The 227862-nt window shown below is 59.8% G+C and carries 207 protein-coding genes, 4 tRNA genes, 2 rRNA genes, 3 pseudogenes and 1 riboswitch (1 of these 217 running past the window's edge); of the genes and pseudogenes, 100 read left to right on the top strand and 116 right to left on the bottom strand.

What is annotated here, in order from left to right; all coding sequences use genetic code 11:
• The 5 genes from hflK to BLW22_RS32915 all read left to right on the top strand — a co-directional run.
• Positions 1-1008 carry the 3' portion of an FtsH protease activity modulator HflK gene (hflK, locus tag BLW22_RS32895; RefSeq protein WP_065925625.1) on the top strand. 168 nt of this gene lie to the left of the window's left edge, so 1008 of the gene's 1176 nt are visible here — the last part of the coding sequence; its start codon lies off the left edge, out of view; the stop codon is at positions 1006-1008.
• A complete protein-coding gene (hflC, locus tag BLW22_RS32900) occupies positions 1008-1874 on the top strand; it encodes a protease modulator HflC (protein WP_010213607.1) in 867 nt (288 codons plus the stop codon). The genes hflK and hflC overlap by 1 nt, the downstream gene beginning before the upstream one ends.
• Before the next feature lie 293 nt (positions 1875-2167).
• Positions 2168-3355 carry an ATP phosphoribosyltransferase regulatory subunit gene (locus BLW22_RS32905; RefSeq protein ID WP_065940876.1) on the top strand — a complete coding sequence of 396 codons (1188 nt, stop codon included), beginning with the start codon at positions 2168-2170 and terminating at the stop codon, positions 3353-3355.
• Between the two features lie 54 nt (positions 3356-3409).
• Entirely contained in the window at positions 3410-4699 is a 1290-nt protein-coding gene (locus tag BLW22_RS32910) for an adenylosuccinate synthase (protein WP_027604896.1), read from the top strand.
• 139 nt (positions 4700-4838) lie between these two features.
• Positions 4839-6773, top strand: a complete 1935-nt coding sequence (locus BLW22_RS32915; protein ID WP_074848587.1) for a methyl-accepting chemotaxis protein — start codon at positions 4839-4841, stop codon at positions 6771-6773.
• A 46-nt stretch (positions 6774-6819) separates the two neighbouring features.
• Here the strand turns inward: BLW22_RS32915 and BLW22_RS32920 are convergent, their stop codons facing one another.
• The 4 genes from BLW22_RS32920 to BLW22_RS32935 form a co-directional block, all read right to left on the bottom strand.
• Positions 6820-8385 carry an ABC transporter permease gene (locus BLW22_RS32920; protein WP_074848589.1) on the bottom strand — a complete coding sequence of 522 codons (1566 nt, stop codon included), beginning with the start codon at positions 8383-8385 and terminating at the stop codon, positions 6820-6822.
• Positions 8385-9410 carry an iron ABC transporter substrate-binding protein gene (locus BLW22_RS32925; RefSeq protein ID WP_065925621.1) on the bottom strand — a complete coding sequence of 342 codons (1026 nt, stop codon included), beginning with the start codon at positions 9408-9410 and terminating at the stop codon, positions 8385-8387. Before BLW22_RS32925 ends, BLW22_RS32920 begins: the two co-directional genes overlap by 1 nt.
• Before the next feature lie 146 nt (positions 9411-9556).
• Positions 9557-9643, bottom strand: a tRNA-Leu gene (locus BLW22_RS32930).
• A 154-nt stretch (positions 9644-9797) separates the two neighbouring features.
• Positions 9798-9884, bottom strand: a tRNA-Leu gene (locus BLW22_RS32935).
• A 224-nt stretch (positions 9885-10108) separates the two neighbouring features.
• Between BLW22_RS32935 and rnr the strand changes: the two genes are divergently transcribed.
• From rnr to BLW22_RS32990, 11 genes are all read left to right on the top strand, one after another.
• Positions 10109-12742: a ribonuclease R gene (gene rnr, locus BLW22_RS32940; protein WP_065947127.1), complete on the top strand. Its 2634-nt coding sequence runs from the start codon at positions 10109-10111 to the stop codon at positions 12740-12742.
• Positions 12739-13494 (top strand): 23S rRNA (guanosine(2251)-2'-O)-methyltransferase RlmB, encoded by a 756-nt coding sequence (rlmB, locus tag BLW22_RS32945; RefSeq protein WP_010213600.1) that lies wholly within the window; start codon positions 12739-12741, stop codon positions 13492-13494. The genes rnr and rlmB overlap by 4 nt, the downstream gene beginning before the upstream one ends.
• Before the next feature lie 248 nt (positions 13495-13742).
• Entirely contained in the window at positions 13743-14165 is a 423-nt protein-coding gene (rpsF, locus tag BLW22_RS32950; RefSeq protein ID WP_003171371.1) for a 30S ribosomal protein S6, read from the top strand.
• Between the two features lie 29 nt (positions 14166-14194).
• On the top strand, positions 14195-14425 hold the full coding sequence (rpsR, locus tag BLW22_RS32955; protein WP_003171373.1) for a 30S ribosomal protein S18: 231 nt from the start codon (positions 14195-14197) through the stop codon (positions 14423-14425).
• 36 nt (positions 14426-14461) lie between these two features.
• Positions 14462-15352, top strand: a complete 891-nt coding sequence (locus BLW22_RS32960) for a YybS family protein (protein WP_074848591.1) — start codon at positions 14462-14464, stop codon at positions 15350-15352.
• Positions 15353-15370: 18 nt separating this feature from the next.
• Positions 15371-15817, top strand: a complete 447-nt coding sequence (rplI, locus tag BLW22_RS32965) for a 50S ribosomal protein L9 (RefSeq protein WP_003171376.1) — start codon at positions 15371-15373, stop codon at positions 15815-15817.
• Positions 15818-15927: 110 nt separating this feature from the next.
• Entirely contained in the window at positions 15928-17325 is a 1398-nt protein-coding gene (gene dnaB / locus BLW22_RS32970; RefSeq protein WP_017526410.1) for a replicative DNA helicase, read from the top strand.
• Positions 17326-17421: 96 nt separating this feature from the next.
• Positions 17422-19725: a YgiQ family radical SAM protein gene (locus BLW22_RS32975; RefSeq protein WP_065925618.1), complete on the top strand. Its 2304-nt coding sequence runs from the start codon at positions 17422-17424 to the stop codon at positions 19723-19725.
• A 157-nt stretch (positions 19726-19882) separates the two neighbouring features.
• Complete coding sequence (locus BLW22_RS32980) at positions 19883-20803, top strand: Ssp4 family T6SS effector (protein ID WP_027607691.1); 921 nt, start codon at positions 19883-19885, stop codon at positions 20801-20803.
• Positions 20800-21258 carry a hypothetical protein gene (locus BLW22_RS32985; RefSeq protein WP_065925616.1) on the top strand — a complete coding sequence of 153 codons (459 nt, stop codon included), beginning with the start codon at positions 20800-20802 and terminating at the stop codon, positions 21256-21258. The genes BLW22_RS32980 and BLW22_RS32985 overlap by 4 nt, the downstream gene beginning before the upstream one ends.
• Before the next feature lie 50 nt (positions 21259-21308).
• Positions 21309-21704 carry a hypothetical protein gene (locus tag BLW22_RS32990; protein ID WP_074848781.1) on the top strand — a complete coding sequence of 132 codons (396 nt, stop codon included), beginning with the start codon at positions 21309-21311 and terminating at the stop codon, positions 21702-21704.
• An 84-nt stretch (positions 21705-21788) separates the two neighbouring features.
• Here the strand turns inward: BLW22_RS32990 and BLW22_RS32995 are convergent, their stop codons facing one another.
• A complete protein-coding gene (locus BLW22_RS32995; RefSeq protein ID WP_053134453.1) occupies positions 21789-22277 on the bottom strand; it encodes an Hcp family type VI secretion system effector in 489 nt (162 codons plus the stop codon).
• A 187-nt stretch (positions 22278-22464) separates the two neighbouring features.
• Here BLW22_RS32995 and BLW22_RS33000 point away from each other — a divergent pair, with 187 nt between their 5' ends.
• From BLW22_RS33000 to BLW22_RS33020, 5 genes are all read left to right on the top strand, one after another.
• Positions 22465-23379, top strand: coding sequence for an Ssp4 family T6SS effector (locus BLW22_RS33000; RefSeq protein ID WP_074848593.1), 915 nt, complete (start codon positions 22465-22467; stop codon positions 23377-23379).
• Positions 23376-23882, top strand: a complete 507-nt coding sequence (locus BLW22_RS33005; protein WP_074848596.1) for a hypothetical protein — start codon at positions 23376-23378, stop codon at positions 23880-23882. Before BLW22_RS33000 ends, BLW22_RS33005 begins: the two co-directional genes overlap by 4 nt.
• A 202-nt stretch (positions 23883-24084) precedes the next feature.
• Positions 24085-27375, top strand: a complete 3291-nt coding sequence (locus tag BLW22_RS33010) for a transglutaminase family protein (protein ID WP_074848597.1) — start codon at positions 24085-24087, stop codon at positions 27373-27375.
• 96 nt (positions 27376-27471) lie between these two features.
• A complete protein-coding gene (locus BLW22_RS33015) occupies positions 27472-29958 on the top strand; it encodes a circularly permuted type 2 ATP-grasp protein (RefSeq protein ID WP_074848599.1) in 2487 nt (828 codons plus the stop codon).
• Positions 29958-30848: a transglutaminase family protein gene (locus BLW22_RS33020; protein WP_074848601.1), complete on the top strand. Its 891-nt coding sequence runs from the start codon at positions 29958-29960 to the stop codon at positions 30846-30848. The genes BLW22_RS33015 and BLW22_RS33020 overlap by 1 nt, the downstream gene beginning before the upstream one ends.
• 103 nt (positions 30849-30951) lie before the next feature.
• Here the strand turns inward: BLW22_RS33020 and BLW22_RS33025 are convergent, their stop codons facing one another.
• On the bottom strand, positions 30952-31134 hold the full coding sequence (locus BLW22_RS33025) for a hypothetical protein (protein WP_032890516.1): 183 nt from the start codon (positions 31132-31134) through the stop codon (positions 30952-30954).
• Between the two features lie 332 nt (positions 31135-31466).
• Between BLW22_RS33025 and azu the strand changes: the two genes are divergently transcribed.
• The gene (gene azu / locus BLW22_RS33030) at positions 31467-31913 is read left to right on the top strand and encodes an azurin (RefSeq protein ID WP_027607696.1); all 447 of its coding nucleotides are present in this window, start codon (positions 31467-31469) and stop codon (positions 31911-31913) included.
• Between the two features lie 74 nt (positions 31914-31987).
• Here azu and nadE read toward each other — a convergent pair whose 3' ends face one another.
• The 3 genes from nadE to BLW22_RS33045 form a co-directional block, all read right to left on the bottom strand.
• Positions 31988-32815 carry an ammonia-dependent NAD(+) synthetase gene (gene nadE, locus BLW22_RS33035; protein WP_027607697.1) on the bottom strand — a complete coding sequence of 276 codons (828 nt, stop codon included), beginning with the start codon at positions 32813-32815 and terminating at the stop codon, positions 31988-31990.
• 3 nt (positions 32816-32818) lie between these two features.
• Positions 32819-34033, bottom strand: coding sequence for a nicotinate phosphoribosyltransferase (pncB, locus tag BLW22_RS33040; protein WP_065947132.1), 1215 nt, complete (start codon positions 34031-34033; stop codon positions 32819-32821).
• Positions 34034-34179: 146 nt separating this feature from the next.
• On the bottom strand, positions 34180-35070 hold the full coding sequence (locus BLW22_RS33045) for a LysR family transcriptional regulator (RefSeq protein ID WP_074848603.1): 891 nt from the start codon (positions 35068-35070) through the stop codon (positions 34180-34182).
• Between the two features lie 153 nt (positions 35071-35223).
• Here BLW22_RS33045 and amaB point away from each other — a divergent pair, with 153 nt between their 5' ends.
• From amaB to BLW22_RS33085, 8 genes are all read left to right on the top strand, one after another.
• Entirely contained in the window at positions 35224-36714 is a 1491-nt protein-coding gene (gene amaB / locus BLW22_RS33050; RefSeq protein WP_074848605.1) for an L-piperidine-6-carboxylate dehydrogenase, read from the top strand.
• A gap of 155 nt (positions 36715-36869) precedes the next feature.
• The gene (gene amaA / locus BLW22_RS33055; RefSeq protein ID WP_065925609.1) at positions 36870-38153 is read left to right on the top strand and encodes an L-pipecolate oxidase; all 1284 of its coding nucleotides are present in this window, start codon (positions 36870-36872) and stop codon (positions 38151-38153) included.
• 374 nt (positions 38154-38527) lie between these two features.
• Positions 38528-39664, top strand: coding sequence for a branched-chain amino acid ABC transporter substrate-binding protein (locus BLW22_RS33060; protein ID WP_027607701.1), 1137 nt, complete (start codon positions 38528-38530; stop codon positions 39662-39664).
• 182 nt (positions 39665-39846) lie between these two features.
• On the top strand, positions 39847-40761 hold the full coding sequence (locus BLW22_RS33065) for an ABC transporter permease subunit (RefSeq protein WP_003236186.1): 915 nt from the start codon (positions 39847-39849) through the stop codon (positions 40759-40761).
• A 2-nt stretch (positions 40762-40763) separates the two neighbouring features.
• Positions 40764-42041 carry a high-affinity branched-chain amino acid ABC transporter permease LivM gene (gene livM, locus BLW22_RS33070; RefSeq protein ID WP_027607702.1) on the top strand — a complete coding sequence of 426 codons (1278 nt, stop codon included), beginning with the start codon at positions 40764-40766 and terminating at the stop codon, positions 42039-42041.
• On the top strand, positions 42038-42913 hold the full coding sequence (locus tag BLW22_RS33075) for an ABC transporter ATP-binding protein (RefSeq protein WP_027607703.1): 876 nt from the start codon (positions 42038-42040) through the stop codon (positions 42911-42913). The genes livM and BLW22_RS33075 overlap by 4 nt, the downstream gene beginning before the upstream one ends.
• Positions 42910-43626, top strand: coding sequence for an ABC transporter ATP-binding protein (locus tag BLW22_RS33080; protein WP_024073112.1), 717 nt, complete (start codon positions 42910-42912; stop codon positions 43624-43626). Before BLW22_RS33075 ends, BLW22_RS33080 begins: the two co-directional genes overlap by 4 nt.
• A gap of 786 nt (positions 43627-44412) precedes the next feature.
• Positions 44413-45177, top strand: a complete 765-nt coding sequence (locus BLW22_RS33085) for an SDR family oxidoreductase (RefSeq protein WP_053134501.1) — start codon at positions 44413-44415, stop codon at positions 45175-45177.
• A gap of 38 nt (positions 45178-45215) precedes the next feature.
• Here BLW22_RS33085 and BLW22_RS33090 read toward each other — a convergent pair whose 3' ends face one another.
• The 5 genes from BLW22_RS33090 to ureE form a co-directional block, all read right to left on the bottom strand.
• Complete coding sequence (locus tag BLW22_RS33090) at positions 45216-46337, bottom strand: AGE family epimerase/isomerase (RefSeq protein ID WP_065947135.1); 1122 nt, start codon at positions 46335-46337, stop codon at positions 45216-45218.
• Positions 46338-46455: 118 nt separating this feature from the next.
• Entirely contained in the window at positions 46456-47028 is a 573-nt protein-coding gene (locus BLW22_RS33095) for a HupE/UreJ family protein (protein WP_065947136.1), read from the bottom strand.
• A 22-nt stretch (positions 47029-47050) separates the two neighbouring features.
• Positions 47051-47665 (bottom strand): urease accessory protein UreG, encoded by a 615-nt coding sequence (gene ureG, locus BLW22_RS33100; protein ID WP_012721947.1) that lies wholly within the window; start codon positions 47663-47665, stop codon positions 47051-47053.
• A 21-nt stretch (positions 47666-47686) separates the two neighbouring features.
• Positions 47687-48361 (bottom strand): urease accessory protein UreF, encoded by a 675-nt coding sequence (locus tag BLW22_RS33105; protein ID WP_074848607.1) that lies wholly within the window; start codon positions 48359-48361, stop codon positions 47687-47689.
• Entirely contained in the window at positions 48358-48858 is a 501-nt protein-coding gene (gene ureE / locus BLW22_RS33110) for an urease accessory protein UreE (protein ID WP_065947138.1), read from the bottom strand. The genes BLW22_RS33105 and ureE overlap by 4 nt, the downstream gene beginning before the upstream one ends.
• Positions 48859-49198: 340 nt before the next feature.
• On the opposite strand from ureE, the gene BLW22_RS33115 reads away from it, so the two are divergent.
• Positions 49199-49720, top strand: coding sequence for a C40 family peptidase (locus BLW22_RS33115; RefSeq protein WP_065925603.1), 522 nt, complete (start codon positions 49199-49201; stop codon positions 49718-49720).
• 5 nt (positions 49721-49725) lie between these two features.
• Here BLW22_RS33115 and BLW22_RS33120 read toward each other — a convergent pair whose 3' ends face one another.
• A complete protein-coding gene (locus tag BLW22_RS33120) occupies positions 49726-50358 on the bottom strand; it encodes a TetR family transcriptional regulator (RefSeq protein ID WP_017526383.1) in 633 nt (210 codons plus the stop codon).
• Between the two features lie 163 nt (positions 50359-50521).
• The gene (locus BLW22_RS33125) at positions 50522-50893 is read right to left on the bottom strand and encodes a hypothetical protein (protein WP_065925601.1); all 372 of its coding nucleotides are present in this window, start codon (positions 50891-50893) and stop codon (positions 50522-50524) included.
• 358 nt (positions 50894-51251) lie between these two features.
• On the opposite strand from BLW22_RS33125, the gene BLW22_RS33130 reads away from it, so the two are divergent.
• The 3 genes from BLW22_RS33130 to BLW22_RS33140 all read left to right on the top strand — a co-directional run bounded on the left by BLW22_RS33130 (position 51252) and on the right by BLW22_RS33140 (position 55000).
• Positions 51252-53321: an AsmA family protein gene (locus BLW22_RS33130; protein ID WP_074848609.1), complete on the top strand. Its 2070-nt coding sequence runs from the start codon at positions 51252-51254 to the stop codon at positions 53319-53321.
• Positions 53322-53666: 345 nt separating this feature from the next.
• Positions 53667-54647: a hypothetical protein gene (locus BLW22_RS33135; RefSeq protein WP_074848611.1), complete on the top strand. Its 981-nt coding sequence runs from the start codon at positions 53667-53669 to the stop codon at positions 54645-54647.
• Positions 54647-55000: a hypothetical protein gene (locus BLW22_RS33140; RefSeq protein ID WP_235865640.1), complete on the top strand. Its 354-nt coding sequence runs from the start codon at positions 54647-54649 to the stop codon at positions 54998-55000. The genes BLW22_RS33135 and BLW22_RS33140 overlap by 1 nt, the downstream gene beginning before the upstream one ends.
• 63 nt (positions 55001-55063) lie before the next feature.
• Here the strand turns inward: BLW22_RS33140 and BLW22_RS33145 are convergent, their stop codons facing one another.
• A complete protein-coding gene (locus BLW22_RS33145; protein WP_074848612.1) occupies positions 55064-55594 on the bottom strand; it encodes a ferritin-like domain-containing protein in 531 nt (176 codons plus the stop codon).
• A 176-nt stretch (positions 55595-55770) separates the two neighbouring features.
• Here BLW22_RS33145 and BLW22_RS33150 point away from each other — a divergent pair, with 176 nt between their 5' ends.
• Complete coding sequence (locus tag BLW22_RS33150; RefSeq protein WP_065947142.1) at positions 55771-56661, top strand: esterase/lipase family protein; 891 nt, start codon at positions 55771-55773, stop codon at positions 56659-56661.
• Here BLW22_RS33150 and BLW22_RS33155 read toward each other — a convergent pair.
• Positions 56658-57536, bottom strand: coding sequence for a DMT family transporter (locus BLW22_RS33155; RefSeq protein ID WP_074848614.1), 879 nt, complete (start codon positions 57534-57536; stop codon positions 56658-56660). The two genes, BLW22_RS33150 and BLW22_RS33155, sit on opposite strands and share 4 nt — an antisense overlap.
• Positions 57537-57633: 97 nt before the next feature.
• Between BLW22_RS33155 and BLW22_RS33160 the strand changes: the two genes are divergently transcribed.
• The 3 genes from BLW22_RS33160 to BLW22_RS33170 all read left to right on the top strand — a co-directional run bounded on the left by BLW22_RS33160 (position 57634) and on the right by BLW22_RS33170 (position 59934).
• Positions 57634-58422, top strand: coding sequence for an AraC family transcriptional regulator (locus tag BLW22_RS33160; protein WP_065925595.1), 789 nt, complete (start codon positions 57634-57636; stop codon positions 58420-58422).
• A 71-nt stretch (positions 58423-58493) separates the two neighbouring features.
• Positions 58494-58793 (top strand): PsiF family protein, encoded by a 300-nt coding sequence (locus tag BLW22_RS33165; protein WP_027607719.1) that lies wholly within the window; start codon positions 58494-58496, stop codon positions 58791-58793.
• A gap of 127 nt (positions 58794-58920) precedes the next feature.
• Positions 58921-59934 carry an AI-2E family transporter gene (locus BLW22_RS33170; protein WP_065925593.1) on the top strand — a complete coding sequence of 338 codons (1014 nt, stop codon included), beginning with the start codon at positions 58921-58923 and terminating at the stop codon, positions 59932-59934.
• Between the two features lie 242 nt (positions 59935-60176).
• Here BLW22_RS33170 and BLW22_RS33175 read toward each other — a convergent pair whose 3' ends face one another.
• A complete protein-coding gene (locus BLW22_RS33175) occupies positions 60177-61445 on the bottom strand; it encodes an Hsp70 family protein (RefSeq protein ID WP_074848616.1) in 1269 nt (422 codons plus the stop codon).
• A gap of 238 nt (positions 61446-61683) precedes the next feature.
• Between BLW22_RS33175 and BLW22_RS33180 the strand changes: the two genes are divergently transcribed.
• A complete protein-coding gene (locus tag BLW22_RS33180; protein ID WP_065925591.1) occupies positions 61684-62622 on the top strand; it encodes a DnaJ C-terminal domain-containing protein in 939 nt (312 codons plus the stop codon).
• Positions 62623-62668: 46 nt separating this feature from the next.
• Here BLW22_RS33180 and ureC read toward each other — a convergent pair whose 3' ends face one another.
• The 11 genes from ureC to urtA all read right to left on the bottom strand — a co-directional run bounded on the left by ureC (position 62669) and on the right by urtA (position 72680).
• Positions 62669-64369 (bottom strand): urease subunit alpha, encoded by a 1701-nt coding sequence (gene ureC, locus BLW22_RS33185; protein ID WP_065925590.1) that lies wholly within the window; start codon positions 64367-64369, stop codon positions 62669-62671.
• A 111-nt stretch (positions 64370-64480) separates the two neighbouring features.
• The gene (locus BLW22_RS35550; protein WP_027607724.1) at positions 64481-64786 is read right to left on the bottom strand and encodes an urease subunit beta; all 306 of its coding nucleotides are present in this window, start codon (positions 64784-64786) and stop codon (positions 64481-64483) included.
• Complete coding sequence (locus tag BLW22_RS33195; RefSeq protein WP_027607725.1) at positions 64783-65316, bottom strand: GNAT family N-acetyltransferase; 534 nt, start codon at positions 65314-65316, stop codon at positions 64783-64785. The genes BLW22_RS35550 and BLW22_RS33195 overlap by 4 nt, the downstream gene beginning before the upstream one ends.
• A 5-nt stretch (positions 65317-65321) precedes the next feature.
• Positions 65322-65834: a GNAT family N-acetyltransferase gene (locus tag BLW22_RS33200; RefSeq protein WP_065925589.1), complete on the bottom strand. Its 513-nt coding sequence runs from the start codon at positions 65832-65834 to the stop codon at positions 65322-65324.
• A gap of 9 nt (positions 65835-65843) precedes the next feature.
• The gene (gene ureA / locus BLW22_RS33205) at positions 65844-66146 is read right to left on the bottom strand and encodes an urease subunit gamma (RefSeq protein ID WP_003171437.1); all 303 of its coding nucleotides are present in this window, start codon (positions 66144-66146) and stop codon (positions 65844-65846) included.
• A gap of 147 nt (positions 66147-66293) precedes the next feature.
• Complete coding sequence (locus BLW22_RS33210) at positions 66294-67133, bottom strand: urease accessory protein UreD (protein ID WP_074848618.1); 840 nt, start codon at positions 67131-67133, stop codon at positions 66294-66296.
• 33 nt (positions 67134-67166) lie between these two features.
• The gene (gene urtE, locus BLW22_RS33215; protein ID WP_016972546.1) at positions 67167-67865 is read right to left on the bottom strand and encodes an urea ABC transporter ATP-binding subunit UrtE; all 699 of its coding nucleotides are present in this window, start codon (positions 67863-67865) and stop codon (positions 67167-67169) included.
• A gap of 12 nt (positions 67866-67877) precedes the next feature.
• Complete coding sequence (gene urtD, locus BLW22_RS33220) at positions 67878-68711, bottom strand: urea ABC transporter ATP-binding protein UrtD (RefSeq protein ID WP_174562753.1); 834 nt, start codon at positions 68709-68711, stop codon at positions 67878-67880.
• The gene (gene urtC / locus BLW22_RS33225; protein ID WP_065947150.1) at positions 68708-69775 is read right to left on the bottom strand and encodes an urea ABC transporter permease subunit UrtC; all 1068 of its coding nucleotides are present in this window, start codon (positions 69773-69775) and stop codon (positions 68708-68710) included. Before urtC ends, urtD begins: the two co-directional genes overlap by 4 nt.
• The gene (gene urtB, locus BLW22_RS33230) at positions 69775-71277 is read right to left on the bottom strand and encodes an urea ABC transporter permease subunit UrtB (protein ID WP_074848620.1); all 1503 of its coding nucleotides are present in this window, start codon (positions 71275-71277) and stop codon (positions 69775-69777) included. Before urtB ends, urtC begins: the two co-directional genes overlap by 1 nt.
• A gap of 137 nt (positions 71278-71414) precedes the next feature.
• Entirely contained in the window at positions 71415-72680 is a 1266-nt protein-coding gene (gene urtA / locus BLW22_RS33235; protein ID WP_027607732.1) for an urea ABC transporter substrate-binding protein, read from the bottom strand.
• 312 nt (positions 72681-72992) lie between these two features.
• Here urtA and BLW22_RS33240 point away from each other — a divergent pair, with 312 nt between their 5' ends.
• On the top strand, positions 72993-79553 hold the full coding sequence (locus BLW22_RS33240) for a DUF4329 domain-containing protein (protein ID WP_159440261.1): 6561 nt from the start codon (positions 72993-72995) through the stop codon (positions 79551-79553).
• Positions 79554-79556: 3 nt separating this feature from the next.
• Here BLW22_RS33240 and BLW22_RS33245 read toward each other — a convergent pair whose 3' ends face one another.
• The 11 genes from BLW22_RS33245 to BLW22_RS33295 form a co-directional block, all read right to left on the bottom strand.
• Positions 79557-80567 (bottom strand): FecCD family ABC transporter permease, encoded by a 1011-nt coding sequence (locus tag BLW22_RS33245; protein ID WP_074848624.1) that lies wholly within the window; start codon positions 80565-80567, stop codon positions 79557-79559.
• A complete protein-coding gene (locus BLW22_RS33250) occupies positions 80564-81511 on the bottom strand; it encodes an ABC transporter substrate-binding protein (RefSeq protein ID WP_074848626.1) in 948 nt (315 codons plus the stop codon). Before BLW22_RS33250 ends, BLW22_RS33245 begins: the two co-directional genes overlap by 4 nt.
• Positions 81508-82290, bottom strand: coding sequence for an ABC transporter ATP-binding protein (locus BLW22_RS33255; protein ID WP_074848628.1), 783 nt, complete (start codon positions 82288-82290; stop codon positions 81508-81510). The genes BLW22_RS33250 and BLW22_RS33255 overlap by 4 nt, the downstream gene beginning before the upstream one ends.
• A gap of 44 nt (positions 82291-82334) precedes the next feature.
• The gene (locus tag BLW22_RS33260) at positions 82335-84443 is read right to left on the bottom strand and encodes a TonB-dependent receptor (protein WP_074848630.1); all 2109 of its coding nucleotides are present in this window, start codon (positions 84441-84443) and stop codon (positions 82335-82337) included.
• A gap of 152 nt (positions 84444-84595) precedes the next feature.
• Entirely contained in the window at positions 84596-85978 is a 1383-nt protein-coding gene (locus BLW22_RS33265) for a PepSY-associated TM helix domain-containing protein (RefSeq protein ID WP_065947157.1), read from the bottom strand.
• Between the two features lie 72 nt (positions 85979-86050).
• Positions 86051-88120 (bottom strand): TonB-dependent copper receptor, encoded by a 2070-nt coding sequence (locus tag BLW22_RS33270; protein ID WP_074848632.1) that lies wholly within the window; start codon positions 88118-88120, stop codon positions 86051-86053.
• Positions 88121-88213: 93 nt separating this feature from the next.
• Entirely contained in the window at positions 88214-88615 is a 402-nt protein-coding gene (locus BLW22_RS33275; protein WP_074848634.1) for a DUF2946 domain-containing protein, read from the bottom strand.
• Positions 88616-88626: 11 nt separating this feature from the next.
• A complete protein-coding gene (locus BLW22_RS33280; protein WP_074848636.1) occupies positions 88627-89109 on the bottom strand; it encodes a copper chaperone PCu(A)C in 483 nt (160 codons plus the stop codon).
• Positions 89110-89156: 47 nt separating this feature from the next.
• Positions 89157-89552 carry a DUF2946 domain-containing protein gene (locus tag BLW22_RS33285; RefSeq protein ID WP_074848638.1) on the bottom strand — a complete coding sequence of 132 codons (396 nt, stop codon included), beginning with the start codon at positions 89550-89552 and terminating at the stop codon, positions 89157-89159.
• A gap of 97 nt (positions 89553-89649) precedes the next feature.
• Complete coding sequence (locus BLW22_RS33290; RefSeq protein WP_074848640.1) at positions 89650-89937, bottom strand: addiction module antidote protein; 288 nt, start codon at positions 89935-89937, stop codon at positions 89650-89652.
• Between the two features lie 3 nt (positions 89938-89940).
• A complete protein-coding gene (locus BLW22_RS33295) occupies positions 89941-90243 on the bottom strand; it encodes a type II toxin-antitoxin system RelE/ParE family toxin (protein ID WP_074848642.1) in 303 nt (100 codons plus the stop codon).
• A 518-nt stretch (positions 90244-90761) separates the two neighbouring features.
• Between BLW22_RS33295 and BLW22_RS33300 the strand changes: the two genes are divergently transcribed.
• A complete protein-coding gene (locus BLW22_RS33300) occupies positions 90762-91013 on the top strand; it encodes a DUF6124 family protein (protein ID WP_027607743.1) in 252 nt (83 codons plus the stop codon).
• 58 nt (positions 91014-91071) lie between these two features.
• On the opposite strand, the gene BLW22_RS33305 is transcribed toward BLW22_RS33300, so the two are convergent.
• The 4 genes from BLW22_RS33305 to cbiE form a co-directional block, all read right to left on the bottom strand.
• The gene (locus BLW22_RS33305) at positions 91072-91560 is read right to left on the bottom strand and encodes a PIN domain-containing protein (RefSeq protein ID WP_027607744.1); all 489 of its coding nucleotides are present in this window, start codon (positions 91558-91560) and stop codon (positions 91072-91074) included.
• Positions 91557-91835, bottom strand: coding sequence for a hypothetical protein (locus BLW22_RS33310; protein WP_065925573.1), 279 nt, complete (start codon positions 91833-91835; stop codon positions 91557-91559). Before BLW22_RS33310 ends, BLW22_RS33305 begins: the two co-directional genes overlap by 4 nt.
• A 128-nt stretch (positions 91836-91963) precedes the next feature.
• The gene (locus BLW22_RS33315) at positions 91964-92689 is read right to left on the bottom strand and encodes a cobalt-precorrin-6A reductase (RefSeq protein ID WP_065925572.1); all 726 of its coding nucleotides are present in this window, start codon (positions 92687-92689) and stop codon (positions 91964-91966) included.
• Entirely contained in the window at positions 92686-93891 is a 1206-nt protein-coding gene (gene cbiE / locus BLW22_RS33320; protein ID WP_074848644.1) for a precorrin-6y C5,15-methyltransferase (decarboxylating) subunit CbiE, read from the bottom strand. Before cbiE ends, BLW22_RS33315 begins: the two co-directional genes overlap by 4 nt.
• 38 nt (positions 93892-93929) lie before the next feature.
• Between cbiE and cobG the strand changes: the two genes are divergently transcribed.
• The 5 genes from cobG (at position 93930) to BLW22_RS33345 (ending at position 99280) form a co-directional block, all read left to right on the top strand.
• On the top strand, positions 93930-95276 hold the full coding sequence (cobG, locus tag BLW22_RS33325) for a precorrin-3B synthase (protein ID WP_074848646.1): 1347 nt from the start codon (positions 93930-93932) through the stop codon (positions 95274-95276).
• Entirely contained in the window at positions 95269-95895 is a 627-nt protein-coding gene (locus BLW22_RS33330; protein WP_065925569.1) for a precorrin-8X methylmutase, read from the top strand. Before cobG ends, BLW22_RS33330 begins: the two co-directional genes overlap by 8 nt.
• Positions 95895-96626, top strand: coding sequence for a precorrin-2 C(20)-methyltransferase (locus BLW22_RS33335; RefSeq protein WP_065925568.1), 732 nt, complete (start codon positions 95895-95897; stop codon positions 96624-96626). Before BLW22_RS33330 ends, BLW22_RS33335 begins: the two co-directional genes overlap by 1 nt.
• Entirely contained in the window at positions 96626-98263 is a 1638-nt protein-coding gene (gene cobJ / locus BLW22_RS33340) for a precorrin-3B C(17)-methyltransferase (RefSeq protein WP_074848648.1), read from the top strand. Before BLW22_RS33335 ends, cobJ begins: the two co-directional genes overlap by 1 nt.
• 237 nt (positions 98264-98500) lie before the next feature.
• The gene (locus BLW22_RS33345) at positions 98501-99280 is read left to right on the top strand and encodes a hypothetical protein (RefSeq protein WP_065925566.1); all 780 of its coding nucleotides are present in this window, start codon (positions 98501-98503) and stop codon (positions 99278-99280) included.
• Here BLW22_RS33345 and BLW22_RS33350 read toward each other — a convergent pair.
• The 13 genes from BLW22_RS33350 to BLW22_RS33410 all read right to left on the bottom strand — a co-directional run bounded on the left by BLW22_RS33350 (position 99277) and on the right by BLW22_RS33410 (position 116160).
• On the bottom strand, positions 99277-99873 hold the full coding sequence (locus tag BLW22_RS33350) for a MarC family protein (RefSeq protein WP_003217330.1): 597 nt from the start codon (positions 99871-99873) through the stop codon (positions 99277-99279). The two genes, BLW22_RS33345 and BLW22_RS33350, sit on opposite strands and share 4 nt — an antisense overlap.
• Positions 99874-100020: 147 nt before the next feature.
• Positions 100021-102792 carry a hybrid sensor histidine kinase/response regulator gene (locus tag BLW22_RS33355; RefSeq protein WP_027607753.1) on the bottom strand — a complete coding sequence of 924 codons (2772 nt, stop codon included), beginning with the start codon at positions 102790-102792 and terminating at the stop codon, positions 100021-100023.
• Between the two features lie 102 nt (positions 102793-102894).
• Positions 102895-104187: a phosphoribosylamine--glycine ligase gene (gene purD, locus BLW22_RS33360; protein WP_065925564.1), complete on the bottom strand. Its 1293-nt coding sequence runs from the start codon at positions 104185-104187 to the stop codon at positions 102895-102897.
• Positions 104188-104360: 173 nt separating this feature from the next.
• On the bottom strand, positions 104361-105968 hold the full coding sequence (purH, locus tag BLW22_RS33365) for a bifunctional phosphoribosylaminoimidazolecarboxamide formyltransferase/IMP cyclohydrolase (protein WP_074848650.1): 1608 nt from the start codon (positions 105966-105968) through the stop codon (positions 104361-104363).
• Positions 105969-106049: 81 nt separating this feature from the next.
• Entirely contained in the window at positions 106050-106370 is a 321-nt protein-coding gene (fis, locus tag BLW22_RS33370) for a DNA-binding transcriptional regulator Fis (RefSeq protein ID WP_002555375.1), read from the bottom strand.
• The gene (gene dusB, locus BLW22_RS33375) at positions 106367-107380 is read right to left on the bottom strand and encodes a tRNA dihydrouridine synthase DusB (protein ID WP_065925562.1); all 1014 of its coding nucleotides are present in this window, start codon (positions 107378-107380) and stop codon (positions 106367-106369) included. Before dusB ends, fis begins: the two co-directional genes overlap by 4 nt.
• Before the next feature lie 185 nt (positions 107381-107565).
• A complete protein-coding gene (locus BLW22_RS33380; protein WP_065925561.1) occupies positions 107566-108804 on the bottom strand; it encodes a DUF3426 domain-containing protein in 1239 nt (412 codons plus the stop codon).
• A 30-nt stretch (positions 108805-108834) separates the two neighbouring features.
• On the bottom strand, positions 108835-109713 hold the full coding sequence (prmA, locus tag BLW22_RS33385; RefSeq protein ID WP_074848652.1) for a 50S ribosomal protein L11 methyltransferase: 879 nt from the start codon (positions 109711-109713) through the stop codon (positions 108835-108837).
• Positions 109714-109907: 194 nt separating this feature from the next.
• Positions 109908-111269, bottom strand: coding sequence for an acetyl-CoA carboxylase biotin carboxylase subunit (gene accC / locus BLW22_RS33390; protein ID WP_027607998.1), 1362 nt, complete (start codon positions 111267-111269; stop codon positions 109908-109910).
• 17 nt (positions 111270-111286) lie between these two features.
• Entirely contained in the window at positions 111287-111748 is a 462-nt protein-coding gene (accB, locus tag BLW22_RS33395; protein WP_027607997.1) for an acetyl-CoA carboxylase biotin carboxyl carrier protein, read from the bottom strand.
• A gap of 24 nt (positions 111749-111772) precedes the next feature.
• Positions 111773-112228 carry a type II 3-dehydroquinate dehydratase gene (gene aroQ, locus BLW22_RS33400; protein WP_065947165.1) on the bottom strand — a complete coding sequence of 152 codons (456 nt, stop codon included), beginning with the start codon at positions 112226-112228 and terminating at the stop codon, positions 111773-111775.
• Positions 112229-112474: 246 nt separating this feature from the next.
• The gene (locus BLW22_RS33405) at positions 112475-114436 is read right to left on the bottom strand and encodes a methyl-accepting chemotaxis protein (RefSeq protein ID WP_074848654.1); all 1962 of its coding nucleotides are present in this window, start codon (positions 114434-114436) and stop codon (positions 112475-112477) included.
• Positions 114437-114489: 53 nt separating this feature from the next.
• Entirely contained in the window at positions 114490-116160 is a 1671-nt protein-coding gene (locus BLW22_RS33410; RefSeq protein WP_074848656.1) for a response regulator, read from the bottom strand.
• A gap of 389 nt (positions 116161-116549) precedes the next feature.
• On the opposite strand from BLW22_RS33410, the gene BLW22_RS33415 reads away from it, so the two are divergent.
• The 5 genes and pseudogenes from BLW22_RS33415 to BLW22_RS33435 all read left to right on the top strand — a co-directional run.
• Entirely contained in the window at positions 116550-117527 is a 978-nt protein-coding gene (locus tag BLW22_RS33415; RefSeq protein ID WP_370671257.1) for a DUF2333 family protein, read from the top strand.
• Between the two features lie 2 nt (positions 117528-117529).
• A complete protein-coding gene (locus BLW22_RS33420) occupies positions 117530-118066 on the top strand; it encodes an NUDIX hydrolase (RefSeq protein ID WP_065925557.1) in 537 nt (178 codons plus the stop codon).
• A gap of 316 nt (positions 118067-118382) precedes the next feature.
• Entirely contained in the window at positions 118383-118754 is a 372-nt protein-coding gene (locus tag BLW22_RS33425; protein WP_027607992.1) for a translation initiation factor Sui1, read from the top strand.
• Between the two features lie 143 nt (positions 118755-118897).
• Positions 118898-120811: an arginine decarboxylase gene (gene speA, locus BLW22_RS33430; protein ID WP_065925556.1), complete on the top strand. Its 1914-nt coding sequence runs from the start codon at positions 118898-118900 to the stop codon at positions 120809-120811.
• Between the two features lie 155 nt (positions 120812-120966).
• Positions 120967-121555: pseudogene (locus BLW22_RS33435) on the top strand (alpha/beta hydrolase); the annotation flags it as partial.
• A 424-nt stretch (positions 121556-121979) separates the two neighbouring features.
• On the opposite strand, the gene BLW22_RS33445 reads toward BLW22_RS33435, so the two are convergent.
• On the bottom strand, positions 121980-123317 hold the full coding sequence (locus BLW22_RS33445; RefSeq protein WP_065925554.1) for an MATE family efflux transporter: 1338 nt from the start codon (positions 123315-123317) through the stop codon (positions 121980-121982).
• 213 nt (positions 123318-123530) lie between these two features.
• On the opposite strand from BLW22_RS33445, the gene BLW22_RS33450 reads away from it, so the two are divergent.
• Entirely contained in the window at positions 123531-128426 is a 4896-nt protein-coding gene (locus tag BLW22_RS33450; RefSeq protein ID WP_074848661.1) for an alpha-2-macroglobulin, read from the top strand.
• Positions 128427-128564: 138 nt separating this feature from the next.
• Here BLW22_RS33450 and BLW22_RS33455 read toward each other — a convergent pair whose 3' ends face one another.
• Entirely contained in the window at positions 128565-128858 is a 294-nt protein-coding gene (locus BLW22_RS33455; protein WP_027607987.1) for a hypothetical protein, read from the bottom strand.
• A 90-nt stretch (positions 128859-128948) separates the two neighbouring features.
• Here BLW22_RS33455 and pbpC point away from each other — a divergent pair, with 90 nt between their 5' ends.
• From pbpC to BLW22_RS33485, 6 genes are all read left to right on the top strand, one after another.
• On the top strand, positions 128949-131279 hold the full coding sequence (gene pbpC / locus BLW22_RS33460; RefSeq protein WP_074848664.1) for a peptidoglycan glycosyltransferase PbpC: 2331 nt from the start codon (positions 128949-128951) through the stop codon (positions 131277-131279).
• A 96-nt stretch (positions 131280-131375) separates the two neighbouring features.
• Entirely contained in the window at positions 131376-131684 is a 309-nt protein-coding gene (locus BLW22_RS33465; protein WP_058423592.1) for a MazG-like family protein, read from the top strand.
• Entirely contained in the window at positions 131677-132426 is a 750-nt protein-coding gene (locus tag BLW22_RS33470) for a methyltransferase (protein ID WP_027607984.1), read from the top strand. Before BLW22_RS33465 ends, BLW22_RS33470 begins: the two co-directional genes overlap by 8 nt.
• A gap of 24 nt (positions 132427-132450) precedes the next feature.
• A complete protein-coding gene (locus tag BLW22_RS33475; RefSeq protein ID WP_027607983.1) occupies positions 132451-133053 on the top strand; it encodes a DUF4136 domain-containing protein in 603 nt (200 codons plus the stop codon).
• A 44-nt stretch (positions 133054-133097) separates the two neighbouring features.
• On the top strand, positions 133098-133655 hold the full coding sequence (locus tag BLW22_RS33480) for a DUF4136 domain-containing protein (RefSeq protein WP_065925550.1): 558 nt from the start codon (positions 133098-133100) through the stop codon (positions 133653-133655).
• Between the two features lie 85 nt (positions 133656-133740).
• Positions 133741-135690: a pilus assembly protein TadG-related protein gene (locus BLW22_RS33485; protein ID WP_074848665.1), complete on the top strand. Its 1950-nt coding sequence runs from the start codon at positions 133741-133743 to the stop codon at positions 135688-135690.
• Here the strand turns inward: BLW22_RS33485 and BLW22_RS33490 are convergent.
• The gene (locus BLW22_RS33490) at positions 135675-138413 is read right to left on the bottom strand and encodes a PAS domain-containing sensor histidine kinase (protein ID WP_074848667.1); all 2739 of its coding nucleotides are present in this window, start codon (positions 138411-138413) and stop codon (positions 135675-135677) included. The genes BLW22_RS33485 and BLW22_RS33490 overlap by 16 nt on opposite strands.
• Complete coding sequence (locus BLW22_RS33495; RefSeq protein ID WP_065925547.1) at positions 138410-138853, bottom strand: TadE/TadG family type IV pilus assembly protein; 444 nt, start codon at positions 138851-138853, stop codon at positions 138410-138412. Before BLW22_RS33495 ends, BLW22_RS33490 begins: the two co-directional genes overlap by 4 nt.
• A 72-nt stretch (positions 138854-138925) precedes the next feature.
• Here BLW22_RS33495 and BLW22_RS33500 point away from each other — a divergent pair, with 72 nt between their 5' ends.
• Positions 138926-139375 (top strand): prepilin peptidase, encoded by a 450-nt coding sequence (locus tag BLW22_RS33500; protein WP_074848669.1) that lies wholly within the window; start codon positions 138926-138928, stop codon positions 139373-139375.
• Between the two features lie 127 nt (positions 139376-139502).
• Positions 139503-140282, top strand: coding sequence for a response regulator transcription factor (locus tag BLW22_RS33505; RefSeq protein ID WP_065947172.1), 780 nt, complete (start codon positions 139503-139505; stop codon positions 140280-140282).
• A gap of 10 nt (positions 140283-140292) precedes the next feature.
• Here BLW22_RS33505 and BLW22_RS33510 read toward each other — a convergent pair whose 3' ends face one another.
• From BLW22_RS33510 to cpaB, 8 genes are read right to left on the bottom strand one after another with little or no spacing between them, the layout of a single operon-like run.
• On the bottom strand, positions 140293-140553 hold the full coding sequence (locus tag BLW22_RS33510; protein ID WP_027607976.1) for a DUF3613 domain-containing protein: 261 nt from the start codon (positions 140551-140553) through the stop codon (positions 140293-140295).
• 10 nt (positions 140554-140563) lie between these two features.
• Positions 140564-141274 carry a tetratricopeptide repeat protein gene (locus BLW22_RS33515; protein ID WP_074848671.1) on the bottom strand — a complete coding sequence of 237 codons (711 nt, stop codon included), beginning with the start codon at positions 141272-141274 and terminating at the stop codon, positions 140564-140566.
• A gap of 11 nt (positions 141275-141285) precedes the next feature.
• Complete coding sequence (locus BLW22_RS33520) at positions 141286-142173, bottom strand: type II secretion system F family protein (protein ID WP_027607974.1); 888 nt, start codon at positions 142171-142173, stop codon at positions 141286-141288.
• A gap of 1 nt (position 142174) precedes the next feature.
• Positions 142175-143056 carry a type II secretion system F family protein gene (locus BLW22_RS33525; protein ID WP_074848673.1) on the bottom strand — a complete coding sequence of 294 codons (882 nt, stop codon included), beginning with the start codon at positions 143054-143056 and terminating at the stop codon, positions 142175-142177.
• Between the two features lie 10 nt (positions 143057-143066).
• Positions 143067-144335, bottom strand: a complete 1269-nt coding sequence (locus tag BLW22_RS33530) for a TadA family conjugal transfer-associated ATPase (RefSeq protein ID WP_065925542.1) — start codon at positions 144333-144335, stop codon at positions 143067-143069.
• Complete coding sequence (locus BLW22_RS33535; protein WP_065947176.1) at positions 144332-145525, bottom strand: CpaE/TadZ family protein; 1194 nt, start codon at positions 145523-145525, stop codon at positions 144332-144334. The genes BLW22_RS33530 and BLW22_RS33535 overlap by 4 nt, the downstream gene beginning before the upstream one ends.
• Positions 145522-146739 (bottom strand): type II and III secretion system protein family protein, encoded by a 1218-nt coding sequence (locus BLW22_RS33540; protein ID WP_065947177.1) that lies wholly within the window; start codon positions 146737-146739, stop codon positions 145522-145524. Before BLW22_RS33540 ends, BLW22_RS33535 begins: the two co-directional genes overlap by 4 nt.
• Positions 146740-146758: 19 nt before the next feature.
• Positions 146759-147691: a Flp pilus assembly protein CpaB gene (gene cpaB, locus BLW22_RS33545; protein ID WP_065925539.1), complete on the bottom strand. Its 933-nt coding sequence runs from the start codon at positions 147689-147691 to the stop codon at positions 146759-146761.
• 319 nt (positions 147692-148010) lie between these two features.
• On the opposite strand from cpaB, the gene BLW22_RS33550 reads away from it, so the two are divergent.
• Both BLW22_RS33550 and BLW22_RS33555 read left to right on the top strand, forming a co-directional pair.
• Positions 148011-148208, top strand: coding sequence for a Flp family type IVb pilin (locus tag BLW22_RS33550; RefSeq protein ID WP_027607968.1), 198 nt, complete (start codon positions 148011-148013; stop codon positions 148206-148208).
• A gap of 53 nt (positions 148209-148261) precedes the next feature.
• Positions 148262-148666 (top strand): response regulator, encoded by a 405-nt coding sequence (locus tag BLW22_RS33555; RefSeq protein WP_027607967.1) that lies wholly within the window; start codon positions 148262-148264, stop codon positions 148664-148666.
• Positions 148667-148674: 8 nt separating this feature from the next.
• Here the strand turns inward: BLW22_RS33555 and BLW22_RS33560 are convergent, their stop codons facing one another.
• Positions 148675-150357 carry a ShlB/FhaC/HecB family hemolysin secretion/activation protein gene (locus tag BLW22_RS33560; RefSeq protein ID WP_074848675.1) on the bottom strand — a complete coding sequence of 561 codons (1683 nt, stop codon included), beginning with the start codon at positions 150355-150357 and terminating at the stop codon, positions 148675-148677.
• A 185-nt stretch (positions 150358-150542) separates the two neighbouring features.
• A complete protein-coding gene (locus BLW22_RS33565) occupies positions 150543-152012 on the bottom strand; it encodes a collagen-like triple helix repeat-containing protein (RefSeq protein WP_065925537.1) in 1470 nt (489 codons plus the stop codon).
• Here BLW22_RS33565 and BLW22_RS34900 point away from each other — a divergent pair.
• On the top strand, positions 152011-152184 hold the full coding sequence (locus BLW22_RS34900) for a hypothetical protein (RefSeq protein ID WP_155954386.1): 174 nt from the start codon (positions 152011-152013) through the stop codon (positions 152182-152184). The two genes, BLW22_RS33565 and BLW22_RS34900, sit on opposite strands and share 2 nt — an antisense overlap.
• Before the next feature lie 128 nt (positions 152185-152312).
• Here BLW22_RS34900 and BLW22_RS33570 read toward each other — a convergent pair whose 3' ends face one another.
• Together BLW22_RS33570 and BLW22_RS33575 are read right to left on the bottom strand one after the other, a co-directional pair.
• Entirely contained in the window at positions 152313-153161 is an 849-nt protein-coding gene (locus BLW22_RS33570) for a MaoC family dehydratase (protein ID WP_065925536.1), read from the bottom strand.
• A gap of 2 nt (positions 153162-153163) precedes the next feature.
• Complete coding sequence (locus BLW22_RS33575) at positions 153164-154507, bottom strand: 3-oxoacyl-ACP reductase (RefSeq protein ID WP_074848677.1); 1344 nt, start codon at positions 154505-154507, stop codon at positions 153164-153166.
• A gap of 103 nt (positions 154508-154610) precedes the next feature.
• Here BLW22_RS33575 and BLW22_RS33580 point away from each other — a divergent pair, with 103 nt between their 5' ends.
• Together BLW22_RS33580 and BLW22_RS33585 are read left to right on the top strand one after the other, a co-directional pair.
• Positions 154611-155888 (top strand): acetyl-CoA C-acetyltransferase, encoded by a 1278-nt coding sequence (locus tag BLW22_RS33580; RefSeq protein ID WP_074848679.1) that lies wholly within the window; start codon positions 154611-154613, stop codon positions 155886-155888.
• A 133-nt stretch (positions 155889-156021) separates the two neighbouring features.
• Positions 156022-156921 (top strand): PA4780 family RIO1-like protein kinase, encoded by a 900-nt coding sequence (locus BLW22_RS33585; RefSeq protein WP_027607961.1) that lies wholly within the window; start codon positions 156022-156024, stop codon positions 156919-156921.
• A 97-nt stretch (positions 156922-157018) separates the two neighbouring features.
• Here the strand turns inward: BLW22_RS33585 and cueR are convergent, their stop codons facing one another.
• From cueR to BLW22_RS33600, 3 genes are all read right to left on the bottom strand, one after another.
• Entirely contained in the window at positions 157019-157420 is a 402-nt protein-coding gene (gene cueR / locus BLW22_RS33590; RefSeq protein WP_065925533.1) for a Cu(I)-responsive transcriptional regulator, read from the bottom strand.
• Complete coding sequence (locus tag BLW22_RS33595; RefSeq protein WP_074848680.1) at positions 157417-159633, bottom strand: heavy metal translocating P-type ATPase; 2217 nt, start codon at positions 159631-159633, stop codon at positions 157417-157419. The genes cueR and BLW22_RS33595 overlap by 4 nt, the downstream gene beginning before the upstream one ends.
• 65 nt (positions 159634-159698) lie before the next feature.
• Positions 159699-160079 carry a hypothetical protein gene (locus BLW22_RS33600; RefSeq protein ID WP_027607958.1) on the bottom strand — a complete coding sequence of 127 codons (381 nt, stop codon included), beginning with the start codon at positions 160077-160079 and terminating at the stop codon, positions 159699-159701.
• 147 nt (positions 160080-160226) lie between these two features.
• Here BLW22_RS33600 and BLW22_RS33605 point away from each other — a divergent pair, with 147 nt between their 5' ends.
• On the top strand, positions 160227-160424 hold the full coding sequence (locus tag BLW22_RS33605; RefSeq protein WP_027607957.1) for a heavy-metal-associated domain-containing protein: 198 nt from the start codon (positions 160227-160229) through the stop codon (positions 160422-160424).
• Positions 160425-160509: 85 nt separating this feature from the next.
• Positions 160510-161703, top strand: a complete 1194-nt coding sequence (locus tag BLW22_RS33610) for a multidrug effflux MFS transporter (protein WP_027607956.1) — start codon at positions 160510-160512, stop codon at positions 161701-161703.
• An 8-nt stretch (positions 161704-161711) separates the two neighbouring features.
• Here the strand turns inward: BLW22_RS33610 and BLW22_RS33615 are convergent, their stop codons facing one another.
• The 3 genes from BLW22_RS33615 to BLW22_RS33625 all read right to left on the bottom strand — a co-directional run bounded on the left by BLW22_RS33615 (position 161712) and on the right by BLW22_RS33625 (position 163373).
• On the bottom strand, positions 161712-161894 hold the full coding sequence (locus BLW22_RS33615) for a hypothetical protein (RefSeq protein ID WP_027607955.1): 183 nt from the start codon (positions 161892-161894) through the stop codon (positions 161712-161714).
• Between the two features lie 147 nt (positions 161895-162041).
• Positions 162042-163055 (bottom strand): zinc-binding alcohol dehydrogenase family protein, encoded by a 1014-nt coding sequence (locus BLW22_RS33620; protein WP_065947186.1) that lies wholly within the window; start codon positions 163053-163055, stop codon positions 162042-162044.
• A gap of 24 nt (positions 163056-163079) precedes the next feature.
• Positions 163080-163373, bottom strand: a complete 294-nt coding sequence (locus BLW22_RS33625; RefSeq protein ID WP_065925529.1) for a putative quinol monooxygenase — start codon at positions 163371-163373, stop codon at positions 163080-163082.
• A 115-nt stretch (positions 163374-163488) separates the two neighbouring features.
• Here BLW22_RS33625 and BLW22_RS33630 point away from each other — a divergent pair, with 115 nt between their 5' ends.
• Both BLW22_RS33630 and BLW22_RS33635 read left to right on the top strand, forming a co-directional pair.
• Positions 163489-164415, top strand: coding sequence for a LysR family transcriptional regulator (locus BLW22_RS33630; protein ID WP_027607952.1), 927 nt, complete (start codon positions 163489-163491; stop codon positions 164413-164415).
• A gap of 137 nt (positions 164416-164552) precedes the next feature.
• The gene (locus BLW22_RS33635) at positions 164553-165248 is read left to right on the top strand and encodes an ArsR/SmtB family transcription factor (protein WP_074848682.1); all 696 of its coding nucleotides are present in this window, start codon (positions 164553-164555) and stop codon (positions 165246-165248) included.
• A gap of 72 nt (positions 165249-165320) precedes the next feature.
• On the opposite strand, the gene BLW22_RS33640 is transcribed toward BLW22_RS33635, so the two are convergent.
• A complete protein-coding gene (locus tag BLW22_RS33640; protein ID WP_043051475.1) occupies positions 165321-166274 on the bottom strand; it encodes an adenosine deaminase in 954 nt (317 codons plus the stop codon).
• A 194-nt stretch (positions 166275-166468) separates the two neighbouring features.
• Here BLW22_RS33640 and BLW22_RS33645 point away from each other — a divergent pair.
• Positions 166469-166792, top strand: a pseudogene (locus BLW22_RS33645) (calcium:proton antiporter); the annotation flags it as partial.
• Positions 166793-166825: 33 nt separating this feature from the next.
• Here the strand turns inward: BLW22_RS33645 and BLW22_RS34905 are convergent.
• From BLW22_RS34905 to BLW22_RS33655, 3 genes are all read right to left on the bottom strand, one after another.
• Positions 166826-167008 (bottom strand): hypothetical protein, encoded by a 183-nt coding sequence (locus BLW22_RS34905; protein WP_159440262.1) that lies wholly within the window; start codon positions 167006-167008, stop codon positions 166826-166828.
• A gap of 144 nt (positions 167009-167152) precedes the next feature.
• Positions 167153-168829 carry a UvrD-helicase domain-containing protein gene (locus BLW22_RS33650; RefSeq protein ID WP_074848685.1) on the bottom strand — a complete coding sequence of 559 codons (1677 nt, stop codon included), beginning with the start codon at positions 168827-168829 and terminating at the stop codon, positions 167153-167155.
• Complete coding sequence (locus BLW22_RS33655) at positions 168826-170745, bottom strand: ATP-dependent nuclease (RefSeq protein WP_074848687.1); 1920 nt, start codon at positions 170743-170745, stop codon at positions 168826-168828. Before BLW22_RS33655 ends, BLW22_RS33650 begins: the two co-directional genes overlap by 4 nt.
• Before the next feature lie 352 nt (positions 170746-171097).
• On the opposite strand from BLW22_RS33655, the gene BLW22_RS33660 reads away from it, so the two are divergent.
• Positions 171098-172015 carry a DUF808 domain-containing protein gene (locus BLW22_RS33660; protein WP_053177953.1) on the top strand — a complete coding sequence of 306 codons (918 nt, stop codon included), beginning with the start codon at positions 171098-171100 and terminating at the stop codon, positions 172013-172015.
• Positions 172016-172189: 174 nt separating this feature from the next.
• Here BLW22_RS33660 and BLW22_RS33665 read toward each other — a convergent pair whose 3' ends face one another.
• The 3 genes from BLW22_RS33665 to BLW22_RS33675 all read right to left on the bottom strand — a co-directional run bounded on the left by BLW22_RS33665 (position 172190) and on the right by BLW22_RS33675 (position 174726).
• Positions 172190-173008 (bottom strand): hypothetical protein, encoded by an 819-nt coding sequence (locus BLW22_RS33665; protein WP_074848689.1) that lies wholly within the window; start codon positions 173006-173008, stop codon positions 172190-172192.
• Between the two features lie 275 nt (positions 173009-173283).
• The gene (locus BLW22_RS33670; RefSeq protein ID WP_053177954.1) at positions 173284-174399 is read right to left on the bottom strand and encodes a reverse transcriptase family protein; all 1116 of its coding nucleotides are present in this window, start codon (positions 174397-174399) and stop codon (positions 173284-173286) included.
• Positions 174400-174471: 72 nt separating this feature from the next.
• Positions 174472-174726, bottom strand: coding sequence for a hypothetical protein (locus BLW22_RS33675; RefSeq protein WP_017337081.1), 255 nt, complete (start codon positions 174724-174726; stop codon positions 174472-174474).
• Positions 174727-174952: 226 nt separating this feature from the next.
• Between BLW22_RS33675 and BLW22_RS34935 the strand changes: the two genes are divergently transcribed.
• From BLW22_RS34935 to BLW22_RS33685, 3 genes are all read left to right on the top strand, one after another.
• Entirely contained in the window at positions 174953-175165 is a 213-nt protein-coding gene (locus tag BLW22_RS34935) for a hypothetical protein (protein ID WP_162494275.1), read from the top strand.
• Positions 175166-175418: 253 nt separating this feature from the next.
• Positions 175419-176240, top strand: coding sequence for a hypothetical protein (locus BLW22_RS33680; RefSeq protein ID WP_074848691.1), 822 nt, complete (start codon positions 175419-175421; stop codon positions 176238-176240).
• 182 nt (positions 176241-176422) lie between these two features.
• The gene (locus BLW22_RS33685) at positions 176423-178192 is read left to right on the top strand and encodes an ATP-dependent nuclease (RefSeq protein WP_074848693.1); all 1770 of its coding nucleotides are present in this window, start codon (positions 176423-176425) and stop codon (positions 178190-178192) included.
• Between the two features lie 318 nt (positions 178193-178510).
• On the opposite strand, the gene BLW22_RS33690 is transcribed toward BLW22_RS33685, so the two are convergent.
• The 4 genes from BLW22_RS33690 to arsN2 all read right to left on the bottom strand — a co-directional run bounded on the left by BLW22_RS33690 (position 178511) and on the right by arsN2 (position 181179).
• A complete protein-coding gene (locus BLW22_RS33690) occupies positions 178511-179047 on the bottom strand; it encodes a hypothetical protein (RefSeq protein WP_074848695.1) in 537 nt (178 codons plus the stop codon).
• Entirely contained in the window at positions 179040-180212 is a 1173-nt protein-coding gene (locus BLW22_RS33695) for a DUF3800 domain-containing protein (RefSeq protein WP_074848697.1), read from the bottom strand. The genes BLW22_RS33690 and BLW22_RS33695 overlap by 8 nt, the downstream gene beginning before the upstream one ends.
• A 61-nt stretch (positions 180213-180273) precedes the next feature.
• Positions 180274-180642: a hypothetical protein gene (locus BLW22_RS33700; protein ID WP_074848699.1), complete on the bottom strand. Its 369-nt coding sequence runs from the start codon at positions 180640-180642 to the stop codon at positions 180274-180276.
• Positions 180643-180714: 72 nt separating this feature from the next.
• On the bottom strand, positions 180715-181179 hold the full coding sequence (arsN2, locus tag BLW22_RS33705; protein WP_074848702.1) for an arsenic resistance N-acetyltransferase ArsN2: 465 nt from the start codon (positions 181177-181179) through the stop codon (positions 180715-180717).
• A 129-nt stretch (positions 181180-181308) separates the two neighbouring features.
• Between arsN2 and BLW22_RS33710 the strand changes: the two genes are divergently transcribed.
• The 7 genes from BLW22_RS33710 to BLW22_RS33740 are packed head-to-tail and all read left to right on the top strand — an operon-like array spanning position 181309 to position 186194.
• Complete coding sequence (locus tag BLW22_RS33710; protein WP_074848704.1) at positions 181309-181731, top strand: arsenate reductase ArsC; 423 nt, start codon at positions 181309-181311, stop codon at positions 181729-181731.
• An 8-nt stretch (positions 181732-181739) separates the two neighbouring features.
• Positions 181740-182084, top strand: a complete 345-nt coding sequence (locus tag BLW22_RS33715; protein WP_162844282.1) for a metalloregulator ArsR/SmtB family transcription factor — start codon at positions 181740-181742, stop codon at positions 182082-182084.
• Between the two features lie 24 nt (positions 182085-182108).
• A complete protein-coding gene (locus BLW22_RS33720) occupies positions 182109-183392 on the top strand; it encodes an arsenic transporter (RefSeq protein ID WP_007247284.1) in 1284 nt (427 codons plus the stop codon).
• A gap of 16 nt (positions 183393-183408) precedes the next feature.
• Positions 183409-183879, top strand: coding sequence for an arsenate reductase ArsC (locus BLW22_RS33725; RefSeq protein ID WP_074848708.1), 471 nt, complete (start codon positions 183409-183411; stop codon positions 183877-183879).
• Between the two features lie 47 nt (positions 183880-183926).
• Positions 183927-184640, top strand: a complete 714-nt coding sequence (gene arsH, locus BLW22_RS33730) for an arsenical resistance protein ArsH (protein WP_074848710.1) — start codon at positions 183927-183929, stop codon at positions 184638-184640.
• A gap of 20 nt (positions 184641-184660) precedes the next feature.
• The gene (arsC, locus tag BLW22_RS33735) at positions 184661-185083 is read left to right on the top strand and encodes an arsenate reductase (glutaredoxin) (RefSeq protein WP_074848712.1); all 423 of its coding nucleotides are present in this window, start codon (positions 184661-184663) and stop codon (positions 185081-185083) included.
• Positions 185084-185120: 37 nt separating this feature from the next.
• Positions 185121-186194: an ArsO family NAD(P)H-dependent flavin-containing monooxygenase gene (locus tag BLW22_RS33740; protein WP_074848714.1), complete on the top strand. Its 1074-nt coding sequence runs from the start codon at positions 185121-185123 to the stop codon at positions 186192-186194.
• A gap of 331 nt (positions 186195-186525) precedes the next feature.
• Here BLW22_RS33740 and ppa read toward each other — a convergent pair whose 3' ends face one another.
• The 5 genes from ppa to BLW22_RS33775 all read right to left on the bottom strand — a co-directional run bounded on the left by ppa (position 186526) and on the right by BLW22_RS33775 (position 189446).
• The gene (ppa, locus tag BLW22_RS33750) at positions 186526-187056 is read right to left on the bottom strand and encodes an inorganic diphosphatase (protein WP_074848716.1); all 531 of its coding nucleotides are present in this window, start codon (positions 187054-187056) and stop codon (positions 186526-186528) included.
• A 2-nt stretch (positions 187057-187058) separates the two neighbouring features.
• Entirely contained in the window at positions 187059-187412 is a 354-nt protein-coding gene (locus tag BLW22_RS33755) for a DUF190 domain-containing protein (RefSeq protein WP_074848717.1), read from the bottom strand.
• Between the two features lie 10 nt (positions 187413-187422).
• Positions 187423-187806: a fluoride efflux transporter CrcB gene (gene crcB / locus BLW22_RS33760; protein WP_074848719.1), complete on the bottom strand. Its 384-nt coding sequence runs from the start codon at positions 187804-187806 to the stop codon at positions 187423-187425.
• A 138-nt stretch (positions 187807-187944) separates the two neighbouring features.
• A riboswitch (Fluoride riboswitch) is annotated at positions 187945-188006 on the bottom strand.
• Positions 188007-188153: 147 nt separating this feature from the next.
• Entirely contained in the window at positions 188154-188489 is a 336-nt protein-coding gene (locus BLW22_RS33765) for a hypothetical protein (RefSeq protein ID WP_074848722.1), read from the bottom strand.
• 474 nt (positions 188490-188963) lie between these two features.
• On the bottom strand, positions 188964-189446 hold the full coding sequence (locus BLW22_RS33775; protein WP_074848726.1) for a helix-turn-helix domain-containing protein: 483 nt from the start codon (positions 189444-189446) through the stop codon (positions 188964-188966).
• A 230-nt stretch (positions 189447-189676) separates the two neighbouring features.
• Between BLW22_RS33775 and BLW22_RS33780 the strand changes: the two genes are divergently transcribed.
• From BLW22_RS33780 to BLW22_RS33790, 3 genes are all read left to right on the top strand, one after another.
• Positions 189677-190069, top strand: coding sequence for a DUF6957 family protein (locus tag BLW22_RS33780; RefSeq protein ID WP_074848728.1), 393 nt, complete (start codon positions 189677-189679; stop codon positions 190067-190069).
• Between the two features lie 42 nt (positions 190070-190111).
• The gene (locus tag BLW22_RS33785; protein WP_074848730.1) at positions 190112-190558 is read left to right on the top strand and encodes a hypothetical protein; all 447 of its coding nucleotides are present in this window, start codon (positions 190112-190114) and stop codon (positions 190556-190558) included.
• Positions 190559-190648: 90 nt separating this feature from the next.
• Positions 190649-191032, top strand: a complete 384-nt coding sequence (locus BLW22_RS33790) for a hypothetical protein (protein ID WP_074848732.1) — start codon at positions 190649-190651, stop codon at positions 191030-191032.
• A 42-nt stretch (positions 191033-191074) separates the two neighbouring features.
• Here the strand turns inward: BLW22_RS33790 and BLW22_RS33795 are convergent, their stop codons facing one another.
• Complete coding sequence (locus tag BLW22_RS33795) at positions 191075-191893, bottom strand: AbiJ-NTD4 domain-containing protein (protein WP_074848733.1); 819 nt, start codon at positions 191891-191893, stop codon at positions 191075-191077.
• Between the two features lie 106 nt (positions 191894-191999).
• Between BLW22_RS33795 and BLW22_RS33800 the strand changes: the two genes are divergently transcribed.
• The 6 genes from BLW22_RS33800 to kefC all read left to right on the top strand — a co-directional run bounded on the left by BLW22_RS33800 (position 192000) and on the right by kefC (position 196479).
• Positions 192000-192284, top strand: a complete 285-nt coding sequence (locus BLW22_RS33800) for a hypothetical protein (RefSeq protein ID WP_074848735.1) — start codon at positions 192000-192002, stop codon at positions 192282-192284.
• Between the two features lie 7 nt (positions 192285-192291).
• On the top strand, positions 192292-192624 hold the full coding sequence (locus BLW22_RS33805; RefSeq protein WP_074848737.1) for a carboxymuconolactone decarboxylase family protein: 333 nt from the start codon (positions 192292-192294) through the stop codon (positions 192622-192624).
• Positions 192625-192666: 42 nt separating this feature from the next.
• Entirely contained in the window at positions 192667-193773 is a 1107-nt protein-coding gene (locus BLW22_RS33810; protein ID WP_074848739.1) for an alkene reductase, read from the top strand.
• Positions 193774-193803: 30 nt separating this feature from the next.
• Positions 193804-194022: a tautomerase family protein gene (locus BLW22_RS33815; RefSeq protein ID WP_074848741.1), complete on the top strand. Its 219-nt coding sequence runs from the start codon at positions 193804-193806 to the stop codon at positions 194020-194022.
• Between the two features lie 108 nt (positions 194023-194130).
• Positions 194131-194652, top strand: coding sequence for a glutathione-regulated potassium-efflux system oxidoreductase KefF (gene kefF / locus BLW22_RS33820; protein ID WP_074848782.1), 522 nt, complete (start codon positions 194131-194133; stop codon positions 194650-194652).
• The gene (gene kefC, locus BLW22_RS33825) at positions 194653-196479 is read left to right on the top strand and encodes a glutathione-regulated potassium-efflux system protein KefC (RefSeq protein WP_074848743.1); all 1827 of its coding nucleotides are present in this window, start codon (positions 194653-194655) and stop codon (positions 196477-196479) included.
• 29 nt (positions 196480-196508) lie between these two features.
• Here the strand turns inward: kefC and BLW22_RS33830 are convergent, their stop codons facing one another.
• The 7 genes from BLW22_RS33830 to BLW22_RS33865 form a co-directional block, all read right to left on the bottom strand.
• Positions 196509-196838 carry a thioredoxin family protein gene (locus BLW22_RS33830; protein WP_029290787.1) on the bottom strand — a complete coding sequence of 110 codons (330 nt, stop codon included), beginning with the start codon at positions 196836-196838 and terminating at the stop codon, positions 196509-196511.
• A 64-nt stretch (positions 196839-196902) separates the two neighbouring features.
• A complete protein-coding gene (locus BLW22_RS33835) occupies positions 196903-197601 on the bottom strand; it encodes a DsbA family oxidoreductase (RefSeq protein WP_074848745.1) in 699 nt (232 codons plus the stop codon).
• Between the two features lie 3 nt (positions 197602-197604).
• On the bottom strand, positions 197605-198195 hold the full coding sequence (locus BLW22_RS33840; protein ID WP_074848747.1) for a TetR/AcrR family transcriptional regulator: 591 nt from the start codon (positions 198193-198195) through the stop codon (positions 197605-197607).
• Positions 198196-198288: 93 nt separating this feature from the next.
• The gene (locus tag BLW22_RS33845) at positions 198289-199062 is read right to left on the bottom strand and encodes an SDR family NAD(P)-dependent oxidoreductase (protein WP_074848749.1); all 774 of its coding nucleotides are present in this window, start codon (positions 199060-199062) and stop codon (positions 198289-198291) included.
• A 72-nt stretch (positions 199063-199134) separates the two neighbouring features.
• The gene (locus tag BLW22_RS33850) at positions 199135-199689 is read right to left on the bottom strand and encodes an OsmC family protein (RefSeq protein WP_074848751.1); all 555 of its coding nucleotides are present in this window, start codon (positions 199687-199689) and stop codon (positions 199135-199137) included.
• A 705-nt stretch (positions 199690-200394) separates the two neighbouring features.
• Positions 200395-200955, bottom strand: coding sequence for a TetR/AcrR family transcriptional regulator (locus BLW22_RS33860; protein WP_074848756.1), 561 nt, complete (start codon positions 200953-200955; stop codon positions 200395-200397).
• 113 nt (positions 200956-201068) lie between these two features.
• A complete protein-coding gene (locus BLW22_RS33865; protein WP_074848758.1) occupies positions 201069-201659 on the bottom strand; it encodes an acyl carrier protein phosphodiesterase in 591 nt (196 codons plus the stop codon).
• Between the two features lie 191 nt (positions 201660-201850).
• Here BLW22_RS33865 and BLW22_RS33870 point away from each other — a divergent pair, with 191 nt between their 5' ends.
• Positions 201851-202099 carry a CsbD family protein gene (locus tag BLW22_RS33870; protein WP_074848760.1) on the top strand — a complete coding sequence of 83 codons (249 nt, stop codon included), beginning with the start codon at positions 201851-201853 and terminating at the stop codon, positions 202097-202099.
• A gap of 210 nt (positions 202100-202309) precedes the next feature.
• Here the strand turns inward: BLW22_RS33870 and BLW22_RS33875 are convergent, their stop codons facing one another.
• Together BLW22_RS33875 and BLW22_RS35560 are read right to left on the bottom strand one after the other, a co-directional pair.
• Complete coding sequence (locus tag BLW22_RS33875) at positions 202310-202990, bottom strand: competence protein CoiA (RefSeq protein ID WP_070994350.1); 681 nt, start codon at positions 202988-202990, stop codon at positions 202310-202312.
• Between the two features lie 167 nt (positions 202991-203157).
• Complete coding sequence (locus BLW22_RS35560) at positions 203158-203667, bottom strand: DUF7693 family protein (protein ID WP_235865641.1); 510 nt, start codon at positions 203665-203667, stop codon at positions 203158-203160.
• A 273-nt stretch (positions 203668-203940) separates the two neighbouring features.
• On the opposite strand from BLW22_RS35560, the gene BLW22_RS33885 reads away from it, so the two are divergent.
• Positions 203941-204342 carry a hypothetical protein gene (locus tag BLW22_RS33885; RefSeq protein WP_074848762.1) on the top strand — a complete coding sequence of 134 codons (402 nt, stop codon included), beginning with the start codon at positions 203941-203943 and terminating at the stop codon, positions 204340-204342.
• Positions 204343-204428: 86 nt separating this feature from the next.
• Positions 204429-204893, top strand: a complete 465-nt coding sequence (locus tag BLW22_RS33890; RefSeq protein WP_074848764.1) for a 3'-5' exonuclease family protein — start codon at positions 204429-204431, stop codon at positions 204891-204893.
• 896 nt (positions 204894-205789) lie between these two features.
• On the opposite strand, the gene BLW22_RS33900 is transcribed toward BLW22_RS33890, so the two are convergent.
• Genes BLW22_RS33900 through BLW22_RS33915 form a run of 4 tightly spaced genes read right to left on the bottom strand, consistent with a single transcriptional unit; the run spans position 205790 to position 212057 of the window.
• The gene (locus BLW22_RS33900; protein ID WP_058419417.1) at positions 205790-207253 is read right to left on the bottom strand and encodes a tyrosine-type recombinase/integrase; all 1464 of its coding nucleotides are present in this window, start codon (positions 207251-207253) and stop codon (positions 205790-205792) included.
• Positions 207246-207794: a hypothetical protein gene (locus BLW22_RS33905; RefSeq protein WP_143007484.1), complete on the bottom strand. Its 549-nt coding sequence runs from the start codon at positions 207792-207794 to the stop codon at positions 207246-207248. The genes BLW22_RS33900 and BLW22_RS33905 overlap by 8 nt, the downstream gene beginning before the upstream one ends.
• Positions 207775-209949 (bottom strand): hypothetical protein, encoded by a 2175-nt coding sequence (locus BLW22_RS33910; protein ID WP_058419415.1) that lies wholly within the window; start codon positions 209947-209949, stop codon positions 207775-207777. Before BLW22_RS33910 ends, BLW22_RS33905 begins: the two co-directional genes overlap by 20 nt.
• Entirely contained in the window at positions 209949-212057 is a 2109-nt protein-coding gene (locus BLW22_RS33915) for a hypothetical protein (RefSeq protein ID WP_074848765.1), read from the bottom strand. Before BLW22_RS33915 ends, BLW22_RS33910 begins: the two co-directional genes overlap by 1 nt.
• 1002 nt (positions 212058-213059) lie before the next feature.
• Between BLW22_RS33915 and BLW22_RS33920 the strand changes: the two are divergent.
• Positions 213060-213833, top strand: a pseudogene (locus BLW22_RS33920) (calcium:cation antiporter); the annotation flags it as partial.
• A gap of 104 nt (positions 213834-213937) precedes the next feature.
• On the opposite strand, the gene BLW22_RS33925 reads toward BLW22_RS33920, so the two are convergent.
• The 6 genes from BLW22_RS33925 to BLW22_RS33950 all read right to left on the bottom strand — a co-directional run bounded on the left by BLW22_RS33925 (position 213938) and on the right by BLW22_RS33950 (position 219930).
• Complete coding sequence (locus BLW22_RS33925; RefSeq protein WP_065925524.1) at positions 213938-215296, bottom strand: 8-oxoguanine deaminase; 1359 nt, start codon at positions 215294-215296, stop codon at positions 213938-213940.
• Positions 215297-215442: 146 nt separating this feature from the next.
• Positions 215443-216129, bottom strand: a complete 687-nt coding sequence (locus BLW22_RS33930; RefSeq protein WP_074848767.1) for an SDR family oxidoreductase — start codon at positions 216127-216129, stop codon at positions 215443-215445.
• Between the two features lie 56 nt (positions 216130-216185).
• Positions 216186-216767, bottom strand: a complete 582-nt coding sequence (locus tag BLW22_RS33935) for an IMPACT family protein (RefSeq protein ID WP_027607946.1) — start codon at positions 216765-216767, stop codon at positions 216186-216188.
• A gap of 12 nt (positions 216768-216779) precedes the next feature.
• Complete coding sequence (locus tag BLW22_RS33940) at positions 216780-217439, bottom strand: TetR/AcrR family transcriptional regulator (protein WP_027607945.1); 660 nt, start codon at positions 217437-217439, stop codon at positions 216780-216782.
• An 87-nt stretch (positions 217440-217526) separates the two neighbouring features.
• Positions 217527-218921: a uracil-xanthine permease family protein gene (locus BLW22_RS33945; protein ID WP_065925521.1), complete on the bottom strand. Its 1395-nt coding sequence runs from the start codon at positions 218919-218921 to the stop codon at positions 217527-217529.
• An 88-nt stretch (positions 218922-219009) separates the two neighbouring features.
• The gene (locus tag BLW22_RS33950) at positions 219010-219930 is read right to left on the bottom strand and encodes a LysR family transcriptional regulator (protein ID WP_027607943.1); all 921 of its coding nucleotides are present in this window, start codon (positions 219928-219930) and stop codon (positions 219010-219012) included.
• A gap of 126 nt (positions 219931-220056) precedes the next feature.
• Between BLW22_RS33950 and aptA the strand changes: the two genes are divergently transcribed.
• The 6 genes from aptA to BLW22_RS33985 all read left to right on the top strand — a co-directional run.
• Positions 220057-221406, top strand: coding sequence for an omega-aminotransferase AptA (gene aptA / locus BLW22_RS33955; protein ID WP_065925520.1), 1350 nt, complete (start codon positions 220057-220059; stop codon positions 221404-221406).
• Positions 221407-221445: 39 nt separating this feature from the next.
• Positions 221446-222939 carry a CoA-acylating methylmalonate-semialdehyde dehydrogenase gene (locus tag BLW22_RS33960; protein WP_065925519.1) on the top strand — a complete coding sequence of 498 codons (1494 nt, stop codon included), beginning with the start codon at positions 221446-221448 and terminating at the stop codon, positions 222937-222939.
• A gap of 627 nt (positions 222940-223566) precedes the next feature.
• Positions 223567-225103: ribosomal RNA gene (locus BLW22_RS33970) — 16S ribosomal RNA — on the top strand.
• 83 nt (positions 225104-225186) lie between these two features.
• Positions 225187-225263, top strand: a tRNA-Ile gene (locus BLW22_RS33975).
• Between the two features lie 30 nt (positions 225264-225293).
• Positions 225294-225369 (top strand) — tRNA-Ala (locus BLW22_RS33980).
• Between the two features lie 249 nt (positions 225370-225618).
• Positions 225619-227862: ribosomal RNA gene (locus BLW22_RS33985) — 23S ribosomal RNA — on the top strand; the annotation flags it as partial.

The following is a 227862-nucleotide window of genomic DNA, read 5'->3' on the forward strand; positions in this document are numbered from 1 at the left end:
GAAGGTGGTCGCACCAGCAAGGGCGGCGGCTACGGCCTGCTGGGCCTGGGTCTTGTCGTGCTGGCGGCCGTATGGCTGTACAGCGCCGTATACGTCGTGGACGAGCAGGAGCAAGCCGTGGTGCTGCGCTTCGGCAAGTACTACGAGACTGTCGGTCCTGGCCTGAATATCTATTTCCCGCCGATCGACAAGAAGTACATGGAGAACGTCACGCGTGAGCGTGCCTACACCAAGCAGGGCCAGATGCTGACCGAAGACGAGAATATCGTCGAAGTTCCGCTGACCGTGCAGTACAAGATCAGCAACCTGCAGGACTTCGTGCTGAATGTCGATCAGCCGGAAATCAGCCTGCAACACGCAACCGAAAGCGCCCTGCGCCACGTGGTGGGTTCCACCGCCATGGACCAGGTGCTGACCGAAGGCCGTGAACTGATGGCCAGCGAAATCAAGGAGCGCCTGCAACGGTTCCTCGATACCTATCGCACCGGTATCACCGTCACCCAGGTGAACGTACAGAGCGCAGCGGCACCGCGTGAAGTGCAGGAAGCGTTCGACGACGTGATCCGCGCCCGTGAAGACGAACAGCGTTCGCGCAACCAGGCTGAAACCTACGCCAACGGCGTCGTGCCGGAAGCCCGTGGCCAGGCCCAGCGTATCCTTGAGGATGCCAATGGTTACCGTGACGAAGTGGTCTCCCGTGCCAAGGGTGAAGCGGATCGCTTTACCAAGCTGGTCGCCGAGTATCGCAAGGCGCCTGAAGTGACGCGTGAGCGTCTGTACCTGGACACCATGCAGGAAGTCTTCAGCAATACCAGCAAGGTCCTCGTGACCGGCAGCAAGGGTGGGCAGAACAACCTGCTGTACCTGCCGCTGGACAAGATGATCGAAGGTGGTCGCAGCAGCTCCAGTGCACCGTCCACCGGTTCCAATGCCGCTGCCAATGAAGCGAGCGCCCGTGCGGCCGCTGACTTGCTGCAACAGCAAACACGTACCAGGGAGAGTCGTTGATGAGCAATAAATCGCTGACCGCCCTGATTGTGGGCGTCGTCGTGGTCATCGCTGCCTGGAACTGCTTCTACATCGTGGCTCAGACCGAGCGAGCGGTGCTGCTGCAATTCGGTCGCGTGGTCCAGGCGGATGTCCAGCCGGGCCTGCATGTGAAAGTCCCTTACGTCAACCAGGTGCGCAAGTTCGACGCCCGCCTGATGACCCTGGATGCACCGACACAGCGCTTCCTGACCCTGGAAAAGAAAGCCGTGATGGTTGACGCCTACGCCAAGTGGCGCGTCAAGGATGCCGAGCGCTTCTACACTGCGACCTCCGGCCTCAAGCAGATTGCCGACGAGCGTTTGTCGCGCCGTCTGGAGTCGGGCCTGCGTGACCAGTTTGGTAAGCGCACCCTGCACGAGGTGGTGTCCGGTGAACGTGATGCGCTGATGGCGGATATCACCCGTTCGTTGAATACGATGGCGGAAAAAGAACTGGGCATCGAAGTTGTCGATGTTCGGGTCAAGGCCATCGATTTGCCGAAGGAAGTGAACCGCAGCGTGTTCGAGCGCATGAGCACCGAGCGTGAGCGTGAGGCTCGTGAGCACCGTGCCAAGGGTAACGAGCTGGCTGAAGGTATCCGTGCGGATGCCGACCGTCAGCGCCGTGTACTGCTGGCAGAAGCCTATCGCGAGTCTGAAGAGGCCCGTGGTGATGGTGATGCTCAAGCCGCGGCGATCTACGCCAAGGCTTACGGCCAGGACCAGGAGTTCTACGCGTTCTACCGTAGCCTGCGTGCCTACCGTGAAAGCTTCGCGAACAAAACCGACGTCATGGTGCTGGACCCAAGCAGCGACTTCTTCCGCTACCTGGAAAAGTCCAAGTAACCAGCCCGTGATTTTGTAGGGCGCACTCCGTCGGGCGGCTAAAACGCCTGGCGGGGTGATCCTTTCAGAAAACGGGTGTATGATGCGGCAGCCGGGAAATTCCCGGCTTTTTTGCGTCTGCATGTTTGATTCGGCAGGCGTGACAGGTTTTTCGAGGAAAGTGCCCGACGAGGCCGTTAACAGGTCGTTCGTCACGTCGCTCTTGCGCGTGGTTTATGCAGGGGGCGGGTATTTTCTGCTTCACTCAAGGCTCGGCCGAGGGCTGGCCGCCCGGATCATAGGGGAATGGCGTAATGGCAACGGTAGACCGCTGGCTGCTGCCAGATGGCATCGAAGAAGTACTGCCACCAGAAGCTGCGCGCATTGAAGTAGCGCGTCGCCAGGTGTTGGATCTGTTCCAGAGCTGGGGTTACGAGTTTGTCGTGACCCCCCATATCGAGTACCTGGAATCCCTGCTGACCGGCGCGGGCCAGGACCTGGATCTGCGCACCTTCAAGGTCATCGACCCGCAATCGGGCCGGCAAATGGGGTTCCGTGCCGACATCACGCCGCAAGTGGCGCGCATCGATGCGCACACCCTGCGCCGCGAAGGCCCGAGCCGCCTGTGCTACGCCGGCAGCGTGCTGCATGCTCAACCGCGTGCCTTGTCGTCTTCCCGCAGCCCGATCCAGTTGGGCGCGGAGTTGTACGGTGATGCCAGCCCGAGCAGCGACGTTGAAGTGATCAGCCTGATGCTGGCCATGCTGCAACTGGCTGATGTACCAGATGTCCACATGGACCTCGGTCACGTGGGTATCTACCGTGGCCTGGCCCGTGCGGCCGGTTTGTCCGGTGAGGCCGAGCAACAGCTGTTCGATGCCCTGCAGCGCAAGGCGATCGATGAAGTCATCGCCTTGACCGCTGGCGTGCCTGCGGATCTGGCCGAGATGCTGCGTGCACTGGTCAACCTGTGTGGTGGCCGTGAAGTACTGGTGGCTGCACGTGAGCGCCTGGCCAAGGCGCCGGCGCCGGTATTGGCTGCACTGGATGACGTGCTGGCGATTGCTGAGCGGTTGTCGGCGCGGTTCCCGCAGTTGCCGCTGTATTTTGATCTGGGCGAGTTGCGCGGTTACCACTACCACACCGGTGTGGTGTTCGCGGTGTTTGTACCGGGTGTTGGCCAGGCCATCGCCCAAGGTGGACGTTACGACGACATCGGCGCCGACTTCGGTCGTGCGCGTCCGGCCACCGGCTTTTCCACCGATTTGAAAACCCTGGTGACCCTGGGGCGTGCTGAGGTCGAGCTGCCGTCTGGTGGCATCTGGATGCCCGACAGTACGGACGCAGCACTCTGGCAGCAGGTTTGCCAGTTGCGCAGTGAGGGTCAGCGTGTTGTCCAGGCATTGCCTGGGCAGCCATTGGCCGCCGCCCGTGAAGCGGACTGCGACCGGCAATTGATTCTGCAGAACGGGCTTTGGCAAGTATCGCCACTGGCTTCTTGAGTTTTCCTGCCGGCCATCGCCGGCACCAAGTTTGCGCGAATGAGGACAAGTGTTATGGGTAAGAATGTCGTAGTCCTGGGCACCCAATGGGGTGATGAGGGCAAAGGCAAGATCGTTGATCTGCTGACCGAACATGCTGCCGCCGTAGTGCGCTACCAAGGCGGTCACAACGCTGGCCACACCCTGGTCATCGACGGCGAAAAAACCGTCTTGCACCTGATCCCGTCGGGTGTCCTGCGCGAAGGCGTGCAGTGCCTGATCGGTAACGGCGTCGTGGTTGCACCGGATGCCCTGCTGCGCGAGATCACCAAGCTGGAAGAGAAAGGCGTACCGGTGCGCGAGCGCCTGCGTATCAGCCCGTCCTGCCCGCTGATCCTGTCCTTCCACGTTGCGCTGGACCAGGCCCGTGAAAAGGCCCGTGGCGAGCTGAAGATCGGCACCACCGGTCGCGGCATCGGCCCGGCCTACGAAGACAAGGTCGCGCGTCGTGGCCTGCGTGTGGGCGACCTGCTCAACATGCCGCGCTTTGAAGACAAGCTGCGTGAACTGGTGGATTACCACAACTTCATGCTGGTGGGTTACTACAAAGAGCCCGCCATCGAATTCGACAAGACCCTGGCCGAGTGCAAGGAATACGCTGAGCTGCTCAAGCCGCTGATGCTGGATGTGACCGCCGAGCTGCACGACCTGCGTCGCGCCGGCAAGGACATCATGTTCGAAGGCGCCCAGGGTTCGTTGCTGGACATCGACCACGGTACCTACCCGTACGTGACCAGCTCCAACACCACTGCTGGCGGCGTCGCTACCGGTTCGGGCGTTGGTCCTATGTTCCTGGACTACATCCTCGGCATCACCAAGGCCTACACCACCCGTGTAGGTTCGGGCCCGTTCCCGACTGAACTGTTCGACGAAGTCGGTGCGCACCTGGCCAAGCAAGGTCACGAATTCGGCGCGACCACCGGCCGTGCTCGTCGCTGTGGCTGGTTCGACGCCGTTATCCTGCGTCGCGCGATCGATGTGAACAGCATCTCGGGCATCTGCTTCACCAAGCTGGATGTACTCGACGGTCTGGAAACCATCAACATCTGCGTCGGCTACAAAGATGCCGAAGGCAAGGACGTTGCCCCGGTTGACGCCGACAGCTACGTGGGCCTGCAGCCTGTGTACGAAGAAGTGCCGGGCTGGAGCGAATCGACCGTGGGTGCCAAGACCCTGGAAGAGTTGCCAGCCAATGCCCGTGCCTACATCAAGCGCGTTGAAGAGCTGATCGGTGCGCCGATTGACATTATTTCGACGGGCCCGGATCGCAACGAGACCATCGTTCTGCGTCACCCGTTCGCTTAATAAGCTATTGATGTAAAAAGCAAAGGGCTCCTTCGGGAGCCCTTTGTCGTATCTGCATGCCAAGCGGCACGACCCTTGCTGTGTTTCTCTCTTTCGCGGTGCTATCAAATTAGTGGCACCCGTGGTGGAGGGATTCCCGATGTCTGCCGTTCTCTCATTGTTACAAAGCCGTCTGTTGCGGCCGGTGTTCGTTACCCTAGGTATCGCTCTTTTGGTGCAAGTGCTGGTGGCGGTCGCTCTCACCCGGAGCACGGTCACGGCGCTGGAGGCCGATTTGGGCAGTCGCCTGGGCGTCGACAGCCAGAAGCTGTCCGGTGAACTGGCCCAGGCCGGCAAGGAAGTCACGTCGAGCCTGGACAGCTTGTCCACCAGTACCCGTCAGCGCCTGACCGCCGGGCTTTCCGAGCGCCTGCAGGCAGAGCAGAAACAGTTGCGTGCGACCCTGGAAAAAGACCTGCAAGACTCCGCCAACGATATGGCGCAACTGCTGGCCTCGGTGGCGCCCCGCGCCATGTGGGACAGCGATGTGCCAACGCTGTCCGAGTTTGCCCGACGCGCCCAGCGCAATCCCAACGTGCTGTTCGTGGTTTATGACGACGCGGCGGGTGAGCACCTGACTCGTTATCTGAATCGCGAAAATCCGATCAACAAAGCGTTGCTGGAAAAAGGCCAGGGCGATCGCGCCCTGGACAAAGTCCTGAACGCCGCGAAGAACGATCCTTCGGTGTTCTACGTCGAGGCGTCCATCAGCCCTAACGGCGTGGAGATTGGCAAGGTGCTCATGGGGGTGTCGACCGCGTCGGTCGAGGCCGATCTGCAAGCGCTGGACAAGCGTTTTGCCGCACTGATAGCCAGCGGTGATCAGTTGGTCGGCGACAGCCTCAAAGGTGCCGCGGCGGATAGCGCGGCGGCCATGGGCGCTCGCCTGCAGTCGGCACAAGCCACTGCGACCCAGATGACCGTCAACACCACCGACGCCGTGCAGGAGGCTGCCGGCACCTTGCGTTGGCGCATCGGCATGGGGCTGGCGGTGGTCGGTTTCGGCGTATTGCTGCTGATCGCCGTGGTTCTCGGCCGCCGTGTGGTCAATCGCCTGAAACTGCTTATCGCGGCCATGGATGACCTGGCAGCAGGCGAGGGCGACCTCACCAAGCGCGTGCAGATCAACAGCAAGGACGAAATCGGCGACATGGCCTCGGCGGTCAATCGCTTTGTGGATAAGTTGCAACCCATCGTGCGCGAGGCGGGCGATGTGGCCCAGCGTACCGGCGTGGAAATCGGCGCCATGACCTTGCGCAATGCCGGCGCCGATGCGGCCGCTGGCTTGCAGCGTGATGAGGTGGCGGAGAGTTTGCGCGCACTGTCGCAAATGGCCGACGAGGCCCAGGCCGAAAGCCACGCCATGCAGGCGGCGTTGCAGCAGGTGGTGGATATTCGTCAGGCGACGGACGAGAACTCGCGCACGTCGGCCGAAGTTGGCAGTTTGATCGAGGCGTTGGCGGGGCAGGTCCAGGCCGGGTCCCAGGTTATCGAGCGCCTGGCCCAGCAAAGCGAGCAGATCGAAGTGGTGCTGACGGTCATCCATGGTATCGCCGAGCAGACCAACCTGTTGGCGCTCAACGCGGCCATTGAAGCCGCGCGTGCGGGCGAGACCGGGCGGGGCTTTGCGGTGGTGGCGGACGAAGTGCGTGCGTTGGCCAGCAAGACCCAAAGCTCTACCGGCGATATCCAGGCCCATATCGTCGCGTTGCAGCAGGGCGCGCGGGAGGCGGTGGAAACCATCGGCAAGGCCGGGCGCCAGGCCAACGAAGGTTTGCTGGTGCTGCGCGACAGCGTGCGCTTGCAGCAGACGGTGCAGGCCTCGGTGGAGCAGGTGCATGCAGCGATTGGCCTGGCTACCCGCGCCGCCGAGCACCAGGCCCAGGGCGCCCATGCGGTACGAGGCCGTGTCGAGGTGATCCATGCCCAGGCCGAGCGTGCGGCGCAGGCGGTGGTGCAGACTACCGCCAGTGGCAAGGTGCTGGATGGGTTGGCGGCGCAGTTGAAGGCGAGTCTGGGGCAGTTCCGGGCTTAGCGTCGTCCGTTCTGGCCTCATCGGGGGCTTGCCCCCGATAGCGATCTCAGCGGCTCAAGTACATCCGAGTTGTCAGCAGATAGACCGGCAACCCCGACACCACTATCAACAACGCTGCATAAGGCGCCGCCGCCGCAAACTCCACATTCGAGGTGTGCGCCCACACGGCAGTCGCCAAGGTATTCAGCCCGGTGGGGCTGAGCAGCAACGTCGCCGTCAATTCCTTCATGGCGTCCAGGAACACCAGCGCAAATGCCGCACCCAATGCCGGAAAAATAATCGGCAGCGTCACTCGGCAAAACGCACTGAACGACGATGCCCCCAGCGTGCGTGCAGCCTCTTCCAGCTGCGGTGCGGCTTTGTTCAAGGCCGTGCGGATCGGCGCCTGGGCCAATGGAAGAAACAACAAGGCATAGGCGATCAGCAGCAACGCAGAGGTCTGGTACAGCGCCGGCACGTAATGCAGGGCGAAATACACCAGTGTCAACGCAATCACCAGGCCGGGCAGGGCGTGCAACAGGTACGGCAGGCGCTCGGCCCAGATTGCCAGTCGGCCCTTGTAGCGCACCACCAGCAGCCCCAGCGGTACCGCCAGCGCCAGGCACAGCGCCGCGCCACCCAGCGATAGCATCAGGGAGGACAGCAATGCCTCACCAATCTCGGCCATTGGAAATGCCGCCGATGAACCTACCGCCAGCCAATAGCCGAGCATGCCCAAGGGGATGCCGCTGCCGATGATCGCCAGCGTCAGGCAATACACCTGGCCCAGTGGCGCCCACTTGCCCAGTCGCACCTGCTCCCCATGCCGCGCCGCGCCCTGGCCGATGCGCACGTGCCGGCCCTTGCCGCGCACGCGCAGTTCCAGCCACAGCAGGGTCAGGCACATCACCAGCAATACCGCCGAAAGCATCGCGGCATTGGCATTGCTGAACTCCAGTTCGAATTGCTGGTAGATCGCGGTGGTGAAGGTTTGCAGGCCGATGATCGACAGCGCGCCGAACTCGACCAGCATATGCAGGGCAATCAGCAGTGCCCCAGCCAGCAGCGACGGCCACAGCAAGGGCAGGGTGATGCGCAGGAATACGCCCCAGCGATTCTGCCCCAGGGTGCGGGCCGATTCTTCAAGGGAAGGGTCCAGGTTGCGCAAGGTTGCGGCCACTGGCAAAAACACCAGCGGGTATTTGGACAGGGTCATCACCAGAATCGCGCCGCCGAGCCCTTCGAAGTGGGCGCTCAGGGATACCCAGGTGAAGCTGCTGACAAACGCCGGCACCGCGAACGGCAGGCACAGGACTACGCCCCAGAGGCGGCGTCCCGGCAGATTGCTGCGTTCCAGCAGCCAGGCCAGGGACAGGCCGATCACGCCGCACGCCAGCGTCACGCCGACCATCAGCGCCAGGGTGTTGCGCAGCAGCCCGAACACATAGGGCCGCCAGAGCAGATGTACCGCCTGCGCCCAGCCCGCCTGCCAGGCCTTCAGACCGACGTACACCAGTGGCAGCAGGCTCAGGCCAACCAGTAGCAGGACGGGGAGCAGTAGCCAGATCGAAGGGCGCTTGCGGCGTGGGCTGAACCCCCCGCGCAGGGCGGGGGTGGGTAGCGATGGGTTCATCAGTTCAAGCCAACCTCACGTTCCAGGTCCAGGGCTTCTTCTGCGTTGCCGAGGTCGGCAGGCGTGACTTTCGGCGGCTGCAGTTCGCTGAAAGGCTTGAGGCCGCGGTTGGATTCCATGCCTTTGCGCAGCGGGTACTCGGCCGAGGTAGTGGTAATCACGCGCTGGCCTTCTTCGCTGGCCATGAACGCCAGCAGTTGCTGGGCTTCTTTGGGATGCTTGCTGGACTTCAGCGCGGCCGCCGAAGACACGGTGATCAGGCCGCCGGCATCACCATCGGTGAAGTAGTGCAGTTGGGAGTCGAGGTTGGTTTTTTCTTTCTTCAGGGCAAACCAGTAGTAGTTGTTCACCAGAACGGTGGCTACTTCGCCGTTTTCCACGGCCTTCAGGGCGACCATGTTGTTGCTGTACACCTTGCCGAAGGCACGCAGGCCGGTCAGCCATTCTTCGGCGGCTTCACGGCCGTGCAGCTTGATGATCGCCACGGCCTGTTCCTGGAAGGCGCCGCTGGTAGGTACGAAACCGACCTTGCCTTGCCACTCGGGGCCGGCGAAATCCAATACCGACTTGGGCAGGTCTTTCTCGGCAATCAGTTTGGGGTTGAAGGCTACGACGCGGGTGCGTGCGGTCACGCCCATCCAGTCGCCGTTACGGCCCACGTAATCCTTGGGCAGGACGTCGAGCGTGCCTGCATCGATCTTGGCCAGCAGGCCTTGCTCGCCAAGTTTGTTCAGTGGCGGCGATTCCTCGGTGTAGATCACGTCGGCAGGGGAGCGGTCGCCTTCCTCCACGACTTGGCTGGCCAGTTGGTTGCTGCTGCCCTTGCGTACGTTGACGTGAATACCGGTCCTGGCTTCGAAGGCCTTGGCGAGTTCATCGCCGACTTCTTTGTGTTGGCCGTTGTACAGGGTCAGGGAGACCTTGTCGGCGGAATAGGCGGCGGGGGAGAGTAGGGTCAGGCCGAGCAGAGTGATGGTCAGGCCACGCAGAAGGGATGTCTTGAGACGGGTATCGCGGATCATCATCCGGGGTTTTCCTCACTTGAGTGCAACAAATCGTTGCAAGGATAAACGATAAAACTTCTCAAGTGCGCCGAAGGGGGGAAATTGCTGGTTGAGGTTTTCAAACCCCGGAAACGAAAAAACCCGCTTTCGCGGGTTTGATCTGAATTTGGTGCCCAGGAGAAGACTCGAACTTCCACGACCTTGCGATCACCAGCACCTGAAGCTGGCGTGTCTACCAATTTCACCACCTGGGCATTATCAAGCAACGTTGCCGCTGTTGATGGGGCGAACTATACGGCGGGCTTTTTAATCTGTAAACCCCTGATTCGAAAAATATAAATCGATTTTCTCGTTAAAAATCAGAAGCCTGAAACGAAAAAACCCGCTTTCGCGGGTTTGATCTGAATTTGGTGCCCAGGAGAAGACTCGAACTTCCACGACCTTGCGATCACCAGCACCTGAAGCTGGCGTGTCTACCAATTTCACCACCTGGGCAACATCAACAACGTTGCCGTCGTCGATGGCGCGCACTATACGGAGCGGTTTTTTAGCTGTAAACCCCTGCTATGAAAAAAACCTGGGAAATTTCGCCAATGGTCGTGCAAGGTGCGCGGCGAGGGCTGTAAAAGGCTTTTAAACGCTTGTTGATGCCTGAAATTTCCCGTTTCAATACGCGTATGCCAAACTAACCCGCATATAGACAAGGTGAAAAATCTCTAATGGCCGATTGGCAGTCCCTCGATCCCGAGGCCGCTCGTGAAGCGGAAAAATATGAAAACCCTATTCCTAGCCGCGAACTGATCCTGGCGCACCTCGCCGATCGGGGTTCGCCTGCTAGCCGTGAGCAGTTGGTCGAAGAGTTCGGTCTGACCACCGAAGACCAGCTCGAAGCCCTGCGCCGCCGCCTGCGTGCCATGGAGCGCGATGCTCAACTGATCTACACCCGCCGTGGCACCTACGCGCCCGTGGATAAGCTCGACCTGATCCTCGGCCGCATTGCCGGCCACCGTGACGGTTTCGGCTTCCTGATCCCGGATGACGGCAGTGATGACCTGTTCATGAGCCCGGCGCAAATGCGCCTGGTGTTCGATGGCGACCGTGCCCTGGCGCGGGTTTCCGGACTGGACCGTCGTGGTCGCCGTGAAGGCGTGATCGTCGAAGTGGTGTCCCGTGCCCACGAGTCCATCGTCGGCCGCTACTTCGAAGAAGGCGGTATCGGCTTTGTTGTGCCGGATAACCCGAAGGTCCAGCAGGAAGTGCTGATCACCCCGGGCCGCAATGGCGCTGCCAAGGTCGGCCAGTTCGTCGAGGTGAAAATCACCCACTGGCCGACTGCGCGCTTCCAGCCCCAGGGCGATATTGTAGAAGTGGTCGGCAACTACATGGCGCCGGGCATGGAAATCGACGTCGCGCTGCGTACCTACGATATTCCTCACGTCTGGCCTGAGGCTGTGCTCAAGGAAGCCGCCAAGCTCAAGCCGGAAGTCGAAGAAAAGGACAAGGAAAAACGCATCGACCTGCGCCATCTGCCGTTCGTCACCATTGACGGTGAAGATGCCCGCGACTTCGACGATGCGGTCTACTGCGAAGCCAAGCCCGGCAAGCTGCGTCTGTTCTCCGGCGGCTGGAAGTTGTTCGTCGCGATTGCCGACGTTTCCAGCTATGTGAAGATCGGTTCGGCCCTGGATAACGAGGCCCAGGTACGCGGCAACTCCGTGTATTTCCCTGAGCGCGTGATCCCGATGCTGCCTGAGCAGCTGTCCAACGGCCTATGCTCCCTGAACCCGAAAGTCGACCGTTTGGCCATGGTTTGCGAGATGACTATCTCGAAAACCGGCGAAATGACCGATTACCAGTTCTATGAAGCGGTGATCCACTCCCAGGCGCGCCTGACCTACAACAAGGTCAGCACCATCCTGGAACAGCCGAAAACCAGCGAAGCCAAGGCGTTGCGTGGCGAGTACGGGCATGTGGTGCCGCACCTCAAGCAGCTGTACGCGTTGTACAAAGTGTTGCTGGGTGCCCGTCATGTGCGTGGCGCGATCGATTTTGAAACCCAGGAAACCCGGATTGTCTTCGGTTCCGAGCGCAAGATCGCCGCGATCACCCCGACCACCCGTAACGATGCGCACAAGCTGATCGAGGAATGCATGCTGGCGGCCAACGTGGCCACCGCTGAATTCCTGAAAAAGCACGAAATCCCTGCGCTCTACCGTGTGCACGATGGCCCGCCACCGGAGCGCCTGGAAAAACTGCGCGCGTTCCTCGGCGAGCTGGGCCTGTCCCTGCACAAAGGCAAGGACGGCCCGACGCCGAAGGACTACCAGGCACTGCTGGCCAGCATCAAGGACCGTCCGGATTACCACGTGATCCAGACCGTGATGCTGCGCTCCCTGAGCCAGGCGGTGTACAGCGCCGATAACCAGGGCCACTTCGGCCTGAATTACGAGGCGTATACCCACTTCACCTCGCCGATTCGCCGTTATCCGGACCTGCTCACGCACCGCGCAATCCGCAGCGTGATCCATTCCAAGCAGAACACCCCGCACGTCAAGCGCGCCGGTGCCATGACCATTCCGAAGGCGCGGATCTATCCGTACGACGAAGCGGCCCTGGAACAGTTGGGCGAGCAGTGCTCCATGAGCGAGCGCCGCGCCGACGAAGCCACCCGCGATGTGGTGAACTGGCTCAAGTGCGAGTTCATGAAGGACCGCGTGGGCGAGTCGTTCCCAGGTGTGATCACCGCCGTGACCGGCTTTGGCCTGTTCGTCGAGCTGACCGACATCTACGTCGAAGGCCTGGTGCACGTCACCGCCTTGCCGGGTGACTACTACCACTTCGACCCTGTGCACCACCGCCTGGCGGGTGAGCGTACCGGTCGCAGTTTCCGTTTGGGCGATACCGTGGAAGTGCAGGTCATGCGCGTCGATCTCGACGAGCGCAAGATCGACTTTGGCATGCCTGACAAGCCCGCCGAAGCGCCGGGCCGTAAAAAGCGTGGCAGCGAGACGACCGCGCCTGCAAGCAAAGGCAAAGGCGCTCCCGCCAAAGCGGCAGTTGCAGAGCCCGCTCCAGCCAAGGCCGGGCGCCGTCCAGCAGCCAAGGACAAAGCACCCGAGGCCTACCGCCCAAGCGACGCGGCGGCGAAAAACGCCGAACTGCGCAAGAGCCGTGAGTTGAAGCAGCAGTTGCTCAACGAAGCCAAAAGCGGTGGTAAAGCGGCGTCTGGGGGAAAGTCCCAGGGGGCGGAAAAGCCGTCGAGCAAGCCAAGTAAACACCGTAAAGGCCCGCCAAAAGCGGGTTCGGCCCCCGCGAAAAGCGGCGGGTCGCGCAAACCTAAGGCCAAGTCATGAGTCTGGAAAAAATCTACGGCGTCCACGCCGTAGAAGCACTGCTGCGTCACCACCCTAAGCGCGTCAAGCAAGTCTGGCTGGCCGAAGGTCGCAGCGAGCCGCGCGTACAGGCGTTGGTCGAGTTGGCCACCCAAAACAAAGTCGCCATCGGCCAGGCCGAACGGCGTGAAATGGACGTGTGGGTCGAAGGCGTCCACCAGGGTGTGGTGGCGGACGTCAGTCCGAGCCAGGTCTGGGGCGAAGCGATGCTCGATGAGCTGCTCGACCGTACCGAAGGTGCACCGCTGCTGCTGGTGCTGGACGGCGTGACCGACCCGCACAACCTCGGCGCGTGCCTGCGCTCGGCCGATGCTGCGGGTGCGCTGGCGGTGATTGTGCCTAAGGACAAGTCGGCTACCTTGACGCCGGTGGTGCGTAAAGTCGCCTGTGGCGCGGCGGAAGTGATTCCGCTGGTGGCCGTGACCAACCTGGCGCGCACCCTGGAGAAACTCCAGCAGCGCGGCCTGTGGGTCGTGGGCACGGCGGGAGAGGCCGAGGTCAGCATTTATGACCAGGACCTCACCGGCCCGACCATCCTGATCATGGGAGCCGAAGGCAAGGGCATGCGTCGCCTGACCCGTGAACATTGCGATTACCTGGTGCACCTGCCGATGGCCGGTAGCGTCAGCAGCCTGAACGTGTCGGTTGCGACCGGCGTGTGCCTGTTTGAGGCCCAGCGTCAGCGTGGTGCCAAGGCCAAGGCGAAGAAGTAATTCCAAGCCTGGCGTAGAACCAACATGTGGGAGGGGGCTTGCCCCTCCCACATGTGCTTTTGTGGTGTCTGGGAGATTGTTCAAATAATCACCAATCACCTTGCGCCCGTTCTTCCCCTTCTCTACAATTGCGCCCCTTGCCTTCCTGGCAGGCACCGATGTGCCTCCCTGCGGCAAGATCCATAAGTGTCATTCACTCCTTGTCTGACCGTTTTTGAGCGGCAGGCTACAACCCGTAAGGAGCATTCATGCGTCATTACGAAATCATCTTTTTGGTCCACCCGGATCAAAGCGAGCAAGTCGGCGGCATGGTTGAGCGTTACACCAAGCTGATCGAAGAAGACGGCGGCAAAATCCACCGTCTGGAAGATTGGGGTCGTCGTCAACTGGCCTACGCAATCAACAATGTTCACAAGGCTCACTACGTGATGCTGAACGTTGAGTGCACCGGCAAGGCCCTGGCCGAGCTGGAAGACAACTTCCGCTACAACGATGCAGTGATCCGTAACCTGGTCATCCGTCGCGAAGAAGCCGTTACCGGCCAATCCGAGATGCTCAAGGCTGAAGAAAACCGCAGTGAGCGCCGTGAGCGTCGCGACCGTCCTGAGCACGAAGGCGCTGATAGCGCTGATAGTGATGACAGCGACAGCAGCGATAACGCTGACGAGTAATCCACGGACCTTATTAAGGAGCCTATCAAATGGCACGTTTCTTCCGTCGTCGTAAGTTTTGCCGCTTCACCGCTGAAGAAGTGAAGGAGATCGACTACAAAGATCTCAACACTCTGAAAGCCTACGTATCCGAGACCGGCAAAATCGTTCCAAGCCGTATCACCGGTACCAAAGCACGTTATCAGCGTCAGCTGGCTACCGCTATCAAGCGCGCCCGCTTCCTGGCCCTGCTGGCCTACACCGACAGCCACGGCCGCTGAGACCGGGCAGTCGACAAGTAGTAAGGGATTGAATGCATGCGCGCCTTAGCTGAGTTCATCATGCGCGGTCGTGTGCAGGCCACTCTGGTAGTGGCTGGATGTGCAGTGTTGCCGTTGTTGTTCTGGTTGGGTGCCGCCGCGGGTTGCCTTGTGCTCCTGCGGCGCGGTTCGGACGCCTTGAGCGTCCTGGGTCTGGGGTTGTTGTCAGTGTTGGTGAGCTGGCATTTCCTGCAAGACCCGACAGCGCTTCTGGTGCTGTTGGGGAGTTGCAGCCTGGCGTTGGTTTTGCGCGCCGGGCATTCCTGGAATCGCGTGCTGCTGGTCAGCACGGCCGTGGGGTTGTTGTGTGCGGTGAGCCTGGGGACCGTCTTCGGTTCCTTCATCGAGTCGTTGGCGCAGACGTTTCAACACGTCTTGCCGCTGGTGATGGGTGAGTCTTACGAGAAGTTCTCGGCAGACCAGAAAGCAGCACTCGCTTCACTGGCAGTTCCGATGTTGATCATTTCGACAGCGGTTTCGGTGCAGGTCTTTAGTGTGTTGTGCCTGATTCTTGGGCGCTATTGGCAGGCGTTGTTGTATAACCCCGGCGGTTTCGGAAGCGAGTTTCGCGCAATCCGGATCCCCAAGCGCGTTGCGCTGTCACTGCTGGCCGTCATGTGCGTTGCCCCGTTTATCGGGTGGCACACCTTGATCCTGTTGCCGTTGTTCGGTGTGCCGCTGTTCTTCGCTGGCTTGTCCCTGATTCACGGGCTTGTCGCGCAGAAAAGACTGGCCAGTTTCTGGCTGGTGGGGATCTACGTCACCGTCCTGCCGCTCATGCACTTGATCGGTCCGTTACTCGTGGTCTTGGCCATTGTCGACAGCCTGATTGATTTTCGCGGACGTTCTGCGCCGAAAGACGCCGATAACGCGAACGGTGAAGGTTAAAAGTTAGAGGATTTTCACATGCAACTGATCCTTCTGGAAAAAGTCGCCAACCTGGGCAACCTGGGCGACAAAGTGAACGTTAAGGCCGGCTACGGTCGTAACTACCTGCTGCCATACGGCAAAGCCACCGCTGCAACCGCTGCCAACCTGGCTGCGTTTGAAGAGCGTCGCGCTGAGCTGGAAAAAGCAGCGGCAGACAAGAAAGCTTCGGCTGAAACTCGCGCTGCCCAACTGGCTGAGCTGGAAGTGACTATCACTGCCACCGCCGGTGACGAAGGCAAGCTGTTCGGTTCGATCGGCACCCACGACATCGCTGATGCACTGACCGCCTCCGGCGTTGAAGTGCAGAAGAGCGAAGTTCGTCTGCCGAACGGCACCATCCGCAACGTAGGCGAATTCGACGTAGCCGTGCACCTGCACGCCGAAGTTGAAGCCACCGTACGCGTTGTCGTGGTAGCAGCTTAAGTCGCACCTAACTGACTGGCACCTCGTGTGTCGGGCAGTTAACATCGGGCACGATCCTGTTTACAGGTCGTGCCTTTTGTTTTTCTACAATCCCCTAATTCCAAGTGGCCATGAACGATATTTCAGCTCCTGAGCAATACGATCTGCAAACCGCTGCCCTGAAGGTGCCGCCGCATTCCATCGAGGCCGAACAGGCCGTGCTCGGTGGCCTGATGCTGGACAACAACGCCTGGGAACGCGTGCTGGATCAAGTCTCGGACGGTGATTTCTATCGTCATGACCACCGCCTGATCTTCCGTGCCATCGCCAAGCTGGCCGACCAGAACTCCCCAATCGACGTGGTGACCCTGGCCGAGCAGTTGGACAAGGAAGGCCAGACCTCCCAGGTCGGTGGCCTGGGCTACCTGGGTGAACTGGCAAAAAACACGCCGTCCGTCGCCAACATCAAGGCCTATGCCCAGATCGTTCGCGAGCGCGCCACCCTGCGCCAGTTGATCGGCATCAGCACCGAAATCGCCGACAGCGCCTTCAACCCCGAAGGTCGCACCGCCGCCGAAATCCTTGACGAAGCCGAGCGCCAGATCTTCCAGATCGCCGAAGCGCGCCCGAAAACCGGCGGCCCGGTCAGCGTCAATGACCTGTTGACCAAGGCCATCGACCGCATCGACACCTTGTTCAACACCGACAACGCCATCACCGGTATTTCCACCGGCTACACCGACCTCGACGAGAAGACCAGCGGCCTGCAGCCGTCCGACCTGATCATCGTCGCCGGCCGTCCATCCATGGGTAAGACCACCTTTGCGATGAACCTGGTGGAAAACGCCGTGTTGCGCAGCGACAAGACCGTACTGGTGTACTCCCTCGAGATGCCAGGCGAATCGCTGATCATGCGTATGCTGTCGTCCCTCGGCCGTATCGACCAGACCAAGGTGCGTGCCGGTCGCCTGGAAGACGACGACTGGCCGCGCCTGACCTCGGCGGTCAACCTGCTCAACGACCGCAAGCTGTTTATCGATGACACCGCCGGTATCAGCCCGTCCGAGATGCGTGCACGTACCCGCCGCCTGGTACGTGAGCACGGCGACATCGCCCTGATCATGATCGACTACCTGCAGTTGATGCAGATCCCGGGTTCCAGCGGCGATAACCGGACTAACGAAATTTCCGAAATCTCCCGGTCACTCAAGGCCCTGGCCAAGGAATTCAACTGCCCGGTGGTGGCACTGTCCCAGCTCAACCGTTCCCTGGAACAACGCCCCAACAAGCGCCCGGTGAACTCCGACTTGCGGGAATCCGGAGCGATCGAGCAGGATGCCGACGTGATCATGTTCGTGTACCGCGACGAGGTGTATCACCCCGAGACCGAGCACAAAGGCATTGCCGAGATCATTATCGGCAAGCAGCGTAACGGCCCGATCGGCTTTATCCGCCTGGCGTTCATCGGTAAATACACGCGCTTCGAGAACCTGGCGCCGGGCAGCTACAACTTCGACGACGACGAATAACCCGTCTGCTCAATTCCGACCATTACCGTCGGAATTGGTCAAAATTTGTGCTATATTCCGCGCCCGCGATTTTTCATCTCAACACCGGTCACCGTCATGCAAACAGCCAAGCCGTTATTTGACTATCCCAAGTACTGGGCCGAATGTTTCGGCCCTGCGCCATTCCTGCCGATGAGCAGGGAGGAGATGGATCAGCTTGGCTGGGATTCGTGCGACATCATCATCGTCACCGGTGATGCCTACGTGGACCACCCGTCATTCGGCATGGCCATCATCGGCCGGCTGCTGGAGTCCCAGGGCTTCCGCGTCGGGATCATTGCGCAGCCGAACTGGCAGTCCAAAGACGACTTCATGAAACTGGGCGAGCCGAACCTGTTCTTCGGCGTCGCGGCCGGCAACATGGACTCGATGATCAACCGCTACACCGCCGACAAGAAAATCCGTTCCGACGACGCCTACACCCCAGGCGGCATGGCCGGCAAACGCCCGGACCGCGCCAGCCTGGTGTACAGCCAGCGTTGCAAGGAAGCCTACAAGAACGTGCCGATCGTACTCGGCGGCATCGAAGCATCCCTGCGCCGCATCGCCCACTACGACTACTGGCAGGACCGCGTGCGCAACTCGATCCTGATCGACGCCACCGCCGATATCCTGCTGTACGGCAACGCCGAGCGGGCTATCGTCGAAGTCGCCCAGCGCCTGTCGTGGGGCCACAAGATCGAAGACATTACCGATGTGCGCGGCACCGCGTTCATCCGTCGCGATACCCCAGCCGGCTGGTACGAAGTGGATTCCACGCGTATCGATCGCCCGGGCAAGGTCGACAAGATCATCAACCCGTACGTCAACACCCAGGACACCCAGGCCTGCGCCATCGAGCAGGAAAAGGGGCCGGTCGATGATCCGGAAGAAGCCAAGGTCGTGCAGATCCTGGCCAGCCCGCGCATGACCCGCGACAAGACCGTGATCCGCCTGCCCTCGGTGGAAAAAGTCCGTGGCGACGCCGTGCTCTATGCCCACGCCAACCGCGTGCTGCACCTGGAAACCAACCCAGGCAACGCCCGCGCCCTGGTGCAGAAGCACGGCGAAGTGGACGTGTGGTTCAACCCGCCGCCCATTCCGATGACCACCGAAGAAATGGACTACGTGTTCGGCATGCCTTACGCCCGTGTTCCGCACCCGGCGTACGGCAAGGAGAAGATCCCGGCCTACGACATGATCCGTTTCTCGGTGAACATCATGCGTGGCTGCTTCGGCGGCTGCACCTTCTGCTCGATCACCGAGCACGAAGGGCGGATCATCCAGAACCGTTCCGAAGAGTCGATCATTCGCGAAATCGAAGAGATCCGCGACAAGGTGCCGGGCTTCACCGGTGTGATCTCCGACCTCGGCGGCCCGACTGCGAACATGTACCGCATTGCCTGCAAGAGCCCGGAAATCGAATCCGCGTGCCGCAAGCCGTCGTGCGTGTTCCCCGGTATCTGCCCGAACCTGAACACCGACCACTCGTCGTTGATCCAGCTGTATCGAAGCGCCCGTGCATTGCCGGGTGTGAAGAAGATCCTGATCGCTTCCGGCCTGCGCTACGACCTCGCGGTCGAGTCGCCGGAATACGTCAAGGAGCTGGTCACCCACCACGTCGGTGGCTACCTCAAGATCGCCCCGGAACACACCGAGGAAGGTCCGCTCAACCAGATGATGAAGCCGGGCATTGGCAGCTATGACAAGTTCAAGCGCATGTTCGAGAAGTACACCAAGGAAGCGGGCAAGGAGCAGTACCTGATCCCTTACTTCATCGCGGCTCACCCGGGCACCACCGATGAAGACATGATGAACCTGGCCCTGTGGCTCAAGGGCAACGGCTTCCGCGCCGACCAGGTGCAGGCGTTCTACCCGTCGCCGATGGCCACCGCCACCGCGATGTACCACTCGGGCAAGAACCCGCTGCGCAAGGTCACCTACAAGAGCGACGCGGTGACCATCGTCAAGAGCGAGGAGCAGCGCCGCCTGCACAAGGCGTTCCTGCGCTATCACGACCCGAAGGGCTGGCCGATGCTGCGTGAAGCGTTGACCCGCATGGGCCGTGCCGACCTGATCGGGCCGGGCAAGGACCAACTGATCCCGCTGCACCAGCCGAGCACCGACAGCTACCAGAGCGCCCGTCGCAAGAACTCGACGCCGGCCGGTAGCCACAAGGTCGCCAAGGAAACTACCACCAAGATCCTTACCCAGCACACCGGCCTGCCGCCCCGTGGCAGCGACGGCAGCAACCCGTGGGACAAGCGTGAGCAAGCCAAGGCGGCGGCCCAGGCGCGTAACAAGCAGGCGGCCAAGGAACGCAGCGATGCGGCCAAGGGCAAGGGCGGCAAGCCGGCCCGCAAGCCGGTCGTGCCGCGTTGATCGTCGCTTGAAAATGCAAACGCCAGCCTTGTGCTGGCGTTTTGCTTTCTAGGCGGTGGGGAGTCTGTTTGTTAAGGTGGCGCCCATTAAATTGCCATCGGGGGCTTGCCCCCGATAGCGTCAGTCCAGTCTCCACCCCTTCAAGGAAGAACACCCCATGGGCAACCCCCTGGCCGGCATCGGCATGGACTCCAACCGCTCCCAGTTCATGGCGCGCCAGCGCATCGAAAGCCAGATCAACCTGCCACGGCTGTTCGCGGCCATCGACGCCGACCCCAGCATCGTCGGCGCGGGGGTGGTGTATATCGACGCTGACTTCAATGTCATTACCCTGCGCGAATTCAAGCCCATCTGCAGCATCAAGCCCAAGCGCATCATTTTGCGTGAAGCGCAGAAGTACATTGCGCCAACACAGTTTGCTCAACATGTCGTGAGCAATCCTCGAGAATCGCGACTGATTGGCGAAGCCGTGAATACCGGAATCTCCTGCTTGGGGGCGGTCATCAGTTGGGCTGCGATCGCCAGTGGAACAATTCTGGTGCCTTTCAGCGCTGGCGCCAGTTCCGTCATCGTTGTAGTGGGGTATGCGGCTGCCGGCGCAAGTACGCTTCAGTGTTTCAACGGCATTGCCCGAACAGCGCTGGAAGTCGCCAAACCTGAGGTCAAGGATTCGCTCGACAGTGAAGGCTGGTACCAGAATGCGTCCATCGTGCTGGACGCTGTATCACTGGCAGGCGTGGGCGCTTCGGCCCTGACGACGGTCAAGCTGGTCAGGGCCGCCAAAGCATCGACGGGCAAGAGCCTGCGTGATGTGCTTCGCGGTTTGAATCGCCAGGAAAGAGCCAAGCTGACGAAAGAGCTGCTGAGCATCAACCATCCCAGCTTGACCGCGAAGATGATCAAATTGAGGCAGGCGTCGGGCGAACTCACCAAGCGTTTCACCCCTACGCAGCTCAAGCACAGCACCACTACCCAGATCAAAGACGTCCTGGGCGCAAGCGTTGGGTTTGGCGGGAGTGCCTACTCCGGAAACGTCAACACCATCGCGATTGGACTGTACGAGGAGGTAAGCGAATGAGCGAATTGATGACGCTACGCGACTTTTTCAGACAATACTTTCTGACGTTTATGGGCGGCGTATTTGCTGCGTGTTTTTCTTTAGCGTTGGCTGTGGCGCTGGCGTTCATCACCTATTTTCGTGATGCGCCGATGGCTCAAGTGGGGCTCAAGATCATGTCTGCCGGGGCGCTGCTCATTCTGTTGACGGTCCATAGCAACTTTATGATTTTGCGGGGCCGACCCTCCTGGGTGTGGGTAATGGTCGGTATCTATGTCGCCTGTCTACTGTTTGTACTTCCGATGGTTCAATTCCAGCCTCACAAAGTCCTTTATGGGTTGGCGCTGTTATTCCCATTGCTCGGATTATTGACACTTAACAGTAAGGTTCAACGAGAGATGCGCACGAAACTCGTGGGAATCCGTCGCATTCGGCAGGCGGTCAAATCAACCGTCAGATCGAGTAGTCGCATGTGAAGGAGCCGCCTTCGATAAACGGTTTTCTCGCGCGCTATTTCCCGGTCTTCATGGGGACGATTTTCATGGCGATCTTCTCCGGCTCGGCGGCGGTATCCATGGCCGGTGTGACGTACCTGCGCGGGGTTGATCCAGCGCTCAAGTCCAGCTATTCGGGGGCTGCGATCCTGGTGCTGGTGGCGGTGCTGGTGTTTGGCAGCGTGATGATCGCTCGCGGGTATCGCTGGGCCACCCGGCTCGTGGCGGGCTATCTGGTGTGCTGCCTGTTGTTCGTGTTGCCGATGATTCAATACGGTATCAACACCCTGGTCTATGGCTCGGCGGTGCTGTTTCCGTTGCTGGGCTTGCTGTTGCTCAACAGCAGGCGCCACCGCGAAATGCGCCAACGGCTGCAGGAAGTCCGCCGCCTGCGCCAAGCCGTCATCGCACAGCGAAAAGCCCGTTGACTGAGTAGATTCGTCACCTGTGTCTTCGCACCTTGGGACAAACGTGAGTACGCCGGGGCTGGAGTGTGGTCCCGGCGCGTATTTTCAGGTTTTGATGTTCTGGCGAATGTTCCAGCCGTACTTGACGGCGCCGCCGTCCTTGCCACCATCGGCTTTCTGCGGCTGGTAACTGACTTCGACCGTGGCGAAGTTCAGGCCGATGACTTCAGTCAATGTGTCGTCTGTCGTTACCGCATCGGTCTGGTACGAGATGACCATGACCTCCTTCATCGTGATCACCAGATACTCCACGGCACTGCTGCCGCCAGCCTTGCGCACCACCAGCCTGGCCTCGGGGTAATGCTTGCCAGTAGAGCAGGCCATCATGAGGTTGGGTGAAGATTTGTCCATGACCTTGGAGATGGACAGGTTTTCAATATTGACCTTGCCGGCACCGCCGCCGCTGCCGGTATGCATGGAGCCTGTCTGGGACATGCCCCAGCCCCATTTGCTGATCTCGATTTCATCGCGATGCACCTGATCCTTGGACTCACCCTTGATGTCCCCCAGCTTCAAAAACATATCGGTTGCCATGGTCGCTCCCTGTTTGGTTGCTCGCCGGTAGTGGCGCGCGGCGTACTTTTTCCTATTCGGGATATGGCCTACAAGACGCTACATCGTGATCAGGAAGTGCCTGTCTTGATAAAGCGAAGCTTCTGACATTTTTTGCGGATAGTCAGTCTTTAACCTCTGCGCTCTTGTGAAAAATCGGAGTAAAGGGATGACTTCCAACGTGTTGAAAGACGGGTTTCCCAGTGCGCATCTCACGACGCGGCAGTGGATAGAAAGCAGTATTGATCTGCAAAAGTTGTTTGCGGCGATTGATGCTGATCCCGCCATCGTCGGTGCGGGGGTGGTGTATCTCGATGCTCAGTTGCGTGCGGTTGTGTTGCGTGAGTTCCAGCCGATTTGCAGCGTGGCGCCGAAGACGGTGATTTTGCGTGAGGCGCCAAGCTATGTCGGACGGGTGGAGTTTGCTCGGCGGCTGGCGAATGAGCCGCGCGAGTCGCAGGTGGCGTTTGAGGCGGTGAATGCGGCGTTGGCGTGTACGTCGGCGGTGATTAGTTGGGTGGTGATAGCGGGTGGGTTCGGGTTGAGTCCATTTACTTTTGGGGGCTCTGGCGTAGCGGCTGCGATTAGCGTCGTAGGCGCCTCAGCCAGCAGTGTTCAGTGCATTATGGGTTTTCAGCGAACGCGATATGAATATGTAGACCCTGCGCGCAACGACGAGTTGGACAGCAATGAATGGTACCAAGCCGTAACTATTGGGCTGGATGCGGCTTCATTGTTAAGTATCGGCAACACGGCAATGTCTACGATCCGGTTCGTCAATATGCTTAAAAAGGCAACAGGAAAAAATACGCATCAGGTACTCAAAGGCTTGAATCGGCAGGAACGGGTAAAGCTCACCAAGGAATTACTGAGTATCAACCATCCTGATATGACCCGGAAAATGGTCAAACTCAAACAAATGGCTGGAGAGATGCCCAGGCGCCACACCTCGGCAGAAGTGAGGCGTGGGACCATCATGCAGATGCTCGATGCCGTTGGCGCGGTGTCGGGCGTTGCTGGCAGCGTGCGGTCCGGGAACATACGGATCATCGCGGTTGGGCTGTATGAGGAAATTTCAGAATGAGATTACTCAAAACGAGATATCTCATACCGAGACGCCCTTTTCTTTTGCGTTACTTTCCCGTTTTTATCAGTGCGATCTTTATGGGACTTTTGGGTGGGACTGCGGTTGTGGCACTGCTGGAACACTACTATCCGCGAGCAGCCCCCTGGGCATTATCGACGTCTGCTGCTGTAAATGCCTGTGGGATATTGGCCCTCTTTATCACCCTCTGCAATGTCATGATTGTCTGCGGGCGGCCGAAATGGGTCTGGGGCATGTATGGTCTTTTCATGGCCTGCTTGTTATTCGCTTTACCAGCTTTTCAGTTTTCACCGCACCCATTCATTTACGCAGAAAGCATCGTGTGGCCGCTGCTCGGCCTCGTATTGCTTAGTAGTAAACGCCACCGCGAAATGCGTGACATCTACGTAGAACTTCGCGACATGCGGGGCAAGATAATGGTGGCCATTGAAAAGCGCCGCAAACACGAGCGCGCAATCATCAGAATAAAGAAACCGAGGTGATTCCCCACCCCCGGCGCCCACCCATTCGATACCGCCCCACCCACATCCGCCACAAATATGTGCAACCCTTGCACCATTACCGCAGCCACAGCGCCGTTTTGGTGCTGTACTGCACCGGGTCTTACGATAAAGCGCAATGACCGCCGCTCTGGCATAAGTCTTGCGCGCTTTGTGTCCATGCCCTGGCTCGCAGGAGGCCGCCGTGTCGATTCATGTCGCGTTGCACCATGTTACGCATTACCGCTACGACCGCGCGGTCGAACTTGGCCCACAGATCGTGCGTCTGCGCCCGGCGGCCCATAGCCGTACGCGGATTTTGTCCTATGCACTCAAAGTGCTGCCCGAGCAGCACTTCATCAATTGGCAGCAGGACCCCCAGGGCAATTACCTGGCGCGTCTGGTGTTCCCGGAAAAGACCGATGAACTGCGCATCGAGGTTGACCTGGTCGCCGAGATGGCGGTGTTCAACCCGTTCGATTTTTTCCTTGAGCCCTACGCCGAAAAAATCCCCTTCAGCTACGCCGCCGATGAACAGCGCGAGCTGGCGCCGTACTTGGAAACCCTGCCGCTGACGCCGAGGTTTGCCGCCTACCTGGCGGGTATCGACCGCACGCCGTTGCCGGCCGTGGACTTCCTGGTGGGCCTCAACCAGCGCCTGGCCGCCGACATCGGCTACCTGATCCGCATGGAACCGGGGGTGCAAACCCCGGAATTCACCCTGGAAAACGCTTCCGGCTCCTGCCGTGATTCGGCCTGGCTGCTGGTGCAATTGCTGCGCAACCTCGGGTTGGCGGCGCGGTTTGTGTCCGGTTATCTGATCCAGCTGACCGCCGACGTCAAAGCCCTCGACGGCCCCTCCGGCACCGAAGTCGACTTCACCGACCTGCACGCCTGGTGCGAAGTGTATTTGCCCGGTGCCGGCTGGATCGGCCTGGATGCCACCTCCGGGTTGTTCGCCGGTGAAGGGCACATCCCGTTGGCCTGTAGTCCCGATCCATCGTCCGCCGCGCCGATCAGTGGGCTGGTGGAACCCTGCGAGTGCGAATTTACCCACGAGATGTCGGTGGAGCGCATCTGGGAAGCGCCACGGGTCACCAAGCCCTACACCGAAGAGCAATGGCTGGCGATCCAGGCCCTGGGCCGGCAGATCGATGGCGACCTGCTCAAGGATGATGTACGCCTGACCATGGGCGGCGAGCCGACCTTCGTCTCCATCGACGACCCCGACGGCGCCGAGTGGAACACCGCAGCCCTCGGGCCGGATAAGCGGCGCTTGTCCGCCGAACTGTTCCAGCGCATGCGCAAGCATTACGCGCCCAAGGGCCTGGTGCACTTCGGCCAGGGCAAGTGGTACCCCGGCGAGCAATTGCCGCGCTGGTCGCTTAACTGCTACTGGCGCCGTGACGGCGTGCCCATCTGGCACAACAGCGCGCTGATCGCCGATGAACAACAGGACTACGGCGCCGATGGCGTAATGGCCGGGCGCTTCCTGGCCAGCGTCGCCGAGCGCCTGAAGTTGCCGGCGCGCTTTGTATTCCCGGCCTTCGAAGACAACTTCTACTACCTGTGGCGCGAAGGTGCGTTGCCGCAAAACGTCACGGCCCAGGACCCGCGCTTGAGCGACGAACTGGAGCGCGAACGCTTGCGCAAGGTGTTCAGCCAGGGTCTGGATAAAGTCATCGGCCAGGTACTGCCGCTGGCGCGTACGGCGGCCAATGACCGCTGGCAGAGCGGGCGCTGGTACCTGCGCGATAACCATTGCCGTCTGGTGCCGGGGGATTCGCCGCTGGGCTATCGCCTGCCGTTGGCCTCGCAGCCGTGGGTGACGGCGGCGGAGTATCCGTTCGTGCACCCGACCGACCCTAACCAGGATCAACCGGAACTGCCGACCAGTGCGCAACTGCAAAGCCATGGCGAACCCGCGCCGAGCGACGAGCGAGTGCCCGAGGTCGACGAGTCCGCCGACTGGCTGACCCGCACCGCCCTGTGCGCCGAAGCGCGGGAAGGGCGCCTGTACTTGTTTATGCCGCCCCTGGAACGCGTCGAGGATTACCTGGAACTGGTGGCCGCCATCGAAGCCACCGCCGAGGAATTGCACTGCCCGGTGCTGCTGGAAGGCTACGAACCACCGTTCGATATGCGCCTGAGCAACTTCCGCGTCACGCCGGATCCGGGTGTGATCGAGGTCAACGTGCAGCCGTCCGCGACCTGGGACGAGTTGGTGGAACGCACCGAATTCCTCTACGAGGAGGCGCGGCAGACCCGGCTGACCACCGAGAAGTTCATGATCGACGGCCGCCATACCGGCACCGGCGGCGGTAACCACTTTGTGCTGGGGGGCGCGACGCCCAAGGACTCGCCGTTCCTGCGCCGGCCCGACCTGCTGCGCAGCCTGATCAGCTATTGGCATAACCACCCCTCGCTGTCGTACCTGTTTTCCGGCCTGTTTATCGGCCCGACCTCCCAGGCACCGCGGGTCGACGAAGCCCGCAACGACGCGCTGTATGAGCTGGAAATCGCCTTTGCGCAAATGCCGCAGCCGGGTGAAGAATGCCCGCCCTGGTTGGTGGATCGCCTGCTGCGCAACCTGTTGATCGACGTAACGGGCAATACCCACCGCGCCGAATTCTGTATCGACAAACTCTACTCGCCCGACGGTGCCACTGGCCGCCTGGGCCTTCTCGAGTTGCGGGCCTTTGAAATGCCGCCCCACGCACGCATGAGCCTGACCCAGCAATTGCTGCTGCGGGCCTTGGTGGCGCGCTTCTGGCGTGAACCCTATGCGCCGCCGAAACTGGCGCGTTGGGGCACCGAATTGCATGACCGCTTCCTGTTGCCGCACTTTATCGAGCAGGATTTTGCCGACGTGATCGTCGAGTTGAACGCCGCCGGTTACCCGTTACGCGCCGAATGGTTCGCCGCGCACCTGGAGTTCCGCTTCCCCAAGGTGGGCGATTACGCCGTCAGCGGGATCGAACTGGAACTGCGCCAGGCCCTGGAGCCTTGGCATGTACTGGGCGAAGAGGGCGCGGTGGGCGGCACGGTGCGCTATGTGGATTCGTCCCTGGAGCGCTTGCAGGTGAAGGTGAGTGGGCTGCCGCCGCAACGCTACCTGCTGACCTGCAATGGCATCCCGGTGCCGCTGCAACCGACCGGGCGCATTGGCGAGTTCGTCGCCGGCGTGCGTTACCGCGCCTGGCAACCGGCCAATTGCCTGCAACCGACCATCCCGGTGCATGCGCCGCTGGTGTTCGACCTGCTGGACACCTGGATGCAGCGCTCCCTGGGCGGCTGCCAGTACCATGTTGCGCATCCGGGCGGGCGTAACTACGACAGCCTGCCGGTAAACGCCAATGAGGCGGAGAGCCGGCGCATGGCGCGGTTTTTCCGTCTCGGCCATACACCAGGAAAGCTCACCGTGCCGAGTGTTGTGATCAATGACGAATTGCCGATGACCCTGGATCTGCGGCGTCACCCCAATAAAAATGACTAAAAGCGATCACAATGTGGGAGGGAGCAAGCGCCCTCCCACATTAGATTGCAGTGAATTTGAATTAAACTGAGCCCCTTTGCCTCTGCCGAGCGTTCCATGCCCGACTTGCTCGACCAATACCCGCTGACCGCGGGTACTTATCACGAACTGCTGGACGACAGTGGCGCAGTACGCGCCCATTGGCAGCGCTTGCTCGATCACCTTCAACGCAGCACACCCGCGCAACTGGCCCAGCGCCAGGCGCTGCTGACAAGGCAGATCCAGGAAAACGGCGTCACCTATAACGTCTACGCCGACCCCAAGGGCGCCGATCGCCCTTGGGAACTGGACCTGCTGCCCCATGTGCTGGCGGCCGATGAATGGCAGCAGCTGTCAGCCGGTATCGCCCAGCGTGCGCGTCTGCTCAACGCCGTACTGGCGGACCTCTACGGGTCGCAACGCTTGATCAAGGAAGGCCTGCTGCCGGCCGAACTGGTGTTCGGGCATAACAATTTCCTCTGGCCGTGCCAGGGCATCCAACCGCCTGACGGTGCGTTTCTGCACCTGTATGCCGTGGACCTGGCGCGTACCCCGGATGGCCGCTGGTGGGTCACCGCCGACCGTACGCAAGCGCCTTCGGGCGCCGGTTATGCGTTGGAAAACCGCACCATCGTGTCCCGCGCCTTTCCGGACCTGTACCGTGATCTGCAGGTGCAGCACCTCACCGGTTTCTTCCGCACGCTCCAGGAAACCCTGGCCCGCCAGGCGCCGAGCGATGACCAGCCACCGCTGATCGTGTTGCTCACCCCTGGGCGTTTCAACGAAAGCTATTTTGAACATCTGTACCTCGCGCGTCAGCTCGGCTACCCGCTGGTGGAAGGCGGCGACCTCACGGTGCGCGACAGCACGGTGTTCCTGAAAACCCTCAGTGGCCTGCGCCGGGTGCACGCGATCATGCGTCGCCTCGACGATGACTTCTGCGACCCGCTGGAGCTGCGCACCGACTCCGCCCTCGGCGTACCCGGCCTGCTCGACGCCGCGCGCCAGGGCAATGTACTGGTGGCCAATGCCCTGGGCAGCGGCGTGCTGGAGTCCCCCGGTTTGCTCGGCTTTCTGCCCAGGATCAACCAGTTCCTGTTCGGCGAAGAATTGCTCTTGCCCTCCATCGCCACTTGGTGGTGCGGTGAGGCGCCGGTGCTCGCCGAGGCCTTGGAGAAACTGCCGGAACTGCTGATCAAACCGGCGTTTCCGTCGCAAAGTTTTGCCCCGGTATTCGGTCGCGACTTGAATGACGAGCAACGCCAGGCCTTGGCCGAACGCATGCGCGCGCGGCCTTACGCCTACGTCGCCCAGGAGCTGGCACAACTGTCCCAGGCACCGGTGTGGCACACCGTGGAGGATCACCTGCAACACCGCGCCATCGGCATGCGCGTGTATGCCGTGGCCAGCGCGGAGGGCTACCGCGTACTGCCCGGCGGCCTGACCCGTGTGGCGGCGGACGCCGATGCCGAAGTGGTGTCGATGCAACGCGGCGGCGCCAGCAAGGACACCTGGGTGCTGGGCGAACGCGCCAGCAGTGGCGAGCATTGGCGCGCCCAGCGCGCGATTGGTGCACACGACCTGGTGCGCCGCGACCCTTATCTGCCGTCCCGCGTGGTGGAAAACCTGTTCTGGTTCGGCCGTTACTGCGAGCGCTGCGACGACAGCGCACGCTGGCTGCGCATCGTGCTGGCGCGCTATGTCGACGGCGACGACCCCTTGGCCTTGCAGGCGGCGGTCGAGTTGGGTGAAAACCTGCGCCTGCTGCCGGAGGAGGGCGAGCTGCCCGAGCGTTTGCAGGCGGCCTTGCTCGGCGATGATTGGCCGTCGAGCCTGCGCGCCAACCTGCAACGCTTGCAGTGGGCGGCGTCCCAGGTGCGCGGCAAGTTGTCCCGTGAGAACTGGCAGGCCCTGGTGGAGTTGCAGCGCGAAGCCCTGGAGCTGGAGAGCGAAAGCCCGGATTTTGGTGAGTTGCTGGACTTTCTCAACCGCCTGGTAATGTCCCTGGCGGCGCTGTCCGGGTTTGCCCTCGACGACATGACCCGCGACGAAGGCTGGCGCTTCCTGATGATGGGCCGGCGCATCGAGCGCCTGCAATTTCTCAGCAGCAGCCTGGCGGCATTCCTGCGCGGTGTGGCGGTGTTCGATCAAGCGGGCCTGGAGTGGTTGCTGGAACTCGGCAACAGCAGCATCACCTACCGCTCGCGCTACCTGGCGGTGCCGCAGCTGATTCCGGTCCTGGATTTGTTGTTGCTGGATGAACAGAACCCCCACGCGGTGCTGTTCCAGCTGAAACTGGTGAGCCGTACCCTGCGCCGTCTTAATGATGATTTCGGTGTGCCACGGGAGACCGGGTTGGCGCCGTTGGTGGAGCGCCTGGCGCGTTTCGACCTGGCGTGCCTGGAGAACCCGTTGTTTGGCGAATCCAGCGTGCGTGCCGCACTGGAAGGCCTGGCCGACCTGCTGCAGGCGGTCGCCGATGAGAGTGGGCAAGTGTCGGATCGTCTGGCTTTGCGCCACTTTGCCCATGTGGATGATGTCAGTCAGCAAACGGTGTCGGTGTGATGAGTGCGCGCTACCAGATTTTCCACGATACCCATTACCACTACGACAGCCCGGTGTCCCTGGCCCAGCAGCTCGCGCATTTATGGCCGAGGCCGTGCGCCTGGCAGCGTTGCAGCGACCAGCAACTGGATATCAGCCCGCAGCCGTCGTCACGCCGGGATGAGCTGGACGTGTTCGGCAACCCGATCACCCGCCTGGCGTTCGAGCGGCCCCATGATGAATTACTGGTGAACGCTGGGCTGACTGTGGAAGTGCTGGCGCGGCCGGTGCTGGATTTCCAGCACTCGCCCGCCTGGGACCAGACCCGCGACAGCCTGACCTACAGCAGCCAGCCACTGTCGCCCGAGTTGATCGAAGCCTGCCGTTATCGCTTCGAATCGCCCTACGTACACCTGAAGAAGACCTTCGTCGAGTTCTCCGAGAGCTGCTTCCCTCCTGGTGCGCCCTTGCTATTGGGGGTGCAGGCCTTGATGGAAAAGATCTTCAGCGAATTCACCTTCGATGCCGAAGCTACCCAGGTCGCCACGCCGCTGGTGGAGGTGCTGGAGCGCCGACGCGGCGTGTGCCAGGACTTCGCCCACCTGATGCTCGCCTGCCTGCGCTCGCGCGGCCTGGCGGCGCGTTACATCAGCGGCTACCTGCTCACCCAGCCACCGCCCGGCCAGCCACGGCTGATCGGCGCCGATGCCTCCCACGCGTGGGTCTCGGTGTATTGCCCGGTATCGGGCTGGGTGGATTTCGATCCGACGAACAATGTGCAGCCGGCGCTGGAGCACATCACCCTGGCCTGGGGCCGGGATTTCTCCGATGTGTCGCCGTTGCGTGGGGTGATTCTGGGGGGAGGGAGCCATGACCCGGAGGTGCGGGTGACGGTGATGCCGCTGATGTAGGAGCGAGCTTGCTCGCGAAGAACCTGAGGGCGCCGCGTTGATCTTGGCTTCCCGCGTTATCGTTGACGTTCTTCGCGAGCAAGCTCGCTCCTACAGTAAATAATTATTCAGCCGGGTCTTTCGGGGTTTCAGTCTCGTCTGCTGCCACTTCACCTTCCGCGTCCGGGTTCAGTGCGCCCGCTTCTTCATCGACAGCGGCTTTCTTGCGTTGCAGTTTTTCCTCTTTCTTCTGTTCCTTGGCCAAGTCTCTCTGACGTTTGGCGAAGGAGTAATTAGGTTTGGCCATGGGCGATCCTCTAGGGTCGAAGGTGAGGGTGGCGGCGCGCAGCTGCCTTGGGACGACATGGTAGCAGCTTCAAGGGGCGCTTGGCCTTCACTTACCGCAGGCGTACGCGGCCAGGAGGCCATTGAACAGTTGGTTGAGGTGCATGGCTCGGGCTCCAGTGGGTGATGCGCCGATCATAGACAGCCTGCGGCACTTTGGCTGGTTGATTGTGTCGATAAGTCTGATAGCCTAAAGTTGTATACAATCTGTTGATTCAGGTCATAAGAATTTTTGCCTGCCTCAGGCACCCTTGTCGCATTACGCGTTGTTTAAACCCTGCCTTGGAGATTCACATGTTTGCCAAACTCGTTGCTGTTTCCCTGCTGACTCTGGCCAGCGGCCAGTTGCTTGCTGCAGAGTGCAAGGTCACCGTCGACTCCACTGACCAGATGTCCTTCAACACCAAGGAAATCACGATCGATAAGAGCTGCAAGACGTTCACTGTCGAGCTGACTCACTCCGGCAGCCTGCCGAAAAACGTCATGGGTCATAACTGGGTGCTGACCAGCGCCGCCAACATGCAGCCGGTTGCCACTGATGGCATGGCTGCTGGCATCGACAAGAACTACCTGAAAGAGGGTGACGATCGCATCATCGCCCACACCAAGATCATTGGTGCCGGCGAGAAGGATTCGGTGACCTTCGATGTCTCGAAACTGGCGGCCGGTACGGATTACGCGTTCTTCTGCTCGTTCCCGGGCCACATCTCGATGATGAAAGGCACTGTGGTCCTGAAGTAAGACCGCGTTATCGTTCATCGGGGGCTTGCCCCCGATGACTGCCTGCCAATCAACACACCACTATCTGGCTCACCTCAAGGCGCAAACGGCATCACCCGCTTGTGCTCGGTCTTGCGGTACGTCTCGCAAATAATCCGGAACGCTTCCTCACGCACCGGCTCACCGTGCAGGAACGCATCGATCTCGGCATAGGTCACGCCATGTGACGCTTCATCCGGCTTACCTGGCGACAGGTCTTCAAGGTCGGCCGTCGGCACCTTCTCCACCAACGACTCCGGCGCACCAAAGAACCGTGCAATCGCGCGTACCTGGTTTTTCACCAGGCCGCTCAACGGCGCCAGGTCGCAGGCGCCATCGCCGAACTTGGTGAAAAAGCCCATCACCGCTTCCGCCGCATGGTCGGTACCGATCACCAGGCCGCTGGCCGCGCCGGCGATGGTGTACTGCGCCACCATGCGCATGCGCGCCTTGGTGTTGCCGAGCACGAAGTCGCGGGACACCGCCGCCTTGCCTTCAAACGCCGCCACTTCATTGGCCAGGGCTTTCACCGCCGGGCCGATGTTCACGGTGTGGCGCTCGTCCGGGTCGATAAAGTCCACCGAGGCCTGGGCATCGATTTCATCGAACTGGGTTTCGTAGGGCAGGCGCACGGCGATAAAGCGGTAGGCCTCGTCACCGGTGCGGGAGCGCAGTTCCTGCATCGCGCGTTGGGCCAAGAGGCCGGCAGTCAGGGAGTCGACGCCGCCGCTGATGCCCAGCACCAGTGTCTTGAGCCCGGAATTGCGCAGGCAGTCCTGGATAAACGCTACGCGCCGGGCAACTTCGGCCTCGAGGGCGGCCTGGTCCTTGAACGGCGCTTGGACCTTGAGCTGTTCAGCAATCTCACGCTGTACGGCTTGCATGATTCACTCCTTGCTAGAGATGGCAGGTACTTTGAAAACATGACGCAAATAGGCGACAAAATTCGGGTCGGTGCAGTGGGTCTTGCCCGCTTCATCGGAGATCTTCGCGACGGGCTGGCCATTGCAGGCGGTCATTTTAAGCACGATGCTCATCGGTTCCACCCCTGGAATATCGCAGGTCAGGTTGGTGCCGATGCCGAAGCTCACATTAATGCGACCACGCAACGCGCGGAATATCTCCAGGGCCTTGGGCAACGACAGGCTGTCGGAGAACACCAGGGTCTTGCTCATCGGCTCGATGCCCAGCTTGTGGTAGTGGGCGATGGCTTTTTCGGCCCACTGCACCGGGTCGCCGGAGTCATGGCGCAGGCCATCGAACAGCTTGGCGAAGTACAAGTCGAAGTCGCCAAGGAAGGCGTCGGTGGTGATGCAATCGGTCAGGGCGATACCCAGCAGGCCCCGGTATTCGCGGACCCAACAGTCGAGGGCGGCGATCTGGCTGTCGATCAGGCGCGGGCCGAGTTGCTGGTGGGCCATGATCCATTCATGGGCCATGGTGCCCAACGGCTTCATATCGAACTCGCGGGCCAGGTGTACGTTGCTGGTGCCGACAAAACGCCCGGGGAAGTCATGCTTGAGCACGCTGACCACTTCTTCCTGCACGCGGTACGAGAAGCGTCGGCGCGTGCCGAAGTCGGCCACTTGCAGCTCGGCCAGCTCGTCGCTGCTGGCGTTGGCCGTCAGCCAGTCGAACTTGCGGTACAGCTGCTCGCGGGCCTGTTCGAGGATCACCGTCTGGTAGCGGTAGCGGTTACGCACTTCGCTGACGATCGCCAGCATCGGCACTTCAAACAGAATCACATGCAGCCACGGCCCGCGCAGGCGGATAAACAACTCGCCGTTCTCGATGCCGGTCTGCACATAGCGCAGGTTGAAGCGAAACAGCCCGAGAAAACGCAAAAAATCCGGCTTCATAAAGCTGATGCGTTCCAGGAACCCCAATTGGTCGGGGCTCAAGCTCAGCTCGGCGAGGCGCTCGATCTGGTAGCGGATCTCCGCCAGGTACGGGCGCAGGTCTTCGCTGTTGCGGCAACGAAACTCCCATTCAACTTCCACGTTGGGGTAGTTGTGCAGCACCGCCTGCATCATGGTCAGCTTGTAGAAGTCGGTGTCGAGCAAGTTCTGCACGATGCGATCGGCAAACACACTCTCGCTCATAACGGGAATCTCCAGACAGGTCGGGCGATGGGCGCCGACCTTTACGCACAATTAAGGAAGGGGGCTAGTGGCGCATAGACGCGGGTAGGTTTGCCAGTGATTTTTTTTGCCAAGGCCACTTGCCGCCGATGGCGATATTCCAGGCATTAAACAACCTGCTCCATCATCCACTTCACAAACTCCCGCACCTTGGGCACCTCCGCCGCGTGTTCCGGGAAGGCCAGGTAATAAGCGTCCTGGCTGGGCATTGCATGCTGCCAGGGGATCACCAGCTTGCCGTCGGCCAGTTCTTCTTCCACCAGAAAGCGCGGCAACAACGCCACGCCGCAACCGACCTGCGCCGCACGAATGCACATATAAAAGGTGTCGAAACGCGGCCCGTGGTAGCTGTGCTCGGTGTGATACCCCTGATCGGCAAACCAGTCATGCCAGCCCTGGGAGCGCGAGGCGTTTTGCAGCAGCACCAGGTCGCTCAGTTGCGTGGGATCGGTGAAGGGCTGCGCCGGCAGGCTTTCCGGGGCGCACACCGGTACCAGCTCTTCGCTGAACAGTTTCAGGCTCTCGGTGCCGGGGCGCGAGCCCTGGCCGAAGTAGAAGGCCATGTCGGCCTTGCCTTGCAGCAGTTCGTCCGGCTCCTGTTCGTTGCACAGGTCCAGGTGGATCTGCGGGTGGCGCAGGCGCCAGCCCTTGAGGCGCGGCACCAGCCAGCGCGCGCCGAAGGTGTAGGGGGTGGACACGCGCAACACTTCGGTCTCGCCGCCATAGGAGCGCAGGTAATGGGTGGACATCTCCACCTGCGTGAGGATCTTGCGCACTTCCACCAGGTACAGGTCGCCTGCCGGAGTCATCTGCAAGCGGCGACGCACGCGGCGAAACAGCAGGTGCTGGAGCAATTCTTCCAACTGCGCGACCTGTTTGCTCACTGCGCTTTGCGTGAGGTTCAGCTCCTCGGCGGCGCGGGTGAAGCTCAGGTGGCGGGTGGCGGCCTCGAAACACTGCAGGGCGGTGATCGAGGGCAAATGTCTTTTGTTCAGCACGGCATGCCTCTTTTTATTCTTTGCATGAATAAACGGAATGATATCTCGCCTAATCGTCGTTTGTTGGCAAGTCTTGGGCCAGCTACAAATAAGGCCTGGATCGCCGTGCGTGCCGCGGTGCGATTTTTTGTTCGAAGATTAAAGGAGTGACCCATGGTTGCCGCATTGCTTGATCGTCTCGGGGTAAACCCGGCGCTGTACCAGGCGGGTAAACAACCCGTGCATTCGCCCATTGATGGCAGCCGTATCGGCAGTGTGCACTGGGAAGGTGCCGCCGAGGTGGAGCAACAGGTCAGTCGCGCCGAGCATGCATTCGAGGCCTGGCGCAACGTGCCGGCCCCCCGTCGCGGCGAGTTGGTGCGCCAGTTCGGCGATGTACTGCGCGAATACAAGGCCGATCTGGGCGAGCTGGTGTCCTGGGAGGCCGGCAAGATCACCCAGGAAGGCCTGGGTGAAGTGCAGGAAATGATCGACATCTGCGACTTCGCCGTGGGCCTGTCCCGCCAGTTGTACGGCTTGACCATCGCCTCCGAGCGCCCAGGCCACCATATGCGTGAAACCTGGCACCCGCTGGGCGTGGTCGGGGTGATCAGCGCCTTCAACTTCCCGGTAGCCGTGTGGGCGTGGAACACCACACTGGCGCTGGTGTGCGGTAACGCAGTGATCTGGAAACCGTCGGAAAAGACCCCGCTCACCGCCCTGGCGTGCCAGGCGCTGTTCGAGCGTGTGCTGAAGAATTTCAAGGACGCGCCGCAATACCTGAGCCAGGTCATCATCGGCGGCCGCGATGCCGGCGCTGCGCTGGTGGATGACCCACGCGTGGCCCTGATCAGCGCCACCGGCAGCACCCGCATGGGCCGCGAAGTGGCGCCGAAAGTTGCCGCGCGGTTTGCCCGCAGCATCCTCGAGCTGGGCGGCAACAACGCCATGATCCTCGGCCCGAGCGCCGACCTGGACATGGCCGTGCGCGCCATCCTGTTCAGCGCCGTCGGCACCGCCGGCCAGCGCTGCACCACCCTGCGCCGCCTGATCACCCACGAGTCGGTCAAGGAAGAAATCGTCACCCGCCTCAAGGCCGCCTATTCCAAAGTGCGCATCGGCCACCCGCTGGAGGGCAACCTGATTGGCCCGCTGATCGACAAGCATGGCTTCGACGCTATGCAGGACGCCCTGGAGCAGGCCTTGAGTGAAGGCGGCAAGGTGTTCGGCGGCAAGCGCCAGTTGGAAGACAAGTTCCCCAACGCCTACTACGTGTCGCCGGCCATTGTCGAAATGCCTGAGCAGAGCGATGTGGTGTGCACCGAAACCTTCGCGCCGATTTTGTATGTCGTCGGCTACAAGGACTTCGCCGAAGCCCTGCGCCTCAACAACGCCGTGCCCCAAGGCCTGTCGTCGTGCATCTTCACCACTGACGTGCGCGAGGCCGAGCAATTCATGTCGGCAGTGGGCAGCGACTGCGGGATCGCCAACGTCAACATCGGCCCGAGCGGCGCGGAGATTGGCGGCGCGTTTGGCGGTGAGAAAGAGACCGGTGGCGGTCGCGAGTCAGGTTCGGATGCATGGCGCGGGTACATGCGCCGCCAGACCAACACCGTGAACTATTCGCTGGAGTTGCCGCTGGCCCAGGGCATCACCTTCGACTGATTCTGTAGGAGCGAGCTTGCTCGCGAAGATCGTCAACGATCACGCGGGCATCCTGAATGCCCGCGCCGCTCTCGCGTTTTTCGCGAGCAAGCTCGCTCCTACAGTGATGGTGCTGAACAAGAAAAACGCTTGTTGGGTCTCACCGGAGTCTGGCAATGGCACTACGCGAAGCATGTTTGTGGGAACACCTCACCCCTGGCCGGCCGGATCGTGCCGCGCTCAAGGGCGAGGTCAAGGTGGATGTGTGCGTGATCGGCGCCGGCATCACCGGTTTGTCGGCCGCCATTCACTTGCTGGAGCAGGGTAAAAGCGTCGCCGTGCTGGAGGCTCATCGCACCGGCCACGGTGGTTCGGGGCGCAACGTCGGGTTGGTGAATGCCGGCCTGTGGATCCCTCCGGACGAGATCGAAGCCGGTTTCGGCGAAGCGGTGGGCAGCCAGCTCAACCGCATGCTCGGCGCGGCACCATCGCTGGTGTTCAGCCTGATCGACAAATACAACATCGATTGCCAATTGCGCCGCGAGGGCACCTTGCACATGGCGCATAACGCCCGTGGCGAGGCGGATTTGCGCAGCCGTGAAGAACAATGGAAGCGCCGTGGCGCGCCGGTGGAATTGCTCACCGGCCAGGCCTGCGAGCACGCCACCGGCACCAAGAAAATCGCCGCCGCCTTGCTGGATCGGCGTGCCGGTACCTTGAACCCGATGGCCTACACCAGTGGCCTGGCGAATGCCGCCGTGGGCCTTGGCGGGCAGTTGTTCGACCATTCCCCGGTCGCCCGGTTGGAGCGCCAAGGTGCGAGTTGGTCCGTTCAGACCGCCAGCGGTTCGGTGCAGGCTGCACAAGTGGTCATCGCCTCCAACGCCTACACCGAAGGTGAGTGGACCGAGCTGCGACGCAATTTTTTCCCCGGCTACTACTACCAGGTCGCCTCCGCGCCGCTGACCGACGCCGCCGCCGAGCAGATTCTGCCCGGCGGCCAAGGCTCATGGGACACGCGCCAGGTACTGAGCAGCATCCGCCGCGATGCCGATGGCCGCCTGTTGCTCGGCAGCCTGGGCAACGGTAACCAGAAACCGGCCTGGTTCCTCAAGGCGTGGGCTGATCGGGTGCAGCAACATTACTTCCCGTACCTCAAATCGGTGCAATGGGAATTCACCTGGACCGGCTGCATCGCCTTCACCCCCGATCACCTGATGCGCCTGTTCGAGCCAGCTCCCGGCCTGGTGGCGGTAACCGGCTATAACGGGCGCGGCGTGACCACCGGCAGCGTGGTCGGCAAGGCGTTCGCCGACTATCTATGTCACCAGAATCCCCAAGCCTTGCCGATTCCGTTTGCACCCATGCAACCGCTGGCCGGGGTTGGGCTGCGCAGTTGCCTGTATGAAGCCGGATTCTCGCTGTATCACGCCGGGCAATGCCTGAGGATCGTGATCTGATCAGCGAAATACCGCTCAGAAGCCTGCATTTTCTTAGCCGGCTACTAATCTGTATTGGTGCAGGTCGTAGCAGTTGCGCACTGTAAATGTGCAGTTCCGTTACGCAGGCTGTTACAGCTGTAGGAACTGTCGTTTATTGCTTTGGTTGCAGGTGCGACCCGTCAGGGTTGTACTTTTTCGGCCCATGGGTTGCACCTATCGATGCTAGAGGGTTGCACGTCCTGGCGAGCGGAGCCGAAACGCCTGCAATAACAATGACACCGTGTCTTTTTGAAGAATAAAAACGTAATGGCACGAGGCTTGCTCTGGGCTTTCAGTGAAAAGTTTGAACGCAAGTTGTCGTGCCAAAAATCAAAAATATCGGAGCACCACTCATGTCCCAGACGTTTTACAAGAAAGGTTTTCTGGCCCTCGCCGTTGCAGCGGCGCTGGGTGTTTCTACGTTTGTTCAAGCTGATGTGAAGATTGGCGTTGCGGGGCCGATGACCGGCGCCAACGCCTCGTTCGGTGAGCAGTACATGAAGGGTGCCCAGGCGGCAGCCGAGGTGATCAACAAGGCCGGTGGCATCAATGGCGAGAAAGTCGTGCTGGTGGCAGGCGACGATGCCTGTGAGCCGAAACAGGCCGTTGCCGTGGCCAACCGCCTGGCTGACCAGGACAAAGTGATTGGCGTAGTCGGGCACTTCTGCTCGTCGAACACCATTCCGGCCTCCGAGGTCTACGACGAAGCGGGCATCATCGCGATCACCCCAGGCTCTACCAACCCACAAGTGACCGAGCGCGGCCTGGGCGCCATGTTCCGTATGTGCGGGCGTGACGACCAGCAAGGCATCGTCGCCGGCGACTACATCGTCGACGTGCTCAAGGGCAAGAAAGTCGCCGTCATCAACGACAAGGACACCTACGGCAAAGGCCTGGCCGACGCCACCGCTGCCCAGTTGACCAAGCGCGGCGTCAAGCCGGTGCTGGAAGAAGGCCTGACCCGTGGCGAGAAGGACTTCAGTGCGCTGGTCACCAAAATCCGCTCCCTGGGCGCCGACGTCGTGTACTTCGGTGGCCTGCACCCGGAAGCCGGTCCATTGGTTCGCCAGATTCGTGAAGCGGGCCTGAAGGACGTCAAGTTCATGTCCGATGACGGCGTAGTGACCGATGAACTGGTGGCCACCGCTGGCGGCGCGCAATACGTCGATGGCGTGTACATGACCTTTGGCGCCGACCCGCGCCTGCTGCCGGACAGCAAGGCCGTGGTGGAAGAGTTCCGCAAGGCCGGCTACGAGCCTGAGGGCTACACCCTGTACGCCTACGCCTCGCTGCAGGCCCTGGCCGCCGGCTTCAACGGCGCCAAGTCCAACAAGGGCGAAGACGCGGCCAAATGGCTGAAAGCGCACCCGGTCAAAACCGTGATGGGCGAGAAGACCTGGGACGCGAAGGGCGACCTGAAAGTCTCCGACTACGTGGTTTACCAGTGGGATAAAGACGGCAAATACCACCAGCTGGAAAAGCAGAAGTAATCCATGTGGGAGGGGGCTTGTCCCCGAAGCGGTGGGTCAGTCAACAGTTGTTCAGCTGACCCACCGCATCGGGGGCAAGCCCCCTCCCACATTGGGACAGCGTTGTTATTGAGATCTGTCTTTTCCTCCAGAAGCGCCGCACACCGACTGGTGTGCAGGTGCTCACCGCGTGAGATTGCGTTATGGATGGTATTTTCCTGCAGCAACTGGTCAACGGCCTGACCCTCGGGTCGGTCTATGGCCTGATCGCCATCGGCTACACAATGGTCTATGGCATCATTGGCATGATCAACTTCGCCCACGGCGAGGTTTATATGATTTCCGCTTACCTCGCGGCGATCAGTCTGGCACTGCTGGCTTACTTCGGCATCGAATCCTTCCCGCTGCTCATTCTCGGCACCCTGATCTTCACCGTGGTCGTCACCGGCGTGTACGGTTGGGTCATCGAACGGGTCGCCTACAAACCGCTGCGCAACTCCACCCGCCTGGCTCCGCTGATCAGCGCCATCGGCATCTCCCTGATCCTGCAGAACTACGCGCAGATCGCCCAGGGCGCGAAACAACAAGGCATTCCAACCCTGCTGGCCGGCGCCTGGCGCGTCGACATCGGCAGTGGGTTCGTCCAACTCACGTACACCAAGGTCTTCATCCTCGTGGCGGCGTTTGCCGGCATGGCGTTGCTCACCTACATCATCAAGTACACCAAGCTCGGCCGCATGTGCCGCGCCACCCAGCAAGACCGCAAGATGGCCTCGATCCTGGGGATCAACACCGACCGCGTGATCTCCTACGTGTTTGTCATCGGTGCCGCCATGGCGGCCCTGGCCGGCGTGCTGATCACCCTCAACTACGGCACGTTCGACTTCTACGCCGGCTTCATCATCGGCATCAAGGCGTTTACCGCAGCGGTACTCGGCGGCATCGGTTCCCTGCCTGGGGCGATGCTGGGCGGGATCATCCTGGGTATTTCCGAGTCGTTGTTCTCGGGGTTGATCAACTCCGACTACAAAGACGTGTTCAGTTTCTCCCTGCTGGTGGTGATTCTGATTTTCCGTCCCCAGGGCCTGCTTGGTCGCCCACTCGTGGCTAAGGTGTAAACATGTCTGCTGCCAAACCCATCGATATCAAGAAAAGTGTGGTCGATACGGTCCTTGCCGGGCTGATTTCGTTGATCGTGTTCGGTCCGATCGTCGGCGTGGTCCTCGACGGCTACAGCTTCAACCTGGAACCGGCCCGTGTGGCTACCCTGGTCGCCATCGTGATGGCCGGGCGCTTTGCCCTCAGCCTGTTCCTGCAAACCCCCAAGGGCCTGAAGATTCTGCAGGGCTTCGAAAGCAGCGGCTCCGGCGTGCATGTACTGCCACCGGACTACAAGTCGCGGCTGCGCTGGATCATCCCGGCGCTGATCGTGATCGCCATCGTGTTCCCGATCTTCGCCAACAAGTACCTGCTGACCGTGGTGATCCTCGGACTGATCTACGTGTTGCTGGGCCTGGGCCTGAACATCGTGGTCGGCCTGGCCGGGCTGCTCGACCTGGGTTACGTGGCGTTCTACGCCATCGGCGCCTACGGCCTGGCGCTGGGTTATCAATACCTCGGCCTGGGCTTCTGGAGCGTGTTGCCGCTGGCAGCCATCGCAGCGGCTTTAGCGGGGTGCATACTCGGCTTTCCGGTGCTGCGAATGCACGGTGACTACCTGGCCATCGTGACCCTGGGCTTCGGTGAAATCATTCGCCTGGTGCTCAACAACTGGCTCTCGTTCACCGGCGGCCCCAACGGTATGCCGGTGCCTTCGCCGACCTTCCTGGGCCTGGAGTTCGGGCGCAAGGCCAAGGAGGGCGGGGTTCCGTTCCACGAGTTCTTCGGCATCGACTACAACCCCAATATCAAGTTCATGTTCATCTACATCGTGCTGTTCCTGGTGGTGCTGGCCGTGCTGTACATCAAGCACCGCCTGACCCGCATGCCGGTCGGCCGCGCCTGGGAAGCCTTGCGCGAAGATGAGATCGCCTGCCGCTCCATGGGCCTGAACCACGTGCTGGTCAAGCTCTCGGCCTTCACCATTGGCGCGTCCACTGCCGGTTTGGCCGGGGTGTTCTTCGCCAGCTACCAAGGCTTCGTCAACCCGTCGTCGTTCACCTTCTTCGAGTCGGCGCTGATCCTGGCCATCGTGGTACTGGGCGGCATGGGCTCGACGGTCGGCGTGGTGATTGCCGCGTTCGTGTTGACCGTCGCGCCTGAACTGCTGCGCAGCTTCAGCGAATACCGCGTGCTGCTGTTTGGCGTGCTGATGGTGGTGATGATGATCTGGCGACCGCGCGGCCTGATCCGGATCAGCCGCACCGGTGTGACACCGCGCAAGGGGGTAGCGCCATGAGCAAGGAAGTCGTCCTCTCCGTGGAACACCTGATGATGCACTTCGGTGGCATCAAGGCCTTGAGCGATGTGAGCCTCAAGGTCGAACGCAACTCGATCTTCGCCCTGATCGGCCCCAATGGAGCCGGCAAGACCACCGTGTTCAACTGCCTCACCGGCTTCTACAAAGCCAGCGGCGGCAAGATCGAACTGAACATCCGCGGCAAGCAGACCAATGTGATCCAGCTGCTCGGCGAGCGCTTCAAGGCGGTCGACTTCGTATCGCCAAAAAGCTTCTTGAGCCGGGTGTACTACAAGATGTTCGGTGGCACCCACCTGGTCAACCGCGCCGGCCTGGCCCGGACCTTCCAGAACATTCGCCTGTTCAAGGAAATGTCGGTGCTGGAAAACCTGCTGGTGGCCCAGCACATGTGGGTCAACCGCAACATGCTGGCGGGCATCCTCAACACCAAGGGCTACCGCAAGGCCGAAAGCGATGCCCTCGACCATGCGTTCTACTGGCTCGAAGTGGTGGACCTGGTGGACTGCGCCAACCGCCTGGCCGGTGAGCTTTCCTACGGCCAGCAGCGCCGCCTGGAAATCGCCCGCGCCATGTGCACCCGGCCGCAGATCATCTGCCTGGACGAACCGGCAGCGGGCCTCAACCCCCAGGAAACCGAAGCCCTCAGCGCGATGATTCGCCTGTTGCGCGACGAACACGACCTGACGGTGGTGCTGATCGAACACGACATGGGCATGGTGATGAGTATTTCCGACCACATTGTGGTGCTGGACCACGGCAACGTGATTGCCGAAGGCGGGCCGGAAGCGATCCGCAACGACCCGAAAGTGATTGCCGCCTACCTGGGCGCCGACGAAGAGGAGCTGGTATGAGTGCACCTATCCTCGAAATGAAGGACCTGGACGTGTTCTACGGCCCGATCCAGGCCCTGAAAAAAGTCTCGCTGCACATCAACGAAGGCGAAACCGTCAGCTTGATCGGCTCCAACGGCGCGGGTAAATCCACGCTGCTGATGTCGATCTTCGGCCAGCCACGGGCCGAGTCGGGGCAGATCCTCTACAACGGCGTCGACATTACCCACAAGTCGTCCCACTACATTGCCTCCAACGGCATTGCACAGTCGCCGGAAGGGCGGCGGGTGTTCCCCGACATGACCGTCGAGGAAAACCTGCTGATGGGCACCATCCCCATTGGCGACAAGTTCGCCCAGGAAGATATGCAACGCATGTTCGAGCTGTTCCCACGGCTCAAGGAGCGACGTAACCAGCGCGCCATGACCATGTCCGGTGGCGAGCAGCAAATGCTCGCCATCGCCCGCGCGCTGATGAGCCGACCCAAGCTGTTGCTGCTGGACGAACCGAGCCTGGGCCTGGCGCCGATTGTGGTGAAGCAGATCTTTTCCACCCTGCGCGAGCTGGCCTCCACCGGGATGACCATCTTCCTGGTGGAGCAGAACGCCAACCATGCACTGCGTTTGTCGGATCGGGCGTACGTGATGGTCAACGGTGAGATTCGCCTCACAGGCACCGGCAAGGAGCTGCTGGTGAACGAGGAAGTGCGCAACGCTTACCTCGGTGGCCACTGATCTAAATAACGACGCAGTACCCCTGTGGGAGGGGGCTTGCCCCGATGGCGTTGTATCAGTCAGCACACCTGAAACTGACACACCGCCATCGGGGGCAAGCCCCCTCTCACATTTGTTTTGTGTCGCCTGCAAGACCGATCCCAAATTGTGGAAAACAAATCCAGCCCCCCTCCAAAGCGCGACATATAGCCGCCGCAAATCCCTGTTTTGTCACACTTTTGACTTGTCCCCATTCACTGTGGAACCGGCTGTGGGTAACGTGGGAGTAGCTGGCTGAACCCCTTTAAAACCGTGGCTTTCAGCTGTGTGGTTGTTTTTTGATCAGTGGCTTTTTCGCGGCCGATCGAGGGGTTTGTCAACCTGTTTAAAGACACAGGTATATGACTGAAATATGTCCCGCCCGCCTGTGGATAAGTCTGTGACTAAACTCTGGAAAGACGGCCGCAGAGGCCGGAATGACTGGCCTGGAGCCATCGCTCGATTTGTCCCGCTGCCCCTGGGCCTACATACGCCTTCGTCCAGGTCAAGCAAAAAACTTTCTAAAATCGCCTGGAAGCCTTGTACACAGCGGCCTGAAGCGTTTTGCACTTGCCCCCAGAGACTGTGGGCGCAGCTGTGGATAACCTGCGCGCATATGGCTGCAAGCCACGGTTCATAAGGCTTTGGTCTGAATGATTAAAAAATGACCAGTCGTGCATGAAGTTCTGTGCATGGCGGTTGCCGCAACTGCGGCGTAAGGGCATTCTGCTGGCTGATTTTTTTCCCGATGCCCGCAAGGAGAACACCATGTCCAACACGCTGTTTATTACTGGCGCCACCTCAGGTTTTGGCGAAGCCTGCGCCCGTCGGTTTGCCGAGGCCGGCTGGAAACTGGTGCTTACCGGTCGTCGTGCCGAGCGTTTGAATGCGCTGGTCGAGGAGCTTTCCAAGCAGACCGAAGTGCACGGCCTGGTGGTGGATGTACGGGATCGCAAAGGCATGGAAGACGCGATCGCCAACCTGCCGCCATCGTTCGCCACCCTGCGCGGGCTGATCAACAACGCCGGCCTGGCCGTGGGCACTGACCCGGCGCCCAAGTGCGACCTCGACGACTGGGAAACCATGGTCGATACCAACATCAAAGGCCTGCTGACCACCACCAGCCTGCTGCTGCCGCGCCTGATCGCCCATGGTCGTGGCGCCGGGATCATCAACCTGGGCTCCATCGCCGGCAGCTACCCGTACCCGGGCAGCCATGTGTATGGCGGTTCCAAGGCGTTCGTGAAGCAGTTCTCCTTGAACCTGCGCTGTGACCTGCAGGGCACCGGCGTGCGTGTGACCAACATCGAGCCGGGCCTGTGCGAAAGCGAGTTCTCCCTGGTGCGCTTCGGCGGTGACCAGGCGCGCTACGACGCCACCTACGCCGGTGCCGAGCCGATCCAGCCGCAGGACATTGCCGACACCATCTTCTGGGTGCTGAACACGCCGGCGCACGTCAACATCAACCGCCTGGAACTGATGCCGGTGAGCCAGACCTGGGCTGGGTTTGCGATTGAGCGGGGGGCCAAGTAAGGCTCTAGACCACGTTGCTCCCGATGAGGCCCAGCAGGTCACCCGAGATGCTGGATCAGCCCCTGGTAGCAGGTTGCCAAATGATACGGTGTGGTCGATGGCATATCCCGTCGGCTCACCGCGCCGTTGGCATCCAGGCATTCATGCCAGCCTTTCTCATGCAGGAAATGCTGTTGCAGCGCCAGCAGTTGGCGCTGCAGCACCGCCTCACTGCCAGGGCGCAAGGTCAGTGCCCGCAGGTACTCGGCCTGGGCCCAGATACGCTGGGTGCCGTCGCGCACGCTGCCGTCGAGCGCCAACATGCCGCTAACCGCTCCGGTCGCGCCGTCCACACCCTTGTGCTCAGCGTAGGCAAACGCCCGCGTCAGTGACGCATGCAGCGGGGTGCCGCGCAGCACGGGCGACGATTCGAGCAAAAAGAACCACTCGAACTGGTGCCCCGGCTCAAACCAGTTATCCACAGCGCCCAGCGGCTTTTCCATCATCACGCCGTGCCGGCGGTCGATGAAACGCTGCTGCATGGCCGTCGCCAAGGCCAGCAGGGCCGCTTGCACAGGGGCATCCTCGCGCACCGCAAGTGTGGCGAGGAAACCTTCGGCCAGGTGCATCAACGGGTTTTGCAGCGGGCCGGACTGGAGGGACGACCAGTTGCGTTCCAGCACCGCCTCGTACAGGCCGTCTTCGGTGGCGAAGCGCTGGGCCACGACTTCGAGGGCGGCGTTCAGCACCGATTCCACCAGCGCTTCACGCACCTTGGCCCAGTAATGGGCGCAGGCAAAGATGATGAAGGCGTGGGTGTAGAGGTCTTTTCGCTTGTCCAGCGGCTGGCCGGCGGGGTCGACGCTGTAGAACCAGCCGCCGTGTTCGGCATCGTGGAAATGCCGTTGCAGGGAGCGGAACAGCACCGCCGCGCGCTCTTCAGCGAAGGCCGCCCCTGGCTCGCCGATCAGGCTGGCGAACAGGTACAACTGCCGCGCGCAGGCCATGGCGCGGTAGCGTTGCGGGGGCAGTGGGCGGTGATCGGCGTCCAGCGCCTCATAGGGCAGCGCCAATTCGGCATTCCAGCCCGGGCCCTGCCAGAGCGGCACGATCAGGGTGTGGAAGTGCGTGAGCACGGCATTCAAAGAAGGCTGGGGGGCGGAGCTTGGAGCGATGGGCATCGGCTGGCGTCGTCACGGCAGGGGTGTAGGCGCGCATGGTAGCAGAGGGGCAGCTTTAAGTTGTGAGCTGCAAGCTGCAAGTAAGAGCGGTTCGGCTTTTACTTGCAGCTTGCGACGTTTAGCTGGCGAGCAGCCACACCCCAGTCGCCGCCGAAGCCGCTCCGGCAATCCGCACCAACGGTGCCGCTGCGGCCGGCAACCAGCGCACCAGCGCATACCCGGCCGCGTGCAGTGCAGCGGTCGCGCCGACAAAGCCGGCGGCATACGCCCAAGGGCTCGACATGTCCGGCAGCTCCAAGCCATGGGCCACACCATGGAACAACGCAAACAACGCCGTCGCACCCATGGCCATGAACAACGGCGGACGCACCGCCAGTGCCACCGCCAGGCCCAGGGCCAGCACCGAGGCGGCGATCCCGCTTTCCAGTGCGGGCAATTGCAGCCCTTCGAAACCCAGCACGCCGCCCATCAGCATGGTGCCGACAAAGGTGCACGGCAGGGCCCAGCGCGCGGCACCCTTTTGTTGCGCGGCCCACAGGCCGACCGCGACCATGGCCAGCAGGTGGTCGAGGCCGCCCAGCGGGTGGCTGATACCGGCCACCAGGCCGTTGTCGCCGTGGCCAGGGTGAGCGAAGGCCAGGGCGGGCGCGAGCAGCAGGGCGGCGGCTGCGAGGAATTTATTGAGGTTCATAAACAGGTTCCTTATGGGTTGATCAGGCGGCGGTCAGCAGGCCTTGGCGTTCGATGAAGGCGACGATTTCTTCCAGGCCTACCCCGGTTTTCTGGTTGCTGAACACAAAGGGTTTGCCGTTGCGCATGCGCTGGGTGTCGCTGTTCATCAGCTCCAGCGACGCGCCCACCAGCGGCGCCAGGTCGATCTTGTTGATCACCAGCAGGTCGGATTTGCAAATACCAGGCCCGCCCTTGCGCGGCAGCTTGTCGCCGGCGGACACATCGATCACATAGATGGTCAGGTCCGACAGCTCCGGGCTGAAGGTGGCCGACAGATTATCGCCGCCGGACTCCACCAGGATCAGGTCCAGGCCGGGAAAGCGGCGGTTGAGTTGGTCCACCGCTTCCAGATTGATCGAGGCGTCCTCGCGAATCGCCGTGTGCGGGCAGCCGCCGGTTTCCACGCCGATGATGCGCTCCGGCGCCAGGGCCTGGTTGCGCACCAGGAAGTCGGCGTCTTCGCGGGTGTAGATGTCGTTGGTGACCACCGCCAGGTTGTAGCGATCGCGCAGCGCGAGGCACAGGGCCAGGGTCAGGGCGGTCTTGCCGGAGCCGACCGGGCCACCGATACCGACACGCAGGGGTTGTGTGTTCATGTCTGATTCTCCAAAAAAACCTTAGGAACGGAACAGGCGGCTGTACTGGCGCTCGTGGGCCATGCTCGCCAGGGACAGGCCGAAGGCGGCGCTGCCGAAATGGTGGGGGTCGATGCGGGCGGCGTCGTGCTGGGCCTGTTGCAGTAGGGGCAGCAGCTCGCTGGTCAGGCGCTGCGCGGCTTGCTGGCCCAGGGGCAGGGTTTTCATCAGCACGGCCAATTGGTTTTCCAGCCAGCTCCAGAGCCAGGCGGCGAGGGCGTCGTCGGCGCTGATCGCCCAGGCGCGCGCGGCCAGTGCCCAGCCCAGGGCCAAGTGCGGTTCGCGGCGTTGCTCCAGGAAGCTGCGGGCGTCGCTGTCCAGTTCCGGCAGGCCATTGAGCAACTGCTGCAGGGAATAACCCATCTGCCGACTTTCCTGATACAGCTCCCGGGTTTCGCGGCTGGCTTGATGCGCTTCGCACAGCTGCGCCAACGCTGGCCAGTCCTGCTCTGCAGCGGCGCGGCAATGGGCGAGCAACAGCGGGGCTTCGAAGCGCGCGAGGTTGAGCAGCAATTGGTCGCTGATCCAGCGCCGAGCGCTGGCGGCATCGTTGACGTGGCCGTTCTCCACGGCCATTTCCAGGCCTTGGGAATAGCTGTAGCCGCCAATCGGCAATTGCGGACTGGCCAGACGCAACAGCGCCCAGGCTGGGTTCATAGACGTACGCCGAACTGATGCAGCTTGGGCGGGTAGTTGAAATCTTCATCGCCATGCCGGGAGTGGTGGTGGCCGCCGCCATAGGCGCCGTGTTCCGGTTGGAACGGCGCCTCGATGGTTTCGGTGTGGGCGCCCAGTTGCTCAAGCATGGCCTTGAGCACGTAGTCGTCGAGCAGGCGCAACCAGCCATCCCCCACTTGCAAGGCCACATGGCGGTTGCCGAGGTGGTAGGCGGCGCGGGTCAGTTCAAAGGCGTTGCTGCAGGTGACGTGCAACAGGTGTTCAGGGCGGGCGCACACGCGTACGACACGTCCGTCTTCGGCTTGCAGGAATTCGCCATCGTGCAACGGCGGCTGGCCGCGCTCCAGAAACAGGCCGACGTCTTCACCGTCGGCACTGAAACAGCGCAGGCGGCTCTTGCTGCGTGCTTCGAAATTCAGCAGCAGCTCAGCGGCCCAGAGGGCTTGGGGGGCGATTCGGCGGTGGATCACCAGCATCAGGAAGCTTCCAGCTATGAGCGATGGAAGTGCTAGAGCAAGGGGCTTGCCAATCAGGTATTGATGTAGGAATTCTCTGTCGGTGCGCAAGGAGTTGCCACTGAATAGGGCGGGGCTGAGTACTGCGAGTGCTTAATGTTGGTGCTCTGTCGGATATTGAGCACTTAAATGGGGCGTTTTTTGTGGGCGAGTGGTGTTTATCACATCAAGTTCCTTCCGTTTTTTTCGTATATGGAATTTTCGGATTTGTCCTACTGGATGTAAGGATTCGGCGTTCATCTGCTTACGCGCCAGACCGTTAGGATTTGCGCCGTGCTAAACATCCACGGCGAGTTCCAGTATGTTCAAATCAATTGTGTGTTTATTCATTTTCAGTCTTTACCTGGTCACTCCCTCGTCCTCGGCCAATATCAAGCCGCGCGGGGTAGCCCCTCTCGAGATCGCGACGCCCCTGCAGTCGCTGCAAAAACGCCCAGCCATCGACAATGTGATCGACCGCGCCCATCAATTGCTGGGTACCTCGTATAAATGGGGCGGGAACACCGTGGAGCAGGGCTTCGACTGCAGCAGCTTGCTGGTCTACCTGTTCAGGACCGAAGCCAATATCCGTATACCCCGCACCACGGCGGCGATGCACCGTTCAAACGCCATGACGATCAAGCGTAACGCGCTCAAACCTGGGGATGCGGTGTTCTTCAAAGGTAATGGGCGCAGTCAGGTCAGCCATGTCGGCCTTTATATAGGCGAGGGCAAATTCATTCATTCGCCGCGCGCCGGCAAGACGGTGCGAATCGACTCGCTGAACAATCGCTACTGGAACAAGAACTACAGTACCGCCAAGCGCTTTCACTCGGCGGGCTAGCCGGCTTACTCCGTACTGCCCAGGCCTTGCCAATGCTTGAGGCCGATAAAGATAAAGCGCAGCTGCTGGGTGATTTTCGCCTGGGGCGTGAGGTGGGCAGGCAAGGCCTGGGCCGGTGGGTCAATGATGTCGGGAAGGGTGGCGAACACGCTCTTGACGATCAGGTCGGCCATTACATGCAGGCCATCGGCGTCCAGGTGCTGCAACTTGGGCATCAGGGTCAGGTCGGCCGCCAGGTCGCGGGTGATGTCTTCACGCAGGGCACCGATGGCTTGGCGCACCGCCAGGCAACCGCCGTATTGCTCGCGGGCCAGGAACAGGAATTGCGAGCGGTTGGCCGAGACCACATCGAGAAAAATCCGCACTGAGGCATCGATAATGCCGCCCATCACGAATTCGTTGTGGCGCACCAGGCGAATGGTGGCGCGAAAGGTCTGGCCCACCTCACTCACCAATACAAGTCCAAGCTGGTCCATATCGGCAAAGTGGCGATAGAAGCCGGTGGGGACAATGCCTGCGGTCTTGGCCACTTCACGCAGGCTCAGGCTGCCAAACCCACGGCCACACTCCATCAGATGGCGGGCAGCGTCCATCAGGGCGAGGCGGGTCTGTTGCTTCTGTTCGGCACGGGGCAGCATGGGCGGGCGGGCTTTGTCGGCAAGTACAGCGACGCACTCTAGCAAAACAGCTTCATTGACGTCGAACTTGGCGGGGAATAGGTGGGGAGTGTTGCGTGACAGGCGCTACAAAAAGTCAAAAGCCCGGTCGGCAGATCGGGCTTTTTTCTGGGCCACCACAGGGTCAGCTCTGAGCTTGATGCAGTTCTTGCAGGCGATCAGCACCACCTTCGGCAACACCTTCGGTGTAGGCACGTTCGTTGGCTTGTTCCGCACCACCTTCAACCAGGCCTTTCTGTTCCAGGCGATCACGGCCACCTTCGGCAACACCTTCAGTGTAGGCACGCTTGTTGGCGTGTTCCGAACCGTTTTCAGCGACAGCACCTTTGGCGTAGTCACGGTTCTCGTCTTCTTGCGAACCGCTGCGGGCCAGGGTCTGGTTGAAGTGAACGGCGTCAGCCTTGGCTTGTGGGGTAACCTGTTCGGCGGCTGGCAGGGCAAAGGCGCTGGAAGCCAGGATGGATAACAGGACGGTAGCGAGTACTTGGCGTTTCATGATGGGTTGCTCCTTGGGAGGGCGATAAAGTGGGTACAGGGCTAATGCTACTCTCGATAAGTCGATATAAAAGTTCATAAACACAATGGTAATAATCAACAGAATTGATTGTTCGTCAGGGAGGCTCTAGAACGGGCCTCTCAAGCACGCGGTTTTGCACCGAGGTGGGTATTTTCGACACGAACGCGGGTAACAATGGTGCGCCGTGGATGATCGAATCTGTCGAAACGGTCAGGAAAGCAGGTTTTCAAGGGTAAATCGGAGATTGGGTTAAACCCACGAGCGGTTTGCCAGTCGTAGTTTTATAAGCTGTCCTACAGGTGTTGGTTCAGCCGGTCGTATTCAGGAGTCCTGTGCAATGACGCGCACTCGTAAAATCGTCATGTGGAGCTGCGCCAGCTTCGTTGTGTTAATCGCTGTGGTGGTACTGGTCCTGGTGTTCTTTGACTGGAACCGCATCAAACCGCCCCTCAATGCCAAAGTCTCCGAAGAACTGCATCGCCCGTTTGCCATCAACGGCAACCTGGCGGTGGTGTGGGCACGTGAGCCGGACGAAGGCGGCTGGCGCGCCTGGGTGCCGTGGCCCCATGTGATTGCCGAGGACCTGACCCTGGGCAATCCCGACTGGTCAAAAAAACCGCAGATGGTCACGCTGAAAAAGGTCGAGCTGCGTATTTCGCCGCTGGCGTTGCTGGTGCAGCGCGTGGTGATCCCCCGTATCGACCTCACCGAACCGAGTGCCGAGTTGCAGCGCCTGGCCGATGGCCGCGCCAACTGGACGTTCACGTTCGACCCCAAGGACCCCGACGCCGAACCTTCCAACTGGGTGGTGGACATCGGCGCCATTGGGTTCGACAAGGGCCACGTGACCCTCGACGACCAGACCCTCAAGACTCAGTTGGACGTGATCATCGACCCCCTGGGCAAGCCGATCCCGTTCGGCGAAATCGTCGGCGACGCCGATGCCAGGAAGGCCCTGGAAAAAGGCTCCGCGCCCCAGGACTATGCGTTCGCCCTCAAGGTCAAGGGCCAGTACCACGGCCAGAAGCTCGACGGCAGCGGCAAGATCGGCGGCCTGCTGGCCTTGCAGGACGCGGCCAAGCCGTTTCCGCTGCAAGCCCAGGTCAAGATTGCCGATACCAGCATCGCATTGGCGGGCACCTTGACCGACCCGTTGAACCTCGGCGCCCTGGACCTTCGCCTGAAACTGTCCGGCAGCAGCCTGGGTAACCTCTACCCGCTGACCGGCGTCACCTTGCCGGATTCGCCGGCCTACTCCACTGACGGCCACTTGATCGCCAAGTTGCACGAGGCCAGCGGCGCGTCATTCAGCTACGAAAACTTCAACGGCAAGATCGGCAACAGCGATATTCACGGCAACCTCGCCTATGTCGCCAGCCAGCCACGTCCCAAGCTCAGCGGTGCGTTGGTGTCCAACCAATTGCTGATGAGCGACCTCGCCCCCCTGATCGGTGCCGACTCCAACGCCAAGCAAAAAGCGCGTGGCGGGATGAGCAAACAGCCGGCGACCAAAGTGTTGCCGGTGGAAGAGTTCCGCACCGAGCGCTGGCGCGACATGGATGCCGATGTGGAATTCACCGGCAAACGCATCGTGCACAGTGCCGAATTGCCCTTCAACGACCTGTACACCCACCTGGTGCTCAACGACGGCGAACTGAGCCTGGAACCGCTGCGATTCGGCGTCGCCGGCGGCAAGCTGGATGCGCAGATCCGCTTGAATGGCCGCACCACGCCGATGGAAGGCCGCGCCAAACTGACTGCGCGCAACTTCAAGCTCAAGCAGTTGTTCCCCACCTTCGAACCGATGAAAACCAGCTTCGGTGAACTCAACGGCGATGCCGATATTTCCGGGCGCGGTAACTCCGTTGCGGCGCTGCTGGGCAGCTCCAACGGTGACCTGAAGATGCTGATCAACGACGGCGCCATCAGCCGTGGCCTGATGGAAATTGCCGGGCTCAACGTCGGCAACTATGTGGTGGGGCGCCTGTTTGGCGACAAGGAAGTGAAGATCAACTGCGCGGCGGCGGATTTCGGGATCAAGACCGGCCTGGCAACCACGCGCTTGTTTGTGTTCGATACCGAGAACGCGATCATCTATATCGATGGCACCGCCAACATGGCCACCGAGCAGTTGGACTTGACCGTCACACCGGAATCGAAGGGCTTCCGCCTGTTTTCCCTGCGTTCGCCGTTGTACGTCAATGGCCCGTTCATCAAGCCCAATGCGGGTGTAAAAGCCATTCCCCTGGCCCTGCGGGGCGCGGGCATGGTGGCACTGGGTGTGATCGCCGGCCCGGCAGCGGGTCTGTTGGCGCTGGTGGCACCGAGCGCCGATGCGCCGAACCAGTGTGCGCCGTTGTTGCAGCAGATGAAGGAAGGAAAGGCGCCGAAGACGGTTAAAGGCTGATCGTCGAAATTGTCAGAAAGGGCGACCCTTTGGTTAATGCCAGTCAGTTAAGCGTACATCGCCTCCTGTAGGAGCGAGCTTGCTCGCGAAAAACGTCAACGATAACGCGCGCTTCCTGAATGAACGCGGCGCCTGTGAGTTTTTCGCGAGCAAGCTCGCTCCTACAAAAAGCCTTAACTGACTGGCATTAGACCCTTTGGTCGCCTTTTTTATCGGGGCGCCGTAAGTATGATCCTTGTCTTGTGTAGCTCATTTCTGAAGCGTTAAAACCGCCCCTGTTTCCCCTTACACCTCCTGGGTTGCCTTCCTATAGTCGACCGCCACAGTCACTTGGAGGTGTAATCCATGCAGGGAGCCTACGCATTTATCAATGAGCGACCACAGCCGTATCCACTGCTCAAGCTCAGTCTTTCTCTTAGCCCTTATACGCAAACAAAGTTCGACATCGTCAACCAACACATCCGCAATGTGGTGGTCTTGCCGGGGCAGTTGGTGATCATTCCTGATGCGCGTACGGCGTCTTGCACCGCTGAAGAAGCGCAACTGATGCGCGCTGCGCAGAACATAAAACATGCGTTGCTGGCGCATTCCGCAGTCGATCATTTTTTGATCAAAAACTACGATCTACTCCAGCTCATCATGACCAACGCTTCGATCGGTGTCGGGAGTGCCAGCAGTGCCTGGAGTAAGCATCTTGTGGCTATCGAGAGGACACTTCAAGAAATCGACGTTTTACATAAGCAGTACTTGAGCAAGGGCACAACGGCCGCGAGGGATGAGTTTCTGGCTAAACGCAGGATGTTGTTTGCAAAGCTGGAGGAGCAGCTCTCGGGTATGGCTCGTTTTGGTACGGGCCTGAAAAATGAAGGGTCGATAAAAAAGATGTTGGGTATTTCTACTAAAAGCTATTGGCATCACGGTGAAATTCGCGAGTACGAACAGACAGTCAAACGCATCGCCAAGGCTTCGCAGATATTGAAGAAGGGCACCTATATCGGTATAGCACTGGATGTTGGAGTGACTGCGTTGGAAATAACGGAGGCGTGTTCAGCCGGACGTGAGGATGAATGTAATCGGGCTAAGTTTGTGGAGGGAGGGAAGCTGGTGTTAGGAGTCGGTGGCGCCGCTTACGGGGGATACGCAGGCTTGGGGGTTGGGGTCGCCGTATGTGCCGCTGTCTTTGCCATACCTACCGCCGGAGCGAGTGCGCTGGGCTGTGCCATTGTGGGGGCGGCCATTGGGAGCGTCGCCGTGGGTAGTTTGGGAAGCCACGCTGGTGAGCAAATAGGAACCCGCCTTTATGAAATTTCAGGAGTTGGAAAATGATGTCGGAGTCCATCGGCATATGGTCGGGTGTGTTGATGCTGCTGAGTTTTCCATTAAATTTTTATGTTATCTATACAAAGCTTGAAGAGGCCGAAGACTATCTAAAATTCAGCTCATTCATTGTGACGTTCAAATACAGGTTCGGCGTCGGCCCGTTTGGTGGCAAGTTGAAACGTTTCTTCGTGATCGCCCTTGTCATCCTAATTCCGATTTTTTTTCAATGGCGGCACCTTGTACTCGTTGAGGATGTGAAGCGTATCCCAAGACGTCTCAAACTTTGGATAGTAGTTCCCTACCTGCTCACTATGTCTTCCTTCGTCGGAATGGCGTTATCGTGGCTTCTGATTGGATGACGGTCAGGCAAAAAAAATGGGGGGAGCCGGTTAACCGGCTCCCCCCTCTTTTTGCGCCGCTATTTACAGGCTTTCGAGGATGTCGGCCATATCGTCCGCATGCTCTTCTTCCTGAGCCAGGATCTCTTCAAACAGACGGCGCGTGGTTGGATCCTTATCACCGATGTACTGGATGATTTCACGATAGCTGTCCACCGCGATCCGCTCGGCCACCAGGTCTTCGTAGACCATTTCCTTCAAGCTGTTACCGGCCACGTATTGGGCATGGGAGTTCTTCGACAGCAGGTCCGGGTTGAACTCCGGCGCGCCGCCCAGTTGCACGATGCGTTCGGCGAGTTTGTCGGCGTGCTCGGCTTCCTGGGTGGCGTGTTCGAGGAATTCCTGCGCTGCGACGGCAGCTTTGACGCCGCTGGCCATGAAGTAGTGGCGCTTGTAGCGCAGCACACACACCAGTTCAGTGGCCAGGGAGCCGTTGAGCAGGCGGATGATCTCTTCGCGGTCGGCGTCATAGCCCTCGGTCACGGCACCGTTTTCGACGTTCTGGCGGGCGCGGCTGCGCAGGGTCGCAACGTCAGTCAAGTTTACTTCAGTCATCTCAATCTCCTGGGGCTAATCCGGTTTTACGCCACGCTCTGTCGGCGTGATCGCTCCCAGTTGTGAGTCACGGGCGCGGCAAAAAGTTTTATTGGATTTGCCAGGCGTGTCATCAGCGCGTCGCCGGAATTGGGCTAGCCTGCCATCATCCTTTCTTGATCAAGGACGTTCGGTTCATGTCGCAGTCGTTAGCCACGCGTTATCCCTTGGTGCTGGTGCCCGGCATGCTCGGGTTCGTGCGCCTGGGGTTTTTCCCTTACTGGTACGGCATTGTCCCGGCATTGCGGGCGGGTGGGGCGCAGGTGTTTCCCATCCAGGTGGCGCCGCTGGACTCCAGCGAGGTGCGTGGCGAGCAGCTGCTGGCGCAGATCGAGCGGATTCGCCTTGAGACCGGCGTCGACAAGGTCAACCTGATCGGCCATAGCCAGGGCGCGCTGACCGCCCGTTATGCGGCGGCCACGCGCCCGGAGTGGGTGGCGTCGGTGACGTCGGTGGCCGGGCCCAACCACGGTTCGGAACTGGCGGACCATATCCACGCCCATTATCCGGCCGACAGCGTGAAGGGGCGGCTGATGAGCGCACTGTTTCATCTGGTTGCAACGCTGATGAGCCTGCTGGAAACCGGTTATCGCGGCCCGCGCTTCAAGGCGGACTTGCAGGCGTCCCACCATTCCCTGACCAGCGCAGGTGTGGCGCTGTTCAACCGCAAGTATCCCCAAGGGTTGCCGCACACCTGGGGCGGGCACGGGGCGGAGGTGGTCAATGGCGTGCGCTACTACTCATGGTCCGGCACCTTGCAACCGGGCAAGACCGATCGCGGACGCAACCTGCTGGACGGGACGAATCGCAGTTGCCGATTGTTTGCCCGCAGCTTCGTGCGCGAGAAGGGCCAGTGCGACGGTATGGTCGGGCGCTGCAGCTCGCACCTGGGGCGGGTGATCGGCGATGACTACGCCCTGGACCACTTCGATATCGTCAACCAATCCATGGGCCTGGTCGGCAAGGGCGCCGAGCCTATCCGCCTGTTCGTCGAGCATGCCCAGCGCCTGAAGGCGGCCGGGGTTTAAGCCTGGCGGCGGACCGGTGTGGTCCAGCGCTCCGACAAAATCACCCCGCCCAACGTCAGCAAACCGCCCACCAGGTGATACAACGCCAATTCTTCCCTGAGCACCACGGCCGCAATCAATGCGGTAATCAACGGCAGCAGGTTGAAAAACAACGTGGTGCGGCTGGGTCCCAGGGTCTTCACCGAATGCATCCACGCCAGTGGCGCGAGCATCGAAGCCAGCAAGCACGCATAGAGCACCAGCGGAATATTCGTCCAGCCCAGGCCGGCTTTTGCCGAGAACAGAAACAGCGGAAACAGCACCACCACCGCCACCAGCACCTGCAAATACAGGAGCACCAGCGGCGGCAGGCGCAGTTGCCATTTTTTCAACAAGGTGCTGTAGATCGCGTAGGCCAGGGTCGCGACCAGCATCATCGCATCGCCCAGGTTCACGCCGTGCTGCAGCAACGCGCCAAGGCTGCCGGCCGACACCACCACCACCACCCCGGCGAACGACAGCACCGCACCCGTCAGCGCGCCAAAGGTCAGGCGCTGGCCCAGGCTGATGATGGCCGCCGTCAACGCCATCAACGGCATCAACGACAGGATGATGCCCATGTTGGTGGCGCTGGTCAGCGAGGCAGCGTAGTACGCCAGGCTCTGGTACACCGCCATGCCCAGCACGCCGAGGATGCAGATTTTGCCCAGGTTCGGGCGGATCAGCGGCCAGTGGGCGATGACCGGCTTGAGCATGAACGGTGTAAACAGCAATGCAGCCAGTAACCAGCGGTAAAAGCCGATTTCAGCGGGGAAGATCGAACCCACGGCCAGTTTGTTGACCACGGTATTGCCGGCCCAGATAAAAATGGCCAGCAGGGGATACGCGTATTGCATCGAAAGAAACCAGATGTGTTGATGAGCCAGGATTATCCCTTGTCTGGATCGAAGCCTATACTGCGATCCAGACAAACGACCTCTGTATCCAGACAATATGGCCCGACACACCGTACGCCTTGCGGATTTTGGCAGCCTGCCAAGCCCCGTGTACTTCCGTTACTCCGACTTTGCCCCCGACACTGAGTGCACCCCGCACCAGCATGTCTGGGGTTCGCTGGACTACTCCGCCAGTGGCGTAATGCGCATGGAAGTGGCCGGCAACCGCTTTATGTCGCCACCGCAATACGCGGTGTGGATCCCACCCAATACCGAACACAGTTCCTACAACGCCGAGGCGATTGTCTACCGTTCGGTGGGCCTTTCGCCGCCGCTCTGCGAGCAATTGCCCCAGCAGCCCTGCACCCTGGCGATCAGCGACATCCTCAAGGCCATCCTCAGCGACTTCGCCCAGCGTGACGTCAACATCCCGCACTCCGACGCCGATATTCGCCTGGCCCAGGTGCTGGTCGATCAGCTCAGGCAGGCGCCGATCCACGAGGGTTTTTTGCCCTACGCCCGCCACCCCGGGCTGCTCGGCGTGTTGGAAGGCATGCAGGCCGACCCCGCTGACAACCGCCCCCTGGCGCACTGGGCCGAGCAGGTGCATGTCAGCGAGCGCACCCTGGCGCGACAATTTGTGCGCGAGCTGGGCATGAGCTTCGGCGAATGGCGCCAACGCTTGCGCTACCTTGCCGCCATCGAAGCCCTCGACAGCGAGCGCAGTGTGCAAAATGTGGCGTTTGACCTCGGCTACAGCAGCGCCTCGGCGTTTATCGCGATGTTCCAGCGCCAGGCCGGCTGCACCCCGGAGCAGTACCGGCGGACGAATATTCGCAGCCGATGAAGATGTAACAAGGTTTGGCTACACTGCTGGGTAGGCCGTGCCTCCCGGCACGGTAACAGGGAGAAAACTCCATGAAGATGCTGCGTATTCCGTTGTTGATGATGGGCCTGCTGCTGTGTTCCCAGGGCTTTGCCGCCACCGCCCAGCAAAACAAGATGACCACTTGCAATGCCGAAGCCACCACCAAGACGCTCAAAGGCGACGAGCGCAAGGCTTTCATGAAAACCTGCCTGTCGGCCCCGGCGGCCAATGATGCGAAGACGCTCACCCCGCAACAGCAGAAGATGAAGGATTGCAATGCGTCGGCGAAAACCAAGGCGTTGACCGGCGATGCGCGCAAGACGTTCATGAGCACCTGCCTGAAGAATTGATAGCCCCCGGCCCTAGAAGGCTGCGACACTCGCACGCAGCCCACCTGTAGGAGCGAGGGGGACGCCTAGACCTTCGCGAGCAAGCTCGCTCCTACACATCCTTTAACGCCGTTCGTTTTGAGGCTGTATGCCAACGTTTTCTCAGCGTCACGTGTTATTGCTGGCCAGCTACATCATCATTTTCGGCGGGTTGCTGCTGGTACTGCCGCTGAAATTGCTGCCCAGCCTGCTGGCCGGCCTGTTGGTCTATGAACTGGTCAACATGCTCACCCCCCAACTGCAACGGCTTATCGAAGGGCGCCGCGCGCGCTGGTTGGCGGTGGCCTTGCTCGGCACCCTGATCGTCAGCGTGCTAGCCCTGATCTTCGCCGGCGCCATCAGTTTCCTGCTTCACGAAGCGGAAAACCCCGGGGCTTCCCTGGATAAATTCATGGGTGTGGTCGACCGCGCGCGCGGCCAGTTGCCGCCGTTCCTCGATGCCTACCTGCCCGCCAGCGCGGCCGAATTTCGCGTGGCCATCGGCGATTGGCTCAGCAAGCACCTGAGCGAACTGCAACTGGTCGGCAAAGACGCCGCCCACATGTTCGTCACCCTGCTGATCGGCATGGTGCTCGGCGCGATCATCGCCCTGCAGCGGGTGCCTGACCTGACCAAACGCAAGCCCCTGGCCGCCGCACTGTTCGACCGCCTGCACCTGCTGGTCCAGGCCTTTCGCAACATCGTCTTCGCGCAAATCAAGATCGCCGCGCTCAACACCGTCTTTACCGCAATCTTCCTGGCTGTGGTGCTGCCGTTGTGCGGCATTCACCTGCCGCTGACCAAGACCCTGATCGTGCTGACCTTCCTGCTCGGCCTGTTGCCGGTGATCGGCAACCTGATGTCCAACACCCTGATCACCATCGTCGCGCTGTCGCTGTCGATCTGGGTGGCGGTGGCGGCGCTGGGGTATCTGATCGTGATCCACAAGGTCGAGTACTTCCTCAACGCGCGCATCGTCGGCGGGCAGATCAGTGCAAAATCGTGGGAATTGCTCCTGGCGATGCTGGTGTTTGAAGCGGCGTTTGGTTTGCCGGGGGTGGTGGCGGGGCCGATTTACTATGCGTATCTGAAGAGTGAGCTGAAGCTCGGCGGGATGGTTTAAGGCGTGTTTTGCCTGGGCGGGCCCTATCGGGGCATAAGTATCTATACAACTTGAGTAGGATAACGCGTAGCAGCTGTCGAGCCTAGGCGAGGCTGCGTTTGCGGCGCGTCTGACACACCGCCGACGCAGCCTCGCCTAGGCTCGACAGCTGCTACGCAGGGGGCTCGGCTCAAGATGTGTAGATACTTATGCCTATCGGGGGCTTGCCCCCGATGAAGTCACCACGGTATTTCAGGTGAAACTCAGCAGCCGTAGCGCTTACTCGCCTCAATTGCCAAACCACTGCCGATACTGCCGAAGATATTCCCCTCCACATGCCGCGCATTCGGCAGCATGGCCGAGATGCTGTGGCGCAGCGCCGGGATGCCGCTGGAACCGCCGGTAAAGAACACCGTGTCCACCTGGGCCACCGCCACCGAAGCATCGGTGAGCAACTGCGTCACGCTGTTGCGCACGCGCTCCAGCAAGCCATCGATGGCCGACTCGAACAGTGCGCGGCTCAGGTCCACGCTCAACCCCGGCTCAACGCGGTCCAGCAGCACGTGGCGGTTGTCTTCGTGGGTGAGCTGGATCTTGGTCTCTTCCACTTCCATGGCCAGCCAGTGCCCGGCGCGCTGTTCGATCAGCTTGAACAGGCGGTCGATGCCGCCAGTGTCTTCGATGTCATAGCGCATGCTGCCCAGGGCCAGCTGGGATTTCTGCGAGTACACCGAGTTGATGGTGTGCCAGGTCGCCAGGTTCATGTGGTGGCTGGTGGGCATGTAGGCGCCGCTTTTCATGCGGCTGCCGTAGCCGAACAGCGGCATGATGCCGGCCAGGGACAGTTGCTTGTCGAAGTCGGTACCGCCGATGTGCACGCCGCCGGTGGCGAGGATGTCGTCCTGGCGGTTGTCGTTGTGGCGGCGGTCCGGGGACAGGCGCACCAGCGAGAAGTCGGACGTACCCCCGCCGATGTCGACGATCAGTACCAGCTCTTCCTTCTCGATGGTGGATTCGTAGTCGAACGCGGCGGCAATCGGTTCGTACTGGAACGAGATGTCCTTGAAACCGATCTTGCGCGCCACGTCGACCAGGGTGTTTTCGGCCTCCTGGTCGGCCATCGGGTCGTCATCGACGAAAAACACCGGGCGGCCCAGCACCACTTCTTCGAACTCGCGGCCGGCGGTGGCTTCGGCGCGGCTCTTGAGTTGGCCGATAAACAGCGCCAGCAGGTCGGTGAACGGCATCGCCGTGCCCAAGACGCTGGTGTCGTGCTTGATCAACTTGGAACCCAGCAGGCTCTTGAGCGAGCGCATCAGCCGGCCTTCGTAGTTCTCCAGGTATTCGTGCAGGGCCAGGCGACCGTAGACCGGGCGGCGCTCCTCGAAGTTGAAGAACACCACCGACGGCAGGGTGATCTTGTCGTCCTCCAGCGCGATAAGCGTTTCCATGCCGGGGCGGATCCAGCCGACGGTGGAGTTGGACGTGCCGAAGTCGATACCGCAGGCACGGGCTGGGGATGGGTTTTTCATGTCTATCGGGTTCCGGTTGAAAAACGGCCGCGCAGTGTATGCCAGTCGAGGGCGGATGCGTAGGCCGACCATCCGTTAAATCGTGCTTGAAAGTTCGGCATTCGCCCCCACATCTGGTGCATACGGCAAGCGCCGATAACACTTTGACGCACCCCCAGGCCACAAGACTCAACAGGTGCAAACCAGCGCACGTTGTGCCCCGGGCTGTGCGATCTCGATTAAGGATGGTGAACCGCCGATGGATTTCAAAGACTACTACAAGATTCTGGGTGTCGAGCCGAGCGCCGATGACAAGGAAATCAAGGCTGCCTATCGCAAGCTCGCGCGCAAATATCACCCGGACGTAAGCAAGGAAAAAGACGCCGAAGCCAAGTTCAAGGACGCGTCCGAAGCCTATGAAGCGCTTAAAAGCGCCGACAAGCGTGCCGAATATGACGAGTTGCGCAAATACGGCCAGCATGGCCAGCCGTTCCAGGGCCCGCCAGGCTGGCAGAGCCGTGGCGGGTTTGGCGGTGGCCAGGGCACCGAGGATTTTTCCGACTTCTTCAGCTCGATCTTTGGCGGGCGTGGCGATGCCTTCGGTGGCGGCCAGCGTCGTCCAACCGGGCGTAAAGGCCAGGACGTGGAGATGCAGCTGTCGGTGTTCCTCGAAGAGACACTGTCCACCGAGTCCAAGCAGATCAGCTTCCAGGTGCCGCAATACGACGCCTCGGGCCGGCATGTCAGCAACACCACCAAGAGCCTGAACGTGAAGATCCCCGCCGGTGTCGCCGACGGTGAGCGTATTCGCCTCAAAGGCCAGGGCGCACCGGGTGTTGGCGGCGGGGCCAACGGTGACCTGTACCTGATCGTCAAGTTTGCGCCGCACCCCAAGTTCGAAGTGGATGGCGAAAACCTGATCATCAACCTGCCGCTGGCACCATGGGAATTGGCGCTGGGCGCGGAAGTGGCCGTGCCGACCCTGACCGGCAAGATCAACCTCAAGGTGCCGGCCGGCAGCCAGAACGGCCAGCGCATGCGCGCCAAGGGCCATGGTTTGCTGAACAAGGCCGGGCAGCGCGGCTTCCTGTACGTGCAGCTCAAGGCGGTGATGCCACCGGCAGGCGATGACGGCGTGAAAGCGTTGTGGCAGGAGCTGGCCAAAAAAGCCGCGTTCAATCCGCGCGAGCAGTTCTAAGGGGATTTGTGGTGAGGGCACAAGCTCCCTCACCACAGGTTTCAAGTCAGAACAGGAAATACCGCTGCGCCATCGGCAACACATCCGCCGGTTCACACCACAGCAGCACCCCGTCGGCCTTGACCTGATAGGTCTGTGGGTCCACCTCGATGTCCGGCAGGTAATCGTTGTGGATCAGGTCGGTTTTCTGCACGTCGCGACAGCCCTTCACCACCCCAATCTGCTTCTTCAAACCCAGGGCTTGCGGCAAGCCTGCGTCCAGCGCCGCCTGGCTGATAAACGTCAGGCTGGTGGCATGCAATGAGCTGCCGAAACTGGCGAACATCGGGCGGTAGTGCACCGGCTGCGGGGTGGGGATCGACGCATTGGCATCGCCCATCAGGCTGGACGCAATCGCGCCGCCCTTTAGGATCAGGGTCGGCTTGATGCCGAAAAACGCCGGACGCCACAGCACCAGGTCAGCCCACTTGCCCACTTCGATGGAACCGACGATATGGCTGATGCCATGGGTAATCGCCGGGTTGATGGTGTACTTGGCGATGTAGCGCTTGGCGCGGAAGTTGTCGTTGCCCGGGCCGTCACCGGGCAGGGCGCCGCGCTGTTTCTTCATCTTGTCGGCGGTCTGCCAGGTGCGCGTGATCACTTCACCGACGCGGCCCATGGCCTGGCTGTCGGAGCTGATCATCGAGAACGCGCCGAGGTCGTGCAGGATGTCTTCGGCGGCGATGGTCTCGCGGCGGATGCGGCTTTCGGCGAAGGCCACGTCTTCGGCAATACTCGGGTCCAGGTGATGGCAGACCATCAACATGTCCAGGTGCTCGTCGATGGTGTTGCGCGTGAACGGCCTTGTCGGGTTGGTGGAGCTGGGCAGCACGTTGGGAAAGCCGCAGGCCTTGATGATGTCCGGCGCGTGGCCGCCGCCGGCACCTTCGGTGTGGTAGGTGTGGATGGTGCGGCCCTTGAGCGCGGCCAGGGTGGTTTCGACAAAACCGGATTCGTTGAGGGTGTCGCTGTGGATCGCCACCTGTACGTCGTACTGGTCGGCGACGCTAAGGCAGTTGTCGATGCTGGCGGGCGTGGTGCCCCAGTCTTCGTGCAGCTTCAAGCCGATGGCGCCGGCCTTGACCTGTTCGATCAACGGCTCGGGCAAGCTGGCGTTGCCCTTGCCGGTAAACCCGATGTTCATCGGGAACGAGTCGCTGGCCTGCAGCATGCGCGCCAGGTGCCAGGGCCCGGAGGTGCAGGTGGTGGCGTTGGTGCCGGTGGCCGGCCCGGTGCCGCCGCCGATCATGGTGGTGACACCGCTGGTCAGCGCCTCTTCGATCTGCTGCGGGCAGATGAAATGCACGTGGGAGTCGATGCCGCCGGCGGTGAGGATCATGCCTTCGCCGGCGATCACTTCGGTGCTGGCGCCGATGGCCATGGTCACGCCGGGCTGGATATCCGGGTTACCGGCCTTGCCGATCGCGTGGATGCGGCCGTTCTTCAAGCCGACGTCGGCCTTGACGATGCCCCAGTGGTCGATGATCAGCGCGTTGGTGATCAGGGTGTCGACGACTTCATGGGCGAGCAATTGGCTCTGGCCCTGGCCGTCGCGGATCACTTTGCCGCCGCCGAATTTCACTTCTTCGCCGTAGACGGTGAAGTCCTGCTCGACTTCGACGAACAGCTCGGTGTCGGCCAGGCGGACCTTGTCACCGACGGTGGGGCCGTACATGTCGGCGTAGGCTTGGCGGCTGATTTTCATGTGTGTGCCCTGAAATATTTGTGTTGAATGTGAAATCGCTATCGGGGGCAAGCCCCCTACCACCTTTGGAATGCGTTCCCCTGTGGGAGGGGGCTTGCCCCCGATGAGGCCCTAAAGGTCGCCCATGATCCGCCCGGCAAACCCGAACACCCGCCGCCCGCCGCTCAAATCCACCAGCTCGACCTCACGGCTCTGCCCCGGCTCGAACCGCACCGCCGTGCCCGCCGGAATATTCAGGCGCATGCCGCGGCTCAATGGGCGGTCAAATGTCAGCGCATCATTGGTCTCGAAAAAATGGTAGTGCGAACCCACCTGGATCGGCCGGTCGCCGCTGTTGGCCACACTGAGGGTGACGGTGCGTCGGCCGACGTTGAGTTCGATCTCGCCAGGCTGGATCTGATATTCGCCAGGAATCATGCAGGTTGCCCCAGGGTCTTGAAGTAGATGGCGGTCGGGCTATAGCGCCCGTCCGGGCTTTGGCAGTAGTCGGGCAGTTCACCGATCTTGGTGTAGCGCAGCGACTGGTAGAAGGCTTCGGCAGGCGAGCCGGCTTCGGTGTCCAGGTACAGCAGGCCGCGCTTGTGCTGGCGCGCGGCGAGTTCCAGGGTGTTCATCAATTGTTGGCCCAGGCCGTGGCGCCGCGCGTTGCTGTGCACCAGCAGCTTTTGCACTTCGGCGCGGTTCAGGCCGTTGGCTTTCTGGCACAGCGCCAACTGCACGCTGGCGATCACCTGCTCATCGCGCACCACCACCCACAGCAACAGGCTGGCGTCTTCAATGCTCGCCTGTACCCCGTCCAGATAGGCACGGGCCTGGGCTTCATCGAAGTCGGCCATGAAACCCACCGACGCACCGTGCTTGACCGCATCCAGCAACAGCTCGATCAGGCCCCGACGGTAGTGGGCAAAACTTTCAGCATTGACTCGACGCAGTTGCGCGGCGTTCATCGAACTCACTCCTTGGGCGGTTGCGCGCCCGGATTCAATGTCAGTTGCATAAAGGTCAGGTCCAGCCAGCGGCCGAACTTGATGCCCACTTGGGGCATTTGCCCGGTGGTGACGAACCCCAGGCGTTCATGCAGGCGGATCGAGGCCAGGTTGCCGCTTTCGATGGCCGCCACCATCACATGCTTGCCACAGGTTCTGGCGCGTTCGATCAGCGCCTGCATCAGCCGTGGGCCAAGGCCCTTGCCGCGCTGGTCGTTGCGTACATACACCGAGTGTTCGACGCTGTAGCGGTAGCCTTCGAACGCGCGCCAATCGCCGAACGAGGCATAGCCGATCACTTGCTCATTTTCGGTCGCCACCAGAATCGGATAGCCCTGGGCCTGGCGTGCACTGAGCCAGGCCTGGCGGTTGCCGAGATCCACCAGTTGTTCGTTCCAGATCGCCGTGGTGTTGAGTACCGCGTCGTTGTAGATGTCGCGGATCGCCGGCAGGTCTTGCTCGGTTGCATCACGAATCATGGGCGTGCCTCACGCGATGGGTTGGTGGACGGTCACCAGCTTGGTGCCATCGGGGAAGGTGGCTTCCACCTGGATGTCCGGGATCATTTCCGGGATGCCTTCCATCACCTGTTCACGGCTGAGCAGGGTGGTGCCGTAGTGCATCAGGTCGGCCACGGTGCGGCCATCGCGGGCGCCTTCCATCAAGGCGGCGGAGATATAGGCGATGGTTTCCGGGTAGTTGAGCTTCACACCGCGCGCCAGGCGCCGTTCGGCCACTAGGCCTGCGGTGAAGATCAGCAGTTTGTCTTTTTCCCGTGGGGTCAGGTCCATGGTTCAAGGTCCTTCAAAGAATGCATTCTTAAATACAACAGAGATCAAGTGTGGGAGGGGGCTTGCCCCCGATAGGGCAGTATCAGGCAATACAGCTGTCACTGACCCACCGCCATCGGGAGCAAGCCCCCTCCCACATTTTGATCTTCATGTGCTCCAGATTCGTGGTGCAACCGCCTCTCGCCCAAACATGGCGCGGCGTAACAATTTCCATAAATCAATCAACCATCCCCGCGCCAGCAGCGCTTCGCTGGCCAGGCAGCGGGCGACCAGCAAGCCGGGCAGTTGGGTCAGGTCGCCGCGCACGGCATGGGGCAGGGCGCGGCAGTGTTCGAGTAATTCGGGCTCGATATCGCCGGTCACCAGCAGGGTGGCGAACACCGGTTGGCCATCCAGGCCGATGGGCGAGTCGAGCAGGCCATCGGCGCCCACAATGCGCTGGCGCTCGTGCCAGAGCAACTGGCCGTCGCGGCGGATATCCAGGTGCGATTGAAAGTGGCCCAGGTCGAATCGCTCGCCACTGGCCGGACGCCCCAGGGCGATCACGTCCCAGTAGAACAGCCGGGCATCGCCGTGCAGGTCGATGCGGGTGCTGAGTTCGGCCTGGGCGGCGCTGAACACAATGGTTTCCTGGGGCAGCCATTCCAGGGTCGCGCCGGCCTCCACGGTGAGATCAAGTTGCTGATACGCCGGGCCGCTGGCGCGATACCACTTCGCCGCGCCGGGGCTGGTCAATTGCGCCCACGCACCCTCGGCGACATGGGCGCGGATGTCCAGGCGGTCACCGCCGGCAATCCCGCCAGGCGGGTGCACGATGATGTGCTGGCACACCTCGGGGCCTTCGGCATACAGGTGCTTTTGCACCCGCAGCGGGCCAAGGTGACGGCGCATCACCGGGCGCGTGGTGTCGCCGAAACGCGCGTAGCCGAGGTCCAGCTCGGCGTGCCAGCTGGGGGTGAACAGGGCAGGGGAAACGGGCAGGTTCATGGTTTCTTGTGCTTATCGTCAGGACGCTACAGGTTAGATGGTAACCAAACCGCGCACACCCTCACTCTCCATATTTTCACCACGGCCCTGCTGCACGATTTCACCGCGCGACATCACCAGGTACTGGTCGGCCAGCTCGGCGGCAAAGTCGTAGAACTGCTCCACCAACAGGATTGCCATATCGCCGCGCGCCGCGAGCTTCTTGATCACGGCGCCGATCTCCTTGATCACCGAGGGCTGGATGCCTTCGGTGGGCTCATCGAGGATCAACAGGCGCGGGCGGCTGGCCAGGGCGCGGCCGATGGCCAACTGTTGCTGCTGGCCGCCGGACAGGTCGCCGCCGCGCCGGTGCTTCATTTGCAGCAAAACTGGGAACAGTTCATAGATAAACGCCGGCACTTCCTTGGCTTCGGCACCGGGGAAACGCGACAGGCCCATCAGCAGGTTTTCTTCCACCGTCAGCCGCCCGAAAATCTCCCGGCCCTGGGGCACATAGGCGATCCCTGCGTGCACCCGCTGGTGCGGCTTGAAGCCGGTGATGGCCTTGCCCTCCCAGTTCACCGCGCCTTCCTTGGCCGGCAGCAAACCCATCAGGCATTTGAGCAGGGTGGTCTTGCCCACGCCGTTACGGCCGAGCAGGCAGGTGACCTCGCCGATCTTCACGTCGAAGGACAGCCCGCGCAGGATGTGGCTACCGCCGTAGTACTGGTGCAGCTTGTCGACTTGCAGCATGTTCAGTTCTCCTTAGCGACCGAGGTACACCTCGATCACCCGCTCATTTTCCTGCACCTGTTCCAGCGACCCTTCGGCCAGCACGCTGCCCTGGTGCAACACGGTCACGTGGTCGGCAATCGAGCCGACAAAGCCCATGTCGTGTTCCACCACCATCAACGAATGCTTGCCCGCCAGGCGCTTGAACAGTTCGGCGGTGAATTCGGTCTCGGCGTCGGTCATGCCCGCCACCGGTTCGTCCAGCAGCAACAGTTGCGGGTCTTGCATCAGCAGCATGCCGATTTCCAGGAACTGTTTTTGCCCGTGGGAGAGCAGCCCGGCGGGCCGATGCACGGAGGCGGTGAGGCGGATGGTGTCGAGCACTTCGTCGATTCCATCCTTTTGCTCGCCGCTCAGGCGCGCACGCAGGCTGGCCCACACCGACTTGTCGGTCTTCTGCGCCAGCTCCAGGTTTTCGAACACGCTCAGGGCTTCGAACACCGTGGGTTTCTGGAACTTGCGGCCGATGCCGGCCTGGGCGATCTGCACTTCGCTCATGCTGGTCAAGTCGAGGGTTTCGCCAAACCAGGCCTTGCCGTGGCTGGGCCGGGTCTTGCCGGTGATCACGTCCATCAGGGTGGTCTTGCCCGCGCCGTTGGGGCCGATGATGCAGCGCAATTCACCGACGCCGATGTACAGGTTCAAGTCGTTGAGCGCCTTGAACCCATCGAAGCTGACGCTGATATCTTCCAGGGTCAGGATGGTGCCGTGGCGGGTGTTCAGGCCGGTGCCTGCGGCCTGGCCGATGCCGATGGCATCGCGGCCGCTGCCCGCATCGAAAATAGGTTCGAGCATGACGTTCCTCATTTCTTCAACAGCCCGATAACGCCCTTGGGCAGGTACAGGGTGACGATGATGAACAGCGCCCCGAGGAAGAACAGCCAGTACTCCGGGAAGGCCACGGTGAACCAGCTCTTCATGCCGTTGACCACGCCGGCGCCAAGCAACGGCCCGATCAGCGTGCCACGCCCGCCCAGGGCCACCCACACGGCGGCTTCGATGGAGTTGGTCGGCGACATTTCACTCGGGTTGATGATGCCCACCTGCGGCACGTACAACGCGCCTGCCAGGCCGCACAGCACCGCGCTCAGCACCCACACGAACAGCTTGAAGCCGCGCGGGTCGTAGCCGCAGAACATCAGGCGGTTCTCGGCATCGCGCAGGGCGGTCAGCACCCGGCCGAACTTGCTCCGGGCCAGGCGCCAGCCGATGTACAGGCTCGCCACCAGCAGCACCACCGTGGCCACGAACAGCACGGCCCGTGTGCCTGGTTCGGTGATGCCGAAACCGAGGATGCTGCGGAAGTTGGTGAAGCCGTTATTGCCGCCGAACCCGGTCTCGTTGCGAAAGAACAACAGCATCCCGGCAAAGGTCAGCGCCTGGGTCATGATCGAGAAATACACGCCCTTGATCCGCGAGCGAAAGGCGAAAAAACCGAACACCAGCGCCAGCACGCCCGGCGCCAACACCACCAGGCACAGGGCCCAGAGGAAGTGCTCGGTGCCGACCCAATACCAGGGCAATTCGGTCCACGACAAAAACGTCATGAACGCCGGCAGCTCATCGCCGGAAGCCTGGCGCATCAGGTACATGCCCATGGCATAGCCGCCGAGGGCAAAGAACAGGCCGTGACCCAGGGACAACATCCCCGCGTAGCCCCACACCAGGTCCAGGGCCAGGGCGACAATGGCGTAGCAGAGGATCTTGCCCACCAGTGTCAGGGTGTAGGCCGATACATGCAGCGGGTTTTCCGGCGACAGCAGCGAACACAACGGCAGGGCCAGCAGCAGCAACAGCACCACCGCGCCGACTGCAATCGTCACCTGGGTGCCGGCCTTTTGCGTGGCCGTAAGCATCAATGGCTGGTTCATCAGTCGATCACCCGTCCTTTCAGTGCGAAGAGTCCCTGCGGGCGTTTCTGGATAAACAGAATGATCAACGCGAGGATCAGGATCTTGCCGAGCACGGCACCGATCTGTGGTTCCAGGATCTTGTTGGCGATACCCAAGCCAAACGCCGCCATGACGCTACCGGCCAACTGGCCGACACCGCCGAGCACCACCACCAGGAACGAGTCGATGATATAGCTCTGGCCCAGGTCCGGACCGACGTTGCCGATCTGGCTCAGCGCCACCCCGCCAAGCCCGGCGATGCCGGAGCCCAGGCCAAAGGCGAGCATGTCCACACGCCCGGTGGGCACGCCGCAGCAGGCGGCCATGTTGCGGTTCTGGGTGACGGCGCGCACGTTGAGGCCCAGGCGGGTCTTGTTCAGCAGCAGCCACGTCAGCACCACCACAAACAGTGCGAAGGCGATGATCACGATGCGGTTGTACGGCAGCACCAGGTTGGGCAGCACCTGGATCCCGCCGGACAACCACGCAGGGTTGGAGACCTCGACGTTCTGCGCGCCGAACACCAGGCGCACCAGTTGGATCAGCATCAGGCTGATGCCCCAGGTGGCGAGCAGGGTTTCCAGCGGGCGCCCGTACAGGTGACGAATCACCGTACGTTCCAGGGCCATGCCGATGGCGGCGGTGACGAAGAACGCCACCGGCAGCGCGATCAACGGGTAGAACTCGATGGCCGCCGGCACGTAGCGCTGCATCAGCAGCTGCACCACATAGGTGGAGTAGGCGCCGAGCATCAGCATCTCGCCGTGGGCCATGTTGATCACACCGAGCAGGCCGAAGGTGATCGCCAGGCCCAGGGCCGCCAGCAGCAGGATCGAGCCCAGGGACATGCCGCTGAAGGCCTGGCCGAGGATCTCACCCATCATCAGTTTTCGTTTGACCTGTGCCAGGCTGGTCTCGGCGGCGGTGTGCACGGCGGCGTCGGTTTCCACCCCGGGCGCCAGCAGCGCTTCGAGGCGCGTGCGGGCCAGCGGGTCGCCGGTACTGCCGAGCAAACGCACGGCGGCGAGGCGCACGGCCGGGTCGGTGTCGACCAGTTGCAGGTTGGCCAGGGCCAGGCTGAGGGCGGTGTGCACGTCCTCATTGGTCTCGGCGGCGACCTGCTGGTCAAGAAACTTGAGTTGCGCAGGTTGCGCGCTTTTTTGCAGGGTGCGTGCCGCGGCCAGGCGCACCTTGGGGTCGGCGGCGAGCAGTTGCTGGCTGGCCTGCACGTTGTCGATCAAGCCGCGCAGGCGGTTGTTCAGGCGCACGGTCTTGGTCTCGCCGTTGAGCGTGAGCTGACCTTGTTGCAGGGCGTCCACCAACTCGATGCGCGCCGGGTCGGGCTGGGCGGCCCAGTCCTGGAGGAGCTTGGCTTGTTGCGTCGGGTTGGCGGCCAGGAAGTCTTCGGCGTCGCCGGCATGTACCGCCAAAGGCAGTAACAGCAGCAATGCCAGGAAATAGCGATTGAGGGCAGCGGGCATAAACAAATGTCCTAGTCATGCGCGGACAGTGTGGGAGGGGGCTTGCCCCCGATAGCAGTGGGTCAGTGACAAGTGCATTGCCTGACACGCCGCTATCGGGGGCAAGCCCCCTCCCACAGTTGACCTGTGGTCGGGCTTTAGTTGCTCTTCACCGCGTAGTCCGGCTTTTTGTCATTGCCAGGAATGTACGGGCTCCACGGCTGCGCCCGGATCGGCTCCTGGGTCTGCCACACCACCGAGAACTGCCCATCGGATTGGATCTCGCCGATCATCACCGGCTTGTGCAGGTGGTGGTTGGTCTTGTCCATGGTCAGGGTAAAGCCCGACGGCGCGGCGAAGGTCTGGCCGGCCAGGGCTTCGCGCACTTTGTCGACGTCGGTGGACTTGGCTTTCTCGGCTGCCTGCGCCCACATGTGGATGCCCACGTAGGTGGCTTCCATCGGGTCGTTGGTCACCGCTTTGTCCGCGCCCGGCAGGTTGTGTTTCTTCGCGTAGGCTTTCCAGTCGGCGACAAACTTCTTGTTCACCGGGTTCTCCACTGACTGGAAGTAGTTCCAGGCCGCGAGGTTGCCCACCAGCGGCTTGGTGTCGATGCCGCGCAGTTCTTCTTCACCCACGGAGAAGGCCACCACCGGTACGTCGGTCGCCTTCAAACCCTGGTTGGCCAGCTCCTTGTAGAACGGCACGTTGGAGTCGCCGTTCACGGTGGAAATCACCGCCGTCTTGCCACCGGCGGAGAACTTCTTGATGTTGGCGACGATGGTCTGGTAATCGGCATGGCCGAACGGGGTGTAGACCTCTTCGATGTCCTTGTCCGCCACGCCTTTGGAATGCAGGAACGAGCGCAGGATCTTGTTGGTGGTGCGCGGGTACACATAGTCGGTGCCGAGCAGGAAGAAACGCTTGGCGCTGCCGCCTTCTTCGCTCATCAGGTATTCCACCGCCGGGATCGCCTGCTGGTTCGGCGCCGCACCGGTGTAGAACACGTTCGGCGACATCTCTTCACCCTCGTATTGCACCGGGTAGAACAGCAGGCCGTTGAGCTCTTCGAACACCGGCAATACCGACTTGCGCGACACCGAGGTCCAGCAGCCAAACACCACGGCGACCTTGTCCTGGGTCAGCAGCTGCCGGCCCTTTTCCGCGAATAACGGCCAGTTCGACGCCGGGTCCACCACCACCGGCTCAAGCATCTTGCCGTTCACCCCGCCCTTGGCGTTGATCTCGTCGATGGTCATCAGCGCCATGTCTTTGAGGGACGTTTCGGAGATGGCCATGGTCCCGGAGAGCGAGTGCAGGATGCCGACCTTGATGGTCTCGGCGGCCTGCACGGTCCAGGTCAGGCCCATGGCGACAATGGAGGCGGACAGGGTGAAAGCCTTGATCAAGCTGCGACGCTTCATGGTGCGGTCTCCGTAAACGTTTAGTTTTTTTTGATAGGCCGATGTGAACGCTGAAGGGGTACTAGCAAGGGCTGTGCCCGATGGCCAAACACCCGGTTTTGCGGGGGCTGGAGCCCGGTGCCTGGCGTTGGCGCACCAATGCGGAGCGTGCAGGCGTTGGCGGTGCAGGGGATGCGCCTAAAGAGTGCCTGGGGGCCTCGATAACTATGCAGCGCCCTGCTGGCGGTTCAAGCGAGGACGCTTCTGCATGGCAAGCGTTGTGCGAGCCCGGTGCCCATGGGCACCGACGACGAACATGATCAAGGGAGTGTCATGCAAGAGCATTTATCCAGAGAGGAGCGCGCGGCAGCGAGGGGCCTTCGATACACCCTCAGCCCTGGGTTTATCAGTGCCGACGATGCTGCACGCTATGTGCACGAGCGCATTGGCGACAAGCGCGATCGCGAGTACGGCAGTGTCATTCTCCAGCGCCTGGCCGATAGCAAAGTGTTTGCCACCGAGCCGATTCCCGGCAAGGCGGCGACGTTCGACTTTTCGCTGTTGCTGGAGCGCGGGGCGCAGAACGAGTTCCTCGATCCTGCGGGCTACAAACTGGTGGGCGGGGTGCATTCTCACCCTGACCAGTTTGCCCAGCTCAAGGCCCTCAATCCCGGTTATCGGGATCGCCAGGTGCGTATCTTCAACAGCTTTTTTTCCACCCGCGATGTGGTCTTCAACCACTACGAAGGGCGTGCGTTCGGCACCGCCTACTTGTCGGGCCCCCAGGGTGTATTGCTCAAGTACCAGCCGGGTTTTTCCGAGGCCGAACGCAAGTTTGTCGACTGGATCGACGACGTCAGCACGGCCGTGCCCGCCGATGGTCACGATGGCACGCTCGAAGGCTTTATCAAGAAAGTGGCGTCGGTAGGCCGCCTGTCGTTGCTGGTCGCCAGCGATGACTGGGGCGGGGTGCCCGGTGTCATCGATCAGCGCTGGCGGCCCTATCTGCCACTGAACAGCGGCCAGCCCACCATCGCCTGTGGGGCGGTGTATCCCGAGGCCACCCAGGCGCTCAACGCCGTGCAGGCGCGCATGCGGCGCATGCCGAATGTCAGCCAGATGGCCCTGCTGCTCAAGCATGAGCTGCGCGATGAATTCGCCGCCACCCAGCCCTTCGTACTCAGCAGTGCCGAGCAGTTGCCCACCGACAACCACCTGCCTTTGCTGGCGGGCGGGCCACCCTTGCCGGAAGGCTTTCACCTGCAGGGCTTCTTCTATCTGTCGCGGCCGGTACCGGCGCAGTTTCCGACGGTGGAACCGTGGCTGTACCAGCAGTTCTTCAGCCCTCGGGAGCTGGCGGCCTACATCGCCACGGCCCGCCGCTACATGCATACGGCGCCCTCCGTGCTGGGCATCTCGCTGTACCTGCGCACCAAGGACAATGCCTTGCTGCGCTACCGGTTCAGCGGCTCACCGGCGGAAACGCGATTGTTCACCACCGATGAGCCCGGCCTTCACCTGGCCCTCGCGGCGGGAACCCTGACCCCGCGCCAGTTTGTGAAGCAGGTGGCCGAAGCCGGTGAGTTGAGCGTCGAACAGACCAGCCCGCTGTGGGACGTGGAAGGCGTGGTCGAGAACAACTGGACGCCCTATGCACGCTTCCCGTTCAAGCAGGCCAGCCTCGGCCAGGCGTTTTCGTCGGCCGACAAGGCCGCACAGTTTGCCCATGCGCAGGTGGGCGAGCGCCGTGACCGCGCCTATGTGGCGCTGATTCTGAAGCACCCCGACCAGCACTTTGTACTGACGCAATTGCTGCAGGCGGGCACCAACCCTTATGGGTTCCAGGGGTTCTATCCGTGGGACGCTTACAGCAAACAGTTGGCGTTGCCCGGTGGTTATCAACTGCACGCCTGGTTCGGCTCGCACATGGCGTTGTCATGGGGGAACCTCGATGCCGACTTCAAGACGAAGTGGACCCGCGACGATGCCAGCGTCTACTTCCAGGGCTTTACTGATGTCGAGGCCCACAGGATTCATCAACTGCGCGTGCCGGGCTACCTCTCTGGCGCGGCAGACTGCCTGCTTGTGCTGGAGCCGGAAGGGGCGGACCAGGCCGCATTCACGCGATTGTTCGCGCCGGCGCCGGGCGGCAGCCTGATTGCCAGAGACCTGGCGGACGGTACCTATACGCCTGCCGAAGGCGTGCGCAAGTTGGCTGGGGTCAGTCGCCTGCGGGTGGTCCTGGGCAATGCGCTATGGGGGCCGCCTGGCGTGATTGACCGGCACTGGCGAGCGTTTGCCGCTGCGCCGTCCCTGCCAAGCGGCGCGACCGCCGTGGCCACTCTGCCGGCCTTGAGCCCGGCGTTTGTGTCCGCGGATGATGCGGCGCTCTGGGCTCACCGGCGTATCGGGACGCGACGCGAGCGTGAGTTCGGTGGGGTCATCCTGAAAAAGCCTGGCGGGCATTTCTTTGCCACCGAGCCGCAAGTCAGCACCGGCGCGCGGTTCGACTTCCTCACCCTCCTGGCCACGGATGATCGCGCCCAGTTCATTGCTCCGCCCTCTTATGAATGCCAGGGCTTCTACCGTTCCTACCCGGCCGAGCCTGGCGAGGTGGAGCGCTACAACCCGGGCTTCAACCCGGACCAGGTCGCGCTGACCGGCAGCTTCTTTTCGAATGCCGATCAGGTGTTTGCCCTGTCCCACCGTGATTTCACCCCGGTGCATTATCTGTCCGGTCCTGACGGCACATTGCTCAAGTACACGAGCAGCGGTTCCCAGGCCGAACAATCCCTGTTGCGGCAGTTGACGGGGATCGAGCCGGCGCAGCCTCTCACCGGGTTCGAGGGGGCGGTGTGGAACCTGGCGCAGGCCGGGGACTTGCGGGTCGTGGTGGGCAGCAAGGTCTGGGGTGGGGTGCGGGGGCGTGTGCTGCACGGCTGGACCCTGGGCAGCCCTGTTACCTCGGTGCAGGACCTGCCGTTTTTTACCCCGCTGCTGTCGATGGGGCACAGTGCGGTGCTGGTCGCCCTGAGCAGCGTCGACTTGCTGGGGCAGGCGGCGGTGGGCGTGGTGCTGAAACACCGTACCACCTCGAATTACATCGCTACGCTGCCGGCGCCGTTGGGGACGACCCTGGACAGTCTGTTTCCCGTGGGGGACCGCGGTGAGCCAAGGCTGGTGCCGAATTATCGCCTGGTGGGTCTCTATCACGCCCAATCAGCACAGGCGCCGCAGAGGCTGCCACCCATGGACGCATGGCTCTATAAGCGTTTCGCTACGCCGGCGGTGCTGGTGGATGCCATGAGACAGTCGATCGCCAGCGCCGGTATGCAGATCGCCGCGCTCGGTCTCAAGCTGTATCTGCGCACCGCTGATAACGCTTTGCTGCACTGGCAGGTGCCGAGTGCCTCGTCTGCCAACGAGCTGTTTGTCGTCGACGGACAAACCGTGACCGACAACGGCAATGAAGCGGCCTTGCTCGACGGCACATTGTCGCCGCGGGATTTCGTGCGCCGCGTGATGCGCGCGGGGGAGTTGTCGGTGGTCCAGCAAGGTGGCCTGTGGAACACCCTCGGGCCGTTGTATGACAGCGAGCACTTGCCGCTTGGCTCCGGCGAGCGGCCCTTGAGCGGGATGTTCCTGACCGCGGACGACGCTGCGCGGCATGCCCATGAACGCATCGGCGTTCGCCGCAGCAATGCCTATGCCGGGTATGTCCTCAAGCGGGACGATGGGCGATTTGTGTTCACTGAGCCGGTGGCCATTTCCGGCGACGGCTTTGCCTCCGACCTGCTGCGCCCTGCCAACGGCAGCGCTTATCTGGTGCCGCCTGCGGACCATCAGCTCTATGCGCGCTACAGTTCGCATACCGCGTTATCCGTGGCTGACCTGGAACGCCAACGTCGTCTTGGCTGGACGCTGGCCGACCTGGAAGTCAACGCCACGCTGTTCTCCGATGTGGAGATCCGTTCGGTGATCGAATCGCGGCTGCCGGCCTATCTGAGCGGTTCGCCGAATAACCTGATCAGCTATCGCCCCAGTGGTTCTGCCAATGAGCTGCTGGTACTGAGCAATACCCAGCGCGAGCCCGGCCAGCATGGCTATTTCGAACGGCTGGAGAGCGGCCAGCTCAAACCGGTGGACATCGTCGCCCGGCTGGCCGATGCCGGCACCCTGAGCGTGCTGGTGCGCAGCGCGCTGTGGGGGCCGCGTGGCAGGGTCTACAGCGACTGGACGCCCAACTTCAACTACGCCGAAGTCGATCTGCAGGCACCGGCGTTCGGCGCGATCTTCGACAGTCTCGATGCCGCGGCACTCAATGCCCATGTGCGCTGGTACGGCAGGAACCTGGATGCACAACGCTGTACGGCGTACATCCTTAAGCATCCGCAGCGCGATGAGTTTGTGGTCAGTGAACTGCTGGCGATCACCTCCGGCGGGCGTTGGTTGAGTGACTCCTCCAGGGGCGTCGGTTATCTGGCCGGTGGCGAATTCGCCAAGGGGTTCGAGCTGGCCGGCCTGCTGTTTTCGCAGCAATGGGTGCCGGCGGGATTGCCCACCCCCGAGGCCTGGCTGGCGCGGTTCTTCATCACCCCCGAGGTGCTGCTGCGCGCCGAACAGGATGCCCGGCATCTGCCGCGTCCGGCAGCCACTGCGATACTGCCGGTGTATGTGTCGACACACGATGGCGCCTTGTTGCGCTACCAACCTCCGGCATCCTCCCTGCTCAAGGAGGCCACCGACGGCACGGGCGTGATCATCGCCGGGATGAACCTGCACAACGGGACGCTGGACGTCCAGCGCTATGTGTCACAGGTCGCCCGGCCTGCGGACCTGCGGGTGCTCTACACCAGCCAGTGCTGGGACCGCCGGGGAGCGGTGGGCCAGGGTGGCGTGGCCTGGCGACCCTACGCCAACTTCATCCGCCGTCGCCTGGGCCCGGCCTTTCATTCCCAGGACGATGCGGCCCGGCACGCCCGTTCGCTGCTGCAGGGCAATGGTCTGCTGGGCGGGTTGATTCTGCAGCGTCCCGATGGCCTGTTTGTCGCCACCGAGCCGCTCAAGGTGCCCCAGGAAGACTTCGACCCCAAGTGGATTTTCCCGGATGAGGTGGTCAGTACCGGTGGCTTCCCGGCGGCCCATACGGTGGTTGCACGTTACCGTTCCAGCCCGGCGCGGGAGTTGCCCTTCGTACTTGAACTGGCGCAGGCCGGCCTCTATCGCAACATGCTGTCCACCCGCGTGATTTCATCGGCCCTCGCAGGCCAGGACGCCCGCCTGAACCGCGAGTACCTGCTGGGTTCCGATGGCTGTGTGGTGAGCTACACACGCAGCCACTACGCGCTGGAAGAAGCGCTGAGAAAACAGCTTTTGCCCCTCGACGAGACACGACTCGATCGCCTGGAAAACCTGCTCGAGCGTCAGATTCGCAATGCCGTGCTGGCGCCTGGCGAATTTGTCACGCGCCTGGCCAATGCGGGTATCTTGCGAGTGGTAGAGGGCAGCCCGACGTGGGGCACGCCACGCCGGATCACTGGCGCCTTCATCGTCAATAGCGACCGTCCCGCGCCATTGGCGATCCGGAACGCACTGGCAGACCCGGCGTTCAGTCCGCTGTTCACCCAGGAGCAGGACGCGGTGCGGTATGCCCATCAGCATCGTCGGCATGGCGAACACCTGCAGTTCGGCTACGTGTTCAAATCGCAGAAAAACGGGCACTACATGGTCAGCATGCCGCTGGTGCGCCAGAGCTATCGTGACTTTGCGCAAGTCTTTCCCGACGGTCTTTTCCCCCAGGGTTATGGGCTGGAAGGCTTCTACCTGTGCGCCAGCAGCGACAGCGTCACGCCGGCCACGGATCCGTTGCACCAGGCATTTTTTTCGCCCACGGACATGGACATCGGCATCCGCTTCTCGATTCACGGCATCAGGGGCAAGCAACTCACGTTTTACCTGTCATGCGCGGACGGTGCCCTGCTCAGGTATCAATACCTGGGCACGGATGCGCAGCTGGATTCGTGGGGCTCGCTGCTTGAAACACGGCAGCAGTTGCGCGCGGGCCGGATGACCCTGCTCAGTTACGTCCATCGCCTGCTCGACAAAGGGGTCCTGGATACGCTGGTCCGAGGCGAGGTCTGGACCACGCGCAATCGTGTCGATACGTTCTGGCAGCCCGGTGTCGATGAGGTGTTTGTGCCGCCTTGGCGTGCGGCCTGCGGTCCGGTTTTTTCCGCTGGGGATGATGCCGCGCGCTATCTCCGGCGCCAGCTTTCGCCATATCGGGGCAAGCAGTATCTTTCGGCGATACTCGCCAACGCAGCGGGCACGTCGTTCCTGGCTACCTTGCCGGTAGCGGCCGGGGCCGACCAATCGCTGATTCTGCGCCTGTTCTACAGCGGGCCGCTGGGCCCTGTACAACCGGTGGTGCCGCCAGCGCCCCTGCCGGATTTTCCGCAGCCATATGCGGTTGCGGGTGTCCATCTGCTCTACAACAGCATGCCGGCCACCGACAGCCGGGCGCCGAAAGATATCGCCCTGACGCGTCATTTCGTGGCGCCGACCTTCCTGAGTTATTTCATCAGGGTGTTGCGCGGGCTGTCGCGGCCGTCGCCGGGTCTTTATCTGTCGAGCCAGGCCGGTGCGCTGTTGAAGTACCTGCCCAGTTATTCGGCGCAGGAAAGCCTGGTCCTGGTGGGCGGCCCCGACGTGTATCCCACCGTGTTCCTGAAGGGCGTGGCCAGGACCGGGAAGCTGTTTGTGCTGGACAAGGACGGCTTCTGGATGAACGAGGGGCTACTGTCCGAACAGCAAGTGGAGCGCTCCAATGGCCTGGAAATCGCCGTGCCCGAGGTCGACGAACCGCTGAGCCTGCGCGACCGCGACGAGCTGTAAGCGTCAGCGCTTGCGCATCAGGCCGATGAAGAACAGGCCGCCGATCGCCGCCGTGGCCACGCCGATCGGCAGGTCTTCGGGGGCGATCAAGGTGCGCGCCGCCACATCGACCCAGACCAGGAACAGGCTGCCCAGCAATGCACACACTGGCAGCAACCGACGATGCTCGGCGCCCACCAGGCGCCGGGCGATGTGCGGCACCATCAGCCCGACAAAGCCGATGGAGCCGCTGATGGACACCAGCACGCCGGTCATCAACGAGGCGACCAGGAACACCTTCAGCCGTACATTGCGGGCGTTCAGGCCAAGGGTCACGGCGGTCTGTTCGCCGGCCATCAGCGCGTTCAACGGGCGGGCCATGCCCACCAGCACCAGCAGCCCGAGCACTACGCTGGCGCCCGGAATCGCCAGCAGTTCCCAGCGTGCCAGGCCGAGGCCGCCGAGCATCCAGAACATCACCGCCGAGGCGGCGCGATGGTCGCCCATGAACAGCAGCAGATTGGCCGCCGCCATCATCACGAACGACACTGCCACGCCGCACAGCAACAGGCGATCACTCTCCAGCCGGCCATTGCGACTGGCTACCGCGAGCACCACGATCATGCTCGACAGGGCGCCGATAAAGGCGGCGATGGGCAAGGTCAGCAAGCCGATGATTTCACCTACATGCAGCACCACGATCACCGCGCCCAGGGTCGCGCCGGAAGTGACACCCAGCAGGTGCGGATCGGCCAGCGGATTACGCGTGACCGCCTGCAACACCGCACCGATCAACGCCAGCCCGGCCCCCACCAATGCCCCCAGCAGCATGCGCGGCACGCGGATCAGCCAGACGATAGGTACCTGCCCGGCCGACCAACTCACTTCGCCGATGCCGAAGACCTTGTACAGCAGGATGCGCCACACCACGTCCGCTGGTACCCGCGCCGGGCCGAAGCCCAGGGATATCACGCAGGACACCAGCAGCAATGCGCCCAGGGCGGCAAGCAGCAGGGGGTAACGACGGGTGATCATTCGCCGTGGAACCCCTTGGCCAGGGTTTCCACCGCCAGCACGTTATCGATGCCCGGCGTGGCTTGTACATACGGGATCACGATAAAGCGCTGGTTCCTGATCGCGTCCACCCCTTGCAGCGCCGGGTTGTTGAGCAGGAACTGCTGTTTTTGATCGGCGGTGACTTCGCTGTAGTCGACGATCACGATCACCTGTGGATTGCGCTCGACCACGGTCTCCCAGTTGACGCGGGTCCAACTGGCGTCGACGTCATCGAGGATGTTGCGCCCGCCGGCTGCGTCGATCAGCGCCTGGGGCATACCGAGGCGGCCGGAGGTCATGGCGCGGTCTTCACCGCTGTCGTAGAGGAACACGCGCGGCTTGTCGGCGGGCAGGTCTGTCTGCACCTCGGCGACCTGTGCCTGCATCTGTGCGATCAAGGCATTGGCGCGGTCCTGCACGTCGAAGATCCTGCCCAGGTTGCGCAGGTCGTTATAGGTGTCGTCCAGGGTCGCGGCCGGGCGCTTCATCACGAAGGCGCACGACTCGGTCAGCTCGTAGACGTTGATCCCCAGCGGCTGCAGGGTGTTCGGCGTCAGGTCGCCGCCCACGCGCATGCCGTAGTCCCAGCCGGCAAAGAAGAAATCCACATTGGCATTGAGCAGGGTTTCCACCGACGGGTACTTGCTCGCCAGCTCCGGCAGGCCATCGAGGGTCCGGGCCATGTCCGGGGTGACCGACTTCCAGCCGGTGATGCCGCTATAGCCGGCCATCCGCGGTTTGAGGCCCAGGGCGAGCATCATCTGGGTCATATTGATGTCATGGCTCACCGCATGCTTCGGCGCCTCCTGGAAGGTCACGTCGCGGTTGCAGCTTTTGACGGTGACCGGGTAATGGGTGGCTTCAGCGAAGGCTGGTGAAGCACCGAACAGCAGGGCCACAAGGGCGAAGGCGCGCAGGATCATGGTTGGGTTATCCAGGTGATGCGGGGATAGTCGGCCAGGGGATGAGTGTCGATCAGCGCCTCGACGCCGAACACATCGCGCAGCAGTTCAGTGGTCAGCACCTGGTGAGGCGTGCCGCTGGCGACGATGCGCCCGTGGTCGATCACGTAGAGCCGATCACAAAAAGCGGCGGCCAGGTTGAGTTCGTGGATGCTGGCCAGGGTGCCGATACCCAGGCGCTTGACCAGCCTCAACAGCTCAAGCTGGTAGCGTGGATCGAGGTGGTTGGTCGGCTCGTCGAGGATCAGCAATTGCGGTTGCTGGGCCAGGGCGCGGGCGAGGATGACGCGCTGTTTTTCACCGCCCGAGAGGGTGGCGAAGGCATGCGCTTCAAAGCCCTGCATGCCCACCGATACCAGCGCCTGTTGCACCAGCTGCCGATCCTCCAGGGTGTCGCTGTCGAACAGGCCCTTGTGGGGCGTGCGGCCCATGGCGACCACTTCATCGACTCGCAGGCCAAAGGCATCCGGGAACTCCTGCAACACCACGGCGATACGTTGCGCACACCACTTGGCGCCTTGCTTCCACAGGTTCCGATGGGCGAGCAATACGTCGCCGCGTTCCGGCTGGGTGAACCGATAGGCGCAGCGCAACAGGCTGGTCTTGCCGCTGCCGTTGGGGCCGATCAGCCCGACGAACTCCCCCGCAGCGACGTGAAGGCCGGCGTCACGCAGTTGGAACGGGTGTTGGCTGTGGTTCGCCGGGGCCCAGTTGATGCGGGTGAGGGTGAGTGAAGTCATCAAGTCTCTCAAGGCCTGCAGGGTTCTAACGGTGTTTGGGTCAGTTAGAAGGTGTAGTCCGCCGTGACGAAGAACGAGCGCGGTTCACCGAGGATCCATTGCTGGCCGTCGTTGTACTGGCTGACCGCGTAGGTGCGGTCGAACAGGTTGTTCAGTTGCAGGCCCAGGGTGGTGTTGCGCATCGCCTTCCACGACAGCGTGGCATCGACCACGGTGTAGCTCGGCAGCTCGTTCTGGTTGGCCATGTCGGCATACCGTGCATCGACATAGCGCACTCCGGCACCGGCGCGGATGTCGTCGCTCAGGGCCTTGCTCAGCCACAGGTTGGCGGTGCGGCGTGGCACGTCCACCGGGCGGTTGCCGTCGCGGGACACTTGTACGCCGTCGACAGCCTGTTTGAAGTCGTCGTACTGCGCCCGCACGATGGCTGCGTTGGCTTGCAGCGCCCAGGCGTGCGGCAGTTGCAGGTCGAGGCTGGCTTCCAGGCCGCTGGAGGATTGCTGGCCGACTTGCTGCTTGAGGTCCGGGTTGCCAGGGACGTCGGTGAGCAGTTTCTTCTTGACGATATGGTAGGCCGCCACTGTCCATTCGCCGCGTTGATCCCAGAAGGCCTGCTTGAGGCCGATCTCGGTTTGCCTGGCGGTGGAGAGGTCGAACTGCTGCTGGCCAGGGCTCAGGGAAATCAGGCCGCCGACCCCGTCGGTGCTGGTGGCGTACTGGCCGTAGACCGAGGTGTCCGGGGTGATTGCGTAGACCAGGCCAGCCTTCCAGTTATTGCCGGTGAGGCTCTTGTCGCTTTGGCTGGCGTCACGTAAATCATCGCGCTCGACGTGGGCGTAGTCGCGGCGGATGCCGGTGACCAGCGCCAGTTGGTCGGTGAGTTGCAGGCGGTTTTCGGCGAAACCGGCAACGGTTTTGGTGGTGGTGGCGAACAGCGGTTTGAACGGGTTCTGGCTGTCGAACCGAGCGGGCGCCGGGTCGTTGATATCCACCGGCTGGCCGCCGGGCAGCACGTCGTTGAACGGTGAGTTGCTGGCCAGGCGGAAACGGATGCGGTTGTATTCCACGCCCGTCACGGTCTGGCTGTCGAGGCCGAACAGGCTGTGCTTGAAGGTGACGGTCTGGCGATCGCCGACCTGTTCCTGGTTGTGCTTGATGCCGAAGTTGCCGCTGCGGGTCAGTTGCCCGTTGGTGACGTTGTAGTTCTCGGCGTTCTGCCAGCGGCGCTGGTTCTTCAGGTAGAACAGTTCATTGGTGGCACTGACGTTGTCATTGATCTGCCACTCGCTGGTCAGGCGCGTCCACTGGTCGTTGTAGTGCTGGGTGTCGTTGCTGACGTTGTAGTTCTTGTGGCGCAGGCCCTTGTGCAACTGGCCATTGATCAGCGGCGTGCCGAAGTAGTTCTGCGGGCGCTGGTCGCCATAGTCGCTGGCCAGGGTGAAGCTCAGGTTGTCCGCCGCCTGCCAGCGCAGGGCGCCGCTGACGAAGTCGCTGCTGGAGTCGCCATGGTCGATAAAGCCGTGGCTGCGCAGGCGGTTGAGGTTCAGGCGATAGCTCAGGGTGTCGGTCAGCGAGCCGCCGCTGTCCAGAGCTTGTTGCTGGCGATCGTAGGCGCCGTAGCCGAGGCGGAGGTGGTTTTCGATCTCGCCTTCGAAGGGTTTTTTCGGCACGGTATTGATCACCGCACCGGTGGCGCCTTCGCCGTACAGCACCGAGGCCGGGCCGCGCAAAACGTCTACGCGTTCCACCGCCCAGGTGTCCACCGGGAAGGTCGAGGTGCCCATGCCCATGTACATGCGGGTGCCGTCGTACAGTTGCATCACCGAGCCCTGGCCGGTAAAACCACGGGCCGACAGCGAGGTGCCGCCATCGCCCGGTGTGCCGGTGCGGCTGATGCCGGTGGCACGGGAAATGGCGTCCTGCACGCTGGCGTCGCCACGCTCGCGGATCTGCGTACCGGTCTGGCTTTCGACACTGCCCGGGGTTTGCAGCGCGCTGAGATTCAGGCGCGAGCCTGCGGTGGTCGGCGTGTTCAGGTCGACGTGTTGGTCATCCACGGCCGCTGCGGTCACCGGGCTGGCGGGCAGGGTCAGGGCCTGGGCGCTGTCATGCAGGGCGAGCAGGCACAGGCCGGACACTAGGTACTTGTTCATTGGGCGGAAAATCGCTTCTTCGAGGCGGTGCTCGCCGCTGGGCGCGGCGAGCTGAGGTATGCAGCAAGTGTTATAAGTTAACACTTCCTGCGTCTTTGGCGAAAGCCCGCGTAAGACTACCTAACGCCTCTATGTAGGGCATCTCGCCTACTTCATAGCGAACCTGAGGTGGATTCACGTTGGCTGAACAACCGTGACAACACCAGGCGATCCAGCGCCCAGACCGCGATCAATGAGGCGCCCACCAGCGGGAACAGGAGCGCCAGCGCGAGCATGATCACCATCGCGGTTTTCCACTTCGGCAGGTCATGACGCAACGGCGGAACACCCAGGCCGCCCTGGGGCCGACGCTTCCACCAGATCACCACGCCACTCACCGCGCTGAGCAGGATCATCAGGCAGATCAGCAGCACGATCAGCTGGTTCACCCAGCCGAACATCTTGCCTTCGTGCAGCATCACGCCGGTCTCGGTGGCCCGTGCCACGGTGTTGTAGTGCGCCCAGCGCACATCGGCAAGGACCTTTCCGGTGTATTGGTCCACGTGCAGGGTGGCGTCGTTGCGCGGGTCGTCGGCGAACACCGCGACGGTGAACACGCCTTCGGCGGTGGTGGGGAAAGTGATGCTGTAGCCGGGCTCGACCTTGCGTGCCGTGGCCAGGTCCACCACCTGTTGCAGGCGCACCGTGGGCGCGGCGGGAGCAGCGTGCATGGCGCCGTGGTTCATGTGTTCGGCATGGTCGCCGGACATCGGCATCGGCGTGTTTTCCATGGCCCAGGGCACGGTCTGTTGCGTTGCGGTATTGAGCACCCGCGCCTGCTGATCGGACTGCGGCACGTTGTTCCACATCGCCGCCGGGAAAGTGTTCCAGAGGTCGGCGTATTGCTTGCCCCAGAAGCCGGTCCAGGTCATGCCGCTGAGCAGCATCACCAGCAGAAACGCCGCGCCCCAGAAGCCGGCGACGGCATGCAGGTCACGCCAGAACACGCGGCCACGGGTTGTGAAGCGCGGCCACAACACGCCGGCCGACGTTTTGCCGCGCGGCCACCACAGGTACAGGCCGGACACCACCAGCATCACGCCCCAACCGGCGGCGAGCTCTACCAGGCGGTCGCCGACGGTGCCGATCATCAGCTCGCCGTGCAGGGCGCGGGCGATGGCTTGCAGGTTGTTTTTCGCATCCTGCTCACCGAGTACGGTGCCGCGATAGGGGTCGACGAACACCGTCACTTCGCGCCCGCCGTCGTGCATCACGAACTGCGCGCTGCTGGTGGCGTCGGCGGGTGGCAGGTATTTGCTGATCTTGCCCTGGGGAAAGGCCGCCTGGGCGCGTTGCAATTGCTCGTCGGCGCTCAAGGCGTGCTCGGCGCTTTGCACCTTGAGCAGGTCGCCGTACATCAGCGGATCGAGCTGGGGTTTGAACAGGTAGATGATGCCGGTCAGGGCCAGCAGCACCATGAAGGGGGCGACGAAGAGGCCGGCGTAGAAGTGCCAGCGCCAGGCCAGGTTGTAGAAGGAAACTTTTTGAGTGGTCATCGGGGATGCTCCGCAAAGCTTGAATTTTTTGTCGTTGATCAGGCCGCTATCGGGGGCAAGCCCCCGATGCGTTTAGAAGCTCATGTCGACCTTGGTCCAAAGGGTCCGCCCCGGCTCCTTGATGGCCTGCGGATCGTTGGCCGGGTAGCCGAATCCGGCGTTGCCGGCCAGGTTCAGGTGTTCGGCGTAGGCCTTGCCGAACAGGTTGTCGACGCCGGTGCTGACCTTGAAATTCTTGTTGATGCGATACGCGCCATTGACCGAGAACACGCCAAAGCCGCCGCTCTTGTCGTAGTCCTTGCCGACCACATTGCCCTTGTTCTGGTCGATGCGGTTCTGCGCCGCCACTACCCGCCACAACGCGCCGGCACTCCAGTCGTCTTCGCTGTAGGTCAGGCCGAAGCGTGCGTCCAACGGCGGCATTTGCGGCAGGGCCTTGCCGTCGCTGCTGTTCTTGCCCCAGGCGTAGGCGAGGGTGGCGTCGGCTTTCCAATTGGGGGTTAGCTTGTAGGCCGCGCCCACTTCACCGCCCATGATGCGTGCGTCCACATTGCGCGCCTGGGAGGTGGTGCCCATCATCCCCGCCCGGTAATCGAACAGGATGAAATCACGCACCTGGCCGACGTAGCCCGACGCCCAGGCTTCGAGGTCGTCGGCTTTGTATTGCGCGCCGAAGTCGAGTTGGGTGGTTTTCTCCGGTTTCACGCCATCGAAGGCGTTGACCGAACCAACCGCGCCGGTGTTGGGCGAGAACAGCTCCCAGTAATCCGGGAAGCGTTCCGAGTGGCCCAGGCCGGCATAGAGCGTGGTCGGGCTGTCGGCCAGGTCGTGCTCGTAACGCATAAAGCCCGAGGGCAGGGTGTCGGCGCGGGTGTCGTCGGCGGTCGGGTTGGCGCGTGCACTCATCCCGGAGCCGGTGGTTTGCCGGAAGTCCTTGGCCGAGGCGCGGTCCAGGCGCGCACCGGTGATCAGGCGGTCACGCTCGGCGGCGTACCAGGTGAGTTCGCCGAATACGCCGTAGTTGTGGAAGTTGGCGTCCTTGACCTTGGGCAAATCCTTGTAGGTGTCGATGCCCATGCTGCTGCGTTGGCGGTGTTCGTTGGTCTGCGCATCCAGGCCGCTGATCAGTTGCACATCGGCCCAGCGCCAGGTGGCCTTGATGCGCGCGCCGAGGGTGCGGCGGTCGACGTTGGAGGCCATGGGCCCGGCCATCATCCCGGTGCCCGAGGGCGTGCGCAGGCTGTAGTTGTCCATCACGTGGTCGGCATAGTTGTAGTAGACCTGGGCTTCGACCTTATCCAGCACTTCGCCGATATTCGATTTCTCGAAGCGCAGGCCCAGGCTTTCGCGCAGGAACTGCGAACCGTCCATGCCGCGCCCGGCGTAACGCGCTTCGCCGTCGCCACGGCCGGCGGTGAGCTCCAGCAGGGTGTCGGCATCCGGGGTGAAGCCGACGGCGACATCGCCATTCCATTTGTCGTAGCGCGAGGCGACGGTGTCGTTGTTGCCGTCCTTGTAGTCATCGGCATGGGCCTGGTTGCCGATCACCCGCACATAGCCCAGCGGCCCACCGGCGGCGGCATCGATGACCTTGTCGAAGCGCCCGTTGGAGCCTGCCAGCACACTCGCGTTGAGCCGCGTGCCGAGTTCACCGAAGTGTTCCGGTTCGCGCTCGAACAGGATGGTGCCGGCTGAAGCACCGGGGCCCCAGAATACGGTTTGCGGGCCCTTGATCACGGTGAGCTTGTCGTAGGTTTCCGGCGAAATGTACGAGGTCGGCGCATCCATCCTGCCGGGGCAGGCGCCGAGCATCATGCTGCCGTTGGTGAGGATGTTCAGGCGCGAACCGAACATGCCGCGCAGTACCGGGTCGCCATTGGTGCCGCCGTTGCGTACCAGGGCGAAGCCGGGGATGGTCTTGAGGTAGTCGCCGCCGTCGCTGGCGGGCACCGGTTGGCGAGGGTCCTTGGGGTTGGTGACCACGGTCAGCGGCGAGCTGGGCGCAATGGCGGTGATCACCGTGGGCGTCAGCTCATGCTCGGCGTGTTCATCGGCCTGGGCGTAGGGAACGAGCAGGGCGCCGCATAGGGCAGCGAGCACAGAGGTGCTTCCCAAACGGGAGTCAGCAGTAAACCTGGACATGACAAATTCCATCAATCAATCGTAAACAACACGGCCAGCAGCCTGCGGCTGTCTGTCTAAAGTCGGCCGAGGTGAAGTAACGGTGGCAGGGGCTTACGAGGCGATGGGCGGGGCGCGGCTGCGGGCGCCGGGGAAGACGCTCTGCCGGGCATGGCCCAGGCGCGGTGCGGGGGTAAGGGCATTGGCCGGCGGCGGGCTGCCGATGGCCACGAATGACACGCTGCCGGGCAGGGCCGGGCAACTGTAGAGCAAGTCGCAATAGCCGCACTTGGACCAGAGCGCGTGGTGTTCGTCAGGGGCTTTCTTGTGATGGGCGTCGCCGTGGTCGCCGGGCATGTCCATGGACATGTTCATCGACATACCGGCGTGATGATCCATCGGCATCGCTTGGGAAATCAGCGGACCGATAAAGATCATCAGCATGGCGAACAGGCTGATCCAACTGCCGCGCTTCACGCGGCGGTGTGGGGATAGCCTGGCGCGAGGGGCGCCCATCTGGAGTCAGTCTATTGAGGGTGCTTGTGCTCGTGGCCGACCATCGGCGGTACTTTCTGTACCGAGACTTCCACCTCGACCTTGCCGGCTTTTTCAAAGGTCAGGGTCAGCGGGAATTGCTTGCCATCGGCCAGCAGGCTGCGGTCCTTGAGGCCCAGCAACATGACGTGATACGCCATGGGCGCGAAGGTCAAGTCACCCTTGGCCGGTACGGCAACGCTGGGGACTTGCTGCATCTTCATCAAGTCGCCCTGCATCACATGCTCATGCAGCTCGGCCTTATCGGCCACTGGCGTGTCGACACTGAGCAGGCGATCCGGTGTCGCACCGGTGTTATGAATCACGAAATACGCGGCGACGGTGGGCGCGTTGGGCGGCAATTCCTGGGACCAGGGATCGCTGACCAGCAGGTCGCCGGCCTTGTAGTCTTCGGCATTGGCAGCACTGAACACCGGCAGCAGCAACGCAGCCAGAAGCAGGGAAGATTTAAGCATGGCAGTTCTCCAGAACGGTTCTAAACGCAGTTCACTTGCGAAGAAGATCAGGCCGTCGGAGAGGCGCGGGGGTTAAGGCTCGGCCATTGCTGGCGCGGGGTTGGGGTTTGCAATGGTGTGTGTGGTTGACGCTGTACCGTCTCGAATCGCGTGAGATACAACTGCGGCACATGCCCCGGCAACGCCACCAACGGCGCCGAGCCCGAGCAACACCAGCAATGCTGCATGGTGGAATGATCGTCCGGCTGCGGCGCCGGAATCTCCAGCTTGCCCAGGGCAATGGTCTTCAGGCTGGCGCCATTGGACGAACAGAAACTGCCCCACAGTAATTGCTGCACGGGGTCCTTGGACTGCTGTATCGCGCTGGCCATTGGCATGGCAAAGGCGTTGAACAGCACTGCAAGGCAGGCGATCCAGGCAATTGCAACGCGTTGACGGGCCATGGCGGACAATCCGTAGGGTTAAACGATCAGGCGGGTATTTAGCCTGATCGGGGGGGATAAGTAAAAAGTGGTGGTGTGGTTTGGTGTCGCAGTGCTATCAGATCGCTGTAGCGTGAAGCTTGAGGCCCAACGCCTTCATGACTTTCATGATAGTCGCGAACTCGGGATTGCCAGTGCTGGAGAGGGCTTTGTATAGACTTTCTCTTCCGAGGCCGGCGTCGCGAGCAATTTGGGTCATGCCTTGGGCGCGGGCGATGTTGTTGAGCGCTGAACGAATCAGCAATCCGTCACCAGAATCCTCTTCGAAAGAAGCTTCGAGATACTCCGCCATGTCCTCAGGAGTCGTCAGATGCTCGGCTATGTCGAAATCTTTAAATTGAGTCATGGGTCACTCCTTTTTCTCAAATTCTTCGGCAATTTCTTTAGCTCGCTCGATGTCGCGTTTTTGCGTTGATTTATCGCCACCTATCAACAGTAGATAAACCACCTCACCTATACGCTTGAAGTACACCCGGTATCCAGGACCATAGTGGATGCGCATTTCGGATACGCCATTTCCGACGTTTTCGCAGTCTCCAAAATTGCCCATTCTTGCGTTGTCCAATCTTGTAAGCACACGTCCATGGACGGGTTTACTGCGTAGCGAATAAAGCCATTCCTGAAACTCATCAGATCTCTTGAAGTGAATCACCTCGGATCGTATTCCTTGGGATACATGTTGGCAAGTTTCGACGCGCTGCAAAAAGCAGGCGTCCCCCTCGCGGATGGCTGACGCGAAACCGCGAGGGGGGAGGTTAGGGCGGGGGCTTTTGGCTGAGCCAGCCAGCTTGTTCGGAAGTATTTGTAGGGGCATTCGCCTTTCGACGGTCAAGCCTGATAGATGGATGTCCGGTTGGCTATTCGTCTAAAAAGAAATTTCCGACAAGCCTTTGAGGTTGTCCCTAGGACGCTTGATCTCTAGTCTCCGTGCACCGCTGCCAACGCGGCGGACGGGCGTCGCGGCCCGGGTTTTCTAAGAGCAAAAGCGCTATCGCCTGCTTTCAGTTGATGCTTTTTTATCGTCTACTGTGCGGCTAAATGGTGGCTGTGCGCGGGATACCTTCGGGTATGCCGGGATGCCTTAGACCGGTCCGCGAACCTGCGTACAGCTGCCACCCTATCGCGTCGCGGCGAATCAGTGGCAGCTCCACCTTTCTAAGGAGCTTCACAATGATCAAACCCACCCCAAATCCCCCCGTTCGGCTCTTCACCGTGGCCGATGGCATCAGCACCGAAGACCTGCTGGTCAACCTCAGTGAAACACTTGCTTCGGCCAACGCGCTGAGTTGCGACCTTGCCTTTAACCTGGAAGGCGCACCACGCGAGGAATTACTGGGCGTTGCGCAGTTGATCGAGCTGGCACAATTGCTCGCTGACAGGGTGCACGAAGGCGCAGGGCAGGCAACCGCCGCGAGTAGTTAACAAGTTCGATGAGCGATCGTTCCTGCGCATATGTGTGGGAATGATCGTGTGGCAGGTCTTAGACCTCCCAGCTGGCTTCCCGTATATGATTGAAGTTGACGACATCTACGCAGTGCTGATGAGCAAACCCAGCGACTCTGAGATCGTCAGTCAAAACCAGATAGTTATCTTTTGCTGCGGCAACAATGCCAACGTCGGTAAGGCCGTAGGGTGACAGCTCATAATCGCGACTTATATCCAAGGCTGGATGATGGACTTCGATTATTGTTGATAGTGAGTTTTTTAACGTTGCATAAAAATCGCGCAGCTTGTTTCCATGAAGTCCATTTGTCAGGTTGCTGACTTCAGCGAGAATGTGAGGGGTTGAAACAAGTTTTTCGAACTGGTCAATCACTTTGAGCAAAAGTTGATAGTCTGCATCGCTGTAGCCGCGTGTTCTCTTGAACTCCACGATGCTGGACGTTCCTCCTATCAGTGCCAGAAGCAGCAAGTTAGTATCAACGATGATTCCTTTTCTTCGGTATTGCTTGATGTAGGCTTCGATCATACTTCGCGGATCTTCATGGAGCGGAACTCGCCAGTCTCCGAGTCGATGATGAATGTTTTGTATTTTCTTGCATGCATTTGTCCGGCTAAAGATGCGCCTAGCCTTTCATAGTTATTAGGGTTGGGGACATTGAAGCCCAGTGTTATTGCCCAGGTTTTATTGTCTGGGTCTAACTCTACTTCCTCAAGCATCAGGTCTTGTAGTGCTGTTTCTTGCCCGAGAAAGTCGTTTGCGACCGCCTTGGCGACTTGTACGGCTTCTTTAACTTCTATCATGTCAGCTCCTGAATACCGTTGGGCCTGGCTTGAACTGTTCCTGGAGTTTAGCACTTCGTGTTGTGGGTTCATCGCCGTCCCTTGAGGTAACAAAATAGATTGGATAGAGGGTGGCGGATGATCCTGATCTATCGAATGAAATCTGCCAACGAATCGATTGTTTCTGCGGGCGACAAAAGCTCCCGATCCACCGCCGCCAATACCGGCCGCTTCAACACCAACACCGGCACCCCCCGTTCCCGCGCCACTTCCAGCTTCGGCTCAGTGGCGGTGCTGCCACTGTTCTTGCTGATCAGCACATCAATCCCCCGCCGTTCAAACAGCGAGCGTTCGTCTTCGATCAGAAACGGCCCGCGCGCGCCGATCACTTCACACCGCTCATTGCCCGGATACACATCCAGCGCGCGCAACGTCCAGAACTGCTCGGCGGGGATTTCGTCGAGATGCTGCAATGGCTCGCGACCCAAGGTGAACAGCGGACGCTTGAAGGGTTTCAAGGCGTCGATCAATTCAGCCCAGTCACTGACCTCCCGCCAGTCATCGCCGGCCTGCGGCTGCCACGCCGGTCGGCGCAACGCCCAGCAGGGGACACCGCACAACTGCGCCGCCAGCGCGGCGTTCTGGCTGATCTGCGCCGCATACGGATGGGTCGCATCGAGGATCAGGCTGATCTGTTCGTCGCGAACAAACTGCGCCAACCCTTCGGCGCCGCCATAACCGCCGACACGCACTTGGCAGGTAAGATCGGTAGGCACACGCCCCACACCCGCCAGGCTGTAGATATGCTCCGGCCCCAAGGTGCGCGCGATAGCCAGCGCTTCGGTCACACCGCCCAGCAGCAGGATGCGTTTCATCGCGGCTTGACCACTTCCAGCAGGGTGATTGGAAGCGCCTGCCGCCACGTATCGAACTCACCCAGTGGCTGGGCCTGAGCGACGTGGATGCGCGTCAGTTCGCCGCCATGCGCCGCGCGCCAGTTCATCAAGGTCATTTCACTTTGCAGGGTGACGGCATTGGCCACCAACCGACCGCCGGGGCGCAGGTGTTGCCAACAGGTGTCGAGCACACCGTCGCGGGTGACGCCGCCGCCGATGAAGATGGCGTCGGGAGCTGTAAGGCCGTGCAACGCTTCCGGGGCTTTGCCACGAATCAACTGCAAACCGGGCACGCCGAGGGCGTCGCGATTGTGTTCAATAAGGCTCTGGCGGCCTTCGTCTGCTTCAATTGCCAATGCTCGGCAGCTCGGATGGGCGCGCATCCATTCGATACCGATGGAGCCGCTGCCCGCACCCACGTCCCACAGCAGTTCGCCGGGCATCGGGGCGAGGCGGGCGAGGGTCATGGCGCGCACATCGCGTTTGGTCAGTTGGCCGTCGTGCTGGAAGGCGGAATCGGGCAAGCCAGCGAGGCGCGACAGACGTGGTGTGTCGCTGGAGGCCAGGCAGTCGATGGCGACCAGGTTCAAATCGGCGACACAGGCGTGCTGCCAATCCTCAGCCAAACCGTCGATGCGCCGCTCATTCGCGCTGCCCAGGTGTTCAAATACTGTCAATCGGCTGGGCCCAAACCCGGATTCAGCCAACAACGCAGCAATCAACGCGGGACTGCCGCCGTCATTACTCAGTACCAATAAACGCACACCTGTGGCCAGATGCGCATTGATCGCCGCCACTGGCCGTGCCACTACGGACAGCGTCACCACCTCCTGCAACGGCCAGCCCAGCCGCGCCGCCGCCAACGACACCGACGACGGCGCCGGTAAAACCAGCAGTTCTTCAGCCGCCACCTGTCGCGCCAGGCTGGCCCCCACGCCATAAAACATCGGGTCACCACTGGCCAGCACGCACACAGGCTCGTCACGCCGCGCCAGTACCGGTTCCAGGGAGAACGGGCTCGGCCACACCTGGCGCTCACCGCGAATACACACCGGCAACAGGTCCAACTGGCGCTGGCCACCTATAATCCGCGAAGCGCGCAACAGGGCATGCCGGGCATTCCTGCCCAGCCCCTTGAAGCCGTCTTCACCGATGCCTACAACCGTCAGCCAGGGCGACATATCAATTCCTTGAGCGACATCCGACGGGCAGGCTTTTCATGCCGCCGGACAAAGCAGGCATAATACCGCGCCTTTACCCGTCAACCGGTAGCCCCGTGAACCCAACGCCCGCTGTGAATACCTTGCGCCCCTCGGCTTGTCCGGGGTTGCTGCGTATCGTCCAGGCGTTGGATGGCGGCATCTGCCGGATCAAACTGGCCGGTGGCTCGATCAGCGCCGCCCAGGCCCGTGCCGTGGCGGACGCGGCCCAGGCCTATGCGGGCGGGGTGATCGAGGCGACCAACCGCGCCAACCTGCAGATACGTGGGATCGGTGCCGAGCAAGACGCCTTGATCGCCATGCTGCTGGCCGCCGATCTGGGCCCGAGTAACGCCGCTGGCGATGACGTGCGCAACCTGATGCTCAGCCCCAGCGCCGGTATCGACCCGCAGATGCTGTTCGACACCCGGCCGCTGGCCGAGCAGATCCTCGCCACCCTGCAAAACCGTCCGCGTTTCCATGAGCTGTCGGCCAAGTTCGCCGTGCAACTGGATGGCGGTGAGGCCCTGGCGATGCTCGAGCATCATCATGATCTGTGGCTGTCGGCGTTCGTACGCAATGGCGAGACACTCCTCGCGTTCGGCCTGGCAGGTTGTCCAGGATTGGATGCACCGTTGGCCGCCGTGCCGTTGGCACAGGGTCATGGGTTGGTGGTGGCAGTGCTGGAGGCGTTTCTTGACCTCGCCACCCCCGAGCAAACCCGCATGCGCCACCTGGCTGTGGATAAGTTGTTGAGCCGCCTCAGCCTGCCGCTGCTGCCGGCCGATGGCTTCAAACGCCCGCCCAGCGGCGCTTTGCTGCACCTCGGGAGTTATCCACAGGCTCAAAGCAATCAATTCTACGTCGCGGCCATCGCACCCTTGGGGCGCCTGGATTCGACGATGCTCACAGGCGTGGCGCAGCTCGCCAGCGAATATGGCGACGGCACCTTGCGCTTCACCCCCTGGCAAGGTGTGTTACTGCCCAACGTCGAAAAACCTCACGCCGTGACCCAACGCCTGGCGCAACTGGGCTTCCTCTGCACCGTCGACCAACCCTTGGCCCGCGTGATCGCCTGCACCGGTTCCAGCGGCTGCGCCAAAGCCCTCGCCGACACCAAGGCCGACGCCGTGCGCTTGGCCGCGCTGCATCCCGGCCATGACGTGCACCTGTCCGGCTGCCCACGTTCCTGCGCCGCCGCACATATCGCGCCGGTCACCTTGCTGGCGGTGAGCCCCGGCCACTACGACCTGTATTTTCGCGATGCAGCCCACCCCGGTTTCGGCCGGCTGCGCGCACGCACCCTTTCCATTGAAGCGGCGGGCGCCTTGCTGCGCGCTCACCCACGGAGCAACACCGATGATTGATTACATCCGCGACGGTCAGGAGATCTATCGCAACTCCTTCGCCATTATTCGCGCGGAAGCCAAGTTGGAGCGTATCCCGGCCGACCTGGAGAAACTCGCGGTGCGGGTGATCCATGCCTGCGGCATGGTCGAGGCCATCGACGGCCTGCAGTTCTCCGAAGGTGCGGGTAAGGCCGGGCGCGATGCGCTGGCCGCTGGCGCGCCGATTCTGTGTGATGCGCGGATGGTCTCCGAAGGCGTGACCCGTGCGCGCCTGCCCGCCAACAACCCGGTGATCTGCACCCTGCGCGACGACAGCGTGCCGGAGTTGGCGCGGGAGCTGGGCAATACCCGCTCCGCTGCGGCCCTGGAGCTGTGGCGTCCGCACCTGGAAGGTAGCGTGGTGGTAATCGGCAACGCGCCGACCGCGTTATTCTACCTGCTGGAAATGCTTGACGCGGGGGCACCGAAACCGGCGTTGATCCTCGGCTTCCCGGTCGGCTTTGTCGGCGCTGCCGAATCCAAGGCGATGCTGGCGGCGGACAGCCGTGGCGTACCGTTCGTGATCATGCAGGGCCGCCTGGGCGGCAGTGCCATGGCCGCGGCGGCGGTGAATGCGCTCGCCACGGAGGTCGAATAATGCCGGCACGCGGACGTTTGATCGGCCTGGGCGTCGGCCCCGGCGACCCGGAACTGATTACCCTCAAGGCCCTGCGCCTGCTGCGCGAATCGCCGGTGGTGGCCTATTTCGTGGCCAAGGGCAAGAAGGGTAACGCCTTCGGCATCATCGAAGACCACCTGGTGCCGCAACAAACCCTGATGCCGCTGGTGTACCCGGTAACCACCGAAGCGCTGCCGGCGCCGTTGTCCTATGAACAAGTGATCAGCGACTTCTACGACACCGCCAGTGTCGAGGTGGCCGTGCACCTGGACGCCGGTCGCGACGTGGCGGTGATCTGTGAAGGCGATCCGTTCTTCTACGGCTCCTATATGTATTTGCATGACCGCTTGGCCGAGCGCTACGAAGCCCAGGTTATCCCCGGTGTGTGCTCGATGCTTGGCGGCGCCTCGGTGCTGGGCGCGCCGTTGGTGTATCGCAACCAGAGCCTGTCGGTGCTGTCGGGCGTATTGCCCCACGAAGACCTCAAGCGCCGCCTGGCGGATGCTGACGCGGCGGTGATCATGAAGCTGGGGCGCAACTTCCCCAAGGTGCGCCAGGTACTCGAAGAACTTGGCCTGGCCGAGCGCGCGCTGTATGTGGAGCGCGCGACCATGGCCAACCAGAAAATCGTGGCGCTGGACCAGGTGGAGCCGATGTCTTCGCCGTACTTCTCGCTGATCATCGTGCCGGGTGAAAGGTGGCAAGGTTGATGAACCCGGCGATTGTCATTCTGGGCCAGGGCAGCCTGGCCACCGCGCGCAGGATCCAGCAGGTTTACCCTGGGGCACTGATCCACGGCCTGGCCGGGCGGGTTGAGGGGGCGGACCAGCCTTACGGCGAATTCGGCGCGACCCTGCGTCAGCTCTACCAGCAGGGCACGCCGCTGATCGCCCTGTGTGCCGCCGGCATCGTGATCCGCACCCTGGCGCCGCTGCTGCTGGAGAAAGGCGAAGAACCCGCCGTGCTGGCCGTGGCGGAAGATGGCAGCGCCGTGGTGCCGTTGCTCGGTGGTCTTGGCGGGGTGAACGTCATGGCACGGGACATCGCGGCGGCGCTGGGTGTCACTGCGGCGATCACCACCAGTGGCGAGTTGCGTTTCGGCACCTGCCTGCTCAACCCGCCTGCGGGTTATGAGCTGGCGGACCTGGAGCTGGGCAAGCGCTTCGTGTCCGACCTGCTGGCCGGCGAAAGCGTGCGCATCGAAGGCGCGGCGCCGTGGTTGGACCAGGCGAATTTGCCCCAGGACCAGCAAGCGCATCTAGCCATTCACGTGGGCAGTGCCGAGCGTGTGCCTTCCGCCAACGAGTTGCTGATCTATCCAAAGACGGTGTGCGTGACCTGCAAGCCGGGTACGCAGTTGGCCGAGCGTGTGCGCGCGGCCTTGCACGAGGCGGGCATTGCCGTGCAATCCCTGGCGTGCCTGTTGGCCAGCGATACGCAGATGGCTGACCCGTCGTTGCACGAAGCCGCGTCGGCGTTGGGCGTGCCGCTGCGCTTTGGCGGCGTTACCCAGGCTGCCGATATTGTCATCGAGGTGGCTGATCAACCGCTGGACCTGGCCCAGGTCGGCCGCCGCCGTGGCCGCCTTGCCGTGATTGGCCTGGGCCCTGGCGCCGCCGAGCTGATGGTGCCGGCGGTCAAGGCCGAACTGGCGCGCTGCACCGATGTGCTGGGCTATGAAACCTATGTGCGCATGGCCGGGCCGTTCCGTGACGATCAGGTACAGCATTGCACCGATAACCGCGAAGAGATGCAGCGCGCCCGCCACGCCTTCGAGCTGGCCGCCCAGGGGCGTTCGGTGGTGGTGGTGTCGTCCGGCGACCCGGGCGTCTTCGCCATGGCGGCGGCGGTGATCGAGGCGTTGCACGAGTCCGGCGATCCGGCGTGGCATCAGGTCGACCTGGAAATCCTGCCGGGGGTTTCGGCCTCCCTGGCCACCGCGGCCCAGGCCGGCGCGCCGTTGGGCCACGACTTTTGCGTGATGTCGCTGTCGGACAACCTCAAGCCCTGGTCGATCATCGAAAAGCGCCTGGACCTCGCGTCCCAGGCCGACCTGGCCCTGGCGTTCTACAACCCGATTTCGCGTTCGCGGCCTTGGCAGCTGGGGCGCGCCCTGGAAATAGTCGCGCAACACCGCACGCCTGAGACCCCGGTGGTGCTGGGTCGCGATATCGGTCGCCCCGGCCAGACCCTGCGCGTCACCACCCTCGGGCAACTCACGCCAGACCAGGTGGACATGCGCACCATGGTGCTGGTCGGCTCATCCACTACCTGCACATTCCCTCGCGCCGATGGCGGTGAATGGGTGTACACGCCGCGCTGGTACGGTGCAAAGCCTGCCTCCTGAAAACGCTTGGGTGGCTGCACGAAAGCTCCGAATGACAATGGGTGATCACCTGCTGTTGCTCGGGGCTTTTTCTTTTTTGAGTGACGAAAGCCGGAAGGCCCCGAGGGGCGCCCTGTCATTGCTGGGCAGCGTTTTTTGCCGCGTGCCGGCAAGCGATGTTTGTGGCATGGAAGAGCCGCCGCTGACTGGACTAGTGTGGACACAAGCCCCGAGCCGGGGTGTTTGTGGAGAACTGAAATGGAGCGACATCACAGAAGGATCAACAACACAAAACGGCGCAAGTTGATTGCGCGCTACACATTGCCGAGGGCGCGAGGTGCGCAGCCCTCATTGCCGCTTGACACGGAGGACGACTGCAACGCGGCGGTAGTCAACAACAGCGTGATTTCGTTTGCCGAGGGGCTGTCCGGGTTGAACCGGGAATACATCCGCAAAAGCTATCTGCTGGCCAGCGGCTACGTCAGCGATGTATTGAAGATCCAGCGAGGTACCGAGGCCTGGTACGACGAATTTATCAAGGTGATGATCAGCCTGGGCTGGCTGCCGGTGCGCAGCAGTTTCGAGCGGGTCTCACAGTCGGGCAAGGGCCTGACCGTGCAACTGGCGGCGTTGAATATCATCACCGCGATACTGGCGGGGGTGTCGGTTTCGGGACCGCTGGTTACGGCGCTGCCGAAACTGGCGGCCGATGCGCTGGAGGCACTGAAGCAGCAACCGAGTTCTTTCGAACTGTTCAAGCGCAACAGTACGGTGCACCAGGGCGGTGATTTCGGCCTGGCATCCTGCGCCGAAACCGACGGCGAATTGATGATGGTGCTGGTGACGTACAGCACCCAAGGCGTGAACAAACAGGTGGGGCTGCCGTTTCTGGAGTGGGACAGTTCCTCGTTCGAGGCCTTCAGCGGGCAGACCTGCCTGGTGCTGAATACCTCGATGGTCAACGAAAAAACCCTCCAACTGATGCGCGAGAGCGCGGGCGACAAGGTGCAGTCGGCGATTGCCAAATACCGGATCTAAGGCACCAGGTAGCCGCGCACCCCGGTAAAGATGATTTGCGCGGCGAGGGCACACACGAACAATCCCATCAACCGACTGACAATCTGCAGGCCCTGGTCACCGAGAATCCGTTCGATACGGTTGGACAGGTACAGCACCACACCGACCGTGAGGCTGGCCAGGGCGATGCTGAGGATGGCCGTGATCTTGTCATCCCAGTGCGGTTGGCTGACGCCCATGACCAACAGCGCACCGATGGTGCCGGGGCCGACCGTGAGGGGAATGGTCAGCGGCACGATGGTCACGTCCTGCTGCACATTGTCGGTCTGCACGGCCGACTTGCCCTGGGCCATGCCCAGGGCGGAGATAAACAGCACACTGCCGGCGCCGATGCGAAAGGCATCCACGGTGATGCCGAACACGCTGAAGATCACCCGGCCGAACAGGTAGAGCAACACGCTCGACACCAGGGTCGCCAGCGCTACTTTCCAGGCCAGGCGCCGCCGCTCTTTGCTCGAATAACCACGGGTCAGGCTGATAAAGCAGGACAGCACGAAGAACGGGCTGTAGAGCACCAGCATCTTCAGGTAAACGCTGAATAACACGTGGAGCATGGGGGGGCTCGCAGGCGGGGAAAGTGTGGAGAGTCTATCAGGCGCCAGAGATCAAATGTGGGAGGGGGCTCGCCCTAATGCCAGTCAGTTACAGTGTTCGCTCTTGACTGAAGCAAGCCCCCACCCACATTGGAATTGCATTTAAAGTCAGGACGGGGCGTGTTCAGGCCGTTGTTGACGCTGCGCCACCCAGAACTCCACCAGCTCACGCAATTGTGATAACTCCACCGGCTTGGCCATGTGCCCGTCCATCCCCGCCTGGCGTGCGCGTTCTTTGTGCTCCGAGAGGATATGCGCCGTGAGCGCTACCACGGGTGTGCGAATGCGCTGGTGGCTGACTTCCCACGCCCGCAGTTGCTGGGTAGCCGAGAAACCATCGAGAACCGGCATCTCACAGTCCATCAACACCAGGTCATAACGCTGGGCCTTCATCGCCTCGAGGGCTTCCTCACCGTTGCTGGCGGTATCCGGGTCGAGGTTGAGCTTGCCGAGCATGCCGCGAATCACTTTGGTGGAGATGCTGTTGTCTTCGGCCACCAGGATCCTGAAGTCGCTGGGCACGGTCACCGCCGCCGGGACGCTGAGGGGCGGACGGGGCTGCACGCCACCTTTGCTGCGTTGGGTCAACTCGTCGGCCAGGGTGGTCTTGAGGGTGTAACCGGCAACCGGCTTGGCGAGGATGCGCTTGATCCCGCAGTTACGCGCGATGATCTTGCTCGGCGCATTGCTGATGCCGGTGAGCATGATCAGCAGGATGTCGTGGTTCAGGCTCGGGTCTTCCTTGATCTTCGCCGCCAGTTGCATGCCGGTCATGCCGGGCATGTTCTGGTCCAGCAGCACCACATCGAAGTAATCGCGCAGGTGCGCCTTGGTGCGCAGCAAGGCCAAGGCCTCTTTACCCGACGGCACGGCGCTGACATTCAGGCCCCAGGCCGAGCATTGCTGCACCAACACTTTGCGGCACGTATCGTTGTCGTCCACCACCAGCACGCGCGCGCCTTTGAGCGGGCCGTCGAGGTCGGAGGTAGGGTGTTCCAGGCGTTCCGGGTCCAGCGGCAGGGTCAGCCATAACGTGCTGCCCTGATGGCTGCCGCTCTTGATGCCGAACTCACCGTTCATCAACAGGATCAGCTGGCGCGCGATCACCAGGCCCAGGTGGCCGCTCAAGCGGGTGGCCGAGAGGAAGTTCTTGCTGTGCAGTTCGCTGTGCAGCAGGGCCTCGCGTTCAGCGGCTTCCATTGGCAGGCCGCTGTCCTGCACGGCAATGCGCAGGCGCGGCTTGGTGCTGCGGTCATCCAGGGCGACGACGATCAGCACTTCGCCTTCGTCGGTTTTGTGCAGGGCGTTTTCCAGCAGGCTCAACAGCGCCTGGCGCAGGCGGGTCGGATCGCCGCTGATGACGCGGGGCACCTGTGGCTGGATGAAGCTGATCAACTCGACGTTCTGCTGCTCGGCCTTGGCGCGGAAGATGCTCAGGCAGTCTTCGATCAGCGCATTGAGGTCGAATTGCACGTCATCCAGCTCGATCTGCCCGGATTCGAGCTTGGAGATGTCGAGGATCTCGTTGATCAATGTCAGCAGCTCGTTACCGGCGCTGTGGATGGTTTGCACGTAGTCGCGCTGTTTCACCGACAGTGGCGTGCCCAGCAGCAGTTCGGTCATGCCCAGCACGCCGTTCATGGGGGTGCGGATTTCGTGGCTGATCTTGGCCAGGAATTCGGCCTTGGCGGCGATCTCGGCATTGCTGGCGGCCAGGTCGCGGCTGAGGCTGAAGCGGGCCTCGACAATCGCGCGCTGGCGCTCGCCCAGGGCCAGGCTCATCAACAGGCCGCTCAGGCAGATGAAGGCCAGCAATGTGACGATCAACCCCTGGGGCGACACCATCGTCAGCCCCAGCAAGGCCGGGAGAATGATCAGCGTGCCGATGTTGAACACCACCATGCCCGCCACGAACAAGCGCGCCGGGCGATAGCCTTTCTGCCAGTGATACGCCGAGACAAACAGCATGCTCAGGCCCGCCAGGGCCACCAGCGCGTAGGTGATGATGTTCAGCGGCAGGGTACTGACGAACAACAGCAGCAGGCCGCACAGCACGATAAACAGGATGTCGGCCATCAACAGCTTGTTCAGCGGGTGCGGACCCAGGGGCATGAAGAAGCGATAGGCAAACATCAGCCCGCAGGGCGCTGTCAGCAGCAGGGCCAGGTAGGCGCCCGGGGTCTGGACCGCGTGCCAGTTCGGCAGCCATGGGCCTACCAGGTTGAGCAGCAGCGCCAGGCTGAGCATCAGCAGCAGTTCGCAGGCCGCCAGCCACAGGCTGCTGCGCGAGCGGTGGTAAGCGAAGCGCGTGAGGTTGTGCAGGATCAGCATCAGCAGGCAGCCGAACAGCAGGCCGTAGATCAATGTCTGGGTCTGGTCGGCGGCGGCCAGCACGGCCGGTTCCAGGGTGATATAGGGGCGCAGTTCGTGCTCGGAAACCAGGCGCAGGTAGACGTCGAGGGTCTGTTGGCTCTGGGGCATCGGCAGCATGAAGTCGTTGCTGGGCAGCGGGCGTTCCGCCTGGGGCTGGCGGTTACCGCTGCTTTGTTGCTCGATCAGGGTGTCGCCGTCCAGCACATAGAGGCTCAGGTGCGCCAGGTCCGGGGCGAATACCCGCAGCACCTGCTCGTGCTTGCCGGGTTGCAGCTTGAAACGTACCCACAACGCACCGTCCGGTTCCGCGGCGGTAATGCGGTCCAGTTCGATGGGGCTGAATTGATTGGTGTAGCGCGAGGAACGGATGTCGCTCAGCTGCAGGTCGGCCTGTTCATCAAGCAATACTGCCCAGCCACTGCCTTGCGCGGCGGCCTGGGCCGGGAACAGGCAGAGCAGCGTCAGCAGACTGACAGTAAAACCTATGGCGATCCTGAGCCAGCGCACGGCGAAATCCCTTCGTAGGTTGATGCACGGTTAACTATGCGCGGGGAGGCCTGTATACGGCAAGGGCCAGAAGCCCTTGCCTAACCGAACGGATAGCTAGCGTTACTGGCTTTCGCCACGTTCACGGGCAATGGCGCGGTAGCCGATGTCCGTGCGGTAGAAGCAGCCTTGCCAGTCGATTTTTGCGGCCAGCTTGTACGCCTGTTGCTGTGCGGCGTCGACGCTGGCACCCATGGCGGTGGCGCACAGCACACGGCCTCCGGCGGTCACGACCTTGCCGTCCTTGAGCGCGGTGCCCGCATGGAACACCTTGCCTTCCAAGGTGGCCGCCGCGTCCAGGCCTTCAATCACATCGCCCTTGGCGTAGTCGGCCGGGTAGCCACCGGCGGCCAGCACAATGCCGACGCTCGGACGTGGATCCCACTGCGCTTCAACCTTGTCCAGGGCCTGGGCCAGCGCGGCTTCCACCAGCAGCACCAGGCTCGATTGCAGGCGCAGCATCACCGGCTGGGTTTCCGGGTCGCCGAAGCGGCAGTTGAACTCGATGACTTTCGGGTTACCGGCTTTGTCGATCATCAGTCCGGCGTAGAGGAAGCCGGTGTACACATTGCCTTCATCGGCCATGCCGCGCACGGTCGGCCAGATCACCAGGTCCATCACGCGCTGGTGCACGTCGGCGGTCACCACCGGGGCAGGGGAGTAGGCACCCATGCCGCCCGTGTTCGGGCCAGTGTCGGCGTCGCCGACGCGTTTGTGGTCCTGGCTGGTGGCCATCGGCAGCACGTTCTTGCCGTCGACCATCACGATAAAGCTGGCTTCTTCGCCGTCGAGGAATTCCTCGATGACGACGCGCGAACCCGCGTCACCAAAGGCGTTACCGGCGAGCATGTCACGCACGGCGTCTTCGGCTTCCTGCAGGGTCATGGCGACGATCACGCCTTTACCGGCGGCCAGGCCGTCGGCCTTGATCACGATCGGCGCACCTTTTTCACGCAGGTAGGCCAGGGCGGGCTCGATCTCGGTGAAGTTCTGGTAGTCGGCCGTCGGGATCTTGTGGCGCGCCAGGAAATCCTTGGTGAAGGCTTTCGAGCCTTCCAGCTGGGCGGCGCCGGCGGTTGGGCCGAAGCAATCCAGGCCGCGGCTGCGGAACAGGTCTACGACACCGGCAACCAATGGCACTTCCGGACCGACGATGGTCAGGGAGACGTTTTTCTCGGCGAAGTCGGCCAGTTGCTCAAGGGCCAGTACGTCGATGGCGACGTTTTCGCACTTGGCTTCGATGGCGGTACCGGCATTGCCGGGGGCGACGAAGACTTTCTGGACCCGTGGGTCCTGGGCAACTTTCCAGGCCAGGGCGTGTTCACGGCCACCGCTGCCAATGATCAAAACATTCATTTCAAAAACCTCAAATTCTGTAGGCGCCGCTGGAGCGCTTTTAAATGTGGGAGGGGCTTTTTGTGGTGAGGGGGCTTGCCCCCCGCTGTGTTCACTGGAGATCCAGTGGGGCTGCTGCGCAGCTCAGCGCGGGGCAAGCCCGCTCACCACAAAAAGCCCCTCCCACATTTGGATCAGTGACGGAAGTGGCGCATGCCGGTGAAGACCATGGCAATGCCGGCTTCATCAGCAGCGGCGATCACCTCGGCATCACGCATCGAGCCACCCGGTTGGATCACGGCAGTCACGCCGGCTTTCGCGGCGTTGTCCAGGCCATCACGGAACGGGAAGAATGCATCCGACGCCATCACCGAGCCGGCCACCTGCAAACCGGCATGCTCGGCCTTGATCGCGGCGATACGCGCCGAATTCACGCGGCTCATCTGGCCAGCGCCGACACCGATGGTCTGGCGGTTCTTGGCGTAGACGATGGCGTTGGATTTAACGTACTTGGCCACTTTCCAGGCGAAGATCAGGTCGTTGATCTCTTGCTCGGTCGGGGCGCGCTTGGTCACTACCTTGAGGTCTGCGCTGCCGATCATGCCGATGTCGCGGCTCTGTACCAGCAGGCCGCCGTTGACGCGCTTGTAGTCCCAGGCAGCGGCACGTTCAGCCGACCACTCGCCGCAGGCCAGCAGGCGCACATTGGCTTTGGCGGCCACGATGGCGCGGGCTTCTTCGCTCACGGAAGGGGCGATGATCACTTCGACGAACTGACGCTCGACGATGGCCTTGGCCGTCTCTGCATCCAGTTCACGGTTGAAGGCGATGATGCCGCCGAAGGCCGATTCGGTGTCGGTGGCGTATGCCAGTTCGTACGCCTGGCGGATGCCGCCCTCAGCGTCCGGGCTCACGGCCACGCCGCACGGGTTGGCGTGCTTGACGATCACGCAGGCCGGCTTGACGAAGCTCTTCACGCACTCCAGCGCGGCGTCGGTGTCGGCCACGTTGTTGTAGGACAGTTCTTTGCCTTGCAGTTGGGTCGCAGTGGCGATGCCCACTTCGGCAGGCTTGGCTTCCACGTAGAACGCCGCGCTCTGGTGCGGGTTCTCGCCGTAGCGCATTTCCTGGGCCTTGATGAACTGGCTGTTGAAGGTGCGCGGGAACTGGCTGCGGCCTTCTGTGCTCAGGGTTTCGGCGGCCTGGTTCACGGTGCCCATGTAGTTGGCGATCATGCCGTCATAGGCGGCGGTGTGTTCGAACGCCTTGAGCATCAGGTCGAAACGCTGGGCGTAGCTCAGGCCGCCGGCTTTCAGGCTTTCCAGCACGTGGGCGTAGTCGCCGGCGTTGACCACGATGGCCACGTCTTTATGGTTCTTGGCCGCCGAGCGAACCATGGTCGGGCCGCCGATATCGATGTTTTCGATGGCGGTCGGCAGGTCGCAGCCCGGCTTGTTGATGGTGGCTTCGAACGGGTAGAGGTTGACGGCCACCAGGTCGATCGGCTTGATGCCGTGCTCGGTCATGATGGCGTCGTCGATGCCGCGACGGCCGAGGATGCCGCCGTGGATTTTCGGGTGCAGGGTCTTGACGCGACCGTCCATCATTTCTGCGAAACCGGTGTAGTCCGCCACTTCCACTGCGGCCACGCCGTTGTCCTGCAGCAGCTTGAAGGTCCCGCCCGTGGAGAGGATTTCCACGCCCAGGGCTTCCAGCTCCCGGGCAAATTCGAGGATCCCGGTCTTGTCGGAGACGCTGATCAAGGCGCGGCGGATCGGCAGGCGGGTAGTCTGGTCGGTCATTTCAATTTCCATCAAAAGCAAAGGAGTCAGCAAAAAAGGCGACCGGTTTTACGCGGGCGCCTTTCTGGTTTGATTGAATGCTTACAGCAAATCGTATTGCTTGAGCTTTTTGCGCAAGGTGCCACGGTTGAGGCCCAGCAGCTCACTGGCTTTGGTCTGGTTGCCCTTGACGTAGTTCATCACGCTTTCGAGCAGGGGCGCCTCGACTTCGGAGAGCACCAGGTTGTACACGTCCGTGACGGAAGCGCCCTCAAGGTGGGCGAAATAATTATGCAGCGCCTTCTCGACACTCCCGCGAAGGGTCTGGCCTTCTTCGCTCGGCGTGTTGAGGTGCTGTTTCAAATTGACGTTGTCGCTCACGGGTGTTGTTCCACTCACTAAAGTCTCGGTCATCATCGTCATGCGGCCACCCATTCTCCGTCCCCTGCTCTCAGGCTCTTGTCTCGTTCGGCAAAAAACTCACGAACGGCGGTGACCTGTGCTTGCGTTTCATCCAAACGATTGAACCCGGCGCGAAACTCCCTGGCGCCTGGCAGGGTTGCGAGATACCAACCCACATGCTTGCGAGCAATACGCACGCCCATCACCTCTCCATAGAAGGTGTGAAGTGCAGCCAGATGCTCTAGCAGAATACGTTCCACCTCGACCAGTTCCGGCGCCGGCAGGACTTCACCCGTACGCAGGAAATGCTCGACCTCACGAAAAATCCACGGCCGCCCCTGGGCGGCCCGGCCAATCAACACACCATCGGCACCGGTGGCGTGCAGCACGCGCCGGGCTTTTTCGGCCGAGTCGATGTCGCCATTGGCAAATACCGGCATCGACACCGCCTGCTTGATCGCGGCGATGGTGTCGTACTCGGCTTCACCGGTGTAAAGGTCGGCGCGGGTGCGACCATGCACCGCCAGCGCTGTAATGCCTGCCTGTTCGGCGATCTTCGCCACCGTCAGGCCGTTCTTGTTGTCCCGGTCCCAACCGGTACGAATCTTCAGGGTCACCGGCACATCCACTGCGGCAACAACGGCCTGCAGGATCTCGGCAACCAACTGCTCATCTTTCAACAGCGCGGAACCGGCGGCCTTGTTGCAGACCTTCTTGGCCGGGCAGCCCATGTTGATATCGATGATCTGTGCGCCCAACGCCACGTTGGCCCGGGCCGCATCCGCCAGCATCTGCGCATCACCCCCGGCGATCTGGACCGAGCGGGGCTCGGGATCACCTTCGTGGATCATGCGCATCCGCGATTTGCGGGTGTTCCACAAGCTCATGTCGCTGGTGACCATTTCCGAGACTACTAGACCCGCGCCCAAACGCTTGCACAGCTGACGAAAGGGCTGGTCGGTGACGCCCGCCATCGGGGCGAGAATCAAGCCATTCTGCAATGTATATGGGCCGATGCGTACCGCCGACATAGGACTTCCCTGTTGTGGGGCCGGATCATTAGAGTTCGAAAAAGGGTTGGCATGATACCCGCTCTCGATGACTGGATAAAGGCTGAATTGGATAAAATCTGAACAGTTATTTCTTTATCGCCGCCGGTTTGGATGGGCGGGGCCCAGTCAATACTCCACCGTCAAGCGACGGTGCGTAGGCCGATTCACTCGGGCGAGTGGAAGCTCAGGCTGTAATTCACGGCTTTATTGCCCGGATCGAGGATATCCAGGGAGATATGGATCGGGGTTTGTGATGGCATTTCGCTCACCCCGGCCAACTCGCCGCTCAGGTATTCGGCGGGCTTGAAGCGACGACTGGCAATCAGGTTGCCGTTGAGGTCGGCGAAACGCAGTTCCAGCAGCGGAAAGGGCTGGGAGAACGTCGCGCGGTTATAGATGATCGCATCCACCACCAGCGCCCCGGCGAACTCCGGGTGGCTGCGTACCACCAGGTTACTGCTCTTGATATGGGCGATATCGACCCGCGACGGCACCGTGCAGCCCAGTGTGGGGCACAGTTGCTGGAACCATGGGCGGTAAGCGTCCTGGCGGGCCAGATCGTCGAACTGATAGGCAATGTACTGCGCAGCCAGGCCGGCGGCGGCGATCAGTACCAGCAGTATCCAGATCAGGCGACGGCCCAGGCCCTGCGGGCGTTTTTGCGCGTACAGGTGCAGAGGGTCGTCTTCCAGGTCCTGGAGCAGGTCGTCATGGACGCCGGCCTCGGGGCGTGGGCGCTTGCGATGGGATTGCACACGCTCTTCGGGCTCCGCTTCATCCGCTGCCGCTGTCAGGGGCGTGAACGGCGGGTCGGAGTGTTCATCTTCCGGGGTTGAGCGCAGCGCAGGCTCATCGTCGAGGTGCAACGACATGGAGGGCTCGGTGCGCTGCCTGGTCGCAGGGGCTTTGGCCGGTTCAGGTTCGTCTTCGGAAGCGTTGGCGCGTTCTCCAGGCGGTTCGCTGAACAGGCTGGCGGCCCATTTTTCTTCTTCGGCCTTGACGGTTTCGCGGCTGGCGCTGAGAGCGTCTTCTTTCTGCCGACGGTCGGCACCGGGCTGGCGGCGTTCCGCGCCCACGGGCAGCGTGTGCTGAATCTCGCGGCGTTCCAGCTTGGCCAGTTCCTTGTCCAGATCCAGGTTGTCCAGGTCCAGCTCTTCGGCGCTCCACTGCTTCTGGCTGATTGCCCGCTGCGGCTCAGGCGCGGCTTCGCGCACGGGCTCGATCGTGGCCGGTTGCTCCGGCGCAGGCGCCTGGGCGCGCTGCTCCAGCAGCTGGCGGGCAGCGTTGAAGACTTGCAGGCACGAGCCGCAGCGAACCACGCCGCGAGCCACGCTCAATTGGGCGTGGTTGACGCGAAAGCGGGTTTGGCAATGCGGGCACTGGGTGACGAAACTGTCGGTCATGCGGCCATCCGATTCAGGCAAGCGCTCATTCTAGCGCCGACGCCCGCTGATGCGTACCCAGCCATCACGGTTAGCGATCGGATCCAGCTCGAAATCCTTGGCGTAGGCGGCGGCGACATCTTCGCCCTGCTCGGCGAGGATGCCCGACAGCGCCAGGCTCCCGCCCGGCTTGACCAGGCTCGACAGTTGTGGCGCCAGGGACACCAGCGGGCCGGCGAGGATATTGGCGACCAGCACGTCGGCCTGCACCTGGGGCAAATCCTGCGGCAGGTAGAGCGGGAATTTGCCTTCAGGAATGTTGTTGCGCCCGGCGTTATCGCGGGACGCTTCCAGGGCCTGCACGTCGATGTCGGTGCCCACGGCTTCCTTGGCGCCCAGCAACAGGGCGGCAATCGCCAGGATCCCCGAGCCGCAGCCGAAATCCAGCACGTGGCTGTCCGTCAGGTCCTGGCCGTCCAGCCACTCCAGGCACAGCGCGGTGGTGGGGTGGGTGCCAGTGCCGAATGCGAGGCCCGGATCCAGCAGCAGGTTGACCGCGTTCGGCTCCGGGGCGGCATGCCAGCTCGGCACGATCCACAGGCGTTGGCCGAAGCGCATCGGCTGGAAGTTGTCCATCCAGCTGCGTTCCCAGTCCTGATCTTCGATGATTTCGCTGTGATGCTCGGGCAACGGGCTGCCGGTGAGCAATTCCATATGGGCCAGTACGGCGGCGGCATCGGTGCCGTCTTCGAACAGGGCCAGCAGATGGGTGTGGGACCACAGCGGGGTGGTATTCAGCTCGGGTTCGAAGATCGGCTGGTCTTCGGCGTCCATGAAGGTCACCGAGACGGCGCCCACTTCGAGGAACGCGTCTTCGTAGGTTTCGGCTTGTTCTGGGCTGATGGCGAGACGGACTTGCAGCCAAGGCATGGCGGGCACCTTTGAAAAAAATGAGTGTGCAGCGGGGTAGGCTGCGAAAGCGCGCAAGTTTACGCGAGCGAACAGCATAAGACGACATTACTGAGTGAATGCGGACCAAATGTGGGAGGGGCGGTGTGCATCCTGGAAAACAGGTGTGCAGAAACAACAAAGCCGCCCGAAGGCGGCTTTGTTGGGTGGAACACTTACTGGTTGGCCAGCTTGTGTTCCAGGTAGTGAATGTTCACACCACCTTCGCAGAAGCCTTCATCACGAACCAGGTCCCGGTGCAGCGGGATGTTGGTCTTGATGCCGTCGACCACGATTTCGTCCAGGGCATTGCGCATACGGGCCATGGCCTCGTCGCGGGTCGCGCCCCAGGTGATCAGCTTGCCGATCAGCGAGTCGTAGTTGGACGGAACCTTGTAGCCGCTGTACAGGTGCGAATCCACACGTACGCCGTTGCCGCCGGGCGCGTGGAAATGCTTGACCAGGCCAGGGCTTGGGATAAAGGTCTTCGGGTCTTCGGCGTTGATCCGGCACTCCAGGGAGTGGCCGTGGATCTTCACGTCGTCCTGGGTGAAGGACAGCACGTTGCCGGCGGCGATGCTCAGCATCTCCTTGACGATGTCGATACCGGTGACCATCTCCGACACCGGGTGCTCTACCTGCACACGAGTGTTCATCTCGATGAAGTAGAAACGGCCGTTCTCGTAGAGGAACTCGAAGGTACCGGCGCCACGGTAGTTGATGTCGATGCACGCCTTGACGCAGCGGGCCAGGACTTCCTGACGCGCTTTTTCATCCAGGCCCGGTGCCGGGGCTTCTTCCAACACCTTCTGGTGACGACGTTGCAGCGAGCAATCGCGATCGCCCAGGTGGATGGCGTGGCCCTGGCCGTCGGACAGTACCTGCACTTCCACATGACGTGGGTTGGTCAGGTACTTCTCCAGGTAGACCATCGGGTTGCCGAACCAGGCAGCCGCTTCGGAGCGAGTCTGCTTGGCCGCTTCGATCAGCTCTTCTTCCTTATGCACCACGCGCATGCCGCGACCACCACCGCCACCGGCGGCCTTGATGATCACCGGGTAGCCGACTTCGCGACCAATGCGCAGTGCGGTTTCCTCGTCTTCAGGCAGTGGGCCGTCGGAGCCAGGAACGGTTGGCACGCCGGCGGCGATCATGGCGTCCTTGGCCGAGACCTTGTCGCCCATCAGGCGAATGGTTTCGGCTTTCGGGCCGATGAAGGCAAACCCGGATTTTTCCACCTGTTCGGCGAAATCGGCGTTTTCCGCGAGGAAGCCGTAGCCCGGGTGGATGCCATCAGCGCCGGTCACTTCAGCGGCGGCGATGATGTTCGAGACTTTCAGGTACGAGTTCGTGGCCAGTGGCGGGCCGATGCAGATGCTCTCGTCCGCCAGTTTCACGTGCATCAATTCGGTATCGGCCGTCGAGTAAACAGCGACGGTCTTGATGCCCTCTTCCTTACAGGCGCGCAGGATACGCAGCGCGATCTCGCCGCGGTTGGCGATCAGGACTTTTTGCAGTTTCTTCGCAGGTTTCAACATCGAAGGCGCTCCGCGGTTCAAACGATGGTGAACAGCGGCTGGTCGTACTCAACCGGCTGACCGTTTTCTACCAGGATGGATTCGATGACGCCGGCTTTTTCGGCCGTGATGTGGTTCATCATCTTCATCGCTTCAACGATGCAGATGGTGTCGCCCACTTTCACGGTCTTGCCTACTTCAACGAAGGCTGGCGAGGTCGGTGCCGGGGTGCGGTAGAACGTACCGACCATTGGCGACTTGACCACGAAACCGTTCAGCGCAGGGGCTGCCGGTGCGGCAGGTGCGGCGGCAGCAGCAGGCGCGGCGGCCGGAGCAGCAGCCGGTGCCGGTGCTTGCATCTGTGGTGCGTAGAACTGTTGGGCCGGGGTCTTGCTGTGGCGGCTGATCCGTACGGACTCTTCGCCTTCCTTGATTTCCAGCTCGTCGATACCGGATTCTTCCAGCAGTTCGATCAGTTTCTTAACTTTACGGATATCCATGAATCATCAACTCCCAAGGGTCGGTCAGGGGCGCTTGGCCTGTTCTTCAAGCTGTTCCAGGGCGGCCTCCAGGGCCAGTCGGTAACCGCTGGCGCCAAGGCCGCAGATCACTCCTACCGCAACGTCGGAGAAGTAGGAGTGATGGCGGAAAGGTTCGCGTTTGTGCACGTTCGATAAATGCACTTCGATGAATGGGATGCTCACCGCCAGCAGCGCGTCACGTAATGCAACGCTTGTGTGCGTAAAAGCGGCGGGATTGATCAGGATAAAGTCCACGCCTTCGCCACGGGCGGCATGGATGCGATCAATCAATTCATACTCGGCATTGCTTTGCAGGTAGAGCAAATGGTGGCCGGTTTCACGTGCCCGTCGTTCCAGGTCAAGGTTGATCTGATCGAGGGTCACTGCCCCGTAGACGCCCGGTTCACGGGTGCCGAGCAGGTTCAGGTTGGGTCCGTGAAGAACCAGTAAGGTCGCCATCGGCTGTTCCTTGTTATTGATGTGGGCAAGGCAGAACCCGGCGACTATGCCGCAAAGCCTTTGTGACTGTCCAGTTCTATGCAGTAGGCGGCACGATTAGCGAGGATTGCGCAAAATTTGTGACTGGGGGTCGGGATCCGGTCATGGGTAATACGCCCTTGAATCCCGTGGAGATCAAATGTGGGAGGGAGCAAGCCCCCTCCCACATTTTGATCTTCATTTGATTTTGGATCTTCATGGGGTCGGTCAGACACGGAACGCCTGCACAGCCGTATTGAGCTGCCCACCCAGCACCAGCAAATGCTCACCCTGGCTGCGGCCCTGGCCGATGCGCAGCAAATTATCCTCGCCGAGCTGATGAATCCGCTCGCTGTTGTCGCGAATCTCACTCACGGCGCCACTTTGCTGCGCCGTTACATCGGCAATCCGCACGGCGGTGTCGGAAATGGTCTGGATCGCGCCGACGATTTCATCCAGCGCGCCATCCGCAGCCTGGGCTTGCTGGGCGGTAGCCTCGGCGTGTTCAACCTGGGCGCGCATGCCCTGCACCGATTGGTGCGCAGCGGTTTGCAGGCCGGTGATCAAGCCCTGGATTTCGGCGGTGGCGCCAGCGGTGCGTTGGGCCAGGGTGCGCACTTCGTCAGCGACTACGGCAAAGCCGCGCCCGGCCTCACCGGCGCGTGCGGCTTCGATGGCGGCGTTGAGCGCCAGCAGGTTGGTCTGGTCGGCAATCGAGCGAATCACGGTCAATACGCCGCCAATGGTGGCGGACTCCTCGGCAAGTTTTTCGATCATCTGCGCATTTTGCTGCACTTCACCCACCAGCGCGTGCAGGCCGGTCAGGCTCAGGCCGATCACGCGCTGGCCTTGCTCGACCGCCTGGCCCGCGCTGCGACTGGCGCCGGCCGCCTGGCTGGCATCACCGGCGACTTGCTGGATGGTGGCTTCCAGTTCGCCCAGGGAGTCACGAATCTGCGCAGTATCCCCGGCCTGGCGCTCGGCGCCGTCGTGCAGGCCACTGCTCAGTTCGGCCAGGGCGCGGCTGCTGCCGGCCACTTCTTCGGCATTGCCACGGATGGTACCCACCAGATCCACCAGATAGGCGCGTAAACGGTTGAGGGACGCTTCGATGTCGCGCAGTTCGCGGTTGGTCTTGCCCAAGGTGATCGGTTGGCTGAAGTTGCCCTCGCCCCAGGTCGACAAGGCGGGGGCCAGGTTGGTCAGCACCCGCGCCAGGCGCCGCTGCAGGGTGTCGATCAACAGGGCGATCAGCAGAATCAGGCCGATCATCACCCCTTGCATCAGCCGCACTTCGCCCTGGATCTTGCCGTGTTGCGCGCGCACCACCGGCTCCAGGCCGGCGATGGCCTGTTGAACGGCGGCGATTTTCAAATGGGTGGCAGCGGCCAGGTCGGCGCGTTGCTGGATCTGTGTGCGGGTGCGCTTGAGTTCGGCGGGGTAGCGGGCCAGCAGGCCGTTGAGTTCGCGCTTGAGGTCGACGCCGGTGTCCTGGGCTTCGGTTTTTGCGCTGTTTTCCAGGCCCATCAAGGCCGAAAAGTCATCGGTGTTGGATTCTGCGCTGGCCTTTACCCCGAGTAATGGCAGTTGCTCCAGCAGGTCGGCCTGGCTGCGCATATTGCTGACTTCGCGTTCCACATCGTCCGCCAGTTCCGCGCGGCCGCTGCTCACCAGTTTGTCGCGAGCCAGGGACAGCTTGCCCAGGTGCTGTGAGGCCGCCAGCAGCGGCGGCAGGTAGCGCGCGGCCTCGGCGCTGTTGACGCCCTTGGCGTACTGGCTCAACTGCTCCAGGTTGGCGCCCAGCTCCCGCTCGGCCTGCAGCAACAGGGCTTGTGGGTCACCTGCCAACTTACCGGCCGCCAGCAGGTCGGTCTTGCTGAAGGCATTCAGGTCCGCAAGGCTGGGGCGCAGGTTCTGCGCGAGGTCGGCGGGCAGTTCATCCAGGTGCTGCAACAGGCTTTCCAGGCTCTGGCTGGCGCTGCTCAAGCGCAATGCATCACCGCTGCCCAGATAGTCGTCGATATTGCGTGCGGCCTGGTTCTGGAAGGTCTGTGACAGGCCGAGGTAGCGCTCCATCAGCAAATAAGGCCGTTCCAGCGCCCGTTGCGACCACCACAGCGTCGCTCCAAGTGCCAGGCACACGGCCACCAGCAGGAGGGTATTGAGATTGGTCAGCAGCTTCAGGCGCATGCGGGGTATCAACCGACAGCAAAAGGTAAGTGCCTGAAGTTATTGCGTTTTCATTACAGGGTTATGACGGAATCAGTGGATTCTGGTGAAAAGGTGGCACTTTGCTTTGACGTGCGCGCCGCTTGCACGCGGTTACGCCCGGCATCCTTGGCGCGGTACAGCGCCTCGTCGGCCTGGGCGGCCATCATCAGGCTGTCGGAGCCGTCACACAGCTCCACCACCCCGGCGCTGAAGGTGCACCACAAATCCTGCGGCTGCGCCGGGTAGTGAATCTCGGCAAAGCGCCCACGAATTTCATCCAGTACCTTGCAGGCCGATTCCAGGTCGGTGTCGGGCATCACGATGGCGAATTCTTCACCGCCGTAGCGGCCGATGTAGTCGGTCTTGCGCAGGCGTTGCTTGAGAAACAGCGCCAGGCTCTTGATCACGCGGTCGCCCATGGGGTGGCCGTGGCTGTCATTGACCCGCTTGAAGTGATCGATGTCGAGCATGGCAAAGCTCAACGGCTTGTTCTCGCGGCGCGCGCGGAAACTGCAGTCTTCAAGCAATTGCAGGATATGGGTGTGGTTGTACAACCCGGTCAGGCTGTCGCGCACCATCCGCGCCTTGAGGTTGCGCGCACGGGCGGCGCGGTTGCGCACCGTGGTGATCAGGTGGCGCGGCTTGATCGGTTTGGTGAGGAAGTCGTCGCCGCCTTCGCTCATGGCGTCCAGCTGCTTGTCCAGGTCGTCTTCGGCCGACAGGTAGATGATCGGCACACTGACGTAACGGTCATTGTGGCGAATGACCTTGGCCAGTTCGGTGCCGGTACAGGCCGGCATGTACATGTCGAGGATGATCAGGTCGGGCTGGAAGTCTGCCAGCTCGGCCATGGCCTGGATCGGCTCGATCAAGGTGCGGGTGACGATGCCGGCACTGTTGAGCAGCCGCTCTGTGTGCAGCGCCTGGGCCCGCGAGTCATCGATGATCAGGACTTTGTACGGTTCGTACTGGGCGACACAGGTCAGCACTTCGATCTTTTCCAGCAGGCTGGAGGCTTCCAGCGTGCCGGTGAGGAATTCCTGGCCGCCGGCGCGCACGGCGGCGAGGCGAGTGGGGGTGTCGGTTTCGTGCAGGCTGAAAAACAACAGCGGCAGTTTATGCTCCAGGCCTTCCTGGGCTTCGGCGGCGAGCTTGAGGCCCAGGCCGGCGCCGCAGAAATCCACGTCCATCACGATCGCCGACGGCAGGCGCTCGGCCAGGGACGCGCGAAACGCCGCGACGCTGTCCAGGGATTGGGCGCTCATGCCAAAGAATTCCAGCTGCTTGGCCAGGCGCTCGGCGCGGTCGTGATCGGCCAGCATCACGTAGATCGGCTTGCGCATCGGCGGCAGGAAGGTTTGTTCCAGCTGGTCGCCCTGGCGCAGGCCGGTGCGGGACAGGCGCTGCATCAAGCGGTTGAGTTCGGTGATCAGGTGGCTGCTCAGGCGTCCGCGGTTTTCGTCGACGGCCTTGAGCGATTCGCCGATGTGCCGGGCCAGTTGGCCGTGTTCGGGTTGTTCGAAGCGCTCGGCGAAGCGTTGCAGGCGCAGGTTGGCCTCGCTGAGTTCGGAGAGGTCGGCGCCTGACCATTCGCTGCGTTGCAGGCGCTGCCAGATCTCAAGAATTTGACGTGCCTGATGAATTACCCGCTGGGCAAAATGCTGCTTGAGACGCTCACGGCTGGGGTCTTCTGGCTCGGTCATATCCTGACTACTAGTGAGGGTGCATGCTGAGGTCGAACTGATGGCTCTATGCTAGCACCTCTTTCCAATGGGATGAGTGTCATATGTCAATTAACTGTGTGTCCCTGATATTCAGTTGGTGACCTGACGGTCGCGCAGCTTAAAAAGCGTGCATCCTTTATAGTCGAATGCTTGCCGTATGCACGTTTGGTGAAAAGCCCCGCATGGGCGGGCACGATGGGGTAGGGTTGTGGTCGGAGTGTTTGAACGCACGCCCTCAATTCAAGTGCATGAACTCAAGTGATTGAAAGGATATCGCCATGCTGGACTGGAAAAACCGTGCGGGCAGTGCCAAAGGCCCTGCCCCTGAGCCCAAGTCGGCCAACCGCAGCTATTTTCGTACCTTGCTGATGAGCCGAGCCGTGCTCAGCGTGCTCGGCCTGTATCTGTTGGTCACCGGCGCCCTGGGCTGGTACTGGAGCGAAGAGCCGGCGCTGTTCCCGGTCCAGCAGAACGCGCAACTTGCCGCCGAGAAGGAAGGCAAGCAGATGGTGGTGGGCTATACCACCGTCGAAACCCTCAAGACCGTGGTTGGCACGTTGTTGAACAAGCCCGGTGGCTATATTTCCAACGACCGTTTCCCGCCGGGCCTGTGGATGGACAACATGCCCAGCTGGGAATACGGCGTGCTGGTGCAGGTGCGCGACCTGACCCGCGCCTTGCGTAAAGACTTCGCCCGCTCCCAGTCGCAGTCGGCCGAAGACGCCGATCTGGCCAAGGCCGAGCCGCGTTTCAACTTCGACAACAAGAGCTGGGTGCTGCCGTCCAGTGAGTCGGAGTACCAGGAGGGCATCAACTCCCTGAACCGCTATGAAGCACGCCTGTCCGACCCGAATCAGCGTGGCGCCTTGTTCTATGCCCGCGCCGACAACCTGAACAACTGGCTGGGCGATGTGGCCACCCGCCTGGGCTCGCTGTCGCAACGCCTGTCGGCCAGCGTGGGCCGGGTCAAATTGAACACCGCACTGAAAACCGAAGCCCTGGCGCCGGGTGAAGTGCCGCAGGTCGACGAAGAAGTGGTGGAAACCCCTTGGATGCAGATCGATAACGTGTTCTACGAGGCCCGTGGCCAGGCCTGGGCGCTGTCCCACCTGTTGCGTGCCATCGAAGTCGACTTTGCCGACGTGCTGGCCAAGAAAAACGCCACCGTCAGCGTGCGCCAGATCATTCGTGAGCTGGAGGCTTCGCAAGAGCCGGTTTGGAGCCCGATGATCCTCAACGGCAGCGGTTTCGGCGTGCTGGCTAACCATTCGCTGGTCATGGCCAATTACATTTCCCGGGCCAACGCGGCGGTGATCGATTTGCGTCAACTGCTCAACCAGGGTTGATGATGGACGCAGCTCAAAACGAGGCCGCGCACCGTGCGGCCTCTGATGCCGAACTGATCTGCTGGGTCGACGAGCGGGACAACCTGCTCGGCCACCTCGTCAGGTCCGATTTGCGCCAGCGCGGCTTGATCGGCCGTTGCACCTTTATCTTCCTGTTCAATTCCAAGGGTGAGCTGTGCGTGCATCGGCGCACCCTGAGCAAGGCCCTGTACCCGGGGTTCTGGGATACGGCGGCGGGCGGGATGGTCGCGGCGGGAGAGTCCTACGCGTTATCTGCGGCCCGCGAGCTGGAAGAGGAACTGGGTGTTGGCGGGGTGGAACTGACCGAGCATGACCATTTCTACTTTGAGGATGGCGAGAGTCGGCTCTGGTGCAAATCCTACTCGGCGATCTGGGATGGGCCATTGCGCCTGCAGCCTGAAGAAGTCATGGAGGCGCGCTTTTTGCCCGTAGAAACGGTCCTCCAGGAAGCCGAGCACAAGCCTTACTGCCCGGACGCCCAGGAGGGCTTGCGGCGCTATCTGGCCTCGCGTCGCTAAAGCTGCATAAATTGGCGCCATTTGGCTCTTAGCAAGTGGGCTTTTTGCCGTTACACTGCGCGACTTTTCACCCGAACCGCCATTGTTTCACCCTGGGATCACTGTAGGAGCGAGCTTGCTCGCGAAAAACTCAAGAACGCCGCGTGCATTCGGAATGCACGCTTCATCGTTGACGATTTTCGCGAGCAAGCTCGCTCCTACAGGTGGGGATCAGCCTTGGCGGCTCGGTAGCGCTGCCCCTGCCTGAGTGGGGCTTCGCGGTCGGTCGTCCCTTAGCGGAGGCCGATCAGTCTTTGTCCTCCCGAGAGGATTGCCGGTGGCCAAAAAAGCCGCATCCTTCGCCGCCCTCGGCGGCCTGGTATTTTCCACCGACGCAGGTCGACACTGCCCGGACTGTCGTCAGCCCGTGGATTCGTGTACCTGCAAACAGACCCTGATCCCCGAAGGCGACGGTATTGCCCGCGTGCGCCGCGAAAGCAAAGGCCGTGGCGGCAAGACGGTGACCACCATCACCGGCGTGCCGTTGGCCGAAGAGCCGCTCAAGGCACTGGCCACCACGCTGAAAAAGCGCTGTGGCACCGGTGGCGCGTTGAAAGACGGTGTCATCGAGATCCAGGGCGATCACGTCGAACTGCTGTTGGCCGAGCTGATCAGGCTAGGTTACAAGGCCAAGAAGTCCGGCGGCTGAAAGCCTCTTCCCAACCTGTGTCTAAACTCTGTCCTGCGAGTGGGGTCTACCTTGCTTACAGGCAAATCGTCATTTTCATTCTTTAGACTGCGCCAGCCTCGAACGAGAGGTGGCGCCTTCGCCTTCATTTATAGGGGACTTCGATGTCCGTACGACGCACACGCAAAGACGATGGCAGCCAATGGACAGTTGCGGACAGCCGCAGTGTTTACGGGATTCGCCATTGGGGGGCCGGGTATTTCGCGATCAATGATGCCGGTCGCGTTGAAGTCCGTCCGAACGGCCCGAACAGCACACCCGTCGACCTCTACGAGCAAGTGGACGAGCTGCGCAAGAGCGGCCTTTCCCTGCCGCTGCTGGTGCGTTTTCCCGACATCCTGCAAGACCGTGTACGCCAGCTGACCGGCGCTTTCGATGCCAACATCGAGCGCCTGGAGTACCAGAGCAAGTACACCGCACTGTACCCGATCAAGGTGAACCAGCAGGAAGCGGTGATCGAGAACATCATCGCCACCCAGAATGTTTCCATCGGCCTCGAAGCCGGCTCCAAGCCTGAGCTGCTGGCCGTGCTGGCCCTGGCGCCGAAGGGCGGCACCATCGTCTGCAACGGTTACAAGGACCGCGAGTTCATCCGCCTGGCGCTGATGGGCCAGAAGCTCGGCCACAACGTATTTATCGTGATCGAGAAAGAATCCGAGGTTGAACTGGTGATCGAAGAGGCCGCCAGCCTCAAAGTCAAGCCACAGGTGGGCCTGCGCGTGCGCCTGTCTTCCCTGGCGTCGAGCAAGTGGGCGGACACCGGTGGCGAGAAGTCCAAGTTCGGGTTGTCGGCGGCGCAACTGCTGTCGGTGGTCGAGCGCTTCCGCGCGGCGGGCCTGGACCAGGGCATCCGCCTGCTGCACTTCCACATGGGTTCGCAGATCGCCAACTTGGCCGACTACCAGCACGGGTTCAAGGAAGCCATTCGTTACTACGGCGAACTGCGCAACCTCGGCCTGCCGGTGGATCACATCGACGTCGGCGGTGGCCTGGGCGTGGACTACGACGGTACTCACTCGCGTAACGCCAGCTCGATCAACTACGACATGGACGACTACGCCGGTGTGGTCGTGGGCATGCTCAAGGAATTCTGCGACGCGCAGAGCCTGCCGCACCCGAATATCTTCTCTGAAAGTGGCCGCTCCCTGACCGCGCACCACGCCATGCTGGTGGTGCAGGTGACCGACGTCGAGAAACACAACGACGAAATCCCGACCATCGAAAACAAGGAAAGCCTGCCGGAAACCGTGCAGTGGCTGGTAGACCTGCTGGGCCCGACCGACATCGAGATGGTCACCGAAACCTACTGGCGCGCCACCCACTACATGAGCGACGTGGCCACCCAGTACGCCGACGGCAAACTGACCCTGGCCGAAAAAGCCCTGGCCGAACAGTGCTACTTCGCCGTGTGCCGCCGCCTGCACAACTCGCTGAAAGCCCGCCAGCGCTCGCACCGCCAGGTGCTGGACGAACTCAACGACAAGCTGGCCGACAAGTACATCTGCAACTTCTCGGTGTTCCAGAGCCTGCCGGACACCTGGGCCATCGGCCAGGTATTGCCGATCCTGCCGCTGCACCGCCTCGACGAAGAGCCGCTGCGCCGCGCCGTGCTGCAAGACCTGACCTGCGACTCCGACGGCAAGATCAAGCAATACGTCGACGAGCAGAGCATCGAGACCAGCTTGCCGGTGCACGCCTTGAACGAAGGCGAAGACTACCTGCTGGGCATCTTCCTGGTCGGCGCCTACCAGGAAATCCTTGGCGACATGCACAACCTGTTCGGTGACACCGACTCGGTGAACATCTACCAGCGCGAAGACGGTTCGGTGTACAGCGCCGGGATCGAGACCCACGACACCATCGAAGACATGCTGCGCTATGTGCACTTGTCGCCGGAGGAGTTGATGACGCACTACCGTGACAAGTGTGCGAGCGCGAAGATCTCCGCGTCGGAACGTACCCAGTTCCTTGATGCCTTGCGCCTTGGGTTGACGCGGTCGTCGTACTTGTCCTCGTAAGCTGAGCTGACACACATCCAACTGTGGAAGGGGCGGTGCGACGATTCGACAAGCCCGCTCACCACAGAGTTATGTGTCAGCCTTTAAGAGTTGTGTAGATACCTATGGCCATCGGGGGCATGCCCACCCCACATTTGGAACACTGCTATTGCTGAGGTTTTGTGGCGGTGATCGCCGATTACTGGCTGTACCCGCAGGTGCGTTACCCCGCGTTTCTCCAGGATGGCGCCCAGGCCGTTGCGTGGGCGGTCAACCACAGCGCTGAATACGGTGCAGATCCCAAGCAGCTTTACGTGATGGGCCATAGCTCTGGCGCCTATAACGCCGCGATGCTCGCGCTGGATGGGCGTTGGCTCAAGGCAGTGGGCTTGGCGCCGTCGATCTTCAAAGGCTGGATCGGCCTGGCCGGGCCTTATGACTTCTTGCCGATTGAAAACCAGGACGTGCGCCCGGTGTTCTTCTTCCCCGACTCACCGCCGGAGTCGCAGCCGATCAACCATGTCAGCCATGATGCACCGCCAAGCCTGTTGATTGCCTCGACCGATGACACGCTCGTCAACCCCACCCGCAACACGGGTGGGTTGGCGAAAAAACTGCGGGAAGCGGGGGGGGCCGGTCGAGGTGTTTTATTTCACCCGAACCCGCCACGCGACAGTGGTCGCGTCCATCGCCAAGCCGTTGCGCTGGCTGGCGCCGGTGCTGGATCGGGTGACGGGGTTTATCGAGTCCACCGCCGGGCGGTGAGCTGACAAGGCGTTGGCTCAGGTCAATTGAGTTCGAGGCAATGTGCGACTGCGCACCGGCCTGGGTTGTATCTCATGACTATTCGGTCAATAGTTCCCACGCTGTTAACACGCATTATTGTGATATTTGCGCTGTTTATTTCCAGGTCAATCGACGTTGCGGGGGCAAGCTGATGCATCTCAGTCCCTTGCGCTACCACGAGTGCGAACGCTGTTTTGTTTTCGATCCGTTGTATCCCGGCGATGTTGTTGGGCCCTTGCCCATTGGTGCATCCGACTAGGGTTGCCAATGTGCAGATCGCAGCAACCCACAGGGTTTTTGTGATGTTCATATCCGACTCTCCATGCATATATGAAAGGGTAGATCCCTGACCATTCAACGCTTGGAATGTCGGTTTGTAACCTGTCAGAACTAACAGGTAGGGTCAGTTGAACCATTGGTCCTGGCGTTTGAGCCGCCAGGCGATGACGCCCAAGGTCAGGCTGCGCAACGTCATGAACAGCAGGAAAGTGATCCACAGTCCGTGATTGCCCAAGCCTTGCAACGCCCAGGCAAACGGCAGTGTTAGCAATAACGTCAGCAGCATCCCATTGCGCATTTCCCGTGCACGGGTGGCACCGATAAACAGGCCGTCCAGCAGGTAACTCCCCACCGCAATCAACGGCAGCAGCGCCAGATACGGCAGGTAGATATCGGCGGTGTCGCGCACGCTGGGGATGTCGGTCTGCATGGCGATAAACAGGTGCCCGGCAACCGTGAATAACAGCGCGAAACCGACGCTTGCGATCAGCGACCACCCACCTGCAACTACCAATGAACGGCGCAGTGAGTGGCGGTCGCGGGCGCCGATGGCGTGGCCGCACAGGGCCTCGACTGCGTGGGCCAGACCGTCCAGTGCATGGGCCGTCAGCAGCAGGCCGTTGAGCAGCAGGGCGTTGGCGGCCACGGTCGCATCCCCCAATCGCGCGCCTTGCACGGTGATCATGAAAAACACCGACTGCAGCGCCAGGCTGCGGATAAAGATGTCGCGGTTCACCGCCAGCAACGGGCGCCAGCTTTGCCACCGTTTCAACGCGGCCCAGGCGATATGCCCGGGGTAGGCGCGCAGGGCTTTTTGCGTGAGGGCAAGGCCGAGGAGGGCGCCGGTCCATTCGGCGATCACCGATGCGCGGGCCGAGCCGACCACGCCCCAGTCCAGGCCCAGTACAAACCACAGGTTCAGGGCGATGTTGACCAGGTTGGTGGTCAACAGGATTGCCAATGGCGCCCGGGCGTTTTGCGTGCCGAGGAACCAGCCCACCAGCGCGTAGCTGGCCAGGGCGGCGGGGAGGCCGAACAGACGGGTATGGAAGAACTCGCGGGTCAGTTGATTGAGTTCGGGGGAAGGCTGCATCCATTCCAGGGCCAGATGGCTCAGCGGAATGCCGACGGTCCCCAGCACCATCGCCAACCCCAGCGCCAGCAGCAAGCCTTGCAGCAGGATTTGCCGCAGTGCCGCACCGTCCTTGCGCCCGGCGGCCTGGGCGGCGAAACCGGTGGAACCCATGCGCAGAAAACCCATGGCCCAGGCGAGGAAGGTATACAAGCTGGCACCGACGGCCACGGCGCCCAGTTGGTGGGCGTGGGGCAGGTGGCCGATGACCATGCTGTCGACCAACGCCACCAGCGGCACCGAAATGTTCGACAGGATCATCGGCGCAGCCAAAGCCCATACGCGGCGATGGGTAGGGCGGTCGCGCCAGTCGGTGAGTAAGGTGGACATGCAGGCTCCTTGGGGGAGCGGCATTGTAACCGGCCATTGGCAACGCAACAGGGTCAATGTGGCATGGGGCCCAATGTCCGTGGGATTTGGCTGGGACTTGAGACCGTTGAGAACCAACTCACCCTCCGTCGGTCAATGTGACCAGCGCCACATCGGCTTGGCCGGCGCTGATATATAGTTCACCCCTCGGTTCCCTCTGACTACGAGTGCCCCATGCTTAACAAAGGATTGTTCCTGGCCTGCGCGCTGGCCCTGCTGAGCGCCTGCGATTCTTCCGATAAACCGGCAGCACCGCCTGCGCCCACCGTGGCGGCAGCGCCGAAACCGGCCAAGGCGGCGGTGGATGTGGCGGCGCTGAAGCAGCGCTATGCCGGGCGTGAGTTGAGTGTGGTGGACGTGTCCGAGGTGCAGTTGGACGGGGCCAGCACCTTGTCGGTGAGTTTTTCCATTCCGTTGGATCCGGAGCAGAAGTTTGCCGACAAACTCCATCTGGTCGACAGCAAGTCCGGCAAGGTCGATGGCGCCTGGGAGCTGTCCGATAACCTGATGGAACTGCGCCTGCGCCACCTGGAGCCCCAGCGCAAACTGGTGCTGACGGTGGATGCCGGGGTGAAGGCGGTCAACGCCAACACGCTCGCCGCCGAGTACATCGCGCGCCTGGAAACCCGTGACCTGCAAGCCACCGTCGGCTTCGCCAGCCGTGGCACATTGTTGCCGACGCGCCTGGCCGAAGGCCTGCCGGTGATCGCGCTGAACGTCGACAAGATCGACGTTGAATTCTTCCGGATCAAGCCCGAATCCCTGCCGTCGTTCCTGGCACAGTGGGGGCGCAATACCAGCCTGCAAAGTTATGAATCCCGCGAACTGCTGCCGCTGGCCGACCTGGTCTACGGCGGCCGTTTCGACCTGAACCCGGCGCGCAATACCCGTGAAACCCTGCTGCTGCCGATCGCCGGCCTCAAGCAATTGCAGCAACCGGGCGTGTACCTGGCGGTGATGCGCGCTTCGGGCACCTACAACTATTCGCAACCGGCCACGCTGTTTACCTTGAGCGATATCGGCCTGTCGGTGCACCGCTACGCCAATCGCCTGGATGTGTTTACCCAGGCGCTGGAAGGTGGCAAGGCGTTGGATGGCGTCGACCTTGAAGTGCTCGATGCCGACGGCCGTGTGCTGGGCCAGGGCAAGACCGAGAAGGGCGGCCACGCTGAGTTGCCGTTGCCGAAAAAGGCCCAGGTGCTGCTGGCCAAACAGGGTGAGCAGACCAGTCTGCTGCGCCTGGACAGTGCCGCGCTGGATCTGGCCGAGTTCGATATCGGCGGCCAACCTTCCCATCCGTTGCAATTCTTTGTGTTCGGCCCGCGCGACCTGTATCGCCCCGGCGAAACCGTGCTGCTCAACGCCCTGCTGCGGGACAAGGACGGCAACGCGGTCAAGCCGCAACCGGTGAGCGTCGAAGTGCGTCGCCCGGACGAACAGGTGAGCCGCAAGTTTGTCTGGGATGCCGATGCCTCGGGCCTCTACCAATATCAACTGCAACTGGCCGGCGAAGCACCGACCGGCCGCTGGCAGTTGGTGTTCGACCTGGGCGATGGCAAGCCGCAGCTGTATGAGTTCCTCGTCGAAGACTTCCTGCCCGAGCGCCTGGCGCTGGAACTCAGGGGCAGCGACACGGCATTGAGCCCGGCGGATAACCCGGTGATCAAGGTCAACGGTCGCTACCTCTACGGTGCGCCGGCGTCGGGCAACCGCGTCAGCGGGCAAGTCTATGTGCGCCCCCTGCGCGAAGCGGTCAAGTCGCTGCCGGGCTATCAATTCGGATCCGTCACCGAAGAGGAACTGAGCCAGGACTTCGAGCTGGACGAAAGCGTGCTCGACGCCAAGGGCCAGGAAGAACTGACCCTGGAAAGCAAATGGGCGGAGGCCAAATCTCCCCTGCAACTGATCGTGCAAGCCAGCCTGCACGAGTCGGGCGGACGGCCGATCACCCGGCGCCTGGTGCAGCCGATCTGGCCGGCCGAGCAACTGCCGGGCCTGCGTGGCCTGTTTGACGGCAAGGAAACCAATGGCGACGGCCCGGCGGAATTCGAAGTGCTGCTGGCCAACCAGGACGGGCAGAAACTCGCCGCGCAAAACCTCAAGGTCCGCCTGGTACGCGAGCGCCGTGACTACTACTGGAACTACTCCGACAGCGATGGCTGGAGCTATCACTACAACGAGAAATTCCTAAACCTCGATGAACAGACCCTGAGCATCAAGGCCGGCGATACTGCCAAGGTCAGCTTCCAGGTGGAGTGGGGCCCGTACCGCGTCGAGGTCGAAGACCCGCAGACCGGCCTGGTCAGCAGCCTGCGCTTCTGGGCCGGCTACCAGGCCCAGGACAACACCGAAGGCGGCGCCGTGCGGCCCGATCAGGTCAAGCTGGCGCTGGATAAACCCGCCTATGGCGACGGCGACACCGCCAACGTCACGGTCACGCCGCCGGCTGCCGGTAAAGGCTACCTGCTGGTGGAATCCGCCGAAGGGCCGCTGTGGTGGCAGGAAATCGACGTGCCGGCCGAAGGTAAAAGCTTTGCCGTGAAGCTTGATCCGAAATGGTCGCGCCATGACCTGTACGTCAGCGCCCTGGTGGTTCGTCCCGGCGAGCGCAAAGCCAATATCACTCCCAAGCGCGCGGTAGGCCTGCTGCATCTGCCGCTGGATCGCACCCAGCGCAAGCTTGGCGTGACCCTGGCCGCGCCGGAAAAAATGCGCCCCAAACAACCGCTGACGGTGAAGGTCGACGCCAAAAACGCCGATGGCAGCGTGCCGAAACAGGTGCACGTGCTGGTGGCGGCGGTGGACGTGGGCATCCTCAATATCACCGAATATCCGACGCCGGACCCGTACTCCAGCCTGTTCGGCCGCAAGGCCTATGGCGTGGACCAGTTCGATATCTACGGCCAGTTGATCGAAGCCGGGCAGGGCCGCCTGGCCAGCCTGGCCTTTGGGGGCGACGCCGCGCTGGCCAAGGGCGGCAAGCGTCCGGACACCAGTGTGACCATCGTCGCCCTGCAAAGCGCACCGGTGACCTTGAATGAGCAGGGCGAGGGTGAAGTCAGCGTCAACATCCCCGACTTCAACGGCGAATTGCGCCTGATGGCCCAGGCCTGGAGCGATGACCGCTACGGCATGGCCGAAGGCAAGACCTTGATCGCCGCGCCGCTGGTGGCCGAGCTATCGGCACCGCGCTTCCTCGCCGGCGGTGACCAGACGACGTTGGCCCTGGACCTGTCCAACCTGTCGGGCAAGGCGCAGAAACTCGATCTGCAACTGAGTGCCGAAGGGCAATTGGAGCTGGTCAACAGCGGCGCGCAAAGCGTCGAGCTCAAGCAAGGCCAGCGCACCACCCTGCGTATCCCGGTGAAAGCCTGGGGTGGCTTGGGTCAAGGCAAGGTGAAGGTCACGGTCAATGGCCTGGACCTGCCCGGTGAGAACCTGCCGCCGTTCAGCCGCGAATGGACCCTGGGCGTGCGCCCGGCCTACCCGGCGTTGCTCAAGCATTACCGCGCGGTGCTCAAGGGCGAGCCGTGGAGCTTGCCCGCCGGCGCATTGGATCAATTCGATGCCTCTGGGCGTGAGGCGCTGCTGAGCCTGTCGAGCCGGCCGCCGCTGAACCTGGGTGCGCAGATCTCGGCGCTCAAGGCCTACCCGTATGGGTGCCTGGAGCAGACCGCCAGTGGTCTGTACCCGTCGCTGTACGCCGACGACGCGCTGCTCAAGCGTTTGAGCATCAAGGGCGAGCCGGATGCCGAGCGCAAACGCAAGATCGAGCTGGGCATCGAACGCCTGCTGGGCATGCAGCGCTACAACGGCAGCTTCGGTTTGTGGGGCGCCGATGGCGAAGAGGAATATTGGCTGACGGCTTATGTCACCGACTTCCTGTTGCGTGCCCGTGACCAGGGCTTCGCTGTACCACCCGAAGCGCTGAAAAAAGCCAGCGAGCGCCTGCTGCGCTATGTGCAGGAGCGCAACCTGATCGAAGTCGACTACAGCGACAACGCTGACCACACGCGCTTTGCCGTGCAGGCCTACGCCGGCATGGTACTGGCGCGCAGTCAGCAGGCGCCGTTGGGGGCGCTGCGCAGTATTTTCGAGCGACGCAGCGACGCGCGTTCCGGGTTGCCGTTGGTGCAGTTGTCCATCGCATTACAGAAGATGGGTGACCAGCCCCGTGCGGATCAAGCCTTGCTGGCCGGCCTGGCAGCGCAACGCAGCGCCAAGGAATGGCTGGCCGACTACGGCAGCCCGCTGCGCGATCAGGCGATGATCCTGGCATTGCTGGAAGAAAACGACTTGGCCAAGGGCAAGCGTGAGGAGCGCTTGTTTAGCCTGTCCGATCAGTTGGCGGCCAGCCCGTACCTGTCGACCCAGGAGCGCAATTCGCTGTTCCTGGCCGGGCGCCTGGGGTTCGCCCAGCCCGAGTCTGCCTGGAAGGTCCTGCTCAATGGCAGCGGTGGGGAACATGAGCTGAACAATCAACAGTCGACGCTGGACCTGGAAGGCAAGCTGCTTTCTGGCGATCTGAACCTGACCAATCAGGGCGATGTGCCGGTCTACCAGCAACTGACGATCTCGGGTTATCCCCAGGTGCCACCGGCACCGGGTGGCGACAACCTGAGCATCCGCCGGGAATACCTGGGCATGAATGGCCAACCGCTGAACCTGCGCAACCTCAATAGCGGCGACCTGGTGCTGGTGCACCTGGCCGTGAGCGCCAGGCAGCGCGTGCCGGATGCCTTGGTGGTCGATCTGTTGCCTGCTGGCTTGGAGCTGGAAAACCAGAACCTGGCACAAAGTGCCGCCAGCCTGGAAAACGCCAGCAGCCAGGTGAAGGAGTGGCGTGAGTCGATGCAGAACGCGGCGCTCAAGCATCAGGAGTTTCGTGATGACCGTTACGTGGCGGCCATCAACCTTGACGGCGATGGCACCACGCACTTGCTGTACCTGGCCCGTGCCGTGACACCGGGCACTTACCGCGTGCCACCGCCGCAGGTGGAGTCGATGTATCGGCCGAACTGGCAGGCGGTGGGGGAGACGCCGGCGGATCTGGTGATCAAGGGACGCTGAAATTTGACGGTTGATCACTGTAGGAGCGGGCTTGCCCGCGAAGAACGCAAGGGCACCGCGTTTATTCCGGATGTCAGCGTTATCGTTGACGTCCTTCGCGAGCAAGCTCGCTCCTACAGTGGCTGGGTGTTTTTGGGTTCAGTGGACGACCCAACTGAGCAGCCACAGGCCAAGTATCAGCCAGATCACCCCGAAGATGATCGAAGCGCGCATGAAGGCGCGTACGGCTGAGTACAGAAACAGCAGGCCGACGATCAGGGTGAGGATGCTGATGATCGAGGTGTCCATGCCCAATGTGCGTGACAGGCCTTCGACAAAGTTGCCGCCGGCGTGGGTCAAGGCTCCGAACAATCCGCTGAGCCCGTCGACGATAAAGCGGATGACGGAACCGAGCGCCTGGCCCAACCATTCGAAAAAGCTTTCTACCTGCATATGTGTGTCCTGATAAGAAGGTGGGCGTATCTGTGCCTTTGGTTGTTATTGCAACAGGCTAGTTCCCTACAAGCATAGAGGTTTGCCCGCTTGAATTTGCGTTTACTTGTCCGCTGGACCCTGGCGAGCCTGGTCTTGATGATTGCCCTGCTGTGGCTGGCCGATCGTATCTGGCCGTTGCCGTTGCCCAGGGACGACCTGGCGCGGGTAGTGCTGGCCGAGGATGGCACGCCGTTGTGGCGGTTTGCCGATGCCAACGGTGTGTGGCGTTACCCGGTGCAAACCAGCGAAGTGTCGCCGTATTACCTCGATGCACTGCTCACCTACGAAGACCGCTGGTTCTATCAGCATCCCGGTGTTAACCCGTTGGCGCTGGTGCGGGCGACGTGGCAGAACCTGACGGGCGCGCGGGTGGTGTCGGGTGGCAGTACGTTGTCGATGCAGGTGGCGCGTCTGCTGGATCCTCACTCGCGGACCTTCCACGGCAAGTTGCGCCAACTGTGGCGCACGGCGCAGTTGGAGTGGCACCTGTCCAAGGAACAGATTCTCAACCTGTACCTGAACCGCGCACCGTTCGGCGGCACGTTGCAGGGCGTGGCGGCCGCCAGTTGGGCGTACCTGGGCAAGTCCCCGGCGCAACTGACCCACGCCGAAGCCGCTTTGCTCGCGGTATTGCCCCAGGCGCCGAGCCGCCTGCGCCCGGATCGCCACCCGCAGCGCGCCCAGGAGGCCCGCGACAAAGTACTGCGCCGCCTCGCCGAGTTCCAGGTGTGGCCACAAGCGGCCGTCGACGAAGCGCTGCAGGAGCCGTTGCTGCTCGCCCCGCGCCTGGAGCCGAGCCTGGCACCGCTGCTTGCCCGCCGCCTTAACCGTCCGGGCAGCCCGCCGCTGATTCGCACCACGCTGGATGCCACCCTGCAACGCCGTCTTGAAGACCTGTTGTTGGGCTGGCGTGCGCGGTTGCCGGAATACACCTCGGCCGCGATCCTGGTGGTGGAAGAAGAAAACATGGCCGTGCGCGCTTACCTGGGGTCAGTGGACATCAACGACGCTAAGCGCTTTGGCCATGTGGACATGATCAGCGCGCTGCGTTCGCCGGGCTCTACCTTGAAGCCGTTCCTGTATGGCATGGCCCTGGACGAGGGCCTGATTCACTCCGAATCGCTGCTGCAGGATGTGCCCCGGCGTTATGGTGATTATCGCCCGGGCAACTTTTCCATGGGCTTTACCGGCGCAGTGCCGGCGAGCACGGCGCTGTCCAGTTCGCTGAACCTGCCGGCGGTGCAGTTGCTGGAAGCCTACGGGCCCAAGCGGTTTGCCGCGCAGATGCGCATCGGCGGCGTGCCATTGGCCCTGCCGGCGTTGGCCGAGCCCAACCTGGCGCTGATCCTCGGCGGCGCGGGCAGCCGCCTGGAGGATCTGGTCAGCGGCTACAGCGCCTTTGCCCGCGACGGCAGGAGCGCCACCCTTCGATTACAGCCGGACGATACGCTGAGAGAGCGGCCCTTGCTGTCGCCAGGGTCCGCCTGGATTATTCGGCGCATCCTCAGTGGCCAGGCGCGGCCTGATCGCGACCCGCGTGCCGAGCTGGTGCAGCGCCCGGTCCTGGCCTGGAAAACCGGGACCAGCTACGGTTTTCGCGATGCCTGGGCGATTGGCGTGGGGCCGCGCTATTTGATCGGTGTGTGGATCGGTCGCCCGGACGGCACGCCGGTGCCGGGGCAGTTCGGTTTGGCCTCGGCGGCGCCGCTGATGTTGCAGGTGCATGACGTGCTGACCAATCGCGACAGCCAGCGCGGCATCAGCGCGCAGGTGGTGGCGGTGCCGACCAATGTCGGCGTGGCGGCGATCTGTTGGCCGCTGGGCCAGCCCATGAACCGCAGCGATCCGAATTGCCGCCGCCAGCGCTTTGCCTGGACCCTGGACAACACCACGCCGCCGACCTTGCAGGCGCTGGATCAGCCGTTGAGTGTGGGCTTGATGGAAAGCGTCTGGGTCAACGCCAAGGGCTTGAGGGTGGATGCCCATTGCCCTGGCGCTGTGTCTAAAAATATCGCCTTGTGGCCCGCGCCCCTGGAGCCATGGTTGCCCAGGATCGAGCGCCGTGAAGCGCGGATTCCCGCCGCCGACCCCGATTGCCCGCCACCGGCGCTGGCGGCGTCTTCGCCGCTGTCGATTGTCGGCGTGCGCGAAGGCGACCAACTGCGCCTGCCCGCCGCCAGCCAGCAAACCCTGCGCCTCAAGCTTTCCGCCCTGGGCGGCAGCGGCCGGCGCTGGTGGTTCCTCAACGGCGCCCCCCTGGGCGACAGTGCCAACCAGGACAGCATCAATGCCAGTTTCGAGCGCTTGGGCCGCTACCAACTCAGCGTCCTCGACGAAGCCGGCCAGACCGCCCGGCTCGAATTCAGCGTGGTGGATTAGGGCCTCATCAGGGGGCAAGTCGAATCGTCGCACCGCCGCTATTCACTTGCCTTCACTCTCCATCCCCCTGAAGCTATACCCATTCAGGAGCCCCCCATGAACCTCGAACACCTCACCGAACGTCTGCACCGCATCCGCGATACCAACGACTGGAAGCCATTCCACAGCCCGAAGAACCTGGCCATGGCCGCCAGCGTGGAAATGGCCGAACTGGTGGAAATCTTCCAGTGGCTCACCGAAGACCAGTCCCGCCAGTTACCCGCCGACAAACTTGCCCACGCCGGCCAGGAAGTGGGCGATATCGTGCTGTACCTGCTGTTGCTGTGCAGCGAGCTGGGCCTGGACATGAACGAGGTGGTGCGCGCCAAACTGGCCGACAGCGAGCGGCGGTTTGCCCATGAGTGACCGGCATTTCGACCAGTTGGCCACGCGCTTCGCCGAGAAAATCTACGGCGGCGCAAAAGGCGCGATTCGCCTGGCAGTGCTCCAGGCCGACCTGGCTGAGGCCCTGCCGGAGCGCCCGTTACGCGTGCTGGATATCGGCGCGGGCCTGGGGCATATGTCGCTGTGGCTGGCCGAACGCGGCCATCAGGTGACCCTGGCCGAACCCGCCGAGCCGATGCTCGAGGGCGCGCGCCAACGCTTCGCCGAGGCCGGGCAGGACGCCACCTTTATCCACGCGCCGTGGCAAGACTTGCTCGGCCAGCTCACCGAGCCCTACGACCTGGTGCTTTGCCACGCCGTGCTGGAATGGCTGGCCGAACCCCACGGGATCCTGCCGGTGCTGCATCAGCTGACGCTGCCCGGTGGCTGGCTGTCGCTGGCGTTCTACAACCGCGATGCACTGATTTATCGCAACCTGCTCAAAGGCCATTTCCGCAAGATGCGCAAGAACGACATGGCCGGCGAAAAGCAGAGCCTGACCCCACAACAGCCCCTCGACCCGCGGGAATTGGCGGCGCAACTCGAAGGGCTTTGGCAGGTCGAAAGCCAAAGTGGCGTGCGGGTATTCCACGACTATATGCCGGTGGAATTCCAGGCCCGCGCCGACTTGAAGGACCTTGTAGAGATGGAGCTCGCTCACCGTCGTCACCCAAGCTTTGCCGGACTTGGGCGTTATTTGCACTGGATCTGCCGTCCGGTATAAGCGGCCCAGTCTGCGGAGGTCGAAATGCGTCGTCTCTGTTTGATCCTGTTATCCCTCGGGCTGGGCGCCTGCTCCAGCCCCAACCCTTATGTGGCGGCTTCTGCGCCCATGCCACCGGCGCCCGCGCAGGCGGCCACGACCTTCGACGCCAGCGCCTACCCGGCACCGGTGCGCGACTATGGCGCCTACCGCAATTGGGCCTGGCGCAACGGCCAGCTCCCGGCCGGCACGGCCTGGGCGGACTCGGCGCAGGTCGCCGAAGCGGTCAGCGGTGCCCTCGACCAGCGCGGCCTGCGGCCCTTGCACGACAACCGCCCGGCGGACCTGCTGGTGAGCGCCGATGTACGCCTGGAGAAGCGTCTCAAGCAGGTCCAGGACGATTACGGCTACGGATACGGCGGCTATAACCGCTACGGCCCGGGCTACGGCATGTACAACTCGGTGCCGATCGTGCGCACCTATGAAGTTCAAGTGGTGGTGGTGCGGGTTAATCTGTTCGACGCCCGCAGCGGCCAGCCGGTGTGGAGTGCCAGCGCGGAAACCGGCAGCCAGGGCAGCCTCAGCGAGCGTGCGGATGCGTTGCGCCAGGCCGTGCAGAAGGCGATGACCGCCTATCCTCCGAGTTAACAGCTATTCTCATCTAAAGCCCGGTCCCTTGTTGGAGATCAACCATGTTTCGTCGTATCGCTACGCTAGCTTTTGTTGTGCTGCTGGGCGGTTGCCAGACCAGCCAGGTCAACCACGATTTTGATGCCAGCCGCGACTTCGGCGCCTACCGCAACTGGGCCTGGAAAGACCCGGCGCTGCAATACCGCCCCGATGATCCGCGGATCAAGAGCGACCTCACCGAACAACGCATCCGCCAGGCCGTGGGTGAACAGCTTGACCAGCGCGGCCTGCGCCCGGCAGCCGCAGGCACCCGGGCTGACCTGAACGTGCAGGCCTACCTGATCGTCGAAGACCGCCAGCAACAAGTCACCACCAACTATGGCGGCGCCTGGGGTGGCCCGTGGAACGGCTATTGGGGCGCGCCGATGTACAACGAAACACGCAACATCACCTACAAGGTGGCGACCATCCAGATCGACCTGCTCGACGGCAAGGACGGCAAGCTGGTGTGGCGCGGCAGTGATGAACAGATGATGAGCAGCACGCCCAACCCCCAGGATCGTAATAACGCGATTCGCACGACGGTGACCCGCATCCTCTCCAGCTACCCACCGCACTGACCGTTTGTAGCGACCGGCCGGCGCACCTGCCAAGCCTTGTCTACACTCCACCGCAACACGGAGAGTAAGCGCTAAGGAGTGCCTGATGTCTCCCCGACTCGGTTGCAGGCAGCGTGGTGCGATTGGCTTGATGGCAGCGGGCACCCTGGCGTTAGCGCTGGTGTTCCTGCTGCTGGCGGTGGACAGCGGCCGCCTCTACCTGGAAAAGCGCAAGCTGCAGTCCATTGCCGACACCGCCGCCCTGGAGGCCGCCGGGCGTGGTGGCCTGTGCAGCCCGACCACCAGCGCCAACGACTATGCCGTGCAGAACGCCGCGCGCAATGGCTTCACCGTGGTTGCCGGCGACAGCAGTCGTGGCCTGGCCGTGACCTGCGGCACATTGACGACCAATGCCGGCAACATCCGCGTATTCAGCGCCGACGCCAGCAAAAACGAGGCCATTCGGGTAGTGGCGACGCGCAGCGTAGTAACCAGCGTCGCCACCGGTATCTGGAATATGTTCAGCGGTACGCCGGCGTCCACCCAGATGACCCTGGCTGCCAGCGCCGTGGCCGCGTACGCGCCGCCAGTGGCGCAACTGACGATTCGCAGCAGCCTGGCGACGGTGGATTCGGCGAAGTCCCCGCTATTGAACATGGTCATTGGCAACCTGTTGGGCGGCAGCCTGTCGCTGACGGCGGCGGGCTGGAATGGCTTGCTGGCGACGAACCTCAACCTGCTCGGCTACCTGGACCAGTTGGCGATTGAGCTGAACGTGACGGCGGGTGACTACGATGCGCTGCTCAACACCGCCGTATCCGCCAACCAGCTGATCGATGCCGCGGTAAAGGTGCTGCAAAAAAACGGAGCGGTGGCGACGGCGGTCATCAACGATGTGATTTCATTGAAAGCCATCGCGCCCAATACCCAGCTGCTGAAAGTCGCAGACCTGCTGAAGGTTGCCAGCGGAACACCGGCCGCGGCGCTGAATACCAACGTGCAGTTGTTTCAATTGCTGGAGGCCGTGGCGCAGCTGTCCAATAGCAAGGGTGCGGTGAGTGCGGCCGCTCAGGTGAATATTCCCCTGGTGGGCAATGTCTCGATCCAGACCAAAGTCATCGAGCCGCCGCAATTGTCGGCCATCGGTAATCCGGCGAAGGCCAAGGCGGGGCTTCTGAATAACCCGCAGACGGATCAGATTGTTGTCCGAACCGCGCAAGTGCGCACATTGGTTACGGTGGATGCGCCGATCATCAAGCTGGTGTCGGGGGTTTCATCAATCCTGACCGGGTTGGCGACACCGGTGTCGAAGGTGGTCGGCGGCCTGTTGAACCTGAATATCCCGGCAGTGGTGGGCGGCGTGTTGTGCCTGGTGGCGTGTAACGTCACCGACGTGGATATCACACAATCACTGTCCATCTACATCGAGGCGGCCAGTGCGCAGAGTCAAGTCACGGACTACAGCTGTGCCACGCCGGCCACAAAGTCGCTAACGGTGCAGGCCACCACCGCCATGGCTACCTTGGGCGTGGGCTATGTCGACCCTGCCACCGCGTTTTCATCATCGGCGCCAGTCACCGTGCAGCCGGTCAGGCTGATCGATTTTGGCCAGCGCTACTGCATTGTGCTGTCGCTGATATGCGGCACGCGTACAGCGGGTGTAGGCGGTGGTTTGAATGTGAAGGCGTTGTCTACCGTGGCAGCGCAGACCAGCTCGTTGCTGTTTTTACCGGTCGCCGATATGAATGCCGCGCCGACCTACAAAAGTCCAACCGGCACCGCCAATATCGTCAATAGCCTGGGAGCAACCCTGAGCGGCCTGCAGGTTACCTACGTACCGCCCAGCGGCAGCACACCCGGTGCGGCGAACGGCACTGTTACGACGGCCCTGGCTACCATCACCAGCGCGGTGGTCACCCTTGTCCAGGACGTCCTGTCACCGCTGCTCGACCCCATTGTCAACACGCTGCTCCCGGCCCTGGGCATCAACCTGGGCAACGCCGAAGTCGGCGCCAACCTGACGTGTCAGATGGGCCGCGCCTACCTGGTGATCTGAACCACCGGCAGTTCCACACAAAACCGTGCGCCTTCCTCGCCATTGATCACGCTCAAGCGCCCACCCATGTTTTCCACGATCCCGTAGCTTACCGACAGCCCCAGGCCGGTCCCCACCCCAATCGGCTTGGTGGTAAAAAACGGCTCGAAAATCCTCTCCAATAATCGTGGGTCGATGCCGCCACCGTTGTCCTCGACCCAGATGCGCACATGCCGGCTGTCGTGCTCGCAGTGCAGTGCAATCCAGGGGCGCAATTGCGCGGCTGTTTCGCGCTGGCTCAATAGCGCATCGCGGGCGTTGACCATCAGGTTGATCAACACCTGCTCAAGCTGGTCGACATGACCTTTGACCTGCACCCTGAAGTCTGCAGGTGTGATGCGCAGGTCCACGCCTTTGCCGCGCAGGCCCTCACTCAGCAGCGATATGGTCCCTTCCACGGCTTGCACTGGGTCGAACGGTTGCTGTTCGATTTCCGAACGGCGGCCAAACACGCGCATATGGTCCACCACCCTCGCCGCGCGTTGCACTTGGGTGTCGATGCGCTTGAGTTTTTCGGTGAGGTAGTCGATCTGCGCGTCGCCGTTGGCCAGGCGCTTGAGCACATTGACGATCGCCATGCGCATCACGTTCAGCGGCTGGTTGATCTCATGGGCCAGGCCCGTGGCCATTTCGCCGAGGGTCGCCATCTTGGCGCTCTGGGTCAGTTGCTGCTGGGAGCGACGCACTTCGGTGTTGTCGCGGCCCACGGCCTGCACCTCCACCAGTTGACCTTGTTCATCAAACACACCACGGTCGGACCATACCCACCAGGCATGTTCGCGCCCGGGCAGCTGCAGGCTGATTTCGGCGGTGCTCACCGGAAACTCGGGGGTCAGTCGGCAGATGCGTTGGATAAATGCCTGGCGCTGTTCATCCGACAGCCACGCGTCCAATTGCCGCCCCGGCAGTTGCGCGGGCAAGCACTCCAGGTAGTTGGCCAGCGGCGTGTTGCCAAACGTCAGGGTCAGGTCCGGGCGATAACGGCAGATCATTGCCGGCGAGTCTTCCACCAGGATGCGGTAGCGCTCTTCGCTCTGCCTGACCTGTTCGGCGGCCAGGGTCGCGTCGGTCACATCGAGCCATAGCCCCACGGCCTCCACCGGCAGGCCCAAGTCATCGCGCAGCAGCTTGGCCTCGTCGAGCAGCCAATGGTAGTCGCCGCGGGTGTCGCGCACCCGGTAGCGGCTGCGTACATTCCCTTCGCGTAGTAATTGACGGGTGCGTTGGAAGTACAACTCACGGTCTTCGGGATGGATCAACGAGGCCAGGCCGTCATGGCTGCAATCGGCCAGGCTCCAGCCCAGCAGCGGCAACAGGCTGTCGCTGAAAAACGCCGGGTGCAGCGCGCCGCCGACATAGCGCTGCACGTAGATCACCGCCGGTGAACTGGCGATCAGGTTATCCAGGCGTGCATGGGCGGCGGCGGCTTGCAGTTGCTGGTTCTTGATGTCGCTGATGTTGAGCATGAAACCGACCCAGCGCCGGTTGTCGCCCACGCCCAGTACCTGGCCCTGCACGCGATACCAGATGGGCGTGTGGTCCGCGTCACTGCCTGGCAGGCGCACGCTGGTCAGCAGGGGTTTGTCCAGTGCCTGCAGGTCTTGCAGGTGGCTGAGCAGTTCCTGGCGATCAGCGGGGTGGATCAGCTCCAGCCAGAGGGCCAGTGCCTGGCGCGTGGCGCCGTGTTCCTGGCCCAGGCTATGCAGCAACTGGGGGGCGAGCTGGATCTCCTGGGTGGCGGGCAGCAGTTCCCACCAGCCGGTGCCGAGCAGTTCTTGCAGGGCCTCCATGCGCTCCAGTTGCTGATGGCTGCGTTGTTCGCGCAGGCGGTTCAGCAGCGGGGCGGCGAGTGCGGCGGTGAGGTCCAGCCAGTCACGTTCGCGGGTGTGCGGTTCGCCGCCGTAGAAACCGCAGAGCAACCAGGCTGCCACGCCCTGGCTGTCACGGTAGGGCACCAGCAAACCGTCGATATCGCCGAAAATGCTCTGCAGGCGGGGGTTGTCAATGCGCCCGTGGGCCAGGCTCAGGAGCGCGTTGCCGTTGACACTGTCCAGGCTGGCCCCCAGATGTTGGCCGGTTTGCCACAAGCCCGGGGCGTCGTGAGCGGTGTATTGGCTGTAGATCCGCCAACCCTGGTTGGCTTCATCGAGCAATGCCAGGGCCACACAGGGGATACGCCAGCGTTGGGCCAGGCTGCGCAGTTGCTCGTTGAACGTCTCGGGCAGGCGACTCAGGCTGCACACTCGCAACTGTTCGCTCATCCTGCAGGCGAGTTGGTGGTTCTGCTCGCGCTGTTCAGCCAGGTGGCGGCCGGCGAGCAAGTCGCCGATGTCCAGCAGGTGCAGCACCCAGCGGTCGCCCTCCGGCTCGACCCAGCCACGGGTGGGCAGGACCTGGCCGGCAGAGCCCTGGAAGTCCAGGTCCAGGGTATGGCGTTGCCAGTCGGCAGGGCTGCCTTCGATACTCAAGGCGCTGCTGGCGCACAGCAACTCCCGCAGCAGCGGCCGTGCTTCACCCGCGACGGGCATGGCGAGTTGCGAACGCAGTGTGCCGCTGATGTCCACCACATGACCTTGATGATCCAATAACACGCGCAGCCCTGCCGCAGGGACAGTGGGCGCCTCGAAGGCCTGGGTGCCGACACGGCCCCGCAGGCGCTCGAAGAAATTATTCCCCGCAGTCAAAACTGAAGACTCGAGCTGGCCGAAAGGTTGGTCGGCAGGTTCGGTACAGTGCCAATGCCTGGCACCACCAGCGCCGGGAATACGGAGTAGAGGTTGGAGGAGGGGTATTTGATCGTGACAGTCAGCGTGGTGCCGGTGTAGGTGGCGCTGATGAAGGACGGCTGGAACTGGAAGTTGGCGGGGATCCAGCTCAATTGCGCCGCTACCGCATCTTTCGCCCGCTGGGTGACAAGGGTGGGGTAAGCCGATCCAGCCGCAACCGGGTCTACCGCCATGGCCTGGCGCACGGCCTCGGCCGCTGCCTGGTTGAACGACTGCATCAACAGCAGCGGCAGGCTGAAGCTGATCAAGCCATAGAACACCGCAAAAAAGATCCCGAAGACCAAGGCGAACTCGATCGCCGCAGCCCCTTTTTGCTTTGCCGGCAGGCCTGTTTTCATGACTGCGTCTACCCTGACGTCTACGACTCGATATCAGCATAGAATCATTCAGCGAAAAGGAACGTTTTTTACGTGATTCATGGCGTAGTGATAGTGATCTGGCTGGGAGTCTGTGCGGTGCAGGATATTCGCCGGCGACAGATCGCCAATGGCTTGACCCTGGGCGTGGCGTTGCTGGCGCTGTTATACCTGTTGTGCACAGGTGCCACCTGGCTGGGCGCGCCGGCGAGCGCCGGTCTCTTGGCGTTTGCCCTGGCGCTGCTGTTGACCCTGCCGGGCTATTCGCTGGACCGCTTCGGTGCGGGCGACGTGAAGCTGCTCGCGGCGCTGGGCCTGGCCACCACGGTGGATCATGTGTTGTGGTCCCTGATCGGTGCCGCCATCACCCTGGTCGGCTGGTTGGTCGTTCGTCAACAGCTCGGCCCGCGCGCTGCTGATCGGGTGCAAGGCCCGCCTGCCAAGCAGCCTTTCGCCGCGTTTTTATTCGCGGGTTTTGTGCTGTATGGGGTATGGACCCTTTAGTCGCACAATGCCTCTATTGCTATGTACAGAGTCGGAAAGTAGGTCTACGTTTATGGAACGGATGTATAGGATTTTTCGTCCAAACGGATAGGTCAGTCTTTTTGGCTTGCCAGGCATGGAGTCGCGTGTGAACAAGCTGAAATCGGCTGTAAAAGTGCTGGTGGTCGATGACCAACCGCTGATCGTTGAGGAGCTTTGCGAGTTCCTCGAAAGCAGTGGCTACCACTGCGTCCCGTGCGAATCCAGCCGCCAGGCCTTGCAGCGTTTCAGCGAGGACGCCGAGGTCGGCCTGGTGCTGTGTGACCTGCACATGCCGGACATGGATGGGATCGAGCTGGTGCAGTCGATGCAGAAGATCGCCGGCAAGCAGCGTGCGTTCGAGGCCATCATGCTCACCGGGCGTGCCGACAAACAGGACGTGATCAAGGCCCTGCGCGCGGGCATCTCGGATTACTACCAGAAGCCGATCAACCTAGATGAGTTGCTCGAGGGCCTGCAGCGCCAGGAAGCGGCGCTGGAAGAGCGGCAAAAGGAGCTGCAACTGGGGCACTTGAACCAGAAACTGCAGTACCTTTCCGAATCCATCAATGACTTGTACCAGGACCTCGACAAGGTACGGCGCGGCCCGCTGCAGGAGGCTGACGGCGAGGGGCGGCAAGACGCCGGAGCGGCGCAGGTTCCATCCATCTTCAACCAGCTGTCACCCCGTCAGATGGAGGTGGCGTGGCTGGTAGGCAAGGGCCAGACCAATTACCAGATCGCCTGCGAATTGGGCATCACCGAAAACACCGTCAAGCTGTATGTGTCCCAGGTGTTGCGCCTGACCCATATGCACAACCGCACCCAGCTGGCGCTCGCGTTGTCGCCAAGCCACTCGCCGATGCGCCAGCAGGTGAGTGCGCACTGACGCACGGCGTTCATTGGCTCTTGCCGCCCGCCTCCGACTTGGTTTCAAAGAACTCCGGAATCGGGTGCTTGTGACTGTCCAGCCAACGCTGCAATGCCTGCTCCTTTTCTGCCGGGGTGGTGCTCTGCGGTGTCGGCGAGGCTGCCCGCCCATCGACCTGCAACGCCATCCAGTTTTCCGTTTCGGCCTGCTGCGGGGACGAAGGCCCCGGTGGAATAGCCGAGGCGCTCAATGGCAGCAGCGCCAGACACACAACGTAATGGGCTTTCATCATCGACTCCTTACTTGATACTCACCGGCAGGGCATCGGCGGCCGTTGCGACGTTGCGCGCGGTCCTGGCTGAGTGCTTGAGCCGGGCCGCGCGGGCCTGTGCCTCGGTGACCTGGCCGGGGTTCAAGCCCAGCTGGCTGACCACTCTGGCCGCTTGCCCCCAGTCATCCTGATAAATCAGCAAGGTCACCAGGTTGACCGCTGCCAGCGTGTCGCCCTGTTTGAGCTCGATAGCCGTCATGAACTCAAAGCGCGCGTCTTCCAGGCGCAATTGGTTGAGGTACACCACGCCCAGGTCATTGCGGATTTTTTCATCGGTGGGCGCCAGGCGCGCGGCCCTTTGCAGGTGAGCCATCGCCTGTGGGTGGTCGCCCTTGGCCGCTGCCAGTTGCCCCAGCCCATGTTCGCCTTCGGCGGTCATGCAAGTACCCAGCAGGCTGCGATACAAGGGTTCGGCCTCACTGCGGCCCAGCAAGCGAAAGTTACGGGCCTGGCGCTGGCGCACCTGGGGCAAGCTGTCGGGCAGGTTCTGCAGGTTGGCCAGGCTGGCGTGCAGCTTGCCCTCGTTGGCCAGGTCATCGGACAGGTTCAGCGTCAGTTCCTGCTCCGCACTGGGTTTGGCGCAACTGCCCGGCGCGGTCAACGCGGCCCATGGGGTGTGGCCGTTGGTGGCGCATCCGCCGAGCATCAGCAGGGTCAGGCCGGCAATCAGTGGTTTCATCAAGGTGGTCCTCAGAATTGGCTCAAGGCGCGGGCGATGCCGATAAAGGCGGGGCCGCCGAGCACGATCAGCAAGGCGGGAAACAGGAACACCATCATCACCACCGACATTTTGGCCGACATTTTCGAGATGTATTCCTGCATGCGGGTCAGGCGCCGGTCGTCGAGCAATTGCTTGAGCGTCAGCAGGGATTTCATCGCGCCACCCCCCTGCTGGATCAATTGCTGGAGGATGATGCAGGTGTCGGTGAACTCATCCACCTCCAATATGCGCGCGGTCTTGCCCAGTTCTTCGCTCAGTTCCAGGCCGGAGTCGACGCGTGCCAGGATCAGGCGCAATTCGTGGGTCAGGTCTGGAAGCAAGCGCTGGGCTTCGTTGGCCATCACGCGCAGGGATTGTTCAATCGCCATGCCCGACTCGAACAGGATGCGCAGCAGCGGAATGAAGGTTGAGATTTCCTTGGCGATGCGCTGCTGGCGGAATTTGGCGGCAGCGGCGAGCACGCGTTTTGGCAACAGGTAGCCGATGCCCAGGGCGACCGCCGGGGCAATCCAGGCGGGACTGGCGTGAGGGAAAAGTAGTTGCTGGCCGAGCAGGGTCAGGCCCATCGCCGCGACAGGCACGCCGATCTGGAAGGCGGCAAACAGCGAGCGCTGGCTGGCCTTGCGCCAACCGACCCGGTTGAGCAGGACCTGGGTCTCGTTATCCAGGCTGACTGAGCGCTGGGCCAGCGTGCTTGCGCCCAGTTGGCGCATGAACGTGCCAAGTTTGTCATCGCTGGCGCTGCGCCCTTGCAAGCGCTCAACGACCCGGCGATCACGACGGCGATGTTCGAGCCATTGCCCGCCCACCAGTACCATGGCGGCGAGTGCCAGCAACAGGCTGACCATCAGGGCCATCTCACACACTCCTCAGCATGCGCCACATGGCAAAGGTGCCCGTCAGGTCCATCGCCAGTGCGCCGAACAGCAGGGAGCGCCCCGTGTCGTCGTTCCACATGGTCATCAAGTAGCCAGGGTTGACCAGGATGAAGTAGCCCACGATCAGGATCGGCAAACCGCCCAGCACGTAGGCCGTCATGCGGGTCTCGCCCGTCATCGCCTTGAGTTGCCGGGCGCCCTGGTCCCGCTCGCGGATCATCTTGATCAGGTTTTCCAGCAGTTCGCTGGCGTTGCCGCCGTAGCGGTGGTTGACCTTCAGGCCAAGGGCGAACAGGCGGAACTCGTCCTGTTCGTAGAATTCAGCGAAGTCGCTGGCCGAATCCGGCAGGCTCACCCCCAGGCGCACGTTGCGCTGCATGCGGCCCATGGCGTGCTTGAGCGGGTTTTCCACACTCTCGATACCGCCCAATACCGCGTCGGCCAGGGTGCGGCCGGATTTGAGGCTGCGTACGCTATGGTCCAACAGCTGCGGCAGTTGCTCGACCATGCGTTGCACCCGCTGCTGGTAACGCCAGGCGATATACGCACGCAATGCCAGGGGCGGGCCCAGGGCCATCAACACCAGGCCCAGCCAGTCGGCGACCAAGTAGCCCAGCAGGGCGCCGACCACCCACGCGCTCAGCCACAGGCCGAGGCGTTCCTTGGGTTTGCCCAGCCCGGCGCGCAGAAACATGCGCTCAAGGCCGGTCCAGGTGCCGGGCTGCTCCTGGGCCTCGGGTTGGCCATCGCCGAGGCGCTCCAGCACGCGACTGGTCCGGGCCTTGCGCAGGCCATGCTGAAACAGCCAGAACGACAGACCGATCAGCAATAGGCAAACCAGCAGCAATACAGGTCCTGTCATCAGGCGCTCCCTACAGCGGCATGGCTGTGGCGCGGCGCAACTTATCGCCGGCCGGGTTGATGGCTTCGCGCAGGAAACCGACGCCGGTGCGCCGGTCCAGCCGGAACAGGGTATTGGTGACATACACGTCATCGCGCACACCGACCACTTCCACCACCTCGCTCACGCAACGACGGCCATCGGGCATGCGCGTCAGCTGGATCACCACATCCAGCGCGGCGCAGATCATCTGGCGCAGGGTTTTTTCCGCGATCACGCGGCCGGTCAGGCCCACCAGGGTTTCCAGGCGCAGCAACGCATCCTGGGCATTGTTGGCGTGCACGGTGCTCATGGAACCGTCGTGGCCGGTGTTCATGGCCGTCATTACGTCGAGCACTTCCACGCCACGGATTTCCCCCAGGATGATGCGGTCCGGGCGCATCCGCAGGGCGTTGCGAATCAGGTCGCTGGACCTGACCTCACCGTGGCCCTCGGCATTGGGCGGGCGGGTTTCCAGGCGCACCACATGGGGATGCCCCAGTTGCAATTCGGCAACGTCTTCGATGGTCACCAGACGCTCGTGGGGATTGATCAACTGGCTGAGAATATTGAGCAACGTAGTCTTGCCGGTGCCGGTGCCGCCGCTGATGAGGATATTGCAGCGCCTGCCGACGGCTTCCTGGAAAAACTCGAAGATGCTCTGGTCGATGGTCTGCATGGCAACCAGGTCGCTGCTCTTGAGCATGTCCTTGCGGAACTTGCGGATTGACAGGCATGGCCCATCCAGGGCAATCGGCGGGATGATCGCGTTGACCCGGCTACCGTCAGGCAGGCGTGCATCGACCATCGGCGAGGATTCGTCCAGGCGCCGGCCCAACGGCGCGAGGATGCGCTGCATCACGCGCTCCACGTGATGGTCGTCGATAAAACGCAGGTCACTCTGATGCAGCAGGCCCTCACGTTCGATAAACACCCGGTGCGGCCCATTGACCAGGATTTCGGTGACCGAAGGGTCGCGCAGCAGCACCTCCAGCGGGCCGAAACCGGTAAGTTCGTCGACGATCTCTTCGGCCAGGCGTTCCATCTCATAGCGCGAGATCGCCAGGCGCATGCGCGTGATGTACTCGGACACCTTGTCGACGACAAATTGCGCCAGGGATTGGCGCGTGTCTTCAAGCAGGTTCTTACCCGACTCCTCGATAGCGTCGATGATGTAGCGATGCAGCACCAGCTTCAAGCCATCGTGATCCGTGTTGCCGCCGCTGCGGGCCGGGCCGCCGAAGAGTTTCTCGCCGTTCATCGCACCGTCCCCAGGATGCGTTCGAACCAACGCATTGATGGTTTTTCCAAGCCCTCGGAACGTTTCGCCAGGCGTTCGCCCAAGGTGCGCACGGCCTGGCTCAACGCTTCACGTGGGGCCAGGGCAAACAGGGTCTGGCCCTGGTTCTTTACGTTCAGGCGCAGTTCGGCGCTCAGCGGCAGCACGGCGATGCACTCAAGGCCGTAGCTTTTTTCCAGGGTGTCGGTGTCTGGTACGCAGGACTTGATATAACGGTCGACCACCAGCCTGGCGTGGTCGAGTTTCATGCCTTTGTCGCGCCAGCGATTGAGCACCGCGAGGTTGCGGCGACAGTCCAGTACGTTCTGGTCGGTGCACCACAGCAGTTTGTCGCAGTGGCCGACAAAGGTGCGCAGTGCGTCGCTGTCCGGTTGCCCGGTAAGGTTCACGACGATGTGCTGGAAGTGCTGGCGCAGTGCGCTGAGCAGCATGTACAGCTCGGCGGCGCTGGTCAGTTTCAGCGGTTCGTCGCCGGTGGCATACGCCAGGATGCGCAGGCCATCCACGGTTGTGGTAAAGGCGCTGTTGATCAGCGTGGTATCGAGGCGGCGCAAATGCCGCAACGCGTCACCGAAGTTGAAGGTGCTCTCCAGCCCCAGCAGCGCCAGGCTGTCGCTGCGTGGCAGGCCCAGATCCAGCAGCAGGGTCTGCTGGCCGCTTTTTTGCACCACCAGGGCCAGGTGAGTCGCCAGCATCGCGCCGTCGGCGTTGCTTTGGGTGCCAAACAGAACGGTCAGGCCGCCCAAGTGTGCACTGGGGGTGATGGTCGGCAGGCGCTTGCTCAAGCGGCGCACCAGGCCGGCCACTTCGCTGGAGCGTGAGCCGTAGGCGACGAAATCCCGGGCGCCCGCCCGCATGGCGTTGAGTACCAACTGGTTGTCCATGCCGTCGCCCAGGGCGACCACGGCGAGCATCGGCTTGGCCTCCAGGGCGCCTTCGATCAGCGCACTCTGGGCCACCAGATTTTCACGGTCCAGGCCGATGAAGACCAGGTTGGCAAAGGTCACGTCGACCAGCGCCAGCAGCTCGTCCAGGCTGCCGGTGCCAGCGCTCACGACTTGGCCAAGGGGCGCCAGGGCACCCTGCAGCCACTCCAGGTCGATGGTGTTGCGAGTGATGGCGAGGAACGTCTGGCTCAAGCTATCGCTCATTGGGAAAGTCCACTGCGGCGGTCGAAATTACCGTTTTCGAGGAAAAACAGGCGGTACCAGTTGGGGTCATAGTTGCGCAGTTTTTCGCCGGGCAAGGAAGGCAGCTGAGCGTTGGCCGCCAGCGGTTGCACCAGATGCGGCGTGACGATCATCAGCAGCTCCTTTTCTTCGCGGCGGATATTGGTGTCGCGGAAAAACGCACCCAGGACCGGGATATCGCCCAACCCCGGAAACTTGCTGATGCTGGAGCGGTTGTTGGTGCTGATCAGGCCGCTGATCACAAAGCTTTCGCCATCGGCCAGGGACACGCTGGTGTCGGTGCGGCGTACGGTCAGGGCCGGCACCTGGATGCCCTGGATCTGTACGGCGTTGCTGTAGTCCAGCTCGCTGACCTCCGGCGCTACCTTGAGGGTGATGCGGTTGCGATCAATCACCGTCGGCGTGAGGGTCAGGCGAATGCCGAATTCCTTGTATTCGATGGAGATGGTGTCACTGCCGGCGCTGGGTACGGGTATAGGTACTTCACCGCCGGCCAGGAAGGTTGCGCTCTGGCCGCTCAGCGCTACCAGGCTGGGACGCGCCAGGGTGTAGGCAAAACCGCTGCTCTCGAGGGCGTTGATCATCGCTTTGACCCGACCGCCGCCAAAACCGACATTGAAAGACTCGGCACTCACCGGCAGTTTGAACACACCTTCTGCCGGGGAGAGAAGGTTGGGGCTGCCGAGGAAAAAATTGTTGCCCAGCCCCAGGAACTGGGTGCTGGCTTCCTTGAGCTTGGTGCGGCTGACTTCGACAAAGCGTATATCCGTCTGCACCTGGCTGGGCAGCAATGGGTCTTCGGAGGGTGGCCGCGACAAACTGGTCAGTGCCGACGTGGCCTTGCCCTTGACGAACACCATGCTCTGGCGCGGCGCCTTGGTACAGGCAGTCCACACCATCAGGCTGGTAGCGCCGCTGGCGACGCCGGTCAGCAGGAAATGACGGTCACCATTGACGCGCACATCCGCGATCTTCGGGTCGCCAATCGCCAGGCGGGTGATTGGCACCGGCGATTGCAGCTCCTGTTGCAAGCCTTCGCCCACCTCGACCACGGCAGGCAACTGGCCCAGGGCGCTGCAATTGCCGGGTGCCGCCAGGGTCATGGCGGCTGGCAGGCTTGTCAGCATCAAGGCCCAGGCAATTGGCGTGAACATGAGGGCGTAGCGATGGCTCATTCAAGGCATCCTTGCTCAATCACGGGGTTTGTTCAGTGGCCTGCGCGCCGCGAATCACCTCGACGCCCCGGCGTACAGCGGGTGCGCCGCTGATTTGCGCGACGCTTTTGGGCGGTCCCACAAGGGCAAGCTGGGTGAATTGGTAGAGGTCACGATTGGCATTGGCCAGTTTGTCCGAAGCGTCGTTTTCCCCGGCCCAGTACTGGCTGAGCAGTTGCTCCTCGGCACTGCGCACGGCCAGGCGCAAGGTACCGGCTTGCGACGCCAGCATCAGGCGGCTCAATAGAGGCTCCGGCACGGCCAACACCACGGTGCGTGCAGCAGCGCGACGCTGGGCAGCCTGGGCGCGCTCCTCGGGCGTGGCGGCGGGCGGCACGGCCGGCAAGCCATCGTTGGCCAGGCCCAATTGGTCACCGACGCTGAGCAGGCGCAGGGCTGGAAGGACGATTTGTGCCGACTGCTCCGCGTTGCCAGCATCCTGGCGCAGGAACAGCAGCACATCCACATAGTCGCCGGGGCTCAGTTGGCCTGCCGCGCCGATCACCTCGTCGACGGCCACGGCCAATGCGCGCTCATCGGGATGAATCATGCGGGCAAGCGGGCCGCCGGCGCTGAAGCTTTCTTCGCTGAGCCAGGTACCTGCTCCCAGTGCGCGCAGTGGTTGGCGGCCGATGGCCTGGTCCAGCCGCGTCAGGCTGCCGGCGGGCACCGTGCGGAGTTTTTCCACGACCAGGTCGGCAGCGGTAAGTGCAACGAAGGCAGGGACGTCATGCGCCAGTACGACCACTGGTTGGCGGGTCTGGTCTTCGACGACAGCAGTGGGCTTTTCGGCAGAAATGACAGGTGTTGCGACGGGCTCCGGTTGGCGGCTCAACACCAGCCCCCAGTACCCTGCAATCAATGCCCCGATTAGCAGCACAGCGGCCAGGGCCATGCTGATGCGACTGTTCATGACGGCTCTCCCTTTCCCGTTGCACTACCTGTTCGTCAATCCAAACGAACTAATTCGCAACCTGGCTGTGATGAACATCTAACGATTTGGCTATTTGAAGGTAGCTCAGCCAGGACGAAACGCCATTTGTCACGGATAAAATTTTATTTGAACGCTATTTGCAGCCGGGTAGTCAGGCATGGGCCGACGACTAATACTTTGTGATTAATGAGTTCTTACAGTTGTGAGGCTGAGGTTTGTTGGCAATGCTCTAATTGCACGTCGCAAACATCGTGCTAGAGCCGTACTGGCTTTTAGTGGCGTATTAGGGAGAAGTCGTATGTTCCTTGACCTGATGTTGAAGTTATATGTTCAAACACAACTGTTCTTCAAACGCAAAGAGGCTGCTTCAGGTATTGAATACGCCATTATCGTGGCGCTGGTGGCCCTTGTCATTGTGGGTGCCGGAACCGGCCTGGGCACCAAGATAAGTGGAATTTTCACGTCGATCGCTACCAAGCTGCCAACGGCGACCTGACTGCCAAGTTGCAGCAGCTATTCTTCAATTACCCCATTCTTCCAGGTACGGCCATGAGCACATCTTCTTTGTCTCGCCAACAAATACTATTGGTGGACGACGAAGAGGATGCTCTGGTTGAGCTGGCCGAATCCCTCGAACACGAGGGCTTTGTCTGTTTTACCGCCACCTCCGTGACCTTCGCCTTGCAAGAATTGACACTGCATCCGGATATCGCCCTGGTCATTACCGACCTGCGCATGCCTGAGGAAAGCGGCATTTCCTTGATCAAGCGCCTGCGCGAACACACCTCGCGCTCGCACCTGCCGGTGATCGTGATGTCCGGCCATGCCGAGATGGATGACGTCAGCGACATGCTGCGCCTGCAGGTGCTGGACCTGTTCCGCAAGCCGATCTATCTGGTGCGCCTGATCGATACGCTCAACAACCTGTTTCCTCTCTCTCACTCCAGGTATTAAGCGCTCATTCACAGCTGATAAGTGAAGCTCAGCGTATACCGCGGCCGTCGGTCGAAGTTATCCCGCGCCACATCTGCCATCGGCTTGGCCGCTTCCACGGAAATGTTGTAGTACCTGGCGTCGCCAAAACGCAGGCCCAGGGCCGCCGATGACATATCGCTGCCCTTGACCGGCAGGTCGTTGAACCAGGCCCTGGCGCGGTCGAGCACCATATAGGGCTGCAGGATCCGCACCCACTCGCCAGCACGGTTGTAGCTGTAGTTGATCTCATACGCCACGCCCCAGCCTTTGTCGCCGGAGCCCTGGTCATCGGGGTAGCCACGGCCGAAATTCTGCCCGCCGAAGGTGGCACGCTCGCTGTCGGGCAGGTCGTGGTGGCTCCAGTAGAGTGCGCCGGAGAGTACACCTTGCCAGTTATCGAAGAGCCTGTTGCTCTGCACGCCGGAGAGGCGCAGACGGAAGAAGTCGAGGTCCGGCTTGAGCCCGCCGAAGTCTGTGCGGGTCTTGGCGCCCATGCCGTTGATGCCTTGGTACACACCGGCGCTGAGGATGCGCAACTGGGTCGTGTCGGCCTTGCGCCAATCGCCTTCGAACGCCAGTGCGCGCAGGTCTGTTTGCAGCGCCAGGCGTTGCGGGAAACCTTCGAGCTTGTAGCGCGTAGTCTGGTCGACGGCATAGTAGCGGGCGCCGAGGTTCAATGACTCGTTGGGCGACGCGATCAGCGGGTGGCTGAAGCCGATGGCGTAGCGGTCGATTTCCTGGTGTGGCTTGAGCTCCAGGCCTTCGCCCAGTTGCAGGCTGGTGCGTGGATCGGCGCGGTAGCGTTCACCCGACAGCGTGAGCTGGGTGCCCTCGGCATTGATGAATTGGCTGTAGGCTGCGCGGTAGTAATGTTCTTTGTCGTCGCCGGGCGGGAACAGGCCGCTGAGGCTCAGTTGTTCGCCCATGGAGGTCCAGGAGTTGCCGGTGCCGGTGAGCAGCGCCTGCGTGCCGCCTCGGCTGGCCTCGTTGAGGCTCATGCTGGTGGTGAAGGGTTTGCGGCTGGCGGTGATGTGCATCGGCGTGCCGCCGTCGGTGGTGGCGGGCGGCGGTACCTGGGCCTGCAAGGTTACGCCCGGGATGGCGCTCATCAGTGTCGTGTAACGCTCGAACGTCTTACGGGTGAGTGGACGTTCGGCCTTGAGTTTTTCGGCGAGTTTGTCGACGTATGACGAAACCGGGCCGATGTCGCCTTGCAACTGGTAATCGCGGATATAGCCTTCGACCAGCACCACATGCACCAGGCCGCCGTCGAAGCGCTGTTCCGGCAGGAAGGCGTAGGACAGCAGGTAGCCATCTTCCTGGTAGCGGCGGGTGATGCTGCGGGTGGCTTCGATCAATTGCGCCAGGTTGGTTTCATGGCCGATCAGCGGTTCGAATGCCTGGGCGACGTCCTTGAGCGGGTAGACCGTGCCGCCGTCGATCTGCAGCTTTCGAATGGTCACCTTGGTGTCCATCAGCAACGGCTGCTCCGCGCTGGCAGCAGGGGCGGGCAGTCGGGTCTGCTGGGGCGCCGGTCGATACGCGTCGGCGGGCAGGTTAGGCACGGGCAGGTTGCGGACGGTGTCGTTGCTATTCAGGAAACTGGGCAGGGGGTCGGCGTGGACGGAAGCACTGAGGGTGAGCAGTAACAACGGTGTCAAAGCGCGCATAGGACACTCCATGGTCAGAACTGCTGCAGCGTTTTGCAGGTTCCCGTCGGGCTCGGGGAGCGCGGTCTGGGTGTTTTCAGGGGTCGATCATTGACCCATGAAAAAAAGACGAGAGACTTAGCTGGTCTCTCGTCTCAACCAAGCGTAGGCGCTGCAGGTGAGGCCGTCTAATCGGCCAGGTGCAATCATTTCCTGCCGGTCAGGCCACCCAGCAGCCCGCCCAGGGCACCGCCATTCGTACTGGTGCTGGCACCCGCGGAGGTCGTCACGGCCAGGCCGCCGCCGAGCAAACCACCACCGGTGTTGGGGCCGCCGCTGACCAATCCTCCGACCGAGGCCACGGTGCCACCCACTGCGTTGACGGTACCCCCCAAGGCGTTGATGACCGGGTTGGCGTTGGTGCTGGTGATTTGGCTGCCCAGCCTGCTGACGGCGCCGCCGGCGTTGGTGGCCAGGCCGTTGATTGGAGTGCCCAGGCCGGTGGCATTGCCGACGTTTTGAGTGAGGCGGGTGACGCCACTGGTGACGGGGTTCAACGCGCCGCCGACCTGGCTGGTCAACGTGGCAATGGGGGTGCCTGCGGCGGTGTTGGGGACGCCACTGCCGCCCAGAAGGGTGCCCAGGGATGCCACGGTAGTGCCCGCCTTCACACCGGTGACGCCGGTGGCGCTGACCAGACCGTTGCTACTGCCGGCATTGAGGCCGCTGCCGGCGCCCGCTATCACGCCGCCGATGAGTTCCGCCAGGCCCGGTCTGCGGTTGCTGCCGCCACTGTTACCCGTGGCGTCGACATAGCCGCTGGCCTTGCCGACCACGGTACCCACGCCATTGAGCACGCCGCCCACGGCGCCGGTCGCCGGGTTGCCGCTGCCACCGGTGTCGGCGACTTGATTGCCCAGGCTATCGACGGTATCGCCGAGCTTTTGCAGCAGGCCGCCCACGGGGCTGTCCAGGCCGGTCGTGCTGCCGACTTTAGCGGTGGTGCTTTCCACCAGCGACACCACCGGGACCAATACCTTTGCGCCAAGCGTATGGGTGGCCGAGCCCAGCGGGCCGGTGGTACTGGCGGTGCTGAGGGTGTCGCCGAGCATGGTCACGGCATTGCCGAGCTTGCCGACGACGTTGCCTGCCACCGGTGCCGCGCTGCTGACCACCGGCACGTGCCCCAGCAAGGTGGCGACGTTCTGGCCGGTGGCGGTCACGCCTGCACCGAGGTCGGAGACACCGTCGGCCACACCCGCGACGGTGTTGCCCAGTGCATTGCTGTCGGTACCCAGTGAACCGAGGCCATCCGACAGGCCTTCGCCGATGCTGCTGACGGCGTTGCCGGTAGCACGCACCAGGCTGCGCGTAGTTGCACCCACGATAGGCAGGCTGCCAAGGGTAGTGCCCAGGCTGCTGACGGTGCCGCCGAGGTCGGTCACGGTATCGCCGAGGGTGTCGGCCACGCTGGCCGTTACCAGGGTGCTGGTTGTGCCGGTACCGCCACCGTCTGTACCGCCACCACCGCTGCCGCCACCGCCAGCAGCAGTATCCGAGGAAGTAGAGCCCCCACTGTGATGTCCGCCGCCACCGCTGCTGCAACCGCCGAGTGTGAGTGCGATTGCCAGTGCCAGCGTGGTACTTGCTTTCCAGAACATGACTTGAGTCTTCATGATTGAGTTCCTTGCACCTGTACAACCTGAGTTGTCTCAAACGCTGGCTATTTCTGCGGATAGCGATGCGTTTGTCCGTGTGGCTATAACAGGCCCGGGCGCTCTTTCTCTCAATGCTCAACTTGGTATTAATGATTTATATACGGCTGGGTTGTACCGTTTAAGCGACTAATACCAAAGGTATAGGGCATGATGTTTCTGGATGTATATATGTTTAAAATCAAAAACCTGCATATAAAAAGCGAGCCTGAAAAGGCCCGCTATCACTTAGGGTGTATATATACAATTTATCAGTCGCTTTTATGCAATGGGCTGCCATTTACCCAGCATATGCTCGATGTCACCCGCGCCTTTCAATAAGAATTCGCCGCTGGAACCGGCGGCGCTGGCCAGTAACCTGACTTCACTGGGCAGGCGCACGGGCTTCCTGAACTCCACGTCTATCTCGATATTGGCCGCAGGCAGGTGTTCACCCAGGGCGGCGAGGGTGTGCGCCTTGTTCCACAGCCCGTGGGCGATGGCTTGGGGGAAACCGAACAGTCTGGCGGTCGGCGCGCTGAGGTGGATCGGGTTGTAGTCGCCGGACACTCTCGCGTAGCGGCGGCCGATATCGGCTGGGGCCTTCCAGCGAGTCAATTCGCTGATCTCGGCAGGGCTGGGACGGGCATCATCGGTCGCTTCGCCTTCGAGCTTTACACCCCGGCACAGCATTCGGCTCTCGGCTTCCCACAGCAGGCCGAGAGAGTCTTCAACTGTGGTGACCACTTCAAAGGTCGCGCCCTTGGGGTGGGGCCTGAGGTTCTGCGTGTGCACGCCGATGGACAATTCGCTGACTCCGCCCAGTGGGCGATGGATGCGGATACGGTTACTCAGGTGAATCAATCCCAGCAGAGGGAAGGGAAACTTCTTATCGGTGAGCAACTGCATCTGAAGACCGAATGCCAGGATGTGCGGATAGGTCGCCGGCAGCATGGGGCTCTCGGTAAACCCGCAGACCTGGCGGTACGCCGCCACCTGCTTGGGGTCGACGCTTACCCGACAGCGCAAGCCTTGCTCGGGCAGCGTGTTGCCGGTGATCTTGCGCTTGAGCGCTGCCCGCCAATACAACGGTGGCAGAAACGGCGTACTGCCTAAGGTTTGCCAATCCATGCTTACGCTCCCAATAGACTTTGCCCACACACCCGCAGCGCTTGCCCGCTGACCGCACCGGAACCCGGCTGGCCCAGCCAGGCCACTGCTTCGGCGACGTCCTGCGGCAAACCGCCCTGGCCCAGCGAGCTCATGCGCCGCCCGGCTTCACGCAGGGCAAAGGGAATATGCGCGGTCATCTGGGTTTCGATAAAGCCTGGGGCTACGGCGTTGATACTGATCCCGCGTTCTTCCAATAACGGCGCCCATGCCTGTACCAGGCCGATCAAGCCGGCCTTGCTCGCGGCATAGTTGGTCTGCCCACGGTTGCCGGCGATGCCGCTGATGGAGGCCAGCACCACCACGCGGGCGTTGTCGTGCAGGGTGCCGCTGTCCAGCAGTGCCTTGGTCAGCACTTGCGGGGCATTGAGGTTGACCGCCAGCACCGCGTCCCAGTATTCCGGGGTCATGTTGGCCAGGGTCTTGTCACGGGTGATCCCGGCGTTGTGCACCAGGATGTCGAGGCCGTCGGGCAGGTGTTCGATCAACTGGCCGGCGGCGTCTTCGGCGCAGATATCCAGCACCACGGTGCGCGCACCCAGGCGTGCGGCCAGGGCCTCGAGGTCGGTCTTGGCCTGGGGCACGTCGAGCAGGATCACTTCGGCGCCGTCGCGGGCCAGGGTTTCAGCGATGGACGCGCCAATGCCACGGGCTGCGCCGGTGACCAATGCCTTGCGCCCGGCGAGGGGGCGAGTCCAGTCTTCGACGGGCGTGGCACAGGCCTTGAGGCGAATCACCTGGCCGGAGATATAGGCGCTTTTCGGTGAGAGGAAGAAGCGCAGCGCGCCTTCCAGTTGGTCTTCGGCACCGTCGCCGACGTAGAGCAATTGCAGCACGCCGCCGTTGCGCAGTTCCTTGGCCAGTGACCGGCTGAAACCTTCGAGGGCGCGCTGGGCGCTGGCGGCGAACGGGTCGCTGAGGCTTTCCGGCGCGCGGCCGAGGATCACCAGGTGTGCACTGTGATCCAGGTTTTTCAGCAACGGTTGGAAAAACTCACGCAGTTGCTTGAGCTGGTCGGTGTGTTGCAGGTCGCTGGCATCGAATACCACGGCCTTGAGCTTGGGGCCATGGCCGGGAATCCAGGTCGAAGTGTCGGCGCCGTAGGTGTAAATGGCGTCGGTGAGCCGGTTGGCAAACGCTTTCACGTTCGTTGCCAGCGCGCCACCACCCAGTAACAGCGCACCTTCCACCGGGCGCAGGCGCCCGGCTTGCCAGCGTTCCAGGCGTACCGGTGACGGCAGGCCAAGGGCGGCGACCAGGCGATGGCCGAGGCTTGAGTTGGCGAAGTCGATATAACGGTCAGACATGGAACGCTCTCCGAAGGCTGGGGTTCAAAGGGTTGACCATCCCAGGGTAGCAGTCGTTCGACTAGGCTCAGTTATCCAGACCACAACCGACAGGGAGCTTTCCATGACTCAATTGCGCCGTGTAGCGATCATTGGCGGTAACCGCATTCCTTTCGCCCGCTCCAATGGCCCCTACGCCACGGCGAGCAACCAGGCGATGCTGACCGCGGCCCTGGAGGGCCTGATCGAACGCTACAACCTGCACGGTCTGCGCATGGGCGAGGTGGCCGCCGGCGCGGTGCTCAAGCATTCCCGCGACTTCAACCTCACCCGTGAATGCGTGCTGGGTTCACGCCTTTCGCCGCAAACCCCGGCCTATGACATTCAGCAGGCGTGCGGCACGGGGCTCGAGGCGGCGTTGCTGGTGGCCAACAAGATCGCCCTGGGCCAGATTGAATGCGGGATTGCCGGTGGGGTGGATACCACCTCCGACGCACCTATCGGCGTGAATGAAGGGCTGCGAAAGATCCTGCTGCAAGCCAATCGCAGCAAGTCCATGGCGGATAAATTAAAAGTCCTGTTACAACTTCGTCCCCAGCACCTCAAGCCTGAGCTGCCGCGTAACGGCGAGCCGCGCACCGGTTTGTCCATGGGCCAGCATTGCGAATTGATGGCACAGACCTGGCAGATTCCCCGTGCCGAGCAGGATCAACTCGCCCTCGAGAGCCATCAGAAAATGGCCGCTGCCTATGCCGAAGGCTGGCATAACGATCTGCTCACGCCGTTTCTGGGTCTGACTCGCGACAACAACCTGCGCCCCGACCTGAGCCTGGAGAAACTTGCCGCGCTCAAGCCTGCGTTTGAGCGCAGCGAAAAAGGCACGCTGACGGCCGGCAATTCCACACCGCTCACCGATGGCGCATCCCTGGTGTTGTTGGGCAGCGAGGCGTGGGCCCAGGCGCGTGGTTTGCCGATCCTGGCCTACCTGCGCGATGGCGAAGCGGCGGCGGTGGATTTCGTCAACGGCGCCGAAGGCCTGCTGATGGCGCCGGTGTATGCGGTGCCGCGCTTGCTGGCGCGCAACGGCCTGACGCTGCAGGACTTTGATTACTACGAGATTCACGAAGCCTTCGCGGCCCAGGTGTTGTGCACGCTCAAGGCCTGGGAGGATGCGGATTACTGCAAGACGCGCCTCGGGCTGGACGCACCGTTAGGGGCCATCGATCGCAGCCGCCTGAACGTCAAGGGCAGTTCCCTGGCGGCCGGGCACCCGTTTGCCGCCACCGGTGGGCGCATCGTTGCCAACCTGGCCAAGTTGCTCGACGCGGCGGGCAAGGGGCGCGGGCTGATTTCGATCTGCGCGGCAGGCGGGCAAGGTGTGACGGCGATCATCGAACGTTGAATTCGCCAAAATTGGCATATTGGATGCATTCTTGAGTGGTCAGAGGTCGGTAGCCCCTCCCACCGGCGAGCCGATTGCCGTATAACGAGTGCCATACGCGTATTTGGTAATAAAGGACCCACAATAAAAGCTGATGAAGACTCCTAAACGCATTGAACCCCTGATCGAAGACGGTCTGGTCGACGAAGTGCTGCGCCCACTCATGAGTGGTAAAGAAGCAGCTGTTTATGTGGTGCGCTGCGGCAACGAATTGCGTTGCGCCAAGGTTTACAAGGAGGCGAATAAACGAAGTTTTCGTCAAGCGTCTGAATACCAGGAAGGCCGTAAGGTCCGTAACAGCCGGCAGGCCCGGGCCATGGCCAAGGGCTCGAAATTCGGCAAGAAAGAAACCGAAGATGCCTGGCAGAACGCCGAAGTAGCGGCGTTGTTCCGTCTGGCCGGTGCGGGCGTTCGCGTGCCCAAGCCATACGACTTCCTTGAAGGCGTGTTGTTGATGGAGCTGGTGGCCGACGAGTACGGTGATGCCGCGCCACGTCTGAATGACGTGACGTTGGAGCCGGACCAGGCGCGTGAATACCACGCCTTCCTGATTTCCCAGATCGTGCTGATGCTGTGTACCGGCCTGGTGCACGGTGACCTGTCCGAGTTCAACGTGCTGCTCACGCCGACCGGTCCGGTCATCATCGACCTGCCCCAGGCGGTGGATGCGGCGGGCAACAACCACGCGTTCAACATGCTGGAGCGGGATGTGGGCAACATGGCTTCCTATTTCGGGCGTTTTGCCCCGGAGTTGAAGAAGACCAAGTACGCCAAGGAAATGTGGGCACTCTACGAAGCCGGCACCTTGCACCCGGCCAGTGTCTTGACCGGCGAGTTCGACGAGCCGGAAGAACTGGCGGACGTAGGCGGTGTGATCCGCGAGATCGAAGCGGCAAGGCTGGACGAAGAACGGCGCCAGGCCATTCGGGCGGCGGATGATGCGCCGCCGAGCAAAGCGTCGGAAGAGCCACCGCCGCCGCCCTGGATGCAGTGATCCCTGGCTGGATGAGGATCAAAATGTGGGAGGGGCAAGTCGAATCGTCGCACCGCCCCTCCCACATTTGGTTTTGCATGCATTCAGATAGATTCCGTCACGCGCAGCAGCTTCCCGATGCCAGTTCCTTGAGAATCGGACAATCCGGCCGGTGATCGCCCTGGCAGTGCTCCACCAGGTCCTGCAACGTATCGCGCAATTGCCCCAACTCCAGGATCTTCTGGTTCAATTCATCGATATGTTGGCGCGCCAGGGCTTTCACATCGGCGCTGGCCCGTTGCCGGTCCTGCCACAGGGTCAGCAGTTTGCCCACCTCTTCCAATGAAAACCCCAGGTCCCGCGAGCGTTTGATAAACGCCAGGGTGTGCAGGTCGTCGGTGCCGTAGATGCGGTAGCCGCTGTCGGTGCGATGGGCCGCCTTGAGCAGGCCGATGGATTCGTAGTAGCGAATCATCTTCGCGCTCAGCCCGCTTTGCCGGGCGGCTTGGCCGATGTTCATGGGCGTTGATCCTCCAAGTGCGACTGTTTCCAAGTGCTGGGTTTCCAAGTTTTCAACAGCAAGGCGTTGCTCACGACACTGACGCTGGACAAGGCCATGGTCGCGCCCGCGAGCACCGGGTTGAGCAGGCCGAATGCGGCCAGGGGAATGCCGATCAAGTTATACACAAAGGCCCAGAACAGGTTCTGGCGGATCTTGGCGTAGGTCTTGCGGCTGATCTCCAGGGCGGCCGGGACCAGGCGTGGGTCGCCGCGCATCAAGGTGATGCCGGCGGCATGCATGGCCACGTCGGTGCCGCCGCCCATGGCGATGCCGATGTCGGCGGCGGCCAGGGCCGGGGCGTCGTTGATGCCGTCGCCGACCATGGCCACTACGCCGGTTTTTTTCAGTTCGGCGACGGTGGCGGCTTTATCGGCGGGCAGGACTTCGGCGTGTACGTCATCGATGCCCAGCGCTTGGGCAACGACGCGGGCGCTGCCGCGATTGTCGCCGGTGAGCAAGTGGCTGCAGATGTGCCGGGCCTTGAGTTGTGCCACCGCTTCCAGCGCGCCAGGCTTGAGCGTGTCACCAAAGGCAAACAGCCCGAGTACACGGGGTTGTGCGCCTTGCTCGATCAGCCAGGACAAGGTACGGCCCTCGGCCTCCCAGGCCGTGGCAGAGTCGGCCAGCCCACCCGCGTCCAGGCCGCTTTCTTCCAGCAGGCGCCGATTTCCCAGGGCCAGTTGGCGCCCGCCGAGGGTGCCGGCAATGCCACGTCCGGTCAGGGATTGGCTGGTGCTTACGTCCGCCACCGTCAGGCCTTGCTCGCTGCACGCATCCAGCACGGCCTTTGCCAACGGGTGTTCGCTGCCGCGTTGCAGCGCACCGGCCTGTTGCAGCAATGTGGCTTCATCGCCATCCACTGCCGCCAAATGGGCAATTTTTGGGGTGCCGGAAGTTAGAGTGCCGGTTTTGTCGAACACCACGGTGCTCACTTCATGGGCGCGCTCCAGCGCTTCGGCGTCCTTGATCAGGATGCCATAGCGTGCGGCGACGCCGGTGCCGGCCATGATGGCGGTCGGTGTAGCCAGCCCGAGTGCGCACGGGCAGGCGATCACCAGCACCGCCACGGCGTTGATGATCGCGGTCTCCAGCGGCGCACCGTACAGCCACCACCCCACCAGTGTGATCAACGCCAGCACCAGCACGGTCGGCACGAATACCTGGCTGACCTTATCCACCAGCTTCTGGATCGGTGCCTTGGCGGCCTGGGCGTCTTCCACCAGGCGGATGATGCGCGCCAGTACGCTTTCGGCACCGAGCGCGGTGGTGCGCACCAGCAGGCGACCTTCGCCATTGATGGCACCGCCGGTGACGGCGTCGCCGGACTGTTTCGGCACCGGCAGGCTTTCGCCGCTGATCAGTGCCTCATCGGCATGGCTCTGGCCTTCTACCACTTCACCGTCCACTGGGAAGCGCTCGCCGGGTTTGACCAGCACCAGGTCATTAAGCTTGAGCGCGCTGATGGCCACATCCTCCTCGCGGCCAGCCTGTATACGCATGGCGCGTTCAGGGCGCAGGGCTTCCAGGGCGCGGATGGCGCTGGCGGTCTGGCGTTTGGCGCGGCTCTCCAGGTATTTACCGAGCAGCACCAGGGCGATCACCACGGCAGACGCTTCGAAGTACAGATGGGGCATGGTGCCCGAGGGGGCGGTCAGCCATTCATAGAGGCTCAGGCCGTAACCGGCGCTGGTGCCGATGGCCACCAGCAGGTCCATATTGCCGGCGCCGGCCCGCACGGCCTTCCAGGCGGCGATATAGAAGCGTGCACCGAAGATGAATTGCACCGGGGTCGCCAGGAGGAACTGCACCCAGGCCGGCAGCATCCAGTGCAGGCCGAAGGGTTGCACCAGCATCGGCAGCACCAGGGGCAATGCCAGCACAATCGCCAGCAGCAGCGACCAGCGCTCGCGGTGCAGGCGTTGGGCCTGATCGGCCTCGGTCCTGGTTTCGCTTTGCGGCAGGCTGGCGGTGTAGCCGGCTTTGTCGACGGCGGCGATCAGCACGGCCGGGTCGATCTGGCCCAGCACTTCGACGTGGGCGCGCTCGTTGGCCAGGTTGACGCTGACGCTTTGCACCCCCGGGACTTTGCCCAGCGCGCGCTCGACACGCCCGGCGCAACTGGCGCAGGTCATGCCGCCGATGGGCAGGTCAAAGGTGGTGGATCCATTCATGGGGCAGTCCTCCAGAGAAGTTGCCCCTAGGATCAACCTTGACCTGTGGGGAAGGTCAAGTGTCTTCAGTATTCCAGTGCGGCAGGCTTGAGGTACATGCCTTCCGGGCCCTGGGCAATGCGCAACTTGCGTACGTCACCGGCCTTGAGCGTGATGTTCTGCGCCGGCGGCGCGAGCAGGCCCGGCAAGCAACCCGGTGACTGGCCCGGCAGCAGTTTCAGGCGCAGCGACACATTGCCGGCGGGCAGGTTGAACGAGGTGGACTGTTCCTGGAACAGGCGCCCGGCCAACTGGTCCTGGATGTACAGGCCGATCTCGCAATTGGTCGGTACTTCCAGGCGTTCGCGGGAAATGATCAGCACCGCATAGTCTTCTGCGGCGAGGGCCTGGGGCGCAGCGGCAGACAAGCTCATCAGGCCGACAAGGCCAAAAAACGACCAGCGCATGGCGAATGCTCCGTGGTTTGAATCGAAGATGGGTGAAGCTTGGCCGACGCCGCGGTGTAATACCAGCCCGGCCGAAAGTTTCAGAACTTGACCTTGCCATCGTGGCAAGGTCAAGACTGGGTTCAACCTCATCAAAGGAGTCATGTCATGCAAATATTCAGCGTTGAAGGAATGACCTGCGGCCACTGCGTTCGGGCCGTGACCCAGGCGGTGCAGAGCCAGGATCCGGCGGCCAGCGTGAAGGTCGACCTGGCGGCGAAAGAGGTGGGCGTCGAAAGCCGCCTGTCTGCCGAGGAAGTGATCAGCCTGATCAGCGAAGAGGGCTACAGCGCCAAGCTCGCCTGACCCATTCAAATAGTTAGCGAGCTATCGTATTCAATGCACCCAAGCGCGGCTAAACTGTCGGGCTGCCGACACACTTGGGTGCCTGATGAACCTCCGCATAATCCTGATTCTGGGCGCCTTGAGCGCCTTCGCGCCGCTGGCGATCGATTTCTACCTGCCTGGCTTTCCTGCCATGGCGACGGCCTTCGGGACCGACGAAAAACATATCCAGTTGACCCTGGCGGTGTATTTCGCCGGCCTGGCCATCGGCCAACTGATCTACGGCCCACTGGCAGACCGCTTTGGTCGACGCGGCCCGCTGCTCAGCGGCGTAACCCTGTTTACCCTGGCGTCCTTTGCCTGCGCGTACGCGCCGTCCCTGGAATGGCTGATTGGCGCACGTTTCGTGCAGGCCCTCGGCGGTTGCGCGGGCATGGTGATTTCCCGCGCCGTGGTCAGTGACAAATGTGATGCGGTGGGCTCGGCCAAGGTGTATTCGCAACTGATGCTGGTGACCGGCCTGGCGCCGATCCTTGCGCCATTGGCGGGTGGTGTGATGGTCGGGTTGTGGGGCTGGCAGTCGATTTTCCTCGCACTGTCGATCTTCAGCGTGATGGCGGCGATCGCCGTGGCGGTCGGTTTGCCGGAAACCTTTCCGGCCCATCAGCCGCGTCAACCCTTGTCCGGATCGCTGCGCCGCTATGGCGCGCTGTTGTCAGACCGGGTCTACCTCGGTTACGCCCTGACCGGGGGCATTTCGATTGCCGGGATGTTTGCCTACATCGCCGGCTCCCCGTTCGTATTTATCAAACTCTATGGCGTGCCCGCCGAGCATTACGGCTGGCTGTTCGGTTCCAACGCCGCGGGGTTCATCCTGGTTGCACAGGTTAACGCGCGGCTGCTGGCCAAGCGTGGCCCGGCGTTTCTGCTGTCGCGCACGGTGTGGGTCTATCTGCTGGCGGCGCTGTCACTGTTGGGCATCGCGGCCTTGCGCACCGAAGCGTTATGGCCGTTGCTGGTACCGCTGTTCATCTGTATCGCCAGCCTGGGCTGCATCTTGCCCAACACCTCGGCCTGTGCCATGAGCGGGCAGGGCGCCCGGGCCGGCAGCGCGTCGGCCTTGCTCGGTTGCATTCAGTTTGGCGTGGCGGCAGGGGCGGCTTCGTTGGTGGGCGTGCTGCACGACGGCACGGCGATGCCGATGGCGATGGTCATCAGCTTGTGCGGGGTGTTGGCGGTGACAATTGCGATGTCGACCCAGCGCCTGCAACGGGCAAGAGCCACGCAGGCGCAGGGCTGAAATGCAGGTCAGCCAGCGGCGGAGCGTTGCTGGCTGAGCGGGAAGCGGTGGGGAGCCTGGATGCGGGCTTGCAGGGTATCGGCGAAGGCGCGGGCCTCGGCCTCGCTGCGGAAGGTGAACGCGTCGCCGTCGAGACGAACCTGCCATTTATTGCCTGGGGATTTTGCTAACGCTTTTATCAGGATTTTCATTGCTGACTTCCTCACGTAAAAGAATCGTGGCAAAGGCGGCCAATATAAACCCGAATACGCTCACAAATATGACAAAGATCAACTCTCTGACTAGCGGTGTCGTCCCTCACTTACACGAATAACGGACGACACTGATAGACGTTATCTTCAGAACCCTTCCAGCACGATCTTGCCCTTGGCTTTGCCGCTTTCCAGCAGGGCATGGGCACGGCGCAGGTTCGCCGCATTGATCACGCCGAAGTGCTCGCCCACCGTCGTTTTCAAGGTGCCGGCGTCGATCAGTTCGGCCACGCGATTAAGCAGGTTGTGCTGCTCGATCATGTCCGGGGTCTCGAACATCGAGCGCGTGTACATGAACTCCCAATGCAGCGACAGGCTCTTGCGCTTGAGTTTGCTCACGTCCAGCGCCTTGGGGTCGTCGATCAGCGCCAGCTTGCCTTGGGGTTGCAGCGCTTCGACCAGTTGGTCCAGGTGATGCTCGGTCTGGGTCAGGCTGGCGACGTGGGTCACCTGCGGGTGGCCGGCTTGTTTCAGCGCTTCGCTCAGCGGTTGGCTGTGGTCGATCACCAGGTCGGCGCCGAGTGCCTTGGTCCATTCCTGGGTTTCCGGGCGCGACGCGGTGCCGATCACCGTCAAGGCGGTGAGCTGGCTGGCCAGTTGGGTCAGGATCGAACCCACACCACCGGCGGCACCGACGATGAGCAGGCTCTGGCCTTGCGCCTCTTTACCTTCACGCACTTGCAGGCGTTCGAATAGCAGCTCCCAGGCGGTGATGGCGGTCAGCGGCAGCGCGGCGGCTTCGGCAAAGCCCAGGCTCTTGGGCATATGGCCGACGATGCGCTCATCGACGGTGTGCAGTTCGCTGTTAGCGCCCGGGCGGACCAGGGAACCGGCGTAGAACACCTTGTCGCCGACTTTGAACAGGCTCACTTCACTGCCGACGGCCTTGACCACACCGGCCACGTCCCAGCCCAGCACTTTGGCCGCGCCGTTCTCAGGGGCGACGTTCTGGCGCACCTTGGTGTCCACCGGGTTGACCGAGATGGCTTTGACTTCTACCAGCAGGTCACGGGGGCCGGCGACGGGCTCCGGCAGCTGGATGTCTTGCAGGGATTTTTCATCGTTGATCGGCAGTGATGCGTAGTAAGCAATGGCTTTCATGGGGGCTCCGGAAAAAGGCGGTGATCAGGCGAGAAACTTCAGGCGCTTGAGTTCGAAGTGTTCGATGACATCAGCGGCTTTGGCGCGAAAATGTTGGATGTGCGCACTCTGGTCGTGGTCGGCCAGTGCGGCGTCATCGCTCCAGCGTTCGAGCATGTAGAAGGTCTCAGGGTGTTGCAGGTCCTGGTGCAGGTCGTATTGCTCGCAGCCGGCTTCAAGGCGGGTGGGTTCCAGCAGGTCGCGCAGCAGCGGCTCCAGGGTGGCCTGTTGGCCAGGTTTGGCGATCAGCGTGGCGATGACGTTAAAGGCTGTGGACATATTCAACTCCAGACACGTGATAACGGGATGGGCAGATGATTGGCCATTTCCCTGCAAGATAAAAGCGGCTAAAACAGCACTCTGTTTCAATAATATTTTGATAATGGGTGGTTGAATGCTGCGTTTTGATGATTTGCAGTTGTTTGTACGCGCCGCGGACCTGGGCAGTTTGTCGGCGGCGGCGCGGGTGATGGACCTTTCGCCCGCCGTGGCCAGCGCGGCGCTCAAGCGTATCGAACAGCAACTGGGCACGCGTTTGCTGGCGCGCTCCACCCGCAGCCTGCGCCTGACCGCCGAAGGTGAAGGCTTCCTGGAATATGCCCGGACTGCGTTGAGCGCCCTGGACGAAGGACGGCGATTGTTGGCCAGTGGCCAGGACCATGTCAGTGGGGTGTTGCAACTCTCGGCCCCCTCGGATTTCGGCCGCAACCAACTACTGCCCTGGCTGGACGAATTTCAGCACGAGTACCCGCAACTCACCGTGCGCCTGCTGCTGGGCGATCGGATTGCCGACCTGTTCCGCCAGCCGGTGGACATTGCCCTGCGCTATGGCGAGCCCGAAGACTCCAGCCTGGTCGCCCTGCCCGTCGCGCCGCACAACGTTCGCGTGTTGTGCGCAGCCCCCAGCTATCTCGCGCGTTATGGCGAGCCGCGACAGCTGGAGCAATTGGCCCAGCACAATTGCTTGCTTTACATGCTTGGCAGCCGAGTGCATGACCACTGGAGCTTCCACGATGGCAAACGCGAAGTCAGCCTCACGGTCGGTGGTGATCGCTTCAGCGACGATGCCGATGTGGTGCGCCGCTGGGCGGTGGCGGGCGTGGGCATTGCCTACAAATCCTGGCTGGATGTGAGCACCGATGTACTGGCCGGGCGCTTGCGCCTGGTCTTGCCTGAATTGCGTGGCGAGCGCACACCGCTCAATTTGTTGTGCGCCCATCGGGCCCAGTTGAGCAAACCCATCAACCTGCTGCGGGAAATGCTCGTGTCGCGCTGTGCGACATTGACCGCTCAATTGCCGGAGCGATTGGGTACGCCGTAACAGCCTCCATCACACAAGGAAATTTCACTCAGCTCCTGTCCCTATTCATGCTGTCAGACGCCGCGGAACCGCTGGTTTACGCACCTATACTTTGGCGCCCACCGCAGCAGAAAAGTAATTCGACCGGGAGTGAATCGATGGAACAGGCACCATGCATCAGTCAGATCGCCAGCTTGCTCGCCGAACCCAAACGCACCGCCATGCTCTGGTCCCTGATGGACGGCTCGGCCAAGTCCTCGGAGGAATTGGCGCTGCTTGCCGGGTTGTCACCTGCCTCGGCGAATGCCCATCTGGCACGGCTGACGGGGAGTGGCTTGCTGCGTACCGAGGGCCGGCGTGGCAAGCGGCTGTTTCGCATGGCGGCGGCCGATGTCAGCGTCGCCATCGATGCCTTGGCCAGTACGACCCTGGCCAGCGCCGCACGTAGTGCGCCGCATGCTTCACCGCCGGTGTTGGTGGCGCCGCCATTGTTGCGACATGCGCGGCTGTGCCAGGGCCACCTCGGCGGCGAAGTGGCGGCGCAGCTGCGTGAGCGGATGTTGGTGGCGGGGTGGATCGAGCGTCATGAGCAACGCATTGAGGTGACGATCAAGGGCGCACAGCACCTGGCGGGCCTGGGTATTTACACCCAGGCGCTGGCGTCGCCACTGGTGTGCGACTGCTTCGATTGGAGCCAGCGGCAACCGCACCTGGGCGGCGCGCTGGGTGCGGGGCTGTTGCAGTTGTTCCTGCAATCGAACTGGATCAGCCTGGTCAATGAGTCCCAGGCGGTGCAGCTCAACGACAACGGGCTGGCAGAAATCGCCCGATTGGCCATGTCCGAACAATCTTAGCCTTGAGGGTTTGCCATCATCGCCCTGGCCTTTTTGATTCCATGGACCTGGCGATGATGGCTTTGCGTCCGGTCAGGGTTTTACCAGGCGCGCATCCAGGCTGTTCTGCGCCAGGCGTTTGGCCTGGTCCTGGGTCATGCCCAGCGAGGTGTACAGCGCGTGGAAGTTCTCGGTGACATAGCCGCCGAAGTACGCCGGGTCATCGGAGTTCACCGTGACCTTCACGCCACGCTCGAGCATGTCGAGGATGTTGTGCTGGGCCATGTCGTCGAACACACAGAGCTTGGTGTTGGACAGCGGGCAGACGGTCAACGGGATCTGCTCATCGATGATGCGCTGCATCAGGCGCTCGTCTTCGATGGCACGTACGCCATGGTCGATACGCTGGATTTTCAGCAGGTCGATGGCTTCCCAGATGTACTCGGGCGGGCCTTCTTCGCCGGCGTGGGCGACGGTGAGGAAGCCTTCGTGACGGGCACGGTCGAACACACGCTGGAACTTGCTCGGCGGGTGACCCATTTCTGAACTGTCCAGGCCCACGGCCACGAACGCGTCACGGAACGGCAGTGCCTGGTCGAGGGTTTTCTCGGCTTCGGCTTCGCTCAGGTGGCGCAGGAAACTGAGGATCAAACCGCTGGTGATGCCCAGTTGCTGTTCGCCATCTTTGAGCGCAGCGGCGATGCCGTTGAGCACCACTTCGAACGGTACGCCACGGTCGGTGTGGGTTTGGGGGTCGAAGAAGGGCTCGGTGTGGATCACGTTCTGGGCTTTGCAGCGCAGCAGGTAAGCCCAGGTCAGGTCGTAGAAATCCTGGGAGGTGCGCAGCACATCGGCGCCCTTGTAATACAGGTCGAGAAACTCTTGCAGGTTGTTGAAGGCATAGGCCTTGCGCAGGGTTTCGACGTCGTTCCACGGCAGCGCGATCTTGTTGCGCTCGGCCAGGGCGAACAGCAGCTCAGGCTCCAGCGAGCCCTCCAGGTGCAGGTGCAATTCAGCCTTGGGCAGGGCGTTGAGCCAATCGTACATTTTCTAAATTCTCATCAGGTGCAATGGCGGCATTCTACAGGCCGTGGCTTAAATAATCGGCAAAACCTGACCAGCAGGAGAGTATTCGATTTATTCACGCAAGGGCTGTGTGAACTAAGGTGTAACGAAACGTTAGCGGCTTGGCGCAGTCTGTACCCCATCAATGACTGATTTGCCGTACTAAAAGGCCCGGAATGCTCACATCCCTCAAGCAAGAAAAATTCATGCTGCTGGCGCTGATTGCCGCCATCGCCGCCTACCCGCTGGAGCACTGGATGCTGCACAGCGGGCAAATGGTGGCACTGTTGGCCGGCGTGGTGTTGATCGGTTTTATCGTCGTGGCGTCGATGCGCGTGGCCCACCACGCCGAGCAACTGGCAGAAAAAGTCGGCGATCCCTACGGCACCATGATCCTGACCCTTGCCGCAGTGCTGGTGGAGGTGGTGATCCTGGCGATCATGATGAGCAATGAGCCGTCACCCACTCTGGTGCGCGACACCATCTATTCGGCGGTGATTTTCTAGACACACTACGCTTTGGTGTCAAAGCCCTTAGGCTTTGACCTGCTCTTGCTCTTGCTCTTGCTCTTGCTCTTGCTCTTGCTCTTGCTCTTGCTCTTGCTCTTGCTCTTGCTCTTGCTCTTGCTCTTGCTCTTGCTCTTGCTCTTGCTCTTGATGGGGAAGATTAAGATGTGTATTTGATTGGGAGTGCTCTTGCCTTGTCCTTCCTGACACACCTCTATCTATGGCATACCCCGGAAGCCCGAAGATTTTCCTCAGCTCGTGTTTGTGACTCTGCTTGAGGTCTAAGGATGACTTGCTGTGTGGGGAGCATCCTTGCCGCGAGTTCATACAAGATCAGCGACACGCGGCTACCTGTCAGGCATTTGGCTGGGCGGAAAGAAATGGCGTTACGTATGTGACGAACTCAGCATGAGGAGTGCGATGCTCATTCCACCTTGGAGGGTTTGAGGCCGGTCGATAACGTAAGTCGCATGTCGTGATCATCAACCGCTCCTTGGCACGTGAAACACCCACAAAGAAGCCGCAACGCTCCTCTTGGACTTTGCCCCAAAATGTCTGTGTTTCTACACCGATCATAATTACAGAGTGGAATTCCAATCCTTTACTTTTATGAATCGTCAGAAAACGGACTGCTTGATCGTTGGAGAACAGATCAAGTGCTTTGAGCAAATCCGGTTCTTGCTCGAGCAGTTTCTCAATTTGCTGTCTCGTGTTCTTGATAACCTCGTTCAATCTGGCTTTTGCTTCGTAGTCAGAAGAAAGGGTGGTCAGCACGGGTAGGCCGATATTCTTTAGAAACTTCATAGTTAGCTCCCACCATCCTGAATAAGGCGCGTCAGATCGGGCCAATTTTTTCACTTCCTTGCGCTGGGCAAGATAGAGGCGCTCGAAGTTTCTCTGGAGCTCAGATTCACCGTCCTCGTCATTAAATGAAACCAGTTGCTCCATCAAATTGATCCACGCCTTCGGTTCTCGCTCCCGATACAGGCATGATAGGTAGTCAATAATTAGGCGAGCGGCGGGCTCATTAACTAGATCTTGAGACTCATGCTCGTTGCGAAAGGGAATTCCTCTGGCTGCCAGTTGCTCCATGAGGGGGGTGCCGTAGAGGTCTATCTGCCTGGGAAAAAGAATCGCTATTTCTGGTAGGGGTATTTTCTCTACATCTATCCACTTCTGGATGATGTTGGCCAACGCGGCTGCTTCGCTGTGACTGTTGTCGTAGTTTCGAGCGAGGAGTTCGCCGTCGTTTCCAATGATCAGGTCATCTGCCATCACCGCAGCAGGATCAAGTGTTCGAATGATCTCGTTCTGCATCCGCAAAAGCCGAGGCTTAGATCGGAAGTTTCGATATAGATTGAGTGGTCGGGCGTCGAAGTCCTTTGCGTAGTCTATAAATATGCCATCCAGTGCTCCCGCCCAGCCCATAATTTTCTGTTTGGTGTCACCGACGGCGGTCAATCGAATTGGCTTATTCATGAAGACAAGCTTCAGCAGTGCGTACTGCTCAGTAGTGCAGTCTTGGAACTCATCAAGGAATACATCAGCGTAGGTCTGACAAATTGCATTTCTTGCAACCACTGAATTGCTCAAGATCTTCGTTGCGAGAGGTATGAGCTGCGCGAACTTAATTTGTTTGCCTTGAATTGGTTCGTCGCCTATGGAGTAGTTTGGCTCAAGAGAGTCCCCGCCCGTGAGCACGGGTCTAAACCTATCAATGATGCGCTTGGCGAAGCCGTGAAAGGTGTAGCTGTCGAAGCGTGCGGCCAGATCAAGTCCGCATCTGCGACGAATCCGTTCCTTGAGGTTTATGCTCGCATCGACCTTGAAGGAGATCGCCAGTATTCGCTTGGGGTATCGGCAGTTTCCGGTGCGTAGCAAAAAGTCTGCCCGCTGCGCCAGAACCTCCGTTTTGCCTGCGCCTGGGCCTGCGGTGAGCGCGAGCGACTTTCCAAGCTCCCTCACAGCGAGAAGGGCGTTTGTTTCCAAGGTCAAGCCATCGGCGACTTTCCATGCATCCGCGCTGATCATTCTGGGATGTCCTCCAGCGCCGCGATGATTGCATTGGCCAAACGATCTAACGAAGGAGGAAGAGCCTTTAGCAGGTCTTCATCAGTGAGCTTTGCAAGGGCAGAGATGTGTGCTGCCGGTTTGCTACCTAGTTTGAACTTGGAGTGGTAGGTGCCAAAAAGTTGCTGTTCCGCTGCATTGTATTGGTCGGACTTATGATGACTCTTGCCTAGGACGGCCTTAACAGTCGACTCATCCGGATCGCTTAGCGATACATCATATGCATTTGGGTAGGCGAGCAACATTGAGAAGTCCAAATCCATGGGCTCTGAGAAGAAAACTCCGCGCTTCTCCAGCTCGACAAATACGCTCACTTTTCCTTCTTCAAACCAATGGTGGGTTCGAACCGGGAGATCATCATTCCACTTGGCTATATTCCAAGCGGGAAGCTTTTTCTCTGGAGCAAATTTTGCAAATTGATTATTGACGTTGGTTACACGTCCCCACCCACCTTGATGTCGTGCAACGTCGAGATCAAGTAGGGTTACATAGGGCGTCTCCAGCGCGGATAGCAACCTCCAAAAATGGTTGACGTGACGACCACCCAGTGGCGCGATGGTCACCGCCGACTCATCAACAGGCGCACCTTTCGCCTGAAGAATTCTCGGAAGAACAATTTCTTCGCTGTCTCCCTCACCCAGTACCACTAGCCGGGAAAAATAGACTTCCGGAAAGGCCTGTACAGCCTCTCGGACAAACTTATGAGCTTCATCTTCCTTTTCGGGTAGGGCAATACAGGTAACTTTGGTGGCGCGGTTCGCAGCAAGGCGTAGATAGCGGATGTTCTCAGGATCCACGCGGCGGAGCATGGATGGAGCATGCGTGGCGATGATTGCCTGGGAGTCTGCCCCCCCAATTGAGCTATTGAGGGCGTTAACGATGCGCCCTAGGTAATGAGGTGAGAGGCTGTTTTCAGGTTCCTCCACTGCGATCAGCGTAAATGACGGTGGCTTCAGTTTGTCAGCGTCGAAAGAAACGTCCTTACCAGTTAGGACTGCACGCCCGATGGCGTGAGAGGACAACACCAGTGATAGATAGAGCATCGACTTCTGTCCATCGCTGAGGCGAGAGAAGTCGACTAGATTCTCGTCGTGCCCTGGTGAGAACGACACTGACATGTGTCTGAGAAGCGACTCAATTTCGGATGTGACGAAAGTAAGCTTGGGGTCGGTGAAAAAGGTGCCCCTGTGAAGTCGCTTCCACATCAAATTCAGGCTTTCACTGAATGCACTTACTGATTGGTTTCCTGACAAGCATTCGCTGATTTCGTCAGTGAGTCCTTTGATCCGTTCTCGGTCGTCTTCCCAATTTACGGCTCGTAGCAAGCGTCCGAGCAGGGCATTAGCGCCATAGGTTATGTGGTCGGCAGGGTCTCGTCTGGCGGGGAGGTAATGCATTTGAATTGTATTGCGATGCACTCGAGTGACTACTGCGGTCGACAATGGGTTGGCGTCTTTATCAACATCGAGGACATAAACTAGGTTCTCTTCAATGTCCCCATCAATCCCCATCGTTGCGCTCAATCGATATCTAGCGCGCGGGATACCTTCGGCTGTGTCCAATCGCATATGAGCGAAGTGCGGGGCCACGGTAGAGTTGTCCTCGTCCTCTAGAAGCTCTGGGAATTCGAAATCCGCTTCCAGCCACAGACTGCGCTCCTCAGGTACCAAATCCTCATCAGCAGGCACATGGAAGTCGGATCGCTTGATTCGACGGAGGCTTGGATCAAAGGCAAACAACCTGCAGAGCGCTTGCAGGACTGCTGTCTTTCCAGAGCCATTAGGGCCGATAAGGTAGGTGACATCCTCGAATGTGATTACCGTAGGCTCATTGCCGAAGGATTGAAAATTACATAGCCGAATACTCTGCAGCTTCATTGCTCACCGCCCATCGTCCAGGATGTGTACGTACCGCGTCTGCTGACTCGGTTCGCGTCGCCGACAGCCGAACGGCTCGGATATCGCTGACTTAGAATAGGCGGTTTGATCTAAAAGATGTTAGTAGGCCAGCATTCAGTAAAGATTATTTGGTGCGGTCTTGAAGGCTCTGTTGCAGATCGCCTAGCTATTGATGAACGGCATGGTGTGTCCATTGTCTAGAAAGGTGCTCACCGTAACCCGATGACGACAGGGTAATCCTGAGCCTACGGAAGGAGTGTACGCGGGGCATTAGCGTGGGTATGCGTGAGGTGCTCGGGGGAACAGAATAAATCAACGTAAGGAGCCTTAAATGGCCGGCAGTAGCTTGTTCGCGTTATTGGATGACATCGCCACGCTGCTAGACGACATCTCGCTCATGAGTAAAGTCGCTGCAAAGAAATCGGCTAGCGTCCTGAGCGACGACCTTGCTGTGAATGCTGAGCAGGTTACCGGCATGAAAGCAGATCGAGAGCTACCGGTGGTTTGGGCTGTTTTCAAGGGGTCGTTGAGAAATAAAGCAATCCTGGTGCCTTGTGCATTGGTGCTGAACGCACTGCTGCCTGCTGCGGTTCACTGGCTGCTCATGATTGGTGGGGCATATCTCTGTTATGAGGGCTTTGAGGCTATCAAGGACAAGCTCACGGCTGGTCGAGACGATGACACAGGGCAGCCAAAGAAAGCGAAGCCTAAGGCGCCTGAAGAGCTTGCAGCTTATGAAAAGCGGAAGATTGCAGGGGCTGTTCGAACGGACTTCATTCTGAGCGCCGAGATCATCGTCATCACTCTAAATATCGTTACTGATGCCCCGATGCTCCAACAGATTTTGACGTTAGCGCTGATCGCGGTGGTCATGACAGTGGGCGTTTACGGATTGGTTGCGGGGATCGTCCGCTTGGATGATGCCGGCCTTATTCTCCAGAAGTCTAAAGCTGCCGGTACATGGGGTTCTGTGGTGCGAACTGTCGGGGGATGGCTGCTGTCGGCTGCTCCGAAGCTTATGAAAGCATTATCCTGGATCGGAACTGTGGCAATGTTCCTGGTCGGGGGGGCGTTCATTACAGAAGGCATCGGGCCGATGCAGCACTTTGCTGAGAGACTGGTCGAAGGGGCAGGGGCGTGGGAAACCTTCGCAACTTTAGGCATTCACTGCCTGGTAGGCGCGCTCGTAGGTATGGTTGCCGTACTTGTGGTCAAAAGCATCACATCCATCACTGGAAGTAAGGCTTAAAGCTAGCTCTCATCGACGATGTTGAATCTGGAATCGCATACAACCTTACTTCGTAAGGAATCGCTGGGTTCAGCGCCGTTGATCCCATAACAGCGTTTGGCATAAGGTGATTCAAACTGGCGTTTTAAGCCTGAAAAGTAGGGCAGTGGGCCGAGGGAGGAGCATTGGCTAATGCTAATGTCCTGCTTCTCTAGCCCTCATATCATCCGTTATGACCTTGATCATCTTGAAATACTCTGCTCTACCTTGGATTGCTTCTAGAGTAGATTCAATTTCTAGATTTGCCATATGGACAGCAGGATCTATGACGTAATGGCTCGCCTGCATATAGTTCTTGATGGCTGGGATAATCCAGCATGCGGGATAGAAACGGAGAATTCCATTACCAGCCTTCTGAATCATACCGACCCAGGCAACCTGGTTGGATTTAGGCATTAGGTTAGAAACCATCCCGCCACTCATTCCATTCATTTCTGAGTGCGTGATCTGACTAAAAAAACGCAGGAGGGGGGCTGATCCTTCGAACTCACAAACACCGTGAAAGATATGCTTATTGATCACTGTCGAGCAGTTGTAGTCATCGCCATACGGATACTCAATCGGGTTTTCATCTATTGGGTAGCCAGAGGCTACCAATAACATGCCGTCATACAAATCGCTTACAGCTACGGCTATACGGCCATTCGTGCCATCTAGGTCGATGAATTTATCGGGAAAACGGAATAGCGAGGATGAAAGCTCGATCAGCACGATGTCTTGCATGTCGATACAGGGACTATCTGCCGTTATCAGCTCACCGATACGCCAGCCGCGCATTGGGAATCCCATACCCTCTATTCCTTCCCAACCTCTCTTAGCAAAGAGGTGAGTGAAGAACGGCGACTCGTTTTGTGCCGCCTCGTAGTTCTCATCTAGAACGTGTTGAGCCGTCAGGAGAAAAAATTTCTGCTGGTACTTGATCAGTATACCTGTCCCGCCTTTGCTATAGACCATATCGGCGTGATACCGGCCAAGCTCTTCAATAGGCTGAGAGCAATGGGTGAATATAAGCCTTCTCACAGACTGAATTACGTTGCTCTGAGACGTATTCTCGTAGAACCGATTTAGCTTTCGTGCTGGAATTTTAATGTTTTAACTTCCTGTATCGCAGGGTGGAAATTTGTTGCGGTTACGGAGCTTGAAGCTCCGTCTGCATGTCAGCGACATCGCCCCATTTTCTAGCCAAACCGCTCTTGAATATCACAGCCAAATAAACCTCCAGCCAACGGTTAGCCAGCTTTCCAAGGCAGATCCACCGGCAGGTTAATTTGCAAGCTGCTAGCCGCTACGCTCAGATTTGCGGTGGTCTCCGCAACCATCTGAACCTGAAACTCGGCACCTGCATATCGCTCCAAAAGTGGCGCACGCGTCAGTAATACTCGAACGCGAGCCTTCAAGCGCTGCCCCTCTGGATGCCCACAAGCGATCAACCTGCCTATGCGTCCCATTACTCGACGCATCTCCTTTTCATCATCAGTGGACAGATGACCTGAATTACCCTCGACGCGATCCTCCAGCTGTTTCACGGCGGCGCGGATAGCCAATCGGTGTTTTTTGGGAAGCCCCGTTATTGGCCCGCTCACCACTAATCCGGTCACGGTGACGGCGTCAGCTTTATCGCCAGTAATCAATGCTTGCCCGCGCTTACGAACATGCAGCTTGCTTCGCTTCTGCAGGCAGCCTTTCTGACCGAGCATCCATGTGACAGAGGCAATAACTTGGGTGGTAGTAGCTTGATCAATACGAGTTTTGCAAGAAACAGTGATGTCATCTGCGAAGCGCGAATACGCCAGTCCCTGAGCTTTAAAGCGAGTGACGAGCGCCGGCTCGATATCCCAAAACACTAGGTTGGCCAAGTAGCTACTTGTACTCGCCCCTTGTGGAACCTGGCCCTCACGAGTAACTAGATCCGCAAGCAGAGTGGCTACATCTGCGGAGAAACGGAAGAGACCCACGAACAAGCGATGAATGTGCTCGTTTGTAATTGACGGGAAGAAATCAGCGATGTCCTGAAGGATGACTGTCTTGGCGCCGGTATGAACCCGAGCGTTCGAGTAAATGCTGCGGGGTAGCTTGGGATCTCTGATACCGCCGTGCAGGTATCCAGGGAACGCAACCTTGCTGAGGATCCGATCCACGATCTTGCGCTGGATCGTCTTCAGAGGCTCATGAGCATCATAGGTATGTCTGGGTGTTATGCCGTCTTTTTTTGTTTGCGGGACATATCGATAAAGGCGAGAGCTACGATGAGCAAGTGCGATTAGCCTCTCGACAGGCTCTCCGAGAGCACGTGCTAAGGCGCTGATGCTGTGGATAGGGCTATGAGGATAGAACGGAGCATCCATGTCCAAGCTTCCGTTGATGGGCCGGCCCCGAAGAACCGGCCCCTCTGAATTCGAATGATGTGGTTTGTTGTGTCATGGGAGGTTCTCAATAAATGGAATCACCACTGTCTCGACAAAATCCCAGCCCTCAACAGCCTTTTCCCATAACCAGATGCATAGACGAATACGTGCGATCCACTTGAGCAGGGTTACTGCCTTCGCCTTTACCCACGCAATCCGACCCGCTTTAGGTTCTTGAGATGGAGCTGTCTCGATGACACGAGCATCTTCACTGTTGTGCATAGACTGACGCGCCTTGCGGCGCGCTAGGTTCTTTAAATTAACCATGACTGATGTTCCCAACGACAGGCGAAATTGCCCCGCCGCCAAGCATTCCGGGCCGAAAGGAACGCTGAAGATGCCACTACAAACCACAGTTCTGCTTATCAAGTCCCTTGATAAGCCGTCCGCCGCATTACCGCCGCATCACATTTCACCTCAACGCATCAAACGATCAGAGACAAACCCTTGGATCACCTTTGGGATTGCCCTAGGCGCTAAGCACTGAGGAGCGATGGGCAGCACCAACCTGCGCGGCGAAGAAAGCCAAGGCGAACACCAAGGCGACCAGTTTCCCGGTCAAAAACCGCAAGCCCAAATTTCAGTCATATTTAAAGAGCACTTGGGTGGTAGCACCCAACGAGATGCAGTATTTATCAGAATAAACAAACCGGCGACAACTGTTATTTGTTGCAAGAGTTGTTTTTCGTCTAAGTCGTATTTTTGACTATATAAAGCGTCAAAATTTAAGTGTCGCTCGTATTAACGCCACCTAGGAAATTTAGCATCTTTCGAGTTGTCGAGTTGGGCTCGTTGACCTATGATATCAATAGGCGGTGATGGTCGCCTGGCGCCTGTTTCGCGAAGCAATAGCCCATCTGTGACATCCTTCAGTTTTACATCGGCATGTCCCTAACCAGACGCTGCCCGGTGAACAGGCAATCGGACACCTAAGCGTCGTTGATTTAGGAACCTTTGCCATGTCTGATTTTTCCCCGCTAAACATCTTCAAATCCCAAGCTAAACAGCTCGCTCGTGATCAGGGCCTGAAGCTTTCTGCTGCTCAAGAAACCCATGTCCAAAAAGCGGGCTTCGCTGATTACCATGAGTTTTCTGTCGTCGCCCAACGGAACCCAAAGGATCCGCGTCTGATGTGGGCCGTTTTTGGGATCAAAGACTTTTCCCAAGCGATCCATGAGGATGATGTCTACGCCGACCTGGATCTAGAGTTGGAGGATCAGCTCTCCGGCGCGATTGCGGATACCAATGCGAGTGGATTCACTATTGAAGCTCTTGAAGTGGAAACCGCTGACTACAGCGACGCAACCGGGAAGCTTACTTTGGAAGTTTCCCTGACCTACCAGGGGCAGCAAGATCAGGAGAGGATGTATCACGGTGCAGCGTTCTATCTCAAAGCCTCGGTCGAATTGCTACGCCGTGATGGTATATGGCTACTTGCTGACGAAGGCGTGGTCATCTCCAGCAGTGAGTCTGATGCTGATCGCGACCGTAGATCTGAATGGGAACACTGGGCCCAAGTCGAAGAGGCTGAACGCGGCAACCGCAAAACCATGGCCCAGGCCCTGGCGAATGAGCTGGAGATTTCTCTCGACGACGCAGAGCTTCTGGCCGATTCAGAGGTCACGGCCAACGAATCGGATGAGGGCCTCGTATACAGTTACTGGATCAATTTTGAACCCGTAGCCGAGGGTAAAGTGAGAGCAGACCTCCTAGCGCGATTCGGTTCTCTGGAGTACGAGCTTGGCCCGAACTTCTTCGACGATATTGAGCACGAATTCTGAGGTTGACCAGGTCATGGCCGGCGCAAACGCTGGCCATTCACAACGCTCTCTGCCTTATCCAGCCACTACAAAACAAGCTGCGCATGTCGACAAGAACCACGGTGCTCGTGGAGGACAGTGCGCATCGCCACTTTCCAGCTACGCTGAGGCTCCATGCCCACCGTAGATAGGGAATTCCGGCCATGCACTCCTTGAGCAAAATACACATCAAGAACTTCCGCTCGTGTAAGCAAGTGTTTTTGCCTCTGGGTGATTTCACCCCACTGGTCGGTCAGAACAACGCGGGTAAATCCACCATCCTCGACGCGATCAGATTGGTTTTAGCACCAAAGGCATTTGCGAAAACAGACTCTAATGACCCCAGTCAGCCAATCATCATCAGCGCCTGCGTGTCAGGGATTACAGAAGAGCTGATTGCACAAATCCCTGAAGCAAAACATCAAGCCGCGATTACCCCCTACTGCATCAACGGTGACCTTTGGATAAGGATTTCCGCATCAGGCTCGACTAAACCGACCACGGAAGTCTGGGAAAATGCTGGTCTTGATGAGCAAGGTCTCCCTACTTCATGGCGCTCCTATCCCACGGGCCTGCCTCAAGCCATTTCGGCATTGTTACCCGAAGCGCTGCACATCCGCGCCATGGACGATGTCCAGGAAGACTTGGGCAAAGGCAAAGCTGGGAGCACAATTCGTGGGCTGCTGGATGAAATCATGGCCCCCATCCTCACTGCTCATCAAGAGGTACAGGATGCACTCACAGCGGTCAGGAATATATTGGGAGCCGACGGTGAGAACCGATCCCCTCTACTGACTGAGTTCGATACCAGCGCCACTAATGCCCTCTCAAGCTTCTTCCCTGGTTTGCTATTGAACCTGGACGTACCGTCAATCGACGTTAAGGAGTTTTTCAAGAGCGGTGATCTGAACGTGACCGACGAGATATCCGGTCAAACCAGACGTTTCGACACCTTAGGTAGTGGTGCGCAGCGTGCAATCCAGATGGCCCTAATCCGGCTTTTGGCCGATATCCGTAAAACACGCGATCAAGACCTTGCACGTCGCCTCCTACTGATCGATGAACCTGAGATTTTCCTCCACCCTCAAGGCGTCAGAGGCCTTAGGGAAGCACTACATGTGCTTTCGAAATCTGGCTACCAAGTCGTGTTCACGACCCATTCGCCCTTGATGGTGAGCAGGGATAATGCGCCTGAGACGGTGATAGTGCGCAGATCTCGGGAGAATGGCTCCGAGGTTCGCATTCCTATGGGCGCGGCAGTTGCGCAAGCTATGGCAGAGGCACAAGCCCAATCTCGAACCCTTTTTGAGCTCGGAAACATCGCTGAGATATATTTCGCTGAAAAGGTAATTCTCTGCGAGGGCAAAACCGATCAGAGGCTACTCCCGCTCATCTACGAAAAGCTCTACGGGGTCAGGCCTGAGCTCGAACGGATCTGCTTTGTTGCTCTCGGTAGCTGTACTTCGATTCCCAAAGGTTTTTCTGTCCTGACAGCAATGGGTATCAAATGCGGTGTGATCGCTGACTTAGATTTCGCATTCACTCACGCTAGGGGGCCATGGCTACCGAAGGAATGCGAGGAGATGGATAACGTCAGATCTGTGCTTCAAGTGGTCGGCCAAACTCAAGGGTTCCTCATCGGCGGAAACGGACTGCCACAGAATTCCAGAGGTAGCTCAGCAGCTGACTGTTGGGCTGCTTTTGCCAGAACTGCAGACGGCCAAGCGCTCGCTAATACTGCTCATGAGGCAATGAAAGTTTTTGCAACCTGGGTCTGGCCAATGGGCTGCATTGAGGACGCATTGAGAATTGATGAGAAGGGAGAGGCAGCCATAATCGCTCAGGAAGACAATATCCGGAGCTGGCAACCGGAGATAATTGATCAAGAGTATCCAGTTTTCCGAAGCACCCTAGATTGGATGCGGGCTATCTAATCCCGTACCTTGCAGTAATGCTTCGGTCTGGTGTCGTTTGGTTCGGTGAGGTGCGACCTGAGCACGAATGACGCTCAGGTCTCGCATCCACTAAGCAATGCGACGTCCTGCTTTCGATTGGTACACACGGAGGCTTGCTGCAATTATCAGACGATCATTTGGCCGCAACTGCAATAGAGTTATCGTAGTTGTGGGCTGCATCCGCCGCTCACCGTAATGTACCCAAATAGGGCCATTAAGCCCAAAAATGATGGTTAATGTGCCTTATTGGGGACATTAAATATGTATCTCAGTGCAACGTACCACTAGCGCTCGACTCTAGGAGGGAAGTAGATTCTCTGATTCGCTGGCCTCATGACGAGCCCAGCGCAACGCAGCTATCGACATGAATTGCCTAATCGCCAGCGCTCCCCGTTCATTTCTGGCTTTCGACCCAGGCAAGGTCAGTGCTACCTCTACCTTGGCACGAGTCGCTTCGTACATCGCAAATGCGTTGAACTCAGAATCAAGCAACACCAGTAGCACAGTATCGAAGGACTGTCGTAGATCAATTGCACCCATAAGCCCCGTAATCTTTTGCGGGTTCAGGATACATCGCCCCTTTATCTGGATTCTCGCGACGCCATCTTCCAGCGTCTCTGTAGCGTCGTAACCTGCCTGCCTTGCAGGATGTAGTAACAGGCCGAGTCTAGTAGCAGCTTCGTACTCTGCGACCTCGCCTGTCACGCCCAGCGGCTTGCCGGTCAAGCGATAGAATCTACGCGCAAGCACTTTGGCTTCTTTCAAGGTCTCTAGGATTTCGTCCTGGATCAATGCAGCCTGCTGAGGTTCGTTGCCATGACTGAGTTCAGTCATCTGCAAACGCCTCGAGCGCAGTGAGCAGCTTGGCAAGCTCAGCCAGGTTGGCTGCCGTCACGATGTCATATTCTCCTCGACTACTCAGCCGATACACCTCTCGAGCCTTTTTGACCCGTTCCAGTAGAGGAATAACAATGCCCGCCGCCCTTTCGAGAAACTCGTTGATATCAGCCCGTGTCTGAGGAATCTTGTAGCCCTTGGCAGCGCTTGTGATGATCACGTTCGAATCGCGAAGCTTGGCGATGCCGCTGGAGCGGATCCTCTGGTCGTTGATATCTCCGAAGCCGCTATCTTTTAGGTGGCCGACTATTTCTGCGGTTGGCACGTAGTCTTTAGTGACGAATTCGCTTTGGAATCTCAAGAACCGCAAGATGCTCAGCTGCAGGCGCTCATCCTCATTAGGATGCTCACCAGCCCGTTCGCTAAAAAGGTCAGCCTGCCGGAGAGCTTCTTGGTGTACCTGGTAGTCAGCGTACCCAAATTCATCCGTCGGCGGCGGCAGAAGAGACTGGTACTTGGATGGCCACTCAAGCATTCCAAGGGTCAGGCTTCGTAGAATCTTTTTGTAGGCAAGAACTGCTTCTTCCGATGCTTTCTCTTCGTAGATCTGAGCGACTGATCCAGCGAAGAAATCTGCAACCTGAACCAAAACGTTGTCCTTACTGGCCATCGTCTGGAACGCATCCTTATCGCCAAATAGGTCGTCCATGAATCGTTCTGCAACGTAGCTTTTGAGGCTCTCCTGAAATTCCTGGCCACCATGCTCGTCTACGATCATCTGGAGGTCTGGGTATGCGCGGAACAAACGTTCATAGAGCAACCCATTCACATATTTTATGAATGAGGTCTTGAAACGAAGGCCACCGTCTTTGCGAATTTGGGACTTATCAACGATGGTGAAATAGAGCCTGAATGGCAGCTCAGCTAGCTCGTTGAGGATTCGGGCACGGCGATCTGAATCCTTGGGCTTCAGATTGCTGGATTTGATCTCGCCTGTTTGAAAATGACGCATGCGGAGTGCTTCAGCTTGGGCATAAGCAGCTTCCAGGTCTTTCTCTGCCACCAGAATGGAGCACACGATGAAGAAGCCTGAGCTTCCTCCCTTTGACGTATCAAGGTCGGAATTCCCGGACTCATCCACGAAGGCATATGTTCTGTCCATGAGCTTGCTCCATCAACAACGTACTGAGCGCGGTGGGTCGCCCAATGGCAAGGTGGCGAACTTAGTTCGTCGCAGTGGTAGTGCCTGGAGCTGGGCCTTCGCTGAACGTGTAGTTGATGACCACGTCATTACGGATCAAAACGTCGAGCGTTTTCTGAGTGCCCGTAGTCGTCACCTTCATGGTGACCACGTAGCTTTGGGCATGGGCTGAGCCGTTTGTGTAGGTATAAACCCACTTCTCGTCAGACTCGCTGACTGCGCTCTTGGCGTAGGGCTCACCGAACAGCGACCTCAACTCAGTAGTCGTCGTTTTGCCTTTGGTGATGCTCGCTACACTGGCCGACGGAAAGTCTCGTCCTGCGGTGTAGTGGGACGTAGCGCAACCGCCTAGTGCGACACAGATACCCATTACTGCGATGAGCTTTTTCATATCCTTCCTTGATCGTAGAAAACTCCAAATCTAGCCGGCATCGAGGCTAAAAGCCATCACCAAGGTGATCAGCTATTTTCGTGCATTCGCAGATAACGCTTTGCACATGTAGCAAGCCGAGCCAGGGCAAAGCCCCCTGAACTGCTCCGTTTGAGAAATCAGAGGTGGCGCTGAGCCTCGTTGATTTACTGCATAGCCCTGTTGCTCAAAAAAGCCTGACGCTGTTGTTGTCAGCAAATGAAATCGAGCGATTCCCTGCTCGGCGGCTTTCGCTTCAATGATCTTAAGCACCGCGACACCGACCCCTTTCGATCTGTATGTCGAGACTACGACCAGGGAACGCAGCAACCCGTCCGTACCATGCGTTTCGAAACCTCCCCATGCGACCGTCTCACTATCCTGTGTGAACTCAAAAAAGGTTCGGCCTGGAAGATCAATATCGTCTGCTGGAAGGTCAGCAGATTTCAGCGCATCGCGAAAGCGCTGCGACTGCCCTCCGGCTATTTTCGTTGCCTGGATCATCATCTCCTTGCCCATCCCCTTATCTCCTTTGTGCCGCTTTGTAGGAGCTGTCACGGCTCAAGCCGAAGCAGCAGCTATCATATTCGCTTTACCGAATATTCGCCAAAGCGTATATTCGATTTTCCATATGCATCGCGTTCCACCATGAGCCCTGCTATCAAAGTGCTTTTCGTGTGCGTTGCCAACTCAGCCCGCTCCCTGCTTGCAGAGGCTTTGCTGCGGCACACCGACCCGCGCTTCGAGGCCTTCAGCGCAGGATCTGAACCGTCTGAGGTTGATCCGCACACAACTCAGGCATTGGAGGCTGTTGGAGTCGATGCAACGGGCCTGCGCAGCAAGTCCATCAGCGAATTTCAAGCTGATCGATTCGATTACGTAATCACTCTTTGTGATAAATCCGCAAGCGAGTGCCTACCAATGCCCAATGCAGGTGAAGTCATTGCCTGGGATTTTCCTGACCCAGTAACCAGCGATGATCCTGGCGCATTTCGCCACACGCTCCACGACATCCACGAGCGCATCAAGCTCTTCGTTTTGGTCAAGACCAAAGACCTGGAGGATCTGTGACAGAACCCATGAACCCCACCACCTTATTCAAGTGCCTGGCGGATGACACCCGAGCAAAAATTTCGCTGCTTGTCGTGAGTGAAGGTGAGCTGTGTGTCTGCGAGCTAACGGCAGCACTCGACCTGAGTCAGCCGAAGATTTCTCGTCATTTGGCGCTGCTGCGCTCCGCCGGTTTGCTGTTGGATCGTCGCCAAGGCCAATGGGTGTATTACCGACTGAATCCTGATTTGCCCGAGTGGGTGACGGCAGTTTTGAAGGAAGTGGTAGACGCCAATCAGCAATGGCTGGAAACCGAGGCTAAGCGCCTCTGCGGCATGAACGACCGTCCGATCAACCAAGCCGTGTGTAGCTGATTCACGCCCAACCGGATTAATGAAATGCTGATTGCCGTATTGATCTTTATCGCCACCATCGTCCTTGTCATCTGGCAGCCCAAGGGGCTGGGGGTTGGCTGGAGTGCGATGTTCGGTGCCATCGTGGCGTTGCTGGCAGGTGTCGTTACCCTTGCCGACATACCAGAGGTTTGGCGCATTGTCTGGAATGCCACTGGGACTTTCATCGCGGTCATCATCATTAGTCTGCTGCTTGATGAGGCAGGTTTTTTCAAGTGGGCTGCGCTGCATGTGGCCCGATGGGGAGGTGGGAGCACCCGCAAGCTCTTCGCATTTATCGTCCTGCTGGGCGCAGCGGTGTCGGCCCTGTTCGCCAATGATGGAGCAGCATTGATCCTCACACCCATTGTGATCGCGATGTTGTTGGCGTTGCGTTTTTCTCCTGCGGCTACTTTGGCATTCGTCATGGCAGCCGGTTTTATCGCCGATACGGCGAGCTTACCGCTGGTGGTTTCCAACCTGGTAAACATCGTTTCTGCCGACTACTTCGATATCGGCTTCAACGAATATGCTTCGATCATGGTGCCGGTAAACATCGTCAGCGTGGCGGCGACATTAGCCATGTTGCTGTGGTTTTTCCGCAAAGATCTACCAAAGACCTATGACCTCAACCAACTGGACAATCCGGACGAGGCGATCCACGACCGGGCCACTTTTGTAGCCGGTTGGTGGGTGCTGGCACTACTACTGATCGGCTTCTTTGTCATTGAGCCATTGGGGGTGCCAATCAGTGCCATTGCAGCGGTCTGTGCATTCATTCTTTACGTCATCGCGGCTCGTGGTCACGCCATCAATACAAGCAAGGTGCTCAAAGAGGCGCCATGGCAGGTGGTGATTTTTTCTTTGGGTATGTACCTGGTTGTTTATGGCCTGAAGAACGCCGGCCTGACCGACCACATCGCGCAGATCCTGAACGTGTTCGCCGGTTATGGCGTTTGGGGCGCGTCCCTTGGTACAGGGCTGCTGACAGCGTTGCTGTCTTCGATCATGAACAACATGCCCACCGTTCTGGTAGGCGCCTTATCCATTCATGCCGCCGAAGTCGATGGTGTTGTCCAGCAAGCGATGGTTTACGCCAACATCATCGGCTGCGACCTGGGCCCGAAGATCACCCCAATTGGGAGCTTGGCAACTCTGTTGTGGCTGCACGTGCTCGCCCGGAAAAATATAACGATCAGTTGGGGTTACTACTTCAAGACCGGGATCGTGCTGACCGTGCCCATCCTCGTCGCCACATTGTCCGCCCTGGCACTGCGCCTCAGTTTTTGAATCAAGGAATCGTCTGATGAAAGTCTTGTTCATGTGCACCCACAACAGCTGCCGCAGCATTCTGTCCGAGGCGCTTTTCAACCACTTGGCGCCTGAGGGTGTAGAAGCCGTCAGCTCAGGAAGCTTTCCCAGTGGCCGGGTGAATCAACTGGCATTGCAAACGCTGGAGGCGGCGGGTATCTCCACTGCGGGCTTGAGCAGCAAGGCTTCGGACGCTTTTGAAGGTTCGCCTCCAGACATCGTGATCACTGTCTGTGACCGGGCAGCGGGTGAGGCATGCCCAATCTTCTTTGGGCCAGCTTTGAAGGCGCATTGGGGTCTGGCCGACCCGTCTGACGCTAGCGGGTCGGAAGCCGAGATCACTGCAGCGTTTGAAACCACACTCGCCAAAATTCACGAGCGCGTGAGCGCATTTCTTGCGCTGCCACTGAAGACCATCAGCGCTGAACAGTTGAAAGCTGAACTGAATCGCATCGGTTCGCTTTAAAGATCAACCGAGGCGATGCCCAACCTGGCGCCGCCGTAGGAGTTTATATGCAAGACACATTGCCGAACTTACACGCCGACCTGATCGACATTCCTTCGTTGGAGCAACTAGAGCCGCGTACACCGTCACTCCATAAGCCTCGAATCTTGCTTCTGTATGGATCGACGCGAGAGCGCTCTTTCAGCCGGTTGGTGACTCAGGAAGCAGCCCGCTTGTTGGAGGAGTTTGGCGCCGAAACCAAAATCTTCGATCCCTCGGGTTTGCCGCTGCCGGACGATGCTCCGGATACACATCCCAAAGTCGCGGAATTGCGCGAACTCATGCAATGGTCTGAAGGACAGGTGTGGTGTTCGCCTGAACGGCACGGATCCATGAGCGCAGTATTCAAGGCCCAGATCGACTGGGTTCCGCTTGCGATTGGTGCTGTTCGACCTACGCAAGGAAAGACCCTTGCAGTAATGCAGGTCTGTGGCGGCTCGCAATCTTTCAACGTGGTCAACCAACTACGGGTATTGGGGCGGTGGATGCGCATGTTCACCATCCCAAATCAATCTTCGGTGGCCAAGGCGTTCACCGAGTTCGACGAGGCAGGCCGTATGAAGCCTTCCTCGTACTACGACCGACTGGTGGACGTGATGGAAGAGCTAATGAAGTTCACGCTACTGTTGCGGGGTCGCCAGGGCTACTTGGTTGATCGCTACTCCGAGCGTAAAGAGTCCGCTGAAGAGCTGTCCAAGCGCGTCAATCAGCGCTCCATTTAACGCGACCGCGAGGAAACCATATGAGTCAGATAACGATCTATCACAACACGCAATGTGGAACCTCTCGCAATACCTTAGAACTGATCCGCAACAGCGGAGAAGAGCCGACTGTTATCGAGTACCTACAGGCCCCACCTGACCGCACCACGCTTGTCAGGTTGATCAAGGATATGGGTATCGAGGTGCGGGCCCTCCTTCGTATCAAAGGCACTCCTTACGAGGAGCTGGGACTGGGCGATACGTCACTTACTGATGACCAGCTCATCGATGCCATGATGGCTCACCCCATTCTGATCAATCGCCCCATCGTCGTGACGCCTTTAGGGACGCGTTTGTGTCGTCCGTCAGAAGCTGTGCTCGATTTGTTACCGCGAGAGCAGCGTGGGAGTTTCGTCAAAGAGGATGGCCAAGTGGTCATTGATGAGCACGGTCGCAGAGTCTGATACGACGACGGTGAGGTGCCTCGATTGAGCCTGGAGGATGCTGGTGAGTCAGAATTCGAAACTTGATGTTGTGGTCATTGGTGGTGGCCAGTCCGCGCTGACAGTCTCCTATTTTTTGAAGCGGTCAGGCTTGTCTTACGTGCTGCTCGATGCCGAGTCGGCCCCTGGAGGAGCCTGGCGGCATGGCTGGGATTCGCTGCGACTCTTTTCTCCATCGGCATGGAGCTCGATTGCGGGCTGGCCGATGCCAGCAGTATCAGAAGAAACGCCTCACCGTGATGATGTTATCGACTATCTGACTCTGTACGAGCGCCGATATGACTTTCCCATTATACGATCCACGCGGGTAACTCGTGTCGAGAAAATCGAAGACGGGTTGCGCGTGGTCTCCGGAGATAGAAGCTGGGATGCCAAAGCGGTTATCAGTGCAACAGGCACTTGGAGCCACCCATTTACCCCAAGCTATCCCGGACAGGACTTGTTCGTAGGGCAGCAGCTTCATTCAGCTCATTACGTTGGGCCGAATGAGGTTGAGGGAAAAACCGTCCTTGTCGTGGGTGGTGGCAACTCGGGGGCCCAGGTTTACGCCGAGGTTTCCAAAGTGGCTCAGGCAGTCTGGGTAACTCAAGAAGCCCCAAAATTTCTACCTGATGAGGTTGATGGGCGCGTCCTGTTCGAACGAGCTACTGCTCGATTGAAGGCGCAACAGGATGGCGTGGAGCCTCAGCAACCCGTTGGAGGGCTGGGAGACATTGTGATGGTGCCGTCCGTAAAGGACGCTCGCGAACGCGGCGTGCTGAACGCGGTACGGCCATTCACGCACTTCACCTCAACGGGTGTCGTGTGGTCATCGGGAATTGAGACGAAGGTGGACGTTGTCATCTGGTGCACAGGGTTTTCTCCAGCGCTCGACCACCTGAGCAACCTAGGCATTGTAGGCCGGGATGGAAAAGTGGCTGTGGACGAAAACCGGAGTGTTGCGTCACCCAATTTGTGGCTGGTGGGTTATGGCGATTGGACAGGGCTCGCTTCTGCAACATTGATTGGCGTAACCCGCACTGCTCGGGATGTAGTCAAGCAAGTGCAAAGCTTTCTCACGGGCGGAGCCTAATAGCTCGCGCCGAAAATTCGAGTGCGCCTACTGTGATGCGGCTTCAAGCTCAGGAAAAATAATTGGCTCCAGTGGCGGAGTCGCCTGGCACAGGCCGAGTCGCCAGTAGCCGACGTCGTGCCATTTTCCAAATTTGAAGCCTACCTCCGAAAATGTGCCGATGTGGACGAATTCCAGCGACTCGTGCAGCTACAGCGTCTGCTACCGTCTGCCCCCATTTTTCCATGCGCATGATTCTATCGATATTTGATGTTCCGGGCGGCTGAGAGGCCAATTACAAATGACGCGCCCCTCAGTGCGACTCCCGGCTGGATTCAGATTGGCGGAAGAGCTATTCGGGAATATACGCAGCTACCGACTTGCGAATTTCTTCCCGCGCTTCATCTGCGCTCCCCCAGCGGCCCATCTTCACCCATTTACCCGGCTCTAACGCCTTGTAGTTTTCGAAGAAATGCTGAATCTGTGCGAGGAGTAACGCAGGGAGGTCTGAGCACTCCTTTACATCGCTGTACATCGAGCTGAGTTTTTCATGAGGCACTGCGATCACCTTGGCATCCGCTCCGGCTTCGTCAGTCATGTACATCACACCAACCGGGCGACTGCGGATGACAACGCCAGGTGAGACGGGATAAGGGCAAACCACCAGGACGTCCAGCGGATCACCATCGTCGCTCAGCGTGTTCGGGATAAACCCGTAGTTGGCCGGGTAGAACATCGGCGTGCTGAGGAAGCGGTCGACAAAGATCTGCCCACTTGGCTTGTCCACCTCGTACTTAATCGGCGAGTGGTTTGCAGGAATCTCGATAACGGTGAAAAAGTCATCGGGGATCGCGTTACCAGCCGGAATGTCCGTGTAGCTCATGTTCATAGCTCCGAAGTTGTGGAAGGGGCTGAACTGGAAGGCGTTTTTCCAAGAGTGCCCATCTCGATTGGCGTCTTCGTGAAAAATACCGATATTTCCTCAGAGTCCAGTCGTTTGAACAATCGTTCGGCCTCATCTTCCGTGATTGCCAAGCGAATCTCCGTGGGTTGATCCGCCAGCTCAAAAAAATGTGATGAGTGCAGTTTTCCGGTGTGCCCAAACCCTTCTATTCCGGTGCAGAGCGTGGCGCCGCGTAACCCCATTTCTTTAGCCACGTCGACTATCCATTCGCCCAGCATTTTTCCCTGATAACGATGGTTTTGTTGGGTGAAGAAAACGACCATATAGCCTTTCATTTCTATCTCCTCAGCGAGTACCAATCATTTGGTAGGACAGAAGCCCGGCAGCGGTCATCGCTAACGAACCTAAGACGTGCAACGAAATTGACCCGAGCGCCCATAGCAGTCTGCCTTCCTGAATCAAGGCAACCGTTTCGGCTGAAAATGTGGAGAAGGTGGTAAGCCCACCACAGAAACCCGTGATGATTAGGAGACGCCACTCAGGGCTTAGGGTCGGAGATGCGGCCAGGAAGGCGATGGCCAAGCCGATGATGTAACCCCCAACCATGTTCGCGACCACAGTGCCTGGAGGAATCGTTGGGAACAGAGCATTCAGCTTCATCCCCAAGAGCCAACGCAACCAGGCTCCAAGTGAAGCGCCAACGGCAATGATGATTAATGACTTCATCATGGCGAGACCACCTCATCAAACCTGAATGGAATAACAGGCAGAAGGCAGGCGCAGAGAAGAAAGGGAGACTCGAAGGGTAAGATCATATCCTGTCCTAAATTGGAGGACAGGGAGACACACCTACGCACCCTGTCCAGGGTTCACGTAGGCATCATCAGCACGAAGGCGGTTAAAGGAGGAATGCCATCTCCTGATCTGATCCTATAGCATCAGCGCCAATGGCATCAAGAGGCATCAAGAGCAGCTGCATGCAAGCGATCTGAATGCCCTTTAGGCTAGGCAAGATGTTTGATCAATGATCCATGTACGGGCCGACCCTTTGCACGACTAGGTCATTTGGCGCGCATTTACATGGATTTAACCGATACCACTTCCACGTACTTGTACTTCTTCCTAGCAGCCTTCACAGCCTCCTGCTCAGCAAGCAATGAGCTCAACGTATCAGCCTCGTGAATCAACTCGACCAGTTTCCCTTCAAACTCGTTTCCAACGCGTAACGTGACCCTCAGCCTGGGCGTGAATGCTTTTGCCGTTTTCTTCTTGGCTGCTGGAGCGACCACCGATTTCGCGAGCACAACTTCTTCCACTGGCTCCTCTGCTACAGGAGCAGGCATCTGCTCCTCGGGCTGAGGCGTACCGAAAAGAGCACGTCGCATTTCTTCTTCAGTTAGTTCAGAGTTCATAGAACATCTCAAAGGGGGCGGTAATCAGCTCGACAAATTCTACTAGGATGGCTGCTCCAGCGTGTCCTCTGGAAGCGTGTATGAATCACCCGGCGCTCGACCTACATTCCTAGATCGACCTCAAGCCTGGCACCCTTCAAGCTGGGCGGCAGCTTTTCGACAGGCATGGCCCGCAACAACTTGTCGGCAAGATGCTCGGCGTGAGCGGAGTAGATCGCGATTCTGTCTGGCTCTAGCGGCCTGTAAGGTACTACCGCACCGACATATACTTGGGCAATTCTCAGTATATTCAGCACGTCATTGCCAATGTGAAGACTTTCCAGGTACTCAACGGTTGCGCGGTCTCGCGGCTCTGCCTTTGTCCATAGTTCGACAACACTGTGATGAAGCCCTACGGGGCCAAGGTGTTGCAGAGCAATCTTCCACAGCAAACCTTCTTGGGACATTTTCAGCCTAGTGCTGGTCATTCAAAAGTCACGGCTGTTCGGGCTTGGTTGTTTTCAAATACCTACGAACAGTCGCTTCAGAAAGCCCCAACCTTTCCGCGATCTCAGCAACAGAAATTCCCCACTGCTTCAATCGATTGGCCTCAATAGCATTTCTAGCCGCATCAGGACGAGCTGGCCGCCCAGGACGTGGCTTTCCAGTTCGAGCCTGCGACTCAATCTCAAGATCGATCCCTGCCTTCCTAATTCTTGCGAGTTGCTTCGTAAGACGTTTCTGGCCGTCCTTGAATGACTCTTGATTTTGCATGGAGGTCGCCATCAGCAGGAGCGTAGCCGGATCGAGGTCTAGGATCCCGGCGAGCCTCACCAGGACGTCGAGTCCAATACTGACTTCTCCGCGCTCTATACGGCTGAAATGAGAGCGCCCAAGGTTGTTGATGTCCTCTTGGGACAGACCTTGGCCTCTGCGAATTCCACGAACCACGACAGCCAGTGCTTCTGCCGCATCCATCGGTATTTTCCCCAACCAAATCCGAGGATAAAGCCACACCTAGCAGCGTCATAACACGCCTAATCAGGTTCGTTATGATTGCCTTGGGACTTATCTAGAGGTTTAATAGCTTTGCCCATGCGCCACGGCCACGAAAAAGCAGCCCTGTCGTGGATCAGCCAAGCCATCGTGAGCGGCGGGGAGAGAGGGTTGAATTGTCAATTTGATGTTAATTACTGAGGGGAGGCCTTATGGCTAGCGTCGTAGAACCTGACTTTATGAAGGGGCCACGTACACCACTGGAAGGCCTGTCGAGCAGCTCTGATGCACGAGCGCTGGCGAACCAACGTTTTCCCGAAAAGCCTTACTGCTTGGTTCGAGATTGGACAATATTTCGCATTGAAGTCACCCGCGACGAACTCTTCAAATGCCGTGCAGCGGGCCAGCTCCCGATGATCCTGTTTGCTCACAACGTGGCCGAGGACAGCCAAGGCCGTTTCGAACGCGGCGATTGGGTTCGTTCAAGCATGTGCACCGGTCTCCACGACGGTGTTGCGTTCGAGACCAGAAACTCTGTTTACGTATTGATTGGCCCTGGTCATGAACAGCTCGCAAGCCTGAAAGACGTTTTCTCCCTCTTCTAACCTGCGCTCTATATCGGAGCCCCTTCAGGCCAAGGACATACGATGTTTAGAACACACGACGCCGACATGCTGGGCCTACCGGGCATGTTCGGTGAGGGTCAATACCAATGGCATCAGGTATCCAAAGTGCTTCGTAATCACTGGTATCACGTAACTGTCCAGGCCATGTACGAGGACAGAATTTCAGAGGCGGTTCTGATGATCGACAGCGAACCACGGCTTCAGCAACTACTGATTGCCCAGGACGCGGAGACGATCATCACAGAGGTGCAAGTAGTCACACCTGCCCACATGAATGGCACGGGAGTTTGGCGGATGGAGAAACTGACCAAAGTGACGCTTGGTGAAGACCAAAACGAGTGTGTTGTGTGCCTGCTGGAGGTGGAGACCGGCTCCAAATACCACAGCTCTCACCAACCTGGCTTCAACACTGATGTGCTGAGCAATCTTCGTCCGATCTATCACGCGAACATGATTCGTACAGCCTGAGATTTACCAAGAATCCCGCACGATATCAGCGCAGATGTTTCCGTGCGGATTTCCTGGTAACGCCATACGGGCTGCGAAAGGAGCGCAATTATGCTGAACACTCTGGATGTGAATTTTCATGGAAAACGACATACGGATTTCGATCTCGCACGAATCCTAAAAGCACAAGCGCAAGGCTTCGACAAACCGATAACAGCCTATCTCTGCGGAGTATCCATAAAGGCTCGTGCTGGCATCGGCGTAGTTTTTGGTCACAACCGTAAAGACCAATATGGGCGGTTTGGTGATGGTCATCTGATTCGGACTTCTGATGTGATCAGAGTCGAGCGTGAAGGCAGGTTTTGGGTGATGACGACCGAGAATTCTCGCTATGTGCTAGCCACGTTTCAGCGCGGTAATGGGCGTGCGAGCCTGCGGGAGTTCCTTCGTCTTTCACGGGGTCAGCACCATTTCACTCCACGAGTTTTGCAGTGACGGTCGCGCCCATTAGCATGGATGGAAATCATCATCCTTTGCTCAATCGGGGGCGTCCGCCTGTGCACTTTTAATGAGGTAATTACCGAGAGAGGCACATAGGCCAACTATCAACTCAGCCTCGTTGAACGACGGCTCTCGTCCTTCGCGTATGTGCCGACCATTTTCAGATGCGTAACCCCAAGCCTTCGCTACAGCCTGATCCAGTGGGGGAGGAATGATGGTGTTGTGGCGTTTGAGGATGTCACCCAGATTCGCTTTGACATCACCAGTGACTTCTCGGGCAACACACTCTAATGATGCCATAGCATGTTGAATGGCACCTGTTGGATCAGGAGAGGGACGACGGGAGAGATCACCTATTGCTTCGTGCAGCTCCTTACCCGCTGTCACATGACCGTATTCGCTCTCTGTCTCCCTAGCATTCTTTACGATGACTTCGAATGACTCCGGGCCACGAATTTCGACCAGGCCATCTGCAAGCTTCCAACCAATGCCATTCTCTACGAAATAGTCATTCAACTCGGTGTGAAAATGTTCGTACGTATCCGGGTTGTAGTTGTGCTGACCCAAGTCGGCCTGGATGCGTTCGATTACGTCATAAACTTTGTACCACTTACATTCTTGGAGAAGATTGTTCACCTCCCAGTCAACGTTGGGAAATTCGCTCCAGTTATTCGGGTCGGGCTGTTTTTTTAGGGCTTTACAAAGAATGGCCCGCAGGCCTGAGGGCTTGAATCCGCACTCGTAGGCCAGTTGAACCAAATACCCTCGTAGCTCCTCTGGCGCATCCTCCCTGATGGTGATTTCACTCTCTTGGGTGCTATGAAATCCGTTGCGCTTGGAAAAAGAGTCTTTCATCCCGTTTCCGCTCCGTTGATCCATGTTTGATCAAGCTAAAGTTTTTCCGGATCCGTGTCTATTGCTCAGGCTCTCATAGCAGCAGAGGAGCCGGCACGCGTACGAGATGGCCCATCCTAGCGCTGCACGCCAACCTGCTTTCCCAAAGCAGATCGTCATTTCTGTGTGGATCGGCGAGCTTTATGCCACATTCGAAAACCTGAGAGCTTTTAGGAACGCTCACCTATTGATTCAGAGTGAACTCTGGAAAAACCTCCGAGATTTCGAGCAAGAAACTGTTCATTCGATTGCATTGATATTAAAAATCAACACAGGGTCGTTGAAAGCCTACCAACTGGATGGTAGCTTTATTGCAGATTTTAAATTCGTGCAACCAACGCTATCCCTGTGAGAATCCCATGCAAGATTGGAAGCAAACCCGCAAAGACATCAATGCTCGTTTGGTAGAGCTCAACGGCCTGTCGCCGGAAACAATGAAGGGCATGGCCGCACTCGGGGCCGCCGGTGGGAAAACCAACCATCTGGACGCCAAGACTCGCGAGCTCATCTCCCTTGCTGTGGCCGTAACGACCCGCTGCGATGGTTGTATTGCCTTCCACGCTGCTGAAGCCAAGAAGCTCGGTGTAACCAGTGAAGAGGTCGCCGAAGCATTGGGTGTGGCCATCAACATGAATGCAGGTGCTGCGATGGTTTACAGCACCCACGTACTCGACGCGTTCGACAAGTCCTAACTCAAACGCCGAATTCAACCCTTAACGACGTCGAGATTAATCATGAATAAGCTGTTCACTCCTTACGATCTAGCCGGTACTCCTTTGAAAAACCGCGTTGTCATGGCCCCCATGACTCGCACCCGAACCTTGAACAACATTCCGAATGAATCCAACGCGCTTTACTACGCACAACGAGCTTCTGCCGGCTTGCTGATTACCGAGGGCCTGCCTATTTCCGATGAGGCTCGCGGCTATCTTTATACCCCAGGCATTTACGAAGATGTGCATTTGCCAGGCTGGCGCAAAGTGACTGACGCGGTGCACGCCAAGGGCGGGAAGATTTTTGCGCAGCTCTGGCACGTAGGCCGTATGTCCCACACCTCGGTACACGGCATAGTGCCGGTCTCCTCGGGCAAGGTGCCTGCGGTGGACACCACGGTGTATGCCTGGATCGAACCTGGCAAAGCTGGCCCGGTGCAGCCCAGCGCTCCACGTGCGCTGGAAACTGAAGAAGTGAAACGCGTCATCGCTGACTTCGTGAAGTCCGCACGGATGGCCATGGACGCCGGCTTTGACGGTATCGAAATCATGGCAGCCAACGGCTTCCTATTCGACCAATTCCTGAGCAGCGCCCTGAACACTCGTACTGATCAGTACGGCGGTTCTATCGCCAACCGTCAGCGTTTCCTGCTGGAAACGATTGATGCGATTGCTGCTGAAATCGGCGGATCGAAGATCGGTGTGCGCTTCTCTCCGTTTGGTCGACTGTATGACTTCGGTGTGTACGAGGGCGAAGAAGAAACCTGGATGAGTATGGCGGCTGCCCTCAACGAAAGAGAGCTGGCATTTGTTCACCTGAACTACCAACCGACCATCCTCGCCGCGCAAACGCCACCAGGTTTCGGCGCTGCGTTCCGTGAAGCATACAAGGGCACCTTGATGGCTGCGGGCGGCTTCACAAAAGAGATCGCAGAGTCTGAACTGGCCAAAGGCGAGCTAGATCTCATTGCCTTCGGCACTGCCTACATTGCCAACCCTGATCTGGTAGAGCGCATGCAGAACAATTGGCCATTGGCCGAGGGTGATCGCGCGACCTACTACGGCGTAAGCGGTTCGATTGATAAGGGCTACACCGACTATCCGGAATACGCAGCGGCCAAAGCCTGATATCCCATCCCAAACATTTAGGAGAACACCATGCCACTCGTGACTATCAAAGGTATTGAAGGCGTTTTTTCCGACGAACAAAAGGCTGAAGTGATTCGCAAAGTGACTGACGCTATGGTGTCGGTTGAAGGCGAAAACATGCGCGCCCTCACGTGGGTCATTTTCGAAGAGGTGAAAAGTGGAGACTGGGGTATTGGTGGCAAACCTGTGACCGCGCAGGAAGTATTGAAGCTGCAAGCCAGTCAGTAAGGCTTCTCCTTCAGGTCATTAGCTCCCTGTTCGTTGAGTGCGGTTATGCTCAACGAACAGGGAGCTTTTTCCGTTCTTAAAGAACGCCAGGTTTGTGGGGACTACTCCGTGATTCTGATCATTTACGCCCATCCTTACCCTGATAAATCTAACGTCAACATGTTGATGCTCACGCTGGCAGCCAACAATCCCGATGTCGCAATCCGTTCGCTGTACGACCTGTACCCCGATTTCAATATTGACGTTGAAGCTGAGCAGAGGGCTGTAGAACAGGCAGATCTCCTCGTTCTGCAACACCCTCTGTACTGGTATAGCTACCCACCTCTCTTGAAGCTGTGGATCGATAAGGTCTTCACTCAGGGCTGGGCCTACGGCGCGGGTGGCACTGCTTTGAAAAACAAAAAACTGCTGTGGGCCGTGACTACCGGTGGAGAGCATGATCATTTTGAAGGCGGCGACTACCCAGGTTTTGCCGTGCTGTCTCAGCCCCTTCAGGCAACGGCGAGTTACTGCGGGATGCATTGGCTAAGCCCAGTTGCAGTCCATGGCGCTTACAGAGCAGATCAAACCGCACTGCTCAAGCAGATCCGTATTTATGGCGAACGCCTGACGTCATGGAAGGAAGATTGAATGGACACTCACAGTCTGATTGAAATGCTGATCTACCTGGGCTCAGCTGCCTTGATAGTCCCAATCGCCGTTCGGTTAGGGCTTGGCCCGGTTCTAGGCTACCTAATAGCCGGCTGCCTTATCGGCCCATGGGGTTTGAAGCTTGTGACCGACGTCGAGTCCATCCTGCACTTTGCTGAAATCGGCGTGGTGTTGATGCTGTTCATCATTGGCCTCGAACTCGACCCCAAACGCCTTTGGGCCATGCGCCGCATGGTGTTCGGCGGTGGCGCTTTGCAGATGCTGGCATGCGGTGCGGCCATCGCAATATTTTGCGCTGCACTTGGCTTGAACTGGACGGCTGCGCTGCTGGTAGGGCTGACGTTAAGCCTGTCCTCGACTGCTATCGCGATGCAGGCCATGACCGAGCGAAACATGAACTCCACCGCAGTGGGTCGCAGCAGTTTTGCCGTGTTGCTTTTCCAGGACATCGCGGCGATTCCCCTAGTGGCCATGATCCCACTGCTGGCCGCAAATGGTGGTACGCCCTCAGGTGCAGAGTTGGCCCTGTCCATCGCAAAAATCGTCGGAGCGATTGTCGCAGTGGTTCTCCTGGGCCAATACGTATCTCGCCCTGTCCTTCGCTTTGTAGCGCGCTCCGGCTTGAGGGAAATCTTCAGTGCCGTCGCACTGTTCCTAGTGTTCGGGTTCGGTCTCTTGTTGGAAGAGGCCGGCTTATCCATGGCCATGGGCGCCTTCCTGGCCGGCGTTCTCTTGGCCAGCTCGGAATATCGCCACGCTCTGGAAAGCGATATTGAACCCTTCAAAGGACTATTGCTGGGTCTGTTCTTCATCGGCGTAGGCATGTCGATTGACTTCGGAACGCTGATCGATTCGCCGCTGAAAGTCATCACTCTGACCTTGGGCTTTATCCTGATCAAGCTGCTCGTGATCAAGCTCCTGGGGCGCTTCCTGAATGTCCCAAGTGATCAGCGCTCATGGCAGGCGGTGTTCCTTGGACAGGGAAGTGAGTTTGCCTTTGTAGTATTTGGCGCAGCGACCGTCGCCGGCATCCTGGTAGACCCTTGGGGTAAAAGCCTGACGTTGGCGGTGGCGCTGTCCATGTGTGTAACGCCACTGCTGATCCTTTTGCTCAATCATCTGGAGTCTTCGAGCAAACAGGGCAGCGAGGAATCGGACACCATTGATCAAAGCAACCCTCGGGTCATCATTGCTGGCTTCGGTCGATTCGGGCAGATCGCTGGGCGACTGCTGATGTCTTGTGGTTTTGAAGTCGTGGTATTGGATCATGATCCCGACCACATCGAGACACTGCGAAAGTTCGGGGTGAAGGTGTTCTACGGGGATGCCACCCGCCTCGACTTACTGCACGCAGCGGGCGCTGCTCAAGCCGTGGTGCTGATCAACGCCATCGATAATCAGGACGATAACCTGGCACTGACCAAGTTGGCCCAGGAGCATTTTCCATCCCTAAAACTGGTGGTGCGCGCTCGAGATATGGGGCACATCATTACCCTACGTCAGATGGGTGTGGAAGAAGTCGAGCGAGAGACATTTGAAAGCGCATTGTCCCTGGGGCGCAGGGCTTTGGAGCAACTCGGGATAGGACGCTACGAAGCTCGTGAGCGTGCGGATCGATTCCGTCGCCTGAACTTGGAAATGCTAGAAGAGATGGCCGCTCAGCCCGAGGACGATACCGAATTCAAGTACGACGCTTACAAACGAGCCAACGCTTTACTAACGGAAATATTCAATGAAGATCGCGCTCATCCAATTGACGCAGGCCCAGGAAAGGTGAGCCTTCCACGCAGCGAGTCAGATAGCTGACTGACTTACCGGTCGAGGAGGATGCTTGTTTAGCTAGCGTCCTCCAGCTCAGTGACGATTGCTTTTTTCAAGGCTGAAACTGATTTAGACCCGGCGAAGACTTTCAACAATCGGCCTTCGTGGAACACTGCCAAGGACGGCACAGTGCGAATGCCATACATCTGCGCAATCGTCGGTGATACCGCAATATCAATTTTTCCAAACACTGCCAGAGCATGGAGCTTTGCTTCCAAGTCCACGAAGACTGGCTTCATCTCTTTACAAGGTTTGCACCAAGATGCTGAGAACAGTACGACACTGCTGCCTTTGGCAACAAAGCGGGCAAATTGGGGAGCGCTCAACTCAACGATACGGCTCATTTGAGTCTCACGTGTTGTGTTAAGGAAAAGGGGGCACCTTGTGAGTGCCACGTTCCGTTGCCGATCAAACTTTGCAGCCATCGATGCCGCAGACTTGGCCCATCAATGAGCTATCGTCGACTTTCGCGCTTTCTACCATTTGATTGAGCGCTTCAAGAAAAGCAGCTTCAGGTTGTGCACCGGAAACAGAGAATTCATTGTTGAAGACGAAGAGAGGCACGCCAGAACCCAACTGGGCGGCGAAATGCTCATCCGCTTCCATCTCTACGCGCAGTTCTACAGATGACCACGCCAATTGAATTGCCGCATCCGACACACCTGCATCTTTCGCAATCACCGCCAAGCTGGCGCGATCAAAAAGTGACTTACCGTGGCTGGTGCTTTGTTCGTAAAGCGCTTCCACAAGGCGCTTTTTCACTGCCCCGTCTTCAACCGCTTTCACCAAGACATGAGCATCAGCAGTATCGCCGAACATCATAGTGTCGAAGCGGTAATCCAGCCCGTCGGCCTGGCCATATTTACTCACAGTGTTCATCATCGCTGCTGCGGAATCTGGGTTGCCGAGCTTACGTTTCAGTGCTGCGACCATCGGTTCAGGGGCATGATTTGCAGCCAGTCGATAGGCCCGAACGTTGACCTGTACATCGTCTTTCTGCAGGAAGTTTTCGAGCGCTTTTTCAAAACGACGCTTGGCAATCCAGCACCAAGGACACACATAATCAGACCAGATATCGACTACGAATTTTTTCGAAGGGGTTTGCATAATTTATCCTGCACGGAGAAGTGAAGATTGCATTGCGGCCATTTCAAGCAAATGGTTAAAGCCAGCCAACGGGTCGGCTGAGCGACCCAGTGTCCAATCAATGAGGCTTGCTCCCTCCAACATGCTCAGCAGCATGAAGGCGAAGCTCTCAGCAGTTGTTCCAAGTAACCAGTGGTGCTGCCGGACTGCGTCATTTAGGGTGCTTTGGAGCCAGGCGAGCTGGGAATTAAAGAAGTCCCTGGTAAGTCCTTGTAGCGACAAAGGCAGCGCAGCCATTTCCGCTGCCAAGGCACCGCATAACGGCAGCAGCCCCTCATTCGCGCTGATCACGAAAAGTCGGGAAAAAGCCTGCAAGCGCTGCAGTGGCTCGGGATGCATGATCTCGATTGACAGCAATGTCTCGTTGAAGCGAGCGATGTAGTCGTTGATCAGCTCCGCGCCCAAGCACTCCTTAGTAGGAAAGTGATGGTGAATGCTGGCTTTTCTAATGCCGACTTTCGCTGCGAGATCCCCGTAACTGAACGCTGAGTAACCCTTTGAGCGCATCTGGGTTTCCGCGTAGCTCAGCAGCGCGGCTTTTGTCGTGATAGACATTTGAAACTCCTACAGCCAGCACCCTTGTCACCGAAGCAGCCTGCTGGAAAGCGCCCCGTTGAGAGGCACTACACAGGGCGCTTGCCTCGGTGTTTAGGCACGTACCGCCATCACCCCTGCATCAACGTCCCAGATAGCACCGGTCACCCAGGAGGTTTTATCGGAGAGTAAAAAGAGGATGGTATTGGCGACGTCTTCAGGAACACCGACTCGACCCAGTGGATGGAAATCGTTTAGCGACTTCATCGCATCCGGGATCGCGTCCTTGTCCATGAAGCCTTCATAGATCGAGGTGTGAACGATGCCAGGCGAAACGGCATTGACTCGGATACCTGAGTGAGCCAATTCAATTGCCAGGTTTCGGGTAACTGCGTGCAGGGCCGCCTTAGCCATCGAATAAGCGGTTGCTGGAGATCCGGCCAGCGCGGCTTGCGCGCCAATCGAACCGACGTTGACAATGGAGCCTTCGCGCTTGGCAGCAAGCATATTTTTGACCACTGCCTGCGTGATAAAGAATGCGGAGCGGTTCAGATCCAGGTACATGTCGTAGTCAGCCTCATCGTGCTCGATGAAAGGCTTCGGAATGAATATGCCTGCAGAGTTCACCATGAAGCCGATGTCACTGTGGTTGGCATTGATTTCGCTGCGTACATAATTCATCCCTTCCTCGGTCATGAGGTTGGCAACGATCAGTGATACGTTCCCAAGCGGACTCAGCTCGGCGCGCACAGCATCGGCTTTATCCTGTTTACTGCCGGTGAGAACCACACTGCCACCCGCCTTTAAAAACTGGCGCGCTGTTTCCAGGCCCATGCCGCTCGTGCCGCCGACGACCAGCAGTTTTTTGCTTTTAAAATAATCGTTCATTACAGACTCCGGTATCAGATAAGTGAGAGGTGGCCAGCGGCAAGGTGCCGTGCTGACCTGTGGCCAGGACGGTTAGCCTTCGATGACTTCCAGCTTAGGGAGCATGCGAATGGCTTTAGAGAAGTTGGCGTAGTTGACCGAAGTCTTGAGCACCACGTTGTGCAGCTCCTCTACACGCTCACGGGAAGCATCGGTGTGCAGGCGAATAACGACACTCACTTCGTCGTAGCCTGGGTTAACGCTTTCGTCGATGCCTAGGAAACCGCGCAGGTCGAGGGTGCCGTCAGTCTCGATCTCCAGGCTGTGAATCTTGATGCCCATCATCGCGGCATTGGCGGCATAGCCGACCGACATGCAGGCGTTTAGAGCAGCCATCAGCAGCTCCTGAGGATTGGGCGCGGCGTTCTCGCCCAGCAATTCATTCGGCTCATCGGCTGCAATTTCAAAATCGCGGGAATAGGTCTCACCGGCCAAGCTGTAACGGCTGACCTTAGCTACGGAGCGAGTCTGGCCTTTCCACTCGGTCTTAACGTTGAAGCTCGCGTGGCGCTTGCTCGCATCCCCAGCAACGCCTTCGGCGAAATTCTGCAGTGCGGCGACATCGATACCATTCAGATTGCTGCTCATGTGGACGTTCCTCTTCAGATAAGCCGGACGATTTGGCCGGAAGAGAAACAAGCCTACCAAGTAGTAGGATGGCTTACAAGATAGATAACGATACCGATAGCTTTGGAGATTTAGGCTGCATAGAGGAATTGGGAATAATGATGGTGAAGCAACGAGGGTTGTGACCGACAGAATCACTCCGAGAGTGACGTCAGGACAAGACATCTCATATCTCTATGCATCAGGTTGGTTTTATGCAATTGTACGGCTTGATGGCATAAGGCCGTCATCACATGGATAGAAATTAGGGAGACGTTATGACTGTTTATGTAACCCCAGGCAACGTGCTGGGACGCGACGGGGGGTCGTTTCAAGAGGTCACGTTGAACGCAGCTAAGAGCGCGGTTGACGCTCGTCATGGGCGGTATTGTACGATCCGCGACCACGAAAAGGCGCCGCCTACAAGCAAGCCTTCACGTCATTGGCTGCAAATCTACCGCACACCAGATAATACCGAGTGATCTATCCGGTGGGTTTTAGTCCGCGCTAATTAAAACAAGCGTAGATCGGCTCGCGGCCCCGAATCAAATGATTCAAGGCCGCGTGCTCTTGGCAGGCGGCGAAATCGAGAAGCTATTGGAAGATGCACCTAAGATACATCGATGAAAGATGCCCCCTAGAAAGGGAATGGAGCGGTAGAGTCGATAAACTCGCTTGCTAGAGTTTTCAGCGACGAAGGCTAGATAAAATAAAATCAAACCCCGACGAGTTCTCGTAATCATCGCTCATCGCCCAAGAAACAAAGCTCGCACCCTCCAAAGTATTCAATATGAACCTTGAAACCCTGATTACATCTAGGTCGGCTTTGAGCTCTCCTCGATCTTGACCCTGCTTAATATTTGCTTGGAGCCAAGTTAGATGTATTTCAAAGAAATCCTTTGTCATTTCTTTGAGGCTTTCAGGCAGGGCCAGAAGCTCTGCGGCCAGGGCTCCACAGAGTGGAAGCATCCCGTTTAGACTGCTGTGTGCGAACATCAAGGCGAACGCATTCAGCCGGTCGACAACACTGACGTGTTCGTCATTGATAGCGTCCAGCTGCTTTTTAAACCGGAACAGGTAGCTCTCGACGATGGCAATTGCCAAGCCTTCCTTGGTGGGGAAGTGATGGTGAATACTCGCCTTTTTAATGCCGATGTCGTCCGCAAGGTCGGCATAGCTGAAGGCCGCATAGCCTTTCGTGCGCAGCAGAACCTCGGCGCTGGTCAAAAGGTCTGAACGTGTACTCATGATGCCGAATCCGAATTTGTCATCCTGACATCATAAATTAGTCACCTCTCATAAGACAGCGCTCGCCTTACCAGGCTTCAGACTTGAATCGAGCTGGCAAGTGCGGCACAACCTCAACGCATGGCTTGCGCGTCCGCAGGCAAACGCGCAAAAGCTTGGAGTGCTGGGTAAAAATCGCTGAAGTCTGCGCTCAGCAGCTCATAGTTGCCTTCGAGATGTTCGAACAATCCATCAAGCCCCTCTGGTCTGGAAAGGCGCTTCGAGATTATGCCCAAGCCATATCCAATCATTTCAATGTCTCTATAGGCGCACAGCCAATCCTCCGAGATCATCAAAGGCACGACCTGCGCCAGCGACGAAGGAAGGTTAGGCTCTGCCTCCAAAATCCCATAGATCTGCTGCGCGAAATCATCCAGCGGCACGTCACAATATTGCTCCCAATCGCGCGCGAGGCAGTGGTCAAAGAACATGTCGAGAGCGATTCCGGCGTAGCGCCTTTTCTCGTTCGGAAATCGTGATAGCGCTCGCCTGACCAACCCGTGGGCATCAGTGAAGGCATCAATCGTCCGATGCAGCTGAATCGCAGCCTCAGTTTTAGGAGAAAAGCGCCCTGCAAGTGGGCCTTTAACAAAGTCCCCGTACAGGCTCCCCAGGAGCTCGTCAGACGATTGCCCCCCAAGGTGTAGATGAGCCAAATAATTCATCCCATGCACCCTCATGCAGGTAGCGGTCGACGGTCAAGATAGCAGAGTCGCAAATGTCCTATCTACTAGATGGGTTCGTTCCAGAGCCTTAGGAACTTTGAACTTATTTTGAAGCTCATCCCCCTAAACCTGTGCCCATCGCCGCTAGCTCAGCTGAATCTGAGCTGCTCACTCACGAAGGTATTGAAATCATGAAAAGCGAACAGGTTGAAGGCGTTGTAGAGAAGGTTGCCGGCAAAGCTCAAAGCGCAGTGGGGAAACTACTGGGTGATTCGAAGATTGAAGCCGAAGGTGCGGGACGCCAAGCTGCTGGTCAGCTGACTCAAACCTATGGCGATGCACTGGACAGTGTGTCTACGTTCGTCAAAGAGAAGCCGGTTGCTGCACTTGCAATTGGTGCAGTAGCCCTGCTGATACTAGACCGTCTCCTGCGCCGCTGAAGGTGGGAGGAAAAGCCTTGAGTTGCTTCTCCCGAAATCGTCTCTCGTACTCTCCAGGGCTATCTCTGAAGGGTGCGAGGGCTATAGGGATATCCTGGAGAGCACTTTATGAGCGTCCTGTACCTCAGTAGTCTCGAAGTGTTTGATTTGCAAGCCGGCACAGCAATGACCCCGAAGGACAGAGATGCCGGCTAGACGCTTGGTCGGTTTTTATTGATCCGCCGTACCGGATTTATCAGAGGCCGGGCCTCCATTGAAGCTAAAATCGGTGGTGCCGTTGGTGATCCATTCGACCAGCTTTTCCTTGTGTGTGTAAGCCACCACTCCACGTTTTTGAGTCGGATCGAATCTTAAGACGCGCCATATACCAAAATCGGGGCCGAAGTCGATGAACACGGGTTTGGAAACCCACCAGCGAGCAAAAAGCTTGCTGCGGGAATGCCAGCTAAATGAAGCCAGTCCATTCTCCGACACTTTTGACAAACCCATTCTGAAGTTGTACCTGTCGAACTCAGTTCGCGTGCCATCGATCACCCAGATCATATTTTGATAGTAGTTTTGCCTCGCGATGACCTCTTCAGGATGTATTGTCGATCTCTGAAACTCAATAACCATCCCTGAAGGCGTTCTGACATCTGCTATATGTCGCTCCCCTGAGGACGCTTGCAACACAACTTCCTGCCACTCGGTTGGGAACATATTCTTCCAATCGCGATGCCATGCCGTTTCCGTTTCCCACCACGGATCGCAATTGTCCAAACGTTTATGAGCCCAATGCCAGACGACATGGTTCCCGCATTTAGCGACGGTCTGGGAACCACAAAAACTGCAAACACCACGTGCTTTTGGAGTGGCCTCTACACGAGCGCCTTCAAGCAATGAGTATTTCATTTTCTTCCTTGATGCTAAAAATGGGGGGCGGCAGCTCTTAACTTCCCAGTCGGCAGTACCTTGCGACTCAAAGGACGAAAGACAAATATCTGAGCACGGAAGTCGTCCTAGCAGCCTGGCAGGGCTGCGTAAATGTCTAAAGAGGCGGGTGGCGGAGGGTGCCCCACTTAAATCGCCTTCAGGAGACGCTCAAGCGTTTGATGCTCCCACGTGCTCAGCATAGCAATGGGATCTGTGCCAAAGCGATTTCCCGAGTCTAAAGACCAGCGCCGTCCGTCGGGGCTTATGCACTCTTCGCAGTACCCCAGCTCATCGCGGTCGTTATGAATAGACATTCGCCAACCTTCGACATTAACTTTGAAGCGCTCCGCATAAATTTCTTCCCATCCCCTCTCGCAGGCTCTGACCATAATTAGGCGCCCAAGAGCTACCTCCCTCAGCACTTGGCTGACCTCTCGCGCTGAGAGTGGAGCCTCTTCGGCAGCGCCATCTCGCTGCGACGAACGAGCTGCCGCTCTGGCCTCTTTCAACAATTGCTCAGCGTACATAGCCGGATCATCATCTGGCAGCGGGTAGCCTGCAGCAGATAGAGCTTCGGCGCGCTCTTCAATGAGCTGACGCTCAGGATCGCGAACCGTTTGGTAGGCTCTGCCTGGTACGCGTCGAGTTGTGTCCATTCCCGGCTCTCCAGAAGGCTGATGAATAAGAGCGACTAAATTACTTTTAGAACGATAACAGAACGCTTCGAATAGCGATGCCGAGCTCCGAATCATGAGGGTAGGATGCGTTGCGATCTATGCTTCACAGAGGCTCAGAAACCAAGCAAGCGGAGCGCGCAGGCGTGAGGGATGCGAGCCCGCAGGGGGCGAGACACGCCTTGGCGGGGCTCGATTCACAGCAGCCTGACGCCGCAGGCGGCACGCCATCAACGCCAACAAGAGGTAACTCAAATGCCCGACGATGAACTCCGCGAACTGGAGGCCAAGAGACGAAAGGCTTTGTGGATGCTTGCGAACATATCTCCAGGCGATCCGAAGGCGTTCGATGCCTTATCCATCCTTGATGACCTTGACCTTCAAGAACGGAAATACTCCCCCAATGCTGGCAAGACACTTGAGCTCAACCAGCTTCGGGATTGTGTCACGGTGCAGCATCACCGTTCCGGCATCGACATCATCTTGGAGCAGACTATTCCGCAACCCTGGAGGGAGCGTTTCAACCAGGCAAGTATCGGCTCGACCAGGTTGCTTAATGGGCCATACGCCTCGGATTGGGATAAATTTCTGGTTGAATGGGAGCGTGAGATGCAGCATCTGCAAGACCATCGACTTGCAAAGGCTGCTAACAGCTAGAACTGCTGGTTCGAGCAATTGCGGCGCAAACACATAAGCAGTCGGTGTAGCCGCTGAAAAGCGCAGCCTCAAACAGGAGCAGCAAGGTGGAACGGCCTTCTTTTTTTATTGATTTTGAAGCTTCTGGAATAGCTCCTGACAGCTATCCGATTGAAGTTGCCGTCGTGTCGAGTGATACCACTTTCAGCTCGCTTATCAAGCCCGTCCGGTACTGGACGCACTGGTCGTTTGACGCGCAAGACATGCACGGTCTCACACAAGATCAGTTACATCAGGAAGGTGATACCCCGGTCGCTGTGGCGAGAAATATGAATCAGCTGTTTTCAGGGCAGGTGCTTTGCAGCGATTCACCGCAAGACGGGTTTTGGCTCGATGTCCTCTACGAGGCAGCAGATTTGATGCCCACCTTCGAGCTGAAGCCATTGGAGGTCTTAGTTGGCCGGAAGGCGGCTAGTGACATTTATCGCCTACTGCCAACAACCAGGCGCCATCGAGCTCTGCATGACGCTACTGCTTTGATGGAGGCCTGCCGTGCTTTTTTTGAAGCTTGAACTATCAGGGGGGAATACCGACCCTCAGCTATGCGAAAGCGATGAGGCCATTGAAGTATGGATGCAGCACAGCTTGTGCGACCGCTCGAACCGAAGGCAGGTGATCACATGCCTGGTAGGCATGGCAAGCGGAGCGCGCAGGCGTGTGGGATGGAAGCCCGAAGGGCCGAGACCTTGGCATCGCAAGGGCTCGGTGCACGACAGCCGCTCCCCGCAGGGGCGCGCCCCAACTGAAAGCTCAGGGTCATCAAAGCTCCGCATCCCAAGCATCCATAGCCTCGCTCATAGTCGCGTACCACTGGAGGTCACCGAGCTGTAGGGCATTCGCAATTTGCCTGTTGGTATTGCCGTCGACCCAGGTCGGAAGACTCTCTATGGCTTCTGTGAACAGACTGGCTGTAGCGACAGCGAATCGCCCCGTACTTGTAGACTGGAGGCACACGTAGCGCAATGCAGCGCCACTGGAAAGCCTACGCCAGGCCACGACCTCAATGCAGTCCATTGGCTCCACAGGAGCCTCCACTGCGAAACCCGCGCCCTCATCCGCCCTATGGCTCTCAGATGCTTGGAACGGCCCGCCAAGCGCTCTTGGGTCGTGTACGATGCGCTTCAACTGCTCACGTGCGGAGACAATTTGCTCCCGGAACTCTTCTGGATCAATGAACATGGCCCCTTCCGGCGTCACCCTGAGGGTCTTGAGGCTGTTCGCGGCTTGGATGAACGCACGTTCGCGCTCAATCTCACGCTGAGGGCGGTGGTCTTTGCTTATGAGATCCCATAGCGTACGGACTATTCGCATCTGACTATTCTCCCAGGTATCGGTAACCGCACACCGGTAGCGTATGGCACCGTGATAACTCTGGTTCACAGGCCGGTCGGGTGGTGTAGAAGCACTACTAAGCACTCTCGCGGTTGCTTAGCCGCATTTCCAGCTTTTCGGCCAGAGCTTTGAGGTTTTGGATCTCAACCGACAGATCATTTTTTTGCAGCTTGGATTTATGCTCTAGAGCAGTGAGCGTGTCTTTAACAGAGTCCAGTTCGTCCTGGGCCTCAAGCATCGAACTGTAGGTCGAGCTCGACGTGAGCGCCTTGTATTCAGCGTGAAAATAATGATGGAGAGATTCAGGGTCAGAGTGCCCGGTGAGTTGTGCCACCTCTGCGCAAACATCGTCTCGCAGCGCCGGCGTCCACCCTTTCTTTAGAGCGGGGGCTTGGGCGAATCTTTCCTCCAGCCTGATATTGATTTGACGCGTGACAAAACGATGTCTAAACATGGACAGACAAACGCGGGTGCCTGACAAACCAGCACCTAAACACAGTCGGTCAAACTCCTTAGTGATTGACTCTTTTTTCAATCGACTACCATTTTCACCTAGGAATATATTGTTGGGCTGGTCGAAAAAAATTTTACGATCTGCTAGGAAGTCAATGTAAGCTTTCCTGGCTTCAACGTAAATTTCAAACCGCCTTGCATCTGCAGCATTGATTTTAAAACGGCGTAACGGTGCCGGAGTTCCGCGCTTTTTAGTGGGGATCACAATCTCTAGTGTATTCGAAATGTTTTGATTGAGCTGAAGGTCGAGGTCAAATAGCTCCTCAGGACGTAGTCCTGTGAGCTTCATCATTCTTAACGTGAACATCCGCCGCTCGTATAGATACACACTGGTAGCATCGTAGAGTTCGAGGTCACTGATTGATTTAAGCTTGGAGCTAGCAGGCAGATCCTCCCAGTCTCGCTTCCGGAAAATCTCATCCTGGATTTTTTGGATGATGTGTTCGTCTATTGCCACCTTGTCATCGTTGTACGGCACGGGAGCTACAAGCAGGGGATGAACCATGTAGGATCGCTTGGTTTTGGGATTTATCTCATAAGATATCGTGATATTTGCACCACTATTCTTTAGGCCTACCAACGGCGTTTTAGAAAGATCTGGATAGTTTTCTGTTAGCCAGTGCAAAAAGTTAAGCGTGGTGTGCTGGATTAGCCTGGTGCGATTGTTATTCCTTGCTGGTGCGATACCACGAAGGGTAGACCTGGTTTCTTGAACTAGCTGTTCAGTAAAATCCTTAAAATTAGTTTCGTTGAAATTGCTGAATTGAATGCTCTTGACAGAGCAAGAGCGAATGAAGTGCGTAATGAGCGCTGCGTCTACCCGCGCAGAATCTCTGGCGCCTGTGGACGCGCAGATCTCAGCGATCCATAGATTGGCAAGGTTGCACGGCCTACCGTTAGGCCAGCGAATAAGTACGAAGTTTTCGATAGTGCGTGGCTTTCCAATGAACGTCCCAGCCTTCCGAATCGGCATAGCTTTGTCTGGCAGGCTTACGGATTCATATTCCGTGTAGAGTTGCTTACCCATCCTTTTTGCCGCCGTCGATAACCTTCATTTTCTCTGAAGAAAATATCTGGTCGCTTATCAGGAAAGATTGATATTTGGCCTTGGATGTTTTGACTTTAAGTCTGATGGTTGCGCGGATTTCGTCAGCGCTACGGTTGCTCTGAGGGTCAATACGCTCTAGGAAAGTCAGGATGTCAAAGTACGCCATCGAGGCGATGTGAGCCTCCAGCAGCGCGATGCGTGCCTGATCCTTGTCTGAAGGAAGGTTAGGTGCAGGCGCCGGGTTAACCTTGGGAGTCAACAGGGCAAATGCCCTGGATCTCATCTGTAGCATGTTGTCCCACAGGCTTGACCCAGAGATGCCAAACTGTGCGACCTTAGCCGCTTGCTTCAGGGAGTTGAGCGAAATCGATGTGAAGCAGCCAGCGACATCGAGTTTGCAGAAGCCTCGCATCGAGGATAGGGCTCGAAGCTGGGCTTTCGACGGTGTAATTTCTTTAGATAGCACCTGTGAAAGCCAAGTGTGACGAGAGTGGAGATTTTTATTTGTTGTATCTCTCATCTTTTTGGCCTCCTAGGCAAATGGCGAAATCAATGGTGTAGATTTCTTCGTCGTAAGATTCAAGCCTGACTTTATATGTGGTCATATCGAACTCAGGTTGTTGCACCATTTTGTCTAGGTATTTGAGCAATTCCTTGTTACTAATCGAGGCGATGCTGGTGGCTTTGAAGTGCTTCAAGGCTTCTATGTAAAGCGCTAGAAGCCCTTGGTTTGTATCTTTGGACAGCAAGCCGTTTTCAAGAGCAATGAGCTTGTCGTCGATGCATTCGGATTCATATCGGACGGCTTCCGAATCTGACGGTTCATAATCTGTGTAATCATCAATATGCTTCCTATTGGAGTGACCTGCCATATACCTCAGCAATTCTTTCCCTGAATCTCCTACGTGTCTATGTACGAGCAGGAGGAAGAATTTTCTCATCTCGTGAATGCGCACATACCATCGCCGACCTATTTTATCGACGGGCAGTTGGATAGCGTCACAGAAAGTATTAATGCACAAGTTTACTTTCCATTCGGGAATTTCGCCACTAGGGCATTTGAATCCTCTGCCCGGAATATAAAACAGCCTCCCTGCGTACTCCGATTCATCTCCATAGATATCTGCTAGCTTTTCGCCGAGCACTTGGAGTAGCTGGATGGCATGGGCAGCAACGTAGGGAATAGGGCGCTCAATGAAGTCGTTTGCACCCAACTCCCCAGTTTTGCCAACCATGTGGCCCATAAAAGCGCCATTGTTGCCCTGGTCAGTAGATAGGCAGTTACGTTCAAGGGTACTAAGCTCAGTATTCCGAATAGGTTTTACGATGCCGATAATTATGGCGCAAGCGCCATAAAAAGATTCCATCACCATTTTGTAGTTGGTTTTATCTACAGGGAAATTTTTCTTCTCTTTGGTTTGGAGCCTGCTTATGTTGAGCGCTTGGAATAGCGGCTGGGCAGGTAGGTTTTCCATACCTCTCGTCATCCAAAGGTGTTTTGTTTTCTGGAAGAGCTCGTTCTTTTTTACGGACTGTTTCGACAATGAATTGTCTTCGTCAATAGAGACGAATTGCTCGATGTAAAAAATCAGAGACTCAACTATGGCATTTCCGTAGACTGTTATCCACTTGCAGGCCTGATTCAGGCATTTGAAGCCAATATCAAGAGGTAGCAATTTGGTGTGGCCACCTGGCTTCAAGTGTGGCTTGTAATCAAGAACAAGTTGATCAATGTTCAGCTTAATGTCGGGGATGTCTTCGGGCAGAATATCATGGCCTTGGAAAAATAATTTTAGACACGACATGGTATCCATAAAAGAGCTGATGCCCATCGCCCCGTCAGCTGCTTCATCTATTGTCTTAGTATTTTGAGTGCTGTGAAGGTTTGCTCGTACACCTCTTTGTAGTAAGTCGTCATGGGCTAAGGCCGGCTCAAACTGCCTAATGAACAGTCGAAAATTTGCATTATGCAGAGACGTTGAAGGTCGACCGAGAATGGAGCCAATATAGTCTCTTGACAGCAATCCTTTATCATAGGTGCTGTTTTGGGCGCTGGAGACATAGAGATCGTTTCGAGTAAAGTAGGAAATCGCTTCTCTTGTGAGCTCAACTGGCAGGGCGTCCGGGTCTGATATAAGATCTTCTAATGAGAAGGAGACAGGTAAGATATCGAGCAGGTGTGAAATGAAACGCTCCTTCAACAACAAAGCAGCAGTCCATCCACCCTGACTGAAAGTTTCGGCGATAGCTTTGCAGGCATCCTCATCGAAGAGCCTGAAGCCATGCGTACTGGTTTCATAAGTATCTTTATAAAGATTGGCGCGTGCCGCCAGATTCATAGCGAAGCTAAAGTATGTGATCCATCGACCTTCCGCGACTGGTTTACCTGTAATGGTGCCCATGCGACAGTGAAATAACCATTTCTGCACCGTTTCCAGCAGCAGCTTATTAGGGTCGTCGGTGAGGTTGGTGCCGTCCGCCATCAAGCGATCAAAGCTCATGCACTGAAGCTTTGACCCACCTGGAAAACTGACCAGCCATTCCTGACTTCCGATCCCACCTCTTACCAGCCAATCTGCTTGATAGCTGTGGCTTCTTTTATAGATTTTGCTTTGCCGTTCCGCGTGCTCGATCATCGCTTTGATACGACGTTCGTCGAATGAAAAGTCTTCCATTAGATGGCCTTCCAATCGGAAAGGGAGACTAGCGGACGAAGGTCTTGCTTCAGGATGGTCGCACGAGCATGCGATTTTCGGAGTTCACTCATGGAGTCGCCCGAAACCCTGCCCGCAATAACCATCTCAGCGTTAGATGCGCTATCGAAATCGAGGGAAATTGTTTTCGCTACTAAATCCCTGAGCACCGGGAAGATCCATAAGGGCACGCTAGTTCGCTCATCGATCACTAAGCGTTCTTCTGGTACAAGCTTATCGACGGCATCTGCGTATGCGTAGATCGCGGCAAGGCTACCCGCACTCCGATCAAATAGCAGTTCGCGCTCTACAAACATTTCAATTAGAGAGCTGGGGTCAGGCGAGTAATGACCCAGCTTCGAGCGTAAGGCTTCGCTTAAGGGATCTCCCTTCTTAAGGCCTAATAGTATCCGTCGGACAAAAGCCTGTAGCTCTTCTCGAGTGCTAAAGTCAGATGCAGCTAACTGCCAAGGCTCGCCCTCTGTTGCTACTAAGATAAACTTTTGATGTAGCACCCTGAAAAACCTCGTCGCCCATCGATGAACCATCCAGGCCGGAATATATTTATCTCTGACCACCTGCAAAGAGTTACCCAGCATGTCCGCTACGGCCTGGAGACTACCAGTACGCAAAAACTCCAAAATCCCTTGAGTGCATCGGATCGTGTAGAGATTGACCATGCTTGGAGTTACGCCTACTTTGTCTAGTTCATCTTTATATAAATCGTGCAGAGAGAGTCCAGCATTTGTAGTCAAGGTTTTTGCAAAGTTAGGACTGGAGCCAATTTGGTTTCTGCTCGAGACAAGGAACAGCTTCCTCCACCCGCTCTTACCCTCCGATAAAAGGCGTCGTCTTGGCATGTTTGTACACCGAATCACATCCATAACGATCCGAGTGCTCAATGGGGGAAGTACAGAGACCTTGCGTGACTGCGCGCGAGGTTTGCTAACGCTGACTGTTATTCGCTTGGTGTCACTATTGCCGCGTAGATAGAATTTTCCGTCTCGTCGGTATAACCTTATGTTGGTCAGTGATGATGGATTGAACGAAGGGTTTTCTGATGCAATGATCGCACTTGCAACTGCGCAGTCTCTGGGTGACAAGTAGCCGAGTAGTCGGTTGAAAGTTTCGTTAACTGTATTGTTATCGATACAGTCGTCGCCGGCAGCCTCCCATAGTCGTGCCCTAAGTTTTGGCTTGCTATGGGAGTTGTAGATGACGGGCCTGAAGAAAGGTAGTTCTTGCAGGTCGTCGAATGTCATCGATTTAAGCTCGTCAGTCTGTTCGGCGTAATATCGAGCGACGGCTAGAAACCAGTTAATACCTGTAGGCGAATCTGGATGCGCAAGATGCATCCCGTTTCTGCTGAATTGTCCGCTCTCGAGCACCGCCTCGATTTCGTCGTTCGAGATGTTCTTACATAGCTCATCACCTCGGGCGTGGCATCTTAGCATTCGATTCCAGTAGTCTACCGAGCATTCGACGATGGCATCGGCCCTTGTCTCGAGAGTGTTCTTAAGATTAAGTAGGTACACGTCATCTTCAAAACTCAAGCCTTCTTCCACAAGGTATTTTTTGGGAAGCAGAAATCGTGGCCCTCTGGGAATAGGCGTGTGCACAGTCCCGTAACCAGCCGGTTGAGACATATCCTCCGGTTGACTGACGGAATTCGCTTTTGCATTTGGGATGAATGTGTCTTCCGGTATGAATCCATCCCGCCTCAGTTTTTTGTAAACAAACGCCACCGCGTTCCAATGGTCATATCGGGTTTTGGGCTTATGATCTTTGTTGTAGAGGTGATGAGAGTAGTGTGTAAGTATGAAGTTGCTCCAGTTATCTTCCGCAGGCGGGAACTTTAACCGGAGCTTGGTAACGTGGTTGAAGATATATCTACTTGCCCGGAAGCGTCCTGAATAGCTAGTAGTCTCTCCAGTGATGCACAATGCCCTAACCGCCTCGGCTACTTTATAGAGCACTTCTTTGTCGACCCACGATGGAGTGTGGATAGTAGAAATCCTGTAGTCGTGAATACATTCATCATCATCCCACTTGAATGTGATGCGATCATCCTGCACTTGGTAGGTAAGCATAATGAGACCCTACGTTGAAAGCGGCATAGCGTAGTGGTCTGGTTGCTCTGGTCAAGAACTTTCGTGCGTGCGTCTAAAGTTTTAAACAGTGTATTAAAAGCATACTCTTACATGTATTTAGGGACGGGATTTTGCATTAACCTCACGTAGCAGTGAAAGGTTGGCCGACAATTGATATGTTGTTTGGTATATCTGTTGGTCTGTGTTTCGCTGATAAGGAATTGCCGGCCTAGACGCTGATCAGCGAATACGCCGGGGGGTAAGGATTAGGCTGGACGAGAGGGTTCGTCGTTATCGGCATACCTAAGCATGGGGGAGCGCAAGGAAGGCGGTTGCTGCTTCCCAGCGTACTCAGTTCCTAGGCAGCATTTCACTGAGCGATTGCTTGGTCATCCTCAACCAAGTGGTCTCTAATAGCTCTTTGCCGGGACTGCTGGCGGGGCATTAATTAAATGAATATTGACTTAGCGTTTGAACCAATTATCGATTTATCCGTCGCCGTGTTCTACGGATACAAGCACTACCTCCGCATATATTTAGTCCAGTTGGTGTTAGGCCCCTAGCTTGTGTTATCGAAGCTAATATTAGTATCCGAATCGGCTTGAATCACGTCCAGCGCAAACCGTAATTTTTTTCAGGTGTGACTGGACATCCCGCGCCTCGCCGCAGACAACACTGCGATACGCGCCAGCTGTCCACCCTTGAGATTGGTGATTTGGGGGAGGGCAAAGGCGATGGACGGTGCGCTAGGGTTTCCCAACTGTCAATCCGAGGTGATGGGCAACCTGGCCACGATGACCTCATCTCGATCATTGTGAGATCTCTCTTCCGTTCACAGCCTATGGGAGGTACTGGAGTTTCTATGAATTCAGCGTTTTTTTCGTCTGGGGTATCCGAAGCACATGGAAATGGGTGTCAAGTTTTAGGTGTCAAAATCGTTTTCTAAGCTGTTGATTCGTATAGGGTTACACCTTGTAGATGAATTCATGTGTCTAGAAAAACCTAATGCTCGATATCAACGGCATCCTCGGTTTGGCAGCGTTGATGGGCGGCATCAAGCATGGCGAACAGTCCTACAATGATGATTCGGCGCGGACCTACAGCGTAATGATCCTGACCGCCATGGGCGTGTCGATGGTGGTGCCGGAATTTATCCCAGAAGCCGACTGGAAAATTTACTCGGCCTTCACCATCGGCGCGATGGTGGTGCTCTACACCTTGTTCCTGCGCATGCAGGTAGGGCCCCACAGTTATTTCTTCAGCTACAGCTACCCGGAAAAGCGTCGCAAGAAGCTGCCGGAGGAACAAGAGTCGCCGCCGGTGAACCTGGCGTTCTCCATCGGTACCCTGGTGTTTGGCGTAATTGTGATTGGCGCGCTGGCCGAGGTGATGTCCAAGACCCTCGACCTGGGCCTGGAAGGTACGGGTGCACCGCCGGTGATCACGGCGATTGTGGTGGCGGCTATTTCGGCGGCACCGGAGATTCTGACGGCCTTGCGCGCTGCGCTGGCCAACCGCATGCAGTCGGTGGTGAACATCGCGCTGGGTGCGTCGTTGTCGACGGTGATCCTGACGGTGCCGGTGATGGAAGCCATGGCGCTCTATACCGGCCAGCCGTTCCAGATGGCGATGACGCCGGTGCAAACGGTGATGGTGTTGATCACGCTGATCGTCAGTGCGATCAACCTCAACGATGGCGAAACCAATGCCATCGAAGGGATGACCCATTTTGTGTTGTTTGCGACCTTTATCATGTTGTCGCTGTTGGGCCTGTAGGAGCGAGCTTGCTCGCGAAGAACCTGAGAGCGCCGCGTTAAACCAGAAAACCCGCGTTATCGTTGACGTTTTTCACGAGCAAGAACTAGGCGTCCCCCTCGCTCCTACAGGGGATGGATCAGGTTACGTGCCGCCTGGCTGTGATCGGCGATCAAGCCTTTCAGGTCCAGGCCTTCCACCTGTCCGTCGATAACCCGCCATTTGCCGCCGATCATCACCCGGTCCGCCCGATCCGCGCCGCACAGCAGCAGTGCGGAGATCGGATCATGGCTGCCGGAGAAACGCAGTTCATCCAGTTTGAACAGCGCCAGGTCGGCCTGTTTGCCTACGGCCAATTCACCAATGTCCGTACGCCCCAGTAGCTGCGCCGACCCCTTGGTCGCCCAACCCAGCACGCCTTCAGGGGTGATCTTTTCGGCACCGTAACGCAGGCGCTGGATGTACAGGGCCTGGCGGGTTTCGAGGATCATGTTCGACGCATCGTTGGAGGCAGAGCCGTCAACACCCAGGCCGATGGGCGCGCCGGCAGCCATCAGGTCCAGGGTCGGGCAGATGCCGGAGGCCAGGCGCATATTTGAGCTTGGGCAATGACAGATGCCCGTACCGGCGGCGCCCAGGCGCGCAATTTCATCCGGGTTGAAGTGAATGCCATGGGCCAGCCAGGTACGCGGGCCGAGCCAGCCGACGCTGTCCAGGTAATCCACCGTGCGCAGTCCGAAGCGCTGCAGGCAGAAATCTTCTTCGTCGAGGGTTTCGGCCAGGTGGGTGTGCAGGCGCACATCCAGGCTGTTGGCCAGTTCGGCGCTGGCTTGCATGATTTGCGGGGTGACGGAAAACGGTGAGCAGGGCGCCAGGGCAATCTGGATGTACGCGCCGTCGCCGCGCTGATGATATTCGCGGATCAGGCGCTGGCTGTCGTCAAGGATGACCTGGCCCTGTTGCACAGTCTGTTGCGGTGGCAGGCCGCCGTCGGCTTCACCCAGGCTCATGGAACCGCGGGTGAGCATGGCGCGCATACCCAATTCGCGCACGCTGTCGACTTGCACATCGATGGCGTTTTCCAGGCCGTCGGGGAACAGATAGTGGTGGTCTGCCGCCGTGGTGCAGCCCGAGAGCAGCAACTCCGCGAGCGCCACCTTCGATGCCAGGGCGAGTTTTTCCGGAGTCAGTCGTGCCCAGACCGGGTACAGGGTTTTCAACCAGGGAAACAAGGGCTGATTGACCACCGGCGCCCAGGCGCGGGTCAGGGTTTGATAGAAGTGATGGTGGGTGTTGATAAGCCCGGGCAGGACCACATGCTCACGCGCATCGAACACTTGGGCGCAGGGCTGTGCGGGTTCCTGACCCTGTGCCAGCACTTCGGCGATCACACCGTCTTGCAGCACCAGGCCGCCACGGGCGTCGAGGCCGTTGGCGGTGAAAATCGCGAGGGGGGTTTTTAACCAGATACGGGTCGCAGGCATTGGCCGGCTCCTCTGAATGATGGGTTCAGGTTTGCCAGCTCAGTGATGCCCTGTCTGCTGATCCAGGGTCGCCGGTGAGGGCGAGGTGGGCAGTCTACGCGCGGATCGTTATCGACGGCAATCGCTCGATAACGACCCTGTGCGGCTTACCAGGCGATGGTGTCGCCTTTGTAGTCCACGAAGTGATGGCCGCCCTTGCCGGTGTAGGCGTTCACTTGGTCTACCAGGCCGCGCACGCTGGTGTCGACATCGATGTGCGCATTTTCGCCGCCCATGTCGGTCTTCACCCAGCCCGGGTGCAGCGACAGCACGGTAAGTTTGTGATCGCCCAGTTGGGTAATGAAGCTGTTGGTCATGGAGTTGAGTGCGGCCTTGCTGGCCTTGTACAGCGCCAGGTCCGAGCCGTCGGGGATGGTCACGCTGCCCAGCACTGAACTCATGAACGCCAGCACGCCGCTGTCCTTGCGGATCTGCCCGACGAAGCGCTGGGCCAGGTTGATCGGCGCCACGGCGTTGGTGAAGAACAGCTGGCCGACTTCCGCCAGGGTGGCATGGCCAGGTTCTTGATTGGCGGGGCCCTTGACGCCTGCGTTGACGAACAACAGGTCGAAGGTGCGGTCCTTGAGGCGTTGGTTCAGGGCGATCACGGCTTGCTGATCGTCCATGTCGAGTTTCTCGATCTGCACCGGGCCCACGGCTTTCAGGGCATCGGCCTTGTTCGGGTCACGCACGGTGGCGGTCACGTCCCAGCCTTCCTGGAGCAATTGCTTGACCAGGCCGAGGCCCAGCCCGCGTGAGGCGCCGATGATCAGTGCGGTTTTTGGCGTAGGCATGAAGGCTTCCTTTAAAAGTCGCGGTTCAGGGTGTTCAGCGAACAACATTAGCAGTTTCAGCGTTGCAGCAGGATGCGCCCACGGCTCAGGTCGGCGAGCTGGGTTTGCAGGGTGTCGATGTGGGCTTCGCCCAGGGCCAGTTGTAACTCCACGCCATTGGCGGTGAAGGTTTCTTCCAGCACCAGCCCGCCCAACTCGGCGACGCGCAATTTGACCAGGTTCAGCTCGGAGAATCCGCAGGCGCAACTCAGCGGCACGCGGCTGATCAGTTCGATGCGCTCGGCATTTTGCAGGCACTTGTTCGCACCGCCGCCATAGGCGCGGGCCAGGCCGCCGGTACCGAGTTGTATGCCGCCATACCAGCGAATCACCAGCACCGCGACCTGATCGAAGCCTTGGGCCTCGATGGCCGCCAGGATGGGCCGTCCTGCGGTGCCGCCGGGTTCGCCGTCGTCACTGCTGCGGTATTGATCGGCCAGCTTCCAGGCCCAGCAGTTGTGCGTGGCGTTAAGGTCGCTGTGCTGCTCGAAAAATGCCTGGGCTTCTTGCGGGCTGGTGATCGGTGCGGCCAGGGTAATGAAGCGGCTTTTGCGAATTTCTTCGCGGAACTCGCACAGGCCGGTGAGCGTGAAAGACATAAGTGGCTTCGTCTAGAGGGCCGGCTTGATGCCGCAGCCCTTGAGAATGATGTGGATCAGGTTGGTGCCGGCGTCTTCCATATCTTGCTTGGTCAGCTTGGTGCGACCGGTGACGCGGCAGATCTGGGTGGCGAAGTCGGCATAGTGCTGAGTGCTGCCCCACAACAGGAAGATCAGGTGCACGGGGTCGATGGGGTCCATCTTGCCGGCGTCGATCCAGGCCTGGAACACCGCCGCCCGACCACTGAACCAGGCGCGATAGTCCTGGCTGAAGTATTCGGTCAGGCATTCGCCGCCGCTGATGATCTCCATGGCGAAGATCCGCGAGGCCTGGGGCTGGCGCCGCGAAAACTCCATCTTGGTGCGGATGTAGCGGGAGAGGGCTACGGCCGGGTCGTCCTCGGCGGTCAGCGTGTTGAAGGTGCTGTCCCACAGTTCGAGGATATTGCTGAGCACCGCGATATACAGGCCCAGCTTGTTAGTGAAGTAGTAGTGCAAGTTGGCCTTGGGCAGCCCGGCGCTGGCAGCAATGGTGTTCATGCTGGTGCCCTTGTAGCCATGGCGCGCGAACTCGTCTTCAGCAGCCTGGAGAATCGCTTGTTCGTTCTTTTGCCGAATGCGGCTGGCGGGCTTACCGGCGTGGTTGCTGTGGGCAGGAACTTCGAGGCTCATGGAGGTTTCCGTGCTGATCGATAGAGACGACGTGTGCACAGATAACCCACCCTCAAGCCTCAGACAAGTCCCGATGCAATAAAACCGTCAAAGCGGTTCCAGGGTGTCGCTTTCCTGCGCGTGGTTTGCGTCAGGAGCGGGCACCTTGGATTCCGGCAGTAACAGGCACAACACGATGGCGGTCAGGCCGCCGCTGGTGATGGCTGAGTCGAACAGGTTCTGCACCAGGGTTGGCATCAGGTGCAGCAGGTTCGGTTGGGCGGCGATGCCCAGGCCGACGCCGAACGAGGTGGCGATGATCAGCATGCTGCGACGGTCCAGTGGTGCCTGGGCGAGGATGCGTACGCCGGCGGCAGCCACACTGCCGAACATCACCAGGGTTGCGCCGCCCAATACGGGCTTGGGGATTTGTTGCAGCACGGCACCGATCAGCGGGAACAAACCCAGGCAGAACAGCACCACGCCGATGTACAGGCCGACGTAGCGGCTGGCCACGCCGGTCAGTTGGATCACGCCGTTGTTCTGGGCAAAAGTGGTGTTGGGGAAGGCGCTGAACGTGGCGGCGATCATGCAACTGACGCCATCGCCGAGGACGCCGCCTTTGAGCCGGCTTATATAAGAAGGGCCGCTGATGGGCTGGCGCGCGATCATGCAGTTGGCGGTGAGGTCGCCGACGGTTTCGATGCTGCTGATCAGATAAATCAGCGCGATCGGCAGGAAGGCGCTCCAGTCGAAGTTGAAGCCGAATCGAAACGGGATCGGCAGGCTGACCAAAGGCAAGTCGCCCAGGGCCTGGGGCACCAGCTTGCCGCTGAACCAGGCGGCGAGGCTGCCGAGGGCCAGGCCGATGATGATCGCCGAGAGGCGCACCCAGGGTGTGTTGGAGCGGTTGAGCAAGATGATGGTCAGCACCACGAACAGGCCCAACGCAAGATTGGCCGGTGCGCCGAAGTCCGGTGCGTTGAAACCGCCGCCCAGGTCGGTGATACCGACCTTGATCAGGCTGATGCCGATCAGGGTAATGACAATCCCGGTCACCAGCGGGGTGATCACTCGGCGCAGTTGACCAATAAAGCGGCTGAGAATGATCTGCACGGCAGCGCCGAAAAAGCACACGCCGAAGATCATTGCCATGATGTCTTCCGGGCTGCCGCCGCGTTGCTTGACCAGAAACCCGGCCGACAGCACCGCGCCGAGAAACGCAAAGCTGGTGCCTTGCAGGCAGATCATTCCGGCGCCGATCCCGAATGGCCTGCGCGCTTGAATAAATGTGCCGACACCGGACACCATCAACGCCATGCTGATCAGGTAGGGCAAGTGTGCGGTCAGGCCCAATGTGGAGCCGATGATCAGCGGTGGCGTGATGATGCCGACAAAGGCGGCCAGCACATGTTGCAGTGCGGCCAGCAATGCAGGGGCGGGTTTGGGGCGGTCATTGAGACCGTAGATCAGGTCGCTGGGGCTGGAGGATTCTGGTGGCATGGCAAGCAAACTCGAGGCGGACGGTTCTAGGTCCCTGTGTCCTTGCAAAAAGCTGTCCAGGTGCTCAGCTTTTTGCGCGAAGCCCGAGTTAGCGCGTTGCTGCCAGGCTTTCCAGGAAGCTTTCCAGCACCAAATGAGGGCGACGGCCTTTGCGCGTGACCGATGCGAGGCTTAAATCGTAAAAGCGCGTAGCCGGTTTCAGCGCGCGCAGTCGGCCTTGTTGTACCCATAGGCTGGCGTAGTGGTCGGGCAGGTAACCGATGTAGCGACCGGTGAGAATCAGGAATGCCATGCCTTCGCGGTCCGAGGCGCTGGCGGTGCAGTTGAGCGCCTGGTAGTGGGCCTGGATCTCGGCGGGCAGGCGGAAGGTGGGGGCGATGGCGTCCTGGGCGTCGATGCGCTCGTCGCCCAGTTGCTTGTCGTCGGCATAAAACAGGGGGTGGCCAACCGCGCAGTAAAGCAGTGAGCGTTCGCTGTACAGCGCCTGGTACTCCAGGCCGGACAGGGCGCTGGCCTGGGGCACCACACCGACATGCAGGCGGCCGTCGAGTACGCCTTGTTCGACTTCGTTGGGGGCGATCATGCGGATCTGGATCTGTACGTCCGGTCCACGTTCCTTCAACTGTGCCAGGGCGTGGGTGATGCGCATGTGGGGCAGGGTCACCAGGTTGTCGGTGAGGCCGATGATCAACTCGCCGCGCAAATGCTGGTGCAGGCCGTTCACCTCTGTGCGGAAACTTTCCAGGGCGCTTAATAGTTGCAGGGCCGATTGGTAGACCTCGCGGCCTTCTTCGGTCAGCGAGAAACCGGCACGGCCGCGTTGGCAAAGCCTTAATCCGAGCCGCTGCTCAAGATCACTCATTTGCTGGCTGATGGCGGAACGGCCGATGCCGAGCACGGTTTCCGCTGCCGAGAAGCCGCCGCACTCCACGACGCTGCGAAAGATGCGCAACAGACGAATATCGAAGTCGCTGACTTGGGCCAGGGGATCGGGTCGACGGCTGCTCATAGTTTAGTGAAGGCCTGACTGAAGGTTAGAAGAGTTGGATTTCACCGACTTTATCCCCGTGGCAATTTAGCTGCAACAACGCTTTTTCAATCCCGACGCTGCCTTTTGCCCTGCGAGGTTTTGCTGATGAACATGCCCGAAAACGCCCCATCGTCCCTGGCCAGCCAATTGAAGTTGGACGCTCACTGGATGCCTTACACCGCCAACCGTAACTTTCAGCGTGACCCGCGCCTGATCGTGGCCGCCGAAGGCAGCTGGTTGACCGATGACAAGGGGCGCAAGGTGTACGACTCGTTGTCGGGCCTGTGGACCTGTGGCGCCGGGCATACGCGCAAGGAAATCCAGGAGGCGGTCGCCAAGCAACTGGGCACGCTGGACTACTCCCCAGGCTTCCAGTACGGCCATCCACTGTCCTTCCAGCTGGCGGAAAAAATTACCGATTTGACCCCAGGCAACCTGAATCACGTGTTCTTCACCGACTCCGGTTCCGAGTGCGCCGATACCGCGGTGAAGATGGTGCGTGCCTACTGGCGTCTGAAGGGCCAGGCCACCAAGACCAAGATGATCGGTCGCGCCCGTGGTTATCACGGTGTGAACATCGCCGGTACCAGCCTGGGCGGCGTCAACGGCAACCGCAAGATGTTTGGTCAGGCGATGATGGATGTTGATCATCTTCCGCATACCCTGCTGGCGAGCAATGCGTTCTCCCGGGGCATGCCGGAGCAGGGCGGTATCGCCTTGGCCGATGAGTTGCTCAAACTGATCGAACTGCACGACGCGTCGAACATTGCCGCGGTGTTTGTCGAGCCAATGGCCGGCTCCGCTGGCGTGCTGGTGCCGCCACAGGGTTACCTCAAGCGCCTGCGTGAGATCTGCGACCAGCACAACATTCTGTTGGTATTCGACGAAGTGATCACGGGCTTTGGTCGTACCGGTTCGATGTTTGGCGCTGACAGCTTTGGCGTGACCCCGGACCTGATGTGCATCGCCAAGCAAGTCACCAACGGCGCGATCCCCATGGGCGCGGTGATTGCCAGCAGCGAGATCTATCAGACCTTCATGAACCAGGCGACGCCTGAGTACGCTGTGGAATTCCCCCACGGCTACACCTACTCGGCGCACCCGGTTGCCTGCGCGGCCGGCCTGGCGGCGTTGGACCTGCTGCAGAAGGAAAACCTGGTGCAGAGCGTGGCCGAAGTCGCCCCGCACTTTGAGAATGCGCTGCACGGCCTGAAGGGCAGCAAGAACGTGATCGACATCCGTAACTACGGCCTGGCCGGTGCGATTCAGATTGCGCCGCGTGACGGTGATGCCATCGTGCGTCCATTCGAGGCCGGCATGGCTCTGTGGAAAGCCGGCTTCTATGTGCGCTTTGGTGGTGACACTCTGCAGTTCGGGCCAACCTTCAACAGCAAACCGCAGGACCTGGATCGTCTGTTCGATGCGGTCGGCGAAGTGCTGAGCAAGATCGACTGATTTCTCCTTCTATATAGAACAACTTTTCAGGAGCCCTGCATGAGCCTTATCCAGCATTTGATCAACGGGGAGTTGGTCAGTGAATCCGGCCGTACTGCCGATGTGTATAACCCGTCCACCGGCCTGGTGATTCACCAGGTGCCACTGGCCAGCCGCGAAACCATTCAACGTGCTATCGACTCGGCCAAGGCGGCCTTTCCGGCTTGGCGTAACACACCGGCAGCCAAGCGCGCCCAGGTCATGTTCCGGTTCAAGCAATTGCTGGAGCAGAACGAAGCGCGCATCTCGCAGCTGATCAGTGAGGAGCATGGCAAGACGCTGGAAGATGCCGCAGGCGAACTCAAGCGCGGGATCGAGAACGTGGAGTACGCGTGTTCGGCGCCGGAGATTCTCAAGGGCGAGTACAGCCGTAATGTTGGGCCGAATATCGATGCCTGGTCTGATTTCCAGCCGTTGGGTGTGGTGGCGGGTATTACCCCGTTCAACTTCCCGGCGATGGTGCCGCTGTGGATGTATCCGCTGGCGATTGTTTGCGGTAACTGCTTCATCCTCAAGCCTTCGGAGCGTGATCCGAGTTCGACGTTGTTGATCGCGCAACTGCTGCAGGAAGCCGGTCTTCCCAAAGGTGTGCTCAGTGTTGTACATGGCGACAAGGGCGCGGTGGATGCGTTGATCGAGGCGCCGGAAGTCAAGGCGTTGAGTTTTGTGGGGTCGACGCCGATTGCCGAGTACATCTATTCCGAAGCGACCAAGCGCGGTAAGCGCGTACAGGCGCTCGGTGGGGCGAAGAACCATGCGGTGCTGATGCCGGATGCTGACCTGGATAACGCGGTCAGTGCTTTGATGGGCGCGGCCTATGGTTCCTGCGGCGAACGCTGCATGGCGATCTCGGTGGCGGTGTGTGTCGGTGACCAGGTGGCGGATGCGTTGATCGCCAAGCTGGTGCCGCAGATCAAGGCGCTGAAGATCGGTGCGGGCACTACCTGTGGGCTGGATATGGGGCCACTGGTGACGGGCCAGGCGCGGGATAAGGTCAGCGGCTATATAGAGGACGGTGTTGCGTCTGGTGCTGAGTTGGTGGTTGATGGTCGTGGACTGAGTATTGCCGGGAATGAAGACGGCTTCTTCCTGGGGGGCAGTCTGTTTGACCGTGTGACGCCTGAGATGCGCATCTATAAGGAAGAGATCTTCGGGCCGGTATTGTGCGTGGTCCGGGTGAGCAGCCTGGAAGCGGCGATGCAACTGATCAACGATCACGAGTATGGCAACGGTACGTGCATCTTCACCCGTGACGGGGAAGCGGCGCGTCTGTTCTGTGACGAAATTGAAGTGGGTATGGTCGGTGTGAATGTTCCATTGCCAGTACCGGTGGCGTATCACAGCTTTGGCGGCTGGAAGCGTTCGTTGTTTGGCGACTTGCACGCCTATGGGCCGGATGGGGTGCGTTTCTACACCCGCCGCAAGGCGATCACCCAGCGTTGGCCGCAGCGGGCCAGCCATGAAGCGTCGCAATTCGCGTTCCCTAGCCTATAAGGCTCAGCAAGCAGAAAGCCGGCCCCTTGGGGCCGGCTTTTGCGTTTTTGGGCGTTTTTGACTTATATGACAGAAAGATGAAAAAGAAGGTTGACGGCAGATCCTGGGAGTCTATAATTCGCCGCACTTCCGGCGCAGTCGAAACGCAAAACTCCTTGTTAAACAAAGAGTTATGCAGAATAAGGCAGCGGATTGCTTCAGTTCGTCGAAGCCCAGAAGGAGTTGATAGAGTCGTGTTGTTTGACGCTATTAACGATTCGATCTTCTCGGTCGAAAGCGGAGAAAAAGAGGTGTTGACAGCAGCGTGTAACGCTGTAGAATTCGCCTCCCGCTAACGAGAGATCGGAAGCGCAAGTGGTTGAAGTTGTTGAAGAAATCTTCGAAAGCTTCTGAAAATAATCACTTGACAGCAAATGAGGCTGCTGTAGAATGCGCGCCTCGGTTGAGACGAAAGCTCTTAACCAATCGCTCTTTAACAACTGAATCAAGCAATTCGTGTGGGTGCTTGTGGAGTCAGACTGATAGTCAACAAGATTATCAGCATCACAAGTTACTCCGCGAGAAATCAAAGAATAACCAACGATTGCTGAGCCAAGTTTAGGGTTTCTTAAAAATCCAAAGATGTTTGAACTGAAGAGTTTGATCATGGCTCAGATTGAACGCTGGCGGCAGGCCTAACACATGCAAGTCGAGCGGTAGAGAGAAGCTTGCTTCTCTTGAGAGCGGCGGACGGGTGAGTAATGCCTAGGAATCTGCCTGGTAGTGGGGGATAACGTTCGGAAACGGACGCTAATACCGCATACGTCCTACGGGAGAAAGCAGGGGACCTTCGGGCCTTGCGCTATCAGATGAGCCTAGGTCGGATTAGCTAGTTGGTGGGGTAATGGCTCACCAAGGCGACGATCCGTAACTGGTCTGAGAGGATGATCAGTCACACTGGAACTGAGACACGGTCCAGACTCCTACGGGAGGCAGCAGTGGGGAATATTGGACAATGGGCGAAAGCCTGATCCAGCCATGCCGCGTGTGTGAAGAAGGTCTTCGGATTGTAAAGCACTTTAAGTTGGGAGGAAGGGCCATTACCTAATACGTGATGGTTTTGACGTTACCGACAGAATAAGCACCGGCTAACTCTGTGCCAGCAGCCGCGGTAATACAGAGGGTGCAAGCGTTAATCGGAATTACTGGGCGTAAAGCGCGCGTAGGTGGTTTGTTAAGTTGGATGTGAAATCCCCGGGCTCAACCTGGGAACTGCATTCAAAACTGACTGACTAGAGTATGGTAGAGGGTGGTGGAATTTCCTGTGTAGCGGTGAAATGCGTAGATATAGGAAGGAACACCAGTGGCGAAGGCGACCACCTGGACTGATACTGACACTGAGGTGCGAAAGCGTGGGGAGCAAACAGGATTAGATACCCTGGTAGTCCACGCCGTAAACGATGTCAACTAGCCGTTGGGAGCCTTGAGCTCTTAGTGGCGCAGCTAACGCATTAAGTTGACCGCCTGGGGAGTACGGCCGCAAGGTTAAAACTCAAATGAATTGACGGGGGCCCGCACAAGCGGTGGAGCATGTGGTTTAATTCGAAGCAACGCGAAGAACCTTACCAGGCCTTGACATCCAATGAACTTTCCAGAGATGGATTGGTGCCTTCGGGAACATTGAGACAGGTGCTGCATGGCTGTCGTCAGCTCGTGTCGTGAGATGTTGGGTTAAGTCCCGTAACGAGCGCAACCCTTGTCCTTAGTTACCAGCACGTGATGGTGGGCACTCTAAGGAGACTGCCGGTGACAAACCGGAGGAAGGTGGGGATGACGTCAAGTCATCATGGCCCTTACGGCCTGGGCTACACACATGCTACAATGGTCGGTACAGAGGGTTGCCAAGCCGCGAGGTGGAGCTAATCCCAGAAAACCGATCGTAGTCCGGATCGCAGTCTGCAACTCGACTGCGTGAAGTCGGAATCGCTAGTAATCGCGAATCAGAATGTCGCGGTGAATACGTTCCCGGGCCTTGTACACACCGCCCGTCACACCATGGGAGTGGGTTGCACCAGAAGTAGCTAGTCTAACCTTCGGGAGGACGGTTACCACGGTGTGATTCATGACTGGGGTGAAGTCGTAACAAGGTAGCCGTAGGGGAACCTGCGGCTGGATCACCTCCTTAATCGACGACATCAGCTGCTTCATAAGTTCCCACACGAATTGCTTGATTCATTGAAGAAGACGATAAAGAAGCAGCCCGAAATTGGGTCTGTAGCTCAGTTGGTTAGAGCGCACCCCTGATAAGGGTGAGGTCGGCAGTTCGAATCTGCCCAGACCCACCAATTTTGTGTGGGAAACGCCTGTAGAAATACGGGGCCATAGCTCAGCTGGGAGAGCGCCTGCCTTGCACGCAGGAGGTCAACGGTTCGATCCCGTTTGGCTCCACCACTACTGCTTCTGCGTTATGAAAGCTTAGAAATGAGCATTCCATCAGTATGATGGTGAATGTTGATTTCTAGTCTTTGATTAGATCGTTCTTTAAAAATTTGGGTATGTGATAGAAAGATAGACTGAACGTTACTTTCACTGGTAACGGATCAGGCTAAGGTAAAATTTGTGAGTGGCTCTTAATTGAGTATGATCGAATTTTCGGCGAATGTCGTCTTCACAGTATAACCAGATTGCTTGGGGTTATATGGTCAAGTGAAGAAGCGCATACGGTGGATGCCTTGGCAGTCAGAGGCGATGAAAGACGTGGTAGCCTGCGAAAAGCTTCGGGGAGTCGGCAAACAGACTTTGATCCGGAGATGTCTGAATGGGGGAACCCAGCCATCATAAGATGGTTATCTTGTACTGAATACATAGGTGCAAGAGGCGAACCAGGGGAACTGAAACATCTAAGTACCCTGAGGAAAAGAAATCAACCGAGATTCCCTTAGTAGTGGCGAGCGAACGGGGACTAGCCCTTAAGTGGCTTTGAGATTAGCGGAACGCTCTGGAAAGTGCGGCCATAGTGGGTGATAGCCCTGTACGCGAAAATCTCTTAGTCATGAAATCGAGTAGGACGGAGCACGAGAAACTTTGTCTGAATATGGGGGGACCATCCTCCAAGGCTAAATACTACTGACTGACCGATAGTGAACTAGTACCGTGAGGGAAAGGCGAAAAGAACCCCGGAGAGGGGAGTGAAATAGATCCTGAAACCGTATGCGTACAAGCAGTGGGAGCCCACTTTGTTGGGTGACTGCGTACCTTTTGTATAATGGGTCAGCGACTTATTTTCAGTGGCGAGCTTAACCGAATAGGGGAGGCGTAGCGAAAGCGAGTCTTAATAGGGCGTCTAGTCGCTGGGAATAGACCCGAAACCGGGCGATCTATCCATGGGCAGGTTGAAGGTTGGGTAACACTAACTGGAGGACCGAACCGACTACCGTTGAAAAGTTAGCGGATGACCTGTGGATCGGAGTGAAAGGCTAATCAAGCTCGGAGATAGCTGGTTCTCCTCGAAAGCTATTTAGGTAGCGCCTCATGTATCACTGTAGGGGGTAGAGCACTGTTTCGGCTAGGGGGTCATCCCGACTTACCAAACCGATGCAAACTCCGAATACCTACAAGTGCCGAGCATGGGAGACACACGGCGGGTGCTAACGTCCGTCGTGAAAAGGGAAACAACCCAGACCGTCAGCTAAGGTCCCAAAGTTATGGTTAAGTGGGAAACGATGTGGGAAGGCTTAGACAGCTAGGAGGTTGGCTTAGAAGCAGCCACCCTTTAAAGAAAGCGTAATAGCTCACTAGTCGAGTCGGCCTGCGCGGAAGATGTAACGGGGCTCAAACCATACACCGAAGCTACGGGTATCACGTAAGTGATGCGGTAGAGGAGCGTTCTGTAAGCCTGTGAAGGTGAGTTGAGAAGCTTGCTGGAGGTATCAGAAGTGCGAATGCTGACATGAGTAACGATAATGGGTGTGAAAAACACCCACGCCGAAAGACCAAGGTTTCCTGCGCAACGTTAATCGACGCAGGGTTAGTCGGTCCCTAAGGCGAGGCTGAAAAGCGTAGTCGATGGAAAACAGGTTAATATTCCTGTACTTCTGGTTATTGCGATGGAGGGACGGAGAAGGCTAGGCCAGCTTGGCGTTGGTTGTCCAAGTTTAAGGTGGTAGGCTGGAATCTTAGGTAAATCCGGGATTCTAAGGCCGAGAGCTGATGACGAGTTAACTTTTAGTTAACGAAGTGGTTGATGCCATGCTTCCAAGAAAAGCTTCTAAGCTTCAGGTAACCAGGAACCGTACCCCAAACCGACACAGGTGGTTGGGTAGAGAATACCAAGGCGCTTGAGAGAACTCGGGTGAAGGAACTAGGCAAAATGGCACCGTAACTTCGGGAGAAGGTGCGCCGGTGAGGGTGAAGGACTTGCTCCGTAAGCCCATGCCGGTCGAAGATACCAGGCCGCTGCGACTGTTTATTAAAAACACAGCACTCTGCAAACACGAAAGTGGACGTATAGGGTGTGACGCCTGCCCGGTGCCGGAAGGTTAATTGATGGGGTTAGCTAACGCGAAGCTCTTGATCGAAGCCCCGGTAAACGGCGGCCGTAACTATAACGGTCCTAAGGTAGCGAAATTCCTTGTCGGGTAAGTTCCGACCTGCACGAATGGCGTAACGATGGCGGCGCTGTCTCCACCCGAGACTCAGTGAAATTGAAATCGCTGTGAAGATGCAGTGTATCCGCGGCTAGACGGAAAGACCCCGTGAACCTTTACTATAGCTTTGCACTGGACTTTGAATTTGCTTGTGTAGGATAGGTGGGAGGCTTTGAAGCGTGGACGCCAGTCTGCGTGGAGCCAACCTTGAAATACCACCCTGGCAACTTTGAGGTTCTAACTCAGGTCCGTTATCCGGATCGAGGACAGTGTATGGTGGGTAGTTTGACTGGGGCGG

The organism is Pseudomonas marginalis (assembly GCF_900105325.1).
GTDB lineage: Bacteria > Pseudomonadota > Gammaproteobacteria > Pseudomonadales > Pseudomonadaceae > Aquipseudomonas > Aquipseudomonas marginalis.

Excerpts from the sequence above, each read along its gene's own strand:
- hflC (WP_010213607.1), top strand. The coding sequence starts at position 1,008 with ATGAGCAATAAATCGCTGACCGCCCTGATTGTGGGCGTCGTCGTGGTC.
- BLW22_RS32905 (WP_065940876.1), top strand. The coding sequence starts at position 2,168 with ATGGCAACGGTAGACCGCTGGCTGCTGCCAGATGGCATCGAAGAAGTA.
- BLW22_RS32910 (WP_027604896.1), top strand. The coding sequence starts at position 3,410 with ATGGGTAAGAATGTCGTAGTCCTGGGCACCCAATGGGGTGATGAGGGC.
- BLW22_RS32915 (WP_074848587.1), top strand. The coding sequence starts at position 4,839 with ATGTCTGCCGTTCTCTCATTGTTACAAAGCCGTCTGTTGCGGCCGGTG.
- BLW22_RS32920 (WP_074848589.1), bottom strand. The coding sequence starts at position 8,385 with ATGAACCCATCGCTACCCACCCCCGCCCTGCGCGGGGGGTTCAGCCCA.
- BLW22_RS32925 (WP_065925621.1), bottom strand. The coding sequence starts at position 9,410 with ATGATGATCCGCGATACCCGTCTCAAGACATCCCTTCTGCGTGGCCTG.
- rnr (WP_065947127.1), top strand. The coding sequence starts at position 10,109 with ATGGCCGATTGGCAGTCCCTCGATCCCGAGGCCGCTCGTGAAGCGGAA.
- rlmB (WP_010213600.1), top strand. The coding sequence starts at position 12,739 with ATGAGTCTGGAAAAAATCTACGGCGTCCACGCCGTAGAAGCACTGCTG.
- rpsF (WP_003171371.1), top strand. The coding sequence starts at position 13,743 with ATGCGTCATTACGAAATCATCTTTTTGGTCCACCCGGATCAAAGCGAG.
- rpsR (WP_003171373.1), top strand. The coding sequence starts at position 14,195 with ATGGCACGTTTCTTCCGTCGTCGTAAGTTTTGCCGCTTCACCGCTGAA.
- BLW22_RS32960 (WP_074848591.1), top strand. The coding sequence starts at position 14,462 with ATGCGCGCCTTAGCTGAGTTCATCATGCGCGGTCGTGTGCAGGCCACT.
- rplI (WP_003171376.1), top strand. The coding sequence starts at position 15,371 with ATGCAACTGATCCTTCTGGAAAAAGTCGCCAACCTGGGCAACCTGGGC.
- dnaB (WP_017526410.1), top strand. The coding sequence starts at position 15,928 with ATGAACGATATTTCAGCTCCTGAGCAATACGATCTGCAAACCGCTGCC.
- BLW22_RS32975 (WP_065925618.1), top strand. The coding sequence starts at position 17,422 with ATGCAAACAGCCAAGCCGTTATTTGACTATCCCAAGTACTGGGCCGAA.
- BLW22_RS32980 (WP_027607691.1), top strand. The coding sequence starts at position 19,883 with ATGGGCAACCCCCTGGCCGGCATCGGCATGGACTCCAACCGCTCCCAG.
- BLW22_RS32985 (WP_065925616.1), top strand. The coding sequence starts at position 20,800 with ATGAGCGAATTGATGACGCTACGCGACTTTTTCAGACAATACTTTCTG.
- BLW22_RS32990 (WP_074848781.1), top strand. The coding sequence starts at position 21,309 with ATGGGGACGATTTTCATGGCGATCTTCTCCGGCTCGGCGGCGGTATCC.
- BLW22_RS32995 (WP_053134453.1), bottom strand. The coding sequence starts at position 22,277 with ATGGCAACCGATATGTTTTTGAAGCTGGGGGACATCAAGGGTGAGTCC.
- BLW22_RS33000 (WP_074848593.1), top strand. The coding sequence starts at position 22,465 with ATGACTTCCAACGTGTTGAAAGACGGGTTTCCCAGTGCGCATCTCACG.
- BLW22_RS33005 (WP_074848596.1), top strand. The coding sequence starts at position 23,376 with ATGAGATTACTCAAAACGAGATATCTCATACCGAGACGCCCTTTTCTT.
- BLW22_RS33015 (WP_074848599.1), top strand. The coding sequence starts at position 27,472 with ATGCCCGACTTGCTCGACCAATACCCGCTGACCGCGGGTACTTATCAC.
- BLW22_RS33020 (WP_074848601.1), top strand. The coding sequence starts at position 29,958 with ATGAGTGCGCGCTACCAGATTTTCCACGATACCCATTACCACTACGAC.
- BLW22_RS33025 (WP_032890516.1), bottom strand. The coding sequence starts at position 31,134 with ATGGCCAAACCTAATTACTCCTTCGCCAAACGTCAGAGAGACTTGGCC.
- azu (WP_027607696.1), top strand. The coding sequence starts at position 31,467 with ATGTTTGCCAAACTCGTTGCTGTTTCCCTGCTGACTCTGGCCAGCGGC.
- nadE (WP_027607697.1), bottom strand. The coding sequence starts at position 32,815 with ATGCAAGCCGTACAGCGTGAGATTGCTGAACAGCTCAAGGTCCAAGCG.
- pncB (WP_065947132.1), bottom strand. The coding sequence starts at position 34,033 with ATGAGCGAGAGTGTGTTTGCCGATCGCATCGTGCAGAACTTGCTCGAC.
- amaB (WP_074848605.1), top strand. The coding sequence starts at position 35,224 with ATGGTTGCCGCATTGCTTGATCGTCTCGGGGTAAACCCGGCGCTGTAC.
- amaA (WP_065925609.1), top strand. The coding sequence starts at position 36,870 with ATGGCACTACGCGAAGCATGTTTGTGGGAACACCTCACCCCTGGCCGG.
- BLW22_RS33060 (WP_027607701.1), top strand. The coding sequence starts at position 38,528 with ATGTCCCAGACGTTTTACAAGAAAGGTTTTCTGGCCCTCGCCGTTGCA.
- BLW22_RS33065 (WP_003236186.1), top strand. The coding sequence starts at position 39,847 with ATGGATGGTATTTTCCTGCAGCAACTGGTCAACGGCCTGACCCTCGGG.
- livM (WP_027607702.1), top strand. The coding sequence starts at position 40,764 with ATGTCTGCTGCCAAACCCATCGATATCAAGAAAAGTGTGGTCGATACG.
- BLW22_RS33075 (WP_027607703.1), top strand. The coding sequence starts at position 42,038 with ATGAGCAAGGAAGTCGTCCTCTCCGTGGAACACCTGATGATGCACTTC.
- BLW22_RS33080 (WP_024073112.1), top strand. The coding sequence starts at position 42,910 with ATGAGTGCACCTATCCTCGAAATGAAGGACCTGGACGTGTTCTACGGC.
- BLW22_RS33085 (WP_053134501.1), top strand. The coding sequence starts at position 44,413 with ATGTCCAACACGCTGTTTATTACTGGCGCCACCTCAGGTTTTGGCGAA.
- BLW22_RS33090 (WP_065947135.1), bottom strand. The coding sequence starts at position 46,337 with ATGCCCATCGCTCCAAGCTCCGCCCCCCAGCCTTCTTTGAATGCCGTG.
- BLW22_RS33095 (WP_065947136.1), bottom strand. The coding sequence starts at position 47,028 with ATGAACCTCAATAAATTCCTCGCAGCCGCCGCCCTGCTGCTCGCGCCC.
- ureG (WP_012721947.1), bottom strand. The coding sequence starts at position 47,665 with ATGAACACACAACCCCTGCGTGTCGGTATCGGTGGCCCGGTCGGCTCC.
- BLW22_RS33105 (WP_074848607.1), bottom strand. The coding sequence starts at position 48,361 with ATGAACCCAGCCTGGGCGCTGTTGCGTCTGGCCAGTCCGCAATTGCCG.
- ureE (WP_065947138.1), bottom strand. The coding sequence starts at position 48,858 with ATGCTGGTGATCCACCGCCGAATCGCCCCCCAAGCCCTCTGGGCCGCT.
- BLW22_RS33115 (WP_065925603.1), top strand. The coding sequence starts at position 49,199 with ATGTTCAAATCAATTGTGTGTTTATTCATTTTCAGTCTTTACCTGGTC.
- BLW22_RS33120 (WP_017526383.1), bottom strand. The coding sequence starts at position 50,358 with ATGCTGCCCCGTGCCGAACAGAAGCAACAGACCCGCCTCGCCCTGATG.
- BLW22_RS33125 (WP_065925601.1), bottom strand. The coding sequence starts at position 50,893 with ATGAAACGCCAAGTACTCGCTACCGTCCTGTTATCCATCCTGGCTTCC.
- BLW22_RS33130 (WP_074848609.1), top strand. The coding sequence starts at position 51,252 with ATGACGCGCACTCGTAAAATCGTCATGTGGAGCTGCGCCAGCTTCGTT.
- BLW22_RS33135 (WP_074848611.1), top strand. The coding sequence starts at position 53,667 with ATGCAGGGAGCCTACGCATTTATCAATGAGCGACCACAGCCGTATCCA.
- BLW22_RS33140 (WP_235865640.1), top strand. The coding sequence starts at position 54,647 with ATGTCGGAGTCCATCGGCATATGGTCGGGTGTGTTGATGCTGCTGAGT.
- BLW22_RS33145 (WP_074848612.1), bottom strand. The coding sequence starts at position 55,594 with ATGACTGAAGTAAACTTGACTGACGTTGCGACCCTGCGCAGCCGCGCC.
- BLW22_RS33150 (WP_065947142.1), top strand. The coding sequence starts at position 55,771 with ATGTCGCAGTCGTTAGCCACGCGTTATCCCTTGGTGCTGGTGCCCGGC.
- BLW22_RS33155 (WP_074848614.1), bottom strand. The coding sequence starts at position 57,536 with ATGCAATACGCGTATCCCCTGCTGGCCATTTTTATCTGGGCCGGCAAT.
- BLW22_RS33160 (WP_065925595.1), top strand. The coding sequence starts at position 57,634 with ATGGCCCGACACACCGTACGCCTTGCGGATTTTGGCAGCCTGCCAAGC.
- BLW22_RS33165 (WP_027607719.1), top strand. The coding sequence starts at position 58,494 with ATGAAGATGCTGCGTATTCCGTTGTTGATGATGGGCCTGCTGCTGTGT.
- BLW22_RS33170 (WP_065925593.1), top strand. The coding sequence starts at position 58,921 with ATGCCAACGTTTTCTCAGCGTCACGTGTTATTGCTGGCCAGCTACATC.
- BLW22_RS33175 (WP_074848616.1), bottom strand. The coding sequence starts at position 61,445 with ATGAAAAACCCATCCCCAGCCCGTGCCTGCGGTATCGACTTCGGCACG.
- BLW22_RS33180 (WP_065925591.1), top strand. The coding sequence starts at position 61,684 with ATGGATTTCAAAGACTACTACAAGATTCTGGGTGTCGAGCCGAGCGCC.
- ureC (WP_065925590.1), bottom strand. The coding sequence starts at position 64,369 with ATGAAAATCAGCCGCCAAGCCTACGCCGACATGTACGGCCCCACCGTC.
- BLW22_RS35550 (WP_027607724.1), bottom strand. The coding sequence starts at position 64,786 with ATGATTCCTGGCGAATATCAGATCCAGCCTGGCGAGATCGAACTCAAC.
- BLW22_RS33195 (WP_027607725.1), bottom strand. The coding sequence starts at position 65,316 with ATGAACGCCGCGCAACTGCGTCGAGTCAATGCTGAAAGTTTTGCCCAC.
- BLW22_RS33200 (WP_065925589.1), bottom strand. The coding sequence starts at position 65,834 with ATGATTCGTGATGCAACCGAGCAAGACCTGCCGGCGATCCGCGACATC.
- ureA (WP_003171437.1), bottom strand. The coding sequence starts at position 66,146 with ATGGACCTGACCCCACGGGAAAAAGACAAACTGCTGATCTTCACCGCA.
- BLW22_RS33210 (WP_074848618.1), bottom strand. The coding sequence starts at position 67,133 with ATGAACCTGCCCGTTTCCCCTGCCCTGTTCACCCCCAGCTGGCACGCC.
- urtE (WP_016972546.1), bottom strand. The coding sequence starts at position 67,865 with ATGCTGCAAGTCGACAAGCTGCACCAGTACTACGGCGGTAGCCACATC.
- urtD (WP_174562753.1), bottom strand. The coding sequence starts at position 68,711 with ATGAGGAACGTCATGCTCGAACCTATTTTCGATGCGGGCAGCGGCCGC.
- urtC (WP_065947150.1), bottom strand. The coding sequence starts at position 69,775 with ATGAACCAGCCATTGATGCTTACGGCCACGCAAAAGGCCGGCACCCAG.
- urtB (WP_074848620.1), bottom strand. The coding sequence starts at position 71,277 with ATGCCCGCTGCCCTCAATCGCTATTTCCTGGCATTGCTGCTGTTACTG.
- urtA (WP_027607732.1), bottom strand. The coding sequence starts at position 72,680 with ATGAAGCGTCGCAGCTTGATCAAGGCTTTCACCCTGTCCGCCTCCATT.
- BLW22_RS33240 (WP_159440261.1), top strand. The coding sequence starts at position 72,993 with ATGCAAGAGCATTTATCCAGAGAGGAGCGCGCGGCAGCGAGGGGCCTT.
- BLW22_RS33245 (WP_074848624.1), bottom strand. The coding sequence starts at position 80,567 with ATGATCACCCGTCGTTACCCCCTGCTGCTTGCCGCCCTGGGCGCATTG.
- BLW22_RS33250 (WP_074848626.1), bottom strand. The coding sequence starts at position 81,511 with ATGATCCTGCGCGCCTTCGCCCTTGTGGCCCTGCTGTTCGGTGCTTCA.
- BLW22_RS33255 (WP_074848628.1), bottom strand. The coding sequence starts at position 82,290 with ATGACTTCACTCACCCTCACCCGCATCAACTGGGCCCCGGCGAACCAC.
- BLW22_RS33260 (WP_074848630.1), bottom strand. The coding sequence starts at position 84,443 with ATGAACAAGTACCTAGTGTCCGGCCTGTGCCTGCTCGCCCTGCATGAC.
- BLW22_RS33265 (WP_065947157.1), bottom strand. The coding sequence starts at position 85,978 with ATGACCACTCAAAAAGTTTCCTTCTACAACCTGGCCTGGCGCTGGCAC.
- BLW22_RS33270 (WP_074848632.1), bottom strand. The coding sequence starts at position 88,120 with ATGTCCAGGTTTACTGCTGACTCCCGTTTGGGAAGCACCTCTGTGCTC.
- BLW22_RS33275 (WP_074848634.1), bottom strand. The coding sequence starts at position 88,615 with ATGGGCGCCCCTCGCGCCAGGCTATCCCCACACCGCCGCGTGAAGCGC.
- BLW22_RS33280 (WP_074848636.1), bottom strand. The coding sequence starts at position 89,109 with ATGCTTAAATCTTCCCTGCTTCTGGCTGCGTTGCTGCTGCCGGTGTTC.
- BLW22_RS33285 (WP_074848638.1), bottom strand. The coding sequence starts at position 89,552 with ATGGCCCGTCAACGCGTTGCAATTGCCTGGATCGCCTGCCTTGCAGTG.
- BLW22_RS33290 (WP_074848640.1), bottom strand. The coding sequence starts at position 89,937 with ATGACTCAATTTAAAGATTTCGACATAGCCGAGCATCTGACGACTCCT.
- BLW22_RS33300 (WP_027607743.1), top strand. The coding sequence starts at position 90,762 with ATGATCAAACCCACCCCAAATCCCCCCGTTCGGCTCTTCACCGTGGCC.
- BLW22_RS33305 (WP_027607744.1), bottom strand. The coding sequence starts at position 91,560 with ATGATCGAAGCCTACATCAAGCAATACCGAAGAAAAGGAATCATCGTT.
- BLW22_RS33310 (WP_065925573.1), bottom strand. The coding sequence starts at position 91,835 with ATGATAGAAGTTAAAGAAGCCGTACAAGTCGCCAAGGCGGTCGCAAAC.
- BLW22_RS33315 (WP_065925572.1), bottom strand. The coding sequence starts at position 92,689 with ATGAAACGCATCCTGCTGCTGGGCGGTGTGACCGAAGCGCTGGCTATC.
- cbiE (WP_074848644.1), bottom strand. The coding sequence starts at position 93,891 with ATGTCGCCCTGGCTGACGGTTGTAGGCATCGGTGAAGACGGCTTCAAG.
- cobG (WP_074848646.1), top strand. The coding sequence starts at position 93,930 with ATGCCGCCGGACAAAGCAGGCATAATACCGCGCCTTTACCCGTCAACC.
- BLW22_RS33330 (WP_065925569.1), top strand. The coding sequence starts at position 95,269 with ATGATTGATTACATCCGCGACGGTCAGGAGATCTATCGCAACTCCTTC.
- BLW22_RS33335 (WP_065925568.1), top strand. The coding sequence starts at position 95,895 with ATGCCGGCACGCGGACGTTTGATCGGCCTGGGCGTCGGCCCCGGCGAC.
- cobJ (WP_074848648.1), top strand. The coding sequence starts at position 96,626 with ATGAACCCGGCGATTGTCATTCTGGGCCAGGGCAGCCTGGCCACCGCG.
- BLW22_RS33345 (WP_065925566.1), top strand. The coding sequence starts at position 98,501 with ATGGAGCGACATCACAGAAGGATCAACAACACAAAACGGCGCAAGTTG.
- BLW22_RS33350 (WP_003217330.1), bottom strand. The coding sequence starts at position 99,873 with ATGCTCCACGTGTTATTCAGCGTTTACCTGAAGATGCTGGTGCTCTAC.
- purD (WP_065925564.1), bottom strand. The coding sequence starts at position 104,187 with ATGAATGTTTTGATCATTGGCAGCGGTGGCCGTGAACACGCCCTGGCC.
- purH (WP_074848650.1), bottom strand. The coding sequence starts at position 105,968 with ATGACCGACCAGACTACCCGCCTGCCGATCCGCCGCGCCTTGATCAGC.
- fis (WP_002555375.1), bottom strand. The coding sequence starts at position 106,370 with ATGACGATGATGACCGAGACTTTAGTGAGTGGAACAACACCCGTGAGC.
- dusB (WP_065925562.1), bottom strand. The coding sequence starts at position 107,380 with ATGTCGGCGGTACGCATCGGCCCATATACATTGCAGAATGGCTTGATT.
- BLW22_RS33380 (WP_065925561.1), bottom strand. The coding sequence starts at position 108,804 with ATGACCGACAGTTTCGTCACCCAGTGCCCGCATTGCCAAACCCGCTTT.
- prmA (WP_074848652.1), bottom strand. The coding sequence starts at position 109,713 with ATGCCTTGGCTGCAAGTCCGTCTCGCCATCAGCCCAGAACAAGCCGAA.
- accC (WP_027607998.1), bottom strand. The coding sequence starts at position 111,269 with ATGTTGAAACCTGCGAAGAAACTGCAAAAAGTCCTGATCGCCAACCGC.
- accB (WP_027607997.1), bottom strand. The coding sequence starts at position 111,748 with ATGGATATCCGTAAAGTTAAGAAACTGATCGAACTGCTGGAAGAATCC.
- aroQ (WP_065947165.1), bottom strand. The coding sequence starts at position 112,228 with ATGGCGACCTTACTGGTTCTTCACGGACCCAACCTGAACCTGCTCGGC.
- BLW22_RS33405 (WP_074848654.1), bottom strand. The coding sequence starts at position 114,436 with ATGCGCCTGAAGCTGCTGACCAATCTCAATACCCTCCTGCTGGTGGCC.
- BLW22_RS33410 (WP_074848656.1), bottom strand. The coding sequence starts at position 116,160 with ATGACCGAGCCAGAAGACCCCAGCCGTGAGCGTCTCAAGCAGCATTTT.
- BLW22_RS33415 (WP_370671257.1), top strand. The coding sequence starts at position 116,550 with ATGAGCCGAGCCGTGCTCAGCGTGCTCGGCCTGTATCTGTTGGTCACC.
- BLW22_RS33420 (WP_065925557.1), top strand. The coding sequence starts at position 117,530 with ATGGACGCAGCTCAAAACGAGGCCGCGCACCGTGCGGCCTCTGATGCC.
- speA (WP_065925556.1), top strand. The coding sequence starts at position 118,898 with ATGTCCGTACGACGCACACGCAAAGACGATGGCAGCCAATGGACAGTT.
- BLW22_RS33445 (WP_065925554.1), bottom strand. The coding sequence starts at position 123,317 with ATGTCCACCTTACTCACCGACTGGCGCGACCGCCCTACCCATCGCCGC.
- BLW22_RS33450 (WP_074848661.1), top strand. The coding sequence starts at position 123,531 with ATGCTTAACAAAGGATTGTTCCTGGCCTGCGCGCTGGCCCTGCTGAGC.
- BLW22_RS33455 (WP_027607987.1), bottom strand. The coding sequence starts at position 128,858 with ATGCAGGTAGAAAGCTTTTTCGAATGGTTGGGCCAGGCGCTCGGTTCC.
- BLW22_RS33465 (WP_058423592.1), top strand. The coding sequence starts at position 131,376 with ATGAACCTCGAACACCTCACCGAACGTCTGCACCGCATCCGCGATACC.
- BLW22_RS33470 (WP_027607984.1), top strand. The coding sequence starts at position 131,677 with ATGAGTGACCGGCATTTCGACCAGTTGGCCACGCGCTTCGCCGAGAAA.
- BLW22_RS33475 (WP_027607983.1), top strand. The coding sequence starts at position 132,451 with ATGCGTCGTCTCTGTTTGATCCTGTTATCCCTCGGGCTGGGCGCCTGC.
- BLW22_RS33480 (WP_065925550.1), top strand. The coding sequence starts at position 133,098 with ATGTTTCGTCGTATCGCTACGCTAGCTTTTGTTGTGCTGCTGGGCGGT.
- BLW22_RS33485 (WP_074848665.1), top strand. The coding sequence starts at position 133,741 with ATGTCTCCCCGACTCGGTTGCAGGCAGCGTGGTGCGATTGGCTTGATG.
- BLW22_RS33495 (WP_065925547.1), bottom strand. The coding sequence starts at position 138,853 with ATGAAAACAGGCCTGCCGGCAAAGCAAAAAGGGGCTGCGGCGATCGAG.
- BLW22_RS33510 (WP_027607976.1), bottom strand. The coding sequence starts at position 140,553 with ATGAAAGCCCATTACGTTGTGTGTCTGGCGCTGCTGCCATTGAGCGCC.
- BLW22_RS33515 (WP_074848671.1), bottom strand. The coding sequence starts at position 141,274 with ATGAAACCACTGATTGCCGGCCTGACCCTGCTGATGCTCGGCGGATGC.
- BLW22_RS33520 (WP_027607974.1), bottom strand. The coding sequence starts at position 142,173 with ATGGCCCTGATGGTCAGCCTGTTGCTGGCACTCGCCGCCATGGTACTG.
- BLW22_RS33525 (WP_074848673.1), bottom strand. The coding sequence starts at position 143,056 with ATGACAGGACCTGTATTGCTGCTGGTTTGCCTATTGCTGATCGGTCTG.
- BLW22_RS33530 (WP_065925542.1), bottom strand. The coding sequence starts at position 144,335 with ATGAACGGCGAGAAACTCTTCGGCGGCCCGGCCCGCAGCGGCGGCAAC.
- BLW22_RS33535 (WP_065947176.1), bottom strand. The coding sequence starts at position 145,525 with ATGAGCGATAGCTTGAGCCAGACGTTCCTCGCCATCACTCGCAACACC.
- BLW22_RS33540 (WP_065947177.1), bottom strand. The coding sequence starts at position 146,739 with ATGAGCCATCGCTACGCCCTCATGTTCACGCCAATTGCCTGGGCCTTG.
- cpaB (WP_065925539.1), bottom strand. The coding sequence starts at position 147,691 with ATGAACAGTCGCATCAGCATGGCCCTGGCCGCTGTGCTGCTAATCGGG.
- BLW22_RS33550 (WP_027607968.1), top strand. The coding sequence starts at position 148,011 with ATGTTCCTTGACCTGATGTTGAAGTTATATGTTCAAACACAACTGTTC.
- BLW22_RS33555 (WP_027607967.1), top strand. The coding sequence starts at position 148,262 with ATGAGCACATCTTCTTTGTCTCGCCAACAAATACTATTGGTGGACGAC.
- BLW22_RS33560 (WP_074848675.1), bottom strand. The coding sequence starts at position 150,357 with ATGCGCGCTTTGACACCGTTGTTACTGCTCACCCTCAGTGCTTCCGTC.
- BLW22_RS34900 (WP_155954386.1), top strand. The coding sequence starts at position 152,011 with ATGATTGAGTTCCTTGCACCTGTACAACCTGAGTTGTCTCAAACGCTG.
- BLW22_RS33565 (WP_065925537.1), bottom strand. The coding sequence starts at position 152,012 with ATGAAGACTCAAGTCATGTTCTGGAAAGCAAGTACCACGCTGGCACTG.
- BLW22_RS33570 (WP_065925536.1), bottom strand. The coding sequence starts at position 153,161 with ATGGATTGGCAAACCTTAGGCAGTACGCCGTTTCTGCCACCGTTGTAT.
- BLW22_RS33575 (WP_074848677.1), bottom strand. The coding sequence starts at position 154,507 with ATGTCTGACCGTTATATCGACTTCGCCAACTCAAGCCTCGGCCATCGC.
- BLW22_RS33580 (WP_074848679.1), top strand. The coding sequence starts at position 154,611 with ATGACTCAATTGCGCCGTGTAGCGATCATTGGCGGTAACCGCATTCCT.
- BLW22_RS33585 (WP_027607961.1), top strand. The coding sequence starts at position 156,022 with ATGAAGACTCCTAAACGCATTGAACCCCTGATCGAAGACGGTCTGGTC.
- cueR (WP_065925533.1), bottom strand. The coding sequence starts at position 157,420 with ATGAACATCGGCCAAGCCGCCCGGCAAAGCGGGCTGAGCGCGAAGATG.
- BLW22_RS33595 (WP_074848680.1), bottom strand. The coding sequence starts at position 159,633 with ATGAATGGATCCACCACCTTTGACCTGCCCATCGGCGGCATGACCTGC.
- BLW22_RS33600 (WP_027607958.1), bottom strand. The coding sequence starts at position 160,079 with ATGCGCTGGTCGTTTTTTGGCCTTGTCGGCCTGATGAGCTTGTCTGCC.
- BLW22_RS33605 (WP_027607957.1), top strand. The coding sequence starts at position 160,227 with ATGCAAATATTCAGCGTTGAAGGAATGACCTGCGGCCACTGCGTTCGG.
- BLW22_RS33610 (WP_027607956.1), top strand. The coding sequence starts at position 160,510 with ATGAACCTCCGCATAATCCTGATTCTGGGCGCCTTGAGCGCCTTCGCG.
- BLW22_RS33615 (WP_027607955.1), bottom strand. The coding sequence starts at position 161,894 with ATGAAAATCCTGATAAAAGCGTTAGCAAAATCCCCAGGCAATAAATGG.
- BLW22_RS33620 (WP_065947186.1), bottom strand. The coding sequence starts at position 163,055 with ATGAAAGCCATTGCTTACTACGCATCACTGCCGATCAACGATGAAAAA.
- BLW22_RS33625 (WP_065925529.1), bottom strand. The coding sequence starts at position 163,373 with ATGTCCACAGCCTTTAACGTCATCGCCACGCTGATCGCCAAACCTGGC.
- BLW22_RS33630 (WP_027607952.1), top strand. The coding sequence starts at position 163,489 with ATGCTGCGTTTTGATGATTTGCAGTTGTTTGTACGCGCCGCGGACCTG.
- BLW22_RS33635 (WP_074848682.1), top strand. The coding sequence starts at position 164,553 with ATGGAACAGGCACCATGCATCAGTCAGATCGCCAGCTTGCTCGCCGAA.
- BLW22_RS33640 (WP_043051475.1), bottom strand. The coding sequence starts at position 166,274 with ATGTACGATTGGCTCAACGCCCTGCCCAAGGCTGAATTGCACCTGCAC.
- BLW22_RS33650 (WP_074848685.1), bottom strand. The coding sequence starts at position 168,829 with ATGATCAGCGCGGATGCATGGAAAGTCGCCGATGGCTTGACCTTGGAA.
- BLW22_RS33655 (WP_074848687.1), bottom strand. The coding sequence starts at position 170,745 with ATGAAGCTGCAGAGTATTCGGCTATGTAATTTTCAATCCTTCGGCAAT.
- BLW22_RS33660 (WP_053177953.1), top strand. The coding sequence starts at position 171,098 with ATGGCCGGCAGTAGCTTGTTCGCGTTATTGGATGACATCGCCACGCTG.
- BLW22_RS33665 (WP_074848689.1), bottom strand. The coding sequence starts at position 173,008 with ATGGTCTATAGCAAAGGCGGGACAGGTATACTGATCAAGTACCAGCAG.
- BLW22_RS33670 (WP_053177954.1), bottom strand. The coding sequence starts at position 174,399 with ATGGATGCTCCGTTCTATCCTCATAGCCCTATCCACAGCATCAGCGCC.
- BLW22_RS33675 (WP_017337081.1), bottom strand. The coding sequence starts at position 174,726 with ATGGTTAATTTAAAGAACCTAGCGCGCCGCAAGGCGCGTCAGTCTATG.
- BLW22_RS34935 (WP_162494275.1), top strand. The coding sequence starts at position 174,953 with ATGGGCAGCACCAACCTGCGCGGCGAAGAAAGCCAAGGCGAACACCAA.
- BLW22_RS33680 (WP_074848691.1), top strand. The coding sequence starts at position 175,419 with ATGTCTGATTTTTCCCCGCTAAACATCTTCAAATCCCAAGCTAAACAG.
- BLW22_RS33685 (WP_074848693.1), top strand. The coding sequence starts at position 176,423 with ATGCACTCCTTGAGCAAAATACACATCAAGAACTTCCGCTCGTGTAAG.
- BLW22_RS33690 (WP_074848695.1), bottom strand. The coding sequence starts at position 179,047 with ATGACTGAACTCAGTCATGGCAACGAACCTCAGCAGGCTGCATTGATC.
- BLW22_RS33695 (WP_074848697.1), bottom strand. The coding sequence starts at position 180,212 with ATGGACAGAACATATGCCTTCGTGGATGAGTCCGGGAATTCCGACCTT.
- BLW22_RS33700 (WP_074848699.1), bottom strand. The coding sequence starts at position 180,642 with ATGAAAAAGCTCATCGCAGTAATGGGTATCTGTGTCGCACTAGGCGGT.
- arsN2 (WP_074848702.1), bottom strand. The coding sequence starts at position 181,179 with ATGGGCAAGGAGATGATGATCCAGGCAACGAAAATAGCCGGAGGGCAG.
- BLW22_RS33710 (WP_074848704.1), top strand. The coding sequence starts at position 181,309 with ATGAGCCCTGCTATCAAAGTGCTTTTCGTGTGCGTTGCCAACTCAGCC.
- BLW22_RS33715 (WP_162844282.1), top strand. The coding sequence starts at position 181,740 with ATGAACCCCACCACCTTATTCAAGTGCCTGGCGGATGACACCCGAGCA.
- BLW22_RS33720 (WP_007247284.1), top strand. The coding sequence starts at position 182,109 with ATGCTGATTGCCGTATTGATCTTTATCGCCACCATCGTCCTTGTCATC.
- BLW22_RS33725 (WP_074848708.1), top strand. The coding sequence starts at position 183,409 with ATGAAAGTCTTGTTCATGTGCACCCACAACAGCTGCCGCAGCATTCTG.
- arsH (WP_074848710.1), top strand. The coding sequence starts at position 183,927 with ATGCAAGACACATTGCCGAACTTACACGCCGACCTGATCGACATTCCT.
- arsC (WP_074848712.1), top strand. The coding sequence starts at position 184,661 with ATGAGTCAGATAACGATCTATCACAACACGCAATGTGGAACCTCTCGC.
- BLW22_RS33740 (WP_074848714.1), top strand. The coding sequence starts at position 185,121 with ATGCTGGTGAGTCAGAATTCGAAACTTGATGTTGTGGTCATTGGTGGT.
- ppa (WP_074848716.1), bottom strand. The coding sequence starts at position 187,056 with ATGAGCTACACGGACATTCCGGCTGGTAACGCGATCCCCGATGACTTT.
- BLW22_RS33755 (WP_074848717.1), bottom strand. The coding sequence starts at position 187,412 with ATGAAAGGCTATATGGTCGTTTTCTTCACCCAACAAAACCATCGTTAT.
- crcB (WP_074848719.1), bottom strand. The coding sequence starts at position 187,806 with ATGATGAAGTCATTAATCATCATTGCCGTTGGCGCTTCACTTGGAGCC.
- BLW22_RS33765 (WP_074848722.1), bottom strand. The coding sequence starts at position 188,489 with ATGAACTCTGAACTAACTGAAGAAGAAATGCGACGTGCTCTTTTCGGT.
- BLW22_RS33775 (WP_074848726.1), bottom strand. The coding sequence starts at position 189,446 with ATGGATGCGGCAGAAGCACTGGCTGTCGTGGTTCGTGGAATTCGCAGA.
- BLW22_RS33780 (WP_074848728.1), top strand. The coding sequence starts at position 189,677 with ATGGCTAGCGTCGTAGAACCTGACTTTATGAAGGGGCCACGTACACCA.
- BLW22_RS33785 (WP_074848730.1), top strand. The coding sequence starts at position 190,112 with ATGTTTAGAACACACGACGCCGACATGCTGGGCCTACCGGGCATGTTC.
- BLW22_RS33790 (WP_074848732.1), top strand. The coding sequence starts at position 190,649 with ATGCTGAACACTCTGGATGTGAATTTTCATGGAAAACGACATACGGAT.
- BLW22_RS33795 (WP_074848733.1), bottom strand. The coding sequence starts at position 191,893 with ATGAAAGACTCTTTTTCCAAGCGCAACGGATTTCATAGCACCCAAGAG.
- BLW22_RS33800 (WP_074848735.1), top strand. The coding sequence starts at position 192,000 with ATGGCCCATCCTAGCGCTGCACGCCAACCTGCTTTCCCAAAGCAGATC.
- BLW22_RS33805 (WP_074848737.1), top strand. The coding sequence starts at position 192,292 with ATGCAAGATTGGAAGCAAACCCGCAAAGACATCAATGCTCGTTTGGTA.
- BLW22_RS33810 (WP_074848739.1), top strand. The coding sequence starts at position 192,667 with ATGAATAAGCTGTTCACTCCTTACGATCTAGCCGGTACTCCTTTGAAA.
- BLW22_RS33815 (WP_074848741.1), top strand. The coding sequence starts at position 193,804 with ATGCCACTCGTGACTATCAAAGGTATTGAAGGCGTTTTTTCCGACGAA.
- kefC (WP_074848743.1), top strand. The coding sequence starts at position 194,653 with ATGGACACTCACAGTCTGATTGAAATGCTGATCTACCTGGGCTCAGCT.
- BLW22_RS33830 (WP_029290787.1), bottom strand. The coding sequence starts at position 196,838 with ATGAGCCGTATCGTTGAGTTGAGCGCTCCCCAATTTGCCCGCTTTGTT.
- BLW22_RS33835 (WP_074848745.1), bottom strand. The coding sequence starts at position 197,601 with ATGCAAACCCCTTCGAAAAAATTCGTAGTCGATATCTGGTCTGATTAT.
- BLW22_RS33840 (WP_074848747.1), bottom strand. The coding sequence starts at position 198,195 with ATGTCTATCACGACAAAAGCCGCGCTGCTGAGCTACGCGGAAACCCAG.
- BLW22_RS33845 (WP_074848749.1), bottom strand. The coding sequence starts at position 199,062 with ATGAACGATTATTTTAAAAGCAAAAAACTGCTGGTCGTCGGCGGCACG.
- BLW22_RS33850 (WP_074848751.1), bottom strand. The coding sequence starts at position 199,689 with ATGAGCAGCAATCTGAATGGTATCGATGTCGCCGCACTGCAGAATTTC.
- BLW22_RS33860 (WP_074848756.1), bottom strand. The coding sequence starts at position 200,955 with ATGAGTACACGTTCAGACCTTTTGACCAGCGCCGAGGTTCTGCTGCGC.
- BLW22_RS33865 (WP_074848758.1), bottom strand. The coding sequence starts at position 201,659 with ATGAATTATTTGGCTCATCTACACCTTGGGGGGCAATCGTCTGACGAG.
- BLW22_RS33870 (WP_074848760.1), top strand. The coding sequence starts at position 201,851 with ATGAAAAGCGAACAGGTTGAAGGCGTTGTAGAGAAGGTTGCCGGCAAA.
- BLW22_RS33875 (WP_070994350.1), bottom strand. The coding sequence starts at position 202,990 with ATGAAATACTCATTGCTTGAAGGCGCTCGTGTAGAGGCCACTCCAAAA.
- BLW22_RS35560 (WP_235865641.1), bottom strand. The coding sequence starts at position 203,667 with ATGGACACAACTCGACGCGTACCAGGCAGAGCCTACCAAACGGTTCGC.
- BLW22_RS33885 (WP_074848762.1), top strand. The coding sequence starts at position 203,941 with ATGCCCGACGATGAACTCCGCGAACTGGAGGCCAAGAGACGAAAGGCT.
- BLW22_RS33900 (WP_058419417.1), bottom strand. The coding sequence starts at position 207,253 with ATGGGTAAGCAACTCTACACGGAATATGAATCCGTAAGCCTGCCAGAC.
- BLW22_RS33905 (WP_143007484.1), bottom strand. The coding sequence starts at position 207,794 with ATGAGAGATACAACAAATAAAAATCTCCACTCTCGTCACACTTGGCTT.
- BLW22_RS33910 (WP_058419415.1), bottom strand. The coding sequence starts at position 209,949 with ATGGAAGACTTTTCATTCGACGAACGTCGTATCAAAGCGATGATCGAG.
- BLW22_RS33915 (WP_074848765.1), bottom strand. The coding sequence starts at position 212,057 with ATGCTTACCTACCAAGTGCAGGATGATCGCATCACATTCAAGTGGGAT.
- BLW22_RS33925 (WP_065925524.1), bottom strand. The coding sequence starts at position 215,296 with ATGCCTGCGACCCGTATCTGGTTAAAAACCCCCCTCGCGATTTTCACC.
- BLW22_RS33930 (WP_074848767.1), bottom strand. The coding sequence starts at position 216,129 with ATGCCTACGCCAAAAACCGCACTGATCATCGGCGCCTCACGCGGGCTG.
- BLW22_RS33935 (WP_027607946.1), bottom strand. The coding sequence starts at position 216,767 with ATGTCTTTCACGCTCACCGGCCTGTGCGAGTTCCGCGAAGAAATTCGC.
- BLW22_RS33940 (WP_027607945.1), bottom strand. The coding sequence starts at position 217,439 with ATGAGCCTCGAAGTTCCTGCCCACAGCAACCACGCCGGTAAGCCCGCC.
- BLW22_RS33945 (WP_065925521.1), bottom strand. The coding sequence starts at position 218,921 with ATGCCACCAGAATCCTCCAGCCCCAGCGACCTGATCTACGGTCTCAAT.
- BLW22_RS33950 (WP_027607943.1), bottom strand. The coding sequence starts at position 219,930 with ATGAGCAGCCGTCGACCCGATCCCCTGGCCCAAGTCAGCGACTTCGAT.
- aptA (WP_065925520.1), top strand. The coding sequence starts at position 220,057 with ATGAACATGCCCGAAAACGCCCCATCGTCCCTGGCCAGCCAATTGAAG.
- BLW22_RS33960 (WP_065925519.1), top strand. The coding sequence starts at position 221,446 with ATGAGCCTTATCCAGCATTTGATCAACGGGGAGTTGGTCAGTGAATCC.